This is a genomic window from Geodermatophilaceae bacterium NBWT11, from assembly GCA_014218215.1.
In the GTDB taxonomy this organism is placed as follows: domain Bacteria; phylum Actinomycetota; class Actinomycetes; order Mycobacteriales; family Geodermatophilaceae; genus Klenkia.
The window spans coordinates 515861-744143 of the sequence record CP043652.1; the positions used below are offsets into that span (position 1 = coordinate 515861).

Sequence of the window (228283 nt, forward strand, 5' to 3'; positions counted from 1 at the left end):
CCAGCACCTGTTCTCCGCCCGGCTGGACATGGCCGTGGACGCCGCCGACGGCTCGGGCAACACCGTGCACGAGGTGGACGCCGTCCGGGTGCCGGTGAGCGACACCAACCCCTACGGCAACGCCTTCACCCGCTCGCTCACCCCGGTCACCCGGGAGTCCGAGGGCGGCCGGAGCACCGACGCCACGAAGGGCCGCACCTGGCACGTGGTCAACCCGAACAAGACCAACCGGCTGGGCCAGCCGGTCGGGTACGCGCTGCACCCGGAGAACGCCCCGGTCCTGCTCGCCGACGACAGCTCCTCGATCCACCAGCGGGCGACGTTCGCCACGAAGTCGCTGTGGGTGACCGAGTACGACCCGGCCGAGCGTTATCCCGCCGGGGACTTCGTCAACCAGCACCCCGGTGCCGCCGGCCTGCCGGCGTTCATCGAGGGCGACGCCCCGCTGGAGGACGCCGACGTCGTCCTGTGGCACACGTTCGGGCTGACCCACTTCCCGCGCCCGGAGGACTGGCCGGTCATGCCCACCGACTACGCCGGGTTCGTGCTCAAGCCGGTCGGGTTCTTCGACGCCAACCCCGCGCTGGGGGTCCCGGCCTCGACGTCCGCGCACTGCCAGGGCAAGGGGTGACGGCGACCCTGCCCCTGACCGGGTCCACCCGGGCCATCGCCCTCGGCCGGGCCGCCGCGGTGCTCGCGGTCGGCTCGGCCGGGGTGCACCTGCTGCTCGCCGCGAGCGGGGAGCTCTCCGCCGTCGCCATGGCGGTGATGGCGCTGGCGTGTCTGCCGTGCGCCTGGCACCTGTGGCGGGCGCCGTCGGGGCAGGTGTGGGCGCTGAGCGCCCTGGTGGACGCCGGGATGCTGGCCGTGCACGCCCCGATGGTGGCCGGCGGTGGTCACGACGGGATGGCGCACGGTCCCTCGTCGACGGTGGTGGCCGGGCTGGCCCTGGTCACCGTGCAGCTGGTCCTGGCCGCGGTGGCGCTGCTGCGCCGCTGAGCCGGCGTCAGTGCCGGGTCGTGCCGCAGTCGGTGCAGCGCTTGCGGTGGGACTCGTTGGTGGTGGGGCAGTTGGCGCAGGTCCAGGCGCCGCGTTCGAGAGTGCGCACGGGGTCCCCCAGCGGGTGGTCGAGGTGTGACGTGCACGACGGTAGGCACACGTCATGACGAATCGGTGAACCGACGGTTGCGATCCCGCACCGATCCACCCCGGTGTCACACCTCGACGACCCGACAGCGGCGAGGATGAGCCGGTGACCCGCACGCGACTGATCCCCCTGGCCGGCCTCCTGTGCCTGAGCGCCGGCTGCACCTCCTTCGCCGACCGGGACACTGCCGACCCGACGAGCACCCCCTCCTCGTCCGCGCCGACCACCACCACGTCGGCCCCCTCGACCGGCCTCGCGGTCACCGAGGAGACCGACCTGGCCGTCGACGCCGACACGGTCACCGGCGCCCGCGTGGTGCTGGACCCCGACGGGTCGCCCGTGACGCTGGTGCTGACCTCGACGGGGGCCACCGTGGTGGCGTCCGGCGGCACGACGTCGGTCACCGGCACCGTCGTCGGCGACCTGGTGACCACCGACGACGGGCCCGTGGGCGTGACGCTCACCGCCGACCCGGTCAGCCCCGACCCGGTCCTGGGCCTCTACCCGTTCGACGACGGTCAGGTGCCCAACGGCAACGGCCCGGCCGCCCAGCCCGTCCCCCTGCAGCCCGGGGAGACCGCCCCCCGCGGCGTTCCGCTGTTCGCGGCCGCCAGCACGGACGGCGCGACGCTCTACGTCCTCGTCGAGGACACCGACGCGGTCGGGGCCACCGTGTTCGCCCTGGACCCGGGCACCGGGGAGGTCCTCGACACCGCCGAGGTCGACCCGGGCGTCGCCGACCCGACCGCGCTGGAGCTGGCCGGCCTGGCGTCCACCGGCGACGGCGGCCTCGTCCTCGGCCTCACCGTGGACGCCGCCGAGGGGTCGGCGTCGGTGCTGGTCGGGCTGGACGCCGACCTGGAGCCCGTCGGCGACCCGGTGGACGTGCAGCCCGGGGACGACCGTGCCCCGCTGGTCGCCGTCACCACCGACGCCGACGGCGCGCCGGTCGCCCTGCTCGACGACCCGGCGCAGGGCCTGGCCCTCGTGCAGCCCGACCTGGCCACCGGCGGACAGGAGTCCCGTCCGCTCACCACCGACCCCGGGGGCCGCGCCGCCGGTCTGGCCGTCGGAGAGTCCGGGGTGCTCGTCGCCCTGCTGGACCAGGGCTCGCCCACCGTGGTGCTCACCCCGCCCGGCGACGCGGACCCGACCACCCTGGAGCTGTGCAGCGGCACCGGCGACGCGCTGGCCGTGACGGCCGACCCCGACGGCGGCTTCCTGGTCGCCGGCACCTGCGACGGGGAGAGCCTGCTGTGGACCCTCGGCTGAGTCGGACCTGACCGTGCGCCGGGTCTTGGCCCTCGCGGCGGCTCTGCTCCTGGTCGGCTGCACCGGGCCGGCCGGGGACGACGCCGCGCCGCGGGCCCCCCGGCTGCTGGTGCTGCCCGGTTCGCTGCCGGTCGCGGACCTGGCGCTGGTCGAGGGGCAGGTGCACGCCCTGACCGGGAACGACGCGGGCCTGCTGCTGGTGGTGCTGGACCGCGACCCGCTCGCCGCGGGGGTGGCCGCCCCGGTCGCCGGCCGGCCCACCGAGCTGCTGGAGGTCCGCGGCACGCTCCTGGCCGCCACCCAGGCGCCCGACACCGTGCTGGGCATGGACCGGGACACCGGACAGGTCCGGGTGCTCGCCGAGCTCGCCGCCGCCGGCGGCGGCCCCCAGCTGGGCACCGACGGGGGCGACAGCTTCGCTGTCAGCGGCCCGGCCGCCCCGGGCGGACCGGTGACGCTCGCCGTGCTCAGCGGGGACGTCGTGGCCACCGACGTCCCGCTGCCGTTCCCGGCGACCGCGACCGGGCCGCCCGTCACGGTCGCCGACCTCGCCGTGCTGCGCACCGGGTCGAGGACGGCGCTGGTCGTCGCCACCGTCGACGGGGCCGGTGCGACCACGCTGACCTGGCTGGACGTCACCGTGCCCGGCGCGGTGACCGTGCCGCGCACCCACCCCCTGGCCGGCGCGGTCGCGAGCCTGGGCCTGCGGGACGACACGGTGCTGGCTGCGACCACCCGCGACGAGCGGGCCTGGCTGGAGACGACGGACGGGGAACCGGTGGACCTCGGCCCCGGTCGGGCGGTGGACCTCGCCGTGGCCGGGGAGGCGGTCGCCGTGGCGGTCCAGGACGCCGGCACCGCACGGGTGGTGGTCGGCGACGGGCAGCAGCGCTCGGCGTTCGTGCTCGGCAACGGGGTGGCGGTGACCTCGCTGGTCGCCGACGGCTCCGGCGGCTGGGTGGCCGGCGGCGCCCGGGGCGACTCGCCGGTGGTGTGGCTGCTGGGCTGAGTGGGGGCGGCGGGTCAGCCGCGCTGCAGGCCCCCGCAGCCACCGGCGCCGCACGCGCAGCCGCCGCACCCGGCCGGAGCGACCGGCTCCGGGGTCGCGGCGACGCGGCGCACCGCGAGGGCGGCCAGCCCGGTGAGCACACCGAGCACGGCGGCGGCCACGCCCACCGCGACGACGGCCGACGCGGTCAGCCAGGCGGGGCCGGCGAGCACGGTGCCGACCGCGAGGGCGGCGACGGCGAGCCCGGAGACGAGCAGGGCACGGGTGCGGCGGGCGGCGTCGGCCCGGGCCACCAGGGCGCCGAGGGCGAGGACGAGCAGGGCCACGCAGGCCCACCCGGCGACCGGGGACGGGAACAGCGCCAGGCCGATGCCGACCAGCCCGGCCCAGGCCGCGCCGGCGCCGACGACGGCGGCCTGCCGGTCGACCAGGCCGGCGCGACCGGCCCGCAGCGCGGTCACCCCGCGGACCACGCCGAGCGCACCGACCCCGGCCAGCAGCACCCGGGCGCCACCGCCGGCCCACAGGACCGCGGTCAGCCCGAGCAGGACGAGGAGGCCGCCCTGGGCCACCAGCCACGGCCAGGACCGGCGGGCCTGGGCCGGGGAGTCCGTCGCCGCGGGGGTGGCGGCAGGGGTGGGGCGCTGGGCAGACGTCGTCACCGCTCCAGTGTCCCCCATCCGACGGCGCGGCCGGGCCGGGGCAGACTCGACGGCGATGCCCGACCCCGAGAGCGCCCCCGTGCCCGACGTCCGCAACCGGCACGCCCAGCAGGCCCTGGCCGCCTTCGAGGCCTCCCGGGACCGGCAGCACTGGGTGCTCGCCGTCCGCACCCTGCTGCAGGGGCGGCTGCTCACCGACGTCACGCGCGCCGTCCGCGACCCCGACGACGGGGCACCGTTCTCCATCAGCGGCGGGCAGACCACCGACGGCTCCCCGGTGGCCTTCGCCTACACCGACCTGGCCGCGGTGGTCGCCCACACCGGGGTGGCCGCGCCCGAGGTCGTGGCCCCCACCGCGGTCGGTGTGCTGGACCTGGTCACCCGCGCACCCGGCACCGGCCTGGCCGTCGACCCGGCCGGGGCGTGCCTGGTCCTGCGGCCCGCCGAGCTGGCGGCGGTGCTGCGCGGACGACGCAACACACCGGTCAAGGAGGCGCTGGTGGTCGGCGACCACGAGCTGCTGCTGCGCGTGCTGGGCCACCAGCTCGACGACGACGCGTTGCTCCTGGAGGCCGTCACCGCCCCCCGCGAGGGCTCCCCGGTGCTGACGGCCCGGCTGCCCGACGGGCGGGCCGCGGCGCTGGCGTTCACCTCGTCCCTGGAGGTCGAGGCGGTCCTCCCCGGGTCGGCGTCCGCGGTCCGACCCCTCCGGGCGTTCCTGCAGCGGGTGCTCGACGACGGCCGTCCCGGCCTGGTGCTGGACCCGGCCGGCCCCTCGGCGACGCTCACCCCCGCTGAGCTGCGCCGCGTCCTGGGCGGTTGAGCGGGACTCAGCCGCGCCGGGGACGCCCCGCGGTGCGCACGGCCTGCTCGGCGGTGGGCACGTCCCCGTGCCGGGTGCAGGTCGCCAGCGCGTCGAGCTCGTTGGCGTCGTCGCGCCGGCCGCTGCTGTGCAGCCACCGGCGCCCTGCGCCGTCACCCCGGACCTCCACGGCGATCGGGCCCTGCGACCACGGGACGGCGTAGTGCACCCCGGTCTCGATGTCCGCCGCGACGTCGGCCACCTCGCGCGGCGACCAGTCCTGGTGTGCCCCGCCGCACACCGCCGTCAGCGCCCCACCGGCGTCGCGGTGGCAGCTGAAGACGAACCTGGTCGTGCGCACGGGCGTGCTCCGGCCTGCCGGGGAGCGGACGCCCGACCGGGAACCCGAGGGCACAGCGTCCCACGGCCCGGCGGGGGTGATGCCCGTGTGCCACGCTCCAGCGGCACCGGGGGAACGACGAGGAGGAGCCACCATGACCGCCCAGCAGAAGGCCCGGCAGGCCGGTGACTCCGACGCCCTCCAGCACCTGGCCCGGGTCGGGCTGCTCGCCTACGGCCTGGTCCACCTGCTCATCGCCTGGCTGGCACTGCAGCTGGCCTGGGGCGGCGGGGGCGGGTCGGCCGACCAGTCCGGCGCGCTGCAGACCCTGGCCGAAGAGCCGTTCGGCACCCCGCTGCTGTGGGTGCTCGGCCTCGGACTGATCGCCCTGGCGCTCTGGCAGGCCGCCTCCGTGCTGCCCTTCCTCGGCCGGCTCGGCGGCGCGGGAGACGCGAGGAAGGAGGCCGTCGTCGGCATCGTGAAGTGCGTGGCCAAGGTGGTCGTCTACGGCTTCCTGGCCGTCAGCGCGCTGCGGTTCGCCACCGGCAGCGGGTCCTCGAGCTCCGGGGACCAGCAGCAGGCCACCGCCGGGGTCTTCGGGCTGCCCGGCGGGCGGTACCTGGTCGGGCTCGGTGCGCTCGTCGTCATCGGCGTGGGTGTCTACCAGGTGGTCAAGGGCCTGAAGGGCTCCTTCATGAAGGAGATCGACACCGCCGACGCCCCCGCGCAGCAGGTCCGCGTGGTCGAGCGGCTCGGTCGGGTCGGCTACGTCGCCAAGGGCATCGCGTTCGTCGTGGTCGGCGGGCTGCTCGGCTACGCCGCGGTCACGGTCGACCCGTCGCAGTCCACCGGCCTGGACGGCGCGATGCACACCGTGCTGGAGGCCCCCTTCGGGCAGGGGCTGCTGACCCTGGTGGCGCTGGGCATCGCCGCGTTCGGTGTCTTCTGCTTCTTCCGCGCCCGGTACCCGCAGCGGTCGTGACCGGCACCGCTCCCCCGCTCCGCCGGGTGCTCAGCACGGTCCTGCGGGCCGTCCGGCACGCCCGCGAGGTCACCGACCACCCGTGGCTCGAGCGCCTGGCCCGGGTCGGGCTGATCGCGTACGCCCTCATGCACTTCACCATCGGCTGGCTGGCGTTCACCGTGGCCTGGCGGATCAACCCCGATGCCGCCGACGCCGACCAGGCCGGGGCGCTGCGCACCCTGGGCTCGAGCCCCGGCGGGCTGGTGCTGCTCTGGGTGCTCGGCCTGGGCCTGCTGAGCCTGGCGGTCTGGCAGGCCGGGGAGGTGCTCCGCTGGTGGACCGGGCTGCTGGACCCCGAGCACCGCGCGAAGGCCGCCTTCGTCTGCGCGAAGTGCCTGGCCAAGGCCGGGGTGTACGGGTTCTTCGCCGTCCTCGCGCTGGTCTTCGCCGTCGGCGCCGAGTACGACGCCGCGGAGAACACCCAGGACCTCACCGACGACGTGCTGGGCGTGCCGCTGGGCAACTGGCTGGTGGGCGCCATCGGCCTCGTCGTCATCGGCGTGGGCGGGTACCTGGTGCTGCGCGGGATCACCGGCGGCTTCATGAAGGACGTCGACCTCGACGCCGCCCCCGATCGCTACGAGCCGACCATCGAGGGCCTGGGCCGGGTCGGCTACGTGGCCAAGGGGGTCGCCTTCGGCGTCGCCGGCGGGCTGGTGGTCTTCGCCGCGGTCACCTCCGACGTGTCCACCGCGACCGGGCTGGACGGCGCGATCAACGCCATCGGCTCGGTCCCCACCGGACAGTGGCTGCTCACCGCGGTCGCCCTGGGCTTCGCCGCCTTCGGCGTCTACGCCCTGGCCCGGGCCCGCTACCCCGACCGCGACCCCTCCAGCTGACAGCACTGCGGCCGGCCTCCCGAGGGAGACCGGCCGCAGCAGGGGGTGCCGGTGGATCAGCCGAGGTCGATCGCCTCGTAGCAGGGCTCGGTGAACTCGTAGCCCTCGGCGGTCGAGCCCTCCAGGTCGGCCTCGGCCACCGTGACGCCGGTGGAGGCGTCCGCGCTGACGTCGGAGAGCTGGGTGGTGCGGACCGCAGCGGCGTCCCCGCCGTTGGCGTAGTTGCCCGACCCCTCGGGGAGGATGCCCTCGTAGTCGACCGACTCGAGCGCGGCCGACGCGGTGGCCAGACCCTCACGGGTCAGGTCGCCGGAGTCCGCAGCAGCCTCGAGGGCGGCCTTCATCGGGTAGGACCAGACCCAGCCGGACAGGAAGAACTCGTTGGGCGTGGTGTCGCCGGCAGCCTCACGCATGGCCTCGTGGCCGGGGCTGTCGGTGTCCCAGGGGCCCCACGGCCCGAGCAGCTGGTAGCTGGCGGTCAGCGCCGGCGCGGCCGGGCTCTGCAGCAGGGCGACGTTCCAGGTGGGCGAGGAGCCCAGAAAGCGGCCCTGGAAGCCGGCGGCGACGGACTGGCCGACGATCGTGGCCATGTCGGCGGGGCCGGTGGACACCACGACGACGTCGGGCTGCTGGTCGACGATGGCGGCCACGGCGGCGGACTGGTTGTCGGTGCCGGCGGTGGTCTCCACGTTGGCGAAGTCCAGACCGTTGGCCTCGGCGGCGACCGACGCTCCGGCGGCGGCGTCCCCGCCGTAGTCACCGGCGTAGTGCACGGCCATCACCGACTCCGCGGAGTAGGTCTCGGCCGCGTAGTCCACGCCGTTCATGGCCTCGGCGCAGTAGGTCGGGCCGGACTCCAGGATGACGTCCTGGAAGAGGTACAGCGAGGTCCAGCCGGCGGGTGCCGCGACGATGTCCTCGGCGGCCAGGTCCTCCACGATCGAGGCGGTGGGGGGCGACCCGAGGGTCTGCGCCAGGCCCAGGATGTCGGGCTTGATCTCCTGGTAGACCTGGTTGGTGACCTGCGGGTTGTACTGGTTGTCCCGCACGTACTCGCTGACGTTGACGTCGTAGCCGCCGATGCCGCCGTCCTCGTTGACCCGGTTCCAGAACGCCTCCTGGCCGGCGACGATCGTCGGGCCGGCAGCGGCGAACGGGCCGACGGTGAGGTCGGAGAGCGTGCCGAGGTAGATGCACCCGTTGTCCGGGTTCACCGCCTCCGGGCAGGGGTCGCTGGTGACGCCGACGTCGGTGGCGATGCTGCCGCCCTCGCCGCCCCCGCCGTCCGCAGGGTCCTCGCTGCCGCCGCGGCAACCCGCGGCGAAGACCGCGAGGCCGGCCAGGGAGGCCGCCGCCACCCGCCGGCGTGTGGTGGTGCTGCTCATCTGTCGTGCTCCCTTCGTGCCGGCGTCGGTGCCGGTCGGGTGACCCACCCGTCGTCGTCGACGGGCGGGAGTGCGTGGGCCTCTCAGTAGGAGAAGGGCCAGGACTTCCAGTAGTTCCGGGCGCGGACCCACACGCCGAACAGGCCGCGGGGCTCGAAGATCAGGAAGGCCACGATGAGCAACCCGTAGAGCAGCGTCTCCACCTGGAAGACGTTGGGGAACTCGGTGGCCGAGGAGGAGAGGAAGGGCAGGTACTCGGGCAGCTCGCGGGTCAGCCGGGGCAGGATCGCGATGAAGAAGGCGCCCATGATCGAGCCGGAGATCGTCGCGACACCGCCGATCAACACCATGGCCACGAACTGCACGCTGACCAGCAGCCCGAACGAGCTGGGGTCCAGGTAGCCCGAGATCGAGTACAGCAGCGCCCCGGCGCACCCGGCGTAGAAGCCGGAGATCACGAACGCCAGCCGCTTGGCCTTGCGGACGTCGACCCCGGTCACCTCCGCGGCGATGTCCCGGTCGCGGACGGCGGCGAAGCTGCGGCCGATCGCCGAGCGGGCGATGTTGCGGCCCAGCAGCGCGAAGAGCACCAGCAGCGCCGTCATCAGCAGGTACATCTGCTGGTCGGCGCTGAACGCGTCGGTGGACCGGGAGAGGTCCACCCCGAACAGCACCGGGTCCGCGGCCGGCCGGCCCACGCCGACACCGCCGGTGACCGCGTCCCACTCGCGGAACACGTGCTCACCGAGGAAGACCAGACCCAGGGTCACGATGGCCAGGTAGAGCCCCCGCAGCCGGGAGGCCAGCGGTGCGACGACCAGCCCGACCAGCGCCGCCATCGCGCCACCGGCCAGCAGCCACACCGGGATGAACGTGATGCCGAACCCGTAGAGGTCCTCGTCGCCGGTCTCCCCGCTGACCACGGCCGCGGTGTAGGCACCGATGCCGAGGAAGAAGGCGTGCCCGAGGCTGACCTGCCCGGCGTACCCGGTGACCAGGTTGAGCCCGATCGCCCCGATGGCCAGGACCGCACCGGTGGCCAGCAGCCGCAGCAGCTCGTCCTCCAGCACGAAGGGCAGCAGCAGGGCCACGACCAGCAGGACGGCCAGTGCGGCCTTCTTGGCGCCGGTGTTGAGCAGTGCCATGTCCTGGCCGTAGCCGGTGTACATGGCCGGGCGGCCCCAGGGGCGCCGCCCCTTGGCCGGGGCGGGCGTCGCACGCTCCGCCGGACGGTTCTCGAGCGCGGTCACACGCGTTCCACCTCTCGGGTGCCGAACAGCCCGTAGGGCTTCACCAGCAGGACGACCAGCAGCAGGACGTACGGGGAGACCAGCGAGAAGTTCTGCCCGAGCCAGGGCAGGTACTCCCCCTGGTAGCTGGCGAAGAAGGACTCCACGATCCCGACGAGCAGGCCGCCCACGACGGCGCCCTCGATGGAGTCCAGGCCGCCGATGATGATCGCCGGCAACGCCTTGAGCGCGATGACCCAGGTGGACTGGTCCACCCCGCCGCCGGCGCCCACGAAGGCCCCGGCGACCGCGGCGAGACCACCGGCCATCGCCCAGGCCAGTGCGGTCATCGCACCGACCGAGACCCCCTGCACCAGTGCGGTCTCCTGGTCCAGCGAGGCCGCCCGCATGGCCAGCCCGTAGCGGCTGTAGCGGAAGAAGGCGAACAGCGCCCCGACCACCACGACCAGCACCACCACCATCGCGATGTAGCGCTCCTGCACCGGGAGGCCGGCGACGTCGACGGTGTTCAGGCCCCACGGGTCACCGACGTTGCGCACGTCGGGGCCGATGAAGACGTTCACCACGACCCGGATCGCGATGTCCAGGCCCAGCGTGATGATCGCGACGACGAAGACCGGCCGGCCGATCATCGGGCGGATGGTGGTCCGCTCCAGCCCGAGGCCGAGCGCGGCGATGCCGATCGCGGCCAGCGGCACCGCGAGGTAGAAGCCGACCGGGCCGGCCAGGTAGCTGACCAGCACCGCCCCGGCGAGCATCAGCGCCGGCTGGGCGAAGCTGATCACCTTGGACGACTTGTAGATGATCACGAAGCTGACGGCGAGCATCGCGTAGATCGAGCCGAAGCCCAGTCCGCGGATGGTGGTCAGCAGGACGTCCCTCATCGGGCGGAACCTCTCGAGTACATCCCCTCGACGAGGGGACCGAAGCGCTCGGCGAGCGCGGAACGGCGGACCTTCTGGGTCGCGGTGAGCTCGCCGTCCTCGTGGTCGAGCAGCTTGGGCAGCAGCCGGAAGGCCTTGATCTGCTCGACGGTCGCGAGGTTCGCGTTCACCTCGTCGACCTGGGCCTGGACCAGCGCGACGACCTCGGGCTTCTCGGTCAGGTCGCGGTAGGTGGTGAAGGAGATCTTGTTGCGCTGGGCCCAGTCGGAGACGGTGTCGGGCTCGATCCCGATCAGCGCCACGAGGTAGGGCCGGCGGTCGCCGATGACCACGGCCTCCTTGATCATCGGGCTCACCTTGACGGCGTTCTCGATCTCCGAGGGCGCGATGTTCTTGCCCCCGGCGGTGATCAGGATGTCCTTCATCCGGTCGGTGATCCGCAGCCGCCCGTCCTCGAGCACCCCGACGTCGCCGGTGTGCAGCCAGCCGTCGGCGTCGACGGCCTCGGCGGTGGCGTCCGGGCGCTTCCAGTAGCCGAGGAAGGTGGCCGGCCCGCGGGTCAGCACCTCCCCGGTGGTCTCGTCGATGCGCAGCTCCACCGCGTCGTGCGGTTCGCCGACCGTGCCCAGCCGGATCCGGCCGGGGCGGTTGGCGGTGGCCGAGGCGGTGTTCTCGGTCATCCCGTAGACCTCGTGCACCGGCACGCCCAGGCCCATGAAGAACTGGAGGACGTCGGTGGCCACCGGGGCGGCACCGCACCCGGCCCAGCGCACCCGGCGCAGGCCCAGCCGGTCGCGCAGGGCCCGGACGACGAGCACCCAGGCGATCGCGTGCTGCACCCGGCTGGAGACCGTGTGCTTCCCCCCGGTGCGGGCCAGGGTCTCCCCCACCCGTCGCGCCAGGGCGAGCCCGGCGTTGCCGACGTTGCGCTTGAGCGGGCTGGCCGAGGCCTGCCGCACCTGCACGGTGGCCAGCAGCTTCTCCCAGATCCGCGGGACGGCGAAGAAGAAGGTCGGCTGGATCTCCCGGAGGTTCTCCGGGACGGTGTCGATCGACTCGGCGAAGTTCACCTGGATGCCGGTGGCGGCGTTGTTCCAGGTGGTGAAGATCCGCTCGGCGACGTGGCACAGCGGCAGGTAGCTCAGCGCCAGGTCGGCAGGACCCGCGGGCGGGTCGAGCAGGCCGCCGTCCCCGGTGAAGGAGGCGATCGTGGCCTCGGCGTTGGCCACCGAGAGCATCGCGCCCTTGGGCAGCCCGGTGGTGCCCGAGGTGTAGATCAGCGTCATCAGGTCCTCGGGCCGGGTGGCGGCCAGCGAGGCGTCGACGGCGTCGGGGTGCGCGGCCCGGTGCTCCCGGCCCAGGGCCAGGAAGTCCTCCCAGTGCAGCAGCCGCGGGTCGGTGTACCGGCCGCGGATGCCGCGGGGGTCGAGGTAGACCAGGTGCTGCAGGTCCGGGGTGCGGTCGGCGACCTCGAGGGCCTTGTCCAGCTGCTCCTGGTCCTCGGCGACGAGCACCCGCGCACCGGAGTCGGCGAGCACGTGCACGACCTCGGCGGCGGGGTTGGTGGGGTAGAGCCCGACCGTGACCGCGCCGGCGGCGAGGGTGCCCAGGTCGGTCGACAGCCACTCGCGCCGGTTCTCCGACTGGATGGCCACGCGGTCCCCGCGCTCGACGCCCAGGGCCATCAGCCCGTGGGCCACGTCCTGCACGTCGTCCCAGTACTCCGCCCAGGAGGTCTCCCGCCACAGGCCCAGCTGCTTGCTGCGCATGGCGACCCCGCGCGGGGTCTCCCGGGCGCGGTCGCGGACCCGGGTGACGATGCTCGTCGTCGTCCCGGTCCGGCCGGTCGTCGTGGTGTCGACGGCGGTGGTCACGAGACCTCCTCGGTCACGGCCGACTCGTCGGCGGTCTTCTTGCGGCGTCCGCCGGTGTCGTGGTCCTCACCGAGGTAGGCCTTGATCACGTCAGGATCGCGCTGCACCTCGCGCGGGGTGCCGGTGGTGATCGGGACGCCGAAGTCCACGACCATGATCCGGTCGGCCAGGTCCATGACCAGGCCCATGTCGTGCTCGACCATGACCATCGAGATGGCCAGCTCGTCGCGGATGTCGAGGATGAACCGGGCCATGTCCTCGGTCTCCTCCAGGTTCATCCCGGCGACCGGCTCGTCCAGCAGGAGCAGGGTCGGCTCCATGGCCAGGGCACGGCCGAGCTCGACCCGCTTCTGGATCCCGTAGGGCAGCAGCCCGACCGGCATCCGGCGGTAGGAGGCGAGCTCCAGGAAGTCCACGATCTCCTCGACCGCGGCGCGGTCGCGCATCTCGCTCCTGCGGGCACGGCCGAACCACGCCGCGGCGCTGAAGACGCCGTAGGACACCTGGTGGGCCCGGCCCAGCATCAGGTTGTCCACCACGGTGAGGTTCTCGAAGAGCTCGATGTTCTGGAACGTGCGCGCCAGGCCCTTGCCGGCCAGCACGTGCGGGCGCTGGCCGAGCACCTCCTCGCCGCGGAACCGCACCGAGCCCTCCTGGGGCCGGTACACCCCGGACAGGACGTTGAAGATCGAGGTCTTGCCCGCGCCGTTGGGGCCGATCACCGCGAACAGCTCCTGCTGCCCGACGGTGAAGGACACCCCGTTGATCGCCGTCACGCCCTTGAACCGCAGGGTGACGTCGCTGACCTCGAGCACGTTCTCGCTGACCGCGTGGGTCATGACAGCCACCGCTTCCGACGTCGGTAGTGCTTCACGTCGCGGAAGCTGCGTTCGGCGCCCTCGGCCCCCAGGCCGAGGTAGAACTCCTTGATGTCGTCGTCGTCGAGGAGCTCGGCGGCCGGCTTGTCCATCACGACCCGGCCGTTCTCCAGCACGTAGCCGTGCTCGGAGATCGACAGCGCCATCGAGGCGTTCTGCTCGACCAGCAGGACCGTCGTCCCTTGCTCGTTGATCGTGGTGATCAGGTCGCGGATGTTGGCCACCAGCTGCGGGGCCAGGCCCAGGCTCGGCTCGTCCAGGAGCAGGTAGCGCGGGTTGCTCATCAGCGCCCGGCCCATGGCCAGCATCTGCTGCTCGCCGCCGGAGAGGTAGCCCGCGGCCTGGGTGCGCCGCTCGAGCAGCCGGGGGAACAGCCCGTAGACCCGCTCCAGGTTCCCGGCGCGGTCCTTGGGCTTGGTGTGGGCGCCCACCCGGAGGTTCTCCTCGACGGAGAACTCCCCGAAGACACGGCGGCCCTCGAGCACCTGGCTGACACCGCGGGCCACGACCTGCTGGGGGTCCAGGTGGTCGATGCGCTCGCCGTCGAGGGTGATCTGGCCGCGGGTGACCGCGCCGTGGTGGATGTCCAGGAGGCCGGACAGCGCCCGGAGCAGGGTCGTCTTGCCGGCGCCGTTGGCGCCCAGGAGGCCCACGACCTGTCCCTCCGGGACCTCGAGGCTCACCCCCCGGAGCACCAGCACGACGTCGTCGTAGACGACCTCGAGGTTGCTGACTGCGAGCACGTGCCGCCCTTCGTCGATGGAGGTCGCACGCACCGACGACGTGGTCTGCCTCACGTCCGTGGTGTGAGGCCGGACACTAGGTGGCAGCTGTGAACCAGCGGAAGGGTCGACGCGCCGTTCGGCATCCGGAGGGGTGTTTCGTTATCCGCCCGTTACCGACGGCCTGTCACCGGAGGGGCGGGAGCCGCCGGGCGGCTGTGGACACCTGCTCCAGGGCGTCCGCGCAGCCGGCGTCCAGGGCGACCAGGTGGGCGAACCCGTGCGGCACCCCGGCCAGGTCCAGGCGCGCCACCGGCACCCCGGCGTCGGCGAGCCCGGCGGCGTATGCGCCACCGGAGTCGCGCAGCGCATCGAGCTCGGCGGTGACCACCAGGGCCGGCGGGAGGCCGGCCAGCCCGCCCTCCAGCGGGCTGATCCGCGGGTCGGTCAGCGGGGTGCCCCGCGGCACGTAGCCGCGGGTGTAGAAGCCCATGTCGGCCAGGGAGAGGAACGGCGAGGTCCCGTGTGCGGCCACCGAGGGCCAGTCGACGCCGGCGGCGACGGAGGGGTAGAGCAGCAACTGGGCGGCCGGCTGCGGCCCCCCGGCGTCGCGCAGCTGCTGGCAGGCCACCGCGGCGAGGTTGCCGCCGCCGCTGTCCCCGGCCACGACCACCCGGTCGGGGTCCCCGCCCAGCTCGGCGGCGTGGGCGAGCGCCCAGCGCACCCCGGCGACGGCGTCCTCCACCGCGGCCGGGAACGGGTGCTCGGGCGCACGGCGGAACTCCACCGAGACCACGACGGCGTCCAGCGCCTGTGCCAGTCGCGCGGTCAGCCCGGCGTACTCCCCCGCCGTGCCCACCGTCCAGCCGCCGCCGTGGCAGAACACCACGGTCGCACCGCCCGGTGCGGTCGGCCGCTGGCACAGCGCGGTCAGGCCGCCCCCGAGGGCGAGCTCCTCGGTCGCGACGTCCGGGGCCCCGGCGGTCCCGAGCGCCAGCAGCTCGGCGAACCGGGCCCGCGCGGCGTCCAGCCCGACCTCGCGGGCCGGCGGGGTGAGCAGGTGCCCGAACCGGGCGGCGAGGTCCTGCAGGGACGGGGGGAGGTCGGAGGTCACCGGCGCATCGTGGCGCACCGCGCCCGGCGTCAGTCGGGGGTGCGGGCCAGCGCGTCCCACAGACCGGTCATCTGCAGCGGCCGGACCACGGCCCGGGTGTCACCGACCCGCAGCAGCACCACCCGACCGCAGCGCAGGGCCTCCCGGTGCGCACGGGCCAGGGCGCAGAGACCCGCGGAGTCCAGGAAGGTCACCCGGCGCAGGTCGACGACGACCTCGGCGACACCGGGCCGGGCCAGCGCCTCGGACACCGCGCCGGTCAGGCCGGGCGCGGTGGAGGAGTCGACGTCGCCGGAGACGACCACCAGCACCGAGGAGGTCGTCGGGGTCTCGACGTGCACGCGCATCGGCGGCGCTGGAGCGGGGACGGTCATGTGTCGGCCTTCGGGGTGCGGGTCCCGTGGAGTGCCGGCTGTGGTCTCAACCGTTGGCGCAGAGGCTAGGTCGCGCTCACACCCCGTGTCCAGGCCCGCACGACCGGTCCGGACCGGGTCAGCCCCACACCTCCGCGGCCGTCTCCACGACCAGGGCGAGCTTGGCGATCTGCTCGTCCCGGGTCAGCGCGTTGCCCTCCACGGTCGAGGAGAACCCGCACTGCGGGGACAGAGCCAGCTGCTCCAGCGGCACGTACCGGGCGGCCTCGTCGATGCGGCGCTTGAGGTCGTCCTTGCGCTCCAGCTCCGGCCGCTTGGTGGTGACCAGTCCGAGCACGACCCGCTTGCCCGGCGGGACGAAGCGCAACGGCTCGAACCCCCCGGAGCGGGCGTCGTCGAACTCCAGGAAGAACCCGTCGACCTCCAGGCCGCCGAACAGCGCCTCGGCGACGAAGTCGTAACCGCCCTCGGCCACCCAGGAGGAGCGGAAGTTGCCCCGGCACATGTGGGTGGTGACCGTCAGGCCCTCGGGCCGACCGGTCAGCGCGGCGTTGATCTGGGCGATGTAGCGCTCGTGCTGGTGCTCGGCGTCCCGGCCCTGCCCGGCGAGCTCGGCCCGCTGCGCCGGGTCGTTGAGGTAGGCCAGCGAGGTGTCGTCGAGCTGCAGGTAGCGGCACCCCTGGGCGGCGATCCCGGCGACCTGCTGGCGGTAGGCCCCGGACAGGGCGTCCCAGAAGGCGTCCTCGTCGGGGTAGACGGCGGGATCGATCGCCGCCGCGCCGCCCCGGTAGTGGACCATCGAGGGCGAGGGGATCGTGAGCTTCGCCGTCTGCGCCGGCTGCACCGAGCCCTGCAGGAACGCGAAGTCGTCGGCGAACACCGGCTCGTCGATCGAGAGCGGACCGTCCACCCGCAGCCCGGCCGGGGTGAAGTCGAGGGTGCCGTCGGCGTTCGTGAAGTGGACGGCGAGGTCCTGGTCGGCCTTCGAGATGCCGGTGATCGCGTAGATGAAGTCCATGTGCCAGGACGCCCGGCGGAACTCGCCGTCCGTGGCGGTCTGCAGCCCGACGTCGGCCTGCATCCGGACGACCTCGTCCACCGCCTCGTCCTCGACGGCCCGCAGCCCGTCGGCGTCCAGCTCCCCGGCGGCGAACCGGCCCCGGGCCTCGAGCAGGGACGGCGGTCGCAGCAGGCTCCCGACGTGGTCGGCGCGGAAGGGCGGACCGTCGGGCAGCGAGGTCGTCACCGGCCGATCCTCGCCCACCCCGCCGCCCGTCGCAGTCCCGGGCGGATACTCGGCCCCATGAGCAAGCGCGTGCTGACCGGTGCCGGCGTCTGGGTGCTGGCCGTCCTCGGCGGCTACCTCCTCGACCCGATCCTGGGCACCGCCGTGCTGGTCTTCGGCGGCATCCTGCTGGTGGTGTCGTTCCTGGGCAGCACCGGGAGGAGCACCACCTTCGAGGAGCGCGAGCTGGCCCGGGCCCGCAAGCGCGCGGCAGCCCGCGAGGCGAACGCGGGCAAGCGGGCCAAGGACAAGCTGCGCTACGAGGCCGAGCAGGCACGCAAGGCCAAGCGGGCGGCCAAGAGGTCCGCGAAGACCGGGTGACCCCCGTGCCCCGTCATCCCGGGACGAGGACGGCGACGGGTGCGGCCGGCGGCGGGTCCGGCGCACCCCCACCGGTGGGCGGCGCCGCTGCGCGCGGTGTTCCCCGGCGTACCGCCTGAGCCACCTGGCTCGGTCCCCACCCGCTCGGCCACCGCACCGCGCCCACCCCCGTCGTCGCCTGCGACCGCAGCGTGCCACATGCGGACGAACTTGTTCCGCAACGTCACCCACGTGGGGGGCACCGCGGGGGCGTCCGTCGCCGCCCTACTGGCGGGTAACAACCGGGGTACTCTCCCGCGGCATGACCCTGGTCGAACCGTCGGTCGGCAGCGCTGCCGAGACGTTCCGCTCCACGAACCCCGCCTCCGGCGCCCTGGTCGCCGAGTTCCCGGTCGCCGACGAGGCCGCGGTGGCCGCCGCCGTCGCCCGCGCCCGGGTGGCGGCCGCGGCGTGGGCCGCGCTCGGGTTCGACGGGCGCAAGGAGCGGCTGGCCGCGTACCGGGGGTACCTCGCCCGCCGGATGCACGAGCTCGCCGACCTGGTGCACCGGGAGAACGGCAAGCCGCACGCCGACGCCGTCCTGGAGATCACCCTGGCGGTGGACCACCTGGCCTGGGCCGGCGCGCACGCCCGGAAGACCCTCGGACCCCGGTCGGTCCACCCCGGGCTGCTCGCAGCCAACCACCAGGCGGTGCTGGAGTACCAGCCCCTCGGCGTGGTCGGCGTCATCGGCCCGTGGAACTACCCGGTGTTCACCCCGATGGGCTCGATCGCCTACGCCCTCGCCGCCGGCAACGCCGTCGTCTTCAAGCCCAGCGAGTTCACCCCGGCGATCGGCGCGTGGCTCGCGGAGGCGTGGTCGGCCGCCGTCCCCGACGCCCCCGACGCCCTGCTGGTGGTGACCGGCCTCGGCCCGACCGGCACCGCGCTCTGCCGCGCCGGCGTCGGCAAGATCGCCTTCACCGGCTCGGCCGCCACCGGCCGGAAGGTCATGGCCACCTGCGCCGAGACCCTCACCCCCGTGCTGATGGAGTGCGGCGGCAAGGACGCGATGATCGTCGACGACGACGCCGACGTGGCCGCCGCGGCGGACGCCGCCGTCTGGGGTGCGATGAGCAACGCCGGGCAGACCTGCATCGGGATCGAGCGTGTCTACGCCACCGCCGCCGTCTACGACTCCTTCGTCGCCGCGGTCACCGACCAGGTCGCCGCGCTGCGCCCGGGTTCGGACGACGGTGCCTCCTACGGCCCGATGACCATGCCGTCCCAGACGGAGGTCGTGCAGCGGCACCTGGACGACGCGGCCGCCACCGGCGGTCGGGCCGTGGTCGGCGGCAGCGTGGACGGCGGGTACGTGGCCCCCACCGTGCTGCTGGACGTGCCCGAGACCTCGTCGGCGGTGCAGGAGGAGACCTTCGGCCCGACGATCACGATCACCCGGGTGGCCGACGCCGAGCAGGCGCTGGAGCTGGCCAACGGCACGTCGCTCGGGCTGGGCGGCTCGGTGTTCGCGGGCTCCGCGAAGCGCGGCATGGACCTGGCCCGCCGGATGCGCAGCGGGATGACCAGCGTCAACTCGGTGATCACGTTCGCCTCGGTGCCGGCGCTGCCCTTCGGCGGGGTCGGGGAGAGCGGCTTCGGCCGGATCCACGGCGAGGACGGGCTGCGCGAGTTCACCCGGGCCAAGGCGATCACCCGCCAGCGCTTCCCGCTCCCGGTGGCGCTGATGAGCTTCGGACGACCCGCGAAGGCCGCCGACGCCCTCGCCCGGGTCATGGGCCTGGTGCACGGACGGCACCGGTGACCTCCTCGTTCGACGTCGTCGTGGTCGGCGCCGGGTCGGCCGGCTGCGCGCTGGCCGGCCGGCTGAGCGAGGACCCGTCGCTGTCGGTGCTGCTGCTGGAGGCCGGCGGGTCCGACGACGTCCTCGAGGTGCAGGTCCCGGCCGCCCTCTACAAGACCTTCCGCACCCGGCGGGACTGGAACTACGCCACCGAGCCGCAGCCCGCCGCCGCGGGACGGTCGTTGTTCTGGCCGCGCGGCAAGCTGCTGGGCGGGTCCAGCTCGATCAACGCGATGATCTACATCCGGGGCGCGGCCGCCGACTACGACGCGTGGGCCGCACGCACCGGCGACCCCTCGTGGTCCTTCGACCAGGTGCTGCCGCTGTTCCGCCGGATGGAGGACAACGGCCGCGGCGCCGACGACTTCCACGGCGTGGGCGGCCCGCTGCGGGTGGAGGACCCCCGTTCCCCGCACCCGTGGTCGCGCGCGGTCGTGGAGTCCGCGGTGGCCGCCGGATACCCGCGCAACCCGGACTTCAACGGGGCCCGGCAGGAGGGCGCCGGGCTGTACCAGCTGACCCAGAAGCGCGGCCTCCGCTGGTCGACCGCCGACGCCTACCTCCGGCCGGCGCTGCACCGGCCCAACCTGACCGTGCGCACCGGCGCCCAGGTCACCCGGGTGGTGCTGGACGGGTCGCGCGCCACCGGCGTCGAGTACCTCTCCGGCGGGCAGCGGCACACCGTCCACGCCGAGGAGGTGCTGCTGTCCGGCGGTGCGATCAACTCCCCGCAGCTGCTGATGCTCTCGGGCATCGGACCGGCCGACCACCTGCGGTCGGTGGGCGTGGAGGTGGCGCACGACCTGCCCGGTGTCGGCGCGGGCCTGCAGGACCACCCGCTGGTGCCGACGATCTGGCACGTCCGGGAGGGCCGCTCGCTGTTCCGGGGCGAGTCCCCGGCCGGCTACGCGCAGTGGTTCGCCCGCCGCCGTGGGCCGCTGACGTCCAACCTGGCCGAGGCCGGGCTCTACACCCGCTCGTCCCCCGAGCTGGCCGAGCCCGACCTGCAGTTCCACTTCCTGCCGGTGAAGTACTGGCAGCAGGCCCGGGTCGACCCCGACGTCGACGCGTTCACCGCCTGCGCCGTGCTGGTCGACGTGCACTCCCGAGGCTCGGTGCGGCTGCGCTCGGCCGACCCCACCTGGGCCCCGGCCATCGACGCCGGGTACCTCACCGACGACCGGGATCTCGAGGCGCTGGTCACCGGGGTGCAGAAGGCCCGCGAGATCGCGTCGGTCGGCCCGCTGGCCGGGGTGCTCGCCGAGGAGTGGTCCCCCGGCGGCACCGTGTCCAGCCGGGAAGGGCTGCGCGACGCCGTCCGGCAGACCCTGGAGTCGCTGTACCACCCGGTGTCCTCGGCCCGGATGGGCACCGACGACCAGTCCGTCGTCGACCCCGAGCTGCGGGTGCACGGCATTGACGGCCTGCGCGTCGTCGACGCCTCGGTCATGCCGACCCTGGTCCGCGGCAACACCAACGCCCCGACGATCATGATCGCCGAACGCGGCGCGGACCTGGTCCGCGCCGCCCTGGGCTCGCGCACGCCGGCCCGCAGCGTGGATCAGGTCTCCTGATCAGGAACTGTCCTCCCTCAGCAACGTTGGTGAGGGCGGCCAGTCTTTGATCAGGTCACCTGATCCACGCTGGGAGGCGGGTCCGGTCAGCAGGGGAGGTCGGCGAGGTCGCCCAGGGACAGGACGGCGGCCGGCGGCTCGGTGCCCTGGCCCGACCAGTCCGGGGGCACCAGCACCTGACCGGCGGTGAGCGCGGCGATCTCGGCGCCCGTCACGCTCAACCGGTCGGTGCGTTCCTCGTCGTCGTCGGCGGACACCCAGAACTCGTAGGTGGTGGCGGGGTCGAGGTCGGGCAGCTCGCCGGACCGGGACCAGGCCAGCGAGCGCCCCGGGGTCAGCAGCCACACCTGCAGACCCTCCTCGGCCGAGGACCGCTCCCAGGTCACCAGGTCCTCGTCCGCCCCGTCCGCCCGCAGGTGCGCGACGGTCACGTCGACCGTGCAGGGCTGCACCGCCCCGATCAGCCGCCCGCCGGCGTCGAGCCCGATCGCCGGCGAGCCCTGCACGATCGGCGAGCAGGCCGAGAGCAGGCACACCCCGGTCGCGACGGCCAGGACTGCGGGGGGCCGTCGCACGCGGGTGAGCCTGCCAGCACCGGCCGGTCAGCGGCGGGCGAGGCGCTCGGTGGCCTTGCTGGTCCCGGCCTTGAGCCGGTCCAGGCCCTCGGCGATCTTCCGGGTGAACAGGCCCCGCTGCACCAGGTCGTGGGTGACGCGCAGCTCGTAGGCGGTCGCCCCGACGTGGTCCATGTTGCCCGCGCGCAGGGCGACCTCCTTGAGCACGGTCGTCAGCTCGGCCCCGTGCTCGGCGATCTGACCGGCCAGCCGCAGCGCGCTCTCGCGCAGCCGACCGACCGGCACGACCTCGTCGACGAGGCCCACCCGGAGGGCCTCCTGGGCGTCGATCGGGTCGCCGGTGAAGAACATCCGGCGGGCCCGCTGGGTGTTCGTCTTGCGCAGGATGCCGTGGTAGAAGCCGTTCATCGCGTACTTGACCTGCGTGGACCCGAACGCGGCGTTCTCCGAGGCGATCGTGATGTCGCACATGTTGGCCACGTCCATGCCGTAGCCCGGGGCCACACCGGCGACGGCGGCGACGGTGGGCTTGCGGTAGTCGTAGATCGTCACCATCAGCCGCAGTGCCAGGTCGGTGAACCGGGTGCGGTCCTCCCCCGTCGTCCCCTGCAGGACGTCCAGCGCCCACCCCGCGCAGAAGTACTGCTCGTTCCCGATGATCAACACCGCGGCGACCTCGTCGTCGTAGGCCCAGGCCTCCAGGGCGGCGATGATCCCCTCGTGGAGCTCCCAGCCCAGGGCGTTGCGCTTCTCGGGGTGGTCCAGCTGCAGGATGCCGACGCCGTTCTCCACGGACGTCCTCAGGTACGGGTGCTCGGTCACGGGGTGCTCTCCTTGGTGGGACGGATGGGGGTCAGAGGCCGAGGTCGCGACCGACGATCTCCTTCATGATCTCGGTCGTCCCCCCGTAGATCGTCTGGATGCGGGCGTCGACGAACGCCCGGGCGACCGGGTACTCGCGCATGTAGCCGTAGCCGCCGTGCAGCTGCAGGCAGCGGTCGGCGACCTTCACCTGCAGCTCCGAGGTCCACCACTTGGCCTCCGCCGCCTGGACGGCGGTGAGCCGACCGGCGACGTGCAGCTCGATGCACCGGTCGACGAACACCCGGGCGACGTCGACCTCGGTGAACAGCTCGGCGAGCAGGAAGCGGCTGTGCTGGAAGCTGCCGATCGCGGTGCCGAAGGCGCGCCGGTCGGTGACGTAGGCCAGCGTGCGGGCCAGCACGCCCTCGGACGCCGCGACGGCGGTCACCGCGAGGGACAGCCGTTCCTGCGGCAGGTTGCCGACCAGCTGGTAGAAGCCCTGGCCCTCCTCCCCCAGCCTGTTGGCCACGGGCACCCGGACGTCGGTGAAGTGCAGTTCGCTGGTGTCCTGGGCGTGCAGGCCCAGCTTGTCCAGGTTGCGGCCGCGCTCGAAGCCGGGGGTGTCCCGCTCCACGACGAGCAGCGTCAGCCCGCGGTGCCTGTCCTCCGACGTGCGGGTCGCGACGACGACGAGGTCGGCGTTCTGGCCGTTGGAGATGAAGGTCTTGGACCCGTCCACCACGTAGTCCTCGCCGTCGCGGACCGCGCGGGTGGAGATGCCGGCCAGGTCGCTGCCGGTGCCGGGCTCGGTCATCGCGATCGCGCCGATCAGCTCCCCGGACGTGAGGCCGGGCAGCCAGCGTCGCTTCTGTGCGTCGTCGGTGAGGTCGAGCAGGTAGGGCCCCACGACGTCGTTCTGCAGGGCGAGCCCCAGCCCGGCCGAGGCGTACCCGGCGCGGGCGAACTCCTCGTCGACGACGGCGGCGAACCGCCAGTCCTCGACACCGGCGCCGCCGAACTCCTCGGGGGTGGCCGACATCAGCAGACCGCGCTCGCCGGCCCGGGCGAAGAACGACCGGTCGACGATCCCGGCGGCCTCCCACCGTTCGTGGTGCGGGGCGACCTCCTCGGTGATGAACGCCCGGACGGTCTCCCGGAAGAGCTCGTGGTCGGCATCGAAGACGGTGCGGGGGAAGCGGTCAGCCACGTGTCGGACCATAGGCTAGGCAGCATTCACTTGGCAACGCATCGAGGGGCTTCTGACGATGCAGGAAGAGCAGACATAGACCTGTCCGTCGTTCACTTGTGCTGCTAGCTTCCTGCACACCGCCGACCAGGGAGCCGCTCGTGACCGACCCGTCCACCGCCATCACCGCCTCGACGTCCGCGGGCGTCGGCACGATCACCTTCGACCGGCCCGAGCGGCGCAACGCGCTGAGCCTGGAGCTCTTCGGCGGGCTCGGTGACCACCTCGACGCCTGGCGCACCGACGACGACGTCGCTGCCGTCGTCCTCACCGGCGGCGAGGAGATGTTCTGCGCGGGACTGGACCTGGACCTGCAGTCCGGGTTCACCCAGGAGTCCCGTGCCGCCTACGCGGCGGCGTGCCTGCGGGTCTACGGGGCACTGCTGGACTACCCGAAGCCGACCATCGCCGCCTGCGCCGGCCCGACGCTGGGCGGCGGCTGCGACATCGCGGTCTTCTGCGACATCCGGGTGGGCGCAGCGAACGCCGTCTTCGGCTTCCCGCAGGTCAAGTTCGGGCTGACCCCCTACTTCTCCCCGCTGTGGAAGATCGTCGGCCTCAGCCAGGCCAAGCTCCTGACGCTCAGCGGGGACCGGATCGACGCCGACGAGGCGCTGCGCATCGGGCTGGTCGACCGGCTGGTGCCCACCGGCGGGGTCGTCGCCGAGGCCACCCGGATCGCGGCGAGCATCGCCGCGACGACGACGAAGTCCGCGCTGTTCAACAAGGAGATGATCCTGCGCTCGCCGGCGATGGACCCGATCTCGGCGCTGTCGTTCGAGACGATGGCCTACCGCGAGATCGTCTGGCACCCCGACGTGGTCGAGCGCATCTCCGAGGCCTACGCCGCGATCGGGAAGCGCGCATGACCGTCGACGCCGCGTTCCTGCGCCGGTTCGCCGACGACTGGATCGACGCCTGGAACTCCCGGGACACCGACACGGTGCTCGCCCTGCTGCACCCCGACGTCTCCTGGGAGGAGCGGGTCTTCTGGCCCGAGCCGCTGCACGGCCGCGAGGCCGTACGCGCCTACGTCGACGCGATCTGGCGGGCGATGCCGGAGTACCGGGTCACCGAGGTCCAGCTGTTCACCGCGGTGGACGACGGCAGGGCGCTGGTGCTCTTCGAGCAGTCCGGGAACGCCCCGGCGGCGCTGCACACCGACCGGACCTTCCGGGTGCAGGGCTGCGACGTCTTCCTGGGCTTCACCGACGGACTGCTCTCCCGCTACACCGCCGCCTTCGAGATCGTCGACATGCTCCGCCAGCTCGGCGCCCTCCCGCCCCGCGAGGGCAGGAAGGGCGGGGCGTACCTGCTCGGCCTCACCACCACCCCGACAGCACCAGCAGAGAGGACGACGGCATGACGACGACGTCAGCGGTCGACGTGCACGACCCCCGGATCGGGTACCTGCTCGCCGGGCAGGCAGCCCGCACCCCGGACCGGGAGCTGTTCGTCTTCGGTGACCGCCGGGTCACCTACGGGGAGTTCGACGCCTGGGTCCGCACCGTGGCCGCGGACCTGGTGCGCCGCGGTGTGCAGCGTGGTGACCGGGTGATGGTGCAGCTGCCCAACTGCCTGGAGGCCCTCGCGCTGCAGGTCGCCGCGTTCCGGATCGGGGCGGTCGACATGCCGGTCATCCCGATCTACCGGGAGCACGAGATGGCCCAGATCCTGGGCGACGCGCGGCCGACCGTGGTCGCCGTGGCCGCCGAGCTGGGTCCCCGCCGGCCCGCCGAGGAGACCGACGCGATCCTCGCCGAGCTGGGGCACTCCCCCGCCGTCCGCTACCTGGTGGGCGGCACCCGCGAGGGCTGGTCGGCACTGCCGGTCACCGGCGAGGTGCCCGAGACCGAGCTGCCCGAGCCGCTGGACCCCGACGAGCCGACGCTGCTGCTCTACACCTCGGGCACCACCTCGGCCCCGAAGGGCGCCCTGCTGTCCAGCTCGGCCCTGCTGGCGCACCTGCGTGCCTTCCAGGTCGCCCTGGACGTCGACGACAGCTGTGTCGTGCTCTGCGCGACGCCGCTGTCGCACCTGGGCGGGTTCGTCGCCGGTGTCGTCTTCCCGGCCTTCCTGGGCGCCCGGTCGGTGATCATGCCGGCCTGGCAGCCGGACGAGGCGGTCGCGGTGATCGAACGCGAGGGGGCGTCCCTGGCGATGGGCGCCACGCTGTTCCTGGCCGACCTGGTGCAGCGCTACGAGGCCGGCGCCGGGGCCGGGCACCGGTTGGACCTGTACGCCTGTGCCGGCGCCGCCATCCCACCGGTGGTGGTGCAGCGCGCCGAGGCCGTCGGGGTGCGGGCGATGCGCTGCTACGGGATGACCGAGACCGCCGGGGTGTGTGCCGCCGCCCCCGAGGACGCCCCGGTCGAGCGCCGCTCGCTGTGGGACGGGAAGGTGCTGCCCGGCATGGAGATCGAGGCGGTCGGTCCCGACCGGGAACGACTGCCCGACGGCGAGGAGGGCGAGCTGCGGATCCGCGGCCCGCAGCTGCTCACCCGCTACACCGACACGCAGCGGACCGCCGAGCAGATCGACGACGAGGGCTGGTTCTACCCCGGTGACGTCGGGGTGGTCGACGCCGAGGGCTGGGTGCGGATGTCTGGCCGGCTCAAGGACATCGTCAACCGGGGCGGGGAGAAGTTCTCCACCCTGGACATCGAGTCCACCCTCGCCTCCCACCCCGACGTGGCCGCGGCCGCGGTGACCGCCGTCCCCGACGAGCGGATGGGCGAGGCCGTGGGCGCCTGGCTGGTGCTCGCCCCGGGGGTGGAGTGGACCGGGCCGGAGCGGATGATCGAGCACCTGGACGCCGCCCGGATGGCCAAGGCCAAGTTCCCCACGCACTGGACCGTCGTCCCGGCGCTGCCCGCCACGGCCAGCGGCAAGATCCAGAAGCACCGGCTGCGCGAGCTGGGCTGAGCACGCCCGTGAGGAGGACCGACCCGGTGACACCCCCGCCCGCCGGGTCGGTCCGCCGCACCCGGCTGCCCACGGCCCAGCGCCGCACCCAGCTCGCCGAGGCCGCCGGCCGGCTGTTCCGGCTGCACGGCTTCCACCACGTCTCGATGGCCGACGTCGCCGCGGCCGTGGGCATCACCGCGCCTGCGCTCTACCGGCACTTCACCGACAAGCAGGAGCTGCTGGCGGCCGCGGTGGGCGACGCCCTGGACGTCGTGGAGGCCGCCCTCGGCCGGGCGCCGGACGCCCCGCTCGAGGAGTTCCTCGACGTCCTGGCCACCGCCGCGGTCACCGAGCACGACCTGTGGGTGCTGCTGCAGCGCGAACTGCGGCACCTGGACGACGCCCGGCGCACGCCGCTGGAACGCCGCTTCGCCGGTCTGGCCCGCCGGTTCACCGCGGTCATCACCCGGGACCGCCCGGACCTCCCGGCCGACCGGGCCCGGTTCGCCACCACGGCCGTGCTGGCCGTGCTGGCCAGTCCCTCGGTGCAGCGCCGCGCCCCCGACGGGGCACGGCACGCCGCGGTGCTGGCCGCGGCCGCGCTGTCGGCCGCCCGTGCCTCCTGGGCGGCCGACCCGGACGGTCGGGTCACGACCGCTCGCCAGGCCCCGGCCGGCCGGGGCGACCAGCTGCTCGACACCGCCGTGGGGCTGTTCGCCGCCCGCGGGTACCAGGCGGTGAGCCTCGACGACATCGCCGCCGAGCTCGGGATGGCCGGGCCGAGCATCTACCACTGGTACGCCACCAAGGCCGACCTGCTGGTGGCCGCCTTCACCGCGGCCAGCTCGCGGCTCACTGCCCAGCACGCCGAGGGCAGCGACCTGGACGCCCTGGTCGACGCGCACGTCGACCTCGGCCTCACCGAACGGCTGCTGTTCGCCGTCTACGTGCTGGAGGCCAAGAACCTGCCCCCCGAGGCCGGCCGCCGGGTGCGGCAGGCACTCGGCGCCGACGTCGCCGCGTGGGTGGACGCCCTCTCCCGCGCCCGGCCGGAGCTGTCCGCGGACCAGGCCGCGGTGCTGGTGCACGCCGCACGTGCGGTGGTCGCGGACGTCGTCCGGCTCGGGCGGTGGCACGAACGGCCCGACGCCGCCACGGCACTGCGGGCCGTCCTGCGGGCCGTGCTGGCCACCCCGGCGGTGGCGGGGTGAGCACCGACCTGGCCGGCCTCCCGGTGGTGGTCACCGGCTCGACCCGGGGCCTGGGCCGGGCGTTCGCCGAGGCGCTGGCGGCGGCCGGGGCACGGGTGGTGGTCAACGGCACCGACCCCGACCGGACCGCGGCGGTCGTCGAGGGCATCACCGCACGGGGCGGCACCGCGGTCGGCTGCGTCGCCTCCGTCGCCGGGACGGGCGCCGGGACGACGCTGGTCGACACCTGCGTGGAGGCGTTCGGCTCGCTCGGGCTGATGGTCACCAACGCCGGCGTCACCCGGGACCGCTCGCTGGCGAGGATGACCGATGCCGAGTTCGACGACGTCCTCGCCGTGCACCTGCGCGGCACCTGGGACTGCAGCCGGGCCGCCGTCCGGGCGATGCGCGACACCGGCGGCGCCGTGCTGCACGTGACCTCGGGCGCCGGGCTGTTCGGCACCGCCGGACAGACCAACTACGCCGCCGCCAAGGCCGGGGTGGTCGGGCTGACCCGGGCGATGGACCTCGAGCTGCACCGCCACGGCGTCCGGGTCAACGCCCTGGCCCCGGTCGCCCGCACGGACATGACCGCCGTGTTCGAGACCGGGGCCGTCGGCCACGCGCTGGCGTTCCCGCCACCGGAGACCGTGGCGCCCGTGGTGGTGTTCCTCGCCTCGCCGGCTGCCACCCACCTGCACGGCCAGGTGCTGTCCTTCGACGGGTCCCAGCTGTCGGTGTGGACCCACCCGGCCCCGGCAGCCACCTGGCAGCGTCCCGCCTGGGACGCCGACGCCTTCGCCGCGGCACTGACCGACGACGTCCAGCAGCCCCGCCACCCCGACCGCTGGGGCGCCGGGATCGGCTAGAGCCGCAGCGCCGTCCGCACCAGGCCGGCCACGGCGCGGGACCGGCTGTGCGGCGGCCACGCGATCACCGTCGTGACCGACGGCGCGTCGAGCACCGGCACCGCGGTGAGGCCCTCGTGCAGCTGTGGCCGGACCGACTCGGGCAGCACCGCGAACGTGCGGCCCAGCGCGATGAGCTGCAGCAGCTGGGCGTGGTCGCGCACCTCGGGGCCGGGCCCGGCCGAGACGCCGCTGGGACCCGGCCAACGGGGCGCGGGGAGGCCGGGCAGGTCGTCCAGGTCGGCCAGGACGACGTCGGTGCGGCCGCTGAGCGGGTGGCCGGCCGGCAGCACGGCGAGCTGGCCCTCGGTGGCCAGCTCCTCGACGTCCAGCCCGGCGGTGGAGTCGTAGGGCCGGTGCAGCAGGGCGACGTCGGCGCGCCCGTCGCGCAGCATCGGCTCCTGCTCGCCGATCCCGCAGAGCAGCACGTCGACGGCCACTGCGTCGGGTTCGGCGGCGTACGCGTCCAGCAGCTTGGCGAGCAGCTCGGCCGACGCGCCCGCCTTGGTCACCAGCACGACGCCGGCCTGCCCGGCGTCCGGGGCAGCCCGACGGGTGCGCCGCTCGGCGGCCTCGACCGCGGCCAGCGCGGCCCGCCCCTCGCGCAGCAGGACCTCACCGGCCGCGGTCAGCCGGACGACGCGGCTGGTGCGCTCGAACAACGGGGTGCCCAACCGGCGCTCCACCTGGCTGATCGCCCGGGACAGCGGCGGCTGGGCGATGCCGAGCCGCTGGGCCGCCCGCCCGAAGTGCAGCTCCTCGGCCACGGCCACGACGTAGCGCAGCTCCCGTGTCTCCACCCCGGCGACGGTACGCCCACCGATACCCGGAGAGCATCGATCACACCCGATCGGTGTTGGCGCAGGGCCCCGGACAGCGACGACCCTGGGCGCATGACGACGACAGCGCTGGTCACCGGCGCGAACAAGGGCATCGGGTACGAGATCGCCGCCGGGCTGGGCCGGCTCGGCTGGGCCGTGGGCGTCGGCGCCCGGGACGACGAACGCCGGGAGGCCGCCGTCGCCCGGCTGCGCGAGGCCGGGGCGGACGCGTTCGGGGTGCCGCTGGACGTCACCGACGACGCGAGCGTGGCCGCCGCCGCGGCCCTGCTGGCCGAGCGCGGCGGCCTCGACGTGCTGGTGAACAACGCCGGGGTCACCGGCGGCGGGGTGCAGACGCCCAGCGAGGTGGGACTGGACGCCGTCCGTGCGGCCGTCGAGGTCAACGTCTGGGGCGTGATCCGGCTGACCAACGCGGTGCTGCCGCTGCTGCGCCGCTCGCCGTCCCCGCGGATCGTCAACGTCTCCAGCGGGGTGGGGTCGCTGACCCGGCAGAGCGCCGACGACGGCACCACCGGCCCGCTGTCGGCGGCCTACTCGCCGTCCAAGACCTACCTGAACGCGGTCACCGTGCAGTACGCCAAGGAGCTGAAGGAGACCGGCATCCTGGTCAACATGGGCTGCCCCGGCTTCGTGGCCACCGACCTCAACGGCTTCCGCGGCACCCGCACCCCGGCGCAGGGCGCCCAGACCCCGATCCGCCTGGCCACCCTCCCCGACGGCGGCCCCACCGGCACCTACTCCGACGACGACGGCCCCATCCCCTGGTGACCCCTCCGCCGCCCCGGCGTTGATCAGCTGGGACGACGAAACTCCGTCCTCCTCCACCGACGCCGGTGGAGGAGGACGCACGGTGGTCGTCGGAGCTGATCGACGCCGGGGGCAGGGGCGGGCGGGTCAGCCGCGGGTGACAGCGTCCTCGGCGGCGGCCAGCTCCGGGTCGGGGGCGGACGGCGGCACCGGCGCCGAGCCCTTACGGATCGCGATGGACAGCCCGGCCGCGACCAGGCAGAGGAGCGCCGCGCCGTACCAGGCGGCGTCGTAGGTGCCGGTGACGTCGCGGACCACCCCGGCCGAGTACGCCGCGATCGCCGACCCGACCTGGTGGCTGGCGAACACCCAGCCGAACACCACCGGGGCGCGGGCGCCGAAGTGCTGCCGGCAGAGGGCGAGGGTGGGCGGCACGGTGGCCACCCAGTCCAGGCCGTAGAACACGATGAACGCGATCATCGAGGCCTGCAGGTCCGAGCCGAACAGCGGCGGCAGCAGGAAGAGCGACAACCCGCGCAGCGAGTAGTAGGCCAGCAGCAGCAGGCGCGGGTCGACCCGGTCGGTCAGCCAGCCCGAGGCGATGGTGCCGGCGATGTCGAACAGCCCGACCAGGGCCAGCAGTGACGCCGCGGTGGTCACCGGCATGCCGTGGTCGTGCGCGGCCGGGATGAAGTGCGGCTGCACGAGCCCGTTCGTGGTGGCCCCGCAGATCGCGAACCCGGCGGCCAGCAGCCAGAACACCCGGGTCCTCGACGCCAGCGCGAGCCCGGCGAGCGCGGTGCGGGCGGCGTTGCCGGTGGCCCGGGGCGGCTCGTCGGCCGCCGTGCCGCCGAAGGGCACCGCATCGACGTCGCTGGGCCGGTCGCGCAGGAAGAAGGCGACCAGCGGGATGACGACGAGGGCGGCAGCCGTCGTCCCCAGGGCCGCCGGTCGCCAGCCGTGCGCGGCCGAGACCTGGGCGACGACGGGCAGGAACACCAGCTGCCCGGCCGCCCCGCCGGCGGTCAGCACCCCGGAGACCAGCCCGCGGCGGGCGACGAACCAGCGGCCGGTGATCGTGGCGACCAACGACATGGCCATCGACCCGGTGCCCAGCCCGACGAGCAGCCCCCAGCACAGCACCAGCTGCCACGGCGCGGTCATGAACACGGTCAGCCCGGACCCGACCGCGACGACGAGCAGCGCGCTGACCACGACCCGCCGGATCCCGAAGCGCTCCATCAGGGCCGCGGCGAAGGGCGCGGTCAGCCCGTAGAGCGCCATGTTCAGCCCGACCGCGGCGGAGATGGTCGACGTCGACCAGCCGAACTCCTCCTGCAGCGGCTCGATGAGCACACCGGGCACCGCCCGGAACGCCGCCGCCCCGACCAGCGCCAGGAAGGTCACCGCGGCGACCCACCAGGCGGGGTGGATCCGGCGGGTGCGCGGTGCGGCGGTCACGGGGCTGAGCATGACGTCTCCCGCCGCCGGAGAACAGTGGCCGGACGGCCACCACGTGCAAGGATCCGGCCATGGCTCTGCACGAGGTCGTCGTCCTGGCCCTGGACACCGGGATCGCCTTCGAGACGGGCCTCCCGCACGCCTTCCTCGGCGGGGCCCAGGACGAGACGGGCCGGCCGCTCTACCGGGTGCGCACCGCGACGCCCGACGGCGGCCCGATCACCACCTCTGCCGGCTACCGGCTGCTGCCCGACGGGGACGCCGCCCTGCTGGACGGGGCCGACACGGTCGTCGTCCCCGGGGTCTCCGGGTGGCCGTGGCCGACCCCGGACGAGGTGCCCGCCGACCTGGTTGCCGTGCTGCGTGCGGCAGCGTCCCGGTCCCGGGTGGTGTCGATCTGCACCGGCGCGTTCGTGCTCGCCGCCGCGGGGCTCCTGGACGGCCGGACGGCGACCACGCACTGGATGCACGCCGAGCGCTTCGCCCGGCTGCACCCGCAGGTGCGCCTGGACCCCGATGTGCTCTTCGTCGACGACGGCGACGTGCTGACCAGCGCGGGGAACGCCGCCGGCATCGACCTGCTGCTGCACGTGGTGCGCCGCGACCACGGCAACGCAGTGGCCGCCGACGTGGCCCGCCGCCGGGTGGTGGCGCCCTGGCGGACCGGCGGGCAGTCCCAGTTCGTCGACCGCCCGGTGCCCGTCGAAGCCGGCTCGGGCACCTCGGCGACCCGGGAGTGGGCCCTGCACCGGCTCGACCGCGCGCTCACCCTCGACGACCTCGCCCGGCACGCCGGCACCAGCGTGCGCACCCTGACCCGGCACTTCCGGGAGGAGACCGGCCAGAGCCCGCTGCGGTGGCTCACCCAGCAGCGGGTGCACCGGGCCCGGCACCTGCTGGAGACCACCGACGTCAGCGTCGACCGGGTCGCCGAGCAGGCCGGGTTCGGCAGCGCGACGTCGCTGCGCCAGCACCTGCACGCCGCGATCGGGGTCTCCCCGCTCGCCTACCGCCGCACCTACCGGGGTGCGAGCAGCTGAGGATCAGTGCACGTGGTGGGCGTGCGCGTGCTCCTCGGCCGCCGCGTCCTCGACGTCCCGTGCGCCGCCGGGGCGGTCCTTGCGCCAGTCCAGGACGGCGATGACCAGCGCGGCGACCGCGCCCAGGACCGCCGTCCCCAGCGCGACACCGGCCGCGACCGGGTACTGCTGCCCGGAGCTGGACAGCACCACGTAGAACAGCCCCGGCAGGACCGCCGAACCCAGCGCGGCGCCGAAGCGCTGCATGGTCTGCAGCCCGCCGCCGGCCGCGCCGGCCATCCGGACCGGCACCTCGCGCAGGGTGAGGGTGATGTTCGGGCTGATCACGAACCCACCGCCCAGCCCGGCCAGCAGCAGGGTGGGGACGACGACCCAGCCCAGGATGTCGGTGGGCACCAGCCACACGACGACGGCGGTGGCGGCGAGCCCGGTGGAGACGACGCTGAGCCCGATGACGGTCAGCAGCCGGCCGAAGCGGGTGACCAGCCGGCCGGCGACGGCGGCGGAGACCGCGGCCCCGATGGCGAAGGGGACGACAGCCAGCCCGGACTCCAGCGGGGTCCAGCCCAGCCCGGTCTGGAAGAACAGCGCGAAGACCAGCCAGATGCCGCTGAACCCGATGAAGTACACGGTGCCCACGGCGACCCCGGAGGCGTACCCGCGGGTCTGGGTCAGCAGCCGCACGTCGAAGACCGGCTCCCGGTCGCGGGCGACCACCCGGCGCTCCCACCAGGCGAAGGCGGCCAGCGCCGCCGCGCCGAGGACGAACAGCCACCACAGCCGGGCGATGCCCCCGGACTCGGCCTGCACCAGGGGCAGCAGGACGAGGGTGGCGCCGACCCCGAGCAGCAGCACGCCGACGACGTCGATGTCGGTGCTGGTCCCCGAGGGCCGGCCCTTGGGCAGCAGCCGGGTGGCCAGCACGAACGCGACGACGCCGATGGGCACGTTGACGAAGAAGATCGCCCGCCAGCCGAGGTCCTCGCCGAACAGGCCGATGAGCAGACCGCCGACCACCGGCCCGATCGCGGTGGAGACGCCCACGGTGGCGCCGAAGAGCCCGAAGGCCTTGCCGCGCTCGGGCCCGCGGAACAGCTGCTGGATCAGCGCGGAGTTCTGCGGGGCCAGGAAGCCGGCGGCCACGCCCTGCACGAGGCGGGCGACGACGAGCATCAGCACGCTGGGTGCGGCCCCGGCCGCGGCGCTGGAGAGCACGAACACCACCAGGGCGACCAGGAAGATCCGTCGTCGGCCGAACGCGTCACCCAACCTGCCGGCGGGAACGAGCACGAGGCCGAAGGTCAGCGCGTAGCCCGAGACCACCCACTGCACCCCGGACGCCGTCGTGCCCAGGGCGTCCTGCATCGAGGGCAGCGCGACCGACACGATGCTGACGTCGAGCAGGGTCATGAAGCCGACGACGAGGGTGACCGAGAGGGCCTTCCAGCGGCGGGGGTCCGGCTCGTAGGGCGGGTCCTCCACCCGGGCCGGGGAGGGCTTCTCGTCCTGGGTGGTCACGGGGTCCCGTTGTACGCCACGTGCAGGTCCGCCGCCGGGGGTGTGAGCACCGACTCCCCCGCGTCCCGACGGTGCCGGGCGCCGGGCGTGGCAGAGTGGTGATCACCGACGCCGCCCCCCGCTCATCCGAGAGCAGGTGGACTCGACGTCGGCGCGAGGCTGCGCCACCGAGGCGCGCCGGCGACCCGACGTCCGACCGGACGGTGCGGCCCCTCCCTGTGGGCCCCGCCCTGGCGATCGACGGTGGCCACCTCACGGTGAGGACACCCCCTGTGACATCGAGCCAGACCCCCAACGACCGCCCCCGCCGTCGGGCCACCAGCCCGGCCGGTGCCGGTGGCGGTCGCCCCTCCCCCTCCTTCCGCTCCGGCTCCTCCGCGCCTGCGCAGCCGCTGGTCACCCGGCACGAGCCGGCCCAGCCCGAGGTCGCCGGCGCCCCCGGCACCGGCCGCCGTCGTCGTGGTGGCCGTGGTCGCGGCACCGGTGCCGACCAGACCGTCCAGGCCCAGACCCCCGTGGCCCCCGTGGCCGCCGAGGTCCCCAACCCGCGCGCGCAGCAGCCCGTCGTCCAGCCCCGGGTCGAGACGGTGCCCGCCGGTGCCGACGCGACCGTGCTGCCCACCGACACCACCTTCGCCGCGCTCGGCGTCCCCGCCCCGCTGGTCGAGGTGCTGACCGCCAGCGGGATCGCCTCGCCGTTCCCGATCCAGGTCGCCACGCTGCCCGACACCCTGGCCGGCAAGGACGTCCTCGGCCGCGGCCGCACGGGCTCGGGCAAGACGCTGGCCTTCTCCATCCCGCTGGTCGCCCGCCTCGCGGGCTCGGGCACCAAGCGCCAGCCGCGCAAGCCGCGCGCGCTGATCCTGGTGCCGACCCGTGAGCTGGCCAACCAGGTCTCGGCCGTGGTCGACCCGCTGGCCCGCGCGCTGGGCATGAAGACGACGACGATCTTCGGTGGCGTCGGGCAGAACCCGCAGGTGCAGGCCCTCTCCGGCGGCATCGACGTGCTCATCGCCTGCCCCGGCCGCCTGGAGGACCTCATCGGCCAGGGCCACTGCGACCTGTCCGCCGTCGAGGTCACCATCCTCGACGAGGCCGACCACATGGCCGACCTGGGCTTCCTGCCCGGCGTCAAGCGCCTGATGGACCGCACCCCGAAGGTCGGCCAGCGGATGCTGTTCTCGGCCACCCTGGACAACGGCGTCGACGTCCTGGTCAAGCGCTACCTCGACCACCCGAAGACGCACTCGGTCGACCCCGCGGTCGCCCCGGTCTCCACGATGACCCACCACGTGTTCCGGGTCGACACCCTGGACAAGAGCCAGGTCGTCAAGGAGCTCGCCTCCGGCCACGACCGGGTCGTGCTGTTCACCCGCACCAAGCACCAGGCCAAGAAGCTGGCCAAGCAGCTCACCGCCGGCGGCGTCCCCGCCGTCGACCTGCACGGCAACCTGAGCCAGAACGCCCGCGAGCGCAACCTCGAGGCCTTCACCAACGGCTCGACCCGGGTGCTCTGCGCCACCGACATCGCCGCCCGCGGCATCCACGTCGACGACGTCGCGATCGTCGTCCACGTCGACCCGCCGGCCGAGCACAAGGCCTACCTGCACCGCTCGGGCCGGACGGCGCGCGCCGGTGCCGGCGGCACCGTCGTCACCATCGCCACCCCCGACCAGGCCGGTGAGGTGCGGCTGCTGGCCCGCCAGGCCGGCATCACCCCCGAGGTCACCGCGGTCAAGCCCGGCGCCCGGGAGATCGTGGCGCTGACCGGCCCGGCCGCGCCCTACGTCGAGCCGGCCCCGGTCGTCGAGCAGCCCCAGGGCGGCGGCGGCGGTGGCAACGGCGGCCGACGTCGCAGCCCCGCCGGTGGCGGCGCCTCCGGCGGTGCCCGCTCCGGTGGTCGCTCCTCCGGTGGCAGCGGCGGCGGCTCCGGCCGCTCGTCGGGCCCGGCCCGCACCCGCGCCGAGCTCGCCGCCCGCGCCGGACAGCAGCCCGCCACCCGCTCGCGCCGCGGCGTCCGCTGACCTCGGTCAGACTGACCCGCACCCCCCACACCCAGCACCAGACCCCGAACGAGGCCCCATGCGTCTGCCCATCACCCCCGCCGAGATCGCACCCCGTGTCGCGACCGGTGCGTTCATCCTCAACTCCGGGCTCGGCAAGCGGAACGCCGACGCCGACACCGCGGCCGGCCTGCACGGCTTCGCCGCCGGCACCTACCCGTTCCTGTCGAAGGTCGCCCCGGCCACCTTCGCCAAGGGCCTGTCGACCGCCGAGATGGTCATCGGCGCCGCGCTGCTGACCCCCTTCGTGCCGACCGCCGTCGCCGGTGCCGCGCTGACCGCCTTCTCCGGTGGCCTGCTCGGGCTGTACCTGCGCACCCCGGGCATGACCAAGCCGGGCAAGTCGATCGCCCCCACCCAGGACGGGCTCCCGGTGTCCAAGGACGTCTGGATGCTCGGCATCGGGATCGGCCTGCTCACCCAGGCCGTCGTGGGTCGCCGCACCCGCTGACCCGCCGTCCGGCCGAGGGCCGTCGTCCCCACCCGGGGACGGCGGCCCTCCGCCGTGCGCGGGGGTGGCGGGCGCCGGGCAACCACGTCACGCTGTGTCCGACGTCGCTCGCCCGGGCGAGCCAGGTGGTGACCCGCCAGGGCCCCTCGGCGTGGGACGATGGAGACATCATGACGACATCCGGAGCTGCTGCTGTGCCCACGAACCAGACCACCGGCCGCCGACCCAAGGTCGTCATCATCGGTTCCGGATTCGGCGGGCTGTTCGCCGCCCAGCGGCTGCGCAAGGCCGACGTCGACGTGACGCTGGTGGCCAAGACCGGCCACCACCTCTTCCAGCCGCTGCTCTACCAGGTGGCCACCGGGATCATCAGCGAGGGCGAGATCGCCCCGCCGACCCGGGACATCCTGAAGAAGCAGGACAACGCCACCGTGATCCTCGGCGAGGTCGTCGACATCGACCTGGCCGAGAAGACCGTCACCTCGTGGCTGCTGGGCCGGGAGACGTCCCACTCCTACGACCACCTCATCGTGGCCGCCGGTGCCGGGCAGTCCTACTTCGGCAACAGCCAGTTCTCCCAGTACGCCCCCGGCATGAAGAGCGTGGACGACGCCCTCGAGCTGCGCGGCCGCATCCTGGGCGCCTTCGAGATGGCCGAGGTCGCCACCGACCCCGCCGAGATCGACCGGCTGCTGACCTTCGTCGTCGTCGGCGCCGGCCCCACCGGGGTGGAGATGGCCGGGCAGATCGCCGAGCTGGCCCGCCGCACCCTGAAGAGCAACTTCCGCAACATCGACCCGAAGACCGCCCGGGTCATCCTGATGGACGCCGCGCCCAAGGTGCTGCCGCCCTTCCACGAGAAGCTGCAGCGCAACGCGCACCGCCAGCTCAACCAGATCGGCGTGGAGGTGCAGCTGGGCGCCATGGTCACCGGGCTGGACGCCAACGGCCTGGACGTCAAGGACTCCGACGGCACCACCCGCCGGGTCGTCGCGGCGACCAAGATCTGGGCCGCCGGCGTGCAGGCCTCCCCGCTGGGTGCACTGCTCGCCCAGCAGAGCGACGTGACGATCGACCGCGCCGGCCGGGTCGAGGTGCAGAAGGACCTCACCATCCCGGGCCACCCCGAGGTCTTCGTCGTCGGCGACATGGCCAGCCTGGACAAGCTGCCCGGCGTCGCCCAGGTCGCCATCCAGGGCGGCCGCTTCGCCGCCGACCAGATCGCGGCGACCGTGGCGGGCAAGGCCGGCAAGAACGCCTTCACGTACCACGACAAGGGCTCGATGGCGACGATCAGCCGCTACCACGCCGTCGCCGACCTCGGGAAGCTCAAGGTCACCGGCTTCCTGGCCTGGATGATGTGGCTGCTGGTGCACCTGGTCTACATCGTCGGGTTCAAGAGCCGCGTGGTCACCACGTTCAGCTGGATCGTCTCCTTCCTGGGCAAGGGCCGCGCCCAGCGCGTCGCCACCCAGCAGCAGGTGTACGGCCGGCTCGCGCTGGAGAAGCTCGGCCCGGACTTCGAGGTCTCCCAGACCGGGGGGCTCGAGCAGGCCGACCCCGACGACGTGCAGGGCGCCCTCGACGTCGCCGACGGTGCACCGGTGGGCACCGACCGCTCCATCGCCTGACCTGCTCCAGCTCTACGGGCGGTCCTCCCCCACCGGGAGGGCCGCCCGTCGTCGTCTCAGTTCTGAGACACCCGACCCGTTGTGCACCACCGGTCGGACCGTCACGGTGGGTCTCCCGGGCGACGACGTCGTCGCCCCGCACCCCAGGAGCCGTGATGCCCACCCCCACCGACGACCGCCGCGACCTGCTCACCGTCATCGCGTACATGACCGCGGCCCCCGGCAAGGCCGACGAGCTGCGCAGCGCGCTGGAGGCCCTCATCGAGCCGACCAGCCAGGAGGACGGCTACGTCAACTACGACCTGCACGAGTCGGTCGAGGCGCCGGGGACGTTCTTCTTCTACGAGAACTGGGAGGGCGCCGAGCAGTTGGACGCGCACCTGGCCACCCCGCACCTGGTGCAGTTCGCCGGGCGGATCGAGGAGCTGCTGGACGCCGACGGCCTGACCATCAACCGGCTGCGGCGGATCGCCTGATGGCTCTCGACGTCCGTGTCATCGGGCCGGAGGAGCGCGACACCCGCACCGCGCAGACCCCGGGCCTGCAGCGGTTCGCGGCGATCTCGGCCGACCAGACCGGCTCGTCGGACATGTGGATGGGCTACGCCGTCCTCGAACCCGGCGGGAAGACCGGGGTGCACCACCACGGCCGGTCCGAGACCGCGATCTACGTGATCAGCGGTGTCACGCGCTGGTGGGTGGGCGAGGAGCTCGACGACGTCCGCGAGGCCCGAGCCGGCGACTTCGTGTTCATCCCGCCGGGCATCGTGCACTGGGAGCAGAACGCCAGCGACACCGAACCGGTGGAGATGATCGTGGCCCGCAGCACCCAGGAGGCCATCGTCGTCGCCGTCGAGGGACACCCGCACCGTCCCGAGCACGCCAGCTGAGCAGGAGCCTCCGGCCGGGTCCCGACGGGGCCCGGCCGGTGGCTACCGTGCCCGGGTGACCTCCCCGCGCACCCGTTCCCTCGTCACCGGCGCCTCCCGCGGCATCGGTGCGGCCATCGCCCATCGGCTCGCTGCGCGCGGCGACCGGGTGGCCGTGCACTACGGCAGCAGCGCCGACGCGGCCCGGGCGGTGCTGGACTCGCTGCCCGGCGACGGCCACGTGCTGGTCTGCGGCGACCTGGGCGTGCCCACCGACGTCGCGTCGATGGTGGCCGCGGCGGTCGAGGGCCTGGGCGGGGTCGACGTGCTGGTGAACAACGCCGCCGCGCACGACGCGCTGGTCATCGAGGACTCGGACTACGAGCAGTGGCAGTACTCCTGGAACCGGGTGCTGTCGGTCAACCTCACCGGGACGGCGAACGTCAGCTGGCAGGTCGTGCGGCACCTGCTCGACCGACCCGAGGGCCCGGACGGCGGCCGGATCGTCACCGTCGGCTCGCGCGGCGCCTTCCGCGGCGAGCCGCAGGCGATGGCCTACGGGGCGTCCAAGGCCGCGGTGCACTCCCTCACCCAGTCGCTGGCCCTGGCCCTGGGCCGCCACGGCATCGGCGTCTCCGCGGTGGCCCCGGGCTTCGTCGCCACGGACATGGCCACCGAGCTGCTGGCCGGTCCGGTCGGTGACGGCATCCGCGCGCAGAGCCCGTTCAACCGGGTGGGCGAGCCCCCGGAGGTCGCCGCCGCGGTGGAGTTCCTGACCGGGCCGGACGCGCTGTGGTGCAGCGGCGCCGTCCTCGACGTGAACGGCGCTTCCTACCTGCGGTGAGCGATCCACGGCTGCAGGTGGACGTGTCGGAGTGGGAGCTGGCCTGCTGCGGTGGGCCGCTCCGATCCGGGGACGTCGTGTCCTGGCGACTGCTCTTCATCGAGGACGCCGCGGCACCGGAGCAGCTCTGGACGGCGACCCCGGTCGGCGACGTCGGCCCCGAGCGGACCGCGCGCGTGCTGGACGGCAACGGGGTGCAGGTGGCCTGGACCGTCCGCGGCCGCGAGCTGCCCACCGGCATCGTCAGGCTCCGAGGGCGCTTCACGGCGACGTGGCACGGCGGCGACTGGACCGACGACCTGCCGCCGGTCCGCGGGCGCGTCGAACGCATCCAGCTCGTCCGGGAGCTCTTCGAGGAGACCCACGGCGCTGTTCCCGACGACCACTCCAGCACCTGGCACGCGGCCGGAGGTGGGCGGACGTTCATCGTCGTCCCGGGCGCGGAGGACCTGGCCGACGCCGAGATGGCCCCGGACCCCACGGACGAGCCTGACCTCGACCTGAGATCGGGTGCCTACCGGGAGCTCACCGGCTACCGGGTGGACCTGCAGCTGCTGGGCTGACCTGACGCAGGCTTCAGCCGCAGAGGCGGGCCAGCACGATCTCGGTGCCGTCGGGGCGGAACGTGCGCCATCGACGCCCGGGTGGTGCTCCGTCGTCGCGCTCCACCCGGAACCCGTGGTGCACCTTCGTGTGGTGCCGTTCGCACAGCAGCGCCGAGTTCTCCACGCTCGTGTCTCCACCGTCGCGGAGCCACTCGAGCAGGTGGTGGACGTCGCACCAGTGCGTGGGGGCGTGACAGCCGGCGAAGACGCAGTGCCCGTCCCTGGCTTCGACGGCCTTGCGGATGTGCGGGGGGACGACCCGCTTGGTGCGGCCGACGTCCAGGGGGAGCCCGTCGGGGCCCATGACGATGCGGGTGACCGCGGAGTCGCAGGCGATCCAGCGGGCCCTGGCCGCGCTGATGGTGGCGCCGAAGCCGGTGGTGGCGGTGTCGTGGCCGGTGCTCGGGTCCACCAGGTCCTGGAGGTCGATGGTGACCGCGACCTGGGGCTTGACCGTGCGCAGGAACGGGGCGCTCCCAGCGGCCAGGGTGTTGTCGGCCCACTGCACCAACGCGTCAGCCTGCTGCTGGGCCCTGTTCCGCATGTCCCCCAGGGGCCGGTCGGCCTGGACCATCGACTCGATCACCGCCTGCACCTTCTCGAACCCCACGGCGTCGAGGTCGAAGCGGCCCGACCCTGACCCGTTGGCGTGCCGGGTCATCGTGAACCGGCGCTCCTCCGTGGGGTCCGGCTCGGGACCGTCGGGGTCCAGCGCGTTGCGGAAGGCGCTCACCGCGGTCGCCAGCTTCGCGTGCGGCAGCGTCCGAGCGACCTCGGTCCACGCCTCGTCGAAGACGTCGAGGTCGACGTCCTGCTCGGCGGCCGCAGCGATGTCACACGGCCGCAGCGCGTCGGCGACCACCCCGACCTGGGCGGCGGTGACCGCGCCCTCGGCGAACGCGGCCTCCAGCCGCGGCAGGTGCTCCAGCACCCGACCGGTCTTCACCACCGCAGCGGCTGCTCCGCCCGAGAAGTGGTGGTGCCCGCGCAGGTGGGACTGCATCGTCCTCAGCCCGTCGTGCTCGGCAGCACCGACCACGTCGGCGTGCCGCACGGTGCGAGTCAGCTCCGCGCTCAGCCGGTTGATCGACTGCACCAGCTCCGCCGTCCGGTCCAGCAGCTGGCCGTCCACCAACCCGTGCAGGTCGTCGGCCGCGAGGGCGTCGACAGCTGAACGCAGTTCGCTCACAGCACCCCCCAGGACGTTCGATCAGGTGTTCGAAGTTTACCGCGGCGGCGACTGTCCGACAACCCGAAAGCGCAGCTCAGAGCACCAGTTCGCCGTCCCGCACGACCGTCCGCCCGCCGGCCAGCACCAGCGACCGACGAGGCGCTCGGACCAGGGCGTCGGGGACGTTCTCGGCGTCCAGCAGCACCACGTCGGCCCGTGCACCGGGGACCAGGTCGTGGACGTCCCGGTGCACGAACCGGGCACCGCCCGACGTGGCGAGCTCGACGGCGGCGGTGAGGTCGCCGTCGGTGCGCAAGCCGTGCAGCCGGGCGAAGTCCAGCGCCACGCGCAGCAGGTCGCCGTCCCCGAACGGGGACCAGAGGTCGCGGATGCCGTCGGTGCCCAGCCCGAGACCGACCCCGCGCGGCCGCATCCCCGCCCAGGGCAGCGGGGCCGAGCGGACCGGCGCCACCGTCGTCCACGCGACGTCCAGCTCGGCGAGCTCGTCCAGCAGCCGCTCCTGGCGGGCGGTCGGCAGCTCCCCGAGGGCGAACCCGTGCGAGACCGTGACCCGCCCCTGCAGGCCGGCGTGCCGGACGCGGTCGAGCAGCAGGTCGTAGGTGAAGCCGCCGAGCTCGCCGCCGTCGTGCACGTGCAGGTCCAGCCCCACACCGCGCCGGACGGCGATGTCGACCAGACCGTCGAGCTGGGCGACCGGGTCACGGTCGATGGACGCCGGGTCGAGCCCGCCGATGCTGGCGACGCCGTCCGCAGCGGCCCGGTCCAGGAGCTCCAGCACCCCGGGACGACGCACGACGCCGTCCTGGGGGAAGGCCACGAGCTCCACCTCGACGGCCCCGTCGAGCGCGGCCGCAGCCTCCCGGACCACCTCGATGCCGCGCAGTCCGACACCGAGGTCGACGTCGACGTGGGTGCGGACGGCCGTGGTGCCGTGCCGCAGCAGCTCGCGCAGCACCGCGACGGTCGAGTCCACGCTCGGGATGCCCAGCGCGTCGCGCTCGGCCCGCTCGTGGGCGATCCGACCCTGGGTCGTCGCCTCGCCGCCGTAGGAGACCCAGGGTCGTCCCCACCAGCTCTTGTCGACGTGGGCGTGTGCGTTGACGAAGCCGGGCAGGGCGAGCAGCCCGGCGCCGTCGATGCGGTCGTCGGCCTGCGCGCCGCTGCCGGCCGGGACGACGGCCTCGATGCGGCCGTCGGTGACCAGCAGGTCGACCGGGGCGGCTCCCCAGGGACGGACGTCGGACAGGACCAGGTCGGTCACCGCGCTCAGCGCTTCTGCCGGCGGCTGCCGCCGTGCCAGTCCTCGGTCGCGCCGACCTCGCCGGGCTCCACGCCGAAGCTGCGCAGCTGGGGGCGCTCGCGCAGGCTCCGCTTGAGCTCGGTGAAGCCGCCGAAGGACGCCAGCCCGATGACGTGGTCCCAGAGCGCCACGGCGTCCTCGGGGTCGGGCAGTCGGCTGATCACCGGGCCGAAGAAGGCGAGCCCCTCGGGCGGGCGGAACTGCAGGATCGGCGTGCCGACGTCCTTGCCGGTCAGGGCGAGCGCCTCGTCGGTCTCGGCCTGGATGCGCGCGTCGAGGGAGGTGTCCTCGAGGGCGTCGGCGAGTGCGGCGTCCCAGCCGAGTCCCTCCAGCACGGGGACGACGAAGTCCGTCGTACCGCGCCGGTCGTGGCCGGGGGTCCCGCCCTCGACCGGGGCTGCGTCGTGGATGCCGTGGCCGAGTGCGGTGTAGAGACGGCCGACAGCGTCGTCCCCGTGTTCGTCGCGGACCCGGGCGGCCACCCGCAGCAGCCGCAGGCCGGCGGTGTGGCCTGCCTCGTACTCCGGCGGGAAGTGGGCGTCGTAGTCGACGTGGGCGTTGAGCAGCCGCAGGGAGATGAAGCGCCACTCGACCTCGTACTCCCGCTGCCGGGCCACCTCCTCCACCCACCGGCTGGTCAGCCAGGCGAAGGGACAGACCGGGTCGAACCAGAAGCGCAGATCAGCCATGGCCCGAGTCTGCCCGCCCTCCCTCGTACGGGGGGCTCACGGATCGTCACCGTCCGTTCCCGCATCTCCATCCCATCGGGCGACGCGCTTCACCGGGCCCCGGACGGCATCGTCTCGTTCTACTAGGTGTAGTCGTCAGATGACCGTGAGTGGAGGTGTGCCCGATGTCCGTATCCCGACGTGGGGTCCGCCTCTCCCGGTTCGCCGGGCGCGCGCTCACCGTGGCCGGCCTGGGTGCCGGGCTGTGGCTGGCCGGTCAGGCGACCGCGTCGGCGCAGGCCGAGCAGCCCTCGCTGCTGTCGAGCGTGACCGCCCCGGTCGCCGACGTGGTGACGGCGGTGACCACCCCGGTGGCCCCGGTCGTCTCCCAGGTCGCCGCGCCGGTAGCTACTCCCGTCGCCCAGGTCGTCGCCCCGGTGGCCCAGGTCGTGGCGCCCGTCGTGGCCCCGGTCGTGCAGGTCGCCGCGCCCGTGGTGGCGCCGGTCGTGCAGGTCGCGGCACCCGTCGTGCAGGCCGTCGCCCCCGTGGTGGCACCCGTCGTCGAAGTCGCCGCCCCGGTGGTGGACCCGCTGGTGGAGAGCCTGTCGCCGGTCACGGACGCTCTCGCGCCGGTGACCGACGTGATCGCTCCGGTCGTCACTCCCCTGGCTCCCGTGACGGACCCGCTGACCCCCGTCATCGACCTGCCCTCCGCTGCCTCCATCGCGTCGACTTCTCTCGTCGCAGCACCCGACGCCTCCCTCGCGGCCTCGGCCCCGGTCACCCCGGCTCCGACCACGACACCGCACAGAGGTGCCGTGGTCGAGCTGACCGACGCTGCGGACACGTCGGTCGAGCGCTCCGTGGGTGTCGCGGTGCAGGCTGCGACCCAGACCATGCACGCGCCCGTCGCGCCGGTCTCCCCCACCTCCTCCCCGGCTGCCCCGGTCTCCCCGGCGGCTCCCATGAGTGCCTCCACCGGTTCCGTCGGTGGCCCCACCCAGCACGACCAGACGGCCGCGGACCTCTCCGCCGCCGTGGCGGCCGCCGACGCCGCGGGCCTCACCGCGACCGCCGACACCGCCCGCGACGCCGCGGGCAACACCGCGTACGACCCCTCCTTCTCCCCCGACTGACCCGGGCGCCCCTCAGCCTCTGCGCGCTGAGCACGGCGACACCCGACCCCCCACGAGCGGGCCGGCACCCATCAGTCCCAGCACCATTCCCTGAGAAGGACTCTCGCGATGAACCTGTGGGTCAAGCGCGGTCTGCAGACGGCACTGCTCACCGGAGGCCTCCTGGCCACCGGCAGCGGTATCGCCTCAGCCGACACCGGAACCGGCCTCCTGACCGGCAACACCATCACCGTCACCATCGCCGCCCCCGTCGACGTCACCGGCATCACCGCCGGCATCCTCGGCGACGCGACCACCAGCTCCACCGGCGGCGCCACCACCCCCGCCCCGGCCCCGGCCGCCGCACCTGCCGCATCCAGCGGTGGACTGCTCTCGGGCAACACCGTGGACATCGACGTCGCCGCCCCCGTCAACGTCGGCGGCATCGCCGCCGGCGTCGCCGGTGACAGCACCGCAGACTCCACCGGCGGAGCGTCCACCGCCCCGGCCCCTGTGCCGGCCCCCGCGCCGGCCCCGGCCTCCTCCTCCGGGGGCATCGCCTCCGGCAACGACGTCGACCTCGACGTCGCCGCCCCGATCAACGTCGGCGGCATCGCCGCCGGCGTCCTCGGTGACGCCGCCGCGAACTCCACCGGCGGGGCCTCGACCACCCCGGCCCCCGACGCCCCGGCCACCGGGGCGGGCACCTCCGGCGGGATCGCCTCCGGCAACGACGTCGACCTCGACGTCGCCGCCCCGGTCAACGTCGGCGGCATCGCCGCCGGCGTCCTCGGTGACGGCACCGCGACCTCCGACGGCGGCGCCAGCACCGGCACCGCCCCCACCCCGGCCACCGGGACCACCGGCTCGGGTGGGATCGCCTCCGGCAACGACGTCGACGTCCCCGTCACCGTCCCGGTGAACGTCTGCGGGATCGGCGTCGGCCTCCTCGGCGACGCGGCTGCTGACTGCACCGGCGGCTCCACCGCCGGCGGCACGACGCCCACCCCGGGCACCACCCCGACGAACCCCGGCACCGGCACCACCGGCTCCGGCAACGACGTCGACGTCCCCGTCACCGTCCCCGTCAACGTCTGCGGCATCGCCGCCGGCGTCATCGGCGACGCCTCGGCCGACTGCACCGGCGGCTCCGCCACCGGCGGCACCACCCCCACCACCCCGGGCACCACGCCGACCACGCCCGGCACGACCCCGGGCACCGGCACCGTCGGCTCCGGCAACGACGTCGACGTCCCCGTCACCGTCCCCGTGAACGTCTGCGGCATCGCCGCCGGCGTCATCGGCGACGCCTCGGCCGACTGCACCGGTGGCGCCACCACCGGCGGCACCACCCCCACCACGCCGGGCACCACGCCCACCAACCCCGGCACCGGCACCGGCACCGGCACCGGCGTGACCGTCCCGGTCACCGTCCCCGTCGACGTCTGCGGCATCGCCGCCGGCGTCCTCGGTGACGCCAGCTCGGACTGCACCGGTGGAGCCACCACCGGCGACACGACCCCGACCCCGGGCACCACGCCGGGCACCGGCACCGACGTCCCCGTCACCGTCCCGGTGGACGTCTGCGGCATCAGCGTCGGCCTCCTCGGCGACGCCGCCACCGACTGCACCGGCGACACCACCCCCGGCACCGACGGCCCCGGCGGGCCCGGCATCGAGGTCCCCGTCGACGTCTGCGGCATCGCCATCGGCCTGCTCGGCGACGCCGCCGCCGACTGCGGCCCCGCCACCCCCGGCACCCCCACCGACCCCGAGACCCCGGGCACCCCTGAGGACCCGACGGACCCCGAGACCCCGGTGACCACCCCGGAGGACGCCACCACCCCGGAGACCCCCCGCGGCCTCACCCCGGTCGTCCTCACCGGCACCACCCCCGTCGCCAACGCCGTCACCTACGACGCCGGCACCGACGACCAGAACACCAGCACCGACGAGACCCTCGCCTACACCGGCGCCGACCTCACCACCCCGCTGCTGGCCGCCCTGCTCGCCCTCGCCCTCGGCCTGGGCCTGACGACCGCCACCCGGCGCCGCCAGCACCAGCAGTAGAGACCCCCACAGGGCACCACCGGCCCGACCACCCCAGCCAGGGGCGGTCGGGCCGGAGGTGTACCCGGGCCATGGAGTGACAGGGACGCGGGAACCGCGCCCTCCCACTCCACCAGCAGGCTCAGGTCAGGGGCACGCACAGGGCATCGGGGTCGTCGGCGCAGAGGGCTCCGATGCTGGGCGTGGCCAGCTGGAAGGGCTGGTCTCCGGCGCCGTGGACCCGGAGCGCGTCGATGCGGATGCTGAACGTCGAGAACACCTCGGCGCGCCCCTCGGGCGTCGCCGGCGTCACCGCGTCGCGCAGCACGATGTAGGCGGTCACGTCGCCGTCCGGCCCGCCGTGCCACCAGAACGTGTCGGTGGGCTGGAACGGGGGGTCGTCCTGGCAGTAGGGCTCGTCGGCGCCGTCGAAGAAGACCCCGAGCGGCGCGATGTCGGCCGGGGTGTCCGGACCGGGCTCGACGGTGAGGTGCCCCGCGACGTCGGACCCCTCGAAGCCGATCGTCACCGCGACGTACTGCAGCCCGGCCGCCTCGACCCCGCAGTCGTCCCGCCACTCGCTGATGCCCGGGACCAGTCCGGTCTGGGTCACGCCCCGCACCACGGTCAGGTGGTCGGAGCCCAGGCGCGCGGTCGAGACGTCGACGGCGGCCAGAGTGACCGGGCCCGGCGGTGGTGCCGTGGTCGTGGGAGCCACGACAGGCACCGGGTCCGGTGCCTGCTCCTCAGGGTCAGCCAGCGCCGAGGCGAACCCGCACCCCGCCGTCATCAGCAGCACCGCAGCCGCCGCCCCCACCACCCGCAGACCCCGCACCGGACCCCCCGTGACCGTTCCGAGCCCGGAGGGTCCCACGGCGCGGGGCCGCGCGGGGGGATCAGCGCTGCAGGTGTGCCTGCGACTGCTGCGCGGTGCTCACCAGCGCCTGGTCGGAGGAGATCCGGGAGACCTCCACCGACTGGGCGGGCAGCAGGCTGGCCAGCAGCCAGTCGGTGCCCACCCGCACCCGGTTGTTCATCGAGGGCAGCGCGTACAGGTGGTAGCCGCGGGCGACGATCTTGGCCAGCGGTCCGCGCAGCTTGATGCCCAGCGGCTTCGCGACGGCGTCCCGACCGCCGAGGTCGGCGACCAGTCCCAGGTCGCGGTGCTTGTACGGCCGGGCCCGGCCCACCCCGAGGCTCGCGGCGACGTTGCGGCCCAGCGCGGTTCCCTGGCGCTGGGCGTGCTGGGCGGTCGGCGGGGTGACCGGCTGGTCCTGCGTCGTGCCGGCCGGGGACCAGTCCGGGCTGGCCAGGTCGGGGACGGCGGCGGCGTCGCCACCGGCCCAGACGCCGTCCACACCCGGGACGGCGAGGTCGGCGTCGACGACGAGCCGGCCCTTCTGCAACGGCAGCCCGAGCGTGCCCACGAGCGGGCTGGCGGCCACGCCGGCGCCCCAGATGAGGGTGCGGCTGGGGATGGTGGAGCCGTCGGTCAGCTCGGTCTCGCCGTCCCGGGCCTCCTTCACCGTGACACCCAGCCGGACGTCGATGCCCCGGCGGTGCAGCGCGTCCATCGCCACGGCACCCAGGTCGGGGCCGAGCTCGGGCAGCACGCTCTTGGCGAGGTCGATGAGCACCCAGGAGATGTCGGCGGGACGGACGCGGGCCCAGCGGGAGGCGATGGTGCCGAGCCAGTACTGCAGCTGGGCGACGATCTCGGTGCCGGTGTAGCCCGCACCCACGGCGACGACGGTCAGCCGCTGACGGCGCTCGGCGTCGTGCTCGGGGCCCTCGGGCAGGGCGTCGGCGCGGTCGAGCTGGCGCAGCAGGTGGTCGCGGAGGAACTGGGCCTCCACGAGGGTCTTCACCCCGTGGGCCCGCTCGGCGACGCCGGGGATGTCGAACTGGCGGGTGATCGAGCCGGGGACGAGGACGAGCCGGTCGTAGTGCTGGACGTGCTCCCCGTCGACGGCGCCGCCGTCCTCGGTGGTGGTGACGGTGACCGTCTTGGCCTGTGGGTCGACCGAGGTGGCGCTGCCCAGGAGCACCCGGGTGCGGCGCAGCTGCTGGCGCAGCGAGACGGCGATGTGCCGGGGCTCGACGACGCCAGCGCTCACGTCGGGCAGGAGCGGGCTGTAGAGCAGGTAGTCGCTCGGGTTGACCAGGACCAGCTCCGCGGCCTCCGGCGGGAGCGTCTTCTCCAGCCGACGCAGGGCGTGGAAGCCGGCGAAGCCCCCTCCGACGACGACGACCACCGGGCGGGACTGGCTCATGACGGCTCCTGACGAGTGCGGGCTGGACGGGTCACCGCGCCGTTGCGACACCCATCTCCTGCCCACCCGCCCCGGGGGCGAACCCGTCTGGTGGGTCACCCCGGTCTCGGATGACCCGCTCAGCCGGGCCCGAACAACCGCAGCTGGACGGTGGCGGCGAACCGGGCGTCGGCGTCGCCCAGGTCGAGCTCCCCGACCTCCGCCACGCGCCGCAGGCGGTAGCGGAACGTGTTGGGGTGCACGTAGAGCGACGCGGCGGCCGCGGTCACGTCGCCGAAGGTGTCGAGCCACGCGCGCAGGGTCTCCACCAGGCGGCTGTCGTGCCGGCTGTCGTAGGCGGCGAGCCGGGCGACCGGACCGGCCGGCCGGTCCCCCCGCGCGGCAGCCAGGTCCCGCAGGTCCAGCAGCAGGGACTCCACGTGCACGTCGACCAGCCGGGCCACGCGCACCGGACCGGGTCGTCCCCGCAGCACCCGCAGCGCCCGGTCGGCCGCCGTCCGCGCCGCGGCGACCCCGGCCACGTCGGTCCCGGGGACCCCCAGGCCGATGACGGCGGGGATCCGGCTGCCCACCCGGTCCAGGAAGTCGGTGGCGATCCGGACCGCCCGCTCCTCGCCGTCGGCCCCGGGGACCGGGACCAGGCCGTAGGTGGCGTGCCCGACCAGCGCGGTGGCCGACCGCGGGTGCACCGCCCCGAGGTGGACGGCGAAGGCGTCGGTGAGCCGCTGGCGGTCGTTGGCCAGCCCCGCGTCGGCGTCGGCGTCCCCGACGGCCCGCTCCCCGGGGGTGGCACCGTCGGCGACCGCGAGGGCGAGGACCGCCACGGGCTGGTCGCCCAGTCCCAGTCGCTGCAGGGCCTCCCGGGCACCCGCGCCGCCCTCCAACGCGGTGCTCACCAGGTCCGCGCGCAGCCGGCGGTGGACGTCGGCGCCGGCCCGGACCCGCAGCATGTGCAGCGCCACCAGGGTCGCCGCCTCGCACAGCGCCTCGGTGCGCTCGGGGCTGAGCCGGTCCCGCAGCACGACCCAGATGGAGCCCAGCACCTCCTCCCCGGCACGCACCGCGATCGCCGCCCGGGGCAGCGACGCCGAGCCGTCGACGGCCGGCACCGGGTCGACGAGCACCGGCCGGTCGCTGCGGTAGAGCTCACGGAAGACCCCGCGCTCGGTGAGCGTCCGGGAGTAGGACTCGGGCACCTGCAACCCCAGGACGGTCTCGACGCGACCCCGGTCGGCCTCGTCCTGCCGGCCGGAGAAGGCGAGCACGCGGTTGCTGCGGTCCTCGATGGTGATCGGGGCGTCCAGCAGCGCCGCCACCGCGTTGGCCAGCGAGAACAGGTCACCCGAGGGCAGCCCGCCGAGGGACTCCGGTGCCCCGAGTCCGACGTCGCCCTCGGCCAGCAGCGCGCGCAGCATCGCGGCCAGCTGGGCCCAGGTCGCGCCCCGGGTCAGACCCAGGAGCGCCACCCCCGATCCGGCGGCGGCGGCCAGCACCGCCGGGGTGGCCGCCACCGGGGCCCGCAGCACCAGTCCGGCAGCACCGCACCGGCCCAGGTGCTCCAGCAGCGCCGTCACCGCGACCGGGTCGGCCACCCCCACGCCGAGCACCAGGGCGGCCGGGGGCAGCTGCGGTTCGTCGATGGGGTCGTGGATGACCACCCCGCCCAGTCGGGGAACCGCCTCGGGGTCACCGTGCAACAGCTCCAGGAGGGTGGTGCCCAGGTCGTCCAGCACCCGGCGCAGCCCCGCCTGCGGTCCTCTGCTCACCCCGGCGCACTCCCGTCCGGTCGACGACTCAGGACCGGACCGGACGGTACCGCCCGGGCTCAGACGGTCAGCCACTCGCTCCAGGTGGTCACGTCGGCGAGGGTGTCGGGCAGCGGGACGACGCCGGTCCCCGGCCCGGTGGGCACGGCGAGGTGACCGTCCTCGAGCACGAAGGGGTCGGTGACGTCGGCGGCGTAGTACCTGTCCGACGCCGACGTGTCCCCGGGCAGCGTGAAGCCGGGCAGCGCGGCCAGCGCCACGTTGGCCGCCCGCCCGATGCCGGTCTCCAACATCCCCCCGCACCACACCGGCACCCCGTGGGCGGCGCACACGTCGTGGATGCGCCGGGCCTCCAGGTACCCGCCGACCCGACCCGGCTTGACGTTGACGATCGAGCACGCCCCGAGCGAGATGGCCGCCGCCGCCGCCCGGGCCGAGGTGATCGACTCGTCCAGGCACACCGGGGTGGTGATCTGCCGGGCGAGGGCGGCGTGCCCGAGCACGTCGTCCTCGGGCAGGGGCTGCTCGATCAGCAGCAGGTCGAAGGGGTCCAGCCGGGCCAGGTGCCGGGCGTCGGAGACGGTGTAGGCGGTGTTGGCGTCGACCTGCAGCAGGACCTCGTCGCCGAACCGCTCGCGGACCGCACGGACCGGGTCGACGTCCCAGCCCGGTTCGATCTTGAGCTTGATCCGCACGTACCCCTGGTCGAGGTAGCCGCCCACGGCCTCCAGCAGCTCGGGGACCGAGTCCATGATGCCGACCGACACCCCGCAGGGCACCCGGTCGTGCACCGCACCGAGGCGCCGGGACAGCGGGGTGCCGGCGGCCCGCAGCTCCGCGTCGAGCACGGCGAGCTCCAGGGCGGCCTTGGCCATCCGGTGTCCGTGCACCGGGGCGAGCACCTCGGCCACCGCGGCCGCGTCGACCCGTCCGGCGGCGGCCAGCCGGGGCACCAGGAAGCGGCGCAGCACGTCGACGGCGCCGTCCACGTACTCCTCGGAGTAGAGCGGGTCGGCCATCGCCACGCACTCGCCCCAGCCCTCGGCGGCGGCCGTGACCACCCGGACCAGCAGCACGTCCCGGTGGGTCTGGGTGCCGAAGGAGGTGCGGAACGGGGAGACCAGGGGCAGCCCGATCCTCCGCAGCTCGATGCCCTCGACGCGGTCCTCGATCAGCTCCACGGTGTCCTCTCGGCTGTCCTGTCCTGCGGGGCGCGGGTGACGTTCGGGGGGCCGGCGGGACGCCGCTCCAACACGTACCAGCCGGCCCGGTCGAAGCCGGTCACCCGGCCGCCGTCGGCCAGCAGCGGGTGCAGGGCGTCGCGCACCGCGGACCGCCAGTGCGCGGCCAGCGCGGGGTCGGTGCGGCGCAGGGCCTCCACGTCGGGCGGGACGGCGACCAGCACCACGTGACCGTCGGTGGTGCCGGCCACCGGCCCACCCGTGGCGGAGGGGCCCAGGGCCACCACGGCACCACGGGCCCGCTCGGCGACGGCGTCGGCGGGGTGGCTCTCCCCCCGGCAGGCTGCGACCACCCGTGGGGCCCGCAGGTCCCAGCGCACGAGCAGGCGGTCGGTGGCGTCGTCGCCGTTGATCTCGTCGCGCATGCCGCCGTAGTGGTCGGGCAGGTACTCCACGGCCTGCGCGCCGAGCTTGCCGGTGTTGAACCAGGCATTGCGGGCGACCAGCGGGTCGAAGGTCCAGGTCACCTCGGTGACCCCGCGCTGCAGCGCCCAGGCCCGCTGGTGCAGCTTCAGGGCGAACCCGACGTGGCGGCCCCGCGCGGCGGGGGACACCCCGGCGATGTGGCTGTGCAGCGACCCGGCCGCCGGGGCGGCGAAGAACCCGACGCAGGCCCCGACCAGCTCCGCACCGTCATAGGCCCCGACCACGTAGCTGCCGGCCGTGGCCAGCGCCCGCAGCAGCTCGGTGGTCAGCGGGGGGTTGGCCGCCCGCCGCCAGATCGCGTCGAACAGCTCGGTCACCTCGACCAGCTCGGCGACGGTGCGCACGTCCCGCACGCCGACGCCGGCGGCCCGCGCGGCCGTGTCGGCGGCGGCGGTGGCCTCCCCGAGGGTCACGCCCCCTCCCCCGCGTCCCGGTGGTCGGCGAGCAGGTCCGACAGCAGCGCGCCCAGCAGCGCCAGCCGGCCCGGCAGCTCCCCGACCAGCACGTGCTCGGAGTCCGCGTGCGCGCCGCCACCGACCGCACCCAGACCGTCCAGGGTGGGCACCCCGACCCCGGCGGTGAAGTTGCCGTCGGAGGCGCCGCCGACCGAGACCCCGGTGAGCGGGGGCAGACCGAGCCCCTCGGCGAGCTCGGCGGCCCGGGCGAACAGGGCCGCGGACGTGGCCGGTTCCATCGGCGGGCGGTTCGGGCCCCCCGTCACCTCGAGCCGGGCCCCGGGGAGCACCGGGCGCAGCCCACGGACGGCGACGTCCACCCGGTCCTGCTCGGCGGCGTCGCGCACCCGCACGTCCACCGCGACGCTGGCCCGGGCCGGCACGGTGTTGCTGACCGTGCCCGCGGTCGACGCCGTCGGGGTCACCGTCGTGCCCCGCTCGTCGTCCCCGAGCCCGGCCAGGGCCAGCACCTGGTGGGCCAGCTCCACCCCGGCGTTGACCCCGCCCGCCGGGTCCAGCCCGGCGTGCGAGGCCCGTCCGGTGACCGACACCGTGTAGAGCGAGACCCCCTTGCGGCCGGTCTTGAGCCCCCCGCCGTCGGCGGCGGCCTCCAGCACCAGTGCGGCCCGGCAGCCCCGGGCCTCGTCCTCGATCAACGCCCGGGAGGTGGGCGAGCCCAGCTCCTCGTCGCCGGTGACCAGCACGGTCACCCCGTCGGGGTCCGGCAGTGCGGCCACCGCGGCGAAGGCGAGCACCAGCCCGGCCTTCATGTCCAGGCACCCCGGCCCGCGGAGCACCCCGTCCTCGACCGACCAGGGGTGGGTCTGCGACGACCCCGTCGGCCACACCGTGTCGTGGTGGCCCAGCAGCAGCACCCGCGCCGGCCCGGTCCCCAGCCTCCAGCGCAGGTGGGTGCGGCCCTCGAGCACGATGCGCTCGGGCTCGACACCCAGCCACCGTCGCCCCACCCCGGCGACGACCTCGGCGCTGCGGGCGACCGCGGCCAGGTCGGCCGACGGCGACTCGCAGCGCACCAGCTCCTCGACGTCGGCGAGCAGGTGCGCCGGCACCGGGCCGGTCACCGGAGCACCCCGACGGGCACGGCGCCGGGGATCGCGGCCAGCAGCTCCCGGGTGTAGGGGTGCTGCGGCTCGCCCAGCACCCGGGCGGACGGGCCCTGCTCGACGATCCGGCCCTCCCGCATGACGGCGATCGTGCTCGCCACGTACCGCACCACGGCCAGGTCGTGCGAGATGAACAGCATCGAGGTGCCCAGCTCCCGTTGGAGCCGGCGCACCAGGTTGAGCACCGTCCCCTGGATGGAGACGTCCAGGGCGGAGGTGATCTCGTCGGCGATCACGACGTCCGGTCGGGCGGCCAGCGCCCGGGCCACGGCCACCCGCTGGCGCTGCCCCCCGGACAGCTGCGCCGGGTGCGACCGGGCGCGGGCCGGGTCCAGCTCCACCAGCTCGAGGAGCCGGGAGACCTCGGCCCGCCGGTCGGCCCGCGACGTCCCCCGGGGCACCGCCTCGCCGATGCTGTCGCCGATGGTCATCCGGGGGTCCAGCGAGGAGTACGGGTCCTGGAACACCATCTGCACCGGCCGCCGGCCCCTGGTCGGCAGCGGCTCCCCGTCGAGCAGGATGCTGCCCCCGGTGAGCGGGGCGAGCCCGACGGCGGCCTTGGCCAGCGTCGACTTGCCCGAACCGGACTCCCCCACCAGACCGACCACCTGCCCGTCGGGCACCACCAGGCTCACCCCGTCGACGGCGGTGTGCCCGGTCCGGGCGCTGCCGTAGTGCACCCGGACGTCGTCGAACCGCAGCTCGCTCATGCCACCTCCTCCTCGTCCCGACCCCGGCCGGCCCCGGCCAGCACCGGTCGGTGCACCCCGTCGGCGTCGTCGGCGTGCCAGCACGCCACCCGCCGCCCGGCCTCGTCGGCCACCAGCGGCGGGTCCTCGGCCAGGCAGCGGTCCGACGCCAGCGGGCACCGCGCGGCGAAGGCGCAGCCCGGTGGCTGCGCCGAGGGGTCGACGGGCCGGCCGGGGATGACCGGGAGCGGCTGGTCGAGGTCCACGTGCATGTCCGGCACCGTGGCGACCAGTGCCCGGGTGTAGGGGTGCCGGCCCTCCGACAGCGCCGTCGCCGGCAGGTCCTCCACGACACGGCCGGCGTACATGACCAGCACCCGGTCGCACACCTCGCGGACCACGGAGACGTCGTGGCTGATCAGCAGCAGCGCCACGTCGTCGTCCCGGCGGATGGTGGCCAGCAGGTCCAGCACCGACCGCTGCACCGTGACGTCCAGGGCGGTGGTCGGCTCGTCGGCCACGATCAGCGCCGGCCGGCCCATCAGGCCCATGCCGATCATGGCGCGCTGCCGCATGCCGCCGGAGAACTCGTGCGGGTACTGCCGCGCCCGCCGTTCGGGCTCGGGCACCCGGACGCTGCGCAGCCGGTCGACCGCACGGGCCGACGCGTCCGACCGGGACAGGCCCTGGTGCTGACGGGCACCCTCGGCCAGCTGGGTGCCGATCCGCGTGGTGGGGTTCAGCGACGTCATCGGGTCCTGGAACACCATCGCGAAGCCGGTGCCGAGCAGCTGCCGGTGCGCCCGGTCACCCCCCGTGCGCAGGTCGGTGCCCAGGAAGTCCAGCCGCCCGGAGGTCACCTCGCCCGGTTCCTCCACCAGCCGGGCGACGGCGAGCGCGGTCAGGGACTTGCCCGAGCCGGACTCCCCGACGACGCCCACGGCCTCGCCCCGACGCACCGTGAAGGTCACCCCGCGCACCGGACGCACCGGGCCGTGCGCGCCGGGGAAAGTCACCGACAGGTCTCGGACGTCGAGCACCAGGTCACCGGTGCCACGGACCGCGGGCTCGGTCGCCGGGGCCTCGTCGTCGGTCCTGCTGCGCCGGCGACGCGAGGGCAGGGCGCCGACCGTCGTGGTCAGCCCGATGCCCTTGGCCACCGCCTCGCCGAAGAGGTTGAAGGCCAGCCCCGCCACGACGATGGCGACGCCCGGGGCGAGGGCGGCCTCCGGGTGCCGGTAGATGCCCGACAGACCGTCCTGCAGCAGGCGGCCCCAGTCGTAGTCCGGCGCCTGCACCCCGAGCCCGAGGAACGACAGCCCGGCGAAGGCCAGCAGTGCGCCGCCGGCGCCGATGGTGGCGTTGACGACCAGCGGCTCGGCGATGTTCGGCAGCACGTGCCGCAGCAGCACCCGGACCCGGCTCACCCCGGCGATCCGCGCGGCCAGCACGTAGTCCCGCGACGCCACCCCCGCCGCCAGCGTCGAGGTCAGCCGGGCGAACGCCGGGCCGCCCGCGATGCCGATGGCCAGCACGGCCCCGGTGGCGCCGACGCCGAAGACGACGGCGAAGAACAGCGCGAGCAGCAGGCCCGGGAAGGCGACGGCGACGTCGACGCCCGCGGTGACCAGCCGGCCGATGCGCCGGGGCAGCACCACCGGGGCGGTGCCCAGCAGCAGCCCGACCACCACGGTGATCGCGGTGGCGACCAGGGCGAGCTGCACCGAGAGGCGGGTGGCCACCAGCACCCGGGCGAACAGGTCCCGGCCCAGGTTGTCGGTGCCGACCCAGTGCGCGGCCGAGGAGCCCTGCAGCAGCGCATCGGTGTCGACCGCGTCGGCCCGCTCCCCCCACACCAGCGGCGCCACCGCGGCCAGCACCAGGACGGCGAGCAGCAGCAGGCCGGCGCTGATGCCCACGGGGGTGCGCAGCACCGCACCCCAGCGGCCGCGGGCCTCCGACCGGCCCGCGCCGGCGACGGGGACGAGGGCACCCGGCACTCCGGCGGTCATCAGTTCTCCCGGATCACGGAGCGCGGGTCCAGCAGCGACAGGACGACGTCCACGCCGAGGTTCACCAGCAGCACGCCGGCGCCGTAGACGAGCACGACGGCCTGCACGACGGGGTAGTCCTTCTCCAGGATCGAGGACACGATCGTGCTCCCCAGGCCCGGCCAGGAGAAGACGTTCTCCACCAGCACGGTGCCGGCCACCAGCGCGCCGAGGAGCAGACCGCCGAGGGTGATGGCGGCGGTGAGGGCGTGCGGCAGCGCGTGACGCAGGTAGACCCGGGCGGCCGGCAACCGCTTGGCCCGGGCGGTGCGCACGTGGTCGGCCCGCAACGCGGTGAGCATCTCCACCCGCATGATCCGGGCCAGCGCGGCGGCCGGCCCCAGCGCCAGGGCCAGCACCGGGAGGAGGTAGGACGACGGGCCGGTCCGGCCGGCCACCGGCAGCCAGCCCAGCGTCACGCTGAAGACGTAGACGAACGCCACGCCCAGCAGGAAGTCCGGCACGGCACCGAGCACGGTGCTGCCGGAGGAGAACGCCAGCTCCGCCCGACGACGCCGGCCCCCGCGGGTCAGCACGGCCATCCCCACCCCCACCGGGACGGCGATCGCGATCACCACGACGAAGGACAGCAGGGCCAGCTCCAGGGTCGCCGGCAGCCGCTGGCCGATGATCTGCGAGACCGGGAGCGAGCTGCCCAGCGAGGAGCCCAGGTCACCGGTGAGGACGCCCCGCAGGTGGTCCAGGTACTGCTGCCACAGCGGGTCGTCCAGGCCCAGGGAGGCCCGGCGGGCCGCCACCAGCGCCGCCGGTGCGGTGGGCCCCAGCGCCGCCCGCACCGGGTCGCCCGGGATCAGGTGCAGGATCAGGAACGAGGCGGTAAACAGCACCCACAGGGAGACCAGCAACCGTCCGCCCCGCCGCAGGGCGAAGCGCAGCCACGGCCGCCCGCCCGGCCTGCTGCGGGACACCACCGGGGTCCCCGCCGCGCCGTCCACCTGCTCGGTCGTCGTGCTGCTCACCGCCGCTCCCCTCTCCGTCGTCCTGCCCGGTCCGGTCGGGGTCAGCCGACGGTCATCCGGATGCTGGTGGGGATGAGGCCGTCGCCGACGGCGAACTCCGCGCCGTTGCCGAAGAAGGTCGTCTCCTGGTTGGCGAAGGGGAAGACGTCGGCCGACCCGACGAGGGCCGCCTCGGCCGCCAACCACGTCTGGCAGCCGTCGGTGCCCTCCAGGGCGGACGCCTCGGCGACCGCCGCGTCGTAGTCCGCGTTGGCGATGTGGGCGAAGTTGTTGCCGTCGGGCACGACCGGGCCGGACACGAAGGGCACCACCTGGTCGGGGCTGCTGACGTTGAGCGCCACCCAGGCGGCGTCCCAGTCACCGGTGCTGAACAGGGTGTCGATGGAGGCGGTCTCGTCCTGCGGGGTCACCTCGACGGTCACCCCGAGGTCCTGCCAGGCGGCCGTGACCAGCTCGGCGGCCGCCGAGCCGGAGGCGCCGAGGTCGGTGTCGTAGAGGAACGTGACGGCCAGTGGCATGCCGTCCTTGGCGCGGGTGCCGTCGGAGCCGGCCACCCAGCCGGCCTCGTCCAGCGTCGCCGCAGCGGCGTCGGTGTCGAAGGTCGGGAAGGCGTCGGAGACCGAGTCGCCACCGCAGGCCGAGGGCGCGGAGGCGGCGAAGCTGGTGCCCGGACCGCCGCGACCGGAGCTGAGCACGGTGGCGACCTGCTCGTAGTCGACGGCCTGGGTGAGCGCCAGACGCACGGCCGGGTCGGCGCTGGGTCGGCCGGCGGTCTGGTTGTACCACTGCTCGCCGAGCACGGCGGTGACGCTGGTGGAGAACAGACCGGCGGCCTCGAGGCGGTCGTAGTCCGGGCCGATGACCTGTCCGGCGGTCACCTCGCCGGACAGCAGCTGGTTGGCCGCGGTGGTCTCGTTGGGCACGATCTGGAAGACCACCTGGTCCGGGGTGCCCTCCTCCGACGTGCTGGCGCCGTCGGGGCCCCAGGTGTAGTCGTCGCGGACGGTGTACGTGTAGTGGTCGTTCGGGACGGCCTCGGAGAGCTGGAACGGCCCGGTGCCCAGCGTGGAGTCGGTGAGCTGGTCGCGGTCGGCCAGACCGGCCGAGCAGACCATCGGCACCCCGGCCAGCCCGTTGAGCACGAACGGTGCAGGGGCGGCCAGGGTCAGGGTGACCGTCCCGTCGCCGGCGCCCGCGGCGGTGACGCCGTTGGGCACGAAGACGCCGAGGAACGGGCTCTGGTTCTCCGGGTCGGCGACGAAGTTGATGTTCTCCGCCGCGTCGGCGGCGGTGAACGGGGTGCCGTCGGAGCAGGTGACGTCGGGGTCCATGGTCAACGTGACCGTCAGGCCGTCCACCGACCAGTCGGTGGCCAGCTGGGAGACGACCTGCCCGTCGCCGTCCAGCCCCAGCAGCGAGTCGTAGGCGAAGTGGGTGATCTGGAACAGCCCGCTGGCCGCCGAGGCCTGCGGGTCCAGGTTCCCCGGGTCGGCGGCCACCGCGAAGGTGAAGGTCCCGCCGGAGGCGACGGCAGCGCTCCCGCCGTCCCCACCTCCGCAGGCGGTCAGTGCCAGGGCGGCGGCGCTGGTGCCGACGACGGTCCGGACGAGCCTCATGGGTGGGTCCTCTCGGGCGGGGTGGGCCAGACGCTGCCTGGTGGCGGGGTGCCGGTGTTCGTCGGTCCGGACGAGCCGGGGCGGTGCGGGTGGTGCGGGTGGACAGGTCAGGCGCGGCGGACGGCGCGGCCGACGTGCAGGAACCGGGCCCGGCCCTCGCCGTCGTCACCGAGGAAGACGTGCGGGATGTGCAGCCCCATCTGGCTCTGCAGCGGGATGAGCGAGTCGGGGCCGTAGGCGACCAGCTCGGTGCGCTCGGGAGCCTCCGACATCTCGGCCACCGCGCCCTTGGGCACCATCGACAGCCAGATCCGTCCGTCGTCGTCGGCGTCCACGACGAGGTCGGCGACCAGGCTCGCGTAGGTGCCGGTGAACCGGGCGGCGACGACCCGGGGCGGGTCGGCCGGCGGGGTGGGCAGCAACCGGGGCTCGACCCCGGCGAGCTCGGTCAGCACGTGCCCGACGACGTCGGCGTAGAGCCCGTAGGGGTTGCCGCCGTTGGTGAGCAGGCTGACGGCGAGGTCGTGCTCGGGGACCAGGCGCAGGAAGGAGGCCTGGCCGATGGTGTTGCCGTCGTGCCCGTGCACCGGGGTGCTCGAGTCGAACAGCTCCCAGCCCAGCCCCCACGCGTCGCCCAGCACCCGCAGCTCGGGCAGCCGCACCTGCGACTCGCACATCGCTTGCACCGAGGCCTCCGACAGCAGGCGGGTGCCGTCGGGGGCCAACCCCCCGGACAGGTGGAGCCGGGCGAAGCCGAGCAGGTCCCGGGCGCTCATCGCCAGCTGCGAGCCGGCCGGGGCGTTGGAGCGGACCATGGCCCAGATCGGGGCGGGCACCTGCGCCTGGCCGGGGGCGGGGGTCAGGTGTCCGATGGCGACCCGGTGCAGGATCGCCTCGTACGGGCTCGGCGAGGCGGTGGCCAGCCCCAGCGGTGCGATGAGGTGGTCGCGCAGGCAGTCGTCGAAGGGCTTGCCGCGCAGCAGCTCGACCAGTCGTCCGAGCACGCAGTAGCCGGCGTTGTTGTAGGAGAACAGCTCCCCCGGCGCGAAGAGCTGGACGACGTCACCGAGCTCGGTCAGGAACCGCTCCAGGGCGTCGTCGCCGCGGCCGGTGTCGGTGAACACGTCGCCCTCGAACCCGGCGGTGTGGCACAGCAGCTGCCGCACGGTGACGGCCTCGGCGGCGGACTCGTCGCCCAGCCGGAGCTCGGGCACGTACCGGCGCACCGGTGCGTCGAGCTCGACCAGGCCCTCGTCGACCAGCTGCAGCACCAGGGTCGCCGTCCAGACCTTGGTGATCGAGCCGATCTGGAAGACCGTGTCCGGGGTGGCCGGGACCCCCGTAGCCAGGCTGAGCACGCCGGCCGCGGCCTCGACCACCTCGCCGCCGACCGAGACCGCGACGGCGGCCGCCGGCACGTCGTGCTCGGCGAGCAGGGCCGGCAGCCGCTCGGACAGCCAGGCGCCGACCTGGTCCAGCGTGCGGGTGCCCGTCTCGGTGCTGGTCGTCATGGCGGTGGACGCTAGGGGCGCCACGAGCGGCGTCGTTGGTCCCGCCGCCCAAGCCCGGCTGCTCCTGTTCGTCGGGTCGGACGAACCGGTCTCGGCCCGGCCCGGGCAGGCTCCCGGCATGTCCCGCCCGCTGGAGGTCGCCGACCTCGCCGACCTGGAGCTGCCCGGGGACCCGGCGATCGCCCCGGACGGCCGCACCGTCGTCTACGTCCTGCGCACCACCGACACCGTGGCCGACGCCGACCGCCGGTCGCTGTGGGTGGTGCGTGCCGACGGTGACGGCTGGGCCGCGCCGGCCCGGCTGACCTCCGGCCCCGCCGACACCGCACCGGCCTTCTCCCCCGACGGGAACAGCCTGGCGTTCCTGCGCGGTGGGGACGACCCGGCCCAGCTGCACGTGCTGCCGATGGCCGGCGGCGAGGCGGAGTGCGTCACCGGTCTGCCGCTGGGCGCCGGGCGCCCGGTGTGGAGCCCGGACGGCAGCCGCATCGCCTTCACCGCCCCGGTGCGCTCCGGCCCGGAGCCCGAGGGCCCCGCCGCCGAGCACGCCCCGCTGGTGACCGGGCGGCTGGACCACAAGGCCGACGGGTCGGGCCGGCTGGGCACCGTGCGCGCACACCTGCACGTGCTGGACCGGGACAGCGGCGAGGTGGCGCAGCTGACGACGGGCGACTGGCACGCCGGCCCACCGGCCTGGTCCCCGGACGGCACCCGACTGGCCTTCGCCGCCGCGACCGACGCCGACGCCGACCGCACCGGCCGCTCCGCGGTCCACCTGGTGCCCGTCGACGGCGGCGCACCCCACCGGGTCGGTCCGACCGACGGCGTCGCCGGGCCGGTGCTCTGGGTCGACGCCGGGACGCTGCTGGTCGCCGGCCAGCAGGCGGTCGAGGTGGGCCACACCCAGCTGCTCCGCGTGCCGCTGGACGGTGGCCCCGTCGAGGACCTGGCCGCCGCCCTGGACCGCAACGTCATGCCCGGCGGGCCCGGCTACCCCGGCGGGCTGCCACAGCTGACCCCGGACGGGACGACGGTCGTGTTCTGCATCCGGGACCGCGGCTGCTCGCACGTGCACACCACCGCCGTCGACGGCACCGGTACGCCGCGGCCGCTGGTCACCGGTGACGACGTCGTGGCCTCCGGGCTCGCGGTCGCGTCCGGGGCCGCGGTGGCCGCCGTGGTGCTGGCCGACCCGGACACGTTCGGCGAGGTCGCCGTCGTCCCGCTGGCCGGCGGGCCCGTCACCCGGCTGACCCGGCACACCGCGCAGAGCCTCCCCGACGTCGTGCTGCTGCGCCCGGAGCCGCGCACCTCCACCGTGCACGACGGGACCCAGGTGCACGGCTGGTTGCTGCGCGACCCGGCGGCCGTCGGGCCCGGCCCGCTGCTGGTCGACGTGCACGGTGGGCCGCACAACGCCTGGTCACCGGCTGCCGACGCCGTCCACCCGTACCACCAGGTGCTCGCCTCGCGCGGCTGGTCGGTCCTGCTGCTCAACATCCGGGGCAGTGACGGCTACGGCCAGGCCGCCTACCGGTCCGCGGTCGGCCGCTGGGGGCTGGCCGACGAGCGCGACGTGCTCGACCCCCTGGACGAGCTCGTCGCCGAGGGGGTCGCCGACCCAGACCGGCTGGCGCTCACCGGCTACTCCTACGGCGGGTACCTCACCTGCTGGCTCACCGGACGCACCGACCGGTTCGCGGCGGCCGTCGCCGGCGGGGTGGTGGCCGACCTGCGCAGCCAGTGGGGCACCTCCGACGTCGGGACGCTGCTGGGCGGTCTGGAGTGGCCGGACCCGGTCACCGAGCCCGCCGCCCTGGCCGAGATCGACCCGTGGACCCGGGTCGGCGAGGTCACCACACCGACCCTCGTGCTGCACGGCGCCGACGACCAGCGCTGCCCGGTCGGCCAGGCCGAGCAGTGGTTCACCGCGCTGCGCAGCCGCGGCGTCCCCACCGAACTGGTGCTCTACCCGGGTGCCTCGCACCTGTTCGTCCTCGACGGCCGCCCCTCCCACCGGGCGGACTACAGCCACCGCATCCTCGACTGGACGGAGCGACACGTGACGACCACCCCTGCACGAACACAGGCACAGGAACGACCGCAGCTGGACACCGCACACTGGCAGCAGCGTCTCGACGAGCTCGCCGCGGGCCACCAGGTGCCCGGAGCCACCCTCGCCGTCCTCCGGCTGGGTGTCGACGGCGCCGACGACGAGCTGGCCGAGGCGGCCACCGGGGTGCTCAACACCGCCACCGGCGTGGAGGTCACCACCGACTCGGTGTTCCAGATCGGGTCGATCAGCAAGGTCTGGACGGCGACCCTGGTCATGCAGCTGGTCGAGGAGGGCCGACTCGACCTGGACGCGCCGCTGGTCGAGGTGCTGCCCGACCTCGCCCTCGGTGACCCCGACGTCGCGGAGCGGGTGACCATGCGCCACCTGCTCACCCACACCAGCGGCATCGACGGCGACGTCTTCACCGACACCGGCCGTGGGGACGACGTCCTCGAGAGGTACGTGGCCGCCCTGGCCGACGTCGCGCAGAACCACCCGCTGGGCGCGACCTTCTCCTACTGCAACTCCGGGTACAGCCTGGCCGGCCGCGTCGTCGAGGTGCTGACCGGGAAGACCTGGGACACCGTGCTGCGCGAGCGGGTCGTCGAACCCCTCGGGCTCACCCGCACGTCCACGCTGCCCGAGGAGGCGATCCTGCACCGAGCCGCCGTCGGCCACGTCTCGGAGGGCCCGGACCAGCCGTTCACCCCCGTCAGCACGTTCCTGCTCCCCCGGTCCGCCGGCCCGGCCGGGCTGATCAACGCCTCGGCCCGCGACGTGACCGCCTTCGCCCGCGCGCACCTGCAGGACGGCGGACCGCTCGTCTCCGCCGCGACCGCCGCCGACATGCAGGCCGCGCACGCCGAGCTGCCCGACACCCACACCCTGGGCGACTCCTGGGGCCTGGGCTGGATCCGCTTCGACTGGCACGGCGAGCGGCTCTACGGCCACGACGGGAGCACGTTCGGGCAGAACGCCTACCTGCGGGTGCTGCCCGGCGCCGGGCTGGTGGTGGCGCTGCTGACGAACGGCGGGCACAGCACCGACCTGTTCCGCGCGCTGGTGGGGGAGGTCGTGAGCGAGCTCGCCGGGGTGACGATGGCCGACCAGCTGGTGCCCCCGGCCCCGGCTCCTGACCTCGAGCTCGGCCGCTACGTCGGCACCTACGAGCGCAGCTCGATGCGCACCGAGGTGACCGAGCGCGACGGGTCCCTGGTGCTGCGGATGGTGCCCACCGGCCCGCTGGCCGACGCCCCCGGGCACGCCCCCGAGGAGATGACGCTGCACCCGGTCGCCGACGGGTTGTTCTGCGCCCAGCCGCCGGGTCAGGAGAGCTGGATGGCCGTCACGTTCTACGCGCTGCCCGACGGGGCCGAGTACGTGCACTACGGGGTGCGCGCCAACCCGCGGGTGGGCTGATGCCCGAGCACGTGCACGACCTCGTGCTCACCGGCGCCCGGGTGATCGACCCGGAGACCGGGCTGGACGCCGTCCGGGCCGTCGGCGTCACCGGCGGCACCATCACCGCCGTCGCCGAGGTCGCACCCCCGGCCCGGACCACGTGGGACGTCACCGGACTGGTGCTCGCCCCCGGCTTCGTGGACCTGCACAGCCACGCCCAGACGGTGCCCGGGCTGCGCCTGCAGGCCATGGACGGGGTCACCACGGCCCTGGAGCTGGAGGCCGGCGCCCTCCCGGTGGCCGCCGCCTGCGCCCGGGCGGAGGCCGAGGGGCGGCCGGTGAACGTCGGGTTCTCCGCGGCGTGGACCGACGCCCGGATGCACGTGCTGGACGGCGTGCCGCTGCCCGGCGACGGGGACCTGAGCCTGGACCTCTTCGGCACCCACCAGGACGGCCCCCGCTGGCGTGGCCCGGCCGGCGACGCCGAGGTGGACGCGATCCTGGGCCACCTCGACCGGGCGGTCGACGAGGGTGCGCTGGGCATCGGCTGCCTGGTCGGCTACGCCCCCGACAGCGGCCGGGCCGAGTACTTCCGGCTGGCCGGGCTCGCCGCCCGCCGGGGGGTGCCCACGTTCACCCACACCCGCTTCATCTCCACCGAGGAGCCGGGCACCTCGCTGGAGGGCGCGCTGGAGGTGATCGCCGCCGCCGCGGGGACCGGGGCGCACATGCACGTCTGCCACGTGAACTCCACGTCGAACCGGATGATCGACGAGGTGGCCGCCGCGGTGCAGACCGCCCGCGGCGAGGGGGTGCGGGTCAGCACCGAGGCCTACCCGTACGGCGCCGGGTCGACGGTCGTGGGGGCGTCCTTCCTGGCTCCCGGGGCGCTGCACCGGATGGGCCTGACGCCGTCCTCGCTGACCTGGCTGGGCACCGGCCGGCGGATCGCGGACGCCGCCGAGCTGACCCACCTGCGGACCGTCGACCCCGGCGGACTGGTGGTGGTGCACACCCTGGACGAGGACGACCCGGCCGACCTCGCGGTGCTGGAGCGCTCGTTCCTGCTGCCCGACACCGTCGTCGCCACCGACGCGATGCCCCTGGTGGGACCGGGCGGGGCCGCCGTCCCGGACGTCTGGCCACCGCCGGCCGACGCCTTCACCCACCCCCGGTCGGCCGGGTCCTACGGCCGGACCCTGCGCTGGCTGGTGCGCGAGCGGGGGCTGCTGACGCTCACCGAGGCCCTGCGGCGGTCGTCGCTGCTGCCGGCCCAGCTGCTCGAGGCGGCCGCCCCGGCGATGCGCCGCAAGGGCCGGGTGCAGGTCGGAGCGGACGCCGACCTGGTGGTGTTCGACCCGGACACCGTGACCGACCGGGCGACCTACACCGCCACGGCCCCCACGAGCGGGTTCCGGCACGTGCTGGTGGCCGGCACCGCGGTGGTGCGGGACGGCGAGATCGTGCCCGGCGCGCTGCCCGGCCGGGTGATCCGCTCCGGCGACGCCTGACTACAGCCGGCGCACCATCGCGGTGCGCCGGCCGTAGCGGTCCAGCCCCAGCTCGACCTCGTGGGCACGCAGGGCAGCCAGACCCGGGGTCAGGTCGGCCAGTTCCACGAAACCGTGCCGGGCGTAGAACGGCCCGTTCCACGCGACGTCGCCGTAGGTGCACAGCGTCACCCGGTCGGCGCCGTGCTCCCGTGCCTGGTCGACCGCCCCGGCCAGCAGCGCCGCCCCGATCCCCTGCCGCCCGTGCGCCGGGTCGACCGAGAGCTGCTCCAGGTGCACCGCACCGTCCACCAGCTCCAGGACGGCGAAGCCCCGTGGTGGGCTCCCCTCCACCAGGACCCGCCACGCGCCCGCCCGCTGTCCCGGGGTGGCCGGGGGCGGGAAGTCGGTCATCCCGAGCGGCACGAAGAGCTGGTCGGCCGCGGACTCCACGGCCGCGAGCAGGGGCAGGTCAGCGGGCTCGGCGAGGCGGACCACGTCAGAACTCCGTGACCTCGTAGGTGTGCCCGGCGGCCCGCAGCCGGTCCACGAGCACGGTGCCCAGCGCGGTCGCCGGGGTCAGCGACCCGGCCCGGTCGGGCAGGTCGTCCAGGGCGAGGGCCAACGCGGTCTGCCCGAGCATGACCGCGGTGGCGGCGTACCCGGGGTCGCCCGGACCGGCGGCGGTGGACCGGAAGCGTCGGCCCGACGTCGTCGTCCCGGTGGTGACCATGCGGAAGAACCCGTTCTCCCGGGTGTCCTCGTCGGGGCCGGTGCCCGGGGCCGGCAGCACCCGGTCGAGCAGCGCCGCGGTGGGCTTCAGGGACATCGCCGACACCGCCGCCAGCAGGCCGCCGGTGACCGCGGCCGCGGTGACCGCGCCGGTGACGCCCTTCCCGGCCGCCATGACCTCGCCGTAGGCGAACTCCCGGCCGTACGCCCAGTCCTGCAGGGCGTTGCTGCGCCGGACGACGCGGGTGTTGAACGGGGCCATCACGAACGGTGCGGTCCACCGGCCCGAGGCGTCCCGGGAGGGCTTGGAGCCGTCGCGCGGCTGGCGGGTCCCGGGCTCGGCGGCGCGGTCCGGGCTCAGCGCGTAGGGGTCGGCGACGACGGCCCGCAGGCTCGGGTCGGCCTGCAGCGCGGCCACCTGGGTGCGCAGCGAGTCCACGGTCCCGCCGCTGACCCCGCCCTTGGCGGTGGCCACGGTCTGCACGTCGGTGAGCGTCCCGGCGCCCGCCTCGCGCGCGGTGCGGGCGAGCTCGGCGACGGCGAGGTCGCTGGGGATCGAGTCGTAGCCGCAGGCGTGCACGATCCTCGCCCCGCTCTCCCGGGCCAGTGCATCGGCGGCCCGGACGGCGTCCCGGACGAAGAGCACCTCGCCGGTGAGGTCGGCGTAGTGCGTGCCGGCCCGGGCGCACGCCTCGACCAGTGGCAGGCCGTGCTTGGCGTACGGCCCGACGGTGGTGACCAACGCGGTGGTGCTGCGGGCCAGGTCGGCCAGCGCGACCGGGTCGGTGGCGTCGGCGACCAGCACCGGCCAGCTGCGGCCACCGGGCGGCAGCGCGGCGCGGACGGCCTCGACCCGGGCGCGGGTGCGCCCGGCCAGCGCGATCCGCGTCCCGGCGGGTGCGTGCACGGCCAGGTGCTCGGCGACCAGGCGGCCGACGAAGCCGCTCGCGCCGTAGAGGACGACGTCGTGTGCGCGCTCGGTGCTCATGGGTCCATCCTCCCGTGGGGGCGTCCCGTCCGCGCCCACCCACCACCTCGGGAGGAACCGCCATGACCGACCCGATCCGCGTCCCGGTGACCCTCGACCACCACGACCACGTCCGCGGCCCGTTCTTCCACGGCACGGCGGCCGTGGTCGCGGTCGGTGACGAGCTGGTGGCCGGCCGGACGTCGAACTTCCACACCGACCGGGTGATGCGCCACGTCTACTTCACCGCCGCGGTGGAGACGGCCGTGTGGGGCGCGGAACTGGCCACGGCGCTGACCGAGACCCCGGGACACGGCCGGGTCTACGAGGTCGAGCCGACCGGCCCGTTCGAGGACGACCCGAACGTCACCGACAAGCGGTTCCCCGGCAACCCCACGCTGTCCTACCGGACCCGTCACCCGTTGCGCGTCGTCGGGGAGCTCGAGGACTGGACGCCCCACCCACCCGAGGTGCTCGCCGGCATGCTCGCCTCCCTGGCCCGGCTGCGCGAGCAGGGCCTCGACGTCATCGAGGACTGAGCTCACGCCCGGCGCTGCTGCACCAGCGGGCAGGTGAACGGGTCCCGCTCCCCCAGCCCGACCCGGTTTAGGTACCGGACGACGATGCCGTAGGAGCCGACCAGGCTGGTCTGCGTGTAGCGGACGCCGTGCTCGTCGCAGAAGCGCCGCACGATCGGCTGGGCCTGCCGGAGCGCAGGCCGCGGCATGCTCGGGAAGAGGTGGTGCTCGATCTGGTAGTTCAGCCCGCCCATCGCGACGTCGGTGACCCGGCCGCCGTCGATGTTGCGGCTCATCAGCACCTGACGGGACAGGAAGTCGATCCGGGTCCCGGCGGGCACGATCGGCATGCCTTTGTGGTTGGGCGCGAACGCCCCGCCCATGAGCAGCCCGAACAGCCCCAGCTGGACGGCGACGAACGCGGCCGCCTTGCCGGGCGGGAGCACGACGGCGACAGCGACCAGGAAGCCCACCAGCCGGGCGACGATGATCCCCAGCTCGAGCCGGCGGTGCGGCACGTCCCGCCGGGTGAGCAGGTCGCGCACCCCGGCGACGTGCAGCTGGACGCCCTCGAGCAGCAGGAGCGAGAAGAACGCCCAGCCCTGCCGGTCGAGGAACCAGCGGGCGGCCGGGTGCGTGCGGTTCGGGGCATCGGCGGGGTCGAAGACCAGGACGCCGGTGGCGATGTCGGGGTCCCGGTCGACCTGGTTGGGCCCGCTGTGGTGCCGGTTGTGCTTGCTGGTCCACCACCCCATCGACAACCCCGCGCAGGCCCCGGCCACGACCCGCGCCGCCCAGGCGTTGGCCGTCCCGGACGCGAAGACCTGGCGGTGCGCCGCGTCGTGGCCCAGGAACCCGACGTGGGCGCTGGTCACGGCCAGCACCGCGGCGACGGCGAGGGTCCACCAGGAGTCCCGGAGCACGACGAAGGCCACCCAGGCACCGACGGTCACGGCGAGGACGACGGCGGTCGTCGTGACGTACCAGCCGACCCGGCGGCGCATCAGCCCGGCGGCCTGCACCTCCTCGGCGAGCTGGGCGTAGAGGGTCGGCGGCCGGGCGCCCGCCCGCGCCCGGGTGGGGGCGGGGACGGGCGCGGCGTTCTCGAGGGCCGTCACGGGAGCCGGGCGCTCAGCTCGCGACGCGGCGGACGGCGGACCGGGCGCTGGTGACGCCCTGCCCGAGAAGCCCGGAGAACAGGGCGGGCGCGGTGCGCTGCTGCTCGCCCTGCTGGGCGGCGAGCACGATGAGCACGCTGGTCAGGGCGGGGTTGACCCACTGCAGGGGCTTCAGGGCGGCCTGGCCCTCGGCGACGTCGGCCGGGGTGTCCGCGCGGGGCTCGGTGGCGCCGGCGGCCGGGGCCGGGGAGCCCTTCGCCGTCTTGGCGCCGGCGAGCCCGCTGGCCAGCGTGGTGCCCATGGCGGCGGCGGTCAGCACCGTCTTGACCAGGGTGTTCGCCCCGGCGCCGTCCTGGGCCGACACCCGGCCGCGGTCGGCGCGGGCCATCCCGATCGAGCCGACGAGGTGGGCCCCGATGGCCACGGCCTGGACCGGTGCCCACGCCGCCCAGCCGATCGAGCTGAGTCGGGTGCGCTCGGTCGGGTCCTTCGCGGCCGCCGCGGCGCCGTTGACGCCGACGGCGCCCATGAGGCTGCCGCCGAACCAGGCGGCGAGGCCGATGTCGTGCATGGAACGGAGGACGGTGTGCCGGTCTGCGGACATGGTGGCTCCAAGGGCGGGAGGCCGGCGACGTGCCGGGAGGGAGCCCGTGGAGGGGGTGAGCGCACAACCGCAGACCACGGGCGGAGAGTCCGCCGGGTCCTGGACGGGGTGGTGCGTACGTGCGCCCTCGACCTACCCGCCGTCCCCGAGCTGAACCACCCGGTACCGCGTGCCGGTACGACGGAGGGGGCGGGGTCCGTGTGGACCCCGCCCCCTCGTCACTGTCCCGGCCCTCGTCGGGCCGCGGTCAGGTCAGCTGCAGCCGCTGGTGGAGCCGCAGCCCTCGCAGACGTAGCAGCTGCCGGCCGGGCGCATCTTCGTGCCGCAGGTCATGCACAGCGGCGCGTCGGTGGCGGTCCCGGTGACCAGCTCGAGCAGCTCGGCCGAGGAGTGGGCCTCCTTGATCGAGGTCGGGCCGGCCGGGGTCACCTTCTCGACCTGCTTGACCTCGGTCGGGGCGGAGCCGCGCAGCGCCTCCAGGTCGACCTCGTCGTCCACGGTGTCGGTGGACGCCGAGCCGTAGCCCGACACCTGCGCGGCGCGCTCCTCGGCGGTGAAGATGCCCAGGTTGGCGCGCTTCTCCACCGACAGGTGGTCCAGGGCCAGCCGACGGAAGATGTAGTCCATCACCGACTGGGCGATGCGGATGTCCGGGTCGTCGGTCATGCCGGCGGGCTCGAAGCGCATGTTGGTGAACTTGGAGATGTAGGTCTCCAGCGGCACACCGTGCTGCAGCGCCAGCGAGATGCCGATCGAGAAGGCGTCCATGACACCGGCCAGGGTCGAGCCCTGCTTGCCGAGCTTGAGGAAGACCTCGCCCAGGCTGCCGTCCTCGTACATGCCGGCGGTCATGTAGCCCTCGGCCCCGGCGACGGAGAAGGACGTGGTGACGCTGGTCCGCTTCTTGGGCAGGCGCTTGCGCACCGGGTGGGCCATGGTGCCGACGACCGGGGCGGCGGTCTCGGTGACCTCGGCCTTGGCGCCGTCGTTCTTGCCCTTGCCACCGGACAGCGGCTGGCCGACCTTGCAGTTGTCCCGGTAGATCGCCAGCGCCTTGATGCCGAGCTTCCAGCCCTGGAAGTAGATGTTCTCGACGTCCTCGATGGTCGCCGTCTCGGGCATGTTGACCGTCTTGGAGATGGCACCGGAGATGAACGGCTGGACCGCGGCCATCATCCGGACGTGGCCCATCGGGGAGATGGACCGCTCGCCCATCGCGCAGTCGAAGACCTCGTAGTGCTCGGGACGCAGGGTGGGGGCGTCGACGACGTGCCCGTGCTCGGCGATGTACTCGACGATCGCCTCGACCTGCTCGTCCTGGTAGCCCAGGCTCTTCAGCGCCCGCGGCACCGTCTGGTTGACGATCTGCATGGACCCGCCGCCGACCAGCTTCTTGAACTTGACCAGCGCGAAGTCCGGCTCGATGCCGGTCGTGTCGCAGTCCATCATGAAGCCGATCGTGCCGGTGGGGGCCAGCACGGAGGCCTGGGCGTTGCGCCAGCCGTTCTCGGCGCCGATGGCCAGGCCCTCCTGCCACTGCGCGGTGGCGGCCTTGAGCACGTCGGCGTCGTCGGCACCCACGGGGCGGATCGCGTCGTTGGCGGCGGCGTGCTTGCGCATGACCCGGGCGTGCGCCGAGGCGTTGCGGGCGTAGCCGTCGTAGGCACCCACGACACCGGCCAGCTCGGCCGAGCGGCGGTAGGCCGCACCGGTCATCAGCGAGGTGATCGCCGCGGCCAGGCTCTGGCCGCCGCGGGAGTCGTAGGCGTGCCCGGTGGCCATGAGCAGCGCGCCGAGGTTGGCGTAGCCGATGCCCAGCTGGCGGTAGGCCCGGGTGGTGTCACCGATGGGCGCCGTCGGGAAGTCGGCGAAGCAGATCGAGATGTCCATCGCGGTGATGATCAGCTCGACCGAGCGGGTGAACCGCTCGGAGTCGAACGTGCCGTCGGGGCGCAGGAACTTCATGAGGTTCAGCGACGCCAGGTTGCACGAGCTGTTGTCTAGGCTCATGTACTCCGAGCACGGGTTGGACGCGTTGATCCGCCCGGTCTCGGGGTTGGTGTGCCAGTCGTTGATCGTGTCGTCGTACTGGATGCCCGGGTCGGCGCACTCCCACGCGGCGGTGGTGACCTTGCGGAAGAGCTCCTTGGCGTCCACGGTCTCGATGACCGAGCCGTCGGTGCGCGAGCGCAGCCCGAAGGGCGTGCCGTCCTCGACGGCCCGCATGAACTCCTCGTTCACCCGGACCGAGTTGTTGGCGTTCTGGTACTGGACGCTGGTGATGTCCCGGCCGCCCAGGTCCATGTCGTAGCCGGCGTCCCGCAGCGCGCGGATCTTGTCCTCCTCGCGCGCCTTGGTCTCGACGAACTCCTCGATGTCGGGGTGGTCGATGTCCAGCACGACCATCTTCGCGGCGCGACGGGTGGCGCCACCGCTCTTGATGGTGCCGGCCGAGGCGTCGGCCCCGCGCATGAAGGAGACCGGACCGGAGGCGGTGCCACCGGAGGACAGCAGCTCCTTGGAGGAGCGGATGCGGGAGAGGTTCAGCCCGGCACCGGAGCCGCCCTTGAAGATCAGGCCCTCCTCGCGGTACCAGTTGAGGATCGAGTCCATCGTGTCGTCGACGGCGAGGATGAAGCAGGCACTGACCTGCTGCGGGCTCGAGGTGCCGACGTTGAACCAGACGGGTGAGTTGAAGCTGAAGACCTGGTGCAGCAGCATCCAGGTGAGCTCGTGCTCGAACAGCTCGACGTCGGTCTCGGAGGAGAAGTAGCCGTGCTCGCGGCCGGCCTCGGTGTAGGTGAGGACGACGCGGTCGATGAGCTGACGCAGGCTGGTCTCGCGCACCGGGGTGCCCACGGCGCCGCGGAAGTACTTGGTGGTGACGATGTTCGTGGCGTTGATCGACCAGTCGGAGGGGAACTCGACCCCGCGCTGCTCGAAGTTGATCGAGCCGTCGCGCCAGTTGGTCATCACGACGTCGCGGCGCTCCCAGGTCACCTCGTCGTAGGGGTGCACCCCGGCGGTGGTGAACACGCGGGCGACCTTGAGGCCCTTGCGGTCGGTGGACTTCGCGGTCCTCTTGCGGCCGGACGAGATGCGGTCGGTGGTCTCGGTCAAGACGTGCTCCCCTGGCGTGGCTGTGGTGTGGCTGTGGTGAGGCGGTGGTGGTGGCTCTGGTGGCGCTCGGGTGTGGCTGGTGCGGTGGTGCGTCGGTCCCGTTCTAGCCGGGGGGTCCGACAGTCCGGGCGGCGTCGCCCGGGGCGGGGTCGTCGTCGGCAGCGGGACCGGAGCCGAGTCCGATCCGCTTCAACTCGCTGATCTCCTTCTCGAAGTCGGCGACCGACGTGAAGGAGCGGTAGACGCTGGCGAACCGGAGGTAGGCGACCTCGTCGAGGTAGCGGAGCGGGGCCAGGATGGCCAGCCCCACCTCGTTGCTGGGCACCTCGGCCGACCCGGTGGCGCGCACGGCGTCCTCCACCTTCGCGGCGAGGACCGCGAGCTGCCCCTCGTCGACCGGTCGCCCCTGGCACGCCCGGCGGACACCGGCGATTACCTTGCTGCGGTCGAAGGGCTCGCTGACCCCGCTGCGCTTGATGACCGCGAGCACCGGCTCCTCGACGGTCGTGAAGCGCCGGCCGCAGACCGGGCAGGACCGACGGCGGCGCGTCGTCGCACCCTCGTCGGCCTCCCGGGAGTCGACGACCCGGCTGTCGGGGCTGTGGCAGAACGGGCAGCGCACCAGGGGTCTCCTCTCGGGTGTCGTGGACTCCCACGACGGCCGCCCTGTGCACGCTCCCGGGGACATCCGGTGGATGTCGGGGGGAGAACCTGTGGACGGGCCTGTGGATGGAAGAACATCTGTGTAACTACTAGATGTTGTGGTGAGAGTAGCCCCGCACCCCTACAGATACGCAACCCCTCCCGGGCGTGTCCTCTTCCCCGACTCCGTCGCGCCTTCGGCGGCACCCCGGGACGCCGGTCCTGCCCCACGCGCACCAGGCCGTGCACAGCTCCTGCCAGCACCGATGCCGCCCGGTCGGCACAACCGACCGACACAGGCCTACTGCCGCGCACCCCACCCGGACGCGACGGAGCCGGCCCACCCGGGACGGTCGTCCACCGGGGGCCGGCTCGATCCCGGGAGTCGCGAGGGTCCCGGAGTGGCGTCAGGGCTCAGGGGACCTGCAGCACCTGGCCGGGCACGAGGGTCACGCCGTCCAGGTCGTTCATCGACCGCAGTGCGTCGACGACCCCACGAGGGTCGGCGTCGGGGGCGATGGTGCCGGCGATGGACCACAGGGTGTCGCCCGGGGCGACCACGACACTGCTCTCCCCCGCCAGGGCCAGCCCACCACCGGCGGGCTGCCCGCCGAACACCACGGGGCCGGCGAGGGCCGCCAGGCCCAGCCCCCCGGCCACGACCAGCCCCAGCACGGCCCGACGACCACGCCGGGTCAACCGCAGCGGGGCCGGCCGATCAGCCACCGGGGGTCGACCGGCGACGGCGGGGCGACGCAACGGCACCACGTCGGCCCACTGCTCCGGCACCGGCTCCCGCACCGTCACGGTCGGGTCCTGGACCAGGCGGAGCACGGGCCCGACGGGCTCGACGACGCGGCGCGCGGCGACGCCGGCCTGCAGGGCGCGACCGGCCGGGTGGTTGCCGCGGACGGTCGGGGTGGTGCTCGAGGTGTTCGCCGTGGTGGCCATCGTGGTCGCTCCTGTCGCTCGCTCCGACGCCCGGGAAGGGATCGAACGGTTGTTCGATCGAACGTCTGTGCGGATGTCTACCCGAGGGGTCCGACAAAATCGAGGCGACACGGCGTGTCGTTCGAACACCTGTTTGAACGGAGCGGTTCGAGGCGTTACCGTCCGTGTTGATCACGACGGTCACCGTCGGCTGCGCGCCCTCCCCCGGGGGACGCCCGTCCGGCGGGCGTCCGACCGTCGGCACCGGACGAGCTGCGGGCACGCAGTCGGAGGAGGACACGTGGCGGTCGAGGGCGACACACCGGACGGCACGGGCGCCGTGAAGGCCCCCGCGGCGCGGAAGAAGACGTCCACCCGACGGGCCGCGGCGACCGCGGGGGCCGAGGCCACCCCCGGGGACGCCACCGTGCGCGAGTTCCCGGAGCGGGGCGAGGCCGGCGACGGTCTCACCCAGCGCCAGCGTCGGGTCCTGGAGGTCATCCGCGACTCGATCGACCGGCGCGGCTACCCGCCGAGCGTGCGGGAGATCGGCGAGGCCGTCGGGCTGTCCTCGGCCTCCTCGGTCGCCCACCAGCTCTCCGTGCTGCAGAAGAAGGGGTGGCTGCGCCGCGACCCCAACCGGCCCCGGGCCCTGGACGTCCGACTGCCCGGCGACCACCCGATGGCCGACGCGAGCGGTTCGGCGCTGGCCGGGTCCGGTGCCGCCAGCGGCGTCGACGACCCGCAGGCGCCGGTCCCCACCTACGTCCCCGTCGTCGGTCGGATCGCCGCCGGTGGACCGGTCCTCGCCGAGCAGGCCGTCGAGGACGTCTTCCCGCTCCCCCGCGAGCTGGTCGGCGAGGGCACGCTGTTCATGCTCAAGGTGACCGGTGAGTCGATGGTCGACGCGGCGATCTGCGACGGCGACTGGGTCGTCGTCCGGCAGCAGGCGAGCGCGGAGAACGGCGAGATCGTCGCGGCGATGATCGACGGTGAGGCCACCGTGAAGACCTACAAGCGGCGCGACGGGCACGTGTGGCTGCTGCCGCACAACCCGGCCTTCGAGCCCATCCCGGGTGACGACGCGACCGTGCTGGGCCGCGTGGTCACGGTCCTGCGCCGGCTCTGAGTCGACGGCCGGGTCCCGCCGCGGCGGGACCCGGCCCCGGGGAGGTCAGTGCCGGCGGCGGAGCTTGCCGGACGCCCAGACCAGCACGCCGGCAGCCAGCGCGGCGATCACCCCGGCCGTCCACGGCGAGAGACCACCGGAGGCCGGGCCCGGCTCGACAGCGGTCGCGGCGTCGGCCGGGCCGACGGCCGCAGCCGGGGACAGCGCGCCGGTCGAGGGCAGCACGGTGACGGCCGCGGGCAGACCCTCGCCCGAGACCACCAGGCTGCGGGCATCGGCAGCGAAGGCGACCGCCTCGCCCTGGGGCGACTCGGGCAGGGCGACCCGGGCCGGGGCACCGGCCAGCGCGCCGGGGACGTCGGAGCCGACGAGCGGCCAGACGTAGGCGTCGGTGTAGGTGCGCAGCGCGATCAGCGCGCCGTCCTGGCTCACCGCGCCGCCGGTCACCAGCAGCTGCCCGGCCCGGCCCACCGGGCCACCGGGGGTGCCCGTCAGGGACAGCGCCAGCTCGGCGACCCGCTCCATGGGCACGGTCGCGGCGGGGTCGAGGGCGGCGGTCGGTCGGTAGACGCCGCTGACCCCCAGCACCTCCTTGGTGACCAGGTAGGGCGTGCCGTCGGGGGCCAGCAGCAGGGCCTCGGCGTCGTGGGGACCGTCGGGGTAGGTCAGTCGGTGCACCTGCGCGGTGCCGTCCGGGCGCAGCGCGATCAGCGCGACGGTCTCGCGGGACAGCCGGTTGTCCCCGGTGTCGGCGAACCAGACGGTGCCGTCGGGCGCCAGCGCCATGTCCTCGGGGTCGTAGGGGTCCACCGCGGCGGTCCGCTCACCGACCACGGCGCAGGAGGCGTCCAGCAGGTGGACCGTCACGGCGTCCCCGCCGTCGTTCATCACCAGCGTGGTGTCCCCGGACACCGCCATCCCGGAGATCTCCGGGAGTCGGGCGTCGGTCACCGAGCAGCCGGTGGCGGGCTCGCCGAAGGGGGCGAGGACCTCCTCGGCTGCGGCGGTGACGACGGCGGCCGACCCGGTCTGGGCCGCGGACAGGAAGGAGCCCGGCAGGAACGGCCCGGCGACGACGCCGATCCCCAGGACGGTCGCCACGAGGGCCCGCGGGCATCGCCCGACGGGCTCAGGCAGTCGACCGACCGGCTCTGGCACGCACGAAGCGTGACATCACGACTGCGTCGAGTGCGTGCACCACGCCCAGCAGGACGAGTCCCACAGCAGCGCCGACGACTGCGTCGGTGACCCAGTGGAAGTCCAGGGCCACCATGGCCACTCCCGTCACGAGCGGGCCGAACACGCTGAGCACCCACAGGGCGCGCTGCACCTGCGCCGGCAGCCCGAACTCCACGGCCTGCCACCGGGCCACGCCCCACATCAGCACCGCGTTGGCGACGTGCCCGGAGGGGTAGGAGGCGCCGTCCCGGTGGAAGAACGAGCCCGGGTAGGCCGGCGCCGTCCGGCCGGTGCCGTACTTGAAGGCGTAGACGACCGCGGTCAGCAGCGCCAACGCGACAAGCACCCGCAGCACCGGGACGACGGTGCGCCGGCGCCAGGAGATCCAGCCGACGAGCGCGACCAGGACCACCAGGATGGTGAAGCGCCCACCGGCCTGGGTGAAGACCCAGACACCCCAGTACACGTCGGAGTTCCGGAGGTCCCAGGAGCTGACGACCTCGGAGACCGTGAGGTCCATCCGCTCCAGCACGCCGCGGGACAGCAGGTCCGCGGTCACGACGGCGGTCACCAGCGCGGCGACGACGACGGCCCACCAGGCGGGGCGCCCGGTCCCGATGACCCCCGGGCGACGAGCCGCCGGGGGCGCGACGCTGGGGAGGCTCACGGGGTCAACGTACCGCCGCGTCGTGACCTGACCGTGACCGGCGCGGTGCACGGACCGGGCACCGGGCCCGGTCCGTGCACCCTCACGCCACCGGTGCGGTGAACTCCTCGAGCGCCGCGGCCAGCGCGCCGTCGACCCGGGCGTGCAGCCGGGTCCCGTCGGCGGAGAAGTCCTCGCTGAGGACCTCCCCGTCCTGGTGCACCCGGGAGACCAGGTCGCCCCGGTCGAAGGGCACCAGCACGTCGACGTCGACGTCGGGGTGCGGCAACCGGGCGGCGATGACGTCGCGGAGACCGGCCATCCCCTGCCCTGTCGCTGCGGAGACCCACTGGGCGCCGGGGAGCGCCTGGCGCAGGGCCAGCACGTCCTCGTCGTCCATCGCGTCGATCTTGTTGACGACGATCAGCTCCGGCACCGAGGCCGCGTCGATCTCGGCGAGCACCACGTGCACCGCGTCGATCTGGCCCAGCGGGTCGGGGTCGGAGCCGTCGACGACGTGCACCAGCAGGTCGGCGGCGGCCACCTCCTCCAGCGTGGAGCGGAAGGCGTCGATGAGCTGGTGCGGCAGGTGCCGGACGAAACCCACGGTGTCGGTGAGCGTGTAGTCCCGGCCGTCGGGCATCTCGGCCCGGCGCACGGTCGGGTCCAGGGTGGCGAACAGCGCGTCCTGGACCAGGACGCCGGCATCGGTGAGCTGGTTGAGCAGGCTGGACTTGCCGGCGTTGGTGTACCCGGCGATCGCGACCGAGGGGGTCTGGTTGCGGTCCCGGCCCGAGCGCTGGGTCGCGCGGGCGGTCGCCATGCCGGCGATCTCCTTGCGCAGCTTGCTCACCCGGGCCCGGATCCGGCGACGGTCCGTCTCGATCTTGGTCTCACCCGGACCACGGGTGCCGATGCCGCCACCGCCGGCGACCCGGCCACCGGCCTGCCGGGACAGCGACTCACCCCAGCCGCGCAGTCGCGGCAGCATGTACTGCATCTGGGCGAGCTCGACCTGGGCCTTGCCCTCCCGGCTGGTGGCGTGCTGGGCGAAGATGTCCAGGATCAGCGCGGTCCGGTCGACCACCTTCACCTTGAGGATCTTCTCCAGCTGGTTCAGCTGGCCGGGGGTGAGCTCGCCGTCGCAGATGACGGTGTCGGCGCCGGTGGCCGCGACGATCTCCCGGATCTCGGCGGCCTTGCCCGACCCGACGTACGTACCGGCGTCGGGCTTGTCCCGCCGCTGGCTCACGGCCTCGAGCACCTCGGAACCGGCGGTCTGGGCCAGCGCGGCCAGCTCGACGAGGGAGCGGTCGGCGTCCTTCGCCGTGCCCTCGGTCCAGACGCCCACCAGGACGACGCGCTCCAGTCGCAGCTGGCGGTACTCGACCTCGGTGACGTCGGTGAGCTCGGTGGACAGCCCCGCGACGCGGCGGAGCGCCCCGCGCTCCTCCTTGACGTAGGAGCCGGTGGTCTCGTCCGGTTCGTCCCACTGCCCGCGCGGGGCCGGACGGCTGTCCCCCGCGGTCTCGGTCGGGAGCGGCGTCACGGCGGCCTTGTCGGCGCGTGCGACGGCGTCCTCGAGGACGGCCCGGTTCTGTGCTGTGGTCATCGTCTCCCAGCGTGTCACGCCTCGGCGGTCCGAGGCACCTGACTTCCACAGCGCACAACACCGCGCCGGGCGGGAGTCATCCCTCGGGGTGCACCCCGAGGTAGACCGACCACCGGTCGCCGTCCTCGTCGGGGGTCCGCCGGGCCCACCGGTCGAGCAGGCCGTACAGCTCGTCGAAGAACTCCTCACGGTGCTCGGGGGTCAACCGCAGACCGAGCCGGGTGCTGCGGAGCTCGCGCTCCCCCACGGCCGCCACCTCGCCCAGGAAGGCGCCGAGCACCGGGTCCTGGTCGGCGACCGGCGACCCGGAGAAGTCCAGCTGCCAGGACCGCCCGGTGGCCCGGTAGGGCACCTCGCGGGCGCCCCGGGCACCGCGCCGGGGCTCCTCGGCGACCAGGAAGCCGGTGTCGACCAGGGTGCGCACGTGGTGCAGCACCGAGGCGGGGTTCCGCTCGAGCCGGGCGGCGATCTCCCGGTTGGTCAGCGGCCGGTCCAGGCACAGCCGCAGGATCCGCAGCCGCACCGCCGAGGCCAGCGCCCGGGCCTCGGCGTCGGTGGCCGGACGACGCTCCCCCCACTCCCTGGACTCCATGCGGGGAGCCTAGCGACGCGCCGGGAAAGTGATTGACTCTTCCCAATCACTGGGTGCAGGCTGCCGCCCGTGACCCGCAGCCTCTGGCACCACCGCGACTTCCGGCAGCTCTGGATCGCCGAGACGGCCAGCCACGTCGGCACCCAGGTCGTCGGCGTCGCGCTGCCCGTCGTCGCCGTCGCCGTGCTGGACGCGACCCCGCTGGAGATGGGCGTCCTCACCGCGCTGGAGACGGCGGCCTTCCTGCTCATCGCCCTCCCGGCCGGCGCCTGGGTGGACCGGTGGCGTCGCCAGCGCGTGCTGGTGCGGGCCGACGTGGTGCGCGCCCTGGCGCTGGTGACCATCCCGGTGGCCTACCTCCTCGACGCCCTCACCCTCGGCCAGCTGTACCTGGTCGCGGCGGTGGTCGGCACCGCGACGGTCTTCTTCGACGTGGCCTACCAGAGCTACCTGCCCTCGCTGGTCGACCGCAGCCAGCTCACCGACGGCAACGGCAAGCTCGAGGTCAGCCGCGCCGTGGCCCAGGTCGCCGGGCCCGGCCTGACAGGCGTGCTGCTGCGGGTCCTGGCGGCGCCACTGCTCATCGTGGTCACCGCCGCGGGCTACCTGCTGTCGGCCTTCTTCGTCGGCCGGATCCGGCACGTCGACGTGGTGCCCGACCGCAGCACCCGCCGGCGGCTGCGGGTCGAGATCGGCGAGGGGCTGTCCTTCGTCGTCCGGCACCCGCTGCTGCGCCGGATCGTGGCCTGCACCGGCACCGGCAACCTGTTCGGCTCCATCACCGGGACGCTGCTGGCGATCTACGTCCTGCGCACCCTGGGGCTGGCCGAGTCGACCCTGGGACTGGTGCTCTCGGCCGGGGCGGCCGGTGGACTGCTGGGCGCCTTCACCGCCGCCCGCTTCGCCCGCGTGGTCGGGGAGGGCCGGACCATCCCGCTGTCCGCGGTCGGCTTCGGGCTCTTCGCCGCCCTCACCCCGCTCGCCGCCTCGGTCGAGGGTGCGGCCCGGGTGGTGCTGCTGGTCGGCGGCAGCATCGGGGTGAGCTGGGCCGTCGTGGTCTACAACGTGGTGCAGGTCAGCTTCCGGCAGCGGCTGTGCCCGCCGGCGCTGCTGGGCCGGATGAACGCCTCGGTCCGGTTCATCGTGTTCGGGACGATGCCGGTGGGCGGGCTGCTCGGCGGCGTGCTGGGGACGGCGCTCGGCGTCGTCCCGGCCCTCTGGGTGGCGGTGGCCGGCCAGCTGCTGGCCGCCCTGCCGGTGCTGCTGAGCCCGCTGCTGGGGATGCGCGACCTGCCCGACGCCCTCGACGCGACGTCGGAGGAGGCGGTCAGCCCAGCCACTCCGGGCTGAGCGTCCCGCTGCTGACCACCACGGCGGGGCCGGACAGCACGGTCGTGCGCTCGTCGACCTCGACGGTGAGGCGTCCCCCGGGGACGTCGACGACGACGGTGCCGGTGTTCCTCCCCCCGGCCTCCAGGGCCGCCCAGGCAGCGGCGCAGGCGCCGGTGCCGCAGGACCGGGTCTCCCCCACCCCGCGCTCGACCACCCGCAGCCGCACGTGGGCCGTCGTCCCGGCCGGGCCCTCCTCGGCGCCGAGCACGTTGACGAACTCCACGTTGACGCCCTCGGGGAACAGCGCCGGGTCGACCCGGGGGGTGCCCGTGAGGTCCAGGGAGTCCACGGCCACGTCGGTCAGGCAGGCCAGGTGCGGGTTGCCCATGGAGACGCCCAGACCGGGGAACGTCGCGCCGCCCAGGTGGGCCTCGCTGCGGCCGGTCGGGCGGGCCGGCCCCATGTCCACCCGGTAGCCGGTCTCCCCCAGCCCGACCCGGCGCGGCCCGCCCCGGGTGCCCACGAGCACCCCGGCGGTCGCCTCCTCCCGGGTCAGCAGTCCCTCGGCCAGCAGCACGTGCAGGTAGAGCCGGATGCCGTTGCCGCACATCTCGGCGTAGGAGCCGTCGGCGTTGCGGTGGTCCATGAACCAGGTGCAGTCCCCAGGGCGTCGCCGAGGACGCCGGGGGCATCGGGCACGAGGGCACTGGGGACGACGCGGAGCACGCCGTCGGCACCGAGGCCGCCCTGCCGGTCGCAGAGCCGCCGCACGAGCGCACCGTCGAGCCGGTCCTCGGGCCAGACCGAGCCGTCGGGGTCGGGCAGGACCACGAAGTCGTTCTCGGTGCCGTGGCCCTTCAGGACACGCGGGCCCTGTGCCGTCGTCGGGGTGCTCACGGGCCGATCGTAGAGAGGGCCCGCGCCTCCAGGTCGGGGTCGCCGGCGTCGAGCCAGGTGGTGGCGGGGTCCCGGCGGAACCAGGACCGCTGGCGGCGGACGAACCGGCGGGTGGTGCGGACGGTCTCCTCCCGCGCCGCGTCGGGCGTCAGGGCGCCGTCGAGCTGCCGGAGCACCTGCGCGTACCCCAGCGCGCGGGACGCCGTCGGGCCCTCCCGGAGGCCGTCGGCGGCCAGGGCGGTGACCTCGGCGACGAACCCGGCCGCCCACATCCGGGCCACCCGCAGCTCGACGCGCTCGTCGAGGAGGGCCGGCTCGCGGTCGAGGCCGATCGTGACCGCCGGGTAGTGCGGTCGCGGTTCCGGCATGGCGGCTGCGAACGGGCCTCCGGTGAGCTCACCGACCTCGAGCGCCCGGACGATGCGGCGGCCGTTGCCGGGCAGGATCGCCGCGGCCGCCTGCGGGTCGGTGGCCGCCAGTCGCCCGTGCAGGGCCGCCGGACCCACCGCGGCCAACTCGGCCTCCAGCCGCGCGCGCAGGACCGGGTCGGTGCCGGGGAACTCCAGCTCGTCGAGGACGGCCCGGACGTAGAGCCCCGAACCCCCGACGAGCAGCGGGACCACCCCGGCAGACCGCAGCCGGTCGATCTCGGCGCGCGCCCGGGTGCGGTACTCCGCGACGCTGGCCGGCTCCCGGACGTCCCAGAGGTCCATGAGGTGGTGCGGCACCCCCTCCCGCTCGGCGGCGGTGGGCTTGGCGGTGCCGACGTCCATCCCGCGGTACAGCTGCATCGAGTCGGCGTTGACCACCTCTCCGCCCAGCCGGTGCGCCAGGGCCACCGCGAGGGCGGTCTTCCCGGTCGCGGTCGGGCCGACGACGGCGATCACCGGCGGCCCGTCGGTGGTGCTCACCGGGTCACCCAGCCGGGGATCCGGTCGGGCACGGGTGCGACCAGCCAGTCGGCGACCAGGTGCCCGTCCTCGACGTCGACCGACCCGTGCAGGAGCCGGGCCGTGACCGGGCGGCCGGTCAGGACGCGGCCCACCGCCTGCCACGTGTCCGCGCCGGTCGCCGGCCCCCGGCCCGCCTCGCGGGCAGCCGGGGCAGCCAGCGCCGCCGGGTCGCCGGCCGCCAGTGCGCGAGCCACGGCGGCGGGCGAACCGTCGCCCATGGCCAGCACGACCACCGGGCCCGGCAGGTCCGACAGCGCCGTCGCCAGGTCGTCGGGGGCGACTCCCAGCCGGGTGCCGGCGTGCCCGGCCCGGTCCAGCAGGCCGGCGGCCACGGCGTGCCCCAGCGGCAGCGGCCGACCACCGGGGCGCACCCTCCCCGCGAAGGCCACCCGCCCCTCGCCGCCCCACGGGGTCAGGTCGGCGGAGTCCCCGGCGCCGTACCGCACCCCGGCCGGCCCGTCCCCCACCACGAGCACCACGTCCGGTCCCGCGGTGAGGACGGTGTGCAGAGCCTCCTCGCAGGCCGAGCGGAGCGTGCCGGTCGCGGGCGCCGGGGCGCCGCCGGAGGTGGGCAACAGCGACGGCGGGTGCGGGCAGAACGCGACCGCCACCAGAGGGGAGGGCGCGGGTCCGGGACTCACGGGGGGAGTGTCGCTGATCGCACGTGGGAGACTCTGAGCCGTGTCGAGCACGGAGAACACCGCAGACGTGACCCAGCAGTCCCCCGAGTCGGAGACGCCGGTCGCCGCAGCGACGACCGCGGACGCTCCGGCGCAGGCCGAAGCCCACGAGGAGGCCCCCGAGGAGGCCCCCGCGGCTCCCGCCGCCTCGGAGGCGGTGAGCGACGAGGCCGGCACCCCGGCCGCCGCCGAACCCGCCGACGCCGCCGTCCCGGACCCGACCGCCGACGCCCCCTCCGGTGACGCCGCGCCCAGCACGGTGGAGGAGGCACCCGTCGAGGTGCCGGACACCGCCGAGGTCATCGCCTCGGCCGACGTGCCCGCCGAGGGCGACCTGCTCGACGTGTCCGAGACCCCGGAGACCTCCGACGCCGTGGCCGGCGACGGGTCCACCGGGGCGAGCGACACCGACGGCGGGACCACCGAGGTGCCCGCCGACGCCGCCGTCACCGAGGCCTCCGACGCGATCGCCTCCCCGGCTCCCGACGGCGCCGCAGGCGATCCGGCCGCCGCCGGGACCCCGACCACGGAGGTGACCGGCGAGACCGCCGACGTGGCCACCCCTGCTGCGAGCCCGGCCCGGCCCACCCCGCCGCCGGTCGCCACCCCCGCCTCGGACCCCAGCCTCTGGGGCCGGGTCGACGAGGAGGGCACCGTCTACCTGCGCACCGGCGACGGTGAGCGCGCGGTCGGCAACTGGCAGGCCGGCGAGCCGGCCGAGGGCCTGGCCCACTACGGCCGCCGCTACGACGACCTGGCCACCGAGGTCTCCCTGCTCGAGGCCCGGCTGCGGGCGCACACGGGCAACCCGACCGAGATCCGGGCCAAGGCCCAGGCGCTCGCCGAGACCGTCCCCACGGCCGACGTGGTCGGCGACCTGCCTGCCCTGGCCTCCCGGCTGGGCACGATCATCGACGCCGCCGAGGGTGCCGTTGCGGTCAGCAAGGCGGAGAAGGCCCAGGCCCGCGCCGGCCAGATCGCGAAGAAGGAGGCCCTGGCCGCCGAGGCCGAGACCATCGCCGCGGACTCCTCCCAGTGGAAGGCCGCCGGCGACCGGCTGAAGGCCATCGTCGAGGAGTGGAAGACGATCAAGGGCATCGACCGGAAGACCGACGAGGCGCTGTGGACGCGCTTCGCGGCCGCCCGGGACGCCTTCGGCCGTCGGCGTGGTTCGCACTTCGCCGCCCTGGACGTGCAGCGCACCGAGTCCCGCGCAGCCAAGAGCGAGCTCATCGCGGAGGCCGAGAAGCTGTCGACCTCGACCGAGTGGGGCCCGACCAGCGCGGCGATGCGGTCGCTGATGGACCGCTGGAAGGCCGTGCCGCGCACCGGTCGGGACACCGACGACGACCTGTGGAAGAAGTTCCGGGCCGCCCAGGACGTCTTCTTCGCCGCCCGCACCGAATCGGACAAGGCGCGCAACGGGGAGCAGAAGGCCAACCAGGAGCAGAAGGAGGCCCTGCTCGCCGAGGCCGAGAAGATCGACCCCGGCCGCGACCCGCGGGGCGCCCAGGCCGCGCTGCGCAAGATCCAGGAGCGCTACGACGCGATCGGGCACGTCCCGCGCGAGGTCATGCGCTCCCTGGAGGACCGGATGCAGGACGTCGAGGAGAAGGTCCGCGGTGCCGCCGATGCCGGTCGCCCCCGCACGGTGGCCGAGAACCCGATGCTGACGTCCCTGCGGGCCGCTGCGGAGAAGGCCGAGCAGCAGCTGGCCAAGGCCCAGACGGCCGGGGACGCCAAGCGGATCGCCGACGCCGAGGCCAACCTGGCCAGCCGCCGGGAGTTCCTGGCCGCAGCCGAGAAGGCCGGCTCCGGCCGCCGCTGACTCCACCTTCACGCCACCTCGGCGTCCTCCGGGTCGCACATCAGCCCCCGGAGGACGTCGGGTGGGGTGCCGGCAGCGAGCAGCTGCAGCAGCATCTCCCCCATCGGCGTGGGGTCCACGGCACACGAGCGCTCCAGGGCGGCCACCGCCAGCACGCCGGACCCCTGCAGCCAGGCCGTGCAGCCCAGCAGCAGCGCCGGCACACCGGCCAGCTCGGCGGGCAGCCGCGCGTTGAGGTCGGTCCACAGCGCCTGGGCCGCTGCCGTCTCGTCGTCCTCGGCGGCGGCCACGAGGGCCAGCGCCCGGTCCCGGACCGGGACCAGCTGCAGGGCGATGCCCACCGCGGCCGCCGCGTCGTCGGTGAGGGCGGCCCGGGTGCCCGGGGCGTGGGCGGCCAGGGCGTCCCGCACCGCAGCCCAACACCGGTCCACGATCTCCGGGCCCGCCACACCGGCGTCGACCAGGTCGCCCACCTCGCTGTCGGCCCACAGGCACGCGGTCTCCATGTGCCGGGTGACCGGCGTCCGCGGCCAGGCCTGCCCGACCACCGCCGCACGGTCGGCCGCCACCACGGTGCCCCGCAGGGCCGCCATCCCGGTGAGTCGGGAACCCTCGTGGTCCAGTGGTTCTCCCGGCCCTGCCCCGGTCACCGGGTCGACGTCCGGGTAGCTCCACCACCGGTCGGCCCGCACCAGCACGGCGTCCACGGTCTCGATGCCCAGCGCGGACAGCTCCTCGATGCAGGCGTGCACCAACGCCCGCCGGGGCAGGTCGGGCAGACCACCCGCGTCCGGGTCGGGTACCGGGGTGCGCCAGGGATCGGGGCGGATCGAGGCGACCCGGTCGTCGGGGTCCTCGGTGACGACGAAGACCAGGGCGGCCGCGGGCAGGGGCGCCATCCGGCTCACCGGGGACAGCACCTCTGCTGCGAGCAACCGGTCGTGCCGGGGGTCGGCCAGGTCGACCCGCAGGTTCAGGCTCATCCGACGAGGTGGCCGACCGGCGCCCCCCAGGCAGATCAGCACCAGGGACTCCCGGGGAGGGAACCCCAGGATCTCCGGGAGCGCTGCGGCGAACTCGTGCGGGCCGCCCCGGAGGACGGTCTCCGGCTCACGTCGGGGCCTGGTGCGGGCCGGGGTGGGACGGCGCTGGTGGCGGGGGCGTCGGGTTCGCGACATGGGGCCAGCCTGGGCGGCCCCGGGTGCCCGTGGGCGCCGTCCGGCGGATCTGTGGACAGCGCCCGGGCGTGTGGACGGCGACGCCCGAGCGGGCGCCCGACCTGCTAGAGGGCGCAACCCGCCGCGGCCGGCAGCGGCGCGGGACGACCGACGACCGGCATCCCCAGGCTGACCCCCGGGGTGGTCGGCCGGACACCGGACTCGGCGGCGTCCCCCGCGCGGGTGCGCCGGTGGGAGAGCAGCGGGCCGTCGGCGATGAGGAAGTGCGGCTTGCCCTCCGTTACGACGGTCTCGACCACGTCCCCCGGACGGACGCCACCGGCCGGCGGCGCCACGAAGTGCACCAGCCGCCCGTCCCGGGCCCGGCCGGAGAGCCGGCCGCGGTCGGCGTCCTTGCTGCCCTCGCCTGAGGCGACCAGCAGCTCCACGGTGCGTCCGACCAGGGCTCGGTTGCCGGCCCAGCTGATCTCCTCCTGCAGGCCGGTGAGCCGCATGTAGCGCTCCTGCACGACCTGCTTCGGCAGCTGGCCGTCCATCTCGGCAGCCGGCGTCCCGGGGCGCTTGGAGTACTGGAACGTGAAGGCGGAGGAGAACCGCGCGGCCGCGACCACGTCCAGGGTGTCCTGGAAGTCCTGCTCGGTCTCCCCCGGGAAGCCCACGATGACGTCGGTGGTGATCGCCGCGTCGGGCATCGCGTCGCGGACCCGCTCGATGATCCCGAGGTAGCGGTCCCGCCGGTAGGAGCGGCGCATCCGGCGCAGCACGTCGTCCGAACCGGACTGCAGGGGCATGTGCAGCTGGTGGCAGACCGCCGGGGTCTCGGCCATGGCGGCGATGACGTCGTCGGTGAAGTCGCGGGGGTGCGGGCTGGTGAACCGCACGCGCTCCAGGCCCTCGACGGCACCCGTGGCCCGCAGCAGGTCGGCGAACGCGCCGCGCTCGCCCATCCCGGTGCCGTAGGCGTTCACGTTCTGGCCCAGGAGGGTCACCTCGAGCACGCCCTGGGCGACCAGGGCCTCCACCTCGGCGAGCACGTCGCCGGGCCGGCGGTCGACCTCGGTGCCGCGCAGGGCCGGGACGATGCAGAACGTGCAGGTGTTGTTGCAGCCCACGCTGATGGACACCCAGCCGGAGTAGGCACTGTCCCGCTTGGCGGGCAGGGAGCTCGGAAAGACCTCGAGTGCCTCCACGATCTCGACCTGGGCCTCCTCGTTGTGCCGGGCCCGGTCGAGCAGGGCCGGCAGCGAACCGACGTTGTGGGTGCCGAAGACGACGTCCACCCACGGTGCCCGGCTGACGATCGAGGCGCGGTCCTTCTGCGCCAGACAGCCGCCCACGGCGATCTGCATGCCGGGGTGACCGGCCTTGACCGGCCGCAGCTGGCCGAGGTTGCCGTACAGCTTGTTGTCGGCGTTCTCCCGCACCGCGCAGGTGTTCAGGACGACGACGTCGGGCTCGTCGCCCTCCCCGGCCGCGGCGTACCCGGCCTCCTCGAGCAGGCCCGAGAGCCGCTCGGAGTCGTGCACGTTCATCTGGCAGCCGTAGGTGCGCACCCGGTAGGTGCGCGGCGCGGCGGGGGTCTGGGTGCTCGTCATGACGACAGCGAGGGTACGGCGCGATCCTGTCCGGACCGGCACGTGACCGACGCCTCCCGTCCACCGGGAACTCCCATGTCGTTGCCAGCTTCGTTACAGGTTCGTGATGGGCGGGCTTCGTGCCGGGCACCGGGGCCGCCCTAGTGTCCTTCTCCGTGACCAGCGCCCGGACCGGAGAACCGCTCGTCCGTCTCTCCGGTGTCAACAAGTGGTTCGGCGATCTGCACGTGCTGCAGGACGTCGACCTGACCATCGACCGCGGCGAGGTCGTCGTCGTCATCGGCCCGTCCGGGTCGGGCAAGTCCACGCTCTGCCGGACGATCAACCGGCTCGAGTCGATCGAGCAGGGCGAGATCAGCATCGACGGCACGCCGTTGCCGGCCGAGGGGAAGGAACTGGCCGCGCTGCGCAGCGACGTCGGCATGGTGTTCCAGAGCTTCAACCTGTTCGCCCACAAGACGATCCTCGAGAACGTCATGCTCGGGCCGGTCAAGGTGCGCAAGCAGTCCAAGGCCGACGCCGAGAAGCGCGCCCGCGAGCTGCTGGACCGGGTCGGCGTGGGCCACCAGGCCGACAAGGTGCCCGCCCAGCTCTCCGGCGGCCAGCAGCAGCGTGTGGCCATCGCCCGCGCCCTGGCCATGGACCCCAAGGTGATGCTCTTCGACGAGCCCACCTCCGCCCTGGACCCCGAGATGATCAACGAGGTCCTCGAGGTCATGGTCGGGCTGGCCGCGGACGGCATGACCATGGTGGTCGTCACCCACGAGATGGGCTTCGCCCGCCGGGCGGCCAACCGGGTGGTCTTCATGGACGGCGGCCGGATCGTCGAGTCGAGCGACCCCGAGACCTTCTTCACCACCCCGAGCAGCGACCGGGCCAAGGACTTCCTGTCCAAGATCCTGAACCACTGACCGCCCGCTCCCCCACGAGAAGAGGACCCATGCGTCTCACCCGCTACGCCGCGGCGGCCGCCGCCTTCGGCGTCGTCCTGACCGGCTGCTCCAGCGAGGCCGGCCAGCAGGCCGAGGAGGCCGCCGACGCCACCGTCGAGGTCGAGCAGGACGTCGACTTCGAGGCCGGCACCACGATGGCCGAGCTCGCCGACGCCGGCACCATCACCATCGGCACCAAGTACGACCAGCCCGGCTTCGGGCTGCTGAACCCCAGCGGCGTCCCCGAGGGCTTCGACGTGCAGATCGGCACGCTGATCGCCGCCCAGCTGGGCATCGCGCCCGAGGACATCGAGTTCGTCGAGACCGTGTCGGCCAACCGCGAGTCCTTCATCCAGAACGGGCAGGTCGACCTGGTCATCGCGACCTACACGATCAACGACACCCGCAAGGAGCTCGTCGACTTCGCCGGGCCGTACTACGAGGCCGGCCAGGACATCATGGTCGCCGCCGGCAACCCCGAGGGCATCGCCGGCCCCGACGACCTCGCGGGCCTGAACGTCTGCTCGGTGGAGGGCTCGACCCCCGCGGAGAACATCCGGACGAACTACCCCGAGGCGCAGCTGACGCTCTTCGACGTCTACTCCAAGTGCGCCGACGCCCTCACCAACGGCCAGGTCGACGCGGTCACCACCGACAACGTCATCCTCACCGGCCTGGTGGCGGGCAACCCCGAGGGCTTCGAGCTCGTCGGCAACCCCTTCACCGAGGAGCCCTACGGCATCGGCCTGGAGCTCGGTGACACGGAGTTCCGCGACTTCATCAACGACACCCTCGAGGCCTCCTTCGAGGACGGCTCGTGGGCCGCGGCCTGGGACGCCACCGCCGGCCAGATCACCGGCACCGAGGCCCCCGAGCCGCCGGCCGTCGACCGCTACTGACGCACCGCTGCACCACCTGAACGACGACTGACACGCACCGGCCGGGGCCCCGCGCCCCGGCCGGTGCTGTCACCCCACACTCCCGGAGGGAGGCGCTGTGCAGTTCTTCACCGACAACTTCGACGTCCTCCTGAAGGCCTTCCTCACCACGCTCTCGATGAGCCTGCTGGCCGGTGTGCTGGCCCTGGTGCTCGGCACCCTGCTGGCCGCGATGCGGGTGAGCCCGATCGCCCCGCTGCGCGGCCTGGCCACCTTCTACGTGGAGCTCTTCCGCAACACCCCGCTGACGGTGGTCTTCTTCTTCGTCATCTTCGGGCTGCCCCAGATCGACACCGTGGTGGGCTTCTTCCCCGGTGCGGTCATCGCGGTCGGCACCTACACCGCGGCCTTCGTCGCCGAGGCCATCCGCTCGGGCATCAACTCCGTCAGCGCCGGCCAGGCCGAGGCCTCCCGCGCCCTGGGCCTGACGTTCGGCCAGTCGCTGCGTGAGATCGTGCTGCCCCAGGCCTTCCGCACCGTCGTCCCGCCGCTGGGCAGCGTCTTCATCGCGATGGTGAAGAACACCTCGATCGCCGCCGGGTTCTCGGTCACCGAGCTCAGCTCGACCCTCCCCCGACTGGTCAACGCCGACGCCGGAGCCCTGCTCCTGGTGCTCCTCGGCGTCGTCGTCGGGTACATGATCATCACGCTGCCGATGGCCTTCGCGGTCAACCGGCTCGAGCGACGGGTGGCGATCCTGCGATGAGCGCACCGGTCCTGTTCGACGTCCCCGGCCCCAAGGCCAAGGCCCGCATCCGGATCGGCACGGTCATCGGCGTCCTCGTCGTGCTCGGGCTGATCGGCATCGTGCTGCTGCGCCTGAACGGCAACGGCCAGCTCGACCCCGCCCGCTGGGCGATCCTCTTCGACCCCGGTTCGGGGGTGCCCCAGGCGCTCGGACAGGCCCTGGTGCGCACCCTGCAGGTCGCGGTGGTCGCCATGGTCGCCTCCACCGTGCTGGGTGTGCTGCTGGCCGTCGGCCGGCTCTCCGAGCACCGCTTCGTGCGCATCCCGGTCACCACGCTCATCGAGTTCTTCCGCTCGATCCCGCTGCTGGTCGTGATCTTCGCGCTGTACTTCGTGCTCCCCCGGTTCGGCATCGAGCTCAGCGCGTTCGCCGCCCTGGCCGTCGGGCTCACCCTCTACAACATGGCGGTGCTGGCCGAGATCTTCCGGGCCGGGATCCTGTCGGTGGACAAGGGCCAGCGGGAGGCCGCGCTGGCCCTGGGGATGCGCAAGACCCAGGTGATGACCCTGGTGCTGCTCCCCCAGGCCACCCGCCGGATGCTGCCGGTGCTCATCGCCCAGATCGTGGTGCTGCTGAAGGACACCTCGTTGGGCTTCATCATCGGGTACTTCGAACTGCTCCGGCAGGCACGCAGCCTCGTGGAGTTCCTGAACTTCAACTTCGGGAACATCTACACGCTGCAGATCTACGTGGGCGCCGGCTTGATGTACATCCTCATCAACGTGCTGATCTCGCAGATCGCCAAGCTGGTGGAGAAGCGCACCCGGTCGAACTCGAAGACCGCAGCGGTGGGTGCCATCGACCTGCCCAACGCCCCGGTGACGACGGGCAACAACTCGGGACTGTGACCGGACGCGTGCCGCTGCGGATGCCGCGGCACCCGACGGGTGAGACTGGTCCGGACATGGACACCCCCGCTGCCGCCCCGCCGCCCGTCGCCGACCCGGAGCAGCTGTTCGTCAGCCGGCTGCGGTCGGCCGCCCGGGGCTTCGCCTCGGCGGCCGGCGCGCAGACGGCGGTGGTCCGGGAGGCGGTGCCGCCGGCGCGGCACCGCCGTTCCCGGTGCCGGGTGGTGCTCCGCTGGGCGGACGGCGCCGAGTCCGACGTGACCTTCCTCGGCCCCGCCGGTCGGTCCCCCGGGGTCCCGACGTCCCCGGACCTGGACGTGCAGATCCGGCGCTGGCTCACCGAGGGCCGCCCCGAGGACCCGTCCTGGCTGGTGCCCGACGAGGACTCCCCTGCCGGCACCGCCGTCGACGTGGCCGCCTGGCTGGCCCGCTGAGCTCAGCCGGACGACCTGCCCGTCAGCTCGTCCGGCCGCCGGACAGGTCGGACCGTCGCTGCACCGGCCGGGACCGGGCGACGCCGTCGAGGGTGAGCCCCTCCCCGACCTCGGTCTCGTCGACCGGCCGGCGGGACCACGCACCGAGACCGGTGCCCTCGCTGGACCCGCCCAGCTCCGGCGGAGCGTCGTCAGCCACCGCGGCGGCGTCCTCGACGGCACCATCGGCCTCGAGAGCCTCACGGACGACGATCGCGGCCAGACCCCCGCCGTAGCCCTTGCGGGCGAGCATCCCGACCATCCGGCGGGTGGCGGTGGCGGTGTCCAGCCGGCGCATCGAGGGCACCTTCTTGGCGACCAGCGCGCGGGCGGTGTCCCACTCGGCCTGCGGGTCGACCGCCTCCAGCGCGACGGCGGCGACCTCGGGGTCGACGCCCTTGGCCTCGAGCTCGTGGGCCAGGGCCCGCTTGCTCAGCCCACGACCGGTCTGCCGGGAGTCGATCCACATGGCGGCGAAGGCCGCGTCGTCGATCAGACCCACCTCGGTGAACCGCTCGAGCACGGCCTCGGCAGCCTCGTCGGGCACCTCACGCTCGCGCAGCATGTCCGCCAGCTGCTGACGGGTCTTCGCCGTGCCGGTCAGTGCGGCCAGGCAGAGCTGGCGGGCGACCTGCTCCGGGTCCTCCATCTCGGGCGCGGGCTCACCCTCGGCCCGCCGGGGCCGCTCGAAGGACCCCGCCCGACCGCGGTTGCCCGACCGCGCCGGGGCGGGTGGGCTCTCGGTCTCGGGGGCGGTGTCGCCGGCAGGAGCCGGCACGGGCTCCTCCACCTCGGCGTCCAGCTGGACGCCCCAGGTGCGCTGACGGGACTTCTTCTTGCCCCCGGGGCGGCCGAAGCCGGACGACCCGTCGCCGAAGGAACTGGAGCCGCCCGACCGGGAACCGAACGAGCCGGCTCCCCCGCCCTTCCCGAACGACCCCGTCGAACTCCGCTTGCCGAAGGAGCCCGCCTCAGCGGCGCGCTCGGCCTTGCGGGCAGCGCGGGCCGCGCTGGACGTGCCCTCGAGAGAGACGGGCTCGTCCGCACCCTCGCTGTCGGGCACCGGTGCCCCCCGGCGGCCGAAGGAGCTGTTCCCGCCGCCGGCGGGAGGACGCTTGCCGAAGGTGCCCTTCCCACTGCGCTGCCCGAAAGAGCTGGCACCCCGGCGGGCCGGAGCCGCCGACGGGATCTCTTCCTCGCCGGCCCCCGGGGCAGTGGCGTCGGGGGCCGCCGCGGTGCGGGTCGCTGCTGCCTTCCGCGGCCTGCGGGGAGCCCGCGGCGCGCGCGGGGCCGGCGGACCGTCGGTCCCCGCGCCGGAGGACGACACCGACGCGCCGTCGGAGGCACCGCGACGAGGACGCTCGGCTGCGCTCTGGTCCTCGTCGCGGTCGACGAACGGCGTCGGGTCCTGGGACTCCTCGGCCCAGGGGTCCCAGCTGTCGAGCCCGCGGTCGGCGGGGTCCACCGGCCGGCTCAGAAGTCGGCGGGCGCGGCGTCGACCGGAGCGTCGGCCGCGACACCGATGCCGAGCTTGTCCTTGACCTTCTTCTCGATCTCGTCGGCCAGGTCGGGGTTGTCCCGCAGGAAGTTGCGGGCGTTCTCCTTGCCCTGACCCAACTGGTCGCCCTCGTAGGTGTACCAAGCACCGGACTTGCGCACGATGCCCTGCTCGACACCCACGTCGATGAGGCCGCCCTCGCGGCTGAAGCCCTGGCCCCAGATGAGGTCGAGCTCGGCCTGCTTGAACGGGGCAGCGACCTTGTTCTTCACGACCTTGACCCGGACCCGGCTGCCGACCGCGTCGGTGCCGGTCTTCAGGGTCTCGATGCGCCGGACGTCCAGTCGGACCGAGGAGTAGAACTTCAGCGCCCGACCACCGGTGGTGACCTCCGGCGAGCCGTAGACCACGCCGACCTTCTCGCGGAGCTGGTTGATGAAGATGCAGGTGGTGCCCGAGTTGCTCAGCGCACCGGTGATCTTGCGCAGCGCCTGGCTCATCAGGCGGGCCTGCAGACCGACGTGGCTGTCACCCATCTCGCCCTCGATCTCCGCACGCGGCACCAGGGCGGCCACGGAGTCGATGACGATCAGGTCCAGCGCACCGGAGCGGATCAGCATGTCCGCGATCTCCAGCGCCTGCTCACCGGTGTCGGGCTGGCTGATCAGCAGGGCGTCGGTGTCGACGCCGATGGCGCGGGCGTAGTCGGGGTCCAGCGCGTGCTCGGCGTCGATGAAGGCCACGATGCCGCCGAGGGCCTGGGCGTTGGCCACCGCGTGCAGGGCGACCGTCGTCTTGCCCGAGGCCTCCGGGCCGTAGACCTCGACCACCCGGCCACGGGGCAGGCCACCGATGCCCAGGGCGATGTCCAGGGCGATGGAGCCGGTCGGGATGACCTTCATGGCCACCTCCGGCGAGTCGCCCAGGCGCATGACCGAGCCCTTGCCGAACTGCTTGTCGATCTGGGCGAGGGCCATGTCGAGGGCCTTGTCGCGGTCCAGGGTTGCCATCGGGTCCACCTTCGGGGTCGTCGCTGAGTCGCTGTGTGCGGGTCGAGACCGACGCTAGGGCGAGGGTCTGACAAAACCGGGCGACCGGGAGGATCTGTGGATCCGGCACCGGCCTGTGGACAACCGTAGGACGAACACCTGTTCGAATCCAGCGACACGCCGCAGCGGGCGTGTCGACACCTCAGCGGCGGGTGTCGTGCTCCTCGCGTGCGGCGTGCACGGCCGGCAACCGGTCCTCGACGAACCCGATCAGGTCCAGCAACCGGGGCGCGAGCTCGCGTCCGGCCGCGGTCAGCCGGTACTCCACGTGCGGGGGGATGGCCGACAGCACCTCGCGGTGCACCCACCCGTCCCGCTCGAGGGTCTGCAGGCTCTGCGCGAGCATCTTCTCGCTGACCCCGTCCACCCGGCGACGCAGCTCGCCGAACCGGTGCGGGGCCTCCAGCAGGGCGGACAACGCCAGCAGCGACCACTTGCCGGTCACGTGCTCCAGGGCCTCGCGCGAGGTGCAGGCGCGACTGAAGACGTCGGCGGCGAACGCCTCGACCGGGTCGGTCCCGGGCACCCCTCCGGCAGCCACGGCACGAGTGTACGTTCTCTCCGAAAGCGCTAACCAGGAGTTAGTGCACACCGAGGAGGAAGCAAATGATCGCCGTCACCGGAGCCACCGGCCACCTGGGCCGCCTCGTCGTCACCGGCCTGCTCGACGCCGGCGTCCCGGCGGCCGAGGTCACCGCTCTCGTCCGGGACGCGGGCCGGGCCGCAGACCTGGCTGCCCGCGGTGTCACCGTGCGGGTGGCCGACTACACCGACCGGGCCTCCCTGGACGCCGCGCTGTCCGGCGTCGACCGGCTCCTCCTGGTCTCCGGCAGCGAGGTGGGGCAGCGGGTCGCCCAGCACACCGCCGTCGTCGAGGCTGCGCAGGCCGCCGGTGTCGACCTGCTCGTCTACACGTCGGCCCCGAAGGCGCTGACCAGCACGCTCGTGCTGGCCCCGGAGCACAAGGCGACCGAGGAGCTGATCGCACAGGCGGGCATCCCCGCCGTGGTGCTCCGCAACAACTGGTACTGGGAGAACTACGACGCCCAGATCGGCCAGGCGGCCGCCACCGGGCAGCTCGCCGGCAGCGACCACGGCGGCCGGGCCTGGCCCGCGGCGCGGGCGGACTTCGCCGCCGCCGCCGTCGCCGTCCTCACCGACCCCGACGTGCAGCCGGCCACCCTTGAGCTCGACGGGGACGCCCCGTTCTCCCTGTCCGACCTGGCCGCCGAGGTCGGCCGGCAGACCGGTCGTGAGGTCGCCTTCACCGACCTGTCCACCGAGGACCACGTGCAGCTGCTGCGCAGCGTGGGCCTGGACGAGGGCACCGCGGGCTTCGTCGCGGCGATCGACACCGGCATCGCCGCCGGGGAGCTCGACACCGGCGGCTCGGGCATCTCCGGCCTGACCGGTCGACCCACCCGCACCCTGGCCGAGCACGTGCGCGCCGTCCTGGCCGGCTGAGTCCCCGACGTCCCGGCGACGGTCAGCGCACCGACGCCGGGACGTCGTACTCCTCGCACACGGTCAGCCAGACCGTGCGCACCGGGACGCCGCCGTCGATGGCCGCCACCGCGGACCGCCCGCCCAGGGTGGTGAAGACGTGGTCCCGGGCGATGCTCTCGGCCCGCAGGTCACCGAAGTGCTCGCGCATCCGGGCCCAGAACTCCTGCAGTCGCACGGGCTCACGGTACCCACGCCCCACGGTCACCTAGCCTGGCCGGATGTTCCCCAGCACCGGGTCGGGCACCTGGGACACCGTCCTGCAGGTCGTGGCCGCGAGTCTGCTGCTCGTCTCGCTGGTCGTGATGATCCGGCGGCGCTGACTCACTCCACCAGGTCGTCCTCGGGCAACGGGCCCAGGACGGCGAAGCACGACAGGTACGGGTCGACGTCCCCGCGGGTGGTCCAGGACCGCAGCTGACCGGCCGACCGGCGCGACAGCACGGCCCGCGCCAGGTCGAAGTCCGAGGCCGAGACGACCACGGCGGCGTCGGCGGGCCCGGTGCGCCAGGTCTCCCCGACCAGAGCCAGGGGCGGCAACCCGGCGCCGTCCACGGCCGCGGCCACCCGTCCGGCGAAGCGGTCGCGCAGGGCGGCCAGCGCCGGGGTGTCCCGGGCGCCGGGCACGCCCAGCGCGCCCCGCAGGTCCTGCTCGTGGACGACGACGTCGTTCACCGGGCGGGTGCCGTGCTCGCCCATCCAGGCGCGCATCGGCCCGGTCAGCGGCTCCCACTCGGCCAGCAGGGCCCCGATCCCGCGGCCGGCGCGACGGTCCACGTGCGACTGCGTCCAGACCGGGTCGTGCTCGTCGGGCTCCTGCCCGGCGAGGACGTCGACGTTGGCACCGACGACGTGGGACAGCAGGTCCCGCACGGTCCAGTCCGGGCACGCCGGGACGGCGGTGCCCGCCTGCTCGGTGCCGAGCCCCCGGACCAGCCCGACGACTCGCGCCTGGGCCTGCGTCCACTCCTCGATCGCGTCCATGCCGGGGTGCATCCCCGCGCGGGGGGCCTCACAACCCCATGGACCGCCCGATGATCTCCTTCATGATCTCGTTGGTGCCGCCGTAGATGGACTGCACGCGGGCGTCGCGCCAGGCCTTGGACACCGGGTACTCGTCCATGTAGCCGTAGCCGCCGTGCAGCTGCAGGCACCGGTCGGCCGTCTTGTTCTGCAGCTCGGTGGTCCACCACTTGGCCATCGCGGCGTCGGTGGCGGTGAGCTCCCCGGCGTTGAGCTGGCGCACGCACTCGTCGACGAAGGCCCGGGCGATGGTGGCCTCGGTCTGCAGCTCGGCCAGGACGAAACGGCTGTTCTGGAAGCTGCCGACGGGCCTGCCGAACGCCGTCCGACCGGTCACGTACTCCACCGTCTGGGCCAGCACGGTCTCCACCGCCGCGACCGCGCCGGCGGCGATCGAGAGGCGCTCCTGGGGCAGGTTCTCCATCAGGTGCAGGAAGCCCCGGTTCTCGGTGCCCAGCAGGTTCTCCGCCGGCACCCGGACGTCGGTGAAGAACAGCTCCGCGGTGTCCTGGGCCTTGAGACCCACCTTGTCCAGGTTGCGACCCCGGGCGAAGCCGGGCATGTCCCGCTCGACGACGAGCAGGCTGATGCCCTTGGAGGCCGGGGCGTCGGGGTCGGTGCGGGCGACGACGATCACCAGGTCGGCGTTGATCCCGTTGGTGATGAACGTCTTGGACCCGTTCAGCACCCACCCGTCGCCGTCCTTGCGTCCGGTCGTGGTGATGCCCTGCAGGTCGCTGCCGGTGCCCGGCTCGGTCATCGCGATCGCGCTGACCAGCTGGCCGCTGCAGAACCGCGGCAGCCAGCGCTCCTGCTGCTCGGGGGTCGCCAGGTCGCGCAGGTAGGGCCCGGTGACGTCGTTGTGCAGGGTGAAGCCGACACCGGAGGCACCGATGCGCATCAGCTCCTCGCCGAGCACGGTGTTGTACCGGAAGTCGCGCACCCCGCCGCCGCCGTGCGCCTCCGGGAGGTCCATCCCGAGCAGGCCCTGCGCGCCCCCGGCGGTCCACACCTCGCGCGGCACGATGCCCTCGCGCTCCCACTGGCCGTGGAACGGCGCGACGTTCTTCTCCAGGAACGTCCGGGCGGTGTCCCGGAAGGCGTCGTGGTCGGCCTCGTACAGGTGGGAGCGCATGCGGCGAGTGTGACCGACAGCGCTGACTGTTTCCAGGGGCCGGACGGCGGCCGTCGCCGGGGGCGAACTGTCGTACCCCTGTGGACACTGGGGACGTGCCCACCGCCCCGTCCGCCCTCGACCGGTTCTCCGAGCCCACCCGGGCCTGGTTCACCGGCGCGTTCGACCGTCCGACGACGGCCCAGGAGGGCGCCTGGACGGCGATCAGCAGCGGCGAGCACGCCCTGGTGGTCGCCCCCACCGGCTCGGGGAAGACCCTGGCGGCGTTCCTGTGGTCGCTGGACCGGCTGGCCACCACCGCCCCGGCGGACGAGAAGTCCCGGTGCCGGGTGCTCTACGTGTCCCCGCTCAAGGCGCTGGCCGTCGACGTCGAGCGCAACCTGCGGGCGCCGCTGACCGGCATCGGCCAGGCCGCGGCCCGGCTGGGGCTCCCCCGCCCGGAGATCAGCGTGGGCATCCGGTCCGGTGACACCCCGGCCGACGAGCGCCGGGCCTTCGCCCGCCGGCCCACCGACATCCTCATCACCACCCCGGAGTCGCTGTTCCTGCTGATGACCAGCCAGGCGCGGGAGGCGCTGCGCGGGGTCGAGACGGTGATCATCGACGAGGTGCACGCGGTCTGCGGGAGCAAGCGCGGCGCCCACATGGCCGTCACGCTCGACCGGCTGGACACGATCCTCGACAAGCCCGCGCAGCGGATCGGGCTGTCGGCCACCGTGCGCCCCATCGACGAGGTCTCCACCTTCCTGGCCGGAGGCCGGCCGGTGCAGGTCGTCGCGCCGCCGTCGACCAAGAAGTGGGACCTGTCGGTCGTCGTCCCGGTGGAGGACATGAGCCAGCTCGGTCAGCCGACCGGGGAGATGGACGGCTCGGCCGCCGGTTCGCAGCCACGGACGTCGATCTGGCCCGCGGTCGAGGAACGGGTGCTGGACCTCATCGAGGAGCACCGCTCCACCATCGTGTTCGCCAACTCCCGTCGGTTGGCCGAGCGGCTCACCAGCCGGCTGAACGAGCTGGCCTACGAGCGCGCCACCGGCGACACCGTGCCCGCCGGGGCCGACGCCGCCCAGCTGATGGCCCAGGCCGGCGCCGGCGGGGGCCTCCCGGCGGACGCCAAGCCGGTCGCCTCGGCGCACCACGGGTCGGTCTCCCGCGAGCAGCGGGCCGTGGTCGAGGAGGCGCTGAAGTCCGGCCAGCTGCCGGCCGTGGTCGCCACCTCCTCCCTCGAGCTGGGCATCGACATGGGCGCGGTCGACCTGGTCATCCAGGTCGAGTCACCGCCGAACGTCGCCGCCGGTCTGCAGCGGGTCGGCCGGGCCGGGCACCAGGTCGGCGCGGTCAGCCGCGGGGTGCTCTTCCCGAAGTTCCGCGGCGACCTGGTGCAGTCGGCGGTGGTCGCCGAGCGGATGAAGTCCGGTGAGATCGAGTCGATCCGCTACCTGCGCAACCCCCTCGACGTGCTCGCCCAGCAGATCGTGGCCATCGTCGCGGTGCCCCCGGAGGCCGGCGGCGGGGTCACCGTCGACGAGCTGGCCGGGGTTCTGCGCCGGTCGGCGGCCTTCGCCTCGCTGCCGGACTCGGCGCTGCACGCCGTGCTGGACATGCTGGCCGGGCGCTACCCCTCCGACGCCTTCGCCGAGCTGCGCCCGCGGCTGACCTGGGACCGGATCACCGACACCCTCACCGCGCGCCAGGGCGCCCAGCGGCTGGCCGTGACCAGCGGCGGCACCATCCCCGACCGCGGTCTGTTCGGGGTCTTCATCGTCTCCGGCGGCGGGGAGACCGGCGGGCGACGGGTCGGCGAGCTCGACGAGGAGATGGTCTACGAGTCCCGGGTGGGCGACGTCTTCCTGCTCGTTCCTCCTCCTGGCGGATCGAGGAGATCACCCACGACCGGGTGCTGGTCACCCCGGCTCCCGGGCAGCCCGGGAAGATGCCGTTCTGGCACGGGGACACGCTGGGCCGCCCGCTGGAGCTGGGCCGGGCGCTGGGTGCCTTCCTCCGCGAGGTCGGCGGCGCCACCCCGGCCGCGGGCCTGGCACGGGCCAAGGCGGCCGGGCTCGACGACTGGGGTGCGGCGAACCTGCAGGCCTACCTGACCGAGCAGAAGGCGGCCACCGGGCACCTGCCCGACGACCGCACGCTGCTGGTCGAGCGGTTCCGGGACGAGCTGGGTGACTGGCGGATCGTCGTGCACTCCCCGTTCGGCGCGCAGGTCAACGCCCCCTGGGCGCTGGTGCTGGCCGCCCGGCTGCGGGAGAAGTACGGCGTGGACGTCGCCTCCATGCACGCCGACGACGGCATCGTGCTGCGGCTGCCCGACACGACCGGGGAGCCACCCGAGGCCGACCTGGTCCTGCTCGACCCCGACGACGTGGAGCGCGAGGTCACCGAGGAGGTCGGCAACTCCGCGCTGTTCGCCAGCCGCTTCCGGGAGTGTGCGGCGCGCGCCCTGCTGCTCCCCCGACGCGACCCCCGGCGGCGCACCCCGCTGTGGCAGCAGCGCCAGCGCGCGGCCCAGCTGCTCAGCGTGGCGAGCGAGTTCTCCTCCTTCCCGATCACCCTCGAGGCGGTCCGGGAGGTGCTGCAGGACGTCTACGACGTGCCGGGACTGGTCGAGCTGATGAGCGACGTCCGTTCCCGGCGGGTGCGGATGGCCGACGTGCAGACCCAGTCCGCGTCGCCGTTCGCCCAGTCCCTGCTCTTCGGCTACGTGGGCCAGTTCATCTACGAGGGCGACGCCCCGCTGGCCGAGCGCCGGGCCCAGGCCCTGGCGCTGGACACCGGGCTGCTGGCCGAGCTGCTCGGCCGCTCCGAGCTGCGCGAGCTGCTCGACGGCGATGCGCTCACCGAGATCGAGGCCGAGCTGCAGCGGCTGCCCACCGACCGGCACCCCCGCGACGTGGACACCGCGGCGGACCTGCTGCGGGTGGTCGGGGACCTGAGTGCCGCCGAGGCAGCCCCGCGCGGGGTCTCCCAGGAGTGGCTGGACGAGCTGGTCGCCTCCCGCCGGGCGCTGCGGGTCAGGATCGCCGGGGCCGACCGGTTCATCGCGATCGAGGACGCCGGGCGGTTCCGCGATGCCCTGGGCACCGCCCTCCCGGTCGGGGTGCCCGAGGTGTTCACCGAGCCGGTGGCCGACCCGCTGGGCGACCTCGTGGGTCGCTACGCCCGCACCCACGGGCCCTTCGTCCCCGGCGAGGTGGCCGACCGGCTCGGGCTGGGTGTGGCCGTGGTGACCACGACCATCCAGCGGCTGGTCGGCACCGGCCGGGTGGTGACCGGTGAGTTCCGGCCCGGCGGGGTCGGCCAGGAGTGGTGCGACGCCGAGGTGCTGCGCTCGATCCGCCGGCGCAGCCTGGCCAAGCTGCGCCAGGAGGTCGAGCCGGTCCCGATCGAGACGCTGGCCCGGTACACCCCGTCCTGGCAGTCGGTCGGCAGCCGGATGCGCGGGGTGGATGGCGTGCTGGCGGTGGTCGAGCAGCTCGCCGGGGCACTGGTGCCCGCCTCGGCGCTGGAGTCCCTGGTGTTGCCCTCGCGGGTGCAGGGCTACCAGCCGGGGATGCTCGACGAGCTGACCAGCGCGGGGGAGGTCCTCTGGGCCGGTGCGGGCGGGTTGGCCGCCGGGGACGGCTGGATCACCCTGGTGCCGGCCGACCTCGCGTCGCTGCTGCTGCCCGAGCCCCCGCTGGGCGCCCAGGACGAGGGCGGGGTGGGCTGGCAGGTGCTGGAGGAGCTCGCCGGCGGCCAGGCGCTGTTCTTCCGCGGGCTCGCCGACCGGGTGGGCGCCACCGACGACCAGGCCTTCGCCGAGGTCGTGTGGGACCTGGTGTGGTCCGGCGGGCTGACCAACGACACGCTGGCCCCGCTGCGGGCCCGCCTCGCCGGGGGCGGTGCGCACAAGAAGGCGGCCGCTCCCCCACGACCGCGGCTGGACCGCACCCGGTACGGCCGCACCCGCGTCGGTCGCCCGGCCATGCCCACCCGCAGCGGGCCGCCCATGGTGGCCGGCCGCTGGTCCCGGCTGCCCGACCTGGAGACGAACTCCACCAAGCGCAACAACGCCCGCACCGAGTCGCTGCTGGAACGGCACGGCGTGCTCACCCGCGGCGCGGTGATGGCCGAGCAGGTGCTCGGCGGCTTCAGCGCGGTCTACCCGATCCTGCGGGCCTACGAGGAGAACGGCCGGGCCCGCCGCGGGTACTTCGTGGAGACGCTCGGGGCCGCGCAGTTCGGCACCCCGGGCTCGATCGACCGGCTGCGCAGCTTCGCCACCCCCGACCGCACCCCCACCCCGGCGGTGGTGCTCGCCGCCACCGACCCGGCCAACGTCTACGGCGCGGCTCTGCCCTGGCCCGAGCGGACCGTGGGAGGTGCCCCGGGCGAGGCACCCTCCGGTGACGGTGCCGACGAGGCCGTCGACCTCGGCGAGGGCGCTCCGGCCGGGAAGAAGCGCGGCCAGACCGGTCACCGGGCGGGTCGCAAGGCCGGCGCGCTGGTGGTCCTGGTCGACGGGGAGCTGGTGCTCTACGTCGAGCGCGGCGGGAAGACGCTGCTGTCGTGGACCGAGGACGAGGTGGCCCTCAAGGAGGCGGCCACGGCGCTGTCCAACGCCGCCGCGGCCGGGGCGCTGGGCCGCATGGTCGTGCAGAAGGCCGACGGCGCCTCGGTGCACGAGCCGACCCCGCTGTCGGCGGCGCTGCAGGCCGCCGGGTTCTCCGCCACCCCCCGCGGGCTGCGGCTGCGCGGCTGAGTCGACGAGTCGGCATGTCGACTCGTCGACTCACCTGCCGCGGGGCCGCAACCAGCGGGCCAGCCGCCGGGTGAGGAACGGCATGCACACGTACCCCAGGGCCAGCACCAGCACGACGGCGTAGAACAGCGCCCGCAGCATTAACGGCCAGTGCGCCACCAGCGGGGCGACCACGGCCTGCACCACCAGCTGCAGCGCGAGCACCACGGCCACCGTCAGCAGGGTCAGCCGCAGCCGGGAGGGACCGTCGGCCCGGTCGGGGGCGGTGAAGAAGCTCTCCAGGCCGCTCACCCTGCTGTAGCGCGACCGGTCCACCATGGCCCCGGCCCGACCCAGCGCCTCGTGCCGCTGCGGCGAGCGCTCCCAACCGGCGAGCGCCTCGCGGTCGTGGAACCGGTAGACCAGGTGGTACTCCGAGCTGCCCGGCCCCGGGCGCAACAGGGTCGAGCCCAGGTGGCCGGGGAACGTGGCGGCCAGGGCCATGATCTCCGCGGCCCAGGCCTCGAACTCCTGGACCTGCTCCGGGCGCACCTGGCGCGCCGCGGTGACGGTGACCGGGTGGGTGTCCGGAGCGGGCGGACGACGGCGGGGCACGTCTCCAGCCTCCCCCAGCCGACCGGACGCCGTCAGCTGGGCCGCAGCCAGCCCGCCGTGACCCGGGTGAGCGCCGGCATGACGACGAAGCGCAGCCCGGTGACCACGATGACCGCGGAGATCAGCAGCCGGAGCGGCCAGGGCCAGTCCGCCACCAGGGGCTGGACCAGCAGGTGGAAGGTCGACGTCAGCAGGAAGACCCCGAGCACGGTCAGCAGCACCAGCTTCCAGGCCGGTGCGGGCTGCGGGGGCCGGGCGAAGAAGCCGTGCAGGCCCTCGACCCGGGCGAACTGCTCGTCCACCACGAGGTCGTGCACCCGCTGCAGCTGGGCGGCCCGCTCCGGGGACTCCTCCCAGCCGGCGAGCGAGGCGGCATCGGCGAACCGGTAGACCAGGTGGTACTCGTCGCCCGCGTCGCCGGGCCGCAGGGTGGAGGAGCCCAGGAACCCCGGGAACGTGGCCGCCAGTTCCTGCACGTCGCTCGCCCAGGCCTCGAACGCCTCCCGGCGGTCGGGGCGGACGGTGCGGGCAGCCGTCACGGTCACCGGCTCGGGGAGCCCGGCCACCGCGTTGCCCTGGAATCGTGTGCGCACGAGATGCCTCAGCGTTGAGAGACCTCGTCTCCTTCCCCGGTGTCAGGGGGCTCACAGCGTCCGCAACCGCGATCATGGACGACGTGCCCGAAGGAGACACCGTCTGGCTGGCGGCGAAGCGGATGCACGCCGCCCTGCACGGGGCCACGCTCGTCCGGGGCGAGCTGCGGGTGCCCCAGCTGGCCGAGATCGACCTGGCCGGGGCCACGGTCACCGAGGTGGTGCCGCGCGGCAAGCACATGCTCATCCGCTTCGCCGACGGCCGGACGCTGCGCACGCACTACCGGATGGACGGCAGCTGGCACGTCTACCGGCCGGGCGCCCGGTGGCGGGGCGGGCCGGCGTTCAGCATCCGGGCGGTCTTCACCACCCCCGAGTGGGAGTGCGTGGGCTACCGGCTGCACGACATGGCGATGGTGCGCACCAGCGACGAGGCCTCGGTCGTCGGTCACCTCGGGCCCGACGTGCTCGGCCCGGACTGGGACCTCGAGGAGGCGCTGCGCCGGTTGCGAGCACAGCCCGACGAGCAGATCGGCGTCGCGATCCTCGACCAGCGCAACCTCGCCGGGCTGGGCAACCTCTACAAGGTCGAGACGCTCTTCCTGTGCGGGGTGAACCCCTGGGCGCGGGTGGCCGACGTCCCCGACCTGCCCGGGCTGGTGGAGCGCGGGCGCTCCCTCATGCTGGCCAACCGCGACCGGCCCGAGCAGAGCACCACCGGCGACACCCGGCGGGGCCAGGACCACTGGGTGGCCGGCCGCAAGGGCCGCCCCTGCCGGCGCTGCCGCACGACGATCCTGCTCGGGGACCAGGGCCCGGACCTGCAGGAGCGGGTCACCTGGTGGTGCCCCCGCTGCCAGGCGACCCCGGCCCCGGTCCCGCGGGCCCGCACCGGCCAGCCGGGCACCGAGCCCCGCCGGGCGCGCTACTAGACGGTCCGGGCCAGCCCACGGGTGGTGCCGGCCAGCTGCTCGGCGGCCGCCGGCAGCCGACGCCGGGCAGCCGGGTCACCGGCGACGGCCTCGGCGGCGGCCCGGGTGAGCCGGTCGTGCGCGGTGACGCCGTCGTGCAGCCGGGCGACCAGCCGGTCCACGGTGGGCCCGGTCTGCGCCGGGTCACCGGTCGCCTCGACCGCCACGACGCCGTCGGCCAGCCGGTGCAGCACCTCCACCGAGGCGGCCACCCCGACCCAGTCGACGTCGAGGTCGCGACCCAGCCGGCCGGCGTGGCCTGCCAGCTCGACGTCCCGGGTGCGCAGCCGACGCACGGTGTCGGCGGCCCGGCTGGTCTCCGGCGGCAACGGCGCGGACGAGGGCCGCAGCAGCGGCGGGTGGCTCAGCCGGTGCACCCGCAGCACCCCGGCGACGACGACGGCGAGGAACACCAGGGAGCACACCCCCCAGAACACCTCACCGCCCTCGACGCCGTCCTGCACACCCACCTGCAGCGTCAGGACGACGCAGGCGGCGAGCCCGAGGAGCCGGTAGAGGACCGAGAGGACCGCCAGCCGCACACGCGCCGACCGCCGGCCCTGCCGCGTGCGAGCGGCGGGACCGGCGGTCGGTGTGGGGTCTCCCCCGGCGGAGGAGCTGCTCAGCTCAGGCGCCGTGGGTCTCGGGGCGCTGCACCGGCTGGGCGGCGGGCTGCTCGGTCGGCTGGGCCTGCGGGGTGCCCTGCTCGATCGCGCCGGCGGGCTGGGTGCCCCCGGTGACGGCCTGCTGGCCACCCTGCCCGCCGGCCATGCCGGAGCGGATCTGCTGCAGCCGCGAGGCGCCGGCGACGTCCAGGGTCGCCTTCTGCACCTCGAGCATGCGGCCCTCGACGGAGTTCTGGGCCAGCTCGGCCTGGCCGAGCGCGTTGGCGTAGCGGCGCTCGATCTTGTCGCGGACCTCGCCCAGGTTGGGCGTGTTGCCCGGCGCCGACAGCTCGTTGACGCTCTTGATCGAGGCCGACACCTGCTCCTGCATCTTGGCCTGCTCGAGCTGGGAGAGCAGCTTGGTGCGCTCGGCCAGGATGGTCTGCAGCCGCATGCGGGACTGCTCGACGGCGCCCTTGGCCTGCTCGGCGGCCTGCAGGGCCTCGTCGTGGCTGCGCTTGAGGTCCTCGACGCCCTGCTCGGCGGCGACCAGCTGGGTGGCGAAGGCCTGGGCGGCGTTCTCGTACTCGGCGGCCTTGGCCTCGTCGCCCTTGGCGCGGGTCTGGTCGGCCAGCGCGAGGGCCTGCTGGGCCGATCCCTGCAGTTGCTCGACCTCACCGAGCTGGCGGTTCAGGCGCATCTCCAGCTGGCGCTGGTTGCCCAGCACCGCGGCGGCCTGGTTGGCCAGCGACTGGTGCCGGTTCTGCTCGCCCTCGATGGCCTGGGCGATCTGGATCTTGGGGTCGGCGCGCTCGTCGATCTGCGCGTTGGCCGACGCCGTCAGGTACTTCCACAGCTTCACGAACGGGTTGGGCATGGTTCCTCCTGGTCCGGTGCGCGCCGTCCGGAGCGGACGACACACGCCGCGGGCGACGACGTCGTACCCCATCGTCCCAGCACACCACCCCCGTGCGGCAACACGGCACCCCGCGGGGCCGCCGCCGCTAGGGTCGCGGGCGTGCTGACCGTCCTCGGCGAGCTGGTCGTCGACCTCATCCCCGACCCCACGGCCGACGCCGGACCCGAGGGCACGGCCCCCCGGTTCGTCGCCCGCCCGGGGGGCAACGCGCTCAACGTCGCGGTCGCCGCCGGTCGGCTCGGGCACCCGGTGCACCTGCTGGCCCGGTTCGGCACCGGCCCACTGGCGGGCAACCTGCGCCGGCACGCCGAGCTGTCCGGGGTGGACCTCTCCCGATCGGTGGACTCCGGCGACCCGGTCAGCCTGGCCGTGGTCGGCCTGGGCCCCGACGGGTCGGCCGACTACGGCTTCCACGTGCTGGGCGCGGCCGACTGGCAGTGGACCGACGACGAGCTCGACGTGGCGTGGCCCGAGGGGAGCCGGGCCCTGCACGTCGGGTCGATCTCCTCGTGGACGGCGCCGGGGTGCGAGGCGATCGCCGGCCTCGCCGAGCGGCTGCACGCCGACGGGTCGGCCCTGGTCAGCGTCGACCCCAACATCCGGGCCGCGCTGGCCGAGGGGTTCGGCAACACCGCTGCCGACGTCCGCGCCCGGCTGTCCCGGCTGCTGGCCGTCGCCGACGTGGTCAAGGTCAGTGCCGAGGACCTCGCCTGGCTCGAGCCCGACACCACCGACCTGGACGAGGCCGCGCAGCGGTGGGCCGACGCCGGCCCCGGGGTCCTGCTGCTCACCGACGGTGGCGCCCCGCTGCGGGTCGCCCGCCCGGGCCGGCCCCTGCTGCGGCACACCCCGCCCACGGTCACCGTCGCCGACACGGTCGGCGCCGGGGACTCCCTCGCCGCCGGGTTCCTCACCGGCCTGCTGGACGCCGGTGTCACCACCCGGGCGGCGCTGGACGGGGTGGCCGACGACCTGCTCGCCCGGGTGGTCGCCGACGCGTCCCTGGTCGCTGCGCTGTGCTGCACCCGGGTGGGCGCGGACCCGCCCACCCGCGACGAGCTGGCTGCCGCCCGGGGGTGATCCCCGGACACCACGAGGGCCCCGGACCGCCACGGTCCGGGGCCCCCGTCGGGTGTGTCGGGTCAGGCAGCGCCGCTGGAGCGCTCCCCGGTGAGTCCACCGGCGGCCTCGGCCACCTGCTCCTCGCGGTCCTCATTGGCCATCTGGGTCAGTGCCGCACCGGCCTCGGCGTCCCGGGTGAGGTTCTCCCCGGACTCGGGGTCGAAGACGTGCACCTTGCGGCTGTCCAGCCAGAAGTCGGCGTCCCGACCCTCGCGGATGCGGCTGGTCGCGTCGATGGACACGATCGCCTGGGTGCGCAGCTCCTCGCTGTCCAGCTCGCGGGAGAGCTCCTGCAGGTGGGTGCGGATCTTCTCCGGCGCCTCGTAGGGGATGTAGGCGTACTGCTGGTCCCCCAGCCACTCGGTGACGTCGACCCGGGCGGTGAAGGTCGAGCCCAGCGGCTTCTTGGCGTCGTCGACCAGGGACGCGTCCTCGAAGTACTCCGGCCGGATGCCCACCAGCAGCAGGTCGCGGCCGGCGACGGCGGCGGCCCGACGCTCGTCGAGCTCGATCGGCCCGAAGGGCGTCTGCAGCGTGCTGCCCTCCACGGTCGCGGGCAGGAAGTTCATCGGCGGGGAGCCGATGAACCCGGCCACGAACAGGTTGACCGGCTGCTCGTAGAGCTCCCGGGGGGAGGCCACCTGCTGGATGGAGCCCTTGCGCAGCACGCACACCCGGTCGCCGAGGGTCATCGCCTCGGTCTGGTCGTGGGTGACGTAGACCGTGGTGATGCCCAGCCGGCGCTGCAGCCGGGCGATCTCGGTGCGCATCTGGCCGCGCAGCTTGGCGTCCAGGTTCGACAGCGGCTCGTCGAAGAGGAACGCCTCGGCCTGCCGGACGATGGCCCGGCCCATGGCCACCCGCTGGCGCTGGCCACCGGAGAGGTTGGCCGGCTTGCGCTCGAGGTGCTCGTGCAGCTCCAGGACGTCGGCGGCCTCCTTGACCAGGCGGTCCACCTTGTCGTCGGGGGTCTTGGCCAGCCGCAGCGGGAAGGCGATGTTCTCGTAGACGCTCATGTGCGGGTAGAGCGCGTAGTTCTGGAAGACCATCGACAGGTTGCGGTCGCGGGGGGCCTTGTCGTTCACCCGCTCCCCGCCGATGACCATGTCGCCGGACGTGATGTCCTCCAGGCCGACGATCATCCGCAGCAGGGTGGACTTCCCGCAGCCGGACGGGCCGACCAGGATCATGAACTCGCCGTCGGCGATGTCCAGGCTGATGTCGTTCACGGCGGGGAACCCGTCGCCGTACTTCTTGACGATGTTACGCATCTCGATCGAGGCCATCGTGGACTCCTGGGAGTGTGGTGGTCGGGCTGAGGGGACGGGCCGGTCAGCCCTTGACGGCGCCGTTGGTGAGACCGGCGACGATCCGACGCTGGAAGACCAGCACCAGGATCACGACGGGGATGGTCACGATGACCGCTGCTGCGGCGATCGCGCCGGTGGGGTCCTCGAACTGCGAGGCACCGGAGAACAGGCCCAGCGCTGCCGGGACCGGGCGGGAGGCGCCGGTCGAGGTGAGCGAGATGCCGTAGACGAAGTCGTTCCAGGCGATGAAGAACGCGATGATCGCCGTGGTGAAGACACCGGGGGCGGCCAGCGGGACGATCACCTTGCGGAAGGCCTGCCAGGTGGTCGCGCCGTCAACCTGCGCGGCCTGCTCCATCTCCCACGGGATCTCGCGGAAGAACGCCGACATGGTCCAGATCGACAGCGGCAGGGTCAGCGACAGGTACGGGATGATCAGCCCGGGCCAGGTGTCGTAGAGCCCGATCTGGCGCCACAGGTTGAACAGCGGCGTGACGATCGAGATCACCGGGAAGATCGCCACCCCGAGCGCGGTGCCGAGGATCAGCTTCTTGCCGGGGAAGTCCAGCCGGGCGATCGCGTAGGCGGCGAACATCGACAGGAACACGCTGATGAACGTGGCGATCAGGCAGATGCCGAAGCTGTTGCGCAGCGCCGGTAGGAACAGGCTGCTGGCATCGCCGTTGAGGATCAGCGCGTAGTTCTCCCCCGAGAACGCCGTGGGCAGGAACGACCCGTTGGCCAGGTCACTCGGCGCCTTGAACGACAGGGACACGATCCAGGCGATCGGGAAGAGCGCGTACAGCGCGATCGCGATGCCGGCGACGTACCACCAGGTCTTCTCCTTGGTCGACATCAGCCGTCACCCCTCGCCTGGGACAGGTCCACCTTGAACCCCTTGATGAAGATGAACGCGATCAGGACGACCGCGAGGAACAACAGGACCGAGACCGCCGACCCGAGACCGATCTCCAGCCGGGAGATCGTCTGCCGGTAGGCGAGGAAGGACACCGTCTCGGTGCCGTTGGCCCCCGCCGTCATCACGAAGATGGAGTCGAAGACGCGGAAGGCGTCCAGGGTGCGGAAGAGCAGCGCGACCATGATCGCGGCCTTCATGTTCGGGATGGTCACCCGACGCATCCGCTGCCACCAGGTGGCGCCGTCGACCTGCGCGGCCTCCTGGAGGACCTCGGGCACCTGGGCGAGACCGGCCAGCAGGAGCAGCGAGATGAAGGGCGTGGTCTTCCAGATCTCGGCCAGGCAGATGACGAACAGCGACGTCCCGAAGTCACCGAACCAGTCGGTCTCGGCGCTGACCCCGGGGAGCCAGGCGAACCAGCTGTTGACGAACCCGGTGTTGATGTCGAAGGCGAACTGCCAGGCGAACGCGGACACCACGGTGATGACCGCGTAGGGGATGAGGATGACCGCCCGCAGGAACGGCCGGATGGCCTTCAGCGCCTTGTTCATCACCATCGCCAGGGCGAAGCCGAGGACCAGCTCGACGGCCACGGTGATCAGCGTGATCAGCAGGGTCACCCCCACCGACTGCCACCACAGCTGGTCGGTGAGCACCACCACGTAGTTGCTCAGCCCGGTGAAGGAGCGGTTCTCCGGGTCGGTGAGCCGGTAGTCGAAGAGCGAGTCGTAGACGGCCTGGGCGATCGGGTACGCGGTGACCAGCAGCATCACCGCCATCGCCGGCCCCGCCAGCATCCAGCCGAGCTTGCGCTCGGCCTTCGCCCGGTCGCTGACCTGCTTCTTCACCGGCGCCGGGGCCGAGGCCCCGGTGCGCGCCCCGGTGGGCGCCTGGGTCGTGGTCACAACAGCTGCTCCTTACGCAGGACCGCTTCGATGAGCTCCGTCGCCGCCTGCGGCGTGCTGGAGGGGTCGACGGAGGCCGTCGGGTGGTACTCGCGCTGCAGGCCGCCGGAGACCTCGCTGTAGTACGGGGTCTGCGGGCGGGGAGCTGCCTGCTCCAGCGACTGCAGGATGGTCGGCGCCATCGGGAAGTCCTCGAGCACGGCCGGGTCGTCGTAGACCGCGGTGTCCGACGCCGGGTTGCCGTCGTTGACGAAGTAGAAGGCCTGGTTCTCCGTCGAGGTGATGCACTCGGTGGCCTCGTAGGCCAGGTCGGTGTGCTCGCTGTAGGCACCCACGCCCAGGTTGATCCCGCCGTAGGGCGGGGCGGCGTCGGTGCCCTCGTCGACCTGGGGGTAGACCGCCCAGCCGTAGTCGTCCACCGCGGACTGGTCCAGCGTGCCGCCCTCGACGGCAGCCAGTGCCCGGGCGTAGACGAACGGGTAGTTGACCATGAAGCCGGCCTGGTCGGACTCGAAGCCGGTGGCGGTGGAGTCCTCGTTGGCCGTGGAGAGCGCCGGGCCCACCTGACCGGAGTTCGAGATGTCCCGCATGACCTCGGTCGCGCGGACCCCGGCGTCGGAGGTCAGGCCGAGCTGGATCTGCTCGGGGTCGGTGGAGTTCTCCGCGATGATCGAGCCACCGGCGCTCTCGATGAGGGCGTTGAACCACACGGTCAGCGCCTCCGCGCGGATGCCCTGGACGCCGATCAGGCGGTCCTGGTCCTGGGCGGCGGTGATGATCTGGTCCCAGGTGACCGGCTGGGTCATGTCCAGCCCGGCGGCCTCGGCGACCGAGGTGCGGTACCAGAGCAGCTGGGTGTTGGCCCACCACGGCACGGTGACGAGCTCGCCGTCCCAGGTGGACCCCTCGATCGCGCTGGCCACCACGTCGGTGGTCACCCGCTCGGCGACGTCCTCGGGCACCGGGGCCAGGAAGCCGGCCTGGGCGAACTCGGGGATGAACGGCGGGTCCAGGCTCATGATGTCGATCGACGCGTCGTTGGCCGCCAACCGGCGGACCAGCTGCTCGCGCTGCGCCGAGGACTCCCGCGGGAGCACCGACGTGGTGATCGTGTAGGCCCCACCCGCGGCCTCGGTGCACCGGGCGGCGAGTTCGGCCTGCCCGCCGGAGTCGGGGTTGGTGTACCAGATCAACTCGGGGGTCCCCGACCCCCCGCCGCCGCAGGCGGCCAGCCCCGACGCCAGGACGACGGCGGCGGCCGTGGCCCCCAGGGCCCGCCGGGCTCGGCGGCCGGACGCGGCACTCCGCCGCTCCCGACCCGTGTGGACAACGCTGTCAGACACCCTGCAACCGCCTCCGTTGGCGTCGAGCGACCCGGGGGCCGCGACGGTCCGGCTGGTGGATGATCTTCACCCGGTCCAGGGACTGTGACCCAGGTCAAAGAGCGAGTCAAGCCGAAGGCCAGGCCGTTGCCAGTTCGTGTCCAGGTCGATGTGAACGCCCTGGTCGAGCCCCATCGACGGTGTCGCCGACCGTCCCGGACGGCGATGCCGATCGGCCCCCGGGGCGTCAGACCGGAGGGGCGGCGAGGACCGACGGGGTGGTCATGTCCGCCGGGGTCTTGGGGAGCTCGTGGTCCAGGTAGGAGCGCAGTGCCGCCGTCGTCCCGACGTCCACGCCGGCCTCCTCGGAGAGGAACCAGCGGTGCTCGAGCACCTCGTGGAAGACCTGGGCCGGGGCGAGCCGGCCGACCAGGTGCGGCGGGATGGCCTCGACCACGGGCAGGTAGACCTCGGCGATCCACCGGTGCCCGGCCACGGACTCCGGCACTGGTCGTCCCTCCTTCTGCTCCAGCCACGCCCGGTAGCTGCGCAGGTCGTTGAGCAGCCGGCGGGCCTGGTTCTCCTGCACCTCCAGCCCGGTCAGCCGGAACAGCTCGCGGCGGTTCTGGCCCGGCTCGGCGACCCGGGTCTGCACCCGGAGCCGGGCGCCCTCGGGGGTGTGCACCAGCTCGACCTCGCCGGCGTCGAAGCCCAGGTCGTTGATCCACTGCAGCCGCTCGGCCACCCGGTAGCGCTGCTCGTCGAGCCGGAAGACCTCCTCGCGGGTCACCGCGTCCCACAGCGCGGCGTACCGCTCGGGCAGCGCGTCGGCCACCTCGAGCGGGTCGATGTCCGGGGCCAGCAGACCGCCGAACTGCAGGTCCATCAGCTCGGCGCCGACCCGCTCGCGGGCCAGCTCCACGTCGTGCTCGCGCATCCGGGAGGACAGCTCGGGACGGCGCTCGGCGGTCTCGGCGTCGACCAGGTAGGCGGTCAGGCCGTCCCCGTCGGGCCGAAAGAGGGTGTTCGACAGCGAGCAGTCGCCCCAGAACACCCCCGCCAGGTGCAGCCGCACCAGCAGCACCACCTGGGTGTCCAGCAGCTGGGAGGTCGAGTGCTGGCTGCGCGGGCTGGAGAACAGGTGCCGGTAGGACATCGAGTACTCCAGGTACCGGGTCACCAGGATCGCCTCCTGCTCCCCCGGCCGGTCCACGCAGATGCCCAGCACCGACACCGAGGGCAGCCCCTCGGCCTCGAACTCCCCGAGCAGCGCGTACTCCCGCCGGGCCAGCGGCTCGGCGATCTCCTTCAGCGCGTAGACCCGGCCCTCGGTGGCCACGAAGCGCACCACGTGCCGCGAGATGCCCCGCTGGGGGACGTCGAGGAGCAGCGCGGGGTCCCACTCGGCCAGCGGTTCCCCCCACGGGAGGTGCAGCAGGGCCGCGGCCTCCGTGGCCGGCGGCCGGAACAGGTAGCGCATGGGCGGGACTCCGGGGTCGACGGGGCGGGTGCCGACGAATGTCCCACGGACCCCGGTCGGGTGGGAGCGGTCAGAGGGCGCGGTCCAGGGCGTCGGCCTGCCGGGCCCGGTCCAGGGTCGTCCCGGGGCGGCAGGCCAGGCCGACCAGCCAGCGCAGGACCAGCCCGGCACCGCCCCGGTCCAGCCGCAACGCCCCGGCCAACCGGTCGGTCAGCGCGTCGTCGTCCACCGCGCAGAGCAGCCGGGCCAGCAGCTCGGGCTCGGTCTCGGCGAGCCGGCGGAGCACCGCGTGGTCGGCGACCTCCTCGGCCAGCCCCACCAGCGCCCTGCCGCGGGGGCCGGCGGCGGCCAGCGCGGTGAGCCGGTCCAGCTCGGCCTCCAGCAGGGCGGCGGCGACGTCGTCCTTGGTGCGGAAGTGGTTGTAGAGGGTGGCCTTGGCGACGCCGGCCGCGGCGGCCACGTGCTGCATGGTCGCCCGGCGCAGGCCGTGCTCGGCGAACGCCACCGCGGCACCGGCGAGCAGGCCGCGCCGGGTGCGGCCCATGGCGTTGCCCGAGCGCGTGTGCGCACCGGCCTGGTGCTCGGGTCCGGCCGGGCGCAGCGGCGCCACCTCGGGACGGCGCAGCAGCGGCAGGCCCTCCAGCACGATGGTGCCGTGCGTCCCGGCGGGGACGTCGTCGACCACCGGCGCCGGGACCGCGCTGAGCGCGGGCGCCTCGGCGGTGGAGCGCGGGCTGTACCGGTCGGGCAGCGGGAGCGGATGCACACACACTGTGTCCCATCCCGCTCACACAGGGTCAAGGACATCCGGCCGTGCCGTGCGTCGTGTCGCGGCCACCCGACCGGGGTGTGTCACCCGCCGGGGTGGCGACGTCGGGCCGACGGCGACCTAGCGTGAGCGGGCTGGCCGGCACCGTCGCGCCACGGTGAGGAGGACCCCATGGTGCGCCGCGTGATCGTCGCCGTGCTGTCCCTCGCCCTGCTCGTGACCGGCTGGGTGCTCACCCGGCCCGACACCGCGCCCTTCGAGCTCCGCCAGCTCGCCGGCGGCGACGCCCCCACGCTGGGCCCCGGCGCGCGGCTGTTCGGCAACCCCGACGCCCAGGCCGTGCAGTGGGTCGCCGAGCACCCCGGGGACGGTCGCACGCCGGCGGTCCTCGCCGGGCTGGCCGACCGGCCGGTGGCCCGCTGGTTCACCGAGCCCACCGCCGAGGTCGGCGCCCAGGTGGACGCCTACGTCGACCAGGCCTCGATCACCGGCGCGACCCCGGTCGTGGTCGCCTACGCGATCCCCGACCGCGACTGCGGGCAGTACTCCTCCGGCGGCGCCGAGGACGCCGCGGCCTACCGCTCCTGGATCCGGTCGTTCGCCGAGGGCATCGGCACCCGGCGGGCGGTGGTCGTCCTGGAGCCGGACTCGCTGGTGCACTTCGACTGCCTGGACGACGAGCAGGTCGCCGAGCGCGAGGCCCTGCTGGCCGACGCCACCGCGGTGCTCGCCGACTCGGCTCCCCGGTCCGAGGTCTTCCTGGACGGCTCGGCCGCGAACTGGTCCATCGACGCCCACGAGCTGGCCGACCGGCTGGTGGCCTCCGGCATCGCCGATGCCGACGGCATCGCCCTGGGCGTCTCGGCCTACACCGACACCGACACCGCGGTGGCCTTCGGCCGGGAGACCGCCCGCGCGCTGGCCAGGGAGACGGGCCAGCAGCTGGACCTGGTCGTGGACACCAGCCGCAACGGCACCGGCACCCGGGACTGGTGCAACCCCGACGGCCAGCGGGTCGGCGCGCCGCCGACCACCGACCCCGGGCTCGGGGACGACGTGCTGGCCCTGCTGTGGATCAAGCCGCCCGGGGAGTCCGACGGCGACTGCGGGATCGGCGCGGGCACGGTCTCGGGCCAGTTCGATCCGGACCTCGCCGTCCGGCTGGTGGGCTAGGCAGCCAGCGCGACGGCGCCGCGACGGCGGGCGGTGCGCGGGGCGTCGGCACCGACGAGCGCCAGGGCCGGCTCTGCCACCGGGGCCTCGGGCGCGGGGGCGACCGGGCGCAGCTGGTCGCCGTCGGCGTGCCGCAGCTCCTGGCTCACCTGGGCGAGCAGGTCGGCGAGCCCGACGTCGAGGGCGTCGCAGATCGAGGCCAGCAGCTCGGAGGAGGCCTCCTTCTGCCCGCGCTCGACCTCCGAGAGGTACCCGAGGCTGACCCGGGCCGCGCCGGAGACGTCGCGCAGGGTGCGGCGCTGGCTCAGCCGGTGGCCGCGCAGTGTGTCGCCGAGCTGGGTGCGCAGCAGCGTCATGGCCGTCTCCTGTCTGGTCGTGCACGACGGCTCCGCAGGAGGTGGGACCCCCTGGTCGCCGTGCACCCACGGTACGCGGATGCACCCCCGCCGACCTGCCGGCCGGGACGTCGTCCGCTCCTGGCGTAACGCCGTGGGCAGGGGGGGACGTTCCCTCCCGGTCAGCCCAGACGGGTGAGCAGGAGACGCAGGGCAGCCTCGACCGTGCCGGTGCGCACTGCGGCCCGGTCACCGGTGAGCGCGAGCCGCTCGACCGTCGTCCCGTCGGGCCCGGCCAGGCCCACGAACACCGTGCCGGGCGGATGCTCGTCGACCGGGTCGGGGCCGGCAGCCCCGGTGAGGCCCACGCCCCACGTCGCGCCGCACCGGTCGGCGATGCCCTCGGCCAGGGCGGCCGCGGTCTCCGGGGCCACCGGGCCGACCCGGGCGAGCAGGTCGGGGTCCACCCCGGCGAGGGTGGCCTTCAGGTCGGTCGCGTAGACCACCGCTCCCCCGCGCAGCACCGCGCTGGCACCGGGCACCCCGGCCAGGGTGGCGCAGAACAGGCCGGCGGTCAGCGACTCGGCGGCAGCGACGCTCTCCCCGCGCCGGGCCAGGGCGGCCAGGACGTCCTCGGCTGCGCTCACGCGGCCCGGTCGGTACGGCGTTCGCCGGGCGGACCGCCCGCGGCGGCCCGGCGCGCGGCGGCGGCCTTCATCGCCCGGGCACTCGTGCGGCGCAGCCGCAGCGCCCGCACCACGTAGTCGAACCCGGTGACCAGGGTGAGCACCAGCGCGACGCCCATGAACCACCAGCGCACCGAGGCGAGCACCCCGGTCAGCGGCATGAGGTAGAGCCCGATGGCCAGCGCCTGGACGACGGTCTTGGCCTTGCCGCCCCGACTGGAGGCGATGACGCCGTGCCGGATCACCCAGAACCGCAGCAGGGTGACCCCCAGCTCGCGGACGAGGATCGCCAGGGTCACCCACCAGGGCAGCAGCCCCAGCGCCGAGAGCCCGATGAGCGCGGTGCCGGTCAGCGCCTTGTCCGCGATCGGGTCGGCGAGCTTGCCGAACTCGGTGACCTGGTTGCGCTTGCGGGCGATCATCCCGTCGTACCGGTCGGTGATGATCGCGACGGCGAAGAACAGCGTCGCCCACCAGCGCTGCCCGTCGTCCATGCCGCTGTTGGCCAGCAGCAGCCAGGCGAAGAGCGGGACGACGGCCAGCCGCAGCACGGTGAGCGCGTTGGGCAGGTTCACCAGCTGCGCCGAGGACGACGGCGTCGCAGCGGGGTCGGGGACCACGCTGCTCATCGTGGCCCCTGGTGGGTGCGGCCGCTGGTCATCGGATCAGCGACCGGCGACCACGGGCACGAGGCAGGCGGCGACCAGGTCGACGCCCTCGGTGTCGGTGACCCGGGCGGTGACGACCTGGCCGGCGACCGCGTCGACGGGCACCCCGGTGACGGTGGTGGTGCCGTCGGCGTCGGGGTCCTGGTGGGCGGCGTGCCCGGTCCAGGTGCGTGGGTCGCCCACGGTGGTCAGCGCCTCGGTGAGCAGCACCTCGACGGTCTCGCCGATCCGCTCCTCGGCCCGCTGGCTGGTGAGCTCCTCGACCAGGTCGGTGATGCGGCGGACCCGGGCGTCGACCTCGTGCTGGGGCAGGTGGCCGTCCAGCCGGGCGCCCTCGGTGCCGTCCTCGTCGGAGTAGCCGAACACCCCGACGGCGTCCAGCCGCGCGGCGGTGAGGAAGCGCTCGAGCTCGGCGACGTCGTCCTCGGTCTCGCCGGGGAACCCGAGGATGACGTTGGTGCGGAACCCGGCGGTCGGGGCGATGGCCCGGGCCCGGTCGACCAGGGCGAGGAAGTCCTCGGTGCCGCCGAAGCGACGCATCCGGCGCAGCAGGGTCGGCGAGCTGTGCTGGAAGGACAGGTCGAAGTAGGGCGCGATGCCCGGGGTGCCGGCGATGACCTCGAGCAGGCCGGGGCGGAGCTCGGCGGGCTGCAGGTAGGCCACCCGCACGCGCACCAGGCCCTCGATGGCAGCCAGCTCGGGGAGCAGCTTCTCCAGCGTGCGCAGGTCGCCGAGGTCCTTGCCGTAGGAGGTCGAGTTCTCGCTGACCAGCACCAGCTCGGTGACGCCCTGTCCGGCCAGCCAGTGCGCCTCGCCGAGCACCTCGGCCACCGGACGGGAGACGAAGGCCCCGCGGAAGGTGGGGATGGCGCAGAAGGCGCAGCGCCGGTCGCAGCCGCTGGCCAGCTTCAGCGCCGCCGACGGGCCGCTGGTCAGCCGGGTGCGCTTGAGCCAGTCGTGGCCGGGGATGGCCGGGGAGGTCGGCGCGACCGCGGCGCGGGTGCGGTCGGCGGGGCTGATCGGCAGCAGGGTGCGCCGGTCGCGCGGGGTGTGCGGGACCAGCGGGCGGCCGGCGAGGACGTCGTCGAGCCGGTCGCCGATGGCGGTGTAGTCGTCGAAGCCCAGCACCGTGGCCTCGGGCAGCGCCCCGGCCAGCTCGCTGCCGTAGCGCTCGGCCATGCAGCCGACCGCCACGACCTGCGCACCGTGCCCGCCGGCCTCGAGGATCGCGTCGACGGAGTCCTTCTTGGCGGTCTCGATGAACCCGCAGGTGTTGACCAGGACGGCGTCGGCGTCCTGCGCGTCGGCGACCAGTTCGTAGCCGTCGGCGGCCAGCCGGCCGGCCAGCTCCTCCGAGTCGACCTCGTTGCGGGCGCAGCCGAGGGTCACCATGGCGACCCGGCGCGCACCGGTCGGGAGGTCGGACAGGGGGAGAGCAGGCGGAGCAGTCACCACGACAGCGTATGCGCCCCTGTCATCCCTCTCCCCCGCCGCCGCGGAGCAGGAACAACGTGCCGTCGAGCTCGTCGGGCTTGAGCAGCACGTCCCGGGCCTTGGAGCCCTCCGACGGACCGACGATCCCGCGGCTCTCCATGAGGTCCATCAGGCGTCCGGCCTTGGCGAACCCGACCCGCAGCTTGCGCTGCAGCATGGACGTGGAGCCGAATTGGCTGGTGACCACGAGCTCGACGGCCTGGACCAGCAGCTCGAGGTCACCCCCGATGTCCTCGTCGATCTCCTTCTGCTCGCCGCCGGCCTTCTCGACGACCTCCTGGCGGTAGTCGGGCTCGGCCTGCCGCTTGGTGAACTCGACGACCGCCTCGATCTCGGAGTCCGAGACGTAGGCGCCCTGCACGCGGATCGGCTTGCCGGCCCCGATCGGCAGGAACAGGGCGTCGCCCATGCCGATCAGCTTCTCCGCGCCGGGCTGGTCGAGGATGACCCGGCTGTCGGTGAGGCTGGAGGTGGAGAAGGCCAGCCGGGAGGGCACGTTGGCCTTGATCAGCCCGGTGACGACGTCGACCGAGGGCCGCTGGGTGGCGAGCACCAGGTGGATGCCGGCCGCACGGGCCTTCTGGGTGATCCGGACGATCGACTCCTCGACGTCGCGGGGGGCGACCATCATCAGGTCGGCGAGCTCGTCGACGATCGCCAGGATGTAGGGGTAGGGCCGGTAGACCCGCTCGGACCCGGGCGGGGCGGCGATCTCCCCTCGCTCGACCTTCTTGTTGAAGTCGTCGATGTGCCGCACCCCGGTGGCCCGCATGTCCTGGTACCGCTGCTCCATCTCCTCGACCAGCCAGGCCAGCGCGGTGGCGGCCTTCTTCGGGTCGGTGATGATCGGCGTGATCAGGTGCGGGATGCCGTCGTAGGGCGTGAGCTCGACCATCTTGGGGTCGATCAGGATCATCCGCAGCTGGTCGGGCGTGGCCCGCAGCAGCAGCGAGGTCAGCAGCGAGTTGATGCAGGAGGACTTGCCGGCACCGGTCGCACCGGCGACCAGCAGGTGCGGCATCTTCGCAAGGTTCGCGCAGACGAACCCGCCCTCGATGTCCTTGCCCAGGCCGACCAGCATCGGGTGCGGGTCCTGCTTGGCGGCGCCCGAGCGCATGACGTCGCCGAGGCTGACGGTCTCCCGGTCGGTGTTGGGCACCTCGATGCCCACGGCGGACTTGCCGGGGATCGGGGCCAGGATGCGGATGTTGTCGTTGGCGACGGCGTAGGCCAGGTTGCGGGTCAGCGCGGTGATCTTCTCGACCTTGACCGCCGGGCCCAGCTCCACCTCGTAGCGGGTGACGGTCGGGCCGCGGGTGAACCCGGTGACGGCGGCGTCGACGTTGAACTGCTCGAGGACGCCGGTGATCGCCTCGATGGCGACGTCGTTGGACTTCGACCGCGCCCGCGGCGGGGTGCCCGCGCGCAGGGTGTTCAGCGAGGGCAGCACGTAGTCGCCCTCGACCGGCTCGATGGCCAGCTGCTCGGTCTCACCGGCGGGCACCGGCTCGAGCTCGACGGGCTTGAGCGTGCGGTCCACGACGGGGGGACGACGCAGCGCGGTGGTGGCCGCGGGGGCCACGGCGACCGCGTCGGCGGCGTCGTCCAGCGCCCCGGTGTCGATGACGCCGGTGTCCTGGGTGCCGTCGTCGCGCAGCGCGTCGAGCGCGGCCTTGGCGCGGCTGCGCCGGGTGCGGGGGGTGGGCTCGGGGGCGAAGGCGTCCAGGACGTCGTCGTCCTCGTACTCCTCGTCGTCGTACTCCTCGTCCTCGTCCTCGTCGTCCGCACGGCCGGTGACCCGGTCGAGGAACCCGCGCAGCCGCTCGGGCACCTGGTGCACCGGGGTGGCGGTGACCACGAGCAGGCCGAAGAAGGCGGCGAGGACGAAGAGCGCGATGCCCACGATGCTGCCCACGCCGGCGCCCACCGGCTGGCCGACCAGCCACCCGAGCATGCCACCGCCGGCCGCGCGGCCGGCCTCGTCGGTGGGCGAGCCGGTGGCCAGGTGGGTGATGCCGAGGACGGCGACGACGATGCACGCCCAGCCGATGACCAGCCGGCCGCGGGCCTCGGGGCGCGGGCCGTGGCGCAGCAGCCGGACCGCGGTGAGCAGCAGGACGACGGGCAGCAGCAGGGTGAGCACGCCGAAGGCCCAGCGGAAGGCCCCGGCGATGGTGGAGCCGACGGGGCCGACGTCGCCGATCCAGGCGGTGACGCCCAGCACGATGGCCAGGCCGAGCACGGCCAGGCCGATCCCGTCGCGGCGGTGCTCGGGGGCCAGCGGCTCGGCCTCCTCCGGGCGGGCGACCGAGCGGGCCAGGCCGCCGGCGCCGCGGGCCAGCAACGACCAGGTGCCGCTGGCGGCCGACCAGATGCCGGCACCGACCGACCGGCGCTGCTTGGCGGCCGGACGCCGGGCGGCGGTGGTCGAGCCACCGCGCTTGGCGGGGGCCCGCTTGGCCGCTGTCTTCGCCGGCGCCTTCTTCTTGGCCGCCGTGGTGGCCGGCCGGCTGCGCGAGGAACCGCCGGCCGCCGGCCGTCGGCTCGGTGTCGTCGCGCGCGCAGGCATGTGCCGACGGTAAGCGCCGGACTGGTGCTCGTGGGGCAGGCGGGACAGCGTGTCTGTCGGTGCCGGTGGCTACGGTCGCTGCATGCAGACGCTCCCGTTCGGCAGCTGGCCCACCCCGATCACCTCCGAGCAGGTGGTCGCCACCGCGGCCCGGCTGGGTGAGGTGGCCGTGGCGCCCGACGGGGTGTGGTGGGCCGAGGCCCGGGCGACCGAGGGCGGGCGCACCGTCCTGGTGCACCGCTCCCCCGACGGGACGACGACCGACCTGCTGCCCACCCCCTGGAACGCCCGCACCCGGGTGCACGAGTACGGCGGCGGTTCGTGGGCCGTCGCCGACGGGCAGGTGTTCTTCACCGACTTCGGTGACCAGCGGCTGTACCGGGTCGTCCCGGGCGGGGAGCCCGAGGCGCTCACGGCCGAGCCCGAGCTCCCCGCCGGGGTGCGGTTCGCCGACCTGAGCGTGACCCCGGACGGGGCCGTGCTGTGCGTCCGGGAGACCCACACCGCCTCCGGGGACTCCGCCGAGGTGGTCCACGAGGTCGTCGCCGTGGCCCCCGACGGGGAGCAGACCGTGCTGGTCACCGGCCCGGACTTCGTCTCCGACCCGCGACGGGGGCCCGACGGGTCGCTGTGCTGGTTGCAGTGGCAGCACCCGGACATGCCGTGGGACGCCGCCGAGCTCGTCGTCCGCTCCCCCGGCGGGGTCGAGACCGTCGTCGCGGGCGGTCGCTCGGGCACGCGCCCGGAGTCGGTGGTGCAGCCGTCCTGGGCCGCCGACGGCTCGTTGCTGTTCTTCGCCGACCGCACCGACACCTGGTCGCTGTTCCGCTGGCGCGGCACCGGGCCCGAGCTGGTGCTCGACCCGGGCTCGGACATGGCCGGCCCGCAGTGGGTCTTCGGCGCCAGCCGGTACGCCGAGCTCCCCGACGGCCGGCTGGTGGTGGCCTACGGCCGCGACGGCGCCGGCCGGCTCGCGGTGCTCGAGCCCGGCGGCCCCCGCGAGCTGGAGACCCGGTACGCCTCCTTCGCCCAGCTCCGCGCCGACGGCACCGGGGTCGTCTGCGTCGCGGGCGGGCCCACCACGAAGGCCGTCGTCGCCCGGGTGGACGTCGACTCCGGCGAGGTCACCGAGCTGCGCCCCGCGCCCCAGGACGTCGACGCGGCCTGGTTCTCCCGGCCCCGGCACGTCACCTTCCCCAGCACCACGATCGGCGGCACGTCGCAGGCGCACGCGCTGGTCTACCCGCCGACCAACCCCGAGGTCGCCGGCCCCGACGGCGAGCTGCCCCCGCTGGTCGTCGTGGTGCACGGCGGGCCGACGGCCGCGGCGTCCCCGGTGCTGACCCTGGGCGTGCAGTACTGGACCTCCCGGGGGTTCGCCGTCGCCGACGTCGACTACCGCGGCTCCACCGGCTACGGCCGGGTCTACCGGGACGCGCTGCAGGGCAGCTGGGGCATCGCCGACCTGGACGACGTGGCCGCCGTCGTGGCGTACCTGTCCTCGTCCGACGCCCCGGCGCAGCTGCGGGTCGACCCCGCCCGCGCGGTGATCCGCGGCGGTTCGGCCGGCGGGTACACGACGCTGGCCGCGCTCACCTTCCGGCCGGGGGTGTTCGCCGCCGGGGCCAGCCACTACGGGGTCGCCGACCTCGCCGCGCTGGCCGCCGACACGCACTCCTTCGAGTCGCGCTACCTCGACGGGCTCATCGCGCCCTGGCCTTCGGGGGAGGCGGTCTACACCGCGCGCTCCCCCATCCACCACGTCGACGCCCTCGACACCCCGCTGGCGGTGTTCCAGGGCGACGAGGACCGGATCGTCCCGCCCGAGCAGGCCGAGGTGATGGTGGCCGCCCTGAGCGAGAAGGGCGTCCCGCACGCCTACCTGCTCTTCCCCGGCGAGCAGCACGGGTTCCGCAAGGCGGAGAACATCCGTGCCTCGCTGGACGGCGAGCTGTCCTTCTACGCCCAGGTGCTCGGCTTCGAGCTGCCCGAGTCCGAGGGGATCACGCCCATCGCCGTCGTCACACGGTGATGACGGTGGGCACGATCATCGGCTTGCGGCGGTGGGTCTGGGCCACCCAGGTGCCCAGGGTGCGCCGCACGACCTGGGACAGCCTGTGCGTGTCGACCGGCCCGTCGGCGGTGGCCCGGGCGAGGGCCTCGGTGACGAGGGCCAGGGCAGGGTCGAAGACCGCCGGGTCGTCGGCGAACCCACGGGTGGTGAGCCGCAGGGGGGCCCCGATCGTGCCGGTGGAGGGCTCGACGACGACGGTGACCGCGACGAAGCCCTCCTCGCCCAGGATCCGGCGGGCGGCCAGGGTGTCCTCGCCGACGAGCCCCTCGACCTTGCCGTCGACGTAGACGTCGCCGATCGGCACCCGCCCGACCATCGTGGCGACGCCGTCGACCAGGTCGACCACGATGCCGTCCTCGGCGAGCAGCACCTGCTCCGGGCGCAGGCCCACCGACGTGGCGATGGCGCCGTGCGCGCGCAGGTGCCGCCACTCGCCGTGCACCGGGAGCAGGTGCCGGGGGCGGGCGACCTGCAGCAGGGTCCGCAGCTCCCCGGCCGGGGCGTGCCCGGAGACGTGCACCCGGGCGGTCTCCTTGTGCACCACGGTGGCGCCGAGCCGGGTCAGGCCGTTGATGACGGCGTAGACGGCGGTCTCGTTCCCGGGCACGAGCGAGCTGGCCAGCACCACGGTGTCCCCGGCGGTGATGGTGACCTGCTTGTGCTCGCCGCGGGCCATCCGGCCCAGCGCGCTGAGCGGCTCGCCCTGCGACCCGGTGCTGACGAGCACGACCTGGTGTGCCGGCATGGTCACCGCCTCGTCGACGCTGACCAGCAGCCCGGGCTCGACGTGCAGGAGGCCCAGCTCCTGGGCCAGGCCCATGTTCTTGACCATCGACCGGCCGGCGAGGGCGACCTTGCGACCGTGCGCGACGGCGGCGTCCAGGACCTGCTGGATGCGGTGCACGTGGCTGGCGAAGCTGGAGACGATCAACCGCTGGTCGGCGGCGGCGAAGACGGCGTCCAGGACCGGTCCGATGGTGCGCTCGCTGGTGACGAACCCGGGCACCTCGGCGTTGGTGGAGTCGCTGAGCAGCAGGTCGATGCCGGCGGCGCCGAGCCGGGCGAACGCGGCGAGGTCGGTGACCTTCCCGTCCAGCGGCAGCTGGTCCATCTTGAAGTCCCCGGTGTGCACCAGCGTGCCGGCCGGGGTGTGCACCGCCACGGCCAGTGCGTCGGGGATCGAGTGGTTGACGCAGACGAACTCGGTGTCGAAGGGCCCTGCCCGGTGGTGGTCGCCCGCGGCGACCTCGACGAGCACCGGGTCGATCCGGTGCTCGGCCAGCTTCGCCGCGACCAGGGCCAGGGTGAACCGCGACCCGACGACCGGGATGTCGGCCCGCAGGCGGAGCAGGTACGGCACCGCCCCGATGTGGTCCTCGTGCCCGTGGGTGAGGACGACGGCCTCGATGTCGTCCAACCGGTCGGCGAGGTGGGTGAAGTCCGGGAGGACGACGTCCACCCCGGGTTGGTGCGCCTCGGGGAACAGCACCCCGCAGTCGATCACCAGCAGCCGACCGCCGAACTCCAGCACCGCGCAGTTGCGCCCGATCTCGCCCAGGCCACCGAGCGGGAGGACCCGCAGGGCGCCGTCGGGGACCGGCGGCGGTGGGCCGAGCGTCAGGTGCGGCTGGGCGGTCACAGCTCGATGCCGCCGGCGGCGAGGTCGCGGCGCAGCCGGGCCACCTCGTCGTCGGTGGCGTCGACCAGCGGCGGGCGGACCGGCCCGGACGGCAGGCCCTGCAGCTTCAGGGCGGCCTTGACCAGGATCGCGGCCTGCGTGCGGAACAGCCCGTCGTAGACCGGCAGCATCCCGGTGTTCAGCTCCCGGGCGCGGGCCAGGTCACCGGCCTCGACCGCGGTGATCATGTCGGCCAGCCGCGGGCCGACCAGGTGTCCCACCACGCTGACCACGCCGACCGCGCCCAGCGACAGGAGCGGGAGGGTGAGCGCGTCCTCGCCGGAGTAGTAGGAGAGGTCGGTGCGGGCCAGCGTCCACGCCACCGCCGAGAAGTCGCCCTTGGCGTCCTTCACCGCGACGATCCGCGGGTGCTCGGCGGCCCGGACCAGGGTCTCCACCTCGATCGGCACCACCGAGCGGGGCGGGATGTCGTAGAGCATCACGGGCAGGTCGGTCGCGTCGGCGATCGCGGTGAAGTGCCGGAGCAGGCCCGACTGCGGGGGCTTGTTGTAGTACGGCGTCACGGCCATCAGCGCGTGCGCGCCCAGCCGCGCTGCGTCCCGGGCCTTCTGGATGGAGTGCGCGGTGTCGTTGGTGCCCACGCCGGCGACCACGGTGGCGCGGTCGCCGACGGCGTCCAGGACGACCTCCAGCAGCGAGCGCTGCTCGGCGTCCGAGACCGTCGGGGACTCCCCCGTCGTGCCGTTGACCACCAGGCCGTCGTGCCGGCAGCGGTCGACGAGGTGGGTCGCCAGCTCCTGGGCGCCGGCCAGGTCGACCGACCCGTCCTCGGTGAAGGGGGTGACCATGGCCGTGAGCAGTCGACCGAAGGGCCGCCGGGGGTCACTGGCGACGGGTGCAGGCATGACCGCCAACCTACCGAGCGCTCCCGGCCCCGCACCGCGGACGTACCGGCATCATGCGGGCGTGACCTCCGCTGCCGCCCCCGACGTCGAGCCGCTCCGCCGTCCCCTGCTGATCACCGGCCCGCCCGCCGCCGGCGCGAGCTCGGTCGCCGCCGCCCTGGTGGCGTCCCGGCCGCTGTGCGCCCTCGTCGAGGTGGCCGACCTGCGGGGCCTGGTCCGCTCCGGGGCGGTCGACCCGTGGCGCCCGGGAGCCGGGGAGGGACAGCACCGGCTGGCCGCCGTGCAGGCCGGTCTGCTGGCCTCCTCGTTCGTCGCCGCCGGCGTGGAGGTGGTGCTCTGCGACGTCGTGCGGCCGGTGGTGGCCGAGGTCTACCGGACAGCGGTCGCCGACCCGTTCGTCGTTGCGTTGCGACTGCCGCTGGAGGTCGCCCGTGGGCGGGCGGCCGGCAGCACGCTCAGCGCCGTCGAGTTCGACGCCCTGCACGCCGAGGCCGCGCTGGTGCCGGCCGACGCCGAGGTCGACGCCACCGCCGACCTGCCGGCGGTGGTCGCCGCGGTGCAGGCGCTGTGGGCCGCCGCCGGGACGGCGACCCCGAGCCGGTGAGCCCGCTCAGCCCTCGCTGACGTACGGGCTCGCGGCGACCTCGCTGCCGTCAGCCAGCGTGCTGATCCGGAAGTCCTCGAACACGTTGCCGGCCACCCGCTGCAGCTCGCGCAGGCACATCACGGCCAGCTCACGGATCTCCACGTCGGCGTGCTCGCTGGCCCGCATGGCCACGAAGTGCCGCCACGCGCGGTAGTTGCCGGTGACGACGATGCGCGTCTCGGTCGCGTTGGGCAGCACGGCCCGGGCGGCCTGCCGGGCCTGCTTGCGGCGCAGGGTGGCGTTGGGGACGTCGGCGAACCGCTTCTCCAGGCCCTCGAGGAGGTCGGTGTAGGCCTTCAGCGAGGCGTCCGCGGCATCGGTGAACAGCTGGTGGAGCGCCGGGTCGTCGGCGATCACGCCGGGCTCGACGAACGCGGCGTCCCGCTCGGGGACGTAGCGCTGGGAGAGCTGGCTGTAGGAGAAGTGCCGGTGCCGGATCAGCTCGTGGGTCAGCGAGCGCGAGACGCCGGTCAGGTACATCGACACCGTGCCGTGCTCGAGCACGGACAGGTGCCCGACCTCGAGGATGTGGCGCAGGTACCCGGCGTTGGTCGCAGTGGCCGGGTTGGGCTTGGTCCAGGACTGGTAGCAGGCGCGGCCGGCGAACTCGGCGAGGGCCTGACCGCCGTCCACGTCGGTCTCCCACGGCACGTCGGCCGGCGGGGTGAACTGCGTCTGCGCGACGACCTGGACCTTCAGCGGGGCGAATGCGGGCACGGGAGTGGACCCTACGGCGACCGCGCCGACACTTCGAGCGTGCTCGGCGTGACGTGTCCCGCCCCGAGGGTCCGACAGCACGATCCGACCGCGTGACGCTGGACATGACGTCATTATGGTGTCATGGTGACGTCATACAGAACTGGACGTACGTCGAGGAACTACGCAGCCAGCTCGGCCGCCGGCGCAGCGGGCCGCGGCAGGAGGCGGCCCACGACCGGGACGTGGCACGGCTGCTGTCCCCGTGGCGACGGCATCATCGACCGCCGGGCTCCCGGCTCACCTGACCGGGGGCCTCCGGCAGGATCGGCACATGGACCTGAACACCCACGTCGAGGCGCTGCGCGCGCACCTGCTGAGGACGGCCGCGGCCGGTACCGAGCAGACCCAGCAGGCGGCCAGGCTGCTGGCCGACACCCTCGAGCCGGCCGTCCGACTGACGGTCACCGACGCCTTGGCCACGATGGCCGCCGAGATCACTGCGGCCTGGGACAGCGGCACCGTCGACATCCTGATCCGCGGTCGGGACCCCGAGGTGGTCGTCACCCCGGCGCCCGTCACCACCGCGTCCCCGGACGCATCCGCTCCGACCAGCGAGCCTGCGGAGGACCCCGACGACCCGACCGCCGGCCAGGTGGCCCGGATCAGCCTCCGGCTGCCCGAGGCGCTCAAGACGCGCGCCGAGGCCGCTGCGACCACCGCAGGGGTCTCGCTGAACACCTGGCTGGTGCGTGCCGTCACGACCGGGCTGCAGGCACCCCCCACCGACACCGCTCGACACGGGCTCCCCCGCCGGATGACCGGCTTCGCCCGCAGCTGACCCCAGGAGGTCCTCGTGCCCGTCCGCCAGCACACCTCGCCCGTTCTCGACGGCGTGCCGCTCGTCGAGGTGCGCAACCCCGCCGGGTCGCTGACCGTGGAGTCCGTCGCCGGGGCCACCGAGCTGCAGACCACGGTGGAGCCGCTGAACCCGCCTGCCGCCGAGCTCCTGGGCCGGGTGACCCTCGAGTACACCGACACGTCCGGCCCGCGGCTGTTGGTCGGGGTGCCCGAACGCGGACTGCTGGCCACCGCCCGGTTCGCCGTCACCGTCCGGACCCCCGAGGGCACCGCGGTCCAGGCCCACACCGCATCGGCCGACGTCGTCCTGCGCGGCCGACTCGGGTCGGTGACCGTGTCCAGCGCCAGCGGCGACGTCGCGGTCGAGGGCTGCACCGGGCTCGAGGTCAAGGGCGCGAGCGGGGGGGTCCGCGCCGGTCGGGTGGACGGCGACGTCCGGGTCGCGACCGCCTCGGGCGACGTCCGGGTGGACGACGCCGGGGGGTCCGTCGACCTGCGCACCGCCTCGGGCGACCTGGTGGTCGGGCACGCGGGGGGCGACGTCACGGCCGTCACCGCTTCCGGGGACGTGTCGGTCGCCCGGGCCACCGCCGGCACGGTGCAGCTGCGCACGGTGTCCGGGGACGCCACCATCGGCGTCGCCCCCGGCCTGCGGCTGTGGCTGGACCTGCAGAGCATCACCGGCAGGTTGGACTCCCAGCTGGACACCGACACCGGCTCCCCGGACGGCGACCCGGCCACGCTGAGCCTGGAGCTCCGGTCGGTGTCCGGGGACCTGCGGCTGCGCCGGTCGACGTGACCCCCGGGGCCGCGGTGCCCTCATGATGTGCCGGTGACCGGTTGGCAGACCGCCCTGCTCGTGATCGCCGGCCCGCTGGCCCTCTGGCTGGTGGGAGTGGCCGTGCTGTGGCTGCGCCGCCCGGACGACCTCACGGTCCGCGACGCCGTCCGGCTGGTCCCCGACGCCGTGCGACTGGTGCGCCGGCTCGCTGCGGACCCGACCCTCCCCCGGGGTGTCCGGGTGCGCCTGTGGCTGCTGCTGGGCTAACTGCTGTCGCCGATCGACCTGGTGCCCGACGTGGTCCCGGTCCTGGGGTACGCCGACGACGTCGTGGTGGTCGCGTGGGCGCTGTGGTCGGTGGTCCGGCGGGCCGGCGTCGACGCGGTGGACCGGCACTGGCCGGGGTCGCCGGCGGGTCTGGTCGTGGTGCACCGGCTGGCCGGGGTCAGCCGCCCACGGCACGGGTGAGCTCGGGGGCCAGGTCGCCCCGCCCGGCGACGACGACGTCCTCGAGCTCCAGCCAGTCGGCCATCAGCCGGAGCTCGGCCGCCAGCTCGTCGGCCACGAGTCCGGGTGCGGGGTGGTGCTCCTCGACGTGCGCGGCCTGCACCCGGAGCACCCCGGCCTGCCGGTCGGCCTTGAGGTCCACCCGCCCGACCAGCTCGTCGCCGAGCAGGAACGGCAGCACGTAGTAGCCGTGCACCCGCTGCGCGGCCGGCGTGTAGATCTCCAGCCGGTAGCGGAAGCCGAACAGCCGCTCGACCCGCGGCCGCTCCCAGACGAGAGAGTCGAAGGGCGACAGCAGCGCCCGGGCCCGGGCCCACCGCGGCCGCCGGGCGGCGGGGTCCAGCCAGGCAGGACGCCCCCAGCCCTCGACCTCCACCGGGATCAGCTCCCCGCCCTCGGTCAGCTCGGCGATCGCCGTCCGCGTCTCGACCGGGCTCAGCCGGACGTAGTCCCGCAGGTCGGTCTCGGTGGCCACGCCCATCGCCCGGGACGCCGTCCGCACCAGCTCACGGATCGCGTCGGGCCGGTCGGGGGTGGGCGCTCGGAGCACCGCGGCGGGGAGCACCCGCTCGGGCAGGTCGTAGACGCGTTCGAAGCCGGCGGTGCGTGACCGCGCGGTCAGCTGCCCGGTGAAGAACAGGTACTCCAGTGCGGCCTTGCCCGGGTGCCAGTTCCACATCTGGCCCGGGGTCTTCGGCCGTTCTCCGCCGAGCTCCCCGGCGCGCAGCGGTCCGTCGGTACGCACCCGCTCGAGCAGCTCGGCCACCAGTCGCGGCTGTTCCCGGGCCACCCGGGTCATCGACCCCCAGGCCTCCTGCTCCGCGGCAGCCATCCGCCAGCGCAGGAACGGGTGCAGGCGCACCGGCAGGTAGGAGGCCTCGTGCGCCCAGTACTCGAACACGTCGTGCCGGCGGCCGTGCAGGCCGTCGAGCAGCGCGCGGTCGTAGGGGCCCAGCCTGCTGAACAGCGGCAGGTAGTGGCTGCGGGAGACCACGTTGACCGAGTCGATCTGGACCACGGCCAACCGATCGACCGTCGTCCGCAGGGCGCGGGTGCCGGCCACCGCCGTGGGCCGGGCGTCTGCCAGCCCCTGGGCCGCCAGCGCGATGCGTCGGGCCAGTGGGGCAGGGAGACGATCGAGCGGGGGCACGGACTCGATCCTGCCCGCTGGGTGGGACGGACGCCCCGGCCTAGGGTGAGGGGGTGCAGCTGACGGGTCGAGCCGAGTCTGCCGTCCGCCCCGCCCGTCCGGCCGACGCCCCGGCGATCGCGCACGTCCAGCTGGTCACCTGGCGCACCGCCTACCGGTCCCTGCTGCCCACGGAGGTCCTGGACACCTGGGACGAGACCGCCGCGGCGGAGAGCTGGACGCAGGCCATCACGTCCCCGCCCACACCCGGTCACGGCCTGCTGGTCGCCACCGAGGGGCCCGAACAGGTGGGCTACCTGGCCTACGGACCCGCCGAGCTCGCCGAGGACGAGACGTCCTCACCCGAGGGCCCGACCACCGAGGTGGCTGCCCTGGTGGTCGAGCCACGCTGGGGCCGCCGCGGCCACGGCAGCCGGCTCCTCGCCGCCGCGGTCGACCTCCTGCTGCCCACCGGCGTCCGGCGCCTGCAGCAGTGGGTGCCCGAGACCGACGAGGTGACCGCGGGTTTCCTGGAGTCCGCGGGGTGGGCAGCAGACGGCTGGGCCCGCACGCTCGACACGGGCACCTCCACCATCCGCGAGCACCGCTGGCACGTGCTGCTCGACCCCACCCAGGAGACCGACGCGTGAGCTTCACCGGCTTCCCCGACGAGGGCCTCGTCTTCTACGAGGGCCTCGAGGCCGACAACAGCAAGTCCTACTGGACCGAGCACAAGGCCGCCTACGACGAGCACGTCAAGGCACCCATGCAGGCGCTGGTCGAGGAGCTGGCGGCCGAGTTCGGCGCGACCAAGCTCTTCCGCCCGTACCGCGACGTCCGCTTCAGCAAGGACAAGACGCCCTACAAGACCCACCAGGGCGCCGTGCTGCACCCCGAGGGTGCCGGCACCGGTGCCTGGTACGTCGAGGTGTCCGCGGACGGACTGGCCGCCCGAGGGGGCAGCTGGCGCATGCAGCCCGACCAGGTCGAGCGCTACCGCCGCGCGGTGGACGACGACCTCCCCGGTGGACAACTCGAACAGCTCGTTGCCAAGATCCGCCGGTCAGGCCTGTCCGTGGACGGGGAACAGCTCAAGCGCGCACCCCGCGGCTACGACCCGGACCACCCCAGGATCGAGCTGTTGCGTCACAAGAGCATCCACGGCGGCCGGCACTGGACCCCGGAGGACTGGCTGGACAGCCGCGAGGTCCTCGACCGGGTCCGGGAGACCTGGCGCGCACTCAAGCCCCTGAACGACTGGCTCGCCGACAACGTCGGCGCCACCACGGCCCCACCCGACCGCCGCCGCTGACCCCCGATGTGCAAGAAGCGCCTTTCTCGTCAGGAGTCCTGACGAGAAAGGCGCTTCTTGCATTACAGGGGTACCACAGAACGCCGAAACGGGGCCACAGCCGTAGCTGTGACCCCGTGTCGGGAATGATGTCCGGCGGCGTCCTACTCTCCCACCCAGTCCCCCGGGCAGTACCATCGGCGCTGAGAGGCTTAGCTTCCGGGTGCGGAATGAGACCGGGCGTTTCCCTCTCGCCATGACCGCCGTAACGCTGTGAAAGTCTCCACCCACACCCCCGGTCAAGAAGGGTGGGGCGGTGGAACGATGGGTTCCGCACTTTCAGAACCGCACAGTGGACGCGAGACAGTAGTTATTCAATGCAAGGTGTGTTGGTCAAGCCCTCGGCCTATTAGTACCGGTCAGCTCCACACATTGCTGTGCTTCCACTTCCGGCCTATCAACCCGCTGGTCTGGGCGGGGGCCTTACCCGGTTGACCCGGTGAGAGACCTCATCTCGAAGCGAGCTTCCCGCTTAGATGCTTTCAGCGGTTATCCCTGCCGAACGTAGCCAACCAGCAGTGCTCCTGGCGGAACAACTGGCACACCAGAGGTTCGTCCGTCCCGGTCCTCTCGTACTAGGGACAGCTCTTCTCAAGTCTCTTACGCGCACGGCGGATAGGGACCGAACTGTCTCACGACGTTCTAAACCCAGCTCGCGTGCCGCTTTAATGGGCGAACAGCCCAACCCTTGGGACCTACTCCAGCCCCAGGATGCGACGAGCCGACATCGAGGTGCCAAACCATCCCGTCGATATGGACTCTTGGGGAAGATCAGCCTGTTATCCCCGGGGTACCTTTTATCCGTTGAGCGACACCGCTTCCACATGCCGGTGCCGGGTCACTAGTCCCAGCTTTCGCTCCTGCTCGACCCGTCGGTCTCACAGTCAAGCTCCCTTGTGCACTTGCACTCAACACCTGATTGCCAACCAGGCTGAGGGAACCTTTGGGCGCCTCCGTTACATTTTGGGAGGCAACCGCCCCAGTTAAACTACCCACCTGACACTGTCCCTGATCCGGATCACGGACCGAGGTTAGACATCCAATTCGACCAGAGTGGTATTTCAACGACGACTCCACGAACACTGGCGTGCCCGCTTCACAGTCTCCCACCTATCCTACACAAACCGAACCGAACACCAATATCAAGCTGTAGTGAAGGTCCCGGGGTCTTTCCGTCCTGCCGCGCGTAACGAGCATCTTTACTCGTAGTGCAATTTCGCCGAGCCTGTGGTTGAGACAGCTGAGAAGTCGTTACGCCATTCGTGCAGGTCGGAACTTACCCGACAAGGAATTTCGCTACCTTAGGATGGTTATAGTTACCACCGCCGTTTACTGGCGCTTGAGTTCTGAGCTTCGCCGTAAAGCTAACCCGTCCCCTTAACGTTCCAGCACCGGGCAGGCGTCAGTCCGTATACATCGTCTTTCGACTTCGCACGGACCTGTGTTTTTAGTAAACAGTCGCTTCTCACTGGTCTCTGCGGCCACCACCTGCTGCCCCGAGCTAGTCGGTTCACAGACAATGGCCCCCCTTCTCCCGAAGTTACGGGGGCATTTTGCCGAGTTCCTTAACCACAGTTCGCTCGATCGCCTTGGTATTCTCTACCTGACCACCTGAGTTGGTTTGGGGTACGGGCCGCTCAGAGCTCGCTAGAGGCTTTTCTCGGCAGCATAGGATCATCCAATTCGCCTCATTCGGCTATGCGTCAGGTCTCACCCTGTGTGTTCGACGGATTTGCCTATCGAACGGGCCACACCCTTGCACCGGTACTACCACTCACCGGTAGGACTACCTTCCTGCGTCACCCCATCGCTTGCCTACTACCAGTCCGGGTCCCACGTTCCACCCACACGCGACTCCCCCGAAGGGAAGCCATCACGGGGCTTCAGGTGGTTAGCATCGCTGAGCTCAGCATGGACGCTCTTTCGCGGGTACGGGAATATCAACCCGTTGTCCATCGACTACGCCTGTCGGCCTCGCCTTAGGTCCCGACTCACCCTGGGCGGATTAGCCTGGCCCAGGAACCCTTGGTCATCCGGCGGGGGAGTTTCTCACTCCCCTTTCGCTACTCATGCCTGCATTCTCACTCGTGTGGCGTCCACGGCTGGATCACTCCGCCGCTTCCACCGCCACACGACGCTCCCCTACCCATCCACACACCTGGCCCAACGACCTTGATCGAAAGGCAGGCTATTGCATGAATGCCAAAGCTTCGGCGGTGTGCTTGAGCCCCGCTACATTGTCGGCGCGGAATCACTTGACCAGTGAGCTATTACGCACTCTTTCAAGGGTGGCTGCTTCTAAGCCAACCTCCTGGTTGTCTCTGCGACTCCACATCCTTTTCCACTTAGCACACGCTTAGGGGCCTTAGCTGTTGATCTGGGCTGTTTCCCTCTCGACTACGAACCTTATCGCCCGCAGTCTCACTGCCACGCTCTCACTTACCGGCATTCGGAGTTTGGTTGATTTCAGTAACCTTGTGGGGCCCCTAGACCATCCAGTGCTCTACCTCCGGCAAGAAACACGTGACGCTGCACCTAAATGCATTTCGGGGAGAACCAGCTATCACCGAGTTTGATTGGCCTTTTACCCCTACCCACAGCTCATCCCCTCCATTTTCAACTGAAGTGGGTTCGGTCCTCCACGCGGTCTTACCCGCGCTTCAACCTGGCCATGGGTAGATCACTCGGCTTCGGGTCTAGAGCACGCGACTCAAACGCCCTGTTCGGACTCGCTTTCGCTACGGCTACCCCACACGGGTTAACCTCGCCACGTACCGCTAACTCGCAGGCTCATTCTTCAAAAGGCACGCAGTCACCCCCACGTCCGAAAACGCATAAGGCTCCCACGGCTTGTAGGCACACGGTTTCAGGTACTATTTCACTCCCCTCCCGGGGTACTTTTCACCTTTCCCTCACGGTACTTGTCCGCTATCGGTCACCAGGGAGTATTTAGGCTTAGCGGGTGGTCCCGCCAGATTCACACCGGATTTCACGGGCCCGGTGCTACTTGGGATGGGTTCAAGAGAGAGTGCGCGTTTTCGTGTACGGGGCTCTCACCCTCTATGGCGACCCCTTCCAGAGGCCTTCCACTAACAACACACTTTTCTGACTCTCCAGACCTTCGGCAGAAGATCTAAGAACGTCCCACGACCCCAACCACACAACGCCTGCCGGCTGTCACATGTGACTGGTTTAGCCTCATCCGCTTTCGCTCGCCACTACTCACGGAATCACGGTTGTTTTCTCTTCCTGTGGGTACTGAGATGTTTCACTTCCCCACGTTCCCTCCACTCGCCCTATGTGTTCAGGCGAGGGTCACACCACATGACTGGTGCGGGGTTCCCCCATTCGGAAATCCTCGGATCAACGCTCGGTTGACAGCTCCCCGAGGCTTATCGCAGCCTCCTACGTCCTTCATCGGCTCCTGGTGCCAAGGCATCCACCGTGTGCCCTTACTAACTTGAACACACACAAACCCACACCTCGGCCATCCACACCCACCACCCGAAGGCGATACGTGCTTCACGGTCACGGTGCAGGAGTCATTGTTTCCTACAAGATGCTCGCGTCCACTGTGCAGTTCTCAAAGTACGGAGAGTCGACCAACCCGACACCGCCACCAGACCCGACCCGAAGGCCGGCGATGTGACAGATGGTTGGTCCCCCACGAGATCGCCTCCCCCCCGCCTACCGGCGCAGGGTCCGCTCCCTCAGGACCCAACAGCGTGCCTACGACCTCCGACCGCCACCATCGCCGTTCCCACCCGCAAGCGGGCTGTACTAGGAGCCGATGACCATCATCAACCGAACTGGTCAGTGTTCCACCCTTGAGCTCCGTCACGAACACCAGGACACCTGCGAATGCAGACATCTCACGGCCCGTGCACGGCTCTGGACCACCACAACGAATGTGGCGGCCAGTGCTCCTTAGAAAGGAGGTGATCCAGCCGCACCTTCCGGTACGGCTACCTTGTTACGACTTCGTCCCAATCGCCGATCCCGCCTTCGACGGCTCCCTCCCACAAGGGGTTGGGCCACCGGCTTCGGGCGTTACCGACTTTCGTGACGTGACGGGCGGTGTGTACAAGGCCCGGGAACGTATTCACCGCAGCGTTGCTGATCTGCGATTACTAGCGACTCCAACTTCATGGGGTCGAGTTGCAGACCCCAATCCGAACTGAGACCGGCTTTTTGGGATTCGCTCCACCTCGCGGTATCGCAGCCCTTTGTACCGGCCATTGTAGCATGTTTGCAGCCCTAGACATAAGGGGCATGATGATTTGACGTCATCCCCACCTTCCTCCGAGTTGACCCCGGCAGTCTCCCATGAGTCCCCACCATTACGTGCTGGCAACATGGAACGAGGGTTGCGCTCGTTGCGGGACTTAACCCAACATCTCACGACACGAGCTGACGACAACCATGCACCACCTGTGTGCGACCCTTACGGACCCACCATCTCTGGAGGATTTCCGCACATGTCAAGCCTAGGTAAGGTTCTTCGCGTTGCATCGAATTAAGCAACATGCTCCGCCGCTTGTGCGGGCCCCCGTCAATTCCTTTGAGTTTTAGCCTTGCGGCCGTACTCCCCAGGCGGGGCGCTTAATGCGTTAGCTGCGGCACGGAGACCGTGGAATGGCCCCCACACCTAGCGCCCAACGTTTACGGCGTGGACTACCAGGGTATCTAATCCTGTTCGCTCCCCACGCTTTCGCTCCTCAGCGTCAGTTGTTGCCCAGAGACCCGCCTTCGCCACCGGTGTTCCTCCTGATATCTGCGCATTTCACCGCTACACCAGGAATTCCAGTCTCCCCTGCAACACTCAAGTCTGCCCGTATCGACTGCAGACCCGGAGTTGAGCTCCGGGCTTTCACAGCCGACGCGACAAACCGCCTACGAGCTCTTTACGCCCAATAATTCCGGACAACGCTTGCACCCTACGTATTACCGCGGCTGCTGGCACGTAGTTGGCCGGTGCTTCTTCTGCAGGTACCGTCACTTTCGCTTCGTCCCTGCTGAAAGAGGTTTACAACCCGAAGGCCGTCATCCCTCACGCGGCGTCGCTGCGTCAGGCTTCCGCCCATTGCGCAATATTCCCCACTGCTGCCTCCCGTAGGAGTCTGGGCCGTGTCTCAGTCCCAGTGTGGCCGGTCACCCTCTCAGGCCGGCTACCCGTCGTCGCCTTGGTGGGCCATCACCCCACCAACAAGCTGATAGGCCGCGGGCCCATCCTCAGCCGATAAATCTTTCCACCACCAGACCATGCGGCCAGTAGTCATATCCGGTATTAGCACCAATTTCTTGGAGTTATCCCAGAGCTGAGGGCAGGTTGCCCACGTGTTACTCACCCGTTCGCCGCTAGGGCACCACCCCGAAAGGCGGGCCTCGCTCGACTTGCATGTGTTAAGCACGCCGCCAGCGTTCGTCCTGAGCCAGGATCAAACTCTCCGTAGATGATTTGATCACGGCTGAGAACCAAGAGTTGGCACTCTCGATGTCAATCAACCAAAGGAACCCACCCCGACAAACCCAAAGGCCTCGAGGCTGGGGTAAAACATATGGCACTGACTTTCAGCACGCTGTTGAGTTCTCAAAGAGCGGACACTCAGGAACGCCAGCCCCAGAGGAGCTTCGTCTTCCCAGTGGATTGTCCTGCTCGGCGTCTCAGGCCCGACCTCGCGGTCGTTCCCGGCGCAGAGAGAAAGTTACGTGCCCGGACACCTGCCGTCAACCACGGGTGGGCCGGCTTCGAGCGCGATCGGGCCCCTCCGGGTGCACCCGGAGGCAAACGTGCAGGTCAACCGGTTTCGATCCGGGCCGGTCTGCGAGGCAGGTCACGTGTCGCGGGTGTGTCCGGGGCGCGTCGCGAGGGTGTCGGCGCGCCCCGGGACCCGTCAGAGACCGAGGAGAGCGTCGATCCCGATGGTCAGGCCGGGCCGGCGGGACACCTCGCGCACGGCCAGGAGCACCCCGGGCATGAACGAGGCCCGGTCGTAGGAGTCGTGCCGGAGGGTGAGCGTCTCCCCCGTGGCACCGAGGAGCACCTCCTCGTGGGCGACGAGTCCCGACAGCCGGATCGAGTGCACGGGCACCCCGTCGACGTCGGCGCCGCGGGCACCGGGGAGGGAGGACTCCTCCTGGGTGGCGTCGGGCGCCGGGGCCATGCCGGCCGCCCGGCGCGCGTCGGCGATCACCGAGGCCGTACGGGACGCGGTGCCCGACGGGGCGTCGACCTTCCCGGGGTGGTGCAGCTCGATCACCTCGACCGAGGGGAAGAAGCGGGCCGCATCCGCGGCGAAGCGCATGAGCAGGACCGCGCCGATGCCGAAGTTGGGCGCGATCAGCACACCGAGCTCGGGCTTGGGCTCGAGCCACTCCCGGATGGTGGCGATCTTGGCGTCGTCGAAGCCCGTCGTCCCCACCACGCAGTGGATGTTCTGGTCGATGCAGAAGCGGATGTTCTCCATGACCGACTCGGGCCGGGTGAAGTCGACGGCCACCTGGGCTCCCCCGTCGGCGACGTTGAAGAGCCACTCGCTGCCCTCGACCATGGCGACGAGCTCGAGGTCGTCGGCGTCGTTGACGGCCTTGCAGACCTCGACGCCCATGCGCCCGCGGGCACCCAGGACGGCGACCGAGGTGAGCGGGACCTCGGGGGTCGGGGTGGTTACGGCTTCGGGGGTGCTGGTGGTCATGTCGGCACTCTCACCAACCCCGCCCCGGGATGCAACCCGGTCAGGCGGGCGGGCGGACCCGGGCGACGGACCGCCACAGCAGGAGGCCCAGCGCGACCCCCACGACGTCGGCGACCCAGTCGCCGGCCGAGGCGTCCCGGCCCACCAGGTCGGTGCCCTGCACCACCTCGCTCACGGCGGCGTAGCCGACGAGGGCGACACCCACGAGCACCTCGCGGATGCCGGCCCACCGGGAGGTGAACGCCAGGACCAGGAAGAGACCGGCGTGCACGAGCTTGTCCACCCCGGGCGGGGAGGAGGGCACGTCGGAGGGGGGTGCGAAGAGCACGGCCAACGACACCAGCACCGCGACGGCGAACGCGCCGCGGGCCAGCGCCCCGTGCTCGACGAACCACTCCCTCATGCGGCGAGCGCCTCCAGGTCCTTCTGCCGGTAGGGGCCGACCACGGCCAGGCACAGGTCGCGGGTGAGCAGGTCGGCAGCGACCGCGCGCACCGCCGCGGTGTCCACCCCGTCCAGCCGGGCCAGCACCTCGGGCACCGGCACGTACTCCCCGTAGGACAGCTCGCTCTTGCCCAGTCGACTCATCCGCGACCCGGTGTCCTCCAACCCCAGGACGAGACCACCCCGGAGCTGGCCGATCCCCCGGGCCACCTCCTCGTCGGAGATCCCGTCGGCCGCCACCTCGGTCAGCGAGGCGCGCACCAGGCGGAGCACCTCGGGCACCCGCTTGGGCGCACACCCCGCGTAGACCGAGAACACCCCGGTGCCCGCGTAGTGGGTGAGCGAGGAACCCACGCTGTAGACCAGTCCGCGCTTCTCGCGGACCTCCTGGAACAGCCGAGAGCTCATCCCCCCACCGACGGCGGCGTCCAGCACGGCCGCGGCGTACCGGCGGTCGTCCAACCGGCCCAACCCGATCCCGCCCAGCAGCAGGTGGGTCTGCTCGGTCTTCCGGTGGATCAGACCCGTGCGGTGCGCCGGCGTCATCCGTGCGACGTCCTCCCCCGACCGCAACGGGTCGGGCCGGGCCGGGCCTGACAACCGGTCGCCGAAGGCGGCGTGCACCAGCGCCAGCACCTGGGCGTGGTCCACCCGCCCTGCCGCGGCGACGACGATCGAGGGGGTGGCGTACCGGCCCCGGTACCAGCCGTCGACGTCGTCCCGGGTCAGGGACTCGATGGACTCCACCGTGCCCAGCACCGACCGCCCGAGCGGGGTGTCGCCGAACAGGGTGTCGGAGAACAGGTCGTGCACGGCGTCGGCTGGCTCGTCGTCGCGCATCGCGATCTCCTCGAGCACCACCGTGCGCTCGGACTCCAGGTCCGGCGCGGTGTTGAGCGCATCGGTGACCAGGTCGCCGAGCAGCGTCACCGCCAGGGGGAGGTCGCTGGCGAGCACGTTGGCGTAGTAGCAGGTGTGCTCCTTGGCGGTGAAGGCGTTCATCTCACCGCCCACCGCGTCCATGGCGGTGGCGATCTCGAGGGCACTGCGGCTGCGGGTGCCCTTGAAGAGCAGGTGCTCCAGGAAGTGCGAGGAGCCGGCCAGGCCCGGGGTCTCGTCGCGCGACCCCACGCCCACCCAGATGCCGACGGTGGCCGAGAGGACACCGGGCATCAGCTCGGTGATCACCCGCAGGCCGCCGGGCAGCGCGGTGCGCTCCACCCGGCCGCCGAACTCGTCGACGTCCAGCAGCTCGGTGTGCCCGACGGCCACCGGGGTGGGCGCGGCCGCAGCCGCACCCACCCCGGTGCCGTTCAGGCTGGTGTCAGCCGTGGTCACTCACCCGCGGGTGCAGCGGCCTCGGCCGGCGCGTCCTCGGAGGAGGCGCCGCCCTCGACGACCGGGACCAGGCTGATCTTGCCGCGGGCGTCGATGTCGGTGATCTCGACCTGCAGCTTGTCGCCGACGTTCGCGACGTCCTCGACCTTGGCGATCCGCTTGCCGTTGCCCAGCTTGCTGATGTGCACCAGGCCGTCGCGGCCGGGCAACAGCGAGACGAAGGCACCGAAGGCGGTGGTCTTGACGACCGTGCCCAGGAACCGCTCGCCGACCTTGGGCAGCGTCGGGTTCGCGATCGCGTTGATCTTGTCCACCGCGGCCTGGGCCGACGGACCGTCGGAGGCACCGACGTAGATCGTGCCGTCGTCCTCGATGGTGATGTCGGCGCCGGTCTCGTCCTGGATCGCGTTGATCATCTGGCCCTTGGGCCCGATGACCGCACCGATCTTGTCCACGGGGATGCGGACCGTGGTCACCCGGGGGGCGAACGGGCTCATCTCGTCGGGGCCGTCGATCGCCTCGAGCATCACGTCGAGGATGTGCAGCCGGGCCGCGCGGGCCTGGGTCAGCGCAGCCGCGAGGACGTCGGAGGGGATGCCGTCGAGCTTGGTGTCCAGCTGGAGGGCGGTCACAAAGTCCTTGGTGCCGGCGACCTTGAAGTCCATGTCACCGAAGGCGTCCTCCGCGCCGAGGATGTCGGTCAGCGCGACGTACTCGGTCTTCCCGTCGACCTCGTCGGAGACCAGGCCCATGGCGATGCCGGCGACCGGGGCGCGCAGCGGCACACCGGCGTTGAGCAGCGACAGGGTGGAGGCGCAGACCGAGCCCATCGACGTCGAGCCGTTGGAGCCCAGCGCCTCGGACACCTGACGGATCGCGTAGGGGAACTCCTCGCGGTCGGGCAGCACGGGCAGCAGCGCCCGCTCGGCCAGCGCGCCGTGGCCGATCTCGCGGCGCTTGGGCGAACCCACGCGACCGGTCTCGCCGGTGGAGTACGGCGGGAAGTTGTAGTTGTGCATGTAACGCTTGCGGGTCACCGGGTTCAGCGTGTCCAGCTGCTGCTCCATGCGGAGCATGTTCAGCGTGGTGACGCCCATGATCTGGGTCTCGCCACGCTCGAACAGCGCCGAACCGTGCACCCGCGGGAGCACCTCGACCTCGGCCGACAGGGGCCGGATGTCGGTGACGCCGCGGCCGTCGATGCGGACCTTGTCGCGCAGGATGCGCTGACGGACGACCTTCTTGGTCACCGCGCGGAAGGCACCGGAGACCTCCTTCTCGCGACCCTCGAACTGGTCGGCCAGCGCGGCCTTGACCTCGTCCTTGAGCGCGTCGGTGGCGTCGTCGCGGTCGGCCTTGCCGGGGATCGCCTGGGCGACGGCGAGCTTCTCGGCGGCCTGGGCGTCCACGGCGGCGTACACGTCGTCCTGGTAGTCCAGGAAGCGCGGGAAGGTGCCGACCGGCTTGGCGGCGGCCTCGGCGAGCGTCGCTTGGGCGTCGCACAGCGCCTTGATGAAGGGCTTGGCGGCCTCGAGGCCCTGGGAGACGACCTCCTCGGTGGGCGCGGTCGCGCCACCGGCGATGAGCTCGATCGTCTTCTCGGTGGCCTCGGCCTCGACCATCATGATCGCGACGTCGCCGTCGGGCAGGACCCGACCGGCCACCACCATGTCGAAGACGGCGTCCTCGAGCTCGGCGTGCGTCGGGAAGCCGACCCACTGCCCGTTGATCAGGGCCACCCGGGTGGCACCGACCGGGCCGGAGAAGGGCAGACCGGACAGCTGGGTCGACGCCGAGGCGCCGTTGATCGCCAGCACGTCGTACAGGTGGTCGGGGTCCAGCGACAGCACGCTGATGACGACCTGGACCTCGTTGCGCAGGCCCTTGGCGAAGGTCGGGCGCAGCGGGCGGTCGATCAGCCGGCAGGTGAGGATCGCGTCCTCGGAGGGGCGACCCTCACGACGGAAGAAGGAACCGGGGATCTTCCCGATCGCGTACATCCGCTCCTCGACGTCCACGGTCAGCGGGAAGAAGTCCAGCTGCTCGCGGGGGGAACGGCCGGCCGTCGTGGCCGACAGCAGGGTGGTGTCGCCCATCGAAGCGACGACCGAACCGGCGGCCTGCTTGGCGAGGCGGCCGGTCTCGAAGGTGATGGTGCGGGAGCCCAGGGCCCCGTTGTCGATGACGGCGGAGGCGGTGAAGACGCCGTCCTCGAAGTCGTCGGTGAAGGTGTCTGTGGTGGGTGCGGACATCGTGTCCTCTTCCTGCGCCGCATGCGGCGGCGCCCTCTTGGTCGGCGGGGTGCGCCGGTGGTCCGGGAGACCGGTCTTCGATCGAAGCCCTCGGGTCGCGCGGTCGGGAGGCCCGGCGCGTCGTGCGCCGGACGTCCGCTGCGTCCCGGGGGCCACCACCGAGGACCGGGCCTGTGCGTTCCAGGGGGACCTGCCGGCGGACGGACCGCCTGGGGGGTGGTGCCCCGTCCGGCGGGTGCCGGACGAGTGAGGGGACCGACCCGGCAGTGCCGGAGCGGTCCCCTCGACGTGCTAGCGGCGCAGGCCGAGCCGCTCGATCAACGTGCGGTACCGACCGATGTCGGTCTTGGCCAGGTAGTTCAGCAGCCGGCGACGCCGGCCGACCAGCAGGAGCAGGCCCCGCCGGCTGTGGTGGTCGTGCTTGTGCATCTTCAGGTGCTCGGTCAGGTCGCTGATCCGTCGGGTCAGCATCGCGACCTGCACCTCGGGGGAACCGGTGTCGCCCTCGACCGTCGCGTACTCGGTCATGATCTGCTTCTTCGTCGCACTCTCGAGTGCCATGTGGTGCCTCCTGGGCAGGTCACGTGTGGCCCCCGGTCGGTGTCACGGGGGCAGCATGCACACGCGTCGGTTGCCCGACGCTGTGCCCAGGGTACATGTCTGATGGTCGCCCTCCGGGCTCCGACCGCGGCCAGGAGCCGTGCCCGACCTGGGACGAGTCCGTCGTGCCGGTCCTCGGGGACCCTCCGGGCCCCCTCGTCTCGGCATTCCGGGGACGGCCGTCTCGAAGTCGGGTCACCAGTTCGGTGCCAGGGCCCCACCCCGGTCAGGTGAGGCGGAGGACCTTTCTCGTGTCTTCCACGTCCGTCGCCATCTGGACGACGAGGGCCTCGGCGCCCTCGTAGGCGGTCATGGGGCGCAGGCGCTCGACGAACTCGACACCGACGTGCTCGCCGTAGAGGTCGCCGGTCCAGTCCAGGAGGAAGGCCTCGACGGTGCGGCGGGTGCCCTGGAAGGTGGGGTTGGTGCCCACCGAGATGGCCGCCGGGTGGGTGCCCTGGTGCCGGCCGCGGGAGTCCTTGAGGACCAGGGTGCCGGCGTACACCCCGTCGGCGGGGACGGCGGTGTACAGCGGGGACTCGACGTTGGCCGTCGGGTAGCCCAGCTCCCGGCCGCGCCGCTCCCCCCGGACGACGACGCCGTCCACCCGGTGCGGGCGGCCCAGCGCGCGGGCCGCGGACACCAGGTCACCGGCGGCCACGCAGGCCCGGATGTAGGTGGAGGAGATGGTGACCTCTCCCCCGTCGGCGCCGTCCACCGCCATCGCGGTCTCCAGCGCCAGGCCCTCCACGCCGAAGCCGAAGCGCCGTCCCTCGCGGGTCAGCGAGGCGACGTCGCCGGCGGCCCGGTGGCCGTAGCTGAAGTTCTCCCCCACCACGACGGCCGCGGCGTGCAGGTGCTCGACCAGCACGGTGTGCGTGAAGCCCTCCGGGGACAGCCGGCTGAACTCGGGGGTGAAGGGCAGCACGCACATCGCGTCGACACCGAGCTCGGCGACCAGCTCGGCCTTGCGGTCGGCCGAGGTCAGGATCGCCGGGTGCGCCCCGGGCCGGACCACCTCGGCCGGGTGCGGGTCGAAGGTGAGCAGCAGGGCCGGGCGGCCCAGGCTGCGCGCCTTGGCCACCGCGGCCGCGATGAGCTGCTGGTGGCCGCGGTGCACCCCGTCGTACATCCCGACGGTGACCACGGTCCGCCCGAGGTCACCGGGAGTGGCCTCCAGGCCACGCCAGAGCTGCACGGTCAGCCGGCGGTGACGGTGTGCAGCCAGCCGTGGTCGTCGGCGACCCGGCCGTGCTGGACGTCGAGCAGCCGCTCGCGCAGCGCCATCGTGAGCGTGCCGGGGGTGCCGTCGCCGACGGTGAAGTCACCGGTGCGCGCCTTGACCTCGCCGACCGGGGTGATGACGGCGGCGGTGCCGCAGGCGAAGGTCTCGGTGATCGACCCGTCGGCGACGCCGGCCCGCCACTCCTCGACGGTGAACCGGCGCTCGGTGACCGTGTGCCCCATCTCGCGGGCCACGGTGATCAGCGAGGCCCGGGTGATGCCGGGCAGGAGCGTGCCGGTGAGCTCGGGGGTGACCAGCTCGGCGTCGGCACCGGAGCCGAGGACGAAGAACAGGTTCATCCCGCCCATCTCCTCGACGTACTTCTTCTCCGTCGCGTCCAGCCAGACGACCTGGTCGCAGCCGGCCGCGATGGCCTGCTCCTGGGCCAGCAGGCTCGCGGCGTAGTTGCCGGCGCACTTGACGTCGCCGGTGCCGCCGGGAGCGGCCCGGATGTAGTCCTCGGAGAGGTAGACCGACACCGGCTGGACCCCGCGCGGGAAGTAGGCACCGGCCGGGCTGGCGATGACGACGAACAGGTACTCCGCGGCCGGCCGGACGCCGAGGAACGGCTCGATCGCCAGCTCGTAGGGCCGGATGTAGAGCGTCTGGTCGGGGCCGGTGGGCACCCAGTCGCGGTCGGCGTCGACGAGGGCGTCGACGGCGGCCAGGAAGCCGTCACGCGGGACCGGGGGCATGGCCATCCGGACCGCGCCGCGGGCCATCCGGGCGGCGTTCTGCTCGGGCCTGAAGACCGCGACCGAGCCGTCGGGCTGGGCGTAGGCCTTGAGCCCCTCGAAGATCGACTGGGCGTAGTGCAGCGCGGCGGTGCTGGGGTCCAGCTGCAGCGGGGCGTACCCGGTCAGCTTCGCCTCGGTCCAGCCCTGCCCGGCGACGTAGCGGGCCACGACCATGTGGTCGGTGAAGACCTTGCCGAAGCCGGGGTCGGCGAGCAGCTGCTCGCGGTCGGCGGCGGACCGGCGGGGAGCCTCCTCCACCACCAGCGGCACGCCCTCGCTGAAGAGGCGAGAGGAGGCGCGGCTGTCGGTGAGCGTGTCGGTCATGGCTCCCACTCGGGCGGTACGGGCGGCACCGTCCGGCTGCCCGGACGACGCGTCGGGCACGGCGCCCGGCTCCTGCACCCTAGCCGCGCGACCCGTCGGGAGGAGAGCGCGCACCTACCCTGGCCGCATGCAGCCACCGGGTACGCCGTGGACGTCGTCCGGGGTGCGCCGGGTGCAGGTGCGGTTGCACGGGCACGACCTCTCGGCCCGGGTCGGCGGCACCGACGGTCCGGTGCTCCTGCTGCTGCACGGGCTGCTGGGCTCGGGCGCCGCGTTCGGCCCGGCACTGGACGAGCTGGCCCGCACCCACCGGGTGGTCGCCCCGGACCTGACCGGCCACGGGGAGTCGGAGAAGCCGCCCGGGGACTACAGCCTGGGCTCCTTCGCGACCCTGGCCCGCGACCTGCTCGTCGTGCTCGGGGTGGACGCCGCCACCGTGGTCGGACACAGCCTGGGTGGTGGCGTCGCACTCCAGTTCGCCCACCAGTTCCCGGCGATGGCGCAGCGGCTGGTGCTGGTGGACTCCGGCGGCCTGGGCCGGGACGTGAGCCCGGCGCTGCGCGCGGTCACGCTGCCCGGCGCGGAGTGGGTGCTGCCGGCGGTGTTCAACCGGTACACCCGGGCGGCCGGACGACGGGTGCTGGCCCCGCTGCAGCGCTGGACGCCGCCGGGCACCGCCCAGGTGGTCTCCGGCCTGGACACCCTGGCCGACGCCGACGCCCGGGCCGCGTTCGTGCTCACCGCCCGGGCGGTGCTGGACCTCGGCGGGCAGCGGGTCAGCGCCGCCGACCGGGTCTACCTGGCCGAGGCCCTGCCGGTGCTCCTGGTGTGGGGCGGCAAGGACACCGTCATCCCCGCCCGGCACGCCCTCGAACTGCACGCGCTGCTGCCGGGCAGCCGGCTGGAGGTCTTCGCCGGCGCCGGGCACTTCCCGCAGGTCGACGACCCCGGCCGGTTCGCCGCCGTCGTCAGCGACTTCGTGGCGACGACGGCGGACCGGGTGCTCGACCCCACCGAGCGCGAGGCCCGGTGGGCCGCCGCGGTGCGGGGGGCCTCGACGGTGGTCGACGCGCCGGACGTCAGGCCTTCGGCGACGCCTGGGTGACGACCTCGAAGGACCAGATGCTCGAGCCGGTGGCGGCCGGGCCCTGGCCCTCGGGGGCGTTGCGCGCCTGCGCGTGACCGCGGGCGAAGTCCTGGCCGTTCTGCCAGGCCTCGAAGTCGGCCTCGCTGCGCCAGCGGGTGTAGACGAGGTAGGAGTCGGTGCCCTCGACCGGGCGCAGCAGCTCGAACCACTCGAACCCGTCGGAGGACTCGACCGCCCCGGCCCGGTTGCTGAAACGCTCCTCCAGTCGCTCGCGGGCCTCGGCGGGCACGGTCAGCACGTTGATCTTCACGACGCTCATGCCCCCGAGTCTGCCCACCCGCCGCGCCCACGACACTGGGGCGGTGACCGAGAACCGCACCGCCGACGTCGGCGTCGCCCGGCTGGACGTCGACCGCGCCGCCCGCACCGGCACCCCCGAGGTGGTCTACGCCGAGGGCAAGACCCCGGCGCAGACCGTCACCTGCCTGGCCGGCCTGCTCGACGCCGGCGCCCCGCTGGCCTGGGCCACCCGGGTCTCCCCCGCCACCGCGGCCGCGGTGCTCGAGCGCTGGCCCGGGGCGCACGTCGACCCGGTCGCCCGCGTGGCCCGGGTGGGCACCGTGCCGCCGCCGGTCGGCGAGGTGCTCGTCCTGACCGCCGGGACGTCGGACGACGCGGTGGCCGCCGAGGTGGCCGCGACCCTCACGGCCAGCGGCGTGGGCTGCCGGCGGGTGGACGACGTGGGCGTCGCCGGCATCCACCGGGTGCTCGCGGTGGCCCCGGACCTCGCCCGGGCCGACGCGGTGGTCGTCGTGGCCGGCATGGACGGCGCGCTGCCCAGCGTGGTGGCCGGGCTGACCGACCGGCTGGTCGTCGCCGTCCCCACGTCGGTGGGCTACGGCGCGGCCTTCGACGGGCTGGCCGCGCTGCTGACCATGCTCACCGCCTGCGCCCCGGGGGTGCTGGTGGTCAACATCGACAACGGGTTCGGCGCCGGGGTGGCCGCGGCGCGGATCGCCCGCTCGGCTCAGCGGTAGCGGGCGGGGTCGGCCAGCAGCTCGTTCATCGAGCCGGACCGGAAGCCGCGGGGGTCGAGCTCGACGGTGTCGAACCCGCGCACCACCGCCAGCAGCTCGGGACCGACCAGCGGGACCAGCTGCGCGTCGAGCTCCACCCGGGCCCGGTCGCCGAGGTCGCGCACCCGCAGGTCGCGCACGGTCAGCCCGGCGTCGGCCAGCGCCAGCCGCAGCGCCACCTCGGCGGCCTCCACCCGGGCCAGCCGGGGCGCCGACACCGGCACCCCGTAGGCGATCCGGCTGGCCAGGCACGCGGCGGCCGGCTTGTCGGCCAGCGGGAGACCCCAGGCGCGGGCGGCGGCGCGGACGTCGGCCTTGGTCATCCCCGCGTCGGCCAGCGGGGTGCGCGCCCGGCGTTCGGCGGCGGCCCGGATGCCCGGCCGGAAGCCGGCCACGACGTCGTCGGCGTTGGTGCCGGTGGCCACGTCGGCGATGCCCAGCTCGGTGGCCAGCGGCCGGAGGGTGTCCATCAGCTCGGCCTTGCAGGAGAAGCACCGGGCCCCGCTGTTGGCCACGTAGTCGGGCCGGGCGAGCTCGTCGGTCGAGGGCTCCTCGTGCCGCACCCCGAGGCCGGCGGCGAAGGCCCGTGCCGCCGTCCGCTCGGCGGCGGGCAGGGACGCCGAGACCGCGGTGGCGGCGACCACCCGGTCGGCGCCCAGGGCCCGGACGGCGGCGGCCAGCACCACGCCGGAGTCCACCCCGCCGGAGAACGCCACCAGGACGGCGGGCATCGACCCGAGGTCGGCGTGCAGGGCCGCGACCCGGTCGGCGACGATCTGCTCCAGCACCACGCCTTCGAGGGTGTCACGGACGGGAGTGGGTGTGACGGTCTGGTTCGTGCTCGCCGCGGTCGCGGCGATGGTCGTGAACAGCGCCGCGTCGCTCCTGGAGGCCGAGGGCAGTCGGCGGGTGCGGCCCGGGCGGCCGGTGTGGACCCAACCGGTCTGGGTCGGCGGTCTGCTGCTGGACGCGACGGGCTGGGTGCTGTCGGTGGTGGCCCTGCGCGGGCTGCCGGTCGTGACCGTGCAGTCGGTGCTGGCCGGGGCCGTGGCGGTGACCACGGTCGCCGGGCAGCGGGGCCGCCCCGGTGGGCTGCCCGCGCGGCAGCTGGCCGGGGTGGTCGCCGTCGTCCTCGGGCTGGTGGTGGTCGCGCTGTCGGCGCAGCCGGGCCGGGCCGCGGCGCTGCCCCCGGCCGCGGTCCCCGTGCTGCTCGGCGCGGCGCTGCTGTGTCTGCTGGCGCTGGAGCCGGTGCGCCGCTCGGTGCACCCGCTGCGGATCGCCGCGCTGGCCGGGCTCGCCTACGGCGGGGTGGCGCTGTCGGTGCGCGCGTTGCACGTGCGCTCGGGGGTGTGGGCCAGCGTGCTGGAGCTGGCCGCGGAGCCGCTGGCCTACGCCGTGCTGGTGTTCGGCCTCTGCGGCACCCTCTGGCTGGCCGCGGCGCTGCGGTACGGGGTGGTCGGCACGGTGAGCGCGGTGCAGTCGGTGACCCAGGTGGTGGTGCCCGGCCTGATCGGGCTGGTGCTGCTCGGTGACCGGGTGCGACCGGGGTGGGTGCCCGCCCTGGGGCTCGGTCTGGTGCTCACCGTGGCCGGGGTCGCCGTGCTGGCCCGGGCCACAGCGCTCAGGCCGGGAAGCCCACGCTGACCCGGGCGGTCGACCCCGCGTCCTCGACCAGGGCGACCAGCCGGCCGTCGGGCGCGACGGCGGCGTGCAGCCCGGGCGCACCGGAGGCCGGGACCCGCTTGCCGTGGCCCAGGTCGACCGCCTCGGCCGCGGTCACCGGCCGCTCGGGGAAGACCGCGGTGGCCGCGGCGGTGAGCGGGACGAACCCGGGCCCCTCCCCCGCGAGCAGCGCGGCCGCGGCCTCCTCCACGACGAGCGCGCGCGCCTGGTCGAAGGGACCCGAGCGGGTGCGGCGCAGCGCGGTGAGGTGCCCCCCGACGCCGAGCAGCGCCCCGGCGTCCCGGGCGATGGCCCGCACGTAGGTGCCGGTGGAGCAGGTGACGGTGACGTCGACGTCGACCAGGTCCGGTGTCGGGCGCTCGATGCGGTGCACCTCGAGGGCGTGCACGACGACCGAGCGGGCGGTGAGCTCGAACTCCTCCCCCGCTCGCACCCGGTCGTAGGAGCGCACGCCGTCGACCTTGACCGCGCTCACCGACGAGGGCACCTGCTGCAGCGGCCCGGTCTGCGCGGCCAGGGCAGCCCGGACCTCCTCGTCGGTGAGGTGCCCGGCCGGCGTCGTCACCAGCACGTCGCCCTCCCGGTCGTCGGTGACCGTGGTCTGCCCGAGGCGGACGGTGGCCTCGTAGGTCTTGTCGTTGCCGGACAGGTGGCCCAGCAGCCGGGTCGCCGCCCCGACCCCGAGCACCAGCACGCCGGTGGCCATCGGGTCCAGCGTGCCGGCGTGCCCGACCTTGCGGACGCTCAACGCGCGCCGGGCCCGGGCGACCACGTCGTGGGAGGTCATGCCCGGCCCCTTGTCGACGACCAGCAGCCCGGGGGCGACGTCGGCGTCGGGCTTCCGCGGACTCATGGGTGCACCACGCTCATGCCCCCACCGTGACAGAGGCGCGCGTCCACCGGTCACCCAGCACCCGGACGACGACGGCGACCAGCCGCAGCGCGATGAACAGGGTCAGCCCGCTCCACACCCCGGCCAGCCCCCAGCCCAGCGGCACCGACAGCAACGAGAGCGGCACGAACCCGACCAGGGCCGCCCCGATGGTCACCGTGCGCAGGTAGCCGACGTCCCCGGCGCCCATGAGCACGCCGTCCAGGGCGAAGACCACCCCGGCCAGCGGCTGCATCAGGGCCAGGAACCACCAGACGACGGCGGCCTGGGCGAGCACCGCGGGGTCGTCGGTGAACACCCCCGGCAGCACCGGTCGCACGGCGAGGAGAACGGCGGCGACCAGCACCCCGGTGCCCAGCCCCCACCAGACGACCCGCAGGGCGGTGGCGCGTGCCTCGGCGACCCGGCCGGCACCCAGGGCCTGACCGACCAGGGTCTGCGCGGCAACGGCGTAGGCGTCGAGCACGAGGGCCAGGAACAGCCAGAGCTGCAGGGCGATCTGGTGCGCCCCGAGCTCGGCGGTGCTCGAGCGGGCCACCACCCCGGCAGCGGTGGCGAAGGCCGCCTGCAGCACGAACGCCCGCAGCAGGAGGTCCCGGCCGATGACCAGCTGCACCCCGAGAGCCCGCGGACGGGGGCGCCACGCGACCCGCTCGGAGGCCAGCGAGCGGAGGAAGAGCAGCGCGGTCACGGTCTGGCCGGCGACGTTGGCCCAGGCCGAGCCGACCAGGCCCATGCCCGCGGTGTAGACCAGCAGCGGGTTGAGCACCAGGGACAGCAGGCTGCCGGCCAGCACGAAGACCACCGGGCGGCGCAGCTCCTGCACCCCGCGCAGCCAGCCGTTCCCGGCGAGGGACACCAGCAGCAGCGGCAGACCCAGCGAGGCGATCCGCAGCCAGCCCTCGGCCGCGGTGGCGACCGGCCCGGCGCCGCCGGCGAGCAGCCGGGTGAGCGGACCGGCGGCGAGCTGGAAGCCCATCGTCACGACCACGCCGATCCCGAGCGCCAGCCAGGTGGCCTGCACGCCCTCGGCGACGGCGCCCGCCCGGTCCCCGGCGCCGGCTCGGCGGGCGGCGCGGGCGGTGGTGCCGTAGGCCAGGAAGTTCAGCAGCGCGGCGGCCCAGGCGAGCAGACCCCCGCCGACGGCCAGCCCGCCCAGCGCCGTCGTCCCGAGGTTGCCGACGACGGCGGTGTCCACCAGCAGGTACAGCGGCTCGGCGGCCAGCACGACCAGCGCCGGGAGCGCCAGGGAGGGGACCGACCTGCTCACAGCGCAGCGCGGATCGCGGCGACCGTCTCCTCGAGGTCGCGGTGGGAGGTGAAGCCCGCGGCCATCCGGTGCCCACCACCGCCCAGGGACTGGGCCACCGCCGAGACGTCGGTGCCGCCCCGGGACCGCAGCGACACCGACCAGCTGCCGTCCGCGGCACCCTTGAGCACGCAGGCCACGTCGGCCTCCTGCGCCGAGCGGACGACGTCCACCAGCGCCTCGAGCTGGTCGGCAGCCAGGCCGTGCTCCGCGGCCTCGGCGACCGTGGCCCAGGTCCAGACCAGGCCCGCGCCGGTGTCGGGTTCGAGCACCGCGCGTCCGGTCGCGGTCGACAGCAGCCCCAGCCAGCCGAAGGGCGCGGTGTCGAAGAGCCGCTGGCTGATCCGGGCGTGGTCGATGCCGGTGTCCAGCAGCCGGGCCGCCAGGTGGTGCGTGCCGGGCGCGGTGTTGCCGAACCGGAAGGACCCGGTGTCGGCGGCGAGCCCGGCGTACAGGCAGGTGGCGAGCGTGGCGTCCAGCGGGACGCCGAGGCCGTCGAGCAGGTCGGCGACCAGCGCGACGGTGGCCGCGGCGTCGGGGTCGATCAGCGTGACGTGGCCGAAGCCGGGGTTGGAGGCGTGGTGGTCGACCACCAGGGACGCCGGGGCGGCCAGCAGCACCGGCCCGACGTCGCCGAGGCGTCGCAGGTCAGCGGCGTCCAGGCTGACCACCAGGTCGGGGTCGGCGGGCAGCCGGTCGCTGGGCACCAGGGCGTCGGTCCCGGGCAGCCACCCCAGCGAGGCCGGCAGCACGAAGGGCGCCGGGAAGGTCGCGGTCACCCGTGCCCCGCGCCGGCGGAGTCCCTCGGCCAGGGCCAGCGTGCTGCCCAGCGCGTCCGCGTCGGGCTGCACGTGCCCCGACAGCACCACGGTCGCGCCGTCGTCGGCGGCGCGGGTGAGCAGCGCGACGGCGGCATCGAGGGCGCCGACCGGGGCCACCGGGGTCAGCTGTCGGTGGGGCCGAGGTCGGCCACCGGCACCTCGTCGGGCTCCTCGCCCGGTGATCCGCCGGCGACCGGGATGGCCGGGCCGCCGTCGGAGGGCTCGTCGGCGGCGATCGAGGCGGCGTTCGCGTCGGTGGCCGGATCGGCGTCCCCTGCCATGCCCTGCTTGCCGCCGGCGGTCGGGTCGGCGGAGTCGGGGCTGCCGGCCTGGTCACCGGGCACGCTGCGCCCACCCAGGGTCGACTCGGGCTGGGACTCCGCCGGGGTGTTCGGGTCCGGGTCGACGGCCTCGGTCGCGGCGCGGTCCTGGGGCTCGGTCACGGGGTGCTCCTCTGGTCCAGCGTGTGGGCCCGCAGGTCGTGCAGGTCGCCCGCGGTCGGGGCGGCGGGGGTGTCGTCGGACCCGCTGGCGTCGTCCTCGTCGTCGTCCTCGAGGGCCGGCTTCTTGTACGGGTCGGGCTCACCGGCGTACGCGGCACCCTCGCGGGCCCGGGCCAGCTCGGCGTCGGCGTGCCGGGCGCGCTCGAGGGCCTCCTCGAGCTCGCGGGCGGTGTCCGGGACGACGTCAGCGATGAACTCCAGCGTCGGGACGAACTTGATCCCGGTCTGCTTGCCGACCGTGGACCGCAGCACCCCGGTGGCGCTGGCCAGCGCGGTCGCGGAGTCCGCGACGGTCTGGGCGTCGCCGTAGACGGTGTAGAACAGCGTGGCCTCGCGGAGGTCGCTGGTCACCCGCGCGTCGGTGATGGTGACCATCCCCAGCCGCGGGTCCTTGATCTGCATCTCGATCGTGGCGGAGACGATCTGGCGGATGCGCACCGCCAGCCGGCGTGCCCGGGCGGGGTCGGCCATCGGAACTCCTCAGGAATCGGTCGAGCTGATCAGTTGGCGGTGCGTGGCGAGCAGCGTCACCTCGGAGCGGTCGGCCAGCAACCGCTCGCACGCGTCGAGCACATCGGTGACCTGGGCGGCCTCGCCGGCCACCGTGGCGACCCCGACCTGCACCCTGCGGTGCAGGTCCTGGTCGCCGACCTCGGCGGCCGCGACGGCGAAGCGGCGCCGCAGCTCGGCCACGATCGGCTTCACCACGGCGCGCTTCTCCTTCAGCGAGTGCACGTCGCCCAGCAGCAGGTCGGCGGTCAGCGAACCGGTGAACACCCGTCCGCCTCCCGCCGACCTGCTGTCGTGGAGATGTCGATCAGACCCGCGGCTTCTCGCGCAGCTCGAACGTCTCGATGACGTCCTCGGGCTTGATGTCGTTGAACGACCCCAGCCCGATGCCGCACTCGTAGCCCTCGCGGACCTCGGTCGCGTCGTCCTTGAAGCGGCGCAGCGAGTCCACCGACAGGTTGTCGGCGACGACCGCACCGTCGCGGATGAGCCGGGCCTTGCTGTTGCGCACGATCGTGCCGCTGCGCACCAGCGAACCCGCGACGTTGCCGATCTTGGGCACCCGGAAGACCTCGCGGACCTCCGCGCGGCCCAGCTGGACCTCCTCGTAGATCGGCTTGAGCATGCCCTTGAGCGCGGCCTCGATCTCCTCGATGGCCTGGTAGATGACCGAGTAGTACCGGACGTCCACGCCTTCGCGGTTGGCGAGCTCGGTGGCCTGACCCTCGGCCCGGACGTTGAAGCCCAGGACGATGACGTCGTCGGCCAGCGCCAGGTCGATGTCGCTCTTGGTGATGCCGCCGACGCCGCGGTGGATGACCCGCAGCGACAGGTCGTCGTCGACCTCGATCTTCATCAGCGCCTCTTCCAGCGCCTCGACGGTGCCGGAGTTGTCGCCCTTGATGATCAGGTTGAGCTCGCGGCTCTCCTTGAGCGCTGCGTCCAGGTCCTCGAGGCTGATCCGCTTGCGCGCCGAGGCGTTCTGCGCGTTGCGGATCCGGGCCTCACGGCGACCGGCGATCTGCCGGGCCGTGCGGTCCTCCTCGACGACGAGGAACGTGTCGCCGGCGCGGGGGACCGAGGTGAGGCCCACGACCTGCACGGGGCGGGCCGGCAGGGCCTCCTTGAGCTTGTTGCCGTGCTCGTCGAGCAGCGACCGGACGCGCCCGTAGGCGTCACCGGCCACGATCGAGTCGCCGACGCGGAGCGTGCCGCGCTGGACCAGCACCGTGGCGACGGGGCCACGACCCTTGTCCAGCTTGCCCTCGATGACGACGCCCTGCGGGTCCTGCTCGGTGTTCGCGCGCAGGTCCAGCGAGGCGTCGGCGGTCAGCAGCACCGCGGCCTCGAGCTCCTCGAGGCCCTGGCGCGTGGTGGCCGAGACGTCGACGAACATCGTGTCGCCGCCGTACTCCTCGGCGACCAGGCCGTACTCGGTGAGCTGCTGGCGGATCTTGGCGGGGTTGGCCCCCTCCTTGTCCACCTTGTTCACCGCGACCACGATCGGCACCTGGGCGGCCTGGGCGTGGTTGAGCGCCTCGACCGTCTGGGGCATGACGCCGTCGTCGGCGGCCACGACCAGCACCACGATGTCGGTCACCTTGGCGCCACGGGCACGCATCGCGGTGAACGACTCGTGACCCGGGGTGTCGATGAAGGTGATCGGCCGCTCGTTGCCGTCCAGCTCGGTGACGATCTGGTAGGCGCCGATGTGCTGGGTGATGCCACCGGCCTCCTTCGCCACGACGTTCGTGTGGCGGAGGGCGTCCAGCAGCTTGGTCTTGCCGTGGTCGACGTGACCCATGACCGTGACGACCGGCGGACGCCAGTCCCAGTCGCTCTCGTCGCCCTCTTCGTCGCCGAAGGTCAGGTCGAAGGTCTCGAGGAGCTCGCGGTCCTCGTCCTCGGGGCTGACGACCTGGATGACCCAGTCGATCTCGGCACCGAGGAGCTGCAGCGTGTCCTCGTTCACCGACTGCGTGGCGGTGACCATCTCGCCCAGGTGGAACAGGGCGGTCACCAGCGCGGCCGGCTGGGCGTCGATCCGCTCGGCGAGGTCGGTCAGCGAGGCACCGCGGGGCAGCCGGACGGTCTGCCCGTTGCCGCGGGGCAGGCTGACGCCACCCATCGAGGGCGCCGACATGGAGTCGAACTCCTGACGCCTCTGCTTCTTGCTCTTGCGTCCACGGACGGGTCCGCGGCCACCGGGACGCCCGAAGGCACCCGCGGTACCGGCACCGGAACCACCGCGGCCACGGCCACGGCCGCCGCCACCGCGGAAACCGCCAGCAGGAGCACCGCCACCGCCGCCGCCGGGGCGGAAGCCGCCACCGGCACCGGGCGGGCCGCCGGGGCCGCCACCGGGACGACCACGGCCGCCGGGGGCACCGGGACGACCGGGCGCACGCGCGGGCATCATGCCCGGGCTCGGACGCTGCGGCATCATGCCCGGGTTGGGACGGGGCCCACCGGGACCAGCAGCAGGACGCGGGCCGCCGGGGCCCGACGGCGGACGGGGACCGCCGGCGCCGGGAGCCGGGCGGGGACCGCCGGCACCGGGGCCGGGACGGGGACCGCCCGGACCGGGCGTGCCCGGGGAGGCCGGAGCCTGGCCACCGGGAGCGCTCGGCGCACCGCCGCCGGGGCGGGGAGCCGCCGGACGCGGGGCACTGGAGAAGGGGTTGTTGCCCGGACGCGGCGCGGGACGGGGTCCCGGACGCGGGCCGGCGGCACCGGGACGCGGCGCACCCTGGGCCGGGGCGCCACCCTGGCCGGGCCGCGGGGCGGCCGGACGGGACGGCGCGGGAGCCGGCGCCTGGGCAGCAGCTGCCTGGGCCGCGGGGGCCTGGGGAGCGGGTGCCTGGACGGCCGGGGTCTCGACGACCGGGGGTTGCGGTGCCGGGCGGGGGCCCGGACGCGGGCCGGGGGAACCGGGACGCGGAGCGCTGGAGGGCGCCGAGGGTGCTGCGGGAGCAGCAGCCTGCGAGGCCGGGGCCGACGGGGCGGCCTGCACCGGGGCAGGTGCGGCAGCAGCCGGGGCCTGCGGCGCGGGGGCGGCCGGACGGGGACCGGGGCGGGGCCCCGGGGTCGGTGCACCGTTGCCGGCACCGGTGGACCCGTAGGCCTCCCGCAGGCGGCGGGCCACGGGGGCCTCGACGGTGGACGACGCGGACTTCACGAACTCGCCCTGCTCCTTGAGCTTGGCGAGCACTGCCTTGCTGTCGACACCGAGCTCTTTAGCGAGCTCGTGTACGCGGGCTTTGCCTGGCACGGGTCTCCTCAGTGGTGAGGCCGGCGGCTGGCCCGCTCGACCTCGTTGCTAGTTGTGCATTGTCTGCCCAGTCACAGGTGCGACTTCACGGGTGGGTCATCCGAGGACGTCCTGCTCTCGAGGACGGACCGGCCGGGTGCCGGTCCGACGGTGGTGCTGGTGGGGCTCAGGCCCCGGCCGGTGCGGTGTCGGGTGACACCGCGCTGACGTGGGACTCGAGCAGGTCGGTCTCCACCGGGATGCTGCTGCGCAGCGCCCTGGGGAAGGCCCGACGTCGGACCGCTGCCCGCAGGCACTCCGGGGTGGGGTGCAGCGAGGCACCCCGACCGGGGAGGCGTCGAGCGGGGTCCGGGATGAGCCGGGAGCCCTGCACGACGACGCGCAGCAGTCCGGTGACCGGAGCGCGTCGTCGGCAGCCCACACAGGTGCGGACCGGGATCAGCGGTTCGGCCATCGTCGAGTCTAGCGCGCCGAGGGCCCGCGGTGTTCCGGCCGGCGCACGGTCGGCCGCTGACCACCCCGCGGGCCGCCCCGCGGGTCACGGCCGGGCAGACCGCCGGTCTCCCCCGCCGGACGGGGGGCCGAGCGCAGCGGGGCGCGGCCGACGCCCGGGGACACGGTGTCCTCGCCCTCGGGCTGGGCGTCACTGCGGATGTCGATCCGGCAGCCGGTCAGCCGGGCGGCGAGGCGGGCGTTCTGGCCCTCCTTGCCGATGGCCAGCGACAACTGGTAGTCGGGGACGACGACGCGGACGGCCCGGGCGGCCGGGTCGACCACCCGGGCGCTGGTCACCCGGGCCGGGGAGAGCGCCGAGGCCACGAAGGCGGCCTCGTCGTCCACCCAGTCGACGATGTCGATCTTCTCGCCGTTCAGCTCGCTCATCACGTTGCGCACCCGCTGGCCCATCGGGCCGATGCAGGCGCCCTTGGCGTTGAGCCCGGGCACCCGGGTGCGGACGGCGATCTTGGACCGGTGTCCGGCCTCACGGGCCACGGCCACGATCTCGACGCTGCCGTCGGCGATCTCGGGGACCTCGAGGGCGAAGAGGGTGCGCACCAGGTTGGGGTGGCTGCGCGAGACGGTCACCTGCGGGCCGCGGAAGGTGCGCGCGACCGAGACGACGTAGGCCTTGAGCCGGCTGCCGTGCGGGTACTCCTCGCCGGGCACCTGCTCGGTGGGGGGCAGGTTGGCCTCCACCTTGCCGATGTCGACCAGCACGGTGCCCTCGTGGTTGCGCCGGTCGTGGGCCTGGACGATGCCGCCGACGACGTCGCCCTCCTTGCCCACGTACTCACCGAAGGTCTGCTCGTGCTCGGCGTCGCGCAGCCGCTGGACGATGACCTGCTTGGCGGTGCTGGCCGCGATCCGGCCGAAGTCGGTGGGGGTGTCGTCGTACTCGTGCACGACCTCGCCGTCGGGGCCGAGCTCCTGGGCGAGCACGGCGACCTCGCCGCTCTTCCGGTCGATCTGGACCCGCACGTGCTTGGCTGCGCCCTCGGCGTGCCGGTAGGCCGTCACCAGGGCGCTCTCGATCGCCTGGAGCACCGTGTCGGCGGGGATGCCCTTCTCGCGCTCGACCGCCTTGAGGGCGGTCACGTCGATGTTCACTTGTCTCCTCTGTCCCGGGCACCGGCCGCGGTCGGCCGGTCGCCCTCGTGCTGCTCGTCGAGCTCGTCGTCGACGTCGTCGGCGGTGAGCTCGGTGTCGTCGTCCTCGGACCCGTCCTCGGGCCCCTCGTGCACCAGGTGCTCGTCGCGGTGCCCGGCCGGCCGGTTGAACTCGACCTGCACCCGGCCCTCGCCCAGCTCGGCCCAGGTCAGCACGCGGTCGCCCACGGCCTTGCGGACCTGGCCCTTCTTGGCCCCGCCCTTCTCCACGGCGAGGGTCACCCCGTCGCCGTCCACGGCCACCACCCGGCCGATCAGCTCGGCCCCCCCGGCGCTGGTGGTGACCAGGCGGCCGACGTTGCGGGCCCAGTGCCGGGGCAGGGTCAGCGGCCGGTCGACGCCGGGGCTGGTGACCTCCAGGACGTAGGGCGAGCGCCCCAGGTCACCGTCGGACTCGGCGTCCAGCACGTCGGACAGCGTGCGGCTGACCTCGGCGACGTCGTCGAGGCTCACCCCGCTGTCCCGGTCCACGACCACGCGGACGACGAACCGGTTGCCGGCGGCCCGGACGTGGACCTCCTCGAGGTCGTACCCGGCCCGGGCGACGACCGGTTCGATGGACGCGGTGAGCCGCTGCGTGGCGGCGACGCCGGTCCTGCCCTGCTGCGGGTCGGGGTGGCTGGACACCGGGGGCCTCCTCGGGCTGTTCGCGGGCGTGGCACCGGCACGGGGGTGGCGGTCGACGACCGGGACGGGCCCGACGGCACCGACGGGCGCACGGGCGTGGCGGCGGGAGGGGACCCGCCGGACCGGACTGCCCACGGTACCGCCCGGGGGGTGGTGACGGGCGCCTCGCCGTCGGCACCTCCCGGCACGCCCGACCGGGTGCGGGCTGCCAGGATGGCCACCGATGTCCGCCCCCGCTCCCCCGCCCGGTGAGGCCCCCGCGGTCACCCGCCGGGCCCTGCTGGCCGCCGGCGTCCTGCTGCCCGGCCTGCTGGCCGTCGGCTGCTCGACCGACGAACCGGCCGGCGCCGACGCGGTCACCCCGGCCCAGGTCGACCAGCTCGCCGGGCAGCTCGCCGTCCAGGAGCAGCTGGTCGCCGCGTTCGCCACGGCGTTCGCGGCGTCGGCGGAGCTCGCCGCGGCGGCGTCGGTGATGGCCACCCAGGCCGGGGAGCAGCTGGAGCAGCTGCGGCAGGCGGCGCCGACCGCGACCACGGCCGCCGCGTCTGGCACCCCCTCGTCGGCCCCGGCCGTCGCCGTGGACGCCGCGGCGGCCCGGGCCACGCTGCGCGCCCAGGTCGCGGCCGCGGCCACCTCGCACGCCACCGCGTGCCTGGACTTCACCGGCGCCCGCGCCGCACTGCTGGGCAGCATCGCCGCCGGGCTGCGCGGCCAGGACGGACAGCTCGCATGACGACGCCCAGCACCTCCACGACGACCGCGCCGACCAGCGGGGAGGCCGGGTCGGTGCGCGCCGAGCAGGACGCCCTCCAGCTGGCCCTGGCCGCCGAGCACGCCGCGGTGTGGGGCTACGGGACCGTCGGTGCGGCGCTGGCCGAGGGGACCCGGGCCGAGGTCGTCCTCGCCCAGCAGGCGCACCGCGACCTGCGCGACCGGGTGGCCGAGCTGCTCCGGGCGGCCGGGGTGGACCCGGTCGCGAGCTCGGCGGCCTACGCGCTGCCCTTCCCCGTGCTCAGCGCGGTGGACGCCGCCGCGCTGGCGGTGACCCTGGAGGACGGCACCACGGTGGCCTGGGTGTACGTGCTGGACCAGGCTGCGGCACGGGACACCCGGGAGCTCGCGGTGACCTCGGCGTCGGCCGCGGAGGTGCGCGCGGTGTCGTGGCGGGCGCAGGCCGGCCGGACCCCGGTCACCAGCGCGACCCCCGGCCTCGGCGGCTGACCGACGCCGACCTGCGCGTCGGCTGTGTGCCCTCGATGATCACCGGCATGGCACGCAGCGGCGCCGACGCCGACCCCACCCCGACCACCGGCGCGAGCCCCGGCACGGACCCCGGCGGGGACCCGTTGGCCGCCCAGGAGCCCGGACGCACCTTCCCCACCGGGGGCGGTGCGTTGCCCATGCCCGGCACCGCCGACCTGCCCGAGCCCCGGCCGCTGCGCAAGGTGCTCGGCCCCGGCGTCATCGGTGCCGGCATCGGACTGGCGTCGGGTGAGTTCGTGCTCTACCCCTACATCGCCAGCGAGGTGGGGCTGTCGTTCCTGTGGGCGGCCTTCGTCGGGGTCACCCTGCAGCTGTTCATCAACATGGAGATCGAGCGCTACACGCTGGCCACCGGGGAGACCGCGCTGACCGGGTTCTCCCGGCTCTGGCGCCACTGGGGCCTGGTGTTCGCGCTGCTGACGATCCTGGCCAACCTCTGGCCGGGGTGGGCCACCAGCTCGGCGACGGTGCTCACCTACGCGGTGGGCGGCGGGAACGTCACGCTGATCGCGCTGCTCATGCTGGCCTCGATCGGGCTGGTGCTCACCCTCTCGCCGGTGGTCTACACCGCGGTGGAGCGGATCGAGTTCGTCAAGGTCGGCGCCGTGCTGGCCTTCATCGTGATCGCGTTCATCGCCGTGGTCGGGGCCGACGACGTCGCCGAGACCCGGCGGGTGGTGACCGACTTCGGGTCGGTGCCCAGCCAGCTCGGGCTGGCCCTGGTGCTCGGTGCGCTGGCCTTCGCCGGCGGTGGTGGCGGGCAGAACTTGGTGCAGAGCAACTGGATCAGGGACAAGGGCTTCGGCATGGGCGCCCGCATCCCCCGCCTGGTCTCCCCCGTCACCGGCGAGGACCAGGCGAAGCCCTCCACCGGGTTCCTGTTCCCGGCCACCCCGGACAACCTGCGCCGCTGGAAGGGCTGGTGGCGGGTCGCCAACACCGAGCAGATGGTCAGCTTCTGGTTCCTGACCTGGCTGACCATCTCGGCCACCTCGGTGATCGCCTACGCCACCGTCTTCGGCCGGGACACCCCGGGCAACGACATCAGCTTCCTGCAGACCGAGGGCCAGGTGCTGGCCGACACCGTGGGCGGCTGGTTCGGCACGTTCTTCTGGTGGATCGGCGCGGTGTCGCTGTACGCCGCGGCGCTGGGCATCTGCGACTACACCGCCCGGCTGGTCGCCGACACGGTCAAGGTGAACTACCTGGCCCGCTCCGAGCGGTGGAGCGAGAGCCGGGTCTACTCCCTGGTCGTCTGGGGCCTGCTCGTCGTGGGCGCCGTGGTGCTGCTCTCCGGGTTCGACCAGCCGCTGGTCCTGCTGGTGATCAGCTCGGTGGTCGGCGGGTTCATGATGTTCGTCTACTCGATCCTGCTGATCCGGCTCAACCGGACGGCGTTGCCCAAGGCGATCCAGGTGCGCGGCTACCGGCTGGCCGTCATGGTGCTGGCGGTGCTGGTCTTCGGCGGGATCTCCGCGGTGATCATCGGCAACCAGGTGCTCAACCCAGGGGGCTGACAGAAGGACCTCGTCGCCCCCCAGGACGCGCTCCGCACGTCCCGGGCCCCTGCGACGAGGCCGTTCCATCAGGTCGCGAGGTTCGACAGGAAGGCGTCGGCGACGCCGACCGCGACGCTGCTGGACTGGCCGGCCTCGACCAGGACGGCGAAGGCCAGGTCGCCCTGGGGGCCGCCGAGCTGGTAGCCGACGAACCAGCCGTGCGAGTCCGGCGGGGTGTTGGTGCCGAACTCCGCCGTCCCGGTCTTGCCGTAGACCTCGCCCTGGTCGGCCAGTGCGGTCGCGGTGCCCGACAGCACCACCTCGCGCATCATCGGCCGCAGCTGGTCCAGCACCGCCTGCCCCGGTCCCGCGGGGGCTGCACCGGCCGGCTCGGCGCCGACCACCTCGACGGGGGCGGCCGGGGTGCCGCTGGCGATGCCGGCGGCGACCAGCGCCATCTGCGCCGGGCTCATGAGCACCTCGCCCTGCCCGATCGCGTCGGCGGCCTTGGTCGTGCCGGTGCTGGTGGCCGGCACCGTGCCGGAGAAGACCCCGACGGGCAGCTGCCAGTCGGTGCCGACGCCGTAGGACGCCGCCGCGGCCGACAGGGCGTCGTCGGGCAGGGTCAGGCCCTGCTGGATGAAGGTGGTGTTGCAGGACTGCGCGAAGGCCTCGGTGAACGGCACCGTGCCCAGGTCGAACTGGTCCTCGTTCTCGAACTCCCGGCCGTCGACGACCGTGGTGCCGGGGCAGGCCACGGCGGTGTCGGGGGTGACCGTGCCGGCCGAGAGCAGCGCGGTGGCCGTCATGGTCTTCATGCTGGACCCGGGCGGGAACTGGCCCGACAGGGCGTTCGCCGCGGTGGCCGCCTCGTTGGAGCTGACCGCCAGGACCTCCCCGGTGCCGGGGCGGACCACCACGAGGTGGGTGGCCAGCGCCTGACCGGCGACGGCGGCATCCGCGGCGTTCTGCACGGCCGGGACCAGCGGCGTCTGCACCGGGGTGCCGGGGACCGGGTCGACGGTGTCCACGACCCGTCCGGTGTCCCCGGTGGCGGTGTCCAGGCTGATCACCGCGACGCTGAACCCCGCCGTCCCGGCGAGCTGCTCCTGGTAGGCCCGCTGCAGGCCCGACAGACCCAGCTGGTCGCCCTCGGCGTACAGCGGCTGGTCGTCGTCGCCGGTGGTCTCCTCGAGCACCTCGGCGGTGGCTGCACCCACCCGACCCAGCAGCGCGGCGCCGAAGCGCGGGCTGGGGGCCAGCAGTCGGGTGTCGGTGGGGAAGACCGCGCCGGGCAGGTCGAACACCTGGGCCCGGATGGCCTCGAAGTCCGGACGGCGCAGCGTGATGACCGGGACGAACTGCCCGCTGGGAGCGGCCTGCACGTCGGCGGTGATCTCCTCGGCGCTCACCCCGGTGGCCGCGGACAGACCGGCGGCCAGGGCGGGCAGGTCGGTCACCTGGGCGGTGTCGACGCCGACGTTCACGACCTCGGTGGGGCTGAACAGCGGCGCCCCGGTGGCGTCGGTGATCGCGGCGCGGTCGGGCAGCGTGCGGGTCAGCTGCAGGTGCTGGCCCTGGGCCAGCTCGGGGTGCACCAGCGTGGGTTCGGCCGTCACCGTCCAGCTGTCGCTCTCCCCGTCGCGGGTCAGGTCGAGGGTGGCCTGGTAGGTCCAGTCGGGCGCGGCCGCCAGGTCCCACGTCGCCGTCCAGGTCGCGGTGGCCGTGGACCCCTCGTCGGTGTCGACGGCGACGTCGCCGAGGTCGGCGGCGAGCGTGGCGCCGGGGAGGTCGGTGGCGGTCTGGTCGAGCAGGGTGGTGGTCAGCGCCTCGTCGTCGGTGCGGGCCGCGGCACCGGCGGTGTCACCGCCGGACCAGTCGGCCAGGAACGCCTGGGCGGTGTCCCGCACCTCGTCGGTGGGGTCGGCCGAGGTGCAGGCGCTGAGCACCGGCCCGGCCAGCACCGCCGTCGTCACCAGCAGGACCGTTCCCCGTCGAGTCGCCACCCGGGCACTCTGACAGACGGGTACGACGATTCAGAACAGGACGGAGGAGTACGTGCCGACGTCCCGGAAACCGACCTTGGCGTAGGCCGCCCGGGCCCCGGCGTTGAAGTCGTTGACGTACAGGCTCACGACCGGCGCGATGGCCCGGCGGGCGTACTCCACGACGGCCGCCGTCCCGGCCTGGCCGATGCCGCGGCCCCGGTGGCGCGGCGCCACCCAGACGCCCTGCACCTGGCAGGCCGCACGGGAGACGGCGCCGATCTCGGCCTTGAACACGACCTCGCCGAACTCGATCCAGGCCAGCGACTGCCCGGCCCGCACCAGTTCGGTGACCCGGGCCCGGTAGCCCGCGCCGCCGTCGACCCGCAACGGGCTGACGCCCACCTCCTCGGTGAACATCGCGATGGCCGCGGGCAGCAGGGTCTCCAGCTGCTGGAGCCGCACGGGCTGCACCCGGGGCTCGGCAGGCACCAGCGGCGGGCCGTCGATGGCCAGCAGCGGCTGGACGGCGCGGACGTCGCGGGCCGGGCCCCAGTGCGGCTGCAGCCGCTCCCACAGCGGGTTCACCGCCTGCGCCGGCCCCACGATGGTGGAACACCGCCGCCCGCCGCGGCGGGCCCGGTCGGCGAAGGCCCGGGCCGCCTCGAGCTCGGCACCGGGCCGGGCGAACGGGATGAGGTTCGCCCCGGCGAGGCAGACGGCGTCCAGCTCGGCCCCGGACCCCAGACCCCAGAGCGGGGCCCCGAGGGTCGCCGGGGCCACGCCGTGGGTCTCGATCCGGCCGGCGAGCATGCAGGCCGCGACCGGGTCGGTGGCCAGCAGGTCGCGGACGGCCCGCTCGTCGTCGGCGTCCAGCACCCGGGCCGGGAGGGCGCGCAGCACCGCCTGACTCCCCTCCCTACGGGGTCAGGAGACGCTGACGACGGGCGCGCCGGAGGCCACGCCGTCGTCGGCCTGCTGCTCGGCGATCCGGAAGGCCTCCTCGATGAGGGTCTCCACGATCATCGACTCGGGCACGGTCTTGACCACCTCGCCCTTGACGAAGATCTGGCCCTTGCCGTTGCCCGAGGCGACGCCGAGGTCGGCCTCGCGGGCCTCCCCCGGGCCGTTGACGACGCAGCCCATGACGGCCACGCGCAGCGGGATCTCCATGCCCTCCAGGCCCGCGGTGACCTCGTCGGCGAGCTTGTAGACGTCGACCTGGGCGCGGCCGCAGGACGGGCAGGACACGATCTCCAGGCCACGCTGCTTGAGGTTCAGCGACTCCAGGATCTGCAGCCCGACCTTGACCTCCTCGACCGGAGGGGCCGAGAGGGAGACGCGGATCGTGTCGCCGATGCCCTTGCTCAGCAGCGCACCGAAGGCCACGGCGGACTTGATCGTGCCCTGGAACTGCGGGCCGGCCTCGGTGACGCCCAGGTGCAGCGGGTAGTCGCACTGCTGGGCCAGCAGCTCGTAGGCGCGCACCATCACGACCGGGTCGTTGTGCTTGACCGAGATCTTGATGTCGCGGAAGTCGTGCTCCTCGAACAGCGAGCACTCCCACAGCGCGGACTCGACCAGCGCCTCCGGGGTGGCCTTGCCGTACTTGGCCAGCAGTCGCTTGTCGAGGGACCCGGCGTTGACCCCGATGCGGATGGGGGTGCCGTGCTCCTTGGCCGCCTTGGCGATGTCGCCGACCTTGTCGTCGAACTTCTTGATGTTGCCCGGGTTCACCCGGACGGCGGCACAACCGGCCTCGATCGCGGCGAACACGTACCGCGGCTGGAAGTGGATGTCGGCGATGACCGGGATCTGCGACTTGGTCGCGATCGCCTTGAGCGCCTCGGCGTCGTCGGTGTCGGGGACCGCGACCCGCACGATCTGGCAGCCCGAGGCGGTGAGCTCGGCGATCTGCTGGAGCGTGGCGTTGATGTCGGCGGTCTTGGTGGTGCACATCGACTGGACGCTGACGGGCGAGTCGCTGCCGACACCGACCCCGCCCACGTCGAGCTGACGGGTCTTCCGGCGGGGTGCGAGCACCGGCGGCGGAGGGGTGGGCATGCCCAGGCTGACTGTCACGGAGTCGATTCTCCTCTTACTGCAGCGTGATGGGGTTGACGAGGTCGGCCACCAGGAGCAACCCGGACAGCGCGATGAACAGTCCCGCGACGACGTAGGCCACCGGCATGAGCCGGGCGATGTCGAACGGGCCGGGGTCGGGCTTGCCGCGCACCCGGGCGACCGACGACCGGGCCTTCTCGTACAGGGCGCCGGCGACGTGCCCGCCGTCCAGCGGGTAGATGGGCACCAGGTTGAACAGGAACAGCACCAGGTTGACGCTGGCCAGCAGGGACAGGAAGAAGCTGAGCTTCTCCTGGCCGGTGAACTCGGTCAGCGCGAACACCTCGCCGGAGATCCGGCCGACCCCGACGATGCCGATCGGGCCGTTCTCGTCGCGCTCGTCGCCGAGGAAGGCGGCGCCGAACAGGGCCGGCACCCGCTCCGGGATGCCGATCAGCCGCTCCACGGACTGGCTGACGGTGTTGGCGAAGTAGCCGGGCAGCTCGGTGATCGACTGCCGGGCGAACGCGCCGACCGGGCTGATCCCGACGTAGCCGGCGGTGATCGTGTCCTCGGCGGTCTGGTCCTCGTAGACGGTGTTCGGGATGGGGGTGACCGTCAGGTCGGTCTGCGTGCCGTCCCGGTCCACGGTGAACTGCAGCGGCTCGCCCGGGCTGCTGCGGATGGCCTGCTGCACCGTCGTCCAGCTGTCCCACGCGGTGGGGTCGACCTGCTGGCCGTCGATGGCGACGATCGTGTCGCCGGGGCGCAGCCCGGCCTCGGCGGCCGGGCTCGCGACCGGCAGGGCGCAGTTCGCGCTGCCCGCGGTGCACTCCTGACCGGCGTCGGCCCCCGAGGTGACGATGGGGACGTCGCAGGCGTCGTCCTGGGCGGCGGTGGCGGCGTTCGCCGGGAGCACACAGGCCGGCACGGTGCCCACCTGGGTGGTGAGCACGCTGGTGCCGATCGTGGTGAGCGTCAGGGTGAAGAACAGCACCGCCAGCACCAGGTTGTTCACCGGCCCGGCGGCCATGACGATGACGCGCTGCCACCAGGGCTTGGCGTAGAAGACCCGTCCGCCGTCGGTGGGCAGCACGTCGTTGAGCGCCTGCCCGCGCACCTCGGCGATGAAGCTGCGCATCCGGGTGGCGCGCTTGCTCTCGTGGGGCTCGGCCGGCGGGATCATCCCGACGATCCGGATGTACCCGCCCAGCGGGATGGCCTTGACGCCGTACTCGGTCTCACCGCGGCGGCGGGAGAACACGGTCGGCCCGAAGCCGACCATGAACTGCGGCACGCGCATGCCGAACTTCCGGGCCCAGAAGAAGTGGCCGAACTCGTGGAAGCCGATGGAGAACAGCAGCCCGACGAAGAAGGCGACGATCCCCAGGACGGTCAGCAGGAACCCGCTCAGCTCAGCCTCCGGCGATCGCGCCGCGAGCGTGCTCCCGGGCCCACTTCTCAGCGGCCAGCACGTCCTCGACGCAGGTGGGTACGCCGAGGTCCGGCGCCTGGTCGAGGGTACGCGCGATCGTCTGGACGATCCCTGGGAACGCCAGGCGGCCGGCCAGGAAGGCGGCGACCGCCTCCTCGTTGGCGGCGTTGAACAGCGCCGGGACGACGCCCCCGGCCTCCCCGGCCGCACGGGCCAGACGGACGGCGGGGAACGCCTCGTGGTCCAGCGGCGCGAACTCCCACGTGCTGGCGGTCGACCAGTCCAGCGCCGGCTGCACGTGTGGGAGCCGGTCGGGCCAGGCCAGCGCCAGGGCGATCGGCAGCCGCATGTCCGGCGGGCTGGCCTGGGCGATGGTCGCGCCGTCGGCGAAGGTGACCATCGAGTGCACGATCGACTGCGGGTGCACCACGACGTCCACGTCGGCGTACGGGACGCCGAAGAGCAGGTGCGCCTCGATGAGCTCGAGGCCCTTGTTGACCAGGGTGGCCGAGTTGATCGTCACCACCGGGCCCATCGCCCAGGTGGGGTGGGCGAGGGCGTCCTCGACCGTCACGTCGGCGAGCTCGGCGGCCGGACGCCCCCGGAACGGCCCGCCGCTGGCGGTGAGCACCAACCGGGCGACCTCGCCCCGGGCGCCGCCGCGCAGGCACTGGGCCATCGCGGAGTGCTCGGAGTCCACCGGCACGAGCTGTCCCGGTGCCGCGGCGGCCAGCACCAGGTCACCGCCGGCGACCAGGGACTCCTTGTTGGCCAGCGCCACCGTGCGCCCGGCGCGCAGTGCCGAGAGCGTCGGCCCCAGGCCGATCGAGCCGGTGATGCCGTTGAGCACCACGTCGGCCGGCCGGCCGGCGAGCTCCTCGGCCGCCCGGGGGCCGGCCAGGATCTCCGGCAGCCGGTACTGGCCCTGCGCCCACCCGCGCTGCTGGGCCGCGGCGTAGAAGGCCAGCTGCAGGTCCTGGGCGGCGGTGGCCCGGGCGACGGCGACCGTGTCCACCTCGAGGGACAGCGCCTGCTCGGCCAGCAGGGCGACGTCGCCCCCGCCGGCGGCGAGGCCGGTGATCCGCAGCCGGTCGGGGTTGGCCCGGGCCACCTCGATCGCCTGGGTGCCGATCGACCCGGTCGAGCCCAGGACCGTCACCGTGCGGGGGGTGCTCATGGCGCCCATCCTGGCCGACCGGCCCGGCCGACGGGTGTGCCGGGTGCGGGCCTGCCATGATGTGCCGGTGAGCCAGCGAGACCCAGGTCAGCAGACCTCCGCAGCCGTCGTCGCCCAGCCCGACCGCGAGGAGGCGATCGTCCGTGCCGGCTCCGAGCCGCTGCACGACACCGACCGCCCCGAGGACTGGGGCTGGCACGGGGAGACCGGCAAGAAGGGGCGCATCGGCGTCTTCCTCGCCGCCCTCGTGCTCTTCTCCTTCCAGTTCACCAACCACGAGGGCAACGTCGAGAACCTCTGGGTGAACTTCTTCGTCCTGGTCCTGCTCGGCATCCTGGTGTGGGACTGGCGCCGCCGGAAGAACGCCTGGCGCTCGGAGTAGCAGACGGCGCAGACGAGGCCGGTCCCCCGCGGGGGACCGGCCTCGCTGCGTCCTCAGCCCAAGTCGGCGCCGAGCTCCACGGTCTCCTCCAGCTGCGGCTGGGGCAGGGCGACGGCGGGGATCCCGGCGCTCTGCGCCAGGTCGGCGGCCGCGAGCTGACCGCAGGCGCCGTCGATGTCCTGACCGCGGGTGTCGCGCACCGTCGTCGACACCCCGTGGGCGCGCAGCCGGGCCACGAACTCGCGCTGCGCGGGCAGCGGGCTGGCGTCCCACTTGCTGCCCGGGGTCGGGTTCAGCGGGATCAGGTTGACGTGCGCCAGCCGCTTGGCCAGCCGTGAACCCAGCAGGTCGGCCCGGAACGGCTGGTCGTTGACGTCCCGGATGAGGGCGTACTCGATGGAGTAGCGGCGGCCGGTCTTCCGGGCGTAGGCGTCGGCGGCCTCGAGCACCTCGGTGACGTTCCACCGGGTGTTCACCGGGACCAGGGTGTTGCGCAGCTCGTCGTCGGGGGCGTGCAGGCTCACCGCGAGGGTGACGTTCAGACCCTCCTCGGTGAGCTTGCGGATCGCCGGCACCAGGCCGACGGTCGACACGGTGACCGAGCGCTGGCTCAGCCCCAGCCCCCACGGCGCCGGTGTCAGGAGCGCGTCGAGGGTCTTGCGCACCCGGGCGTAGTTCGCCAGCGGCTCCCCCATGCCCATGAACACGACGTTGGACAACCGGCCCGGGCCGCCCGGGATCTCCCCGGCGGCCATGTCCGCGGCGGCCGCGACGGCCTGGCCGATGATCTCCGCGGCCGACAGGTTGCGGGTCAGCCCGCCCTGCCCGGTCGCGCAGAACGGACACGCCATCCCGCACCCGGCCTGGCTGGAGATGCACACCGTGGCCCGGTCGGGGTAGCGCATGAGCACGCTCTCCACGAGCGCGCCGTCGTGCAGCCGCCAGAGGGTCTTGCGGGTGCGGCCGCCGTCGGCGCTCTGGTGCCGGACGACGGTCAGCAGCCCGGGCAGCAACGCCTCGGTGAGGTCGGCCCGGACCGCGGCGGGCAGGTCGGTCATCAACGCCGGGTCCGTGACCCCGGCGTAGTGGTGCCGGGCCAGCTGCTCGGCCCGGAACGCCGGCTGGCCCAGCTCGACGACGGCCGCGCGGGCCTCCTCGCGGGTCAGGTCGCTCAGGTGCCGGGGTGGCTTCGAGGCCCGCCGGGGCGCGTCGAACACCAGGGGCAGCGTCACCGGGGCGCGCTCGGGCTCGGTCAGGGTCGGGGGTTCAGCAGTCATGGCGGGTCCCACTGTCCCACCGCCTGGCCAGGAGCGGTCCGGTCGGTGGGGGTGAGATGCCTCCCCGGGGGTGGCAGGGCTCAGGGGGCGGCCGTGGTGGACGCCGTGCCGGTCGTCGGGGCGGCGGTGGTCGGGGCGGCGGTGGTGGGCGCGGCGGTCGTCGGGGCGGCGGTGGTCGGGGCGGCGGTCTCCCCCGGCCCGTCGGTGGGGACCGGCCCGTCGGTCGGGGTCGGCTCGTCGGTGGGGGCCGGCTCGCCTGTCGGGGTCGGCTGGTCCGTCGGTGTCGGGTCCTCGGTGGACGCCGGCTCCGTCGTGGGAGCCGCCGACGTGGCCACGGTCTCGTCCGGCACGGCCGCCGCGGTGGTCGCGGCCGGTTCCGTGCCGGTGGGCTCCGCGGGGACCGGCTCCGACGTGGGCACCGGTGCCACGGTCGGCGCGACCGACGCCGCGGTGGGGACGACGACCCGGACGACGACGGGGTCCGGGACGACGACCCGGGGCAGCGCGGAGACCCCGGGGGCGCTCCCGACCGGTCGGGGGGCCGAGGCCGCAGCGGGCCCCGGGGCGGGGGTCTGGACCGCAGCCGAGGGACGCGGGACGAGGTCCGGCGTGGCACGGGCCTCGGGCGCGGTCGCCGCGGAGACCGCCGGCGCCACGGCTGCGGCCGGCTGCGGTGCTCCCGACGCGGACGCGCCCCAGGCCCCGGCGAACACCACGGCGACCGCGGCCACCGCCGCGAGCACCCGGTGCCGGGCGGGGGTCGACGGTGCGGTCGGCTGAGCGGCCCGGACCACGGCCACGGCGGGCGGGGTCGATGGGGTGGGCGAGGTCGGCGGGGTCGGCGGGTCCACGGGTGCCGGCCGGTCGGTCAGCCAGCCGGGGAGCCACGAGCTGTCCCAGCCCTCGGCGTGCCCCTGCTGCGTCACGGCGGCCTCCCCCCGGACGCTCCGCACCGTGCGGTCGTCCCCGGGCATCGTCCCGAGCCCGGGCCCGCGGGTGTGGGAGGCGCGGCGACGCGCAGTGATCAGCCGGTCACGCGTCGTTCACCGGGGTGGCGTGCTGTCGGATCCAGCCGTGCATGGCGATGCCGGCCGCGACCCCGGCGTTCAGCGACCGGGTCGAGCCGTACTGGGAGATCGACACCGTGAGGTCGGCGCCGCCCCGGGCCGCCGGGGTGAGGCCCGGGCCCTCCTCGCCGAACACCAGCACGCAGTCGCGCGGCAGGTCGACGGTCTCCAGCGGGACGGACCCGGGTCCGTTGTCCACCGCGACGACGGCCAGGGCGTGCTCGGCGGCGAAGTCGAGCAGGCCGCCGACCTCGGGGTGGTGGCGCAGGTGCTGGTACCGGTCGGTGACCATCGCCCCGCGGCGGTTCCAGCGCCGCCGGCCCACGACGTGCACCTCGGCGGCGAGGAAGGCGTTCGCCGTCCGCACCACCGTGCCGATGTTGAGGTCGTGGCCGAAGTTCTCGATCGCCACGTGGAAGGGGTGCCGGCGGACGTCGAGGTCGGCGACGACGGCCTCCAGCCTCCAGTACCGGTAGCGGTCGACGACGTTGCGGCGGTCGCCCTCGGCCAGCAGCTGCGGGTCGTACCGCTCGTCGTCGGGCCACGGCCCTGGCCACGGGCCGACCCCCACGGTCTCGCCCCACTCGGTGGGGCCGGGCAGCTCGGTCATCCCCGGCAGCCTCGCACGGCCGGCCACTCGGGTAGACAGGCCCGATGCTGCTGCACCTGACCACCCCCGAGGCCTGGTCCGCCGCCCGCACGGCCGGCGCGGTCCACCCGCTCCCCGAGGTCGGCTTCGTCCACCTGTCGACACCCGAGCAGGTGCACCTGCCGGCCCAGCGCCTGTTCGACGACACCGACGACGTGGTGCTGCTCGTCGTCGACGAGTCGGCGCTGGTCGACGAGGTCCGCTTCGAGTCCGGTGTCCCCACCGACCCGGCGTCGATGCGGTTCCCGCACCTGTACGGCCCCCTGCCGGTGACCGCCGTCCGGTCGGTGGTGGCCTGGCCGCGCCCCCGCGGGGCGGGCGACCTGCCCGAGCTCTAGGCCGGGACGATCGCGGTCAGCAGCAGCCAGGCGACGACGGCCGAGGGCAGCAGGGAGTCCATCCGGTCCATCAGGCCGCCGTGGCCGGGCAGCAGGGTGCCCATGTCCTTGATCCCGAGGTCGCGCTTGAGCAGGGACTCCCCCAGGTCGCCCAGGGTCGCGGTGAGGGCGATCGCCACGCCGAAGACGACCCCGCCCCACCAGGGGCCGTGGAAGGTGAGGGTCAGCAGCAGCACCCCGGCCGCCACGCAGAGCGCGACCGACCCGGCCAGGCCCTCCAGGACTTCTTCGGGCTGACCGACGGGGCCATCGGGTGCTTGCCGAACAGCACCCCGGCGGCGAATCCGCCGACGTCGCTGCAGACCACGCAGACGATGAACGCGAGCACCCGCGCGACCCCGTCGTCGGGTGCCAGCAGCAGCACGGCGAACCCGGCCAGCAGCGGCACGTAGAGGGTCACGAAGACCGCCGCCGAGGCGTCGCGGAGGTAGCCGACCGGACCGTCGCCCAGTCGCCACAGCAGGACCGCGACGACCGTGAGCAGGAAGCCCACGACCAGCCCGGAGGACCCGCGGGTCCAGGCGAGCCCGACCATGAGCAGGCCGCCGACCAGCACCGGGGGCAGCGGCGGCCGGTGACCACCGGCGTCCATCGCCCGGGTCAGCTCGGTCACGCTGACCACCACCGCCAGGGCGATGACGACGAGGAACGCCGGCCGGTACAGGAACAGCGTGGCCAGCACGACCGCGCCCAGCCCGAGGCCGACGCCCACCGCCGAGCCCATGTTGCGCCCGGCCCGACCGGTCGGCCGCGGACCGGCGGGGGTGTCCTGCGGCGCCACCCCGGTGACCTCCGCGCCCAGCGCCCCGGGGATGGCCGTCAGCGGGGGCCCCGCCAGCTCCTCGGGTCCGGCCGGCTCGGCCGGGGGCAGGAGATCGGGGTACTCGTCGTCGGCACCCGGCTGGTCCCCGTCGAGGGGGGAGTCGCCGGGGACGTCGTCGTCGGAGCGGGTCATCGCGGAGGGCCTGGTCACGGCGGCGGGTTCGGGCGGCTCAGACCTCGAGCAGCTCGGTCTCCTTGTTCTTCATCGCGTCGTCGATGCCGGAGATGTGCTGGGCGGTGAGGTCGTCGAGCTCCTTCTCCGCGCGGCGCACCTCGTCCTCGCCGGCCTCGCCGTCCTTGTTGATCCGGTCCAGCTCCTCCTTGGCCCGGCGGCGGACGTTGCGGATCGCGATCTTGGCGTCCTCGCCCTTGCTGCGGGCCTGCTTGACCAGGTCGCGCCGACGCTCCTCGGTCAGCTGGGGGAAGTTCACCCGGATCAGCTGACCGTCGTTGGTCGGGTTCACGCCGAGGTCGGAGTTGCGGATGGCCTTCTCGATGGCCGTCAGCTGCCCGGAGTCGTAGGGCTTGATGACGGCCATCCGCGCCTCGGGGACGGTGATGGAGGCCATCTGCGGGACCGGGGTCATCGCGCCGTAGTACTCGACGACGATGCGGTTGAACATCGACGGGGCAGCGCGGCCGGTGCGGACCGAACCGAGGTCCTCCCGGGCGACCGACAGGGCCTTGTCCATCCGCTCCTCGGCGTCGAGCAGGGGTGTCGTCGATCACGTGTGTCTCCTCCTGGTGCCCGGGTGCCGGGCGGTGCTGCGGCTGGTGGGTCGAGCGGTCCCGGGGACCGCCGGTGCTGCGCGGGGCGGTCAGGCGGGACGGCTGATCAACGTCCCGATCCTCTCACCTGCGACCGCGCGGGCGATGTTGCCGTCCTGCAGCAGGTTGAACACCACGATCGGCATCCGGTTGTCCATGCAGAGGCTGATCGCGGTGGCATCGGCGACGGCGAGCTGGTCGGCCAGCACCTTGGCGTAGTCGAGGTCGCGGTACATGGTGGCCGCGGGGTTGGTGCGCGGGTCGTCGTCGTAGACGCCGTCCACCCCGTTCTTGGCCATCAGCAGCACCTGGCACTCGATCTCCAGGGCCCGCTGGGCGGCCACGGTGTCGGTGGAGAAGTAGGGCATCCCGGCGCCGGCGCCGAAGATGACCAGCCGGCCCTTCTCCAGGTGCCGCATCGCCTTGCGCGGGATGTAGGGCTCGGCGACCTGGCCCATCGTGATGGCGGTCTGCACCCGGGTCTCGATGCCGGCCTTCTCGCAGAAGTCCTGCAGGGCCAGGCAGTTCATCACCGTGCCGAGCATGCCCATGTAGTCGGCGTGCCCGCGGTCCATGCCGGCCTGGGAGAGCTCGGCGCCGCGGAAGAAGTTGCCGCCGCCGACCACGATGGCCACCTGGGTGCCCCGGTCGACGACGGTCTTCAGCTGCTCGGCGATGTCGCGGACGATGACGGGGTCGACGCCGACGTTGCCGCCGCCGAAGGCCTCGCCGGAGAGCTTGAGCAGCACCCGGTCGTAGCCGCCGGCATCGGCCGCCTTGAAGGCGGTGGGGGCCGACAACGGGAGTTCGTTCGCAGTCACGGGGTCCTCATCCGTACAGCTGGGCTGTACCGCGTCGTGGGCTTCTGGGCGATCCTGCCGCATCCGTGCCGCTTCGGCAGCGGCGCCGGACAGACCACCGGCCCCGCCCTCGTGGAGAGGGACGGGGCCGGTGGGGTCGTGCTGGGTGGGACTCAGGACTGGCCGACCTCGAACCGGACGAACCGGTCGACGGTCAGGCCCGCGTCGCCGATGACCTGTTTCACCGTGCGCTTGGGCTCGGTGATGGACGGCTGCTCCAGGAGCACGAAGTCCTTGTAGTAGGCGTTGACCCGACCCTCGACGATCTTGACGATCGCCTGCTCGGGCTTGCCCTCCTCCTTGGCCGTCTGCTCGGCGACCCGACGCTCGGTCTCGACGGTCTCCGCCGGGACCTCCTCGCGGGTGAGGTAGCGCGGACGGGCAGCGGCGATGTGCATCGCCAGCGACCGGGCGGCGTCCTCGGAGCCGGCCGAGTACTGCACCGCGACACCGATGGCCGGGGGCAGGTCGGTGGCCCGCTTGTGCAGGTAGGTGGCCGTGGGGCCCTCGAAGACGGCGAAGCGGGAGAGGACCAGCTTCTCGCCGATGCGCGCGGACTCGCCCTCGACGACGTCGGCGACGGTGGAGCCCTCCATCGGCGCGGCCAGCAGGGCGGCCACGTCGGCGGGCTTCTCGGCCACGACGACGTCGAGCAGGCGCTCGGCCAGTGCGGCGAAGTCCTTGTTCTTGGCGACGAAGTCGGTCTCGCAGTCGAGCTCGAGCAGCACGCCGTCGCGGCTGACGACCAGGCCGTTGGTCGTCGAGCGCTCCAGGCGCTTGCCGACGTCCTTGGCGCCTTGACGCGGAGGATCTCGACGGCCTTGTCGTACTCGCCGTCGGCCTCGGTCAGGGCCTTCTTGCAGTCCATCATGCCGGCGCCGGTGGCGTCGCGGAGACGCTTGACGTCGGCAGCGGTGACAGCAGCCATGTCACTTCCTCTTCTGTGCGGATCTGACGGTGGTGGGGACATGCCGCGGCGCCGCCGTCCGTCCCGGTGGGGACGGACGGCGGCGCCGTCGGGTCACGCCTGGGGGGTGCTGGACTCCGCGGTCGCCTCGGCGGCCGGCTCGCCCGCGTTGGGGGCCTGCTCGGCCTCGGTGACGACCGGGGCCTCGGCCGCGGGGGCCTCGGCAGCCGGGGTCTCGGTGGCGGCGTCGGCGGGGACAGAGCTGTCGGCCGGCGCAGCGGCGTCGGCGCCCTGACCACCGGTCAGCAGCTCCTTCTCCCAGTCGGCCAGCGGCTCGGCGGCCGGCGCCTGGGCACCGTCCTCGCCACGACCGGCGTTGGCCTGCGCGGCCGAGCGGGCCATGAGGCCCTCGGCGACGGCGTCGGCGATGACCCGGGTCAGCAGGGCGGCGCTGCGGATGGCGTCGTCGTTGCCCGGGATCTTGTAGTCGACCTCGTCGGGGTCGCAGTTGGTGTCGAGGATCGCGACGACGGGGATGCCCAGCTTGCGGGCCTCGCCGACGGCGATGTGCTCCTTCTTGGTGTCGACGATCCAGACCGCGCTCGGGACCTTCTTCATGTCCCGGATGCCGCCGAGGGAGCGCTCGAGCTTGGCCTTCTCGCGGGAGAGGACCAGCTGCTCCTTCTTGGAGAGGCTGACCCAGCGAGCCGGTCGACTCGAGGTCCTCGAGCTCCTTGAGCCGCTCCAGGCGCTTGTAGACGGTCTGGAAGTTGGTGAGCATGCCGCCCAGCCAGCGCTGGTTCACGTAGGGCATGCCGACGCGGGTCGCCTGCTCGGCGATGACCTCCTGCGCCTGGCGCTTGGTGCCGATGAACATGATCGAACCGCCGTGGGCCACGGTCTGCTTCACGAACTCGTAGGCCTGGTCGATGTAACCCAGCGTCTGCTGGATGTCGATGATGTAGATGCCGTTGCGCTCGGTGAAGATGAAGCGCTTCATCTTCGGGTTCCAGCGACGGGTCTGGTGCCCGAAGTGGACCCCGCTGTCGAGCAGGTTCTTCATGGTGACGACTGCCACGTGCACAGCCTCTCTGTGTCTGCGCGCGGGGGTCGGCCCACAGGCCGTCCGCACCGCGCTTCCTCGGTTGTCGCGGGCGCCGGGTCGGCGCCTCGCCCTGGTGTCCCGGACGAGCCACTCCCCCGCTGGGCGGGACCGAGGAGGCGTCGCCCCACCGCAGTGGCGGTGGGAGGGGGACACGCGAAGTCGACCGGTCGTGAGACCAGCCGCGTACGAGAGCATACGCCCCGGCAGCGGGTGGTCCCCGCCGGTCGTCCCCAGGCGGGACCGCCGTCCACAGGTGTGCCCGTCGAGCACCGTCCGGCCCGTCGCGGCCCGAGGCTGACGGGGTGTCCCGGGTCCCTGTCGCCGCCGTCGTCCTCGCCCTGCTGTGGGGTGCGGTCGCGGGCCCGGGACCGGCGGCCGCCGCTCCCCCGGCAGCGGTGCCCGTGGGCCTCTACGGCTGGCCGGTGCCCGGGCCGCCTGTCCTCGGTCGGGTGCTGGACCCCGATGCGGGCCGGTACGGCCCCGGGCACCGCGGGGTGGACCTCGTCGCCGCGGTGGGGACGACGGTGCTGGCGGCCGGGCCCGGCGTCGTGGTGTTCGCCGGCCAGGTGGCCGGTCGACCGGTGGTGAGCGTCGACCACGCCGGTGGGCTGCGCACCACCTACGAGCCGGTGACGCCCGTGGTGGCGGCCGGGCAACCGGTCGCACGGGGCACCCCGCTGGGCACCCTGCTCACCGGCCACGTGCCCTGCCCCGGCGAGGCCTGCCTGCACTGGGGGCTGCGCCGCGGCGAGGTCTACCTCGACCCGCTCACCCTGCTCGTCCCACCCCGCGTCCGCCTGCTGCCGTGGGAGCCGGGGTGAGCGGTCAGGGGCGACGCCAGTGCAGGAGGCCCGCCGTCGACGTGGCGAGGACGGCCAGCGACAGCACCGCGCTGCGGGCCTTCGTGTCGCCACCCCGGGTGGCGACCAGCACGGCTGCGGCGTCGATCCCGGTCAGCAGCAGCGTCACCTCGGTGGTGCGCTGGGCCTGCGGGGGCGGGGTGACCAGCAGAGCGGCACCCATGGCGATGTTGCGGGCGGCGACCAGCCGGACGAGGAGCGGGAGCGAGACGTCGGTGTACGTGGCGTCGGCCCGCACGCCCAGGAGGCGGGCCATCCGTCGGGGGGCGAAGAGCGCGACGGTCCCGAGCCACATGGACAGGGACCCGATGCTCAGCCGCGTGGTGGCCCAGGTGTCGGTCATCCCCGGTCCGTGCCCAGGCCTCCCCCAGGACCAACCGCCTCCCGCGAGCCCGCGAGCACCAGGACGAAGGCGAGGAACGGCAGCGTCACCACGCTGGCGACCACGTCGCTGACCGCGGCGATGGCGAAGGCCCCCACCGCCGGGGAGTCCAGCGGGCCGAGCAGCCGGTCCGACCCCAGCGCCGCCACCGTGGCGGGCAGGGTCAGCACCGCGGAGACGGCACCCCCGGTCACGAGGCCGGCCAGCACCGTGCGGGGCGCACGGCGGACCGCCACCCAGGCCAGTCCGGTCCCCCGGCGCAACGCACCGGACCACCGGGCCGACCCGTCGCGGGTCAGCCCGGCCACCACGCCGGTCACCCAGAGCTGGGCCACTGCGGCGGTGAGCACCCCGACGACGGCCACGGCGACCGCGTGCCACCCGCTCGGATCGTCCCAGACCAGGACCTTGCGGCCCACGTCGGGGACGGTGTTGACCAGCGTCGCGAGCAGGGCGGCCAGGTAGGCGGGCCCGGCGTACCGGCGCAACAGGGCCAGGGCGGAGCGGAGCGTGCCGGTCACCGGCGGGTGGCCACGCCGAGCAGCCAGCGGCCGCCGGCCCGGCTGCGGTGGGTGCGGGCCGGGACGTCGAACCCCGCTGCCTCCAGGGCGAGCAGCAGCTCGTCCTCGGAGAAGCGGTCCGCCGGGTGCCGGGAGACCACGCGCAGCAGGCGGGAGTCCACGAACCGGGCGGTCATCTCGGCGTAGGCCAACCGGCCGCCGGGGCGGAGCACCCGGGCGTACTCGCGCACCGCGGACCGCCAGTCCACGACGTGGTGCAGCGTGTGCAGCGAGACGACGAGGTCCTGGCTGTCGTCGGCGGACGGGAGGGCGGTGGCGTCGCCCTCGCGGACGACGACCCGGTCGCCGAGGTCGGCCAGTGCAGCCCGGGCGGCGTCCACCGAGGCCCGGTGCACGTCCAGCGCGGTCACCGAGGTGGCACCGAGCCGGGTCAGCGCGACCCGGGCACCCAGACCCCGCCGCCCGGTGCCGACGTCCAGGGCGGTCTCGCCCCGCGCCCCCAGGTCGCCCAGGGCGCCGCCCTCGACGCGCAGGCCGATCTCGAAGCGGGCCCGCGAGTCCACCCAGAGCCGGTTGGCGTCGACGAGGGTCGGCGGTGGCCGGCGGCCAGGGGTGTCGGTCATGCCGGGGGCTACCCGGCCGGGCGGGAGGCCGACACCACGGTCGGCCTCCCCGCCGCGCCGTCAGGCGATGTCGGCGAGCTTGGTGCGCAGGTGCAGGACGGCCTTGGTGTGCAGCTGGCAGATCCGGCTCTCGGTCACCCCGAGCACCCGGCCGATCTCGGCCAGGGTGAGCCCCTCGAAGTAGTAGAGGCTGACCACGACCTTCTCCCGGTCGGGCAGCTGCTCCACGGCCCGGGCCAGGAGCTGGCGGGCCTCGCCGTGCTCGGCCATCGCCTGGGGGTCCAGGGCGTCGGAGTCCTGCAGGGTGTCGACCAGCCGGGGGCTGCTGCCGTCCTCGTCACCGAGCAGCTCGTCCAGGGCCACCACGTTGACCAGGGACAGCTGGCCGAGGAACTTGCGGATCTCCTCGACCTCGACGCCCATCTCGGCGGCGACCTCGGCGTCGGTGGGGCTGCGCTGCAGCTGGGTCTCCAGCGCCGCGACCGTGCGCTCGAACTCCCGGGCCCGCATCCGCACCGAGCGCGGGATCCAGTCGGTGGAGCGGAGCTCGTCGATGATCGCGCCGCGGATGCGGGCCATCGCGTAGCTCTCGAACTTGACCTCGCGGGAGGGCTCGTACCGGGTGATCGCGTCGATCAGCCCGAAGGTGCCGTAGGAGACCAGGTCGGCCTGCTCCACGTGCGCCGGCATGCCGCTGCCGACCCGGCCGGCCACGTACTTCACCAGCGGTGCGTAGTGCAGGATCAGCCGGTCCCGCAGGCCGGAGTCCCGGCCCTGCACGTAGCGCGCCCAGAGGTCGGCCAGCGCCGCGTCGGCCGGGTCGACCGCCCCCGCACCACCGCCGCTGATCGGGTGGACCGTCGCCTCAGCCACGTGTCCACCTCGCCGACCCGGTGCTCCCGTCGGACATCCCCGTCACTGCTGCGTCCCCCTCAGGCCCGTGGGTGTGCTCGCGCATGCACCGCACGGAGCCGTTCGACCGTCACGTGCGTGTAGACCTGCGTCGTCGCGAGGCTAGCGTGACCGAGCAGCTCCTGGACCGAGCGGAGGTCGGCGCCGCCCTCCAGGACGTGCGTGGCGGCCGAGTGCCGCAGCCCGTGCGGGCCGATGTCGGGGCTGCCGGGGACACCCGCGGTGGCCGCGTGCACGGCGCGTCGGACCTCCCGGGCGTCCAACCGCCCGCCGCGCACGCCGAGCAGCAGCGCGGGCCCGCTGTCGGGGCGGGCCAGCACCGGTCGGCCCGCGGTCAGCCACCGCTCCAGGGCCTGCTCCGCCGGCACCCCGTAGGGCACGCTGCGTTCCTTGCGGCCCTTGCCCAGCACCCGCAGCAACCGGCGGCCCCGGTCCACGTCGTCGACGTCGAGCCCGACGAGCTCCCCGACCCGGATCCCGCTGGCGTAGAGCAGTTCCAGCGCCAGCGTGTCGCGCACCGCGGCGGCCCGGTCCTCGACGGTGGCGTCGTCGGCCGGCGGTGGCCGCTCCTCCAGCACCGCCCGGGCCTGGTCGACGGCCAGGACGTCGGGGAGGGTGCGGTGCCGGGCCGGGCTGGCCAACCGGAGGCCGACGTCGTCGGCGCGCACCCCGGTCCGCCGCAGGTGCGCGGTGAAGGACCGGGCCGAGGCGGCGCGGCGGGCCGTGGTCGACCTCCCGTCCCCACGGGTGCGACCCAGGGCCAGCCAGCTGCGCAGGGTCGCCAGGTCGAGGTCGGCCGGGCTGGTGCCGCCGCCGCGCCGGAGGTGGTCCAGCAGCGAGACGACGTCCCCGGTGTAGGCGCGCACGGTGTGCTCGGACAGGTCCCGCTCGACGCCGAGGTGCTCGACCCAGGCCTCCAACGGCTCGAGCAGTGCCGGGGGCAGCCCGGCACGCAGCTCCGCGGTCCGGCTGGTCACCCAGCGACCCTCTCCCCCGGTCCGGTGGCGGTCAACCCACCGCGCCGTCGGCGGACCGCCCCTCCCCCGTGACCCGCCAGCCCGTGCCCGTCCACTCGACCAGCCCGGCCAGCTCCAGCGCCGGGAGCACCCGCAGCACGTCCAGACCGGTGCAGCCGGCGATGGCTGCGAGCCGGTCCGGGGAGACCCCGGTGCGGACCGGGCAGGCGTCGAGCACCCGCCGGGCGACGTCGGACAGGTCGTCCCGCGGACCGGCGGCGACCGGTGGTGGCTCGGCCAGGTCCGCACCCAGCCGGCCCACCGCCTCCAGCACCTCCGCCGCCGAGGTCACCAGCAGCGCCGGACGGTCGGCCTCCTCGCGCAGCAGCTGGTGACACCCCACGCTCATCGCCGAGGTCACCGGCCCCGGGACCGCCATCAACACCTTGCCCAGCGACCGGGCCCGGTGGGCGGTGGCCTGGGCCCCGGAGCGGGCGGCGGCCTCCACCACCACGGTGCCCCGGGTCAGTGCCGCGATCAGCCGGTTCCGCACCAGGAACCGGTGCCGGAGGGGCGCGCACCCCGGCGGCCACTCGCTGACCAGCAGCCCGTCCTGCAGGACCCGGTCGAACAGGGTGGCGTGCCCGGCCGGGTACGGCCGGTCCACCCCGCAGGCCAGCACCACGACGGTGGGACCGCCGGCGGCCAGGGCGCCCCGGTGGGCGGCGGCGTCGATGCCGAACGCCCCGCCGGAGACCGTCGTCCAGCCGCGGGCGGTGAGCCCGTGGGCGAGGTCGGCGGCGACGTGCTCGCCGTAGGCGGTGCTCGCCCGCGACCCCACCAGGGCCACCGCCCGGTCCACCGTCAGGTCCAACCGGGCCGCACCGCGCACCCAGAGGCCCAGTGGTGGCACGAGGGCCGTGGTCCGGTCCCCGGTGTGCCCCTGCGCAGCGGCGAGGGTGAGGCAGTGCAGCTCGTCGGCGGGCCACTCGTCGTCCTCGGGGACCACCAGCCGTGCTCCGAGGCGGTCGGCGCGGTCGAGGTCGGCACCACTGCGGTCCTCCCCGGCCCGCGTGCCGACCAGCGCCTGCAGCCGGGGCGGCGCGACCTCCCGGTGCAGGGCGGTCGCGGCAGCCACCGGGCCGACCTGCTCCACCCAGTGCCAGAGCTCGAGGCTGCCGGGCTCGACGGCCCGGGTCAGCCAGGCCCGGGCCCGGCGGACCTCCCGCACCGCGTCACCGTCGACGCTCACGCCGCCACCCGCTGCAGCCGCAGCCCGAGTGCCTCGGCCACCTCGTCGGGGCCGGGCACGGTGCGCCCGGCCAGGTCGGCGAGCGTCCAGGCCACCCGGGTCACCCGGTCGAAGCCCCGGACCGACAGGGCGCCGCGTTCCAGCGCCCGCTCGGCCAGCGCGAGGGCGGCCCGAGGCACCGGCCAGCGCTCGCGCAGCAGCCGACCGGGCACCTGCCCGGTGGTGCTGAGCCCGGTGCCGGCCATCCGCGCCGCGGCCGCGGCCCGGGCCGTGCGCACCCGGGCCGCCACGACCGCGGTGGACTCGTCGGCGGTGTCAGCGTCCAGCCAGCCGGCCCGCAGCACCGCCGGCAGCTCCACCCGCAGGTCGATCCGGTCCAGCAGCGGCCCGGAGAGCCGGGACTGGTAGCGGCGGCGTTCCAGCGAGCTGCAGGTGCAGGCGGTGTCACCCGCGGCGCTGGCGCACGGGCAGGGGTTGGCGGCCAGCACGAGCTGGGTGCGGCAGGGGAAGGTGGCCGAGCCGTGTGCCCGGTGCACGGTCACCGAGCCCCGCTCCAGCGGCTGGCGCAGGGTGTCCAGCACGACCCGCGGGAACTCCGGTGCCTCGTCGAGGAAGAGCACGCCCCCGTGGGCTCGGCTCAGCGCACCGGGCCGGATCTGCCCGGAGCCCCCGCCGACCAGGGAGGCCGCGGACGCGGTGTGGTGCGGGGCGACGAAGGGCGGCCGGGTGACCAACGGGGCGCCGGGAGCCAGGGTGCCGGCCACCGAGGCGACCGCGGTGACCTCGGTCGCGGCGGTCTCGTCCAGCAGCGGGAGCAGCCCGGGCAGGCGCTCGGCCAGCATGGTCTTGCCCGCACCGGGTGGACCGGACAGGTACAGGTGGTGCCCGCCGGCAACGGCGACCTCCACCGCCCGCCGACCCGTCACCTGGCCCACGACGTCGGCGAGGTCGGGCCCCGGTGCCGGGACGTCGCCCGGGCCGCGGACGTGCCGGGGCAGCCGGTCCCCGGTGAGGTGGCCGAGCACCGCGGCCAGGTCGGTGGCGCCGACGACCTCGACCCCGGCCACCAGCGCCGCCTCGTCGGCGTTGACCTGCGCCACGACCACCCGGGTGTGCCCGGCGCGCCGGGCGGCCAGCACCGCCGGCAAGACGCCCCGTACCCCGCGGACGCTGCCGTCCAGCCCGAGCTCACCGAGGAACACCAGGCCCTCGGCCACCCCCTCGGGCACCGTGCCGGCCGCGGCCAGCACGGCGACCGCGATGGCCAGGTCGAACCCGCTGCCCTGCTTGGGCATCGACGCCGGGCTCAGGCCGATGGTCACCCGGCGCTGGGGGAAGTCGTGACCGGTGTTGCCCAGCGCTGCCCGGACCCGGTCCAACGACTGCCGGACCACCGCGTCGGGCAGGCCGACGAGGACCACGCCCGGCAGGCCCGACGCCAGGTCCACCTCGACCTCGACGAGCGCCCCGGTCACCCCGGCCAGCCCCACCGACCACGTGCGCGCCAGCATCAGAACGCCGCGCGCAGGTGGGTGACCCGGGCCGGCCGGCCCCGGGTGACGAGCACGGCGACGACGTCGAACCGGATGTCGCGGGCGTGCTCGTCGTGGGCAGCGAGCCAGGCCCGGGCCAGCAGGCGCAGCCGTTGCTGCTTCGCGACCGTCACCGCGGCGGCGGGCACCCCGTAGCCGGTGCCGCGGCGGGCCTTGACCTCGCAGAAGACCAGCGCGTCGCCGTCCCGGGCGACGACGTCGAGCTCACCGCGCCGGGACCGCCAGTTGCGGTCCAGCACGGTGAGCCCGGCGTCGGTCAGGTAGCGGACCGCGATCTGCTCACCCAGGGCACCGAGCCCGGCTCTGGTGTCGGCGGGTGGGGGTCGGGAGTCGGTGGCGGCCACGTCGACGACCGTCGCCCGTCCGGGCACCGCGTGGGGTGTCCGGACCAGGTCTGTGGACAGCCGCCCCCGGTGTGGACGACGGCGGGCACGGCGGCCGCCGGTGTGCTCCTCCGGGTCAGGTGATGGTCGGGGTGTCCGGCAGCTCGAGGTCGGGCTTGTCGAGCTCCTCGACGTTGACGTCCTTGAACGTCACCACACGGACGTTCTTGACGAACCGGGCCGGGCGGTACATGTCCCACACCCAGGCGTCGGACAGCTTCAGCTCGAAGTAGACCTCGCCGGCGGCGTCACGGACCTGCAGGTCCACGCTGTTGGCCAGGTAGAACCGTCGCTCGGTCTCCACGACGTAGGAGAACTGGCGGACGATGTCCTTGTACTCGCGATAGAGCTGCAGCTCCATCTCGGTCTCGTACTTCTCGAGGTCCTCGGTGCTCATCGCAGGGTCTCCACGGGCGTCGGGGACGGGGGCACGGCGCCATCATCGTCCATCCCCGCACCGGCGGGCACCGCAGCACCGCGGGCGGCGTGCGCGTCGCGGGCGCGGGCGACGTTGACGAAGCGGGACCGGTGCTCGGGGCAGGGCCCGTGCCGGTCCAGCGCGGCGGTGTGCAGGTCGGTGGTGTAGCCCTTGTGGACGTCGAAGTCGTAGGCGGGGAACCGGTGGTGCAGGTCGACCATCATCCGGTCCCGGGTGACCTTGGCCAGCACCGATGCCGCCGCCACGCAGGCCGCCACCCGGTCGCCCTTCCACACCGCGAGGGTGGGCTGGGCCAGCCCTGCCACCGGGAAGCCGTCGGTGAGCACGTAGTCCGGGGTCACCGACAGCGTGGACACCGAGCGGCGCAGCGCCTCGATGTTGGTGACGTGCATCCCCCGCTCGTCGAGCTCGGCGACGTCGATGACGACCACCGACCAGGCGACCGCGCGGGCGACGACCTCGGCGTAGACCCGTTCGCGGGTGGCCGGGGTGAGCAGCTTGGAGTCCGCCAGGCCCGGCACCCTGCCCCGGCGGCCGGCGGGGAGCACGCAGGCGGCGGCGACGAGCGGGCCGGCGCAGGCACCGCGGCCGGCCTCGTCGGCCCCGGCGATGGTGGTGAACCCGCGTCGGCGCAGCGAGCCCTCCATCGACCACAGCGCATCGGGGCGGTCGGAGGCGGCGTTCCGGCGGGTGGGTGTCGCGGTCGGTGCGGCCATCGCCGCCGACCCTACGTCGCCGGCAGGAGCCGGTGGGCAGACCCCGGACGTGCCACGAGCCGGCCCCTGGGGAACGGGGCCGGCTCGTGGACGGGGTGCGTGCGGGTCGCCGAGGAGGCGGACGGCCCGTGCGCACGGTCAGGTGGTCAGACGGCGGCGGGTGCGTCCACGTCGGCGGTGGAGAGGACGTGGCTGCCGCACGCGCAGCCCGGGTTGCGGGCCGAGAGCACCAGGGAGACCGCGTGGGCCCGGTCGCGGGCACCCAGCTTGCGCAGGATGGCCTTGACGTGGGACTTCACGGTGTCCTCGCTGATGAACAGGTTGCGCCCGATGGCGCGGTTGCTCTGGCCCTGGATGAGCTCGTCGAGCACGTCGGACTCCCGGCGAGTCAGCGGCACCGAGGGGGTGAGCTCCTTGACCGCAGGCACCGAGGCGGCCTCGGTGCGGCGGATCTGCGGGTCGACGACGGTGCGGCCGGCACGGGCGGCGAGCACGGCCCAGCCGAGCAGGGTGGGCGAGGTGTTCATGAGCAGGTAGCCCCGGACGCCGGCGGCGAGCGCCTCGTTGACGACCGCCGGGTCCTCCGAGGTGGCCAGCGCGACGATGGCGACGCGGGGGAAGCGGCGACGCAGGTCGCGGCAGGCGTTGAGGGTGGCGGCGCGGCCGGCACCCAGTTCCACGACGACGGCGTCGGGGCGGGCGGACTCGACCAGGGTCAGGGCCCGGCGGGGCTCCCCCGGCGTCCCGACCGCCTGCATGCCGGCCGTCTCGTTGATCATGCTGATCAGCCCTCGGCGCAGGACCGGGGCGTCAGCGAGGAGGAGCACGCGGGTGACGCCGCGGGTGGTGCTGACCGTGGGGCTGGACATTGTCTTACTCTCCGTTCGAAGCCGGTGACTCTCAGCTTTCTCATCGACCGGGTGAACGAAGTACTTGAACAACTTCCGCACATGACTTTGCGCGACGCGCCCAGATCATGCCGAACGACTTGTCGACACGGTCCGGTGAGGCTGTCTGCGACACGGTGTGTCGGCTGGACAGCGCCCCCTCATTCCTCCCGGAGGCGACCGGGTCGGGTGCGCGGAGCCGGCCGGATCCGCCGCCAGCCGGTGCCCGGGGGACGACGGGACGGGCCGCTCGCCCGGGCCCGCCGGAACCGTCGCCGGCGCCGGGCCGCGGTGATCGGGACGGCCCCGACCAGCCCGAGCAGCAGCGGGGCCACGGCGACGACGTCGGCCTGCACGCCCTGGACGGCGGGCCCGGCAGCCTGCTGCTGCGGCTGGATGTCCGGGCTGTCCAGCAGCGAGATCCGGTCCAACGGCCAGACGATCACCGAGGCCTTGCCGATGACGTCGTCCACCGCGACGGTGCCGGCGTACTGGTCCCCGACGTGCACGCGGGAGTCCGCCGAGGCCGACCGGTGGTCGCCCATCACCCACAGCCGGCCCTCGGGCACGGTCACCGGGCCGAAGGCGCGGGACTCCAGCGGGGTGTTCTCGTAGATGTAGGGCTCGTCGAGCGGCTCGCTGTCCACGGTGATCCGGCCCTGCTCGTCGCAGCACTGCACGGTCTGCCCGCCGGTGGCGATGACCCGCTTGACGTAGTCGTCCTCGCTCGGCGGCGCCACGCCGATCGCCCGGCCCAGGAACAGCAGGGCCGAGGTGACCGGGTTGCTGGGCTCGGCGACCTGCACCTCGGGGGTCCAGGTGTCCGGGCCCTGGAAGACCACGATGTCCCCGGGCTGCGGGTCGGAGAACCAGTACGGGGGCTTGGTCACCAGCACGCGGTCACCGGTGCACCCGGTGCACCCGTGCAGCGTGGTCTCCATGGAGCCCGAGGGGATGAAGAAGGCCTGCACGAGGAACGTCTTCACCAGCAGCGCCAGCACGAAGGCCACGACCAGGAGCACGGGCAGCTCGCGCAAGAGCGAGCCCTTCTTCTTCTCGGCGTCCCGGTCGCGGCGTCGGGCCCGGCGGGAGAAGCGGCCGACGGCCACGGCATCGCCGCTCTGGTCCCCGCCCTCGACCCGGTGGGCGGCGCCGGACTCGTCGGCGTCGGCGGGCCCCGTGGGCCGGTCGGTGCTCATCGGCGTCAGCGTACGTTCCGCGCCCGGAGCGCCCCGGAGACGCAGCACGGCCCGGCTGCGTGTCGCAGCCGGGCCGTGCTGGTGGAGCTGGGGAGTGCGTCAGCGGGAGACGACGTCCCGCTTCTCCTTGATCTTGGCGGCCTTGCCGCGCAGGTCGCGGAGGTAGTACAGCTTCGCCCGGCGGACGTCACCGCGGGTGAGGACCTCGATCTGCTCGACCACGGGGGTGTGCACCGGGAAGGTGCGCTCCACGCCGACGCCGAAGCTGACCTTGCGGACGGTGAAGGTCTCGCGGATGCCGCCACCCTGGCGACGGATGACCGCGCCCTGGAAGACCTGGATGCGCGAGCGGGTGCCCTCGATGACCCGCACGTGCACCTTCACGGTGTCCCCGGGGCGGAAGTCGGGGATGTCGTTGCGCAACGACTCGGCGTCGAGGGCGTCCAGGGTGTTCATCGCAGCAGTCCTCAGTCCTAGCGGTGTCGGTACTCGGGCTGCGCTCACGCGGTGGGCGCAGCAGTCCCGGCGGGTGTCCTGCCGGGAGGCCGCGCTCGATGTCCGAGCGGCGGCAGCAGCCCCCTACTGTGCCACAGCAGGGATCCCGGTGACGCACCGGCTCTGTGATCTCAGGCGTCGACGACCCGGGGCGGCCCGGACCAGGGTCCGGCGAGCAGCTGGGGCAGCAGGCCGGCGAGCTCCCGGGGGGCGAAGGCGACGTCCCCGGCGGCCACCTCGTCGGCCGACCACCAGCGGTGCGGCTCGTCGCCGAGCAGCTCCAACGCCGTCCGGCCGCCGGCGTCGACCTCGTGGACGACGTCCCGGAGCACGAAGAACGTCTCCCGGCTGTCGATCTCGCGGCCGCCGAACTCCCCGACGTGCCGACGGAGCCAGACCGGCCCCTCGAGGACGGCGGGGTCGACGACGAGTCCGACCTCCTCGGCGAGCTCCCGGGCCGCGGCGACCCGCAGGGACTCCCCGTCCTCCACTCCCCCGCCGGGGGTGTACCAGAACAGCACGTCGCCGGGCGGGGTGTCCGGGCCAGTCAGCCGGGCGCCCAGGAGCAGCACCCGGTGGTCCGGGGAGAGCACGAGCACCCGGGCGGTCGGCCGGACCCAGCTCACGCGTCGGCGTCCAGCGCCGCCCGGTCGGCGGGGGTCAGCTCCACCGCGGACAGCAGGTCCGGTCGGCGGTCGGCGGTCCGGCGCAGCGACTGGGCCCGCCGCCAGCGGGCGATGGCGGCGTGGTCGCCGGACAGCAGCACGGGCGGCACGTCGTGGCCCTCCCAGGAGGCGGGCCGGGTGTAGCTGGGGCCCTCGAGGAGGCCGTCGGCGTGCGAGTCGAACTCGACGGACTCGGCGTTGCCGACCACCCCGGGGATCAGCCGGGTGACGGCCTCGACCATGACCAGGACGGCGGACTCACCGCCGGCGAGCACGTAGTCCCCGATCGAGACCTCGGAGACCGGGCCGTCGTCGGCGGCGCGGTCGGCGACCCGCTGGTCGATGCCCTCGTACCGGCCGCAGGCGAAGACCAGCCCGGGCTCTGTGGCCCACTGCGCGGCGACGGCCTGGGTGAAGGGCCGACCGGCCGGCGTCGGGACGACGAGCCGGGTGCCCGGGGGGCGCACCTCGGCCAGCGCGCGGCCCCAGGGCTCGGGGCGCAGGACCATGCCGGGCCCCCCGCCGTACGGGGAGTCGTCGACGGTGCGGTGCACGTCGTCGGTCCACCGGCGCAGGTCGTGCACGCCGACGGAGACCAGCCCGCGGGCGGCGGCCTTGCCCAGCAGCGACTGCCCCAGCGGGGCGAGGTACTCGGGGAAGATCGTGACCACGTCGACCCGGAAGGGGGCGCTCACAGCTCCAGCAGGCCCTCGGGCGGGGTGATCACCACGTGGCCGGCGGCGACGTCCACGGTCGGCACGATCGCCGCGACGAACGGGACGAGCAGCTCCGAGGCCCCGGGACGCCGGACGACGAGCAGCTCGGTGCCCTCGTGCCGCACCCCGGTGACGGTGCCGACGACGGTGCCGTCGGTGAGCTGGACGGTGAGACCGACCAGCTGGTGGTCGTAGAAGGAGTCGGGGTCCTCGAGCTCGGGGAGGTCGGCGACCTCGACCACGAGCAGGGTGTTGCGGATGGCGTCGGCGGCCTCGCGGTCGGTCAGCTCGACGCCGTCGGGTCCGGCCAACCGGAGCAGCAGCGTGCCCGAGTGCCAGCGCAGGCCGGTGACGGTCAGCGGGCCGCGCTCGGCCGGCTCGGTCCGCAGCGTCGTCCCGGCGGCGAACCGCAGGTCCGGGTCGTCGGTGCGCACGTCGACGGTGACCTCACCACGGACACCGTGGGGTCGGCCGATGCGGCCGACCACCACGGTGTCCGGGGGTGCGCTGTGAGGCTGGGAGCCCGTCGGACGCGGGGTGGTGCTCAGCGCCCGTCGGTGTCGACGACGTCGACCCGCAGGCCGCGCCCCCCGACACCGGTCATGACCTGGCGCAGGGCCTTGGCGGTGCGTCCGCCGCGGCCGATGACCTTGCCGAGGTCCTCGGGGGCGACCCGGACCTCGAGGGTCTTGCCACGACGACCGTTGACCAGGTCGACCGCGACGTCGTCGGGGTTGTCGACGATGCCCTTGACCAGGTGCTCGAGCGCTTCTTCGAGCACGACTTACTCGGCGGCAGGCGTCTCGGCGGCGGTGTCGCCGGCGGGCGCGGTGTCGTCAGCGGGCTTCTCGTCGGCCTTGGGAGCGGCCTTCTTCTTCGGGGTGGTCGCACCGGCGGCCGGCTCGTCGGCGGCAGCGCGGGCGGCCTCCTCGTAGGCGGCCTTCTTGTCCGGCTTGGGCTCGGCGACGCGCATGGGGGCCGGAGCCGGCTCGCCCTTGAACTTCTGCCAGTCACCGGTCACCCGCAGGATGGCGGCGACGGCCTCGGTCGGCTGGGCGCCGACACCGAGCCAGTAGGCGGCGCGCTCGGCGTCGACCTCGATGAAGGAGGGGTCCTCCTTGGGGTGGTACTTGCCGATGGTCTCGATGGACCGGCCGTCCCGCTTGGTGCGGGCGTCGGCGACGACGATGCGGTAGTAGGGCGCGCGCATCTTGCCGAGACGCATGAGCTTGATCTTGGTGGCCACGGTGTGTGGTGTGCTCCTCGTACGAGATCGTGGGTGCCCGCCCGGAGGACGCGTGGGGATACGCCTGGGCGGTGCGATGGACACGGACGACGACGGTGAGAGGGCCGCCTGCCGACGTGTTCGACCGCTCATCATGCCAGACGACGAGGGAGCCCCGGGTGGCCCGCCCCGAGGCCCACGGCACCCCCGGCGTCGATCAGCTCCGACGAGCAGCGTGCGTCCTCAGCCACCGGGGTCGGTGGAGGAGGACGCACGGTGGTCGTCCCAGCTGATCGACGCCGGGGTGGGCGGGGCAGTTACGCGCGGACGGCGGCCAGCACCGCGGCGGCGGCACCGTCCACCGGGATCTCCTGGCGGTCGCCGGTGGCCCGGTCGCGCAGCTCGAGGACGCCGTCGACCAGGCCGCGGCCGACGGTGACGATGGTCGGCATCCCGAGCAGCTCGGCGTCCTTGAACTTCACGCCGGGGCTGACCTTCGGCCGGTCGTCGTACAGCACGGTGAGCCCGGCGGCGACGAGCTCCTCGGACAACGCCTGGGCGGCCTCGAAGACCGCGGCGTCCTTGCCGGTGGCGACCACGTGCACGTCGGCCGGGGCGATCGCCCGCGGCCAGACCAGGCCGAGCTCGTCGTGCAGCGACTCGGCGATGGCGGCGACGGCGCGGGAGACCCCGATGCCGTAGGAGCCCATGGTGACGGTGACGAGCTTGCCGTTCTCGTCGAGCACCTTGAGGTCGAGGGCCTCGGCGTACTTGCGGCCGAGCTGGAACACGTGGCCCATCTCGACGCCCCGGGCGAGCTCCAGCGGGCCGGAGCCGTCGGGCGCGGGGTCCCCGGCGCGCACCTCGGCGGCCTCGACGACGCCGTCCCAGGTGAAGTCCCGGCCGGCGACGAGGTCGAACACGTGCTTGCCGGCCTCGTTGGCGCCGGTGATCCAGGCGGTGCCCGGGACGACGCGGGGGTCGACCAGGTACCGGATGCCCGAGGCGGAGTCGCTGCCCAGCACCTGCGGCCCGATGTAGCCCTTGACCAGTGCGGGGTTGCCGGCGAAGTCGGTGAAGGGCTCGACCTCGGCGGGGGCGACCTGGGCCTCCAGGCGCTTGGTGTCGACGTCCCGGTCGCCGGGCAGGCCGATGACGACGGGCTCGAGGGTGCCGTCGGGGTGCCGCAGGGTCACCACGACGTTCTTCAGGGTGTGCGCCGCGGTGTACCCGGCGTCGGGGAACCGCTCGGTCGCCACCGCCACCAGGGTGTCGATGGTCGGGGTGTCGGGGGTGTCCTCGACGTGCGCGGCCGGCAGGCCCTCGAGCGGGACGGAGTCGGGGACGACGGTGGTGACCGCCTCGACGTTGGCCGCGTAGCCGCCGGCCGAGCGGACGAAGGTGTCCTCGCCGACCGGGGTGGGGTGCAGGAACTCCTCGGAGCGGGAGCCGCCCATCGCCCCCGAGGTGGCCGACACGATCACGACCTCCAGGCCCAGCCGGTCGAACACCCGGGTGTAGGCCTCGCGGTGCGCGGCGTAGGAGCGCTCGAGCCCGGCGTCGGAGACGTCGAAGCTGTAGCTGTCCTTCATCACGAACTCGCGGGTGCGGAACAGCCCGGCCCGGGGCCGCGCCTCGTCCCGGTACTTGGTCTGGATCTGGTACAGCGAGACCGGGAGGTCCTTGTAGGAGCCGTAGAGGTCCTTCACCAGGAGCGTGAACATCTCCTCGTGGGTGGGCCCGAGGAGGAAGTCCGCGCCCTTGCGGTCCCGCAGCCGGAAGAGGTTGTCGCCGTACTCGGTCCAGCGGCCGGTGCGCTCGTAGGGCTCGCGGGGCAGCAGCGCCGGGAAGTGGACCTCCTGGGCGCCCATCGCGTCCATCTCCTCGCGGACGATCCGCTCCACGTTGCGGAACACCCGCCAGCCCAGCGGCAACCAGGTGAAGCCACCGGGCGCCGAGCGCCGGATGTACCCGCCGCGGGCCAGCAGCCGGTGGCTGGGCACCTCGGCGTCGGCGGGGTCGTCGCGCAGCGTGCGCAGGAACAGGGAGGACATCCGGAGGAGCACGACCGGAGTCTCCCAGGCGCCCCCGAACGGGTTTCGATCAGGCGACGACGCGGCCGCGCAGCACGGTCAGCTGCGGTCGCTGCAGCACGTCGAGGTCCGCGCGCGGGTCGGCGTCGTAGACGACCAGGTCGGCGGGGGCGCCCTCGACCAGGCCCGGCAGGCCCAGCCACTCCCGGGCCGCCCAGGAACCGGCGGCCAGCGCCGCCTCGGCGGGCAGGCCCGCGGTGTGCAGCGCCCGGATCTCGTCGGCGATGACCCCGTGGTCGATGCCGCCCCCGGCATCGGTGCCGGCGAACACCGGCACCCCCGCCTCGTACGCGGCCCGCACGACGGCGCCGGACGAGGCGTACAGCCGCCGCATCGTGGAGGCGTAGGCGGGGAACTTGGCCTGCCCGGCCTCGGCGAAGCCGGGGAAGTTCTCCACGTTCACCAGCGTGGGGACGACGGCGGTGCCGCGGGCCGCCATCTCGGCGACCAGGTCCTCGGTGAGGCCGGTGCCGTGCTCGATGCAGTCGATGCCCGCGGCGATCAGGTCGGGCAGCGCGTCGGTGCCGAAGGTGTGCGCGGTGACCCGGGCGCCCTCCTCGTGGGCGGCGGCGATCGCGGCGACGAGCGCCTCGGCCGGCCACAGCGGGCCCAGGTCGCCGGCGCCGCGGTCGATCCAGTCCCCCACCAGCTTGACCCAGCCGTCCCCGGCGCGGGCCTGGGTGCGCACCTCGGCGACCAGGTCCGCCGGCTCCACCTCGACGCCGAGCCCGGGGAGGTAGCGGCGGGGCCTGGCCACGTGCCGGCCGGCCCGCAGGATGCGCGGGAGGTCCTCGTCGTCGTCCAGGGCGCGGGTGTCGACCGGGGACCCGCAGTCGCGCAGCAGCAGCACCCCGGCGTCCCGCTCGGTGACCGCCTGGGCCCGGGCGTCGGCCAGGTCGGTCAGGTGCCCGCCCCCGCGGGCGATGCCGACGTGGCAGTGCGCGTCGACCAGGCCGGGCAGCACGAACCCGCCGCGGGAGACCGTCTCGGCCCCGGGCACGCGCTCGAACGTGATCCGACCGTCCCGCACCCACAGGTCGCACTGCTCGCCCTGGGGCAGCAGCACCCCCGACAGGTGCAGCACGGCGGTCAGCGGTCCTTGAACTGGCTGAAGTCCAGCTTGCTGAGGTCCGGCACGCCCTGGCCCGGGGGCAGCCCGGGGATGCCGCCCGGCAGACCCCCGCCCGCCCCGCCGCCACCGATCGCCCGGCGGGCGGGGGCCTTCTTGCCCTTCTTGCCCTTGCGGGCCGCCGCCTGCTGCTGGCGACCGCGGGCCTTCTTCGACATCGGGCCCATGCCGGGCATGCCCATGCTGCCGGCCATCTGGCCCATCATCTTCTGGGCCTGGACGAAGCGCTCCAGCAGCGAGTTCACCTCGGTGACCGTGACCCCGGAGCCGTTGGCGATCCGGACCCGGCGCGAGGCGTTGATGATCTTCGGGGTGACCCGCTCCCCCGGGGTCATCGACCGGATGATCGCCGCGGTGCGGTCCAGGTCGCGGTCGTCGACCTGCTTGAGCTGCTCCTTCATCGCCCCGGCCCCGGGCAGCATGCCCAGCAGGTTGGCGATCGGGCCCATCTTGCGGATGGCCAGCATCTGCTCGAGGAAGTCCTCGAGGGTGAAGCCCTCGCGGCTGGCCAGCTTGCCGGCCATGGCCTCGGCCTGGTCGGCGTCGAAGGCCTGCTCGGCCTGCTCGATGAGGGTGAGGACGTCGCCCATGCCGAGGATGCGCGAGGCCATCCGCTCGGGGTGGAAGACGTCGAAGTCGGTGAGCTTCTCACCGGTCGAGGCGAACATGATCGGCTGGCCGGTCACGCCCCGCACGCTCAGCGCGGCACCACCGCGGGCGTCGCCGTCGAGCTTGGTGAGCACGACGCCGGAGAACCCGACGCCCTCCTGGAAGGCGATCGCCGTGGTGACGGCGTCCTGGCCGATCATCGCGTCGACGACGAACAGCGTCTCGTCGGGCTGGACGGCGTCCCGGATGCCGGCGGCCTGGGCCATCAGCTCGGCGTCGATGCCCAGGCGACCGGCGGTGTCGACGACGACGACGTCGTGCATGGTGCGGCGGGCGTGCTCGATGGACTCCCGGGCCACGGCCACCGGGTCACCGACGCCGTTGCCCGGCTGCGGGGCGTAGACGTCCACCCCGGCCTGCCCCGCGACGATGGACAGCTGGTTCACCGCGTTGGGGCGCTGCAGGTCGCAGGCCACCAGCAGCGGGGTGTGGCCCTGGGCCTTGAGCCAGCGGCCGAGCTTGCCGGCCAGGGTGGTCTTGCCGGCGCCCTGGAGGCCGGCCAGCATGATCACCGTCGGGGAGTTCTTGGCGTAGCGGATCCGCCGGGTCTCCCCGCCCAGGACGCCGACGAGCTCCTCGTTGACGATCTTGATGATCTGCTGGGCCGGGTTCAGCGCCTGGCTGACCTCGGCGCCGCGGGCCCGGTCCTTGACCGAGGTGATGAACGTGCGGACCACCGGCAGCGCGACGTCGGCCTCGAGCAGCGCGATCCGGATCTCCCGGGCGGTGGCGTCGATGTCGGCGTCGGAGAGCCGGCCCTTGCCACGCAGCCCGGTGAAGACCGCTTCGAGCCGGTCGGAGAGGGTCTCGAACACAACACGTCCTCACGCAGGTGGATCAGGGGTGGGCGGGCCGACTCGCGGCGCGACCGGTGCCCAGCGTATCGACCGCGGGGCGCGCTCAGCGGGGCACGGGATCCGGGGCGACCCCGGCCGCGGCGGCGAGCAGGGCCTGCTCGGCCCGGGAGCGCTGGTCGGCGTCCACCGGGGTGCCGGAGGGGTCGGCCAGGTAGAACGCGTCCACCGCGTCGGCCCCGAGCGTCTCCACGGTCGCCGAGGTGACGTCCAGCCCCTCGGCGGCCAGGGCCGCGGTGAGCCGGTAGAGCAACCCGGCCCGGTCGGCGGCGCGCACCTCCACCAGGCTCGCCGCGGCCCCGGTGGCCTCGGCGTCGAACCAGGCCACCCGCGGCGGGGCGCCCCGCTTCCCGTCCTGGCTGTAGTCCTTCTCCCGCTGCGCCAGCCGGTCGGCCAACGGCAGGCTGCCCTCCAGCGCCGCGCGCACCGAGTCGGCCAGGATCTCGGGCACCGGGGCCCGCCCGAACCGCGGCCGGACGGCGAAGACCGCCGTGGTGTGCCCGCCCTCGACGGTCACCCGGGCGGCCCGGACGTCGAGCTGGTTGAGCGCCAGCACCCCCGAGCACAGGCTGAACAGGCCCGGCCGGTCCGGCGCCCCGAAGGTGACCTGCTGCCCGTCGGGCACGTCCTCGATGCCGACGGTGACCGGCTGGGTCTGCCCGGGGATGGCCGGGGCGGGGGCGGTGGCCTGCGGGTCGCTGGGCTCCAGCACCGGCTCGGGCACGGTGGTGCTGCCCAGCCGCGCCGCCACCCGGCCGACCAGGGCGGCGACCAGGTGGGCCTTCCACGGCGACCAGGCCGACGTCGAGGTGGCCGCACCGTCGGCCTGGGCCAGGGCGTGCAGCAGCTGCAGCAGCGCGGGGTCGGCGCCGATGGCGTCCACCACCCGGTCGATGGTCGCCGGGTCGTCGATGTCGCGGTGGGTGGCCACGTCGGGCAGCAGCAGGTGGCAGCGCACCATCGCCACCAGCACGTCGACGTCGTCGGGGGTGAAGCCCATCCGGGTCGCGGTCTCCCGGATCACGACCACGCCGACGTCGGTGTGGTCACCGGGCCAGCCCTTGCCGATGTCGTGCAGCAGCGCACCGACCAGCAGCAGGTCGGGCCGGTCGACGTCGCGGGTCAGCTCGGCCGCGGCCGCCGCGGCCTCCACGAGGTGCCGGTCGACGGTGAACCGGTGCCAGGGGTGGCGCTGGGGCAGGGACCGCACCCGGTCCCACTCCGGCAGCATCCGGGACAGCAGCCCCTCCTGGTCCAGCTGCTCGATCACCGGGACGGCGCTGCGCCCGCTGGCCAGCAGCCGCAGGAAGGACCAGCGCACCTCCGAGGGCCAGGGCTCGGGCAACGGCGGGGCGTGCACGGCGAGCACCTTGAGCGTGTACGGGGAGAGCAGCAGGTCCGCGCGCGCGGCGGCGGCGGCCCCGCGGAGCACCAGCCCGGCGTCCACGGCGGGGCGGGCGTCCCGGGCCAGCACCACCTCGTCGCCCTGCCGGACGACGCCCTCGGCCAGCGGCTCGCGGCGGACCCGGCGGTAGCGGGTGCGCGGACGCCGGACCAGGGCGGCCTCGACCCGGCGCCAGGTCTCGTCGGCGACGAAGGCCAACCGCCGTCCGGCCAGGCTGACCTGCCGGAGCAGCACGTCGTCGTCGGCGAGACCCAGGGCCTCGGCGACCCCGCGCTGCTCCTGGCGCACCAGCACGTCCGAGGCGCGGCGGGTGCGCCGGCGCAGCTCGTCGCGGACGTCGACCAGGAACGCGTAGGCCTCCCCCGCGTCGGCGGGGGGCTCGTCGACCAGCTGGGCGGTGGACAGCGCGCGGAGCACCTGCCCCTCGCGCAGGCCGCCGTAGGCCTCCTTGAGGTCGGGCTCGAGCAGGAAGCCCAGCTCCCCCACGGTGCGCACCCGGCCCCGGCGGATGTCGCGGAGCTCGGGCAGCAGCCGGGCGGCGTGCTGCCGCCAGCCGGCCAGCGTGGCGGTGCGCAGCCGGGCCGACAGCTCGGCGTCCCCGGCGACGTGCCGGACGTCGAGCAGCCCCAGCCCGGCCTTCACGTCGGTGCCGGCGACCTGCACGGCCTCGGCGACGGTGCGCACGGAGTGGTCCAGCTTGTGGCCGGCGTCCCAGACGGGGTACCAGAGCGCATCGGCGACGGCGCCGATCTCGGCGCGCCCGTCGTGCACCAGGACCAGGTCGAGGTCCCCGTACGGGGCGGGCTCGCGGCGCCCCAGGCTGCCGACGGCGACGAGGGAGACCCCGGTGCCGGCTGGCGCGGGCGTCTGGCCGCGGCGGGCCTTCGGTGCCGGTGCGCCGGCCAGGGCGGCGGCGAGCAGCTCGCCCAGCCAGGTGTCGAGGGCGGCGACCCGCTCGGGGCGGCCGAGCTCGGCCAGCGTCACGGGGTCCGGGGAGTCGGGCACGCAGGGCACCTTCCACGAGGGCGGCGACGGCGCCGCGGTCGGGTGGGGGGAGGGCGGGAACGGCGTCGGCCGGGGTGGTGGGCGGACCCACCACCCCGGCCGACGTCGACGGGGCGGGAACGACTACAGGGCGTCGGCCCCGCGCTCGCCGGTACGGACCCGGACGATCTCGTCGATCGTGGTCACCCACACCTTGCCGTCACCGATCTGGCCGGTGCTGGCGGACTCGACGACCGCGTCCACCACCCGGGCGGCGTCGGTCTCGCCGACGACGACCTCGATGCGCACCTTGGGGACGAAGTCCACCTGGTACTCCGCACCGCGGTAGACCTCGGTGTGCCCGCGCTGCCGGCCGAAGCCCTGCACCTCGGAGACGGTGAGGCCGGCGATGCCGATCAGCTCGAGGGCGTTCTTGACGTCGTCGAGCTTGAACGGCTTGACGATCGCGGTGATCAGCTTCATGAGTGGGAACCCTCCACGGTCTTGGCCGTCGTCGCCTGGTGCAGGGCCGAACCGCTGCCGCCGCTCAGGCTGGTGAAGTCGTAGCCGGACTCGGCGTGCACGACGTTGTCGATGCCGGCGACCTCGTCCTCCTCGGTGATCCGGAAGCCCATCGTCTTCTCGATGATCAGGCCGATCACGTAGGTGAGGACGAAGGAGACCACGAGGACGGCGAGGGCGCCGACGACCTGGCGCCACAGCTGGTCGACGCTGCCGCCGAAGACCAGCGACTCGACACCGGCGGGGGCGTCGGGGTCGGCGACGAAGCCGATGGCGATGGTGCCCCAGAGGCCGCCGACGAGGTGCACGCCGACGACGTCGAGGGAGTCGTCGTAGCCGAAGCGGTACTTCAGGCCGACGGCCAGGGCGCAGAGCACACCGGCCAGGACGCCGATGATGATCGCCCCGATCGGCGAGACCGCGGAACAGGCCGGGGTGATCGCGACCAGACCGGCGACGACGCCGGAGGCGCCACCGAGGGAGGTCGAGTGGCCGTCGCGGATCTTCTCCGTCAGCAGCCAGCCCAGGACGGCGGCACCGGTGGCGACCAGGGTGTTGACCCAGACCACCGCGGCGGTGTTGTTGGCGGCCAGGGCGGAGCCGGCGTTGAAGCCGAACCAGCCGAACCACAGCAGCCCGGCGCCGATCATGACCAGCGGCAGGTTGTGCGGGCGCATGGCCTCCCGGCCGAAGCCGCGACGCTTGCCGAGCACCAGGGCCAGGGCGAGGCCCGCGGCACCGGCGTTGATGTGCACCGCGGTGCCACCGGCGAAGTCGACGGCGGCGAGGTTGTTGGCGATCCAGCCACCGACGTGGGTGACCGTGCCGTCCTCGTCGGTCAGGGTGAAGTCGAAGACCCAGTGCGCGATCGGGAAGTAGACGACGGTCGCCCAGACGCCGGCGAACACCATCCAGGCACCGAACTTGGCGCGGTCGGCGATGGCACCGGAGATCAGCGCGACGGTGATGATCGCGAAGACGGCCTGGAAGCCGACGAACGCCATGACCGGGTAGCCGCCGGCGTCGGTGGTGACGTCCTCCATGAGGCCCGCGAGCCCGAAGAACTCGGTGGGGTCACCCAGCAGGCCGGCGCCGACGTCGTTGCCGAAGGCGAACGAGTAACCGTAGAGCACCCAGAGCACGCTGATCAGCGCTGCGGCTCCAAAACTCATCATCATCATGTTGAGGACGCTCTTCGCGCGGACCATGCCGCCGTAGAAGAGCGCGAGTCCTGGGGTCATCAGCAGCACGAGGGCCGCGCTGGTGAGGATCCAGGCTGTGTCGCCGGTGTTGACCACGGCAACCTCCTGATCAGGGGTCGTCGGCCATCGGCCGCGTCGGGAGCCCGGGAGGGCGGGGGGTGGTGTGAGGGACACCGTGCCGAGGTCGTGTTCCGACGACGGTCCGCACGTGTTTCGGGACCGTGAACACCGGTCCGCGTGTCGGCCCCCGGTGTTCCGGTCGTGTTGCCGACCACCCGGGTGTGTCGACCGCCACCCACCCGGCTGTGGATCGGCGTCTTGTTGCGAACCCTGTGCAGATGCGAGTGCGTCGCACTACAGTCCCGCCGTGACCACGGCCACCGCACACCCCGCCCCCACCGACGCGCCGACGCGGTTCACCCGGGAGGACCGCCGCAGCATCGCGGCGATGTCCGGCGTCGTCCTCGTGCTGCACGTGGTCGGCTGGGGCGTGCTGCTGCTGGCCGTGGTGCCGCGTGGCTTCGAGCTCGGCGGCGGCTCGGTGCTCGGGGTGGGCGTCGGCCTCACCGCCTACCTGCTCGGCGTCCGGCACGCCTTCGACGCCGACCACATCGCCTCGATCGACAACACCACCCGCAAGCTCGTGGGCGAGGGACGCTCGGCCGTCAGCACCGGCTTCTGGTTCTCCCTGGGCCACTCCACCGTCGTCGTGGTGGCCTCGGCCCTGCTGGCCCTGGGGGTGCGCTCGATCGCCGGGGTCGTGCAGGACGGCGAGTCCGGCACCGCGCAGACCCTCGGCCTCATCGGCACGCTGGTCGCCGGCACGTTCCTGCTCGTCATCGGTGCGATGAACCTGGTCTCGGTGGTGGGCATCGCCAAGGTGTTCCGCCGGATGCGCAGCGGGGACTACGACGAGGCCCAGCTCGAGCACCACCTGCACACCCGCGGGTTCCTGGCGCGCCTGCTGGGCCGGGTGACGCGGCGGGTGACCAAGCCGTGGCACCTCTACCCGGTGGGCCTGCTCATGGGCCTGGGCTTCGACACCGCCACCCAGGTGGCCCTGCTCGTGCTCGCGGCGGGATCGGCGGCGTTCGTGCTGCCCTGGTACGCGATCCTCGTCCTGCCGGTGCTCTTCATGGCCGGCATGAGCCTGTTCGACACCGCCGACGGCGTGCTGATGACCCGGGCCTACGGCTGGGCGATGGTCCGCCCGGTGCGGAAGGTCTACTACAACCTCACGGTCACCGTGCTGTCGGTGGTCATCGCCCTGGTGGTCGGCCTGCTGGTCCTCGCCGGGCTGGTCGTGGAGCGCGTGGGCGTCGAGACCGGCCCGCTGGCCTGGATCGCCTCGCTGGACCTGGAGTACGTCGGCTTCGCCATCGTCGGGCTGTTCGTGCTCACCTGGCTGATCGCCCTGGCGGTCTGGCGCTTCGGGCGCATCGAGGAGCGCTGGGAGCGCAGCGCCGCCTAGTTCCCGACCAGGGCCTCGGCGAACGCCCGCGGCTCGAAGGGCGCCAGGTCGTCGGCGCCCTCGCCCAGCCCGATCAGCTTCACCGGGATGCCGAGCTCGCGCTGCACCGCGACCACGATGCCGCCCTTGGCGGTGCCGTCGAGCTTGGTGAGCACGATGCCGGTGACGGTGACCGCCTCGGTGAACACCCGGGCCTGGACGACGCCGTTCTGACCGGTGGTGGCGTCGAGCACCAGCAGCACCTCGTCGACCGGGCTCTGCTTCTCCACGACCCGCTTGACCTTGCCCAGCTCGTCCATCAGGCCGCTCTTGGTGTGCAGTCGCCCGGCGGTGTCGACCAGCACGGCGTCGACGCCGGCGTCCCGGCCGGTCTTCACGGCCTCGAAGGCCACCGACGCGGGGTCGCCGCCCTCGCGGCCGCGCACGGTGGGGACGCCGACCCGCTCGCCCCAGGTCTCGAGCTGGTCGGCGGCCGCGGCCCGGAAGGTGTCGGCGGCACCGAGGACGACGCTCTTGCCGTCGCCCACCAGGACGCGGGCGATCTTGCCGCAGGTGGTGGTCTTGCCGGCGCCGTTCACGCCCACCACGAGCAGGACGGCGGGGCGGTCGGTGACCGTGTCGGTGGCCAGGGTGCGGTCCATGTCCGGGCCGAGGACGGCGGTCAGCTCGCGCACCAGCAGCTCGCGCAGCGCGCCGCCGTCGCCGGTGGCCAGCACGAGGGACTGGGTGCGCAGCCGGTCGACGATCTGGGTGGTGGCGGCCAGGCCGACGTCGGCGGCCAGCAGGGTCTCCTCGACCTCCTCCCAGTCGTCCTCGGTCAGCTTCTCCCGGGCCAGCACGGTGAGCAGGCCGCGGCCCAGCGAGGACTGCGAGCGGGCCAGCCGGGAGCGCAGCCGGACGAGCCGGCCGGCCGAGGGCGGCGGGGTGTCGAAGACCAGCCCGGGCTCGGGCTCGGCCGGGGGCAGGTCGGCCGGCGGGAGCAGGTCGTCGTCCACCGGCGGTGCCGTGGTGGGACGGGGAGGTGCGGTCGTGGCCGCGGTCGAGCCGGTGCCGGGACGCGGGCGGGTCAGCGTGGTGCCGGACGCCGCGTCGTCGTCGAGCCGGGCGGTGCGGCGGCCCCGGCCGACGAGCAGGCCCACCCCGGCCAGCAGGGCGATGACGACGATCGCGACGGCGATCAGCACGAACTCCATGCCAGGAGTCTCCCAGCCGGGCCTGGGCGGGACACGGGACGGTGCGGGAGGGTGGAGGGCGTGCCGGAAACCGCTCGCCTGCTGCTCGGCCCGCTGCTGCGCCACGTCGACCCGGTGTCGGCGACCGTCTGGGTGGAGACCACCGCCCCGTGCACGGTCCGGGTGCTGGACGCACAGGCCCGCACCTTCTGCGTGGCCGGTCACCACTACGCCCTGGTCGTGATCGAGGGACTGGAGCCCGGGAGCACGACGCCCTACGACGTGAGCCTGGACGGCGTGCCGGTGTGGCCGCCGCGGCACAGCTCGTTCCCGCCGAGCCGGATCCGCACTCCCGGCCGGCCGGGGCCCTTCCGGATCGCCTTCGGCTCCTGCCGCTACGCCTCACCGGCCGCCGTCGACGTGCGGGACGGGATCGCCCCGGACGCGCTGGACTCCTACGCCGTGCAGCTCGCCGACCTGCCCGAGGACCAGTGGCCCGACGCCCTGGTGCTCCTCGGCGACCAGGTCTACGCCGACGAGACCACCCCGGCCACGCAGGCCTGGCTGGCCCGGCGCCGCGACCTGTCGGAGGCGCCCGGGGTCCAGGTCGCGGACTTCGAGGAGTACACCCGGCTGTACCGGGAGTCCTGGGGCGACCCCGAGGTCCGGTGGCTGCTCTCCACGATCCCGTCCTCGATGATCTTCGACGACCACGAGATGATCGACGACTGGAACACCTCGGCCGCCTGGCGCGACTCCGTGGTCGACCAGCCGTGGTGGCGCACCCGGATCACCGGCGGGCTGACCAGCTACTTCGTCTACCAGCACCTGGGCAACCTCAGCCCGGCCGAGCTGGCCGACAACGCGACCTGGCAGGCGATGCAGGGGCAGGAGGACGCCGAGCCGATGCTCCGGGAGATGGCCGAGGGCGCCGACGGCGACCCGACCGCCTTCCGCTGGAGCTACGTGCGGCACTGGGACCACGTCCGGCTGGTGATGGTGGACAGCCGGGCCGGCCGGGTGCTGGCCGAGACCGACCGGCAGATCCTCGACGACGTCGAGTTCGGCTGGGTGGAGTCCGCGCTGGCCCGGGCCTCGGCCGACGGGGTGGACCACGTGCTGGTCGGCACGTCGCTGCCCTGGTTGCTCCCGCACGCCATCCACGACATCGAGCGGTGGGACGAGACCCTGGCCCTCCGGCACCACCGCCGTCCCCTGGGCCGGGCCGCGGAGAAGCTGCGCCAGGCCGCCGACCTCGAGCACTGGGCCGCGTTCGGCGCCTCCTTCGAGCGGCTGGGCGCCGCGCTGGTGGCCCTGGCCCGCGGCGAGCACGGCAAGCCGCCGGCGACCGCGCTGGTGCTGTCCGGCGACGTGCACCACGCCTACGCCGCCGAGCTCACCCGGCCCGGTGACCTGACCAGCCGGGTGCACCAGCTGACGGTCTCCCCGCTGCACAACAAGGCACCGCACGCCATCGAGATCGGCTTCCGCGTGGGCTGGAGCCGCTGGGCCCGCGCGCTGACCGGGTCGATCACCCGGCTGGCCCGGGTGCCGCGGACCGGCCTGGTCTGGGAGAAGCAGGCCGGTCCGTTCTTCGGCAACGAGCTCGGCGAACTGGTGCTCGACGGCGCCGACGCCCGGTTCCGGCTCTGGGCCACCAGCCGGGACGACGACGGCACCCCCCGGTTCACCCGGGTGCTGGACACCGAGCTGTCCTGAGTCAGGCCCGCGGGTCGGCCAGCACGTCGCGCCAGGAGTGCTGCGGCTGGTAACCCAGCATCGTGCGGGCCTTCTCGATCGAGTAGAAGGTCTCGTGCGGGCCCATCTCGCGGCGCAGCTCGACACCCTCGTAGAACTGCGCCCGGAGCTCGTCGGTGGTCGCGGCCACCGAGGTGTCGGCGTTGGCGACGTTGAACACCTGGTAGCCCAGCCCGTCGGTCTGCAGGCACCGCTCGACCATCTGACCGAGGTCCCGGGTGTCGATGTAGGCGAACACGTTGCGCCGCCGCAGCGCGGGGTCGGTGAGGAAGTCGGGGAACAGCTCCGCGTACTCGTGCGGCTCGATGACGTTGTTGATCCGCAGGCCGTAGACGTCGGCCCCGGTGCGGGCCTGGAAGGACCGTGCGGTCACCTCCCCGGCGACCTTGCTCATCGCGTAGGAGTCCTCGGGCACGGTCGGGTGCTCCTCGTCGACCGGCACGTACAGCGGCTTGCGCTCGCCCTGGGCGAAGCAGATGCCGTACGTGGTCTCCGAGGAGGCGAAGACCACCTTCGGGATGCCGAGGCGGGTGGCGGCCTCCAGCACGTTGTAGGTGCTCAGGGTGTTGGTGGCGTACGTGGTGCCGTCGGCGGCGAGCATGATCGCCGGCACGGCGGCGAAGTGGACGACGGCGTCGTAGGCAGGCACGGCCGGCAGGTCCAGCTCGGCCGGACGCGCCACGCCCGCCAGCGCGGAGTACGTCTGGCCGAGGTCGGTGAGGTCGACGCGCAGGTCGACGATGCCGTCGTGGCGCAGCGGGGTGAGGTCGGCGTTGGTGACGTCGTGGCCCTGCTCGGCGAGGTACGGGGCCACGTGGTGGCCGGCCTTGCCGGTGCCACCGGTGAAGAAGATGCGCATGGCCCCATGATCGGGGATGGGAGTCTGGTCGGCATGGACGGAGCCGACGGCAGGACCGCTCTGCGGCTGGTCACCTTCAACACCCACCACGGCGTCGGGGACGACGGCCGGCACGACCTGGCCCGGATCGCTGCGCTGCTGCACGACACCGACGCCGACGTGATCTGCCTGCAGGAGGTCGACCGGCACTTCGGTGACCGGAGCAAGACCGTCGACCAGGCCGCCGTGCTCGCCGAGGGGCTGGGGCGGTCCCTGGCCTGGGGCCCGGCGATCGACCGGGACGGGCCCACCCGGGACGCGCCCCGCCGGCAGTACGGGAACGCCGTGCTGTCCCGGCTGCCGATGGTCGACGACTCGGTGCACCGCCTGCCCGGGGACGGCGAACCGCGGGCCGCGGTGCGCGCGGTGCTCGGCGTGGGCGACCGGACGCTGACCGTGGTGGCCACCCACCTGTCCAGCGGCTCCATGCGCGAGCGGGCCGCGCAGGCCACCGCGCTGGTCGACCTGCTGCCCGGGCCGGGCTCGGCGTCCCTGGTGGTCGGCGACCTGAACGCGACGGCCGGCGCCCCCGAGCTCGTGCCGCTGCGCACCCGGCTCGCCGACGCCTGGCAGCAGGCCGGCAGCCGGGGCGACCAGGCCCGGGGCTGGCAGCTCTGGAAGCGCGACCAGGGCCTGACCCACCCCGCCCGCCGTCCCCGGGTGCGGATCGACCAGGTCTGGGTCTCCCCCGAGGTGCGGGTCACCGCGGCCCGGGTGCTCGACGGCTCGGCGTGCTCGGACCACCATCCCCTGCAGGTCGACCTCGTCGTCGGCTGACCCACCACTCCCCCGCGAGGTGCCCGTGCCCCCGTTCCACCCCGACCTGCAGCAGGTCCGGTTCCTCCCCCAGCTCTCCCTCGGCACCCGCAGCCTGCGGGTGATGCGGTTCCTCGGGCGGCTGGCCCGGCCCGACGGCAGCGTGCCGGTGGTCCCGGTGTCCCCCGACGTGTCGGTGCGGCTGTTCCGGCCCGCCGGGCCCGGCCCGTTCCCGGCCCTGCTGTGGGTGCACGGCGGCGGGCTGGTGTCGGGCACGGCCGCGATGGACGACGCGTTCTGCCGCCGGGTGAGCGAGGAGCTCGGCGCCGTGGTCGCCTCGGTGGAGTACCGGCTGGCCCCCGAGCACCCCTTCCCCACCCCGCTGGAGGACTGCTGGACGGCGCTGACCTGGCTGGCCGGCCGGGCCGACGTCGACCCCGCCCGGGTGGCCGTGGGCGGCGCGAGCGCCGGGGGCAACCTGGCCGCCGGCACCGTCCTGCTGGCCCGGGAGCGCGGCCTGGACCTGGTGTTCCAGCTGCTGGTCTACCCGATGCTCGACGACCGGACGACGGCGCACGCCGACCCGTCGGCGGTGCGGGTGTGGACCCCGGGCTCCAACCGCTTCGGCTGGTCGTCCTACCTGGGTGACACGGCGGAGGTCTCCCCGCTGGCCGCGCCGGCCCGCGCCGAGGACCTGACCGGTCAGCCCCCGGCCTGGATCGGGGTCGGCACGCACGACCTCTTCCACGCCGAGGACGTCGAGCACGCCCGCCGGCTCCGGGCCGCCGGCGTCGAGGTCGAGCTGCTCGAGGTGCCTGGTGCCTACCACGGCTTCGACGCCGTCCAGGGCGCCGCGGCTGTCTCCCGGGAGTTCCGGGACGCCCAGGTGGCCGCCCTGCGCCGGGCGCTGGTGGGCTGACTCAGCCCGCCGGGCGCAGGCGCTGGCTGATCACCCCGGTGATGCCGTCGCCGCGCATGGACACCCCGTAGAGGGCGTCGGCGATCTCCATCGTCCGCTTCTGGTGGGTGATGACGATGAGCTGCGAGGTGTCCCGCAGCTGCTCGACCAGGGTGAGCAGCCGGCCCAGGTTGACGTCGTCCAGGGCGGCCTCGACCTCGTCGAGCACGTAGAACGGCGAGGGGCGGGCCCGGAAGATCGCGACGAGCAGGGCGATCGCGGTCAGCGACCGCTCTCCCCCGGACAGCAGCGACAGCCGCTTGACCTTCTTGCCCGGCGGGCGGGCCTCGACCTCCACGCCGGTGGTGAGCAGGTCGTCGGGGTCGGTGAGGAAGATCCGGCCCTCCCCGCCGGGGAAGAGGGTCTGGAAGACCTGCTCGAACTCCCGGGCGGTGTCGGCGAAGGCGCTGGCGAACACCTCGTGGATCCGGTCGTCGACCTCGCGGACGACGGTGAGCAGGTCGCGGCGGGTGGCCTTGAGGTCCTCCAGCTGGGTGGCGAGGAAGGTGTGCCGCTCCTCCAGCGCCGCGAACTCCTCCAGCGCCAGCGGGTTGACCCGGCCGAGGGTGGCCAGGTCCCGTTCGGCGCGGGCCGCCCGGGCCTCCTGCTCCGCCCGCACGTAGCGCACCGGCTCCGGCGCCGCCTCACCCGCCGCCTCGGCGGCGGCCAGCTGGGCGGGCGTGGGCGGCACCGGTGCGGCCGGTCCGTACTCGGCGACGAGGGTGTCCAGGCCGATGCCGTGCTCCTCGACGGCGCGGGCCTCCAGCGTCTCGATCCGCAGCCGCTGCTCGGCCCGGGCCACCTCGTCGCGGTGCACCTCGTCGGTGAGCCGGTCCAGCTCGGCGGCGTGCTCCCGCACCCGCGTCCGGACGACGAGCAGCTCGGCCTCCCGCCCGGTCCGGGCCGCGGCGAGGGCGTCGCGCTCGGCGACGGCGAGCTCGAGCGACCCGGCCAGCACGGCCAGCGCCGCCTCGGCCCCGGCCCGCACCTCGGCGGCGACCCGCGCCCCGGCGGCCCGGGCCACCCGGGCGGCCTCGGCCCGCTCACGCGCGGCCCGTTCCTGCCGGGCCTGCCGGCGCAGCGACTCGGCGCGTCCGTGCAGCGACCGGGCGCGCTCCTCGGCGGTGCGCACCCCCAGCCGGGCCTCGGTCTCGGTGTGCGCCACGGTGGCGACCTCGGTGCGCAGCCGGTCCCGCTCGCTGGGGTCGGGTTCGTCGGCGACCGGGGCCGCCTCGGCCCCGGCCAGTCGCTCCGTGGCGGTGGCCAGGGCACTGCCCGCCTGCTCCAGCGCCTGCTCGGCCCGTACCCGGGCGGCGTCGGCGCGCTCCGCCTCGGCGGCGGCGGACCGGGCGTCGGCGGCCAGCCCGGCGAGCTCCCGGCCGCGGGCGGCCTGCTCGCGCTCGGCATCCCGCCGGCGCACCGCGGCCCCGGCGACGGCCTCGCCGGCGGTCTGCTGGGCCTCCCGGGCCCGGGCCAGCGCCTCCGCCAGCTCGGCGGCGCGCGCGGTGGCGGTGCCCAGCTCGCCGTCGGCGGCGTCCACCCGGGCCCGGACCTCCAGCCCGGACGGCGCGTCGGGCTGGCCCCCGCTCGCCCGGTCGGCGCCGAGCAGGTCGCCCGCGGCGGTGACCGCCCGGACGTCGGGGGCGGCCCGCACCAGGGCGACGGCCGCGGTGAGGTCGGCGACCACGGCCACCCGGTCCAGGGCCCGGTCCACGGCCGGGGCGAGGTCGGCCGGGGCGTCGAGGAGGTCCCGCGCCCACCGGGCGCCCTCGGGCAGGGGCGGCCACCCCGACCGGTCGAGCGCCGGCCCCTGACCGGCCACCAGCAGGCGCACCCGTCCGGCCCGGTCGGCCGCCAGGTGCTGCAGGGCGTCCGCAGCCGCCCGCGGGCCGGTGACGACCAGCGCGTCGGCCCACCCGGCGAGCGCGGCGGCCACCGCGACCTCGTCCCCGGGGTGCACCGCCAGCCGGTCGGTCACGGGGCCGGCGACCCCGCCGAGGGCGCCGTCGGCGGCGGCGGCCAGCACCGCGGCGGCCCCGTCGACCGGGGTGAGCCCGAGGGCCAGGGCGTCACGGCGGGCCCGCGCGGCCCCGCGCTCGCGTTCGGCGGTGCGCTCGGCCGCGGCCAGCTCGGTGACCGCCCGGGTGGCCTCGGCCTGGGCGGCCACGGCGGTGTCGTGGTCGGCCACGGCAGCACCCAGGTCGGTGTCTTCGACGCCCGCGTCGGGGTCGACGGCAGCGAGCCGGTCGGCAGCGGCCTCGGCCCGGGACGACGCCTCGACCGCGGCGGCGGCGAGCCGCTCGACCTCGGCCTCCCCCGCTGCGGTCCGCGACCGGGCGGCGGCGACCTGCCCGGAGAGCCGGGCGATGCCCTCGCGACGGTCGGCGAGCGCCCGGGCCGCGGCGACCAGGGCCCGCTCGGCCGCGCTCAGGGCGCCGTCCAGCTCGGCGCGGGCGGCGACGGCGGCGGCCAGCCGGGCCCGTTCGGCGGCGAGCTGACCGGCGAGCTCGGCCTCGGTGGCCTCCACCCGCGCGGCCTCGTCCTCCAGCTGGTCGGGGTCGCGGCCCGAGCCCGCGGGCACCACGGCGGCGGAGAGGTGCCGGTGCCGCTCGGCGGCCAGCCCCGCCGTGCTGCGGAACCGCTCGCCCAGGGTGGACAGCCGGAACCAGGTGTCCTGGGCCGCGGCCAGCGCGGGGGCGTCCGCGGCGAGGGCGGACTCCAACCCGGCCTGCGCCGTCGTGCTCGCGGTCAGCTCCACCTCCACCCGGGTCCGGCGCTCCCGGGCGGCGGTCTCGTCGGCCACGTCGGCGTCCAGCGCGGTGCGCAGGGCCACCAGGTCGTCGGCCAGCAACCGGAGCCGGGCGTCCCGGAGGTCGGACTGCACCCCGGCGGCCCGGCGGGCCACCTCGGCCTGCCGGCCCAGTGGCTTCAGCTGGCGACGCAGCTCGGTGGTGAGGTCGGCCAGCCGGTCCAGGTTGGCCGCCATCGCGGTCAGCTTGCGGAGCGCCTTCTCCTTGCGCTTGCGGTGCTTGAGGACCCCGGCGGCCTCCTCGATGAACCCGCGGCGGTCCTCGGGGCGCCCGGACAGCACCGCGTCGAGCTGGCCCTGCCCGACGATGACGTGCATCTCCCGGCCGATCCCGGAGTCGCTGAGCAGCTCCTGGACGTCGAGCAGCCGCACCTTGTCGCCGTTGATCTCGTACTCGCTCTCCCCGGAGCGGTACATGCGGCGGGTGATCGACACCTCGGTGTAGTCGATCGGCAGGGCGCCGTCGGCGTTGTCGATCGTCAGCGTCACTTCGGCGCGGCCCAGCGCGGCGCGGCCGGCGGTGCCGGCGAAGATGACGTCCTCCATCGTGCCGCCGCGCAGGCTCTTGGCACCCTGCTCGCCGAGCACCCAGGCGATGGCGTCGACGACGTTGGACTTGCCCGACCCGTTGGGGCCCACCACGGCGGTGATGCCGGGTTCCAGGCGCATCGTCGTGGCCGACGCGAAGGACTTGAAGCCCTTGAGCGTCAGCGCCGACAGATGCACAGCTCAGGAGGCTACCGAGAGAGCGCGGGCTCCTCGGCCGCCATGGCCAGCAGCTCGCGGGCGATCACCGCGTCGCGCTCGGCCCGCAGCTGCGCGACCTCGACCTCGAGCCGGGCCACGCGGGAGCGGAGCACCGCGATCTCCTCGGCGACCCGGAGGTCCCGGGGGGCGACGACGTGTCCGAACAGGGCCTTGGCCATGGCGCAGCGGCCTCTCTCGTGCGAAGTGGTCCCGCAGCGGCCTCGGAGCGGGGGCGCGGGTGGGTCAGGCCAGAGTGACAGCCCCCGGGAGCCGCCGTCAACGTCAGGCGGTGGTGAAGCCCGACTCGCTCTGCGGGTCCTCGTCGACGACGTCCGCACCGGTGGGCCGGCCGGCTGCGTCCGGTCCGGTGAGCGCGCGCAGGACGGCCAGCACGTCGTCGTCCGGACCCTCGAGGACGACCTCGACCCGCCCGTCGGCCAGGTTGGTCGCCGAGCCGGCGAGGCCGCGCTCCTGGGCCCGGCCGCGCACGAACCAGCGGTAGCCGACGCCCTGCACGTCGCCGGAGACCAAGGCGCGCACCCGACGGGTCATCTCCGGGCCCTCGGCCGCGGCTGGCACACCGGGCAGCTGTAGCTGGAGCGGTTCATGAACGACTCCCGGCGGATCGGGGTGCCGCACCGCGGGCACGGCCGGTCGAGCTGCCCGTACACCGCCAGGGAGCGGGAGAAGTACCCGCTCTGCCCGTTGACGTCGACGTAGAGGGAGTCGAAGGAGGTGCCGCCCTGGGCCAGGGACTGGGTGAGCACGTCGCGGACGCCCTCGAGCAGGGCGGCGACCTGGGCCCGGGTGAGCTTGTCGGTGGGCCGGGCGCCGTGCAGCTGCGCCCGCCACAGCGACTCGTCGGCGTAGATGTTGCCCACCCCGCCGATGAGGGTCTGGTCGAGCAGCGCCCGCTTGACCTCGGTCTTGCGCCGGCGGATGGCCGCGGTGAAGGCCTCGGTGTCGAAGTCGGGCTCCAACGGGTCGATCGCGATGTGCGCCAACCGGGTGGGGACGTCGTCCGGGTCCGGGGTGTCCTCCACGGCGAGCCCGCCGAAGGTGCGCTGGTCGACGAAGCGCAGCTCGCGGCCGCCTTCGGTGAACACGAACCGGGCCCGCAGGTGCTTCTCGCTGGGCTCCTCGGGGAGCTCCACCAGCAGCTGGCCGCTCATCCCGAGGTGCGCGACCAACGCGCGCCCGACCGGTGCGCCCTCGCGCTGCAGCGGCAGCCACAGGTACTTGCCCCGCCGGTGCGCCGCGGCCACCGTGGCCCCGGTCAGCGCCGCGGTGAAGTCACCGACGCCCTCCAGGTGCCGGCGCACCGCCCGCGGGTGGTGGACCTCCACCGAGGCGATCGTGCGCCCGGCGACCCACCGGGCCAGACCGCGCCGGACGACCTCGACCTCGGGCAGCTCGGGCACGGCTCAGCCCTGCGTGACCGCGGAGAGGGCACGCCAGGCGTCCTCGGCGGCCATCTGCTCGGCGGCCTTCTTGGTCCGCCCGTCGCCCGTCCCGCGCACCTGGCCGGCGAGCAGCACGGCGGCGGTGAAGCTCTTGGCGTGGTCGGGGCCGTCGGACTCGACCTCGTAGACCGGTGCCCCCAGGCCCTGGGCGCTGCCCAGCTCCTGCAGGCTGGTCTTCCAGTCCAGGCCCGCGCCGCGGGTGGAGGACTCCACCAGCAGCGGGTCGAACAGCCGGTGCACGATCGCACCGGCCGCGTCCAGGCCGAGACCCACGTGCACGGCACCCAGCAGGGCCTCCAGCGCGTCGGCCAGGATCGAGTCCTTCTCCCGGCCACCGGTGCTGGTCTCCCCGCGCCCGAGCAGCAGGTGCGGGCCGACCCCGCCGTCCCCCAGGGAGCGGGCGACCCCCGCCAGGGAGGTCATGTTCACGACCGAGGCACGCAGCTTGGCCAGCTGTCCCTCGGGGAGGTCGGGCTGGCTGCGGTAGAGCTCGTCGGTGACGACGAGCCCCAGCACCGAGTCGCCCAGGAACTCCAGCCGCTCGTTGGTGGGCAGCCCGCCGTGCTCGTAGGCGAAGGAGCGGTGGGTCAGCGCCAACGCCAGCAGGCCGCCGGGCAGCGTGACGCCCAGGGCGTCACGCAGCCAGTCGGCGGCCCGTGCGGCGTGCTCGGCGCCACCAGGGGTGGTCGGTCCGGTCACGACGGGGTCGTGCTGGGGTGCTCGGTGGTCCGTGGTCAGACCGCGATGACCTGACGGCCGTCGTACTGGCCGCAGGTCGGGCACGCGATGTGCGGGGGCTTGAGCTCGCCGCACGCGCGGTTCGGGCAGGGCGCCAGCGTGGGGGCCGTGGCCTTCCACTGCGAGCGACGCGAGTGGGTGTTCGAGCGCGACAAGCGCCTCTTCGGGACAGCCACGGTCAGTTCTCCTTCGATGGGGTGAAACGGTCGGCGAGCCCGGCCCAACGTGGGTCGAGCACCTCGTGCGAGTGGTCCGCCGGGAGGTCGTCGAGCCGCAGGCCGCAGTCGACGCACAGACCCGAGCAGTCCGGGGTGCAGGTGGGCGAGAGCGGCAGCGTCAGGACGACGGTGTCCCGGACGAGCGGCGCGAGGTCGAGGAAGTCACCGTCGATCCGGCGCACCTCGTCCTCCTCGCTGGTGGCTTCGGTGGTGCTGCCCTCGTAGGCGTAGAGCTCCTGCACGTCGAGGGTCAGCGTGTCCTCGATCGGCTCGAGGCATCGCGCGCACTGGCCGGTGACCGGGGCGACGACCTCGCCGGTGACGAGCACGCCCTCCATGACCGACTCCAGCCGCAGGTGCAGCTCGACGAGGGCGTCCTCGGGCACGCCGATCATCTCGACGCCCCAGCCCTCGCGGGCCGGCACCGAGCGCTCGAGCTCGCGCATGCTGCCCGGGCGACGGCCGAGCTCGCGGAGGTCGACCTTCCACGGGTCGGCGGCGGGGCGCCGGTCCGTGGACGCGGCGCCTCGGCGGTGCGAGGGGGCAGCAGGCATGAGGTCACTCGTCGATCGGGGGCAGGGGGTGGAGCTCTGGTCACCGCGCACGGCACAGCCGTGGTGTGCGGGAGCAGCCCAGGTTACCCCAGCACGGACGACGGGGGCAGCGAGGGAGGTCAGGGCTGGCGCAGCTGGTTCCTGGCCGCGTCGACCGAGCGGACCATGTGGCCCAGGGTGGTGCCGAAGTCGGCCAGCCGGCTGTCGACGTACTCGTCGACCTCGGCGCGCATCCGGGACACCTCGGCCGCGGTCTGCTCGCCCAGCTCGTCCGAGCGCGCGACCGCACCGCGGTAGACCTCGGTCTCGGTGACCAGCCGGTCGTGCTCGGCCTGCCCGGCGGCCACCAGGGCGGCGGCCTGGCGCTGGGCGTCGGCCAGCAGCGCGGCGTGCCGGGCCTCGCCGTCGGCGATCACCCGCTCGGCCTCGGCGTCGGCCCGGGCGAGGAGGTCCTCCACCTGGGCCTGGGCCTCGGTGATCAGGTCGTCGCGCTGCCGGCGGGCGGTGCCGACCAGCTCGTCGTGCTGCCGGCGCGCGGTGGCGACGGTCTGCTCGCTCTCGGCCCGGGTGCGCCCGGTGAGCCGCTCGGCCTCGGCCTGGGCCTGCTCCAGGATCTCGGTGCGCTGCTCGACGATCGTGCCGGCCTGCTGGACCTCCTCGGGGAGGCCCTCGCGCAGGTCGTCGAGCAGGTCGAGCAGGTGGTCCCGCGGGACCATGCAGGAGCTGGACATGGGGACGCTGCGGGCGTTCTCGATCACCGAGGCGAGCTCGTCGACCACCTCGTAGAGCCGGTACACGACCTCGGTCACGAGCTCTCCTTCTCGGTGCGCTTCTGGACCAGGCGCGCGTTCACGGCCGGGGGCACCAGGTGCGAGACGTCGCCACCGAAGGCGGCGATCTGCTTGACCAGGCTGGAGGACAGGTGCCCCACCTGGGGGGCGGTCGGCACGAAGAGGGTCTCCACGCCGGCCAGCTCGCGGTTCATCTGCGCCATCTGCAGCTCGTACTCGAAGTCACCGACGGCCCGCAGGCCCTTGACGACCACCGGCACGTCGTTGCGCTGACACCAGTGCACGAGCAGCCCGGAGAACGAGGTGACGACGACGTTGGGCAGCTCGGCGGTCGCCTCGCGCAGCAGCGCCATCCGCTCCTCGACGTCGAAGAGCCCCGCCTTGCCCGGGTTCACCAGCACCGCGACGACCAGCTCGTCGTAGAGCGCGGAGGCCCGGCCGATGACGTCGACGTGCCCGTTGGTGACCGGGTCGAACGACCCGGGGCACACCGCCCGCCTCATGCTGCTCACGGAGCGCGACCGTACCGGAGCACGGCCTCCCCGTAGCGGCGTTCGCGCAGTCCCAGCAGGGGTGTCGGCCACTCCCAGTCGCGGTCCCGGGAGGAGCGCTCCACCACGACGACGGCCTCGGGGGCCAGCCACCCCTGGTCGTGCAGCGCCAGCAGCACGCCCTGCACCACCGGGGTCTCCACCGCGTACGGCGGGTCGGCGACGACGACGTCGAAGGGCGCATCGGCCGGCCGGCCCACCACGGCGGGCACCGAGCCGACCACCACCCGGGCCCCCGCCAGGCCGAGCGCGGCCACGTTGGCCCGCAGCACCGGCACCACTTTCGGCCCGGACTCCACGAACACCGCCTCGGCCGCCCCGCGGGACAGCGCCTCCAGCCCGATCGCCCCGGAGCCGGCGTAGAGGTCGAGCACCCGGGCCCCCTCGAGCTCGGTGAGCGTGGCCAGGGAGTTGAACATCGCCTCCCGGGCCCGGTCGCCGGTGGGGCGCACCCCGCTGGCCGGCACCTGCAGCCGGCGCCCGCGGGCCAGCCCGGCGATCACCCGGGTCACGCCCGCTCCAGCCAGTCGGCGCGGTCGGCGTTGAGCTCGGCGACCGCGGCGGCGAGCTCGGGGTGCGCGGCGACGCCGAGGTCGGCCTCCAGGATCGCCGCGGCCTCGACCCGGGCGGTGGCGATGAGCTCCTCGTCCTCGAGCAGGGACAGCAGCCGCACCGTGGTCCGGGAGCCGGACTGGGCCGCGCCGAGCACGTCGCCCTCCCGCCGGGTCTGCAGGTCCAGCCGGGCGAGCTCGAACCCGTCGGTGGTCGCGGCGACCTGGGCCAGCCGGGTGCCGGTCGACGACGACGTCGGCGCCTCGCTGACCAGCAGGCACAACCCCGGGTGCTCCCCGCGGGCGACCCGGCCACGGAGCTGGTGCAGCTGGCTCACCCCGAACCGGTCGGCGTCCATCACGACCATCACGGTGGCGTTGGGCACGTCGACGCCGACCTCGACCACGGTGGTGGCCACCAGCACGTCCACCTCGCGGGCGGCGAAGGCCCGCATCCGGGCCTCCTTGTCCTCGGCCGACATCCGGCCGTGCAGCACCTCGACCCGCAGTCCCGCGAGCGGGCCGGCGCGCAGCTCGCGGGCCACGTCGAGCACCGCCAGCGGCGGCCGCTTCTCGTCGCCGTCCTCCGGTGGGGCGCCGTCCTCGCCGTCGGGGCCCTCGAGGTCGGCGGCGGCGTCGGGCTCCTCGCCGATCCGCGGGCACACCACGTAGGCCTGCCGGCCGGCGGCGACCTCCTCGCGCACCCGCTCCCACGCCCGGTCCAGCCAGGCCGGCTTCTCCCGCACCGGGACGACGGAGGAGGACACCCCGCCCCGACCGGCCGGGAGCTGGCGCAGCGTGAGGGTCTCCAGGTCGCCGTAGACGGTCATCGCCACGGTGCGCGGGATCGGGGTCGCGGTCATCACCAGCACGTGCGGGGCACGCTGGCCCTTGGCGCGCAGGGCGTCACGCTGCTCGACGCCGAAGCGGTGCTGCTCGTCGACCACCACCAGGCCGAGGTCGGCGAAGTCCACGCCCTCCGACAGCAGCGCGTGCGTGCCCACGACGATCCCGGCGCTGCCGTCGGCGACCGCGGCGCGGGCGGTGCGCCGGGCGGCGGCCTTGAGCGACCCGGTGAGCAGGGTGACCCGGGTGCCGGCCGGGTCACCGTCGAGCTCCCCGGCCCGGCCCAGCGGCCCGAGCAGGGCGGCGATCCCCCGGGCGTGCTGGGCGGCGAGCACCTCGGTGGGGGCCAGCAGCGCGGCCTGTCCCCCGGCGTCGACGACCTGGGCCATGGCCCGCAGCGCGACCACGGTCTTGCCCGAGCCGACCTCGCCCTGGAGCAGGCGGTGCATCGGCTGCTCCCGGCCGATCTCGGCCGCCAGCGCCTCACCGACCTCGCGCTGGCCGTCGGTGAGCTCGAAGGGCAGCGCGGCGTCCACCGCGTCGGCCAGCGCCCCGCCACGCCGGGGCCGGGCGATGCCCGGTTCCAGGGCCGCGGCCCGGCGGCGGGCGGCCAGGGTCACCTGCAGGACCAGCGCCTCGTCCCACTTGAGCCGCTCGTCGGCGCGGACGACGTCCTCGTCGGTCTCGGGGTGGTGCTTGTCCCAGATCGCCCGGTCCTGGTCGATCAGCCCGTACCGGGCCCGCAGCTCGGCCGGCAGCGGGTCGTCGGTCAGCAGCTCGGTGAGCTGCTCCCGGGTCTCGAAGACCAGCCGCAGCGCCTTCTGCACAACCCAGCTGGAGACGTTCTTGCTGGCCGGGTAGATCGGCAGCATCGCCGTGGCCCACCGGTCGGCGTCGGTGGCCTCGTCGAGCACCTGGCAGTCGGGGTGGCTGAACTGCAGCTGCCCGTTCCACATCGACACCGTGCCGGCGAACAGCCCCCAGGCGCCGACGGCGAGGTGGGCGTGCTTGTGGTTGAAGAACACCAGCCGCATCGAGCCCGCACCGTCGCCGACGGTGATCTCGGTGATGGTGCCGCGCTTCTGCTTCATCGCCCGGGTGCTCGAGGTGCGCACCTGGCCCAGCACGGTGACCCGGTCCCCCACCTGCAGGTCGGTCAGCTTCGTCATCTCCCCGCGCCGGGCGTACCGGGCCGGGTAGTGCCGCAGCAGGTCGCGCACGGTGCGCAGGCCCAGCTGCTCGGCCATCGCCTTGGCGGTGCGGGCGCCGACCACGCGGTCCAGCGGGGTCCCCAGGCTCAGCACGTCACTCCACCCCGATCAGCAGCGGGCGCGAGCCCGGGGCACCGGGGTGCCGGACCACCTCGACGGTGGGGTGGTGGGCGGCCAGGTGGGCGGCGGCCGCGTCGCCCAGCCGTCCGCCGACCAGGGACACCAGCTCCCCGCCGCCGGCCAGCAGCCGGTCGAGCAGGTCGCACGCCACCGTCACCAGCGCGGGGCCGATCACGACCACCTCGCCCTCGACCATGCCCAGCGCGTCGCCGGGGTGGCAGCGACCGGCCAGGGTGAGGGCCTCGGTCTCGGCGACGGTCACCTCGGCCCAGCGGGTCGCCGCGGCCGCCTCGGCCATGCCGATGACGTCGTCGGCGAACCGCCGCTGCGGGTCGGCGACGGCGACCGCGGCCAGCCCCTGCAGCGGCGACCGGGTCGGGACGACGGCGACGTCGCGGCCCTCCTCCCGGGCCCGGGCCGCGGCCCGTCCGGCGACCGGCGCCACCGCCCGGTCGTTGGGCAGCACCACGACGTCGGCGGCGCCGGTGCCGAGCACGGCGTCCAGCAGGGCCTCCTCGTCCAGCGGACCCGACCCGGCCGGGACGACGACCACGCCTTCGGCGGTGAACAGCGCGGCCAGTCCGTCGGCCACCCACCCGGCCGGGACGACGGCGACGGTGGCCCGGGCGCCGGGGAGCGGGGCGGCGACCGACACCGGGCCAGCGGGGTCACCGCGATGCGGTGCGGCCGGCCGGCCCGGATGCCGGCCTCGACGGCGGCGCCCACGTCGGAGACGTGGACGTGGACGTTCCACTGCCGGCCCTCGGGGGTGTCCACCCCGACCACGACGAGACAGTCGCCCAGCCAGCCGAGCTCGGTGCGCAACCGGTCGACGGCGCGCTCGCTGGAGTCGGCCAGCAGGAACTGCACCTCGCTGCCGGGGCCGGCGTGCGGGTGGTGCGGGGCCTCCCGGGTGCCGGCCTGGGCGCGGCGGGCGCCCTCCCCGGCGACCAGGGGTGCCCGGTCGGGCTCCACCCCGGTGACGGTGGCGACCAGCGCGTCGAGCACCACGCACCAGCCGGCGCCGCCGGCGTCGACCACCCCGGCCTCGCGGAGGGCGGCCAGCTGGGCGGTGGTGCCCTGCAGGGCCTTGCGGGCGCCGTCCGCGGTCGCCCGGACCACCTCGGCCAGGGCCGTGCGCCCGGCCTGCACCGCCGCGGCGGCGGCCTCCGCCCCGGCCCGGGCCACGGTGAGGAAGGTGCCCTCCTCGGGCTCGGCGACCGCCTCGTAGGCCGACCCGGCCGCCCCGCGCAGCGCGGTGGCGAACAGCGCGCCGTCGACCGGGCCCGCGCCGGCCAGGGTGTCGGCCAGCCCGCGCAGCAGCTGGGCCAGGATCGCCCCGGAGTTGCCCCGGGCACCCAGCACGGCCCCACGGGCGAAGACCGACCAGGAGGACTCGCTGCCGTCGGCCACCGCGACCGCGTCGGCCGCGGACTCCGCGGTGAGCAGCAGGTTGGTGCCGGTGTCGCCGTCGGGGACCGGGAAGACGTTGAGGTCGTCGATGCTCCCCCGCGCCGTGCGCAGCGCGTCGACAGCGGCGCGGCTCCAGCGGCCGACCGCGGCCTCGTCCAGCGCCGTGAGCACGTCCGGGAGGCTACCGGTGGGCCGCCCGTGGGCACTGCCACCACGGGGGCGGCGGACAGCCGGTCCGTGGACGGGTTACAGTGGTCCGAGCAATCTGCGGGATGCACCCTGTCCGGAGTCTCCAGTCACGGGTCCCCGCCTCTTCGTACGCCTTTTCTCTAGGAGTGATCGACCGTGGCTGCCGTGTGCGACGTGTGTGGCAAGGGGCCCGGTTTCGGCATGTCGGTGTCTCACTCGCACCGCCGGACGCCGCGCCGTTGGAACCCGAACATCCAGGCCGTGAAGGCCGTCGTCGGTGCCGGCACCCGCCGCCGCATCAACGCCTGCACGAGCTGCATCCGGGCGGGCAAGGTCGTTCGCTGACCTCACCCCCCTCGTTCTCCCACCGGACCCCGGTCGCCTCACGGCGGCCGGGGTCCGGTGCGTCTGGGCCCGCCCTGCCGTCCCGGCCCGGCACCCCTAGGGTTCGACGGTGCAGTTCCGCCGTGAGACCGAGACCGCCGTCCGACGCGGACGCCGCCGTGACCCCGCCGTCGACGAGGCGGTCAAGTCCGCCGTCCTGGCGCTGCTGACCGAGCGCGGCTGGGACGGCGTCTCGATGGACGGCGTGGCCGCCCGGGCCGGTGTGGGCAAGGCGAGCATCTACCGCCGCTGGTCCTCGCGGGTGCAGATGGTCGCCGAGGCGGTCACCGAGCTCAACCGCGGCGAGCTGACGCCCCCCGACACCGGCTCGCTGCGCGAGGACCTGCTGGTGCTGTTCCGGTCGATGGTCACCGCCCTGCAGGGACCGCTGGGCACGGCGTCCCGGGCGCTGATCGGGGTGCTGCCGCACGAGCCGGACCTGGCGGTGGCCTTCCGCGAGGGGGCGCTCGGCGTCTGGGCCGAGGCGTTCGCCGCCGTCTTCGCCGCCGCGGCCGCCCGCGGCGACCTGGACCGGGAGACCCTGGGCACGGTGGCCGGCGAGGCCGGACCGGCCGTGCTCATGCAGCGCTGGCTGATCACCGGCCAGCCGCTGGACGACGCGCTGGCCGTCGACGTGGTGGACCACGTCGTCCTGCCGTTGCTCACCCGCCGCTGATCCCCCGGGCCCGCGCGGCGGCCACGACCAGGTCGACGACGGTGGCGTGGTCGATCGCCGTGCTGTCCACCACCAGGTGGTAGTGCCGGGCCTCGGCGGGGTCGGTGCGGTGGTAGTGCCGCACGTAGGCGGCGCGGGTGCGGTCGGCACCCTCCATCTCCCGGCGCACCTCGTCCTCGGGCAGGCCCAGGTGGGCCACCGCGGCCGCCAGCCGGGCCTCGGGCGGCCCGTCCAGCCGCACGTGCAGGGCGTCCGGTCGTCCGGCCAGCACCATCGCGCCGGCCCGACCGAGGACCACGCCCCCCGGCCCGTCGGCGAGCTCGGTGACCACCCGCTCGGTCTGCAGCCGGTAGGCCCGCTCGTCGGGCAGCGTGGAGCCGGGGAGCACGCCCCCGACCGGGTCGGGCATCGACCCCAGCGAGGCGACGAGGCGCCACAGGCCGCGGACGACGCTCTCGTCGTTGGCCTCGGCCTCCTCCACGGTCACCCCCAGCCGACCGGCGACCTGGGCGGGGATGACCCGGTCGTGGAACACCAGGCCCAGCCGCTCGGCGACCGCGGGGGCGATGTCCGCCCCGCCCGCGCCGAACGTGGCCGACACCGTGACGACGCCCATCAGGACACCTCGTTCTCGTCCGTCGGGAGGTCCCGACCCAGGAAGACCGCCTCGGGGGCACCGTCGTACACGCCGTACCCGGCGACCGGTGTGTACCCGGCCCGGGCGTAGAGCGCCAGTGCCTCGGGTTGCCGGTCCCCGGAGTTGAGCACCACCCGGGTGTGCCCGGCGGCGGCCGCGGTGCGCTCCAGCTCGGCGAGCACCGCCGCCGCCACGCCCCGACGGCGGGCCCAGGGCTCGACGTACATCCGCTTGAGCTCGACCACGCCGGCGGCGTGCACCCGCCAGCCCCCGCAGCCGGCGGGACGGCCGCCGAGCTCGGCGACCAGGAACAGCCCGCGCGGGGGCAGCACCTCCCCCGGGTCGACGGTCATCGCGTCGCGGCCGCCGTAGCGGACGACGTACTCCTGCTGGACCGCCTCGACCAGCCGCGCCGCGACCGGGTCGTCGTAGCCGGTGGCCCGCAGCCGCACTGCCTCAGCGGAAGTGCGCATGACCACCCCCAGACAGCCCCAGGCCGGCGACCACGTCGGCGGCGGGGACGCCGTCGACCCGCACCCCGGCGGGTCCGGCCTCGACCACCCCGATCGCGACGAAGGGCTCGGGCAGGTCGGCCGCGGCCGGGAAGGTGGCCAGCAGGGCGTGGTCCTCCCCGCCGGTCAGCACCCAGGCCATCGGGTCCCCGCCCAGGGCGGCCGCCACCTGGGGCAGCGGGCCGGCCGGGTCGACCAGGGCGGCCAGCGACCCGCGGTCCAGGTCGAGCAGCACGCCGCTGGCGTCGGCGAGGTGCCCGGCGTCGGCGAGCAGGCCGTCGCTGACGTCGCACATCGCCGTCGCGCCGGCGTCGGCCGCCGCCGGCCCGGCGGCGTAGGGCGGGGTGGGGCGCCGGTGGGCGGTCACCGCGGCCAGCGGTGCGGTGAAGCCGCGGCGCAGCACCGCCCACCCGCACGCCGACCAGCCCAGCCGGCCGGCGACCGCGACGACGTCCCCGGGTCGTGCGCCGCCGCGGGTCACCGGCGCCCGGCCCTGCAGGTCACCCAGCGCGGTCACCGAGAGCACCACCGAGGAGCTGTCCGGGGCGCACGCCACGGTGTCCCCGCCGACCACCGCGGCGCCGTGCGGGGCGCACTCGGCCGCCAGCCCGGTGGCCACGCCCTCCAGCCAGCCGGTGGGCGTGCTCGCGGGGCAGGCCAGTCCGACCAGCAGCGCGGTGGGCACCGCGCCCATCGCCGCGACGTCGGCCAGGTTCGCCGCCGCCGCCTTGTGCCCGACGTCCTCGGCCGAGGACCAGTCGCGGCGGAAGTGCCGGCCCTCGACGAGCACGTCGGTGCTGGCCACCACCCGGGCGTCGGGGGTGCGGACGACGGCGGCGTCGTCACCGGGCCCGACGTCGGCCAGCGCGGCGGTGCCGGCCCGCGCCAGCACCCGGTCGATCACCCCGAACTCGCCCACCACCGCGACGCTGTCCGCGGCGTCCACCGGGGGCACCAGGGGCCGGGGACGCGTCACCGGGCACCCCCCGCCGCTGGGGTACGTTGCCGATCAGCCCGCCGTCCGGCGGGGCGCACGTCCGTGCACCAGCTGCACTGCCCGAGGGGGGCTCTCCCGTGGTCCACGCGTACATCCTGATCCAGACCGAAGTCGGCAAGGCAGCCGCCGTCGCCACGACCATCGCCGGGATCTCCGGGGTGACCAAGGCCGAGGACGTCACCGGCCCCTACGACGTCATCGTCCGCGCCGAGGCCGGCTCGGTCGACGAGCTCGGTCGCCTGGTGGTCGCACGGGTGCAGTCGGTGGACGGGATCACCCGCACGCTGACCTGCCCGGTCGTCAACCTCTGAGCAGGACCGACCTGAGCGCGGACGACGCGCCCGCGGAGGCCGAGGAGGCCCCCGCGCCGGCGGCCGACCCCACCCGGCGGGCGGCGCTGATCGCCACCGCCGTCGCCGTCCCGGTGGTGGTGGCCCTGCTGGTCGTGGTGAACGTGTTCGGCCCGGGGTCCCAGGACACCTCCGGGGACGACGGCGGCGCGGTGGCCGAGGTCGACGGGCAGCCGGTCTCCCCCCGCGACGAGAGCCCGGTCGAGGTCGACACCCCGCCGATCACCCCCGAGGCCGACGCCGCCTGCCCGGCGCTGATGAGCCAGCTGCCGCTGGAGATCGCCGGGGAGACGTCCCGCCGGGTGGACTCGGACTCCCCGTACGCCTACGCCTGGGGCGACCCGGCCCAGGTGCTGGTCTGCGGTGCGGACGTCCCCGCCGGGTTCGTCGTCGGCGGCCCCCAGGCCCTCGGCATCAACGGGGTGACCTGGTTCGTCGACACCACCGACCCGACCGTCAACGTCTGGACCACCGTGGACCGCACGGTCCCGGTGCAGATCAGCATCCCGGCGAGCACCGACGGCTCGGTGGCGATCGCGCTGAGCCCGGTCATCGCCGGTGCGATCCCCTTCACCGAGCCCCAGCCGGGCGGGTGACCCTCCCCCGCCGGTGCCCGTGCGGCACGGGGCTGCCGTACGACGAGTGCTGCGGGCGGCTGCACGCCGGCACGGCCCACGCGGCCACCGCCGAGCAGCTGATGCGCTCCCGGTACAGCGCCTTCGTCGTCGGCGACCCGGCGTACCTGCTGGCCACCTGGCACCCCGACACCCGCCCGGCCGACCTCGAGCTGGACGGCGACACCCGCTGGACCGGCCTGGACGTGCTGGCCACCACCGGCGGGGCGATGCTCGCGGTCGAGGGCACGGTGGAGTTCCGGGCCTCGTACGTGCGGGACAGCGCGCGGGGGGCCCAGCACGAGGACAGCCGTTTCACCCGGGTCGCCGGGCGCTGGGTCTACCTCGACGGCGTCTCCCTCCCCTGATCAGCCGCGGGGCAGCAGCTCCAGCTGGGCGAGGGTGGCGGCGTGCGCCTCGGCGAGGGCGGCGTCCGGGTCGGCGGCGACCGCGGCCACCGCGACGGTGAACGGGCCGTGGGCGCACCAGACGAAGGCGGCCGGCCCGCCGAGACCGGTGTCGGTCGCCGGGGCGTCCACGGTGAGCACCGAGCACCCGGCGGGCAGGTCGTCGGGGTCCCGGTCGGGGCTGCCGCCGTAGTACTCGGTGTCGTTGCGGGCCAGGTCGGCTGCGTAGGCAGCGGCACCGGACACCCCGGCGAACTGGTCGACGAACACCGACGTCAGGGCCGGGTCGTCCTTCCAGAACCGCTCCCAGCCCCACCGGTAGCCGTAGTCGGCGAGCACCTCGGCCTCCCGCTCGGGGTCCTCGGCGTACCCGGCGACGTCCTGGACGGTCTTCGGGCCCGCCGGGGGCTCCAGCTCCTCGTCGGGCACCCGGGGCAACCCGGAGGGCACGTCGGCCAGCACCAGGTCCCCCAGGTCGTCGGCGGTGGCCGGCAGCCCGGCCGCCCGGGACGTGCCGGCGGCCGCGGTGGCGGCACCGGGCACCGCGTCCGCGCAGCCGGTGGCCAGGACCAGCAGCAGTGCGACCGCGGTGCCGCCGAGCAGCTGCCGCGTCACCCGGCGAGCGCGCTCGCGACGAGCCGGTCGACAAGCTCGGGGTAGTCCACGCCGCTGGCGCCCCACATCCGCGGGTACATCGAGATCGGGGTGAACCCGGGCATGGTGTTGACCTCGTTGACCACCAGCCGGTCGGCGCCGGTGTCGGGGTCGGTGCCGAGGAAGAAGTCGACCCGGGCCAGGCCGCGGCAGTCCATCGCCAGGTAGGCCCGGCGGGACACCTCCTGCACCGCGGCGGTCTGCTCGGGGGTCAGCAGGGCGGGCACGTCGAAGTCGACGGAGTCCTCGAGGTACTTGGCGTCGAAGTCGTACCAGTCGACGCCGGCGCGCAGCTTGATCTCCGCCGGCAGGCTGGTCTCGGGCAGCCCGCCCCCCGGTCGCGCCAGCACCCCGCACTCGACCTCCCGGCCGGGCACCGAGGCCTCCACCACGATCTTGGTGTCGATCTCGGCGGCGGTGGCCACGGCGGCGTCGAACTGGGCCCAGTCGGTGACCCGGGTGATGCCGATGCTCGACCCGGCCCGGGAGGGCTTGACGAACACCGGCAGGCCCAGCCGCTCGCGGGCGGCCGGGTCCAGCGCCGCCGGGTCGGTGGTGAGCGCGCCGTCGGCGTCCCGGAGCACCACGTGGTCGCCCTGGTCGATGCCGGCCGACGTCAGCAGCTTCTTGGTGAACTCCTTGTCCATCGAGGCCGCGGAGGCGAACACGCCGGAGCCCACGTAGGGCAGCCCGCTCATCTCCAGCAGGCCCTGGACGGTGCCGTCCTCGCCGTAGGCGCCGTGCAGCACCGGGAAGACGACGTCGACCCCGATCAGCGGGCCGTCCTCACCGAGCCGGGCCAGCCCGCGGCCGGCCGGGTCGCCGACGAGGGTCACCGGCGTCCCCCCGGTGACCTCGGGCAGCCGGCCGTCGACGATCGCCAGCGGGCCGCCGTCGTGCAGCACCCACCCGCCCTCGCGGGTGATCCCCACCGGGACCACCTCGTAGCGGTCGGGGTCCAGGGCGGCCATCACGCTGCCGGCCGAGACGCAGGAGATCGCGTGCTCCGCGCTCCGCCCCCCGAAGACGACGGCGACCCTGGTCTTGGCTGTCTCGACGGTCATCGGGTCGGACACTATCGGCCCCCGGTCACCGCAGGGCGTCCAGCGCGGCCGTCAGGTCGGCCACGAGGTCGGCGGTGTCCTCGATGCCGCAGGAGAAGCGCACGAACCCGTCGGGGACGGCGTCCCCGCCCCACTGCGCGCGCCGGTCGACGGTGGAGTGCACGCCCCCGAAGCTCGTCGCGGCCAGCCACAGCTCGCTGTGCCGCACCAGGGCGTGCACCGCGGCCTCGTCGGCCAGCGTCGCGGACACCACGCCGTTCATCCGCAGCATCTGCCGGGAGGCGAGCTCGTGGGAGGGGTCACCGGGGCGCCCGGGCCAGCGGACGCCGGTGGCCGCCGGGTGGGCGGCCAGCAGCTCGGCGACGGCGGCCGCGGTGGTGGCCTGGCGGGTGAGCCGCAGGTCCAGCGTGCTCATCGACCGGTGCGCCAGCCAGGCGTCGAAGGCCCCGGGGCCGTTGCCGGTGCGGTCGCGCCAGGCCTTGAGCCGGGTCTGCAGCTCCCGGCCCCGCTCGGTGCGCGCGGTGGACACGTGGCCCATCAGCAGGTCGCTGTGGCCGGTGAGCGCCTTGGTGTCGGCGCCGAGGGTGATGTCGGCGCCCAGCTCCAGCGGCCGCTGGCCCAGCGGGGTGGCGGTGGTGTTGTCCACCGCCAGCACCGCGCCGGCCGCCTGTGTCGCCGCGGCGACCGCGGCGATGTCGCAGACGTCCAGCTCGGGGTTGGACGGGGTCTCCAGGAGCACGAACGCCGCGCCCTCGAGGTCGCCGCGGGCAGCCACCTCGGCGATCTCCAGGGTGGGCACCTGGTCGACCTGCACGCCGAAGCGGGCCAGCTCGCCGGTGCTCAGCGCCCGGGTCTGGTAGTAGCCGTCGCTGGGGATGACGATCCGGTCGCCGGCCCCCACCACGGCGAACACCGCGGCGCTGATCGCGGCCATGCCGGTGGCGAAGGCCAGGCAGTCCCCGCCGTCGAGGTCGCCGACGGCCTCCTCGAACACCCGCAGCGTGGGGTGTCCCGGCCGGGCGTAGAAGTCGGCGGCGTAGGGGTCCTCGCCGAGGTGGTAGGGCGCCGCGAAGACCGGGCTCGGGCGCAACGGGGCCCCCGGCACGACCGGACCGTCCCCGCCCCGCACCACCCGGGTGCCGTCGGACCAGCTGCTCACTCGCTCTTCGCCTCTCGTCCCATGATCTCGCGCACCATGTCGGCGGCGGTCTCGCCCTCGTGGCAGACCCGCACCACGGCCTCGGTGATCGGCACGTCGACGCCGTGCGCCCGGGCCAGGTCCAGCACCGACCGGCAGGACTTGACGCCCTCGGCGGTCTGCCGGGTCCCGGCGACCACCTCGGCCACACTCGCCCCCCGCCCGATCTGCTCGCCGAACGTGCGGTTGCGCGACAGCGGCGAGGAGCAGGTGGCCACCAGGTCGCCCAGCCCGGCGAGCCCGGCGAAGGTCAGCGGGTCGGCCCCGAGCGCCAGGCCCAGCCGGGAGGTCTCGGCGAGCCCGCGGGTGATGAGCGAGGCCCGGGTGTTGTCCCCGAACCCCAGCCCCTCGGCCATGCCGGCCGCCAGCGCGATCACGTTCTTCACCGCGCCACCCAGCTCGCAGCCGACCACGTCGGGGTTGGTGTACGGGCGGAAGTACCGGGTGTGGCAGGCGGCCTGCAGGGCGGCGGCGCGGGCGGTGTCGGTGCAGGCGATCACGGTGGCCGCGGGCTGCTGGTCGGCGATCTCCCGGGCGAGGTTGGGGCCCGACAGCACCGCCACCCGGTCGGGGCCGGCGCCGGTCACGTCGCAGACCACCTCGCTCATCCGCCGGGTCGAGCCCAGCTCGATCCCCTTCATCAGCGACAGCAGCGTGGCGTCGGGCGGCAGCAGCGGGGTCCAGGCGGTCAGGTTCTCCCGCAGCGTCTGCGACGGGATGCTGAGGACGACGACGTCAGCCCCCGCGAGCGCCTCGGCCGGGTCGGCGGTGGCCCGGACCCGGTCGGGCAGTCGCACCCCGGGCAGGTAGTCGGCGTTCTCCCGGTCGGCGGTGATCGAGGCGGCCAGCTCGGGGCGGCGGGCGTACAGCGCGACGTCGGTGCCGGCGTCGGCCAGCACCTTGGCGAACGTCGTCCCCCAGCTGCCTGCGCTCAGCACCGCGGCGCGGGTCACGCGACCCCGGTCTCGGGGCCGCCGGGGAGGTCCCCCGACGTCCGCCGGGTGGGGCGGGGGTGCACGAGGGCCGGCGGCTGCTCGCCGCGGACCTCCCCCAGCTGGTCGCGGACGCGGGCCATCAGCAGGTCGGTCACCTCTCGGAGCAGGTCGGCGGTCAGCGGGCGCCCGTCGCGCACCTGGGCCCGCAGCGCGGACAGGTCGACGGGCTCGCCCACCAGGTACTCGGCCGGGGCGCGGAAGCGCAGCCGCAGCTGCTTCGCGTGGTAGTCGTGCACCCGGTGCGGCCCCCACTGGGCCAGCGGGACCACGGCGGCGTCGGTGGTCAGCGCCAGGCGGGCCACCCCGGTGCGGGCCTGCATGGGCCACCAGTCGGGGTCGCGGGTCACCGAGCCCTCGGGGTAGATCACCACGAGCTCGCCGTCCTCCAGGGCCTGCCGGGCGGCCCCCACCGAGGAGCGGGCGTCGGCCGAGCCCCGGGAGACCGGGATCTGGCCGGCGGCCCGCAGGATGGTGCCGGCCAGGCCGGCGAAGACCCCGTCCTTGGCCAGGAACCGCGGCACCCGGCCGGCGTCGTAGACCAGCATCGCGCAGGCCAGCGGGTCGAGCACCGAGACGTGGTTGGCCACCAGCAGCACGCCGCCGGTGGCCGGGATGCGCTCGGAGTGCCGGAACCGCAGGCCGTACAGCACGGAGGCGACCGGGCCCACGACGGTCAGGCTCAGCCGCAGCGCCCAGTTCAGCGGCGGGCGGGGGCGCCAGCGCCGCCGCGGCCACGAGCCCCCCGGGGCCGCGAGTTGGGTACTCACCGCCCCAGTCTGCCCCGTCCCCCGAGCCGGACCGGCGGTCGGTGGCCGTGTGGCAGCGTGGGAGGCGTGCAGCGCTGGTCGGTGGTGGTCCCGGTGAAGCCGCTCGGGCTCGCCAAGACCCGGCTGGGTCCGGCCACGACCCGGGCCGCCCACGAGGACCTGGTGCTGGCCCTGCTCGGCGACACGCTCGAGGCGGCACTGGCCAGCCCCGCCGTCGGCACGCTGTGGGTGGTGACCGACGACCCTCGGGTCGCCGCGGCGGCCGCCGGAGCCGGTGCCCGGGTGGCGCCCGACGTCCCCGCGGCCGGCCTGAACGCGGCCCTGGTGCACGGGTCGCGGACCGCCGGCGGCTCCCGGGTGGCCGCGATGCACGCCGACCTCCCCGCGCTGCGCACCACCGAGCTGACCGGCGCCCTGGCGGCCGCGGGCCACCACCGGCGCGCCTTCGTCGCCGACGCCGAGGGCACCGGGACGACGCTGCTGGCGGTCACCGGCGGCGACCTGTCGCCGGCGTTCG

At 74.1% G+C, this 228283-nt stretch carries 211 protein-coding genes, 3 rRNA genes and 8 pseudogenes (2 of these 222 cut by a window edge); 69 read left to right on the forward strand and 153 right to left on the reverse strand.

Going from position 1 to position 228283, the window contains the following annotated elements; genetic code table 11:
- The 4 genes from F1C76_02435 to F1C76_02450 all read left to right on the forward strand — a co-directional run.
- Positions 1-631 carry the 3' portion of a primary-amine oxidase gene (locus F1C76_02435; GenBank protein ID QNG35613.1) on the forward strand. The gene continues 1277 nt to the left of window position 1, outside the view, so only the last 631 of its 1908 coding nucleotides appear in the window; its start codon lies off the left edge, out of view; its stop codon occupies positions 629-631.
- Positions 628-999, forward strand: a complete 372-nt coding sequence (locus tag F1C76_02440; protein ID QNG35614.1) for a hypothetical protein — start codon at positions 628-630, stop codon at positions 997-999. The genes F1C76_02435 and F1C76_02440 overlap by 4 nt, the downstream gene beginning before the upstream one ends.
- Positions 1000-1252: 253 nt before the next feature.
- Positions 1253-2419 carry a hypothetical protein gene (locus F1C76_02445; GenBank protein ID QNG35615.1) on the forward strand — a complete coding sequence of 389 codons (1167 nt, stop codon included), beginning with the start codon at positions 1253-1255 and terminating at the stop codon, positions 2417-2419.
- A gap of 13 nt (positions 2420-2432) precedes the next feature.
- On the forward strand, positions 2433-3428 hold the full coding sequence (locus tag F1C76_02450) for a hypothetical protein (GenBank protein ID QNG35616.1): 996 nt from the start codon (positions 2433-2435) through the stop codon (positions 3426-3428).
- Between the two features lie 14 nt (positions 3429-3442).
- On the opposite strand, the gene F1C76_02455 is transcribed toward F1C76_02450, so the two are convergent.
- The gene (locus F1C76_02455) at positions 3443-4090 is read right to left on the reverse strand and encodes a hypothetical protein (protein ID QNG35617.1); all 648 of its coding nucleotides are present in this window, start codon (positions 4088-4090) and stop codon (positions 3443-3445) included.
- Between the two features lie 55 nt (positions 4091-4145).
- Between F1C76_02455 and F1C76_02460 the strand changes: the two genes are divergently transcribed.
- On the forward strand, positions 4146-4913 hold the full coding sequence (locus F1C76_02460; GenBank protein QNG35618.1) for an SseB family protein: 768 nt from the start codon (positions 4146-4148) through the stop codon (positions 4911-4913).
- 7 nt (positions 4914-4920) lie between these two features.
- Here the strand turns inward: F1C76_02460 and F1C76_02465 are convergent, their stop codons facing one another.
- Complete coding sequence (locus F1C76_02465; protein ID QNG35619.1) at positions 4921-5253, reverse strand: hypothetical protein; 333 nt, start codon at positions 5251-5253, stop codon at positions 4921-4923.
- 133 nt (positions 5254-5386) lie between these two features.
- Between F1C76_02465 and F1C76_02470 the strand changes: the two genes are divergently transcribed.
- Entirely contained in the window at positions 5387-6214 is an 828-nt protein-coding gene (locus F1C76_02470; protein QNG35620.1) for a DUF1206 domain-containing protein, read from the forward strand.
- Complete coding sequence (locus F1C76_02475) at positions 6211-7095, forward strand: DUF1206 domain-containing protein (GenBank protein ID QNG35621.1); 885 nt, start codon at positions 6211-6213, stop codon at positions 7093-7095. The genes F1C76_02470 and F1C76_02475 overlap by 4 nt, the downstream gene beginning before the upstream one ends.
- A 56-nt stretch (positions 7096-7151) precedes the next feature.
- Here F1C76_02475 and F1C76_02480 read toward each other — a convergent pair whose 3' ends face one another.
- The 9 genes from F1C76_02480 to F1C76_02520 form a co-directional block, all read right to left on the reverse strand.
- Positions 7152-8480 (reverse strand): ABC transporter substrate-binding protein, encoded by a 1329-nt coding sequence (locus tag F1C76_02480; protein ID QNG35622.1) that lies wholly within the window; start codon positions 8478-8480, stop codon positions 7152-7154.
- Between the two features lie 83 nt (positions 8481-8563).
- Positions 8564-9649, reverse strand: coding sequence for a branched-chain amino acid ABC transporter permease (locus F1C76_02485; protein ID QNG38951.1), 1086 nt, complete (start codon positions 9647-9649; stop codon positions 8564-8566).
- Positions 9650-9726: 77 nt separating this feature from the next.
- Complete coding sequence (locus F1C76_02490; GenBank protein ID QNG35623.1) at positions 9727-10614, reverse strand: branched-chain amino acid ABC transporter permease; 888 nt, start codon at positions 10612-10614, stop codon at positions 9727-9729.
- Complete coding sequence (locus F1C76_02495) at positions 10611-12383, reverse strand: long-chain fatty acid--CoA ligase (GenBank protein QNG38952.1); 1773 nt, start codon at positions 12381-12383, stop codon at positions 10611-10613. Before F1C76_02495 ends, F1C76_02490 begins: the two co-directional genes overlap by 4 nt.
- A 101-nt stretch (positions 12384-12484) precedes the next feature.
- Positions 12485-13327 (reverse strand): ABC transporter ATP-binding protein, encoded by an 843-nt coding sequence (locus F1C76_02500; GenBank protein ID QNG35624.1) that lies wholly within the window; start codon positions 13325-13327, stop codon positions 12485-12487.
- Positions 13324-14109, reverse strand: a complete 786-nt coding sequence (locus F1C76_02505; GenBank protein QNG38953.1) for an ABC transporter ATP-binding protein — start codon at positions 14107-14109, stop codon at positions 13324-13326. Before F1C76_02505 ends, F1C76_02500 begins: the two co-directional genes overlap by 4 nt.
- A 166-nt stretch (positions 14110-14275) precedes the next feature.
- On the reverse strand, positions 14276-15262 hold the full coding sequence (locus F1C76_02510) for an alpha/beta hydrolase (GenBank protein QNG35625.1): 987 nt from the start codon (positions 15260-15262) through the stop codon (positions 14276-14278).
- Entirely contained in the window at positions 15232-15576 is a 345-nt protein-coding gene (locus tag F1C76_02515; GenBank protein ID QNG35626.1) for an STAS domain-containing protein, read from the reverse strand. Before F1C76_02515 ends, F1C76_02510 begins: the two co-directional genes overlap by 31 nt.
- 118 nt (positions 15577-15694) lie before the next feature.
- Positions 15695-16822, reverse strand: a complete 1128-nt coding sequence (locus F1C76_02520; GenBank protein QNG35627.1) for a 5-methyltetrahydropteroyltriglutamate--homocysteine S-methyltransferase — start codon at positions 16820-16822, stop codon at positions 15695-15697.
- 57 nt (positions 16823-16879) lie between these two features.
- Here F1C76_02520 and F1C76_02525 point away from each other — a divergent pair, with 57 nt between their 5' ends.
- The 3 genes from F1C76_02525 (at position 16880) to F1C76_02535 (ending at position 20599) form a co-directional block, all read left to right on the forward strand.
- Positions 16880-17182 carry a hypothetical protein gene (locus tag F1C76_02525; protein QNG35628.1) on the forward strand — a complete coding sequence of 101 codons (303 nt, stop codon included), beginning with the start codon at positions 16880-16882 and terminating at the stop codon, positions 17180-17182.
- A gap of 301 nt (positions 17183-17483) precedes the next feature.
- Entirely contained in the window at positions 17484-18986 is a 1503-nt protein-coding gene (locus F1C76_02530) for an aldehyde dehydrogenase family protein (protein QNG35629.1), read from the forward strand.
- Entirely contained in the window at positions 18983-20599 is a 1617-nt protein-coding gene (locus F1C76_02535) for a choline dehydrogenase (GenBank protein QNG35630.1), read from the forward strand. The genes F1C76_02530 and F1C76_02535 overlap by 4 nt, the downstream gene beginning before the upstream one ends.
- An 86-nt stretch (positions 20600-20685) precedes the next feature.
- On the opposite strand, the gene F1C76_02540 is transcribed toward F1C76_02535, so the two are convergent.
- From F1C76_02540 to F1C76_02550, 3 genes are read right to left on the reverse strand one after another with little or no spacing between them, the layout of a single operon-like run.
- Positions 20686-21174, reverse strand: coding sequence for a hypothetical protein (locus tag F1C76_02540; GenBank protein QNG35631.1), 489 nt, complete (start codon positions 21172-21174; stop codon positions 20686-20688).
- Between the two features lie 27 nt (positions 21175-21201).
- On the reverse strand, positions 21202-21996 hold the full coding sequence (locus F1C76_02545) for an enoyl-CoA hydratase/isomerase family protein (GenBank protein QNG35632.1): 795 nt from the start codon (positions 21994-21996) through the stop codon (positions 21202-21204).
- Between the two features lie 31 nt (positions 21997-22027).
- Positions 22028-23197 carry an acyl-CoA dehydrogenase gene (locus F1C76_02550; GenBank protein QNG35633.1) on the reverse strand — a complete coding sequence of 390 codons (1170 nt, stop codon included), beginning with the start codon at positions 23195-23197 and terminating at the stop codon, positions 22028-22030.
- Positions 23198-23325: 128 nt separating this feature from the next.
- Between F1C76_02550 and F1C76_02555 the strand changes: the two genes are divergently transcribed.
- From F1C76_02555 to F1C76_02575, 5 genes are read left to right on the forward strand one after another with little or no spacing between them, the layout of a single operon-like run.
- Positions 23326-24093, forward strand: coding sequence for an enoyl-CoA hydratase/isomerase family protein (locus tag F1C76_02555; GenBank protein QNG35634.1), 768 nt, complete (start codon positions 23326-23328; stop codon positions 24091-24093).
- Entirely contained in the window at positions 24090-24590 is a 501-nt protein-coding gene (locus F1C76_02560) for a nuclear transport factor 2 family protein (protein ID QNG35635.1), read from the forward strand. Before F1C76_02555 ends, F1C76_02560 begins: the two co-directional genes overlap by 4 nt.
- Complete coding sequence (locus F1C76_02565; protein QNG35636.1) at positions 24587-26149, forward strand: cyclohexanecarboxylate-CoA ligase; 1563 nt, start codon at positions 24587-24589, stop codon at positions 26147-26149. The genes F1C76_02560 and F1C76_02565 overlap by 4 nt, the downstream gene beginning before the upstream one ends.
- The gene (locus tag F1C76_02570; protein ID QNG35637.1) at positions 26002-27342 is read left to right on the forward strand and encodes a TetR/AcrR family transcriptional regulator; all 1341 of its coding nucleotides are present in this window, start codon (positions 26002-26004) and stop codon (positions 27340-27342) included. Before F1C76_02565 ends, F1C76_02570 begins: the two co-directional genes overlap by 148 nt.
- Positions 26925-28190, forward strand: a complete 1266-nt coding sequence (locus F1C76_02575) for an SDR family NAD(P)-dependent oxidoreductase (GenBank protein ID QNG38954.1) — start codon at positions 26925-26927, stop codon at positions 28188-28190. Before F1C76_02570 ends, F1C76_02575 begins: the two co-directional genes overlap by 418 nt.
- On the opposite strand, the gene F1C76_02580 is transcribed toward F1C76_02575, so the two are convergent.
- Positions 28187-29029 carry a LysR family transcriptional regulator gene (locus tag F1C76_02580; protein QNG35638.1) on the reverse strand — a complete coding sequence of 281 codons (843 nt, stop codon included), beginning with the start codon at positions 29027-29029 and terminating at the stop codon, positions 28187-28189. The two genes, F1C76_02575 and F1C76_02580, sit on opposite strands and share 4 nt — an antisense overlap.
- 93 nt (positions 29030-29122) lie before the next feature.
- Here F1C76_02580 and F1C76_02585 point away from each other — a divergent pair, with 93 nt between their 5' ends.
- Positions 29123-29839: an SDR family oxidoreductase gene (locus tag F1C76_02585; protein ID QNG35639.1), complete on the forward strand. Its 717-nt coding sequence runs from the start codon at positions 29123-29125 to the stop codon at positions 29837-29839.
- Between the two features lie 126 nt (positions 29840-29965).
- Here F1C76_02585 and F1C76_02590 read toward each other — a convergent pair whose 3' ends face one another.
- The gene (locus tag F1C76_02590) at positions 29966-31291 is read right to left on the reverse strand and encodes an MFS transporter (protein ID QNG35640.1); all 1326 of its coding nucleotides are present in this window, start codon (positions 31289-31291) and stop codon (positions 29966-29968) included.
- 59 nt (positions 31292-31350) lie between these two features.
- On the opposite strand from F1C76_02590, the gene F1C76_02595 reads away from it, so the two are divergent.
- On the forward strand, positions 31351-32319 hold the full coding sequence (locus F1C76_02595; protein ID QNG35641.1) for a helix-turn-helix domain-containing protein: 969 nt from the start codon (positions 31351-31353) through the stop codon (positions 32317-32319).
- A 3-nt stretch (positions 32320-32322) separates the two neighbouring features.
- Here F1C76_02595 and F1C76_02600 read toward each other — a convergent pair whose 3' ends face one another.
- Positions 32323-33729: an MFS transporter gene (locus F1C76_02600; protein QNG38955.1), complete on the reverse strand. Its 1407-nt coding sequence runs from the start codon at positions 33727-33729 to the stop codon at positions 32323-32325.
- Between the two features lie 719 nt (positions 33730-34448).
- Between F1C76_02600 and F1C76_02605 the strand changes: the two genes are divergently transcribed.
- The 7 genes from F1C76_02605 (at position 34449) to F1C76_02635 (ending at position 40257) form a co-directional block, all read left to right on the forward strand.
- Positions 34449-35861 carry a DEAD/DEAH box helicase gene (locus F1C76_02605; GenBank protein QNG38956.1) on the forward strand — a complete coding sequence of 471 codons (1413 nt, stop codon included), beginning with the start codon at positions 34449-34451 and terminating at the stop codon, positions 35859-35861.
- A 58-nt stretch (positions 35862-35919) separates the two neighbouring features.
- The gene (locus F1C76_02610) at positions 35920-36351 is read left to right on the forward strand and encodes a hypothetical protein (protein QNG35642.1); all 432 of its coding nucleotides are present in this window, start codon (positions 35920-35922) and stop codon (positions 36349-36351) included.
- A gap of 170 nt (positions 36352-36521) precedes the next feature.
- Positions 36522-37982, forward strand: coding sequence for an NAD(P)/FAD-dependent oxidoreductase (locus F1C76_02615; protein QNG35643.1), 1461 nt, complete (start codon positions 36522-36524; stop codon positions 37980-37982).
- A 155-nt stretch (positions 37983-38137) separates the two neighbouring features.
- Entirely contained in the window at positions 38138-38458 is a 321-nt protein-coding gene (locus tag F1C76_02620) for an antibiotic biosynthesis monooxygenase (GenBank protein QNG35644.1), read from the forward strand.
- Positions 38458-38871, forward strand: a complete 414-nt coding sequence (locus tag F1C76_02625; GenBank protein QNG35645.1) for a cupin domain-containing protein — start codon at positions 38458-38460, stop codon at positions 38869-38871. Before F1C76_02620 ends, F1C76_02625 begins: the two co-directional genes overlap by 1 nt.
- A gap of 55 nt (positions 38872-38926) precedes the next feature.
- The gene (locus F1C76_02630) at positions 38927-39694 is read left to right on the forward strand and encodes an SDR family oxidoreductase (protein QNG35646.1); all 768 of its coding nucleotides are present in this window, start codon (positions 38927-38929) and stop codon (positions 39692-39694) included.
- Positions 39691-40257 carry a hypothetical protein gene (locus F1C76_02635; protein QNG35647.1) on the forward strand — a complete coding sequence of 189 codons (567 nt, stop codon included), beginning with the start codon at positions 39691-39693 and terminating at the stop codon, positions 40255-40257. The genes F1C76_02630 and F1C76_02635 overlap by 4 nt, the downstream gene beginning before the upstream one ends.
- Positions 40258-40270: 13 nt before the next feature.
- On the opposite strand, the gene F1C76_02640 is transcribed toward F1C76_02635, so the two are convergent.
- From F1C76_02640 to F1C76_02650, 3 genes are all read right to left on the reverse strand, one after another.
- Entirely contained in the window at positions 40271-41488 is a 1218-nt protein-coding gene (locus F1C76_02640; GenBank protein QNG35648.1) for a DUF222 domain-containing protein, read from the reverse strand.
- Between the two features lie 76 nt (positions 41489-41564).
- Complete coding sequence (locus tag F1C76_02645; protein ID QNG35649.1) at positions 41565-42752, reverse strand: amidohydrolase family protein; 1188 nt, start codon at positions 42750-42752, stop codon at positions 41565-41567.
- 5 nt (positions 42753-42757) lie between these two features.
- Positions 42758-43480 carry a hypothetical protein gene (locus F1C76_02650; GenBank protein ID QNG35650.1) on the reverse strand — a complete coding sequence of 241 codons (723 nt, stop codon included), beginning with the start codon at positions 43478-43480 and terminating at the stop codon, positions 42758-42760.
- 164 nt (positions 43481-43644) lie between these two features.
- Here F1C76_02650 and F1C76_02655 point away from each other — a divergent pair, with 164 nt between their 5' ends.
- Together F1C76_02655 and F1C76_02660 are read left to right on the forward strand one after the other, a co-directional pair.
- Entirely contained in the window at positions 43645-44595 is a 951-nt protein-coding gene (locus F1C76_02655) for a hypothetical protein (protein ID QNG35651.1), read from the forward strand.
- 108 nt (positions 44596-44703) lie between these two features.
- Positions 44704-46644 (forward strand): DUF320 domain-containing protein, encoded by a 1941-nt coding sequence (locus F1C76_02660; GenBank protein QNG35652.1) that lies wholly within the window; start codon positions 44704-44706, stop codon positions 46642-46644.
- A gap of 121 nt (positions 46645-46765) precedes the next feature.
- On the opposite strand, the gene F1C76_02665 is transcribed toward F1C76_02660, so the two are convergent.
- The 11 genes and pseudogenes from F1C76_02665 to F1C76_02715 all read right to left on the reverse strand — a co-directional run bounded on the left by F1C76_02665 (position 46766) and on the right by F1C76_02715 (position 60755).
- Positions 46766-47341 carry a hypothetical protein gene (locus F1C76_02665; GenBank protein QNG35653.1) on the reverse strand — a complete coding sequence of 192 codons (576 nt, stop codon included), beginning with the start codon at positions 47339-47341 and terminating at the stop codon, positions 46766-46768.
- Between the two features lie 178 nt (positions 47342-47519).
- Entirely contained in the window at positions 47520-48896 is a 1377-nt protein-coding gene (locus tag F1C76_02670) for an NAD(P)/FAD-dependent oxidoreductase (GenBank protein ID QNG35654.1), read from the reverse strand.
- A 119-nt stretch (positions 48897-49015) separates the two neighbouring features.
- Positions 49016-50662: a PucR family transcriptional regulator gene (locus tag F1C76_02675; protein ID QNG35655.1), complete on the reverse strand. Its 1647-nt coding sequence runs from the start codon at positions 50660-50662 to the stop codon at positions 49016-49018.
- Positions 50663-50721: 59 nt separating this feature from the next.
- Positions 50722-51834, reverse strand: a complete 1113-nt coding sequence (menC, locus tag F1C76_02680; GenBank protein ID QNG38957.1) for an o-succinylbenzoate synthase — start codon at positions 51832-51834, stop codon at positions 50722-50724.
- A 71-nt stretch (positions 51835-51905) separates the two neighbouring features.
- Positions 51906-52742 (reverse strand): annotated as a pseudogene (locus F1C76_02685) (GNAT family N-acetyltransferase).
- The gene (locus tag F1C76_02690; GenBank protein ID QNG38958.1) at positions 52739-53854 is read right to left on the reverse strand and encodes a M20 family metallopeptidase; all 1116 of its coding nucleotides are present in this window, start codon (positions 53852-53854) and stop codon (positions 52739-52741) included. Before F1C76_02690 ends, F1C76_02685 begins: the two are co-directional and overlap by 4 nt.
- 8 nt (positions 53855-53862) lie before the next feature.
- On the reverse strand, positions 53863-54618 hold the full coding sequence (locus F1C76_02695; GenBank protein ID QNG35656.1) for an ABC transporter ATP-binding protein: 756 nt from the start codon (positions 54616-54618) through the stop codon (positions 53863-53865).
- Complete coding sequence (locus F1C76_02700; protein QNG35657.1) at positions 54615-56609, reverse strand: dipeptide/oligopeptide/nickel ABC transporter permease/ATP-binding protein; 1995 nt, start codon at positions 56607-56609, stop codon at positions 54615-54617. The genes F1C76_02695 and F1C76_02700 overlap by 4 nt, the downstream gene beginning before the upstream one ends.
- The gene (locus F1C76_02705) at positions 56609-57580 is read right to left on the reverse strand and encodes an ABC transporter permease (protein ID QNG38959.1); all 972 of its coding nucleotides are present in this window, start codon (positions 57578-57580) and stop codon (positions 56609-56611) included. The genes F1C76_02700 and F1C76_02705 overlap by 1 nt, the downstream gene beginning before the upstream one ends.
- Before the next feature lie 89 nt (positions 57581-57669).
- Positions 57670-59244, reverse strand: coding sequence for an ABC transporter substrate-binding protein (locus F1C76_02710; GenBank protein ID QNG35658.1), 1575 nt, complete (start codon positions 59242-59244; stop codon positions 57670-57672).
- 107 nt (positions 59245-59351) lie between these two features.
- Positions 59352-60755 carry a beta-lactamase family protein gene (locus F1C76_02715; GenBank protein QNG35659.1) on the reverse strand — a complete coding sequence of 468 codons (1404 nt, stop codon included), beginning with the start codon at positions 60753-60755 and terminating at the stop codon, positions 59352-59354.
- Positions 60756-60873: 118 nt separating this feature from the next.
- Here F1C76_02715 and F1C76_02720 point away from each other — a divergent pair, with 118 nt between their 5' ends.
- Together F1C76_02720 and F1C76_02725 are read left to right on the forward strand one after the other, a co-directional pair.
- Complete coding sequence (locus F1C76_02720; GenBank protein QNG35660.1) at positions 60874-64230, forward strand: serine hydrolase; 3357 nt, start codon at positions 60874-60876, stop codon at positions 64228-64230.
- Complete coding sequence (locus tag F1C76_02725; GenBank protein QNG35661.1) at positions 64230-65723, forward strand: amidohydrolase family protein; 1494 nt, start codon at positions 64230-64232, stop codon at positions 65721-65723. Before F1C76_02720 ends, F1C76_02725 begins: the two co-directional genes overlap by 1 nt.
- On the opposite strand, the gene F1C76_02730 is transcribed toward F1C76_02725, so the two are convergent.
- Positions 65724-66116 (reverse strand): GNAT family N-acetyltransferase, encoded by a 393-nt coding sequence (locus tag F1C76_02730; protein QNG38960.1) that lies wholly within the window; start codon positions 66114-66116, stop codon positions 65724-65726. It lies immediately after the preceding gene.
- An 85-nt stretch (positions 66117-66201) separates the two neighbouring features.
- Positions 66202-67422, reverse strand: a complete 1221-nt coding sequence (locus tag F1C76_02735) for an enoyl-ACP reductase (GenBank protein ID QNG35662.1) — start codon at positions 67420-67422, stop codon at positions 66202-66204.
- Positions 67423-67484: 62 nt separating this feature from the next.
- Here F1C76_02735 and arr point away from each other — a divergent pair, with 62 nt between their 5' ends.
- The gene (gene arr / locus F1C76_02740; GenBank protein ID QNG35663.1) at positions 67485-67940 is read left to right on the forward strand and encodes an NAD(+)--rifampin ADP-ribosyltransferase; all 456 of its coding nucleotides are present in this window, start codon (positions 67485-67487) and stop codon (positions 67938-67940) included.
- A 2-nt stretch (positions 67941-67942) separates the two neighbouring features.
- Here the strand turns inward: arr and F1C76_02745 are convergent, their stop codons facing one another.
- The 5 genes from F1C76_02745 to F1C76_02765 all read right to left on the reverse strand — a co-directional run bounded on the left by F1C76_02745 (position 67943) and on the right by F1C76_02765 (position 74354).
- Positions 67943-68923, reverse strand: a complete 981-nt coding sequence (locus tag F1C76_02745; GenBank protein ID QNG38961.1) for an acyl-CoA desaturase — start codon at positions 68921-68923, stop codon at positions 67943-67945.
- Positions 68924-69050: 127 nt separating this feature from the next.
- Complete coding sequence (locus F1C76_02750; protein QNG35664.1) at positions 69051-69641, reverse strand: hypothetical protein; 591 nt, start codon at positions 69639-69641, stop codon at positions 69051-69053.
- A 252-nt stretch (positions 69642-69893) separates the two neighbouring features.
- Positions 69894-72761: a vitamin B12-dependent ribonucleotide reductase gene (locus tag F1C76_02755; protein ID QNG35665.1), complete on the reverse strand. Its 2868-nt coding sequence runs from the start codon at positions 72759-72761 to the stop codon at positions 69894-69896.
- Positions 72762-72864: 103 nt separating this feature from the next.
- Positions 72865-73383 (reverse strand): transcriptional repressor NrdR, encoded by a 519-nt coding sequence (gene nrdR / locus F1C76_02760; GenBank protein ID QNG35666.1) that lies wholly within the window; start codon positions 73381-73383, stop codon positions 72865-72867.
- A gap of 434 nt (positions 73384-73817) precedes the next feature.
- Positions 73818-74354: a LysM peptidoglycan-binding domain-containing protein gene (locus F1C76_02765; protein ID QNG35667.1), complete on the reverse strand. Its 537-nt coding sequence runs from the start codon at positions 74352-74354 to the stop codon at positions 73818-73820.
- Between the two features lie 319 nt (positions 74355-74673).
- On the opposite strand from F1C76_02765, the gene lexA reads away from it, so the two are divergent.
- Entirely contained in the window at positions 74674-75462 is a 789-nt protein-coding gene (gene lexA / locus F1C76_02770; GenBank protein QNG38962.1) for a transcriptional repressor LexA, read from the forward strand.
- A 45-nt stretch (positions 75463-75507) separates the two neighbouring features.
- Here the strand turns inward: lexA and F1C76_02775 are convergent, their stop codons facing one another.
- From F1C76_02775 to F1C76_02790, 4 genes are all read right to left on the reverse strand, one after another.
- Complete coding sequence (locus F1C76_02775; GenBank protein ID QNG38963.1) at positions 75508-76506, reverse strand: hypothetical protein; 999 nt, start codon at positions 76504-76506, stop codon at positions 75508-75510.
- Positions 76507-76591: 85 nt separating this feature from the next.
- Positions 76592-77308, reverse strand: coding sequence for a phosphatase PAP2 family protein (locus tag F1C76_02780; GenBank protein ID QNG35668.1), 717 nt, complete (start codon positions 77306-77308; stop codon positions 76592-76594).
- A gap of 82 nt (positions 77309-77390) precedes the next feature.
- The gene (gene hflX / locus F1C76_02785; GenBank protein ID QNG35669.1) at positions 77391-78899 is read right to left on the reverse strand and encodes a GTPase HflX; all 1509 of its coding nucleotides are present in this window, start codon (positions 78897-78899) and stop codon (positions 77391-77393) included.
- 76 nt (positions 78900-78975) lie between these two features.
- On the reverse strand, positions 78976-79491 hold the full coding sequence (locus tag F1C76_02790; protein ID QNG35670.1) for a winged helix-turn-helix transcriptional regulator: 516 nt from the start codon (positions 79489-79491) through the stop codon (positions 78976-78978).
- Positions 79492-79560: 69 nt separating this feature from the next.
- On the opposite strand from F1C76_02790, the gene F1C76_02795 reads away from it, so the two are divergent.
- Positions 79561-80841, forward strand: coding sequence for an MFS transporter (locus F1C76_02795; protein QNG35671.1), 1281 nt, complete (start codon positions 79561-79563; stop codon positions 80839-80841).
- Here F1C76_02795 and F1C76_02800 read toward each other — a convergent pair.
- The 3 genes and pseudogenes from F1C76_02800 to F1C76_02810 all read right to left on the reverse strand — a co-directional run bounded on the left by F1C76_02800 (position 80819) and on the right by F1C76_02810 (position 83314).
- Positions 80819-81720: pseudogene (locus tag F1C76_02800) on the reverse strand (diaminopimelate epimerase). The gene F1C76_02795 and the pseudogene F1C76_02800 overlap by 23 nt on opposite strands.
- Entirely contained in the window at positions 81717-82679 is a 963-nt protein-coding gene (gene miaA / locus F1C76_02805) for a tRNA (adenosine(37)-N6)-dimethylallyltransferase MiaA (GenBank protein ID QNG38964.1), read from the reverse strand. The pseudogene F1C76_02800 and the gene miaA overlap by 4 nt, the downstream one beginning before the upstream one ends.
- Positions 82628-83314 (reverse strand): hypothetical protein, encoded by a 687-nt coding sequence (locus F1C76_02810; GenBank protein ID QNG35672.1) that lies wholly within the window; start codon positions 83312-83314, stop codon positions 82628-82630. The genes miaA and F1C76_02810 overlap by 52 nt, the downstream gene beginning before the upstream one ends.
- A gap of 319 nt (positions 83315-83633) precedes the next feature.
- Between F1C76_02810 and F1C76_02815 the strand changes: the two genes are divergently transcribed.
- Positions 83634-85181 carry a DUF349 domain-containing protein gene (locus F1C76_02815; protein ID QNG38965.1) on the forward strand — a complete coding sequence of 516 codons (1548 nt, stop codon included), beginning with the start codon at positions 83634-83636 and terminating at the stop codon, positions 85179-85181.
- A gap of 8 nt (positions 85182-85189) precedes the next feature.
- On the opposite strand, the gene F1C76_02820 is transcribed toward F1C76_02815, so the two are convergent.
- Complete coding sequence (locus F1C76_02820; GenBank protein QNG35673.1) at positions 85190-86359, reverse strand: DUF4192 domain-containing protein; 1170 nt, start codon at positions 86357-86359, stop codon at positions 85190-85192.
- A gap of 104 nt (positions 86360-86463) precedes the next feature.
- Positions 86464-87954 carry a tRNA (N6-isopentenyl adenosine(37)-C2)-methylthiotransferase MiaB gene (gene miaB, locus F1C76_02825; protein ID QNG35674.1) on the reverse strand — a complete coding sequence of 497 codons (1491 nt, stop codon included), beginning with the start codon at positions 87952-87954 and terminating at the stop codon, positions 86464-86466.
- Positions 87955-88097: 143 nt separating this feature from the next.
- On the opposite strand from miaB, the gene F1C76_02830 reads away from it, so the two are divergent.
- The 5 genes from F1C76_02830 (at position 88098) to F1C76_02850 (ending at position 91854) form a co-directional block, all read left to right on the forward strand.
- A complete protein-coding gene (locus F1C76_02830; GenBank protein ID QNG35675.1) occupies positions 88098-88865 on the forward strand; it encodes an amino acid ABC transporter ATP-binding protein in 768 nt (255 codons plus the stop codon).
- Positions 88866-88894: 29 nt separating this feature from the next.
- A complete protein-coding gene (locus F1C76_02835) occupies positions 88895-89785 on the forward strand; it encodes a glutamate ABC transporter substrate-binding protein (protein ID QNG35676.1) in 891 nt (296 codons plus the stop codon).
- A gap of 97 nt (positions 89786-89882) precedes the next feature.
- A complete protein-coding gene (locus F1C76_02840; GenBank protein QNG35677.1) occupies positions 89883-90530 on the forward strand; it encodes an amino acid ABC transporter permease in 648 nt (215 codons plus the stop codon).
- Positions 90527-91420 carry an amino acid ABC transporter permease gene (locus F1C76_02845; GenBank protein QNG35678.1) on the forward strand — a complete coding sequence of 298 codons (894 nt, stop codon included), beginning with the start codon at positions 90527-90529 and terminating at the stop codon, positions 91418-91420. The genes F1C76_02840 and F1C76_02845 overlap by 4 nt, the downstream gene beginning before the upstream one ends.
- A 56-nt stretch (positions 91421-91476) precedes the next feature.
- On the forward strand, positions 91477-91854 hold the full coding sequence (locus F1C76_02850) for a hypothetical protein (protein ID QNG35679.1): 378 nt from the start codon (positions 91477-91479) through the stop codon (positions 91852-91854).
- Positions 91855-91876: 22 nt separating this feature from the next.
- On the opposite strand, the gene F1C76_02855 is transcribed toward F1C76_02850, so the two are convergent.
- From F1C76_02855 to F1C76_02865, 3 genes are all read right to left on the reverse strand, one after another.
- Positions 91877-92542, reverse strand: coding sequence for a regulatory protein RecX (locus F1C76_02855; GenBank protein ID QNG38966.1), 666 nt, complete (start codon positions 92540-92542; stop codon positions 91877-91879).
- An 824-nt stretch (positions 92543-93366) separates the two neighbouring features.
- Entirely contained in the window at positions 93367-94401 is a 1035-nt protein-coding gene (gene recA / locus F1C76_02860; GenBank protein QNG35680.1) for a recombinase RecA, read from the reverse strand.
- A gap of 181 nt (positions 94402-94582) precedes the next feature.
- Positions 94583-94966: a helix-turn-helix transcriptional regulator gene (locus tag F1C76_02865; protein ID QNG38967.1), complete on the reverse strand. Its 384-nt coding sequence runs from the start codon at positions 94964-94966 to the stop codon at positions 94583-94585.
- 80 nt (positions 94967-95046) lie between these two features.
- On the opposite strand from F1C76_02865, the gene F1C76_02870 reads away from it, so the two are divergent.
- The gene (locus F1C76_02870; protein ID QNG35681.1) at positions 95047-95904 is read left to right on the forward strand and encodes an NAD(P)H-binding protein; all 858 of its coding nucleotides are present in this window, start codon (positions 95047-95049) and stop codon (positions 95902-95904) included.
- Between the two features lie 22 nt (positions 95905-95926).
- On the opposite strand, the gene F1C76_02875 is transcribed toward F1C76_02870, so the two are convergent.
- Positions 95927-96121 (reverse strand): DUF3046 domain-containing protein, encoded by a 195-nt coding sequence (locus tag F1C76_02875; protein ID QNG35682.1) that lies wholly within the window; start codon positions 96119-96121, stop codon positions 95927-95929.
- A gap of 43 nt (positions 96122-96164) precedes the next feature.
- On the opposite strand from F1C76_02875, the gene F1C76_02880 reads away from it, so the two are divergent.
- Entirely contained in the window at positions 96165-96266 is a 102-nt protein-coding gene (locus F1C76_02880; GenBank protein ID QNG35683.1) for an LPXTG cell wall anchor domain-containing protein, read from the forward strand.
- A gap of 1 nt (position 96267) precedes the next feature.
- Here F1C76_02880 and F1C76_02885 read toward each other — a convergent pair whose 3' ends face one another.
- Both F1C76_02885 and F1C76_02890 read right to left on the reverse strand, forming a co-directional pair.
- Positions 96268-96939 carry a maleylpyruvate isomerase family mycothiol-dependent enzyme gene (locus F1C76_02885; GenBank protein QNG35684.1) on the reverse strand — a complete coding sequence of 224 codons (672 nt, stop codon included), beginning with the start codon at positions 96937-96939 and terminating at the stop codon, positions 96268-96270.
- Positions 96940-96955: 16 nt separating this feature from the next.
- Positions 96956-98101, reverse strand: coding sequence for an acyl-CoA dehydrogenase (locus tag F1C76_02890; GenBank protein ID QNG35685.1), 1146 nt, complete (start codon positions 98099-98101; stop codon positions 96956-96958).
- An 80-nt stretch (positions 98102-98181) separates the two neighbouring features.
- Between F1C76_02890 and F1C76_02895 the strand changes: the two are divergent.
- Positions 98182-102854: pseudogene (locus tag F1C76_02895) on the forward strand (ATP-dependent helicase).
- Positions 102855-102884: 30 nt separating this feature from the next.
- On the opposite strand, the gene F1C76_02900 reads toward F1C76_02895, so the two are convergent.
- On the reverse strand, positions 102885-103448 hold the full coding sequence (locus tag F1C76_02900; GenBank protein QNG35686.1) for an antibiotic biosynthesis monooxygenase: 564 nt from the start codon (positions 103446-103448) through the stop codon (positions 102885-102887).
- Positions 103449-103480: 32 nt separating this feature from the next.
- Positions 103481-104041 carry an antibiotic biosynthesis monooxygenase gene (locus F1C76_02905; protein QNG35687.1) on the reverse strand — a complete coding sequence of 187 codons (561 nt, stop codon included), beginning with the start codon at positions 104039-104041 and terminating at the stop codon, positions 103481-103483.
- Between the two features lie 83 nt (positions 104042-104124).
- Here F1C76_02905 and F1C76_02910 point away from each other — a divergent pair, with 83 nt between their 5' ends.
- A complete protein-coding gene (locus F1C76_02910; GenBank protein ID QNG35688.1) occupies positions 104125-104973 on the forward strand; it encodes a DNA glycosylase in 849 nt (282 codons plus the stop codon).
- Here F1C76_02910 and F1C76_02915 read toward each other — a convergent pair.
- Together F1C76_02915 and F1C76_02920 are read right to left on the reverse strand one after the other, a co-directional pair.
- Positions 104970-105554 (reverse strand): hypothetical protein, encoded by a 585-nt coding sequence (locus F1C76_02915; GenBank protein ID QNG35689.1) that lies wholly within the window; start codon positions 105552-105554, stop codon positions 104970-104972. The two genes, F1C76_02910 and F1C76_02915, sit on opposite strands and share 4 nt — an antisense overlap.
- Positions 105555-105639: 85 nt before the next feature.
- On the reverse strand, positions 105640-106494 hold the full coding sequence (locus F1C76_02920) for a PspA/IM30 family protein (GenBank protein ID QNG35690.1): 855 nt from the start codon (positions 106492-106494) through the stop codon (positions 105640-105642).
- 141 nt (positions 106495-106635) lie between these two features.
- Here F1C76_02920 and F1C76_02925 point away from each other — a divergent pair, with 141 nt between their 5' ends.
- Positions 106636-107616, forward strand: coding sequence for a carbohydrate kinase (locus F1C76_02925; protein QNG35691.1), 981 nt, complete (start codon positions 106636-106638; stop codon positions 107614-107616).
- A gap of 62 nt (positions 107617-107678) precedes the next feature.
- Here the strand turns inward: F1C76_02925 and ugpC are convergent, their stop codons facing one another.
- The 6 genes from ugpC to F1C76_02955 form a co-directional block, all read right to left on the reverse strand.
- The gene (gene ugpC, locus F1C76_02930; protein ID QNG35692.1) at positions 107679-108944 is read right to left on the reverse strand and encodes a sn-glycerol-3-phosphate ABC transporter ATP-binding protein UgpC; all 1266 of its coding nucleotides are present in this window, start codon (positions 108942-108944) and stop codon (positions 107679-107681) included.
- Between the two features lie 46 nt (positions 108945-108990).
- On the reverse strand, positions 108991-109824 hold the full coding sequence (locus tag F1C76_02935; protein ID QNG35693.1) for a carbohydrate ABC transporter permease: 834 nt from the start codon (positions 109822-109824) through the stop codon (positions 108991-108993).
- The gene (locus F1C76_02940) at positions 109824-110684 is read right to left on the reverse strand and encodes a sugar ABC transporter permease (protein ID QNG38968.1); all 861 of its coding nucleotides are present in this window, start codon (positions 110682-110684) and stop codon (positions 109824-109826) included. Before F1C76_02940 ends, F1C76_02935 begins: the two co-directional genes overlap by 1 nt.
- Before the next feature lie 104 nt (positions 110685-110788).
- Positions 110789-112063, reverse strand: coding sequence for an extracellular solute-binding protein (locus tag F1C76_02945; GenBank protein ID QNG38969.1), 1275 nt, complete (start codon positions 112061-112063; stop codon positions 110789-110791).
- Between the two features lie 298 nt (positions 112064-112361).
- Positions 112362-113594 carry a DUF4032 domain-containing protein gene (locus F1C76_02950; GenBank protein ID QNG35694.1) on the reverse strand — a complete coding sequence of 411 codons (1233 nt, stop codon included), beginning with the start codon at positions 113592-113594 and terminating at the stop codon, positions 112362-112364.
- Between the two features lie 70 nt (positions 113595-113664).
- Positions 113665-114138 carry a helix-turn-helix transcriptional regulator gene (locus tag F1C76_02955; GenBank protein ID QNG38970.1) on the reverse strand — a complete coding sequence of 158 codons (474 nt, stop codon included), beginning with the start codon at positions 114136-114138 and terminating at the stop codon, positions 113665-113667.
- 396 nt (positions 114139-114534) lie between these two features.
- Here F1C76_02955 and F1C76_02960 point away from each other — a divergent pair, with 396 nt between their 5' ends.
- A complete protein-coding gene (locus tag F1C76_02960) occupies positions 114535-115536 on the forward strand; it encodes a glycoside hydrolase family 6 protein (protein QNG35695.1) in 1002 nt (333 codons plus the stop codon).
- Here the strand turns inward: F1C76_02960 and F1C76_02965 are convergent.
- The 5 genes from F1C76_02965 to F1C76_02985 all read right to left on the reverse strand — a co-directional run bounded on the left by F1C76_02965 (position 115533) and on the right by F1C76_02985 (position 121288).
- Positions 115533-115892 carry a helix-turn-helix transcriptional regulator gene (locus tag F1C76_02965; GenBank protein ID QNG35696.1) on the reverse strand — a complete coding sequence of 120 codons (360 nt, stop codon included), beginning with the start codon at positions 115890-115892 and terminating at the stop codon, positions 115533-115535. The genes F1C76_02960 and F1C76_02965 overlap by 4 nt on opposite strands.
- 161 nt (positions 115893-116053) lie before the next feature.
- Positions 116054-116518, reverse strand: a complete 465-nt coding sequence (locus F1C76_02970; protein QNG35697.1) for a nicotinamide-nucleotide amidohydrolase family protein — start codon at positions 116516-116518, stop codon at positions 116054-116056.
- The gene (pgsA, locus tag F1C76_02975) at positions 116515-117186 is read right to left on the reverse strand and encodes a CDP-diacylglycerol--glycerol-3-phosphate 3-phosphatidyltransferase (protein QNG35698.1); all 672 of its coding nucleotides are present in this window, start codon (positions 117184-117186) and stop codon (positions 116515-116517) included. Before pgsA ends, F1C76_02970 begins: the two co-directional genes overlap by 4 nt.
- A 36-nt stretch (positions 117187-117222) precedes the next feature.
- Positions 117223-118617 carry a MiaB/RimO family radical SAM methylthiotransferase gene (locus F1C76_02980; protein QNG38971.1) on the reverse strand — a complete coding sequence of 465 codons (1395 nt, stop codon included), beginning with the start codon at positions 118615-118617 and terminating at the stop codon, positions 117223-117225.
- An 82-nt stretch (positions 118618-118699) separates the two neighbouring features.
- Positions 118700-121288 (reverse strand): DNA translocase FtsK, encoded by a 2589-nt coding sequence (locus tag F1C76_02985; GenBank protein ID QNG35699.1) that lies wholly within the window; start codon positions 121286-121288, stop codon positions 118700-118702.
- An 82-nt stretch (positions 121289-121370) separates the two neighbouring features.
- Here F1C76_02985 and F1C76_02990 point away from each other — a divergent pair, with 82 nt between their 5' ends.
- Positions 121371-123320: a S9 family peptidase gene (locus F1C76_02990; GenBank protein ID QNG35700.1), complete on the forward strand. Its 1950-nt coding sequence runs from the start codon at positions 121371-121373 to the stop codon at positions 123318-123320.
- On the opposite strand, the gene F1C76_02995 is transcribed toward F1C76_02990, so the two are convergent.
- A complete protein-coding gene (locus F1C76_02995; GenBank protein ID QNG35701.1) occupies positions 123310-125001 on the reverse strand; it encodes a ribonuclease J in 1692 nt (563 codons plus the stop codon). The genes F1C76_02990 and F1C76_02995 overlap by 11 nt on opposite strands.
- Positions 124998-125906, reverse strand: a complete 909-nt coding sequence (gene dapA / locus F1C76_03000) for a 4-hydroxy-tetrahydrodipicolinate synthase (protein ID QNG35702.1) — start codon at positions 125904-125906, stop codon at positions 124998-125000. Before dapA ends, F1C76_02995 begins: the two co-directional genes overlap by 4 nt.
- A gap of 61 nt (positions 125907-125967) precedes the next feature.
- Between dapA and F1C76_03005 the strand changes: the two genes are divergently transcribed.
- On the forward strand, positions 125968-126510 hold the full coding sequence (locus tag F1C76_03005) for a hypothetical protein (GenBank protein ID QNG35703.1): 543 nt from the start codon (positions 125968-125970) through the stop codon (positions 126508-126510).
- A 6-nt stretch (positions 126511-126516) separates the two neighbouring features.
- Here F1C76_03005 and F1C76_03010 read toward each other — a convergent pair whose 3' ends face one another.
- Positions 126517-127383: an FAD-dependent thymidylate synthase gene (locus tag F1C76_03010; protein ID QNG35704.1), complete on the reverse strand. Its 867-nt coding sequence runs from the start codon at positions 127381-127383 to the stop codon at positions 126517-126519.
- A gap of 199 nt (positions 127384-127582) precedes the next feature.
- On the opposite strand from F1C76_03010, the gene F1C76_03015 reads away from it, so the two are divergent.
- From F1C76_03015 to F1C76_03025, 3 genes and pseudogenes are all read left to right on the forward strand, one after another.
- A complete protein-coding gene (locus tag F1C76_03015) occupies positions 127583-128089 on the forward strand; it encodes a toxin-antitoxin system HicB family antitoxin (GenBank protein ID QNG35705.1) in 507 nt (168 codons plus the stop codon).
- 15 nt (positions 128090-128104) lie between these two features.
- Positions 128105-128908 (forward strand): DUF4097 domain-containing protein, encoded by an 804-nt coding sequence (locus F1C76_03020; GenBank protein QNG35706.1) that lies wholly within the window; start codon positions 128105-128107, stop codon positions 128906-128908.
- Between the two features lie 33 nt (positions 128909-128941).
- Positions 128942-129358: pseudogene (locus F1C76_03025) on the forward strand (DUF1232 domain-containing protein).
- Here the strand turns inward: F1C76_03025 and F1C76_03030 are convergent.
- Positions 129336-130547 carry a winged helix-turn-helix domain-containing protein gene (locus F1C76_03030; protein ID QNG35707.1) on the reverse strand — a complete coding sequence of 404 codons (1212 nt, stop codon included), beginning with the start codon at positions 130545-130547 and terminating at the stop codon, positions 129336-129338. The pseudogene F1C76_03025 and the gene F1C76_03030 overlap by 23 nt on opposite strands.
- A 53-nt stretch (positions 130548-130600) precedes the next feature.
- Here F1C76_03030 and F1C76_03035 point away from each other — a divergent pair, with 53 nt between their 5' ends.
- Complete coding sequence (locus F1C76_03035) at positions 130601-131176, forward strand: GNAT family N-acetyltransferase (protein QNG35708.1); 576 nt, start codon at positions 130601-130603, stop codon at positions 131174-131176.
- Positions 131173-131838, forward strand: coding sequence for a DUF2461 domain-containing protein (locus F1C76_03040; protein ID QNG35709.1), 666 nt, complete (start codon positions 131173-131175; stop codon positions 131836-131838). Before F1C76_03035 ends, F1C76_03040 begins: the two co-directional genes overlap by 4 nt.
- A gap of 130 nt (positions 131839-131968) precedes the next feature.
- Here the strand turns inward: F1C76_03040 and rrf are convergent.
- The 10 genes from rrf to F1C76_03090 all read right to left on the reverse strand — a co-directional run bounded on the left by rrf (position 131969) and on the right by F1C76_03090 (position 145552).
- Positions 131969-132085, reverse strand: a 5S ribosomal RNA gene (gene rrf, locus F1C76_03045).
- Positions 132086-132202: 117 nt separating this feature from the next.
- Positions 132203-135346 (reverse strand): 23S ribosomal RNA (locus F1C76_03050).
- A 454-nt stretch (positions 135347-135800) separates the two neighbouring features.
- Positions 135801-137328: ribosomal RNA gene (locus tag F1C76_03055) — 16S ribosomal RNA — on the reverse strand.
- Together the 16S, 23S and 5S rRNA genes form the textbook arrangement of a ribosomal RNA operon.
- Positions 137329-137771: 443 nt before the next feature.
- The gene (locus tag F1C76_03060; GenBank protein ID QNG35710.1) at positions 137772-138572 is read right to left on the reverse strand and encodes a 4-hydroxy-tetrahydrodipicolinate reductase; all 801 of its coding nucleotides are present in this window, start codon (positions 138570-138572) and stop codon (positions 137772-137774) included.
- A 40-nt stretch (positions 138573-138612) separates the two neighbouring features.
- The gene (locus F1C76_03065) at positions 138613-138975 is read right to left on the reverse strand and encodes a VanZ family protein (GenBank protein QNG35711.1); all 363 of its coding nucleotides are present in this window, start codon (positions 138973-138975) and stop codon (positions 138613-138615) included.
- On the reverse strand, positions 138972-140267 hold the full coding sequence (locus tag F1C76_03070) for an insulinase family protein (protein ID QNG38972.1): 1296 nt from the start codon (positions 140265-140267) through the stop codon (positions 138972-138974). Before F1C76_03070 ends, F1C76_03065 begins: the two co-directional genes overlap by 4 nt.
- Positions 140268-140350: 83 nt before the next feature.
- Entirely contained in the window at positions 140351-142606 is a 2256-nt protein-coding gene (locus F1C76_03075) for a polyribonucleotide nucleotidyltransferase (protein ID QNG35712.1), read from the reverse strand.
- Between the two features lie 291 nt (positions 142607-142897).
- On the reverse strand, positions 142898-143167 hold the full coding sequence (gene rpsO, locus F1C76_03080; GenBank protein ID QNG35713.1) for a 30S ribosomal protein S15: 270 nt from the start codon (positions 143165-143167) through the stop codon (positions 142898-142900).
- A gap of 265 nt (positions 143168-143432) precedes the next feature.
- Positions 143433-144404 (reverse strand): bifunctional riboflavin kinase/FAD synthetase, encoded by a 972-nt coding sequence (locus F1C76_03085; protein ID QNG35714.1) that lies wholly within the window; start codon positions 144402-144404, stop codon positions 143433-143435.
- 2 nt (positions 144405-144406) lie between these two features.
- A complete protein-coding gene (locus F1C76_03090; GenBank protein QNG35715.1) occupies positions 144407-145552 on the reverse strand; it encodes a branched-chain amino acid aminotransferase in 1146 nt (381 codons plus the stop codon).
- Positions 145553-145679: 127 nt separating this feature from the next.
- On the opposite strand from F1C76_03090, the gene F1C76_03095 reads away from it, so the two are divergent.
- Positions 145680-146657, forward strand: a complete 978-nt coding sequence (locus F1C76_03095; protein QNG35716.1) for an alpha/beta fold hydrolase — start codon at positions 145680-145682, stop codon at positions 146655-146657.
- On the opposite strand, the gene F1C76_03100 is transcribed toward F1C76_03095, so the two are convergent.
- The gene (locus F1C76_03100) at positions 146632-146958 is read right to left on the reverse strand and encodes an antibiotic biosynthesis monooxygenase (GenBank protein QNG35717.1); all 327 of its coding nucleotides are present in this window, start codon (positions 146956-146958) and stop codon (positions 146632-146634) included. The two genes, F1C76_03095 and F1C76_03100, sit on opposite strands and share 26 nt — an antisense overlap.
- On the opposite strand from F1C76_03100, the gene larB reads away from it, so the two are divergent.
- Positions 146957-147676 carry a nickel pincer cofactor biosynthesis protein LarB gene (gene larB, locus F1C76_03105; protein ID QNG38973.1) on the forward strand — a complete coding sequence of 240 codons (720 nt, stop codon included), beginning with the start codon at positions 146957-146959 and terminating at the stop codon, positions 147674-147676. The genes F1C76_03100 and larB overlap by 2 nt on opposite strands.
- Here larB and F1C76_03110 read toward each other — a convergent pair.
- Positions 147667-148446 (reverse strand): ATP-dependent sacrificial sulfur transferase LarE, encoded by a 780-nt coding sequence (locus F1C76_03110; GenBank protein QNG38974.1) that lies wholly within the window; start codon positions 148444-148446, stop codon positions 147667-147669. The genes larB and F1C76_03110 overlap by 10 nt on opposite strands.
- Before the next feature lie 91 nt (positions 148447-148537).
- Here F1C76_03110 and F1C76_03115 point away from each other — a divergent pair, with 91 nt between their 5' ends.
- The gene (locus F1C76_03115) at positions 148538-149359 is read left to right on the forward strand and encodes a hypothetical protein (GenBank protein ID QNG35718.1); all 822 of its coding nucleotides are present in this window, start codon (positions 148538-148540) and stop codon (positions 149357-149359) included.
- Here F1C76_03115 and truB read toward each other — a convergent pair.
- From truB to rimP, 10 genes are all read right to left on the reverse strand, one after another.
- The gene (gene truB, locus F1C76_03120; GenBank protein QNG35719.1) at positions 149337-150251 is read right to left on the reverse strand and encodes a tRNA pseudouridine(55) synthase TruB; all 915 of its coding nucleotides are present in this window, start codon (positions 150249-150251) and stop codon (positions 149337-149339) included. The genes F1C76_03115 and truB overlap by 23 nt on opposite strands.
- Positions 150252-150264: 13 nt before the next feature.
- Entirely contained in the window at positions 150265-151560 is a 1296-nt protein-coding gene (locus F1C76_03125; GenBank protein ID QNG35720.1) for an MATE family efflux transporter, read from the reverse strand.
- Positions 151557-152546, reverse strand: a complete 990-nt coding sequence (locus F1C76_03130) for a bifunctional oligoribonuclease/PAP phosphatase NrnA (GenBank protein ID QNG35721.1) — start codon at positions 152544-152546, stop codon at positions 151557-151559. The genes F1C76_03125 and F1C76_03130 overlap by 4 nt, the downstream gene beginning before the upstream one ends.
- A complete protein-coding gene (locus F1C76_03135; protein QNG35722.1) occupies positions 152543-152863 on the reverse strand; it encodes a hypothetical protein in 321 nt (106 codons plus the stop codon). Before F1C76_03135 ends, F1C76_03130 begins: the two co-directional genes overlap by 4 nt.
- Entirely contained in the window at positions 152860-153393 is a 534-nt protein-coding gene (rbfA, locus tag F1C76_03140) for a 30S ribosome-binding factor RbfA (protein ID QNG35723.1), read from the reverse strand. The genes F1C76_03135 and rbfA overlap by 4 nt, the downstream gene beginning before the upstream one ends.
- A 9-nt stretch (positions 153394-153402) precedes the next feature.
- On the reverse strand, positions 153403-153699 hold the full coding sequence (locus F1C76_03145) for a DUF503 domain-containing protein (protein ID QNG35724.1): 297 nt from the start codon (positions 153697-153699) through the stop codon (positions 153403-153405).
- A 40-nt stretch (positions 153700-153739) separates the two neighbouring features.
- Positions 153740-156703: a translation initiation factor IF-2 gene (gene infB / locus F1C76_03150; GenBank protein ID QNG35725.1), complete on the reverse strand. Its 2964-nt coding sequence runs from the start codon at positions 156701-156703 to the stop codon at positions 153740-153742.
- A 166-nt stretch (positions 156704-156869) separates the two neighbouring features.
- The gene (locus tag F1C76_03155) at positions 156870-157157 is read right to left on the reverse strand and encodes a YlxR family protein (protein ID QNG35726.1); all 288 of its coding nucleotides are present in this window, start codon (positions 157155-157157) and stop codon (positions 156870-156872) included.
- Positions 157158-157165: 8 nt separating this feature from the next.
- A complete protein-coding gene (gene nusA / locus F1C76_03160) occupies positions 157166-158311 on the reverse strand; it encodes a transcription termination/antitermination protein NusA (GenBank protein ID QNG35727.1) in 1146 nt (381 codons plus the stop codon).
- A complete protein-coding gene (gene rimP, locus F1C76_03165) occupies positions 158308-158997 on the reverse strand; it encodes a ribosome maturation factor RimP (GenBank protein QNG35728.1) in 690 nt (229 codons plus the stop codon). Before rimP ends, nusA begins: the two co-directional genes overlap by 4 nt.
- A gap of 223 nt (positions 158998-159220) precedes the next feature.
- On the opposite strand from rimP, the gene F1C76_03170 reads away from it, so the two are divergent.
- The 3 genes from F1C76_03170 to F1C76_03180 all read left to right on the forward strand — a co-directional run bounded on the left by F1C76_03170 (position 159221) and on the right by F1C76_03180 (position 161777).
- On the forward strand, positions 159221-159730 hold the full coding sequence (locus F1C76_03170) for a hypothetical protein (GenBank protein ID QNG35729.1): 510 nt from the start codon (positions 159221-159223) through the stop codon (positions 159728-159730).
- Positions 159727-160218: a DUF4439 domain-containing protein gene (locus tag F1C76_03175; protein ID QNG35730.1), complete on the forward strand. Its 492-nt coding sequence runs from the start codon at positions 159727-159729 to the stop codon at positions 160216-160218. Before F1C76_03170 ends, F1C76_03175 begins: the two co-directional genes overlap by 4 nt.
- 179 nt (positions 160219-160397) lie before the next feature.
- Positions 160398-161777 (forward strand): hypothetical protein, encoded by a 1380-nt coding sequence (locus tag F1C76_03180; GenBank protein ID QNG38975.1) that lies wholly within the window; start codon positions 160398-160400, stop codon positions 161775-161777.
- Between the two features lie 68 nt (positions 161778-161845).
- Here the strand turns inward: F1C76_03180 and F1C76_03185 are convergent, their stop codons facing one another.
- From F1C76_03185 to F1C76_03205, 5 genes are read right to left on the reverse strand one after another with little or no spacing between them, the layout of a single operon-like run.
- Positions 161846-163765: a penicillin-binding protein gene (locus F1C76_03185; protein ID QNG35731.1), complete on the reverse strand. Its 1920-nt coding sequence runs from the start codon at positions 163763-163765 to the stop codon at positions 161846-161848.
- A 30-nt stretch (positions 163766-163795) separates the two neighbouring features.
- Complete coding sequence (locus F1C76_03190; GenBank protein QNG35732.1) at positions 163796-164647, reverse strand: GNAT family N-acetyltransferase; 852 nt, start codon at positions 164645-164647, stop codon at positions 163796-163798.
- A gap of 24 nt (positions 164648-164671) precedes the next feature.
- A complete protein-coding gene (gene ispG, locus F1C76_03195; protein ID QNG35733.1) occupies positions 164672-165808 on the reverse strand; it encodes a flavodoxin-dependent (E)-4-hydroxy-3-methylbut-2-enyl-diphosphate synthase in 1137 nt (378 codons plus the stop codon).
- Between the two features lie 34 nt (positions 165809-165842).
- Positions 165843-167210, reverse strand: coding sequence for a site-2 protease family protein (locus tag F1C76_03200; protein QNG38976.1), 1368 nt, complete (start codon positions 167208-167210; stop codon positions 165843-165845).
- A 13-nt stretch (positions 167211-167223) separates the two neighbouring features.
- Entirely contained in the window at positions 167224-168420 is a 1197-nt protein-coding gene (locus F1C76_03205) for a 1-deoxy-D-xylulose-5-phosphate reductoisomerase (GenBank protein ID QNG35734.1), read from the reverse strand.
- On the opposite strand from F1C76_03205, the gene F1C76_03210 reads away from it, so the two are divergent.
- Entirely contained in the window at positions 168419-168802 is a 384-nt protein-coding gene (locus F1C76_03210; protein QNG38977.1) for a DUF2631 domain-containing protein, read from the forward strand. The genes F1C76_03205 and F1C76_03210 overlap by 2 nt on opposite strands.
- Positions 168803-168855: 53 nt before the next feature.
- On the opposite strand, the gene rlmN is transcribed toward F1C76_03210, so the two are convergent.
- The 3 genes from rlmN to F1C76_03225 all read right to left on the reverse strand — a co-directional run bounded on the left by rlmN (position 168856) and on the right by F1C76_03225 (position 171756).
- A complete protein-coding gene (gene rlmN / locus F1C76_03215) occupies positions 168856-170079 on the reverse strand; it encodes a 23S rRNA (adenine(2503)-C(2))-methyltransferase RlmN (protein ID QNG35735.1) in 1224 nt (407 codons plus the stop codon).
- Between the two features lie 80 nt (positions 170080-170159).
- Positions 170160-171005: a hypothetical protein gene (locus F1C76_03220; protein ID QNG35736.1), complete on the reverse strand. Its 846-nt coding sequence runs from the start codon at positions 171003-171005 to the stop codon at positions 170160-170162.
- A gap of 106 nt (positions 171006-171111) precedes the next feature.
- Entirely contained in the window at positions 171112-171756 is a 645-nt protein-coding gene (locus tag F1C76_03225) for an RNA methyltransferase (GenBank protein QNG35737.1), read from the reverse strand.
- 44 nt (positions 171757-171800) lie between these two features.
- Between F1C76_03225 and F1C76_03230 the strand changes: the two genes are divergently transcribed.
- Positions 171801-172133 carry a DUF952 domain-containing protein gene (locus F1C76_03230; GenBank protein QNG35738.1) on the forward strand — a complete coding sequence of 111 codons (333 nt, stop codon included), beginning with the start codon at positions 171801-171803 and terminating at the stop codon, positions 172131-172133.
- Here the strand turns inward: F1C76_03230 and F1C76_03235 are convergent.
- The 5 genes and pseudogenes from F1C76_03235 to rpsB form a co-directional block, all read right to left on the reverse strand.
- Positions 172130-173148: pseudogene (locus F1C76_03235) on the reverse strand (phosphatidate cytidylyltransferase). The gene F1C76_03230 and the pseudogene F1C76_03235 overlap by 4 nt on opposite strands.
- Positions 173149-173185: 37 nt before the next feature.
- Positions 173186-173707 (reverse strand): ribosome recycling factor, encoded by a 522-nt coding sequence (locus F1C76_03240; GenBank protein QNG35739.1) that lies wholly within the window; start codon positions 173705-173707, stop codon positions 173186-173188.
- 126 nt (positions 173708-173833) lie between these two features.
- A complete protein-coding gene (locus tag F1C76_03245; protein ID QNG35740.1) occupies positions 173834-174667 on the reverse strand; it encodes a UMP kinase in 834 nt (277 codons plus the stop codon).
- Between the two features lie 89 nt (positions 174668-174756).
- A pseudogene (locus F1C76_03250) lies at positions 174757-175571 on the reverse strand (elongation factor Ts).
- Between the two features lie 93 nt (positions 175572-175664).
- A pseudogene (rpsB, locus tag F1C76_03255) lies at positions 175665-176628 on the reverse strand (30S ribosomal protein S2).
- A gap of 329 nt (positions 176629-176957) precedes the next feature.
- Here rpsB and F1C76_03260 point away from each other — a divergent pair.
- Positions 176958-177476, forward strand: coding sequence for a M23 family metallopeptidase (locus tag F1C76_03260; GenBank protein QNG35741.1), 519 nt, complete (start codon positions 176958-176960; stop codon positions 177474-177476).
- A 4-nt stretch (positions 177477-177480) separates the two neighbouring features.
- Here the strand turns inward: F1C76_03260 and F1C76_03265 are convergent, their stop codons facing one another.
- The 24 genes from F1C76_03265 to F1C76_03380 all read right to left on the reverse strand — a co-directional run bounded on the left by F1C76_03265 (position 177481) and on the right by F1C76_03380 (position 199393).
- Positions 177481-177858, reverse strand: a complete 378-nt coding sequence (locus F1C76_03265; GenBank protein QNG35742.1) for a DUF4267 domain-containing protein — start codon at positions 177856-177858, stop codon at positions 177481-177483.
- Positions 177855-178418, reverse strand: a complete 564-nt coding sequence (locus F1C76_03270) for a hypothetical protein (protein ID QNG35743.1) — start codon at positions 178416-178418, stop codon at positions 177855-177857. The genes F1C76_03265 and F1C76_03270 overlap by 4 nt, the downstream gene beginning before the upstream one ends.
- Positions 178415-179041 (reverse strand): class I SAM-dependent methyltransferase, encoded by a 627-nt coding sequence (locus F1C76_03275; protein ID QNG35744.1) that lies wholly within the window; start codon positions 179039-179041, stop codon positions 178415-178417. The genes F1C76_03270 and F1C76_03275 overlap by 4 nt, the downstream gene beginning before the upstream one ends.
- Positions 179042-179101: 60 nt before the next feature.
- Entirely contained in the window at positions 179102-179914 is an 813-nt protein-coding gene (gene whiG, locus F1C76_03280; GenBank protein QNG35745.1) for an RNA polymerase sigma factor WhiG, read from the reverse strand.
- A 59-nt stretch (positions 179915-179973) separates the two neighbouring features.
- Positions 179974-180909: a tyrosine recombinase XerC gene (locus tag F1C76_03285; protein QNG38978.1), complete on the reverse strand. Its 936-nt coding sequence runs from the start codon at positions 180907-180909 to the stop codon at positions 179974-179976.
- 52 nt (positions 180910-180961) lie between these two features.
- Complete coding sequence (dprA, locus tag F1C76_03290; protein ID QNG38979.1) at positions 180962-182140, reverse strand: DNA-protecting protein DprA; 1179 nt, start codon at positions 182138-182140, stop codon at positions 180962-180964.
- A 17-nt stretch (positions 182141-182157) separates the two neighbouring features.
- Positions 182158-183675, reverse strand: a complete 1518-nt coding sequence (locus tag F1C76_03295) for a YifB family Mg chelatase-like AAA ATPase (protein QNG35746.1) — start codon at positions 183673-183675, stop codon at positions 182158-182160.
- Complete coding sequence (locus F1C76_03300) at positions 183672-184058, reverse strand: YraN family protein (GenBank protein ID QNG35747.1); 387 nt, start codon at positions 184056-184058, stop codon at positions 183672-183674. Before F1C76_03300 ends, F1C76_03295 begins: the two co-directional genes overlap by 4 nt.
- 115 nt (positions 184059-184173) lie before the next feature.
- Entirely contained in the window at positions 184174-184494 is a 321-nt protein-coding gene (locus tag F1C76_03305) for a DUF2469 family protein (GenBank protein QNG35748.1), read from the reverse strand.
- Complete coding sequence (locus F1C76_03310) at positions 184491-185252, reverse strand: ribonuclease HII (GenBank protein QNG35749.1); 762 nt, start codon at positions 185250-185252, stop codon at positions 184491-184493. Before F1C76_03310 ends, F1C76_03305 begins: the two co-directional genes overlap by 4 nt.
- Before the next feature lie 146 nt (positions 185253-185398).
- Positions 185399-186121, reverse strand: coding sequence for a response regulator transcription factor (locus F1C76_03315; protein ID QNG35750.1), 723 nt, complete (start codon positions 186119-186121; stop codon positions 185399-185401).
- A gap of 179 nt (positions 186122-186300) precedes the next feature.
- A complete protein-coding gene (lepB, locus tag F1C76_03320) occupies positions 186301-187338 on the reverse strand; it encodes a signal peptidase I (protein ID QNG35751.1) in 1038 nt (345 codons plus the stop codon).
- Positions 187339-187437: 99 nt separating this feature from the next.
- Positions 187438-187794 carry a 50S ribosomal protein L19 gene (locus F1C76_03325; GenBank protein ID QNG35752.1) on the reverse strand — a complete coding sequence of 119 codons (357 nt, stop codon included), beginning with the start codon at positions 187792-187794 and terminating at the stop codon, positions 187438-187440.
- Positions 187795-187964: 170 nt separating this feature from the next.
- Positions 187965-188459: an NUDIX domain-containing protein gene (locus tag F1C76_03330; protein ID QNG35753.1), complete on the reverse strand. Its 495-nt coding sequence runs from the start codon at positions 188457-188459 to the stop codon at positions 187965-187967.
- Positions 188456-189193 carry a tRNA (guanosine(37)-N1)-methyltransferase TrmD gene (trmD, locus tag F1C76_03335; protein ID QNG35754.1) on the reverse strand — a complete coding sequence of 246 codons (738 nt, stop codon included), beginning with the start codon at positions 189191-189193 and terminating at the stop codon, positions 188456-188458. The genes F1C76_03330 and trmD overlap by 4 nt, the downstream gene beginning before the upstream one ends.
- Positions 189190-189705 carry a ribosome maturation factor RimM gene (gene rimM, locus F1C76_03340; protein QNG35755.1) on the reverse strand — a complete coding sequence of 172 codons (516 nt, stop codon included), beginning with the start codon at positions 189703-189705 and terminating at the stop codon, positions 189190-189192. Before rimM ends, trmD begins: the two co-directional genes overlap by 4 nt.
- Positions 189706-189758: 53 nt before the next feature.
- Entirely contained in the window at positions 189759-189995 is a 237-nt protein-coding gene (locus tag F1C76_03345) for an RNA-binding protein (protein ID QNG35756.1), read from the reverse strand.
- Positions 189996-189998: 3 nt separating this feature from the next.
- Complete coding sequence (locus F1C76_03350; protein QNG35757.1) at positions 189999-190460, reverse strand: 30S ribosomal protein S16; 462 nt, start codon at positions 190458-190460, stop codon at positions 189999-190001.
- Between the two features lie 296 nt (positions 190461-190756).
- Positions 190757-192505 (reverse strand): proline--tRNA ligase, encoded by a 1749-nt coding sequence (locus tag F1C76_03355; GenBank protein QNG35758.1) that lies wholly within the window; start codon positions 192503-192505, stop codon positions 190757-190759.
- Between the two features lie 37 nt (positions 192506-192542).
- Entirely contained in the window at positions 192543-193613 is a 1071-nt protein-coding gene (locus F1C76_03360; protein QNG38980.1) for an amidohydrolase family protein, read from the reverse strand.
- 8 nt (positions 193614-193621) lie between these two features.
- A complete protein-coding gene (locus F1C76_03365; protein ID QNG35759.1) occupies positions 193622-195145 on the reverse strand; it encodes a signal recognition particle protein in 1524 nt (507 codons plus the stop codon).
- A gap of 85 nt (positions 195146-195230) precedes the next feature.
- Positions 195231-197573 carry a [protein-PII] uridylyltransferase gene (locus tag F1C76_03370; protein ID QNG38981.1) on the reverse strand — a complete coding sequence of 781 codons (2343 nt, stop codon included), beginning with the start codon at positions 197571-197573 and terminating at the stop codon, positions 195231-195233.
- A gap of 144 nt (positions 197574-197717) precedes the next feature.
- The gene (locus F1C76_03375) at positions 197718-198056 is read right to left on the reverse strand and encodes a P-II family nitrogen regulator (protein ID QNG35760.1); all 339 of its coding nucleotides are present in this window, start codon (positions 198054-198056) and stop codon (positions 197718-197720) included.
- Positions 198053-199393 carry an ammonium transporter gene (locus tag F1C76_03380; protein ID QNG35761.1) on the reverse strand — a complete coding sequence of 447 codons (1341 nt, stop codon included), beginning with the start codon at positions 199391-199393 and terminating at the stop codon, positions 198053-198055. The genes F1C76_03375 and F1C76_03380 overlap by 4 nt, the downstream gene beginning before the upstream one ends.
- A gap of 352 nt (positions 199394-199745) precedes the next feature.
- Between F1C76_03380 and F1C76_03385 the strand changes: the two genes are divergently transcribed.
- Positions 199746-200768 carry a HoxN/HupN/NixA family nickel/cobalt transporter gene (locus tag F1C76_03385; GenBank protein ID QNG38982.1) on the forward strand — a complete coding sequence of 341 codons (1023 nt, stop codon included), beginning with the start codon at positions 199746-199748 and terminating at the stop codon, positions 200766-200768.
- Here F1C76_03385 and ftsY read toward each other — a convergent pair.
- A complete protein-coding gene (gene ftsY / locus F1C76_03390) occupies positions 200765-201961 on the reverse strand; it encodes a signal recognition particle-docking protein FtsY (protein QNG35762.1) in 1197 nt (398 codons plus the stop codon). The genes F1C76_03385 and ftsY overlap by 4 nt on opposite strands.
- A 51-nt stretch (positions 201962-202012) precedes the next feature.
- Between ftsY and F1C76_03395 the strand changes: the two genes are divergently transcribed.
- A complete protein-coding gene (locus F1C76_03395; protein QNG35763.1) occupies positions 202013-203659 on the forward strand; it encodes an alkaline phosphatase family protein in 1647 nt (548 codons plus the stop codon).
- Between the two features lies 1 nt (position 203660).
- On the opposite strand, the gene F1C76_03400 is transcribed toward F1C76_03395, so the two are convergent.
- Positions 203661-204557: an NAD(P)-dependent oxidoreductase gene (locus tag F1C76_03400; protein ID QNG35764.1), complete on the reverse strand. Its 897-nt coding sequence runs from the start codon at positions 204555-204557 to the stop codon at positions 203661-203663.
- 33 nt (positions 204558-204590) lie between these two features.
- On the opposite strand from F1C76_03400, the gene F1C76_03405 reads away from it, so the two are divergent.
- Entirely contained in the window at positions 204591-205373 is a 783-nt protein-coding gene (locus tag F1C76_03405; protein ID QNG35765.1) for an endonuclease, read from the forward strand.
- A 103-nt stretch (positions 205374-205476) separates the two neighbouring features.
- On the forward strand, positions 205477-206271 hold the full coding sequence (locus F1C76_03410) for an alpha/beta hydrolase (protein QNG38983.1): 795 nt from the start codon (positions 205477-205479) through the stop codon (positions 206269-206271).
- A 1-nt stretch (position 206272) separates the two neighbouring features.
- On the opposite strand, the gene smc is transcribed toward F1C76_03410, so the two are convergent.
- The 12 genes and pseudogenes from smc to F1C76_03470 form a co-directional block, all read right to left on the reverse strand.
- Positions 206273-209845 (reverse strand): chromosome segregation protein SMC, encoded by a 3573-nt coding sequence (smc, locus tag F1C76_03415; GenBank protein QNG35766.1) that lies wholly within the window; start codon positions 209843-209845, stop codon positions 206273-206275.
- Positions 209846-209856: 11 nt separating this feature from the next.
- Positions 209857-210045 (reverse strand): hypothetical protein, encoded by a 189-nt coding sequence (locus tag F1C76_03420; protein QNG35767.1) that lies wholly within the window; start codon positions 210043-210045, stop codon positions 209857-209859.
- 103 nt (positions 210046-210148) lie between these two features.
- A complete protein-coding gene (locus tag F1C76_03425; protein QNG38984.1) occupies positions 210149-210418 on the reverse strand; it encodes an acylphosphatase in 270 nt (89 codons plus the stop codon).
- A complete protein-coding gene (mutM, locus tag F1C76_03430) occupies positions 210415-211287 on the reverse strand; it encodes a bifunctional DNA-formamidopyrimidine glycosylase/DNA-(apurinic or apyrimidinic site) lyase (GenBank protein QNG35768.1) in 873 nt (290 codons plus the stop codon). Before mutM ends, F1C76_03425 begins: the two co-directional genes overlap by 4 nt.
- Before the next feature lie 3 nt (positions 211288-211290).
- Positions 211291-212028, reverse strand: a complete 738-nt coding sequence (locus tag F1C76_03435; protein ID QNG35769.1) for a ribonuclease III — start codon at positions 212026-212028, stop codon at positions 211291-211293.
- Between the two features lie 35 nt (positions 212029-212063).
- Positions 212064-212243 carry a 50S ribosomal protein L32 gene (locus F1C76_03440; protein QNG35770.1) on the reverse strand — a complete coding sequence of 60 codons (180 nt, stop codon included), beginning with the start codon at positions 212241-212243 and terminating at the stop codon, positions 212064-212066.
- A gap of 2 nt (positions 212244-212245) precedes the next feature.
- Positions 212246-212839 (reverse strand): DUF177 domain-containing protein, encoded by a 594-nt coding sequence (locus F1C76_03445; GenBank protein QNG35771.1) that lies wholly within the window; start codon positions 212837-212839, stop codon positions 212246-212248.
- Positions 212840-212958: 119 nt separating this feature from the next.
- A complete protein-coding gene (locus F1C76_03450; GenBank protein ID QNG35772.1) occupies positions 212959-213648 on the reverse strand; it encodes an ATP synthase F0 subunit B in 690 nt (229 codons plus the stop codon).
- Positions 213645-214133 carry a pantetheine-phosphate adenylyltransferase gene (gene coaD, locus F1C76_03455; protein ID QNG38985.1) on the reverse strand — a complete coding sequence of 163 codons (489 nt, stop codon included), beginning with the start codon at positions 214131-214133 and terminating at the stop codon, positions 213645-213647. Before coaD ends, F1C76_03450 begins: the two co-directional genes overlap by 4 nt.
- Positions 214134-214138: 5 nt before the next feature.
- Positions 214139-214693, reverse strand: a complete 555-nt coding sequence (gene rsmD / locus F1C76_03460; GenBank protein ID QNG35773.1) for a 16S rRNA (guanine(966)-N(2))-methyltransferase RsmD — start codon at positions 214691-214693, stop codon at positions 214139-214141.
- The gene (gene recG / locus F1C76_03465; GenBank protein QNG35774.1) at positions 214690-216882 is read right to left on the reverse strand and encodes an ATP-dependent DNA helicase RecG; all 2193 of its coding nucleotides are present in this window, start codon (positions 216880-216882) and stop codon (positions 214690-214692) included. Before recG ends, rsmD begins: the two co-directional genes overlap by 4 nt.
- A 1-nt stretch (position 216883) precedes the next feature.
- Positions 216884-218493: pseudogene (locus F1C76_03470) on the reverse strand (DAK2 domain-containing protein).
- Between the two features lie 174 nt (positions 218494-218667).
- Here F1C76_03470 and rpmB point away from each other — a divergent pair.
- Together rpmB and F1C76_03480 are read left to right on the forward strand one after the other, a co-directional pair.
- Positions 218668-218856 carry a 50S ribosomal protein L28 gene (gene rpmB / locus F1C76_03475; GenBank protein ID QNG35775.1) on the forward strand — a complete coding sequence of 63 codons (189 nt, stop codon included), beginning with the start codon at positions 218668-218670 and terminating at the stop codon, positions 218854-218856.
- 109 nt (positions 218857-218965) lie between these two features.
- Positions 218966-219571, forward strand: a complete 606-nt coding sequence (locus F1C76_03480) for a TetR/AcrR family transcriptional regulator (GenBank protein ID QNG35776.1) — start codon at positions 218966-218968, stop codon at positions 219569-219571.
- Here the strand turns inward: F1C76_03480 and F1C76_03485 are convergent.
- Genes F1C76_03485 through F1C76_03495 form a run of 3 tightly spaced genes read right to left on the reverse strand, consistent with a single transcriptional unit; the run spans position 219558 to position 221696 of the window.
- The gene (locus tag F1C76_03485; protein ID QNG35777.1) at positions 219558-220187 is read right to left on the reverse strand and encodes a cytidylate kinase-like family protein; all 630 of its coding nucleotides are present in this window, start codon (positions 220185-220187) and stop codon (positions 219558-219560) included. The genes F1C76_03480 and F1C76_03485 overlap by 14 nt on opposite strands.
- Positions 220187-220681: a GNAT family N-acetyltransferase gene (locus F1C76_03490; protein QNG35778.1), complete on the reverse strand. Its 495-nt coding sequence runs from the start codon at positions 220679-220681 to the stop codon at positions 220187-220189. Before F1C76_03490 ends, F1C76_03485 begins: the two co-directional genes overlap by 1 nt.
- Positions 220665-221696, reverse strand: a complete 1032-nt coding sequence (locus F1C76_03495; protein ID QNG35779.1) for a thiamine-phosphate kinase — start codon at positions 221694-221696, stop codon at positions 220665-220667. The genes F1C76_03490 and F1C76_03495 overlap by 17 nt, the downstream gene beginning before the upstream one ends.
- Positions 221697-221794: 98 nt before the next feature.
- Between F1C76_03495 and F1C76_03500 the strand changes: the two genes are divergently transcribed.
- The 3 genes from F1C76_03500 (at position 221795) to F1C76_03510 (ending at position 223049) form a co-directional block, all read left to right on the forward strand.
- Positions 221795-222028 (forward strand): Lrp/AsnC family transcriptional regulator, encoded by a 234-nt coding sequence (locus tag F1C76_03500; GenBank protein ID QNG35780.1) that lies wholly within the window; start codon positions 221795-221797, stop codon positions 222026-222028.
- 86 nt (positions 222029-222114) lie between these two features.
- On the forward strand, positions 222115-222663 hold the full coding sequence (locus tag F1C76_03505) for a DUF3515 domain-containing protein (protein ID QNG38986.1): 549 nt from the start codon (positions 222115-222117) through the stop codon (positions 222661-222663).
- Positions 222660-223049 (forward strand): hypothetical protein, encoded by a 390-nt coding sequence (locus F1C76_03510; protein ID QNG35781.1) that lies wholly within the window; start codon positions 222660-222662, stop codon positions 223047-223049. The genes F1C76_03505 and F1C76_03510 overlap by 4 nt, the downstream gene beginning before the upstream one ends.
- Here F1C76_03510 and F1C76_03515 read toward each other — a convergent pair whose 3' ends face one another.
- The 5 genes from F1C76_03515 to F1C76_03535 are packed head-to-tail and all read right to left on the reverse strand — an operon-like array spanning position 223050 to position 227700.
- Entirely contained in the window at positions 223050-223703 is a 654-nt protein-coding gene (locus F1C76_03515; GenBank protein ID QNG35782.1) for a hypothetical protein, read from the reverse strand. It abuts the gene before it with no gap.
- Entirely contained in the window at positions 223700-224806 is a 1107-nt protein-coding gene (locus F1C76_03520) for a D-alanine--D-alanine ligase (GenBank protein ID QNG35783.1), read from the reverse strand. Before F1C76_03520 ends, F1C76_03515 begins: the two co-directional genes overlap by 4 nt.
- 25 nt (positions 224807-224831) lie before the next feature.
- Positions 224832-225965, reverse strand: coding sequence for a cystathionine gamma-lyase (locus F1C76_03525; GenBank protein ID QNG35784.1), 1134 nt, complete (start codon positions 225963-225965; stop codon positions 224832-224834).
- Positions 225962-226957 (reverse strand): NAD(P)-dependent glycerol-3-phosphate dehydrogenase, encoded by a 996-nt coding sequence (locus F1C76_03530; protein QNG35785.1) that lies wholly within the window; start codon positions 226955-226957, stop codon positions 225962-225964. The genes F1C76_03525 and F1C76_03530 overlap by 4 nt, the downstream gene beginning before the upstream one ends.
- The gene (locus tag F1C76_03535; GenBank protein ID QNG38987.1) at positions 226954-227700 is read right to left on the reverse strand and encodes a 1-acyl-sn-glycerol-3-phosphate acyltransferase; all 747 of its coding nucleotides are present in this window, start codon (positions 227698-227700) and stop codon (positions 226954-226956) included. Before F1C76_03535 ends, F1C76_03530 begins: the two co-directional genes overlap by 4 nt.
- A gap of 132 nt (positions 227701-227832) precedes the next feature.
- Here F1C76_03535 and cofC point away from each other — a divergent pair, with 132 nt between their 5' ends.
- Positions 227833-228283, forward strand: the 5' portion of a protein-coding gene (gene cofC / locus F1C76_03540; GenBank protein QNG35786.1) for a 2-phospho-L-lactate guanylyltransferase. It continues 167 nt past the right edge of the window; only the first 451 of its 618 coding nucleotides appear in the window; the start codon lies at positions 227833-227835; its stop codon lies beyond the right edge, outside the window.

Excerpts from the sequence above, each read along its gene's own strand:
- F1C76_02650 (QNG35650.1), bottom strand. The coding sequence starts at position 43,480 with ATGGCTGATCTGCGCTTCTGGTTCGACCCGGTCTGTCCCTTCGCCTGG.
- coaD (QNG38985.1), bottom strand. The coding sequence starts at position 214,133 with ATGAGGCGGGCGGTGTGCCCCGGGTCGTTCGACCCGGTCACCAACGGG.
- F1C76_02940 (QNG38968.1), bottom strand. The coding sequence starts at position 110,684 with ATGCTGGCGGGGCCGGCGATGGCGGTGATGCTGCTGGTCACCGCGTAC.
- F1C76_03110 (QNG38974.1), bottom strand. The coding sequence starts at position 148,446 with ATGCCCGCCGTCCTGGTGGCGTTCTCCGGCGGGGTGGACTCCGGCGTG.
- F1C76_02485 (QNG38951.1), bottom strand. The coding sequence starts at position 9,649 with ATGTACACCGGCTACGGCCAGGACATGGCACTGCTCAACACCGGCGCC.
- F1C76_03490 (QNG35778.1), bottom strand. The coding sequence starts at position 220,681 with ATGCGCACTTCCGCTGAGGCAGTGCGGCTGCGGGCCACCGGCTACGAC.
- F1C76_02695 (QNG35656.1), bottom strand. The coding sequence starts at position 54,618 with ATGAGCGAGCTGCGGTTCGACGACGTCCGGGTGCACTACGGCAGCGCC.
- recA (QNG35680.1), bottom strand. The coding sequence starts at position 94,401 with ATGGCAACCCTGGACCGCGACAAGGCCCTCGACATGGCCCTCGCCCAG.
- miaB (QNG35674.1), bottom strand. The coding sequence starts at position 87,954 with ATGACGAGCACCCAGACCCCCGCCGCGCCGCGCACCTACCGGGTGCGC.
- F1C76_02565 (QNG35636.1), top strand. The coding sequence starts at position 24,587 with ATGACGACGACGTCAGCGGTCGACGTGCACGACCCCCGGATCGGGTAC.
- F1C76_03445 (QNG35771.1), bottom strand. The coding sequence starts at position 212,839 with ATGCCTGCTGCCCCCTCGCACCGCCGAGGCGCCGCGTCCACGGACCGG.
- F1C76_03205 (QNG35734.1), bottom strand. The coding sequence starts at position 168,420 with ATGAGCACCCCCCGCACGGTGACGGTCCTGGGCTCGACCGGGTCGATC.
- F1C76_02890 (QNG35685.1), bottom strand. The coding sequence starts at position 98,101 with ATGCGCTCCCACCTGTACGAGGCCGACCACGACGCCTTCCGGGACACC.
- F1C76_03275 (QNG35744.1), bottom strand. The coding sequence starts at position 179,041 with ATGACCGACACCCCTGGCCGCCGGCCACCGCCGACCCTCGTCGACGCC.
- F1C76_02725 (QNG35661.1), top strand. The coding sequence starts at position 64,230 with ATGCCCGAGCACGTGCACGACCTCGTGCTCACCGGCGCCCGGGTGATC.
- rlmN (QNG35735.1), bottom strand. The coding sequence starts at position 170,079 with ATGACTGCTGAACCCCCGACCCTGACCGAGCCCGAGCGCGCCCCGGTG.
- F1C76_02790 (QNG35670.1), bottom strand. The coding sequence starts at position 79,491 with ATGGAGTCCAGGGAGTGGGGGGAGCGTCGTCCGGCCACCGACGCCGAG.
- F1C76_02735 (QNG35662.1), bottom strand. The coding sequence starts at position 67,422 with ATGAGCACCGAGCGCGCACACGACGTCGTCCTCTACGGCGCGAGCGGC.
- F1C76_03170 (QNG35729.1), top strand. The coding sequence starts at position 159,221 with ATGTCCGCCCCCGCTCCCCCGCCCGGTGAGGCCCCCGCGGTCACCCGC.
- F1C76_02550 (QNG35633.1), bottom strand. The coding sequence starts at position 23,197 with ATGGTCCGACACGTGGCTGACCGCTTCCCCCGCACCGTCTTCGATGCC.
- F1C76_02935 (QNG35693.1), bottom strand. The coding sequence starts at position 109,824 with ATGTCGACCAAGGAGAAGACCTGGTGGTACGTCGCCGGCATCGCGATC.
- ispG (QNG35733.1), bottom strand. The coding sequence starts at position 165,808 with ATGCCCACCCCTCCGCCGCCGGTGCTCGCACCCCGCCGGAAGACCCGT.
- F1C76_03175 (QNG35730.1), top strand. The coding sequence starts at position 159,727 with ATGACGACGCCCAGCACCTCCACGACGACCGCGCCGACCAGCGGGGAG.
- F1C76_02765 (QNG35667.1), bottom strand. The coding sequence starts at position 74,354 with ATGGCCACCACGGCGAACACCTCGAGCACCACCCCGACCGTCCGCGGC.
- F1C76_02620 (QNG35644.1), top strand. The coding sequence starts at position 38,138 with ATGCCCACCCCCACCGACGACCGCCGCGACCTGCTCACCGTCATCGCG.
- F1C76_03155 (QNG35726.1), bottom strand. The coding sequence starts at position 157,157 with ATGGCCGAACCGCTGATCCCGGTCCGCACCTGTGTGGGCTGCCGACGA.
- F1C76_03230 (QNG35738.1), top strand. The coding sequence starts at position 171,801 with ATGCTGCTGCACCTGACCACCCCCGAGGCCTGGTCCGCCGCCCGCACG.
- lepB (QNG35751.1), bottom strand. The coding sequence starts at position 187,338 with ATGAGCACCGACCGGCCCACGGGGCCCGCCGACGCCGACGAGTCCGGC.
- F1C76_02745 (QNG38961.1), bottom strand. The coding sequence starts at position 68,923 with ATGCGCCGCCGGGTCGGCTGGTACGTCACGACGACCGCCGTCGTCCTC.
- F1C76_02600 (QNG38955.1), bottom strand. The coding sequence starts at position 33,729 with ATGACCCTGCTCGACGTCAGCATCGTGTCGGTCGCGCTGCCCTCGATG.
- F1C76_02870 (QNG35681.1), top strand. The coding sequence starts at position 95,047 with ATGATCGCCGTCACCGGAGCCACCGGCCACCTGGGCCGCCTCGTCGTC.
- truB (QNG35719.1), bottom strand. The coding sequence starts at position 150,251 with ATGAGTCCGCGGAAGCCCGACGCCGACGTCGCCCCCGGGCTGCTGGTC.
- F1C76_02850 (QNG35679.1), top strand. The coding sequence starts at position 91,477 with ATGGACACCCCCGCTGCCGCCCCGCCGCCCGTCGCCGACCCGGAGCAG.
- F1C76_02715 (QNG35659.1), bottom strand. The coding sequence starts at position 60,755 with ATGACGACCAGCACCGAGACGGGCACCCGCACGCTGGACCAGGTCGGC.
- F1C76_03075 (QNG35712.1), bottom strand. The coding sequence starts at position 142,606 with ATGTCCGCACCCACCACAGACACCTTCACCGACGACTTCGAGGACGGC.
- F1C76_03520 (QNG35783.1), bottom strand. The coding sequence starts at position 224,806 with ATGACCGTCGAGACAGCCAAGACCAGGGTCGCCGTCGTCTTCGGGGGG.
- F1C76_03095 (QNG35716.1), top strand. The coding sequence starts at position 145,680 with ATGCAGCCACCGGGTACGCCGTGGACGTCGTCCGGGGTGCGCCGGGTG.
- F1C76_03245 (QNG35740.1), bottom strand. The coding sequence starts at position 174,667 with ATGCGGCAGGATCGCCCAGAAGCCCACGACGCGGTACAGCCCAGCTGT.
- F1C76_03180 (QNG38975.1), top strand. The coding sequence starts at position 160,398 with ATGCCCGGCACCGCCGACCTGCCCGAGCCCCGGCCGCTGCGCAAGGTG.
- F1C76_03385 (QNG38982.1), top strand. The coding sequence starts at position 199,746 with ATGTCCGGCGTCGTCCTCGTGCTGCACGTGGTCGGCTGGGGCGTGCTG.
- F1C76_02710 (QNG35658.1), bottom strand. The coding sequence starts at position 59,244 with ATGAGGCTCGTCCGGACCGTCGTCGGCACCAGCGCCGCCGCCCTGGCA.
- F1C76_02960 (QNG35695.1), top strand. The coding sequence starts at position 114,535 with ATGGTGCGCCGCGTGATCGTCGCCGTGCTGTCCCTCGCCCTGCTCGTG.
- F1C76_02480 (QNG35622.1), bottom strand. The coding sequence starts at position 8,480 with ATGAGCAGCACCACCACACGCCGGCGGGTGGCGGCGGCCTCCCTGGCC.
- F1C76_03485 (QNG35777.1), bottom strand. The coding sequence starts at position 220,187 with ATGGGCGTCGTCACGGTGTCGGCCACGTTCGGCGCGGGCGGGGCGGAC.
- F1C76_02700 (QNG35657.1), bottom strand. The coding sequence starts at position 56,609 with ATGACCGCCGGAGTGCCGGGTGCCCTCGTCCCCGTCGCCGGCGCGGGC.
- F1C76_02985 (QNG35699.1), bottom strand. The coding sequence starts at position 121,288 with ATGCCTGCGCGCGCGACGACACCGAGCCGACGGCCGGCGGCCGGCGGT.
- F1C76_02855 (QNG38966.1), bottom strand. The coding sequence starts at position 92,542 with ATGGAGGACCCGGAGCAGGTCGCCCGCCAGCTCTGCCTGGCCGCACTG.
- F1C76_02655 (QNG35651.1), top strand. The coding sequence starts at position 43,645 with ATGTCCGTATCCCGACGTGGGGTCCGCCTCTCCCGGTTCGCCGGGCGC.
- F1C76_02670 (QNG35654.1), bottom strand. The coding sequence starts at position 48,896 with ATGAGCCAGTCCCGCCCGGTGGTCGTCGTCGTCGGAGGGGGCTTCGCC.
- F1C76_02625 (QNG35645.1), top strand. The coding sequence starts at position 38,458 with ATGGCTCTCGACGTCCGTGTCATCGGGCCGGAGGAGCGCGACACCCGC.
- F1C76_03060 (QNG35710.1), bottom strand. The coding sequence starts at position 138,572 with ATGACCACCAGCACCCCCGAAGCCGTAACCACCCCGACCCCCGAGGTC.
- F1C76_02885 (QNG35684.1), bottom strand. The coding sequence starts at position 96,939 with ATGCACCCCGGCATGGACGCGATCGAGGAGTGGACGCAGGCCCAGGCG.
- F1C76_02470 (QNG35620.1), top strand. The coding sequence starts at position 5,387 with ATGACCGCCCAGCAGAAGGCCCGGCAGGCCGGTGACTCCGACGCCCTC.
- F1C76_02990 (QNG35700.1), top strand. The coding sequence starts at position 121,371 with ATGCAGACGCTCCCGTTCGGCAGCTGGCCCACCCCGATCACCTCCGAG.
- ugpC (QNG35692.1), bottom strand. The coding sequence starts at position 108,944 with ATGGCCTCGATCGAGATGCGTAACATCGTCAAGAAGTACGGCGACGGG.
- F1C76_02590 (QNG35640.1), bottom strand. The coding sequence starts at position 31,291 with ATGCTCAGCCCCGTGACCGCCGCACCGCGCACCCGCCGGATCCACCCC.
- rbfA (QNG35723.1), bottom strand. The coding sequence starts at position 153,393 with ATGGCCGACCCCGCCCGGGCACGCCGGCTGGCGGTGCGCATCCGCCAG.
- F1C76_02515 (QNG35626.1), bottom strand. The coding sequence starts at position 15,576 with ATGACCGTCCCCGCTCCAGCGCCGCCGATGCGCGTGCACGTCGAGACC.
- F1C76_03410 (QNG38983.1), top strand. The coding sequence starts at position 205,477 with ATGCGGTTCCTCGGGCGGCTGGCCCGGCCCGACGGCAGCGTGCCGGTG.
- F1C76_03210 (QNG38977.1), top strand. The coding sequence starts at position 168,419 with ATGGCGCCCATCCTGGCCGACCGGCCCGGCCGACGGGTGTGCCGGGTG.
- F1C76_02955 (QNG38970.1), bottom strand. The coding sequence starts at position 114,138 with ATGGGCCGCACCCGGCGCGGCCTGCTCGCCGGTGCCGCGGTGGCGTTC.
- F1C76_03010 (QNG35704.1), bottom strand. The coding sequence starts at position 127,383 with ATGACGTCATGTCCAGCGTCACGCGGTCGGATCGTGCTGTCGGACCCT.
- F1C76_02495 (QNG38952.1), bottom strand. The coding sequence starts at position 12,383 with ATGCGCAGCAAGCAGCTGGGCCTGTGGCGGGAGACCTCCTGGGCGGAG.
- F1C76_03015 (QNG35705.1), top strand. The coding sequence starts at position 127,583 with ATGGACCTGAACACCCACGTCGAGGCGCTGCGCGCGCACCTGCTGAGG.
- F1C76_02585 (QNG35639.1), top strand. The coding sequence starts at position 29,123 with ATGACGACGACAGCGCTGGTCACCGGCGCGAACAAGGGCATCGGGTAC.
- F1C76_02500 (QNG35624.1), bottom strand. The coding sequence starts at position 13,327 with ATGACCCACGCGGTCAGCGAGAACGTGCTCGAGGTCAGCGACGTCACC.
- F1C76_02835 (QNG35676.1), top strand. The coding sequence starts at position 88,895 with ATGCGTCTCACCCGCTACGCCGCGGCGGCCGCCGCCTTCGGCGTCGTC.
- F1C76_03315 (QNG35750.1), bottom strand. The coding sequence starts at position 186,121 with ATGTCCAGCCCCACGGTCAGCACCACCCGCGGCGTCACCCGCGTGCTC.
- F1C76_03400 (QNG35764.1), bottom strand. The coding sequence starts at position 204,557 with ATGCGCATCTTCTTCACCGGTGGCACCGGCAAGGCCGGCCACCACGTG.
- F1C76_02530 (QNG35629.1), top strand. The coding sequence starts at position 17,484 with ATGACCCTGGTCGAACCGTCGGTCGGCAGCGCTGCCGAGACGTTCCGC.
- F1C76_03090 (QNG35715.1), bottom strand. The coding sequence starts at position 145,552 with ATGACCGACACGCTCACCGACAGCCGCGCCTCCTCTCGCCTCTTCAGC.
- F1C76_02720 (QNG35660.1), top strand. The coding sequence starts at position 60,874 with ATGTCCCGCCCGCTGGAGGTCGCCGACCTCGCCGACCTGGAGCTGCCC.
- F1C76_02595 (QNG35641.1), top strand. The coding sequence starts at position 31,351 with ATGGCTCTGCACGAGGTCGTCGTCCTGGCCCTGGACACCGGGATCGCC.
- F1C76_02525 (QNG35628.1), top strand. The coding sequence starts at position 16,880 with ATGAGCAAGCGCGTGCTGACCGGTGCCGGCGTCTGGGTGCTGGCCGTC.
- F1C76_03225 (QNG35737.1), bottom strand. The coding sequence starts at position 171,756 with ATGACCGAGCTGCCCGGCCCCACCGAGTGGGGCGAGACCGTGGGGGTC.
- F1C76_02965 (QNG35696.1), bottom strand. The coding sequence starts at position 115,892 with ATGACGCTGCTGCGCACCCAGCTCGGCGACACACTGCGCGGCCACCGG.
- F1C76_02615 (QNG35643.1), top strand. The coding sequence starts at position 36,522 with ATGACGACATCCGGAGCTGCTGCTGTGCCCACGAACCAGACCACCGGC.
- F1C76_02950 (QNG35694.1), bottom strand. The coding sequence starts at position 113,594 with ATGCGCTACCTGTTCCGGCCGCCGGCCACGGAGGCCGCGGCCCTGCTG.
- F1C76_03100 (QNG35717.1), bottom strand. The coding sequence starts at position 146,958 with ATGAGCGTCGTGAAGATCAACGTGCTGACCGTGCCCGCCGAGGCCCGC.
- F1C76_03325 (QNG35752.1), bottom strand. The coding sequence starts at position 187,794 with ATGAACACCCTGGACGCCCTCGACGCCGAGTCGTTGCGCAACGACATC.
- F1C76_03265 (QNG35742.1), bottom strand. The coding sequence starts at position 177,858 with ATGACCGACACCTGGGCCACCACGCGGCTGAGCATCGGGTCCCTGTCC.
- F1C76_02730 (QNG38960.1), bottom strand. The coding sequence starts at position 66,116 with ATGACCGACTTCCCGCCCCCGGCCACCCCGGGACAGCGGGCGGGCGCG.
- F1C76_02610 (QNG35642.1), top strand. The coding sequence starts at position 35,920 with ATGCGTCTGCCCATCACCCCCGCCGAGATCGCACCCCGTGTCGCGACC.
- F1C76_02980 (QNG38971.1), bottom strand. The coding sequence starts at position 118,617 with ATGGTGACCCTCGGCTGCGCCCGCAACGAGGTCGACTCGGAGGAGCTG.
- rpsO (QNG35713.1), bottom strand. The coding sequence starts at position 143,167 with ATGGCACTCGAGAGTGCGACGAAGAAGCAGATCATGACCGAGTACGCG.
- arr (QNG35663.1), top strand. The coding sequence starts at position 67,485 with ATGACCGACCCGATCCGCGTCCCGGTGACCCTCGACCACCACGACCAC.
- F1C76_02490 (QNG35623.1), bottom strand. The coding sequence starts at position 10,614 with ATGAGGGACGTCCTGCTGACCACCATCCGCGGACTGGGCTTCGGCTCG.
- F1C76_03305 (QNG35748.1), bottom strand. The coding sequence starts at position 184,494 with ATGAGCACCGAGGACCTCGAGAAGTACGAGACCGAGATGGAGCTGCAG.
- F1C76_02880 (QNG35683.1), top strand. The coding sequence starts at position 96,165 with ATGTTCCCCAGCACCGGGTCGGGCACCTGGGACACCGTCCTGCAGGTC.
- F1C76_02845 (QNG35678.1), top strand. The coding sequence starts at position 90,527 with ATGAGCGCACCGGTCCTGTTCGACGTCCCCGGCCCCAAGGCCAAGGCC.
- pgsA (QNG35698.1), bottom strand. The coding sequence starts at position 117,186 with ATGAGCAGCGTGGTCCCCGACCCCGCTGCGACGCCGTCGTCCTCGGCG.
- F1C76_02920 (QNG35690.1), bottom strand. The coding sequence starts at position 106,494 with ATGCCCAACCCGTTCGTGAAGCTGTGGAAGTACCTGACGGCGTCGGCC.
- F1C76_03405 (QNG35765.1), top strand. The coding sequence starts at position 204,591 with ATGGACGGAGCCGACGGCAGGACCGCTCTGCGGCTGGTCACCTTCAAC.
- dapA (QNG35702.1), bottom strand. The coding sequence starts at position 125,906 with ATGCCTGCACCCGTCGCCAGTGACCCCCGGCGGCCCTTCGGTCGACTG.
- larB (QNG38973.1), top strand. The coding sequence starts at position 146,957 with ATGCCCCCGAGTCTGCCCACCCGCCGCGCCCACGACACTGGGGCGGTG.
- F1C76_03375 (QNG35760.1), bottom strand. The coding sequence starts at position 198,056 with ATGAAGCTGATCACCGCGATCGTCAAGCCGTTCAAGCTCGACGACGTC.
- F1C76_03420 (QNG35767.1), bottom strand. The coding sequence starts at position 210,045 with ATGGCCAAGGCCCTGTTCGGACACGTCGTCGCCCCCCGGGACCTCCGG.
- F1C76_02460 (QNG35618.1), top strand. The coding sequence starts at position 4,146 with ATGCCCGACCCCGAGAGCGCCCCCGTGCCCGACGTCCGCAACCGGCAC.
- hflX (QNG35669.1), bottom strand. The coding sequence starts at position 78,899 with ATGACCACAGCACAGAACCGGGCCGTCCTCGAGGACGCCGTCGCACGC.
- F1C76_02820 (QNG35673.1), bottom strand. The coding sequence starts at position 86,359 with ATGTCGCGAACCCGACGCCCCCGCCACCAGCGCCGTCCCACCCCGGCC.
- ftsY (QNG35762.1), bottom strand. The coding sequence starts at position 201,961 with ATGGAGTTCGTGCTGATCGCCGTCGCGATCGTCGTCATCGCCCTGCTG.
- F1C76_02560 (QNG35635.1), top strand. The coding sequence starts at position 24,090 with ATGACCGTCGACGCCGCGTTCCTGCGCCGGTTCGCCGACGACTGGATC.
- F1C76_02660 (QNG35652.1), top strand. The coding sequence starts at position 44,704 with ATGAACCTGTGGGTCAAGCGCGGTCTGCAGACGGCACTGCTCACCGGA.
- F1C76_02750 (QNG35664.1), bottom strand. The coding sequence starts at position 69,641 with ATGTCCGCAGACCGGCACACCGTCCTCCGTTCCATGCACGACATCGGC.
- F1C76_03425 (QNG38984.1), bottom strand. The coding sequence starts at position 210,418 with ATGACCCGTCGGGTGCGCGCCTTGGTCTCCGGCGACGTGCAGGGCGTC.
- F1C76_03240 (QNG35739.1), bottom strand. The coding sequence starts at position 173,707 with ATGGACAAGGCCCTGTCGGTCGCCCGGGAGGACCTCGGTTCGGTCCGC.
- F1C76_03065 (QNG35711.1), bottom strand. The coding sequence starts at position 138,975 with ATGAGGGAGTGGTTCGTCGAGCACGGGGCGCTGGCCCGCGGCGCGTTC.
- F1C76_03310 (QNG35749.1), bottom strand. The coding sequence starts at position 185,252 with ATGGCCGCACCGACCGCGACACCCACCCGCCGGAACGCCGCCTCCGAC.